Raw genomic sequence first — 230,686 nt, 5'->3', positions numbered from 1 at the left:
ATCTCCTATTAATAGAGAAGATGAAACTAAAGAAATAATAACAAATAACCCTAAAGGAACATATTTAAATACTAACTCTATTCTAGATTATTCAATTCCATATCTATGAGGTGATTTAGTAATTGTTGTTAATCCAACTGAATCAAATATAAAATTCCTAGAAGATTCTGGAATTAAGTTTAAAAACAATAATAATACTAGTGATAATAAAAATAAAATAGAGATTGATAATTCAACATTATCTTGAGATATTTTATGAAAAGCTGCTAAAGCTGGTAAAAAAGTAGCTTTAAATAATGATCCAAAAAATGTATTTATGTTAGGATCACAAAAACTTTATCAAAAAGTTAATCTAACAAAAAAATCTGAAATTGATGCTGTTGGTAAAGAATTATCTGATTTATTATCAAACACTGGCGTTTCATTGCATAGTGATGATCTAATAAGTTTAGTAGTTAGAGAAAAATTTGATTTTGCTGTTATGTATAATGGTGATGCTGCTTATGCTAATTATGTTCATAACGAAGGTGATGAAGATTATGAAAAAGCCGAAAAATCTATAAACTATATTTATGGAAGACCAAATAAAAAACATACTTCAAACAATAGATATGAATCAACTAATGTATTTTCAGATAATATAGTTATTTATAAAGATGCTCAAAATTTAGATTTGGCATATGAATTTATTAATTTCTTATATGATAATTCAACAAAAATAACTGAATATGTTGGAGTAACTTCACCATTAGATTCAACAATTGAAGAAATGACATCCGCTCCTTCTAATAATAAAGAAAATGAAAATGACAGTGAAGAGCAAGAAGAAAATGAAGGTGGAACTTATCACAACTTCAAAAATCTTTATAATCCTATAACTCATCAAACTAATGGTACCAATAAGTATGAAACTAATAACGAACAATTATCATTTACATATAATGGTAAGATTGATGAATACCTAGTTAATAGTTTTAATAATTTACTTGCTAATAAATAGAAAAAAACCTGGAATTTTCCAGGTTTTTTATATGTTTTTCCTTTTATTTAGTAATCTACTGCAATCTAGGACCAATAAAAAATAGGAGAATAAAATACTTTTAAAAATAAAAAAAGGGTCGGGGTGACGTACACTTAACCGACACTTGTTGCCGGGGTGACGTACACTTAACCAGCATGAACCTTATTTTTATACTAACATAATATGTAAAAAAATAAATACTTTTTTTTATCTTTTTTTTACTTTTTTTACTTTTTTTACTTTTTATTAATAAAGTTTTACAATTTATAAAAATCTTCCAATTTTATTCCCATTTCATTCAATATTTCATTAAATAATACAGTTTCAAATTTGTCATTAAATTTAGTAAAAAGCATAATTATTTCTTATTTTAACGAGATAAAATTATTTCTAGTCAAAATCATTTTTAAAAATACAAAGACAATTGCTAGCTTTAAATCTCCATAAAAGCTATAACCTATCATCTCTGAAATATCTTTTGTTGAAACTCTATCAAATTTTATGTTATACATTCTTTCTTTGTGAGCACAAACATTTCTTACAATATTTAAAATTTTTAATAATGACAAAAAAAGAGTCACTTCTAAATCATAAATTATTTTCTTTATTATTTTGTTCTAAGAATCTATTTACATAAAAAAGTATAATATTGTTTTTGTCATCATCTTTTAGAATTCTAAACATATATACCATATTACCAAAAGATAAAATATTAACAACCACTCATAATGGAGCATGACCATATTGTTTTATGTAATGTTTAATATAATTAGTTTTTTCACTCTTTGAAACTATTGTTTGATTGATAGTTGATATAAAATTTAAAACATCTATATAATTGTCTTTATAATTTTCTGGATATAAATATGAGTCTATTCTATTATTTTTATTATATTTTTTACTAAAATTATATGCAATTATAGTCTTAAAATCTCTTTCAAAAATTAATATGTATTTTAATAAAATAGATCTTAATTCTCTATCAAATAAAAATAATGAATATAGTTCGTCAAAATTTGTATTTTCAATGAATATATCTTGATTATAATCTAAAGACTTTTTTAAAAATAAATCTTTATAACCATTAACAATATTATAATAATTTTCTTGTTTTAATATTTCTATTGATTTTTGTTCATTTGAAATTATTAATCCACGAGATTTTAAAATTTCAATTTGCTCTTCAAAAGTTTTAAATTCTTTTGGTGTTTTCATTTATATCTCCATTCTGTCAAACTATAAAATTTTATGTTTCATATTAAAAATATTTTTACCTTTTCTTTATTTACTATATTTAATAAATAGAAAAAAACAACTCCTAGAAGTTGTTTTAGTCAATCTTTTGATTAAAATATCTAAAATTTAAATTAATACAAAAAAATAATGTATGTTGCTAATTTAATATAAAAAGTTCTAGTTAAAATGTATTTTATGAACTTAATCAAGATTATAGCATCATAAAATTTTAATATATATTTTTATACTTATCCTAATCATGGTTCAAATAATACTAAACAAAATATAATGTTTGCAAATATTAACCCCAAAATAGGAACTTTTTTAAGATATAAAAATAAACTTATAATAATTCCAATTGGAACATAACAATATAATGCAATTAGTCTTCAGCCTGTAAAAAACTTCATACTTTGATTTGGTTTATTTGGATTTATAAACTTTCAATATTCACTAACTGATTCATTAAATACAAAGTATGGAAACATACAACTTATAAATATTTCAATAGCCAAAGCAATAATAATTCCAGCTACAACTGGATTCATAATGTCAATTAATTTTTTAAAAAATGTTGATTGATGAAATTTTTGAGAATATTTTATAGCAATCATCATCATAAAAATAGCAGGTAAAACGAATGCTAAATAAGTAAAAATCATCGCAACAAATCCTCATCATTGCCCTTGAGCGATCATATAACCAGTAATTGCTGCAAATTTTGGACTTAAAATTCCTGGTGTTGAATTTGATACAACAAAAACTGTATTTATAAATTCTTCAGAAATTTCAATTTTAAATCAACTATTTAATGATTTTCATAATCACACAAATATTGGCATAAATACTTGGCCACCACCAAATACTGATAATGAAACAAATATTAATGAAACTAATGTAACTAAAAAAGCAATAAAACTTAACATTATTCTATTCCTTTCTTAATTTCATCTGATTTAGTATTTTTTGATTTTTTACTTCTAATTATAAAAATAGTTGAATAAATTGCTATTACTAAAATCATTACTAATATTGGAACATTATAAGGTGTTGGAACAAATAATGAAAAAAGTAAAGTAGTAAAAAATAAAACTAATCATAAGCTTAATTTCATTACTTTTTTTCCCTTTTTAAAATAGTTATAACCAAATCCTAATAATACTCCTGTAATTGCAATTAAAACTCCAAGTTGAACAACTATTAAATATTGAGTAGGTATTTTATTAAAAGCAAAAACTAATCCTACAGCAAAAAAAGTATGTGGCATTGAAGCTAAACTAACAACTAAATAAGCTTTGAATTTAGATAAAGATTTAAAAGCAATATATGCTGTTGTTTGAATAGCAGCTGGTCCTGGTAACATATTTGTTAAAACCACATTTTGATGAAACTCATCTTCATCTAATCATTTATATTTATCAACTGCGTATCTTTTAATAACTGGCATAATTGCATTACCACCACCAAAACCAACAAAAGTAATTAATAGTATAAATAAAAAAATGTTTCAAAATGTTGGTGGTTTTATATATTCTTTTTTATTCATAAAAAATCCTATGCTTTATTTTATCTATATTAAATATTATAAAAATGTAATATCAAATTGTTAAAAACATCTTGATTAATAGGCTAATACTAATATGTTTTTTAGATTTAATTTAAAAGATATGTAAGGAAAAAGTGTGTAAATACACAAAAATTCCTTGAGGTGCTTATGATAATAAATAGAGATTTTTACTTAAATCAGTTAATAAATAAAATGAACAACAGCAAAGTAAAAATAATTACTGGAATTAGAAGATGTGGCAAATCATTTTTATTATTTAATTTGTTTTATAAATATTTAATTTCTATAAATATTCCATCTGATCAAATTATAAAAATATCTCTGGATAGCTATGATAATAGAATGTATAGAACACCAACTACTTTAAACAACTTTATACAAAGTCAAATAACAAATAAAAATAAAAAATATTATTTATTAATTGATGAAATTCAATATTGCGAACCAGAAATAAATGAGTTTGCTCCAAATACAGAACAAATTACTTTTGTAGATGTTCTTTTAAGTTTTTATAATAATCCAAATCTTGATGTTTATGTAATTGGAAGTAATTCAAAAATGCTATCTACAGATATACTTACTCAATTTAGAGGTAGGGGTGATGAAATATCTTTAAATACTTTATCTTTTTTTGAAATATATGATTTATTTGAGAATAAAGACAAAGCATTAAAACACTATATGTTATATGGTGGGTTATCAGCTATTTATAATCTGAAAACAGACGAAAAAAAACAAAAGTATTTAAAAAATACATTTGTCAAAACATATATTAAAGATATATTAGAAAGAAATTCTCTTACTAGTGAAACTGGTGAGATTCTAGATATTTTGTTAAGTTTCATCTCTTCAGCAATTGGATCATTGACAAATCCCTTAAGACTTACAAATCGTTTTATGTCTGAAAAAAATATTAAAATCAATTCTACGACCATATCAAAATATTTAAATATCTTTAAAGAATCTTTTTTAATTAGAAGCTCTATTAGATATGATGTAAAAGGTAGTAAATATTTTAACACACCTTTAAAATATTATTTTACTGATATTGGTTTAAGAAATGCAAAGCTAAGCTTTAGACAATATGAAGAAAACCACATTATGGAAAATATTATTTATAATGAACTTTATAGAAGAGATTTTAATATTGATATAGGAATTGTTGAAATACAACAAAATCAAAATAATAAAAGAACAAGAACAACACTAGAAATAGATTTTATAGCAAGTAAAAATCATCAAAAATATTATATTCAATCAGCATATAGTATTTGAGATTCTCAAAAAAAAAGAACAAGAAACAAGATCACTAAATAATGTAAATGATAGTTTTAAAAAAATTGTTGTTGTATATGAAGATATAATTCCATGACATGATAATAATGGTATTTATTATGTTGGTTTAAAAGAATTTTTATTAGATGAATCTATTTTAAATAATTAAAAAACATATGTTAAAAAAGCACATGTTTTTTATATTGATTTTAACAATAATATTAAACTTTATAATCCAACATAATATTAAACTTTATAATACTAATTAAATTTCTTTATAATTAATGTTAAGGTCAAATCATTTTTAAAATAGATAGGAGAATATATGCTTAAATTTAATGATAAAAAAGAAAAATTAACTTTAGTTTGTTTAACTGATGTTAAAGATAAAAAGTATGTAGTAAATACTGATTTATCAACCTCATTTATTAGTGAAGAAAAAACTTTTTATATGGTAATTAAAAAAGATCAAAAGGATTTATTTAGAAAGCTAAAAATTGCTTTTAAAAATTTTGTGTTAGAAAATAAATACAATATTAATATTGATGTTGATTCATTTTTTAATTTATTAAATGAATGTGATTGTAAAGAAAAATTAATTAACACAATTTATGAAACAATTGCTTTTGAAACATATGATAAAGTAAGTTATAGAAAAGATAATAAGCCAAATCAAGTAGTATATAACTTATTAACTAGTTTTGATGTTAAGAATTTAGAACAAAAAGAAGCTATTAAAATGGAATTTGTAAACTTTGCAAGAATGTTACAAGATACTCCACCAAATATTGCAACAAGTGAATATTTAGCTGAAAAAATAATTCAAAAAGCAAAAGAAATTGATGGACTTAAAGTTACTGTTTTAGGTAAAAAAGAAGCTACTAAATTAGGAATGAACTTATTTTTAGCAGTTAATTCAGGATCAATATATGAGCCACAAGCTGTAGTTTTAGAATATGTTGGTGATGAAAATGAACCAAAAAAAGCTTTAGTTGGAAAAGGAATTACTTTTGATAGTGGAGGTTATAATTTAAAACCAACTAAGTATTTAGAAGGTATGAAATTTGATATGTCTGGAGCTGCTATTATGCTTTCAACTGTTATGGCATTAGCTAAGATCAAAGCTAAAGTTAATATTGTTGGAATTGGTATGTTTACAGATAATAGAATCGGATCAACTGCAACCTTGCCTCAATCAGTTGTTAAATCTATGAATGGGTTAACTGTTGAAATCGATGATACTGATGCTGAAGGAAGATTAGTATTAGCTGATGGGATTACTTATGTGATAAGAGAAAAGCAAGCAACTGAAATTTGAGAAGCTTCAACTCTAACTGGATCTGTTGTTTCAGCTTTAGGAAGTTATGCTACTGGAGTATTTACTCATTGTGATAAGAGATGACAATTAGTTAAAAGTGCTTCAAAATTTAGTGGTGAAAGAATGTGAAGATTACCACTGTATGAAGAGCACTTAGAAGAAGTTAGAAATGATGCAATTAATGCTGATATTACAAACGCTACAAAAAACTATGAAGCAGAAAGTTCAAAAGCAGCTAGTTTTTTAAATGAATTTAGAGAAGATAGACCTTATGTTCATTTTGATATTGCTGGAACTGATAGTATTAAAGGTAGAGGTCAAGGAGTTTTAGTTAGAACTCTATTTGAAATATTTAATAAATAAATTAAGGAAAATATTATGAAATTAAAAAACTGAACATTTTATAAAGCAAAACAATTAGTAAAATTAAATGAATCTAATCAAGTTCTAGAAGATATAGCTGTTTTAATTTTAAGACCAGATATTAATAAAGAAAAAACACTTTTAGCTATTGGTTTAGATAAAAAAGTAGTTAATTCACTAATTATCGATTTGCAAAATAAAGCATTTGAAGAAAATGAATTATTTGAAATTTTTAAAGAAAATATTGGATTTGTTTCAACTGAAGAAATTAGCGAAATTGACGCTAAGGGATTAAATTTATCTACTCCAATTCATCAAGATAACATTAAATCAATTATTAAGATTTATAACTTATTTTTAAATGTAGAACCAATTGAATTTGATACTAAAGACTATCAAAATCTAGAAGCTATTCAAAATCAAGAAGACGTTTTTACTAACGTTGATTTTGAAAATATTCCATTACCTGCTTTATTACAAACTTTAAATGTTGGTATGGAAAATTACAAACAAAGAGTTGAAGAAATCTTTGAATTAAATGGAAAAGAATCTATAAACAAAAAATTAGAACTAGTTAATATTCAATCTAATTTAATTGCTTTTTTTGATCAAGCATTAAGAAAAATGGATGATATCATTACTAAACTAAGTGAACAAAATGCAGAATTAATTAAAAAATTAGAAAGTCAGGAAAAATAATGAAAAGACCTGAAGCCTTAAAAGAATATAAATGAGATTTTGATTATTTATATAAAAATCAAGATGAATGAAAAAAAGATTTAGATTACTTAGTTGAAATTTCTAAAGAATCCAAAGATTTTAAAAATAAATTACATCAAAAAGAAACATTTTTAAAATGTTTAGATCTAGAAGAAAAAGTTGACTTTATTACAAACAAACTTTCAACTTATACAAGAATGGGAGATACTAATCAAACTGATGAAGTTTATAGAACTTTAGAAGCCTTATTAATAAATGTATTACAAGATATTGAAATTCAAACTTCTTTTGTATCACCAGAAACTAAAAAAATTGGTTTTGAAACTATTTCTAAATGATTAAGTGAAACTGAAGGTTATCAAAGATATTTATATGGTTATAAAAAATTCTTTGAACAAGCAAAGCACATTTTAAGTGAACATGATGAAGAATTATTATCAAAAATATCTAAAGGTTATACTGCAATTTCAGGAATGTATGACACTTTAGCTTATGCTGATAGACAAGAAGAAACAATTAACTATAAAGGCATTGATCAAACATTAACTAATTCTTTATTTTTAGAAATTCTGCAAGATTCAGATCCAATTAAAGATCAAAATTTAAGATTAAAAGCAAGTGAAATATTTTCTAAAAACTTTAGTTCTAAAAAACATAGTTTTGCTTTAATTTATGAAGGAATTTTACAATCAGATCATCAAGATACTAAATTAAGAAATTATGACTCAAGTTTACAAGCTAGTTTAAGTTCTGATTCAATTCCTGTTGATATTTATTTAAAACTTTTAGAAGTTGGTAAAAAATATATTAAACCTTTAGAAGACTTTTTATTACTAACTAAAAAACACTTTAAATTAGATAAATTTTATCCAAGTGATAGACAATTAAAATTAGTTAAAGAATATAATCAAACTTTTACAGTTGAACAAGCAAAAGAACAGATTAAAAAAGCTTTAAGCATATTAGGTGAAGAATATTTAAAAAATTTAGAAATTGCTTGAGGACCAAACAAAATTGATTATTATGAAGATACTAATAAAAGAGATGGTGCTTATTCAACTGGTGGACATGGTGTTGATCCAATTATTTTAATGAACTGGGATGATAAACTAAATTCAGTCAATACTTTAGCTCATGAATGCGGGCATTCTGTTCACACTTTATTTTCAGAACAAAACCAAGTTTATCCACTAAGTCAATATCCAATCATTTTAGCTGAAGTGGCTTCAACTATTAATGAACATTTATTATTTGATTACATGTATAAAAATGCTAAGTTAAAAGAAGAAAAAATTTACTTATTACAAGAAAGAATATTTAATTTAGTTTCAACATTTTATAGACAAATTCAATTTGCTGATTTTGAATATAGAGCAAGTCAACTAGTAAGTAAACAAACTCCTTTAACTAGTGAAGTTTTAAATAATCTATTTAAAGAAGTTGAAAATGATTATGGTTATAAAGTATTTGACAAATTAGATGATAATACTAAATCAGGTTATGGATGACCTAGAATTAGTCATTTTTTCCACTCACCATTTTATGTTTATAAATATGCAATTGATGTAACTGCTAGTTATAAATTATATGATGATATTAAGAATGGAAATATTCAAACCACACTAGACTTTTTAAAAGCAGGTGGTCATAAAGAACCTTTAAAAATTATGCTAGATGCTGGTATTGATTTTAATAAAGAACAAACTTATTTACCTTTAATTAATGGAATTAGTGATTATATTAAAGAATTACAATCTTTATTAGAAGAATAATAAAAAATCTCGGGGCCCGAGATTTTTTTTACAAATATTTAATTGAAGAAGTTTCAAAATGATCTAGATTAATAGTATGTTGAGTAATTTCAATAATATTATTATTTTTATCATATAAAATTGAATATCTACAAATCACATAATCTTGATGATTATCAACTAAAAAATTTCTAGTCATTTGATCTTTTAATTTAGCTTCTATTATAGAAGTTAATTTAAAAGGTTTAATAGAATTTTCTTCAAGATATTCTATTAAAGACTTTTTAATCTTTTCAACATCTATATTGTTAGTAAAAAGATTTTTATTTAAAAATGACTTTGCATATCTTACTGGTAAATCATTTACATAAAATATTTTAATGTATGAAAAATAATCATCAGGATTAAAATCAATACTTAAATGTAATTTATTCATAATAGCAACTAAATTACTAGTATCTAATTCAGTTTTAATAAAAACTTCTTGCTTATTTGTAAATAGTTGATTTCTAATTGATTTAATTCTATTAAATGAAAAATCAGGATTTATAAAATAGCCTGCTCCTTTTTCTGATTTAATTAAACCTTTTGTTTTTAAATCTGAAAAAGCACTTCTTACAGTTCCTCTACTTACTTTAAATTTAGTTACTAAAAAGTATTCACTTGGTAAAGGGGTTTTAAAATCAACTTTTTTATGCTCAATCAAATCTAATAAATAGTTAACAATTTTTTGACGTTCTGTAATTTCTTTATTTTTCTTATCTTGCATAAGTTTTATTATAAACTATATTTATTCAACAATAATTGTTTGTCAAGGTTTTAAAGTATTTTGATCAAAATCAATTTCAGTATTTAAAATAATCTTATTATTTTGATTAATTAAATGACTAATATTAACTTGTTGATCGCTTCAATTAGCAATTATTTTAATTGATCTATTTTGATCAATTCTGCTATAAGCAAATAGTTTAGTATTATTTGGATCTAATAATTCAAATTTTGCATCAATAATTAATTGAGAATAATCACTTTCTTCTCTAAACTTAATTAATTTTTTTAAATAATGATAAATACCATTTGGATTTTTTAAATCATTTTTAGCATTAATTTCTTTGTAATTATCATTTACATCAATTCAAGGTTGATGATTACTAAATCCTGCATATTTACTATCATCTCATTGATATGGTGTTCTTGCATGATCTCTACTATTTTCTAATATTCCTTCTATAAACTGATCATAAGTTAAGGTTTTATTTTTTAAAACTTCTGATTGATAGGTATTTTTAATTTCAACATCTTTATATTTGTTTAAATCAGTTCAATTAACATTAGTCATTCCAATTTCATCACCTTGATGAATAAAAGGAGTTCCTTGCATTACAAAAATATTAGTTAATAAAGTTTTTGCTGATTGAATTCTATATTTTTGATCATTTCCATATCTTGAAACCATTCTAGGTAAATCATGATTTGATAAAAATAAACCAGCTCAACCTTTATTATGTAAACCTTGTTGTCATTTTTTATAAATTTGTTTAAGTTCTAAAAAATCGACAGCTTTTTTCTTATATTTATTATCTTTATTAAAAAAAGAAGTAACTGGTTCAAAATTAAATATCATTGAAAATTCTTCATTTTTTTCATTTGAATATTGAATTGCATGATCAATATCTGCTGATCAACACTCACCAACTGTTAAAAATTCATTTGAATTTCAACTATTTTTTCTTAGGTCTTGAATGTATTTATGTAACATTGGACCATTAGATAAAATCTTTTGATCAATTCTTTTACCAAGTAATTCAATTACATCTAATCTAAATCACATTATTCCAAAATCACATCATCATTTAACCATTTTTGCAATTTCTTCTCTAACTTTAAGATTTTGCCAATTTAAATCAGGTTGTTCTTTTGCAAACATATGAAAATAGTATTGGTTTGTAGTTTGATCATAAGTTCAAGCAGATCCACCAAAAGCTGATTGAATATCATTAGGCTGATCTCTTCAAATATAATAATCACGATATGGATTAGTTTTTGATGATCTTGATTGTTTAAATCATTCATGTTGATCTGAAGTATGGTTTAAAACTAGATCCATAATTATAGCAATATTTAACTCATTAGCTTTATCAACAAATTTTTTAAACTTTTCTAATCCACCATAAATTTGATTAATAGATTGATAATTTGAAATATCATACCCATTATCAACAAGTGGAGAATCATAAATTGGAGTTAATCAAATAACACCAATTCCCAGTTCTTTTAAATACTCTAATTTTTCTATAGCACCATCTAAATCACCAATACCATCATTATTTGAATCTTTAAATGATTGAAGATACATTTCATAAACTACAGTATTTTTTCATCAGTAATTTGCCATTTTAAACCTCTATTTTAATGTTTGATTCTAAAAGATATTCTTTATCAAATAAATTAATTTTTAAAGCTTGCCCTTTAATTAATTGAACTTCAACTTCTGTTTTATAATGTTTTACTTTTAAAACACTATTTCTAAAATTAATATTAAATTCATAACCATTTCATTGTTTTGGAAGTTTTGGAGAAAAACAAGGTATATTGTTTCTTACTAACATTCCACCAAAACCTTCAACAATTGCTAGATAACTTCCTGTCATACTTGTAATATGTAATCCATCATCAGTATCATTATTATAATTGTCTAAATCTAATCTAGCTGTTCTATTATAAAACTCATAAGCTTTATCCATTAAATCAATTCTTGCAGCAATAATTGAATGAACACAGGGACTTAATGAAGATTCATGAACTGTAAATTGTTCATAAAATTTAAAGTTTTTAGTAATTTGTTCTTTAGTGAATTTATCTCATAAATAATAAATTCCTTGTAAAACATCAGCTTGTTTAATATAAACACTTCTTAAAATACGATCTCAACTTCAATTTTTATTTAAAGGTCTTTCATCTTTACTTAATAAATCTTTATGTTTTAAATCTTTATCTAAAAATGTATCGTGTTGAACAAATATATCTAAATCTTTGTCATATGGTAAATATATTTTATTAATAATATCAACTCATTTATCAGTTTCATTAGTAGTTAAATTTCATTTAGAATTATCTAAGTTTAATTTTTTTAACATTTCTAAAGTATAATTTAACACTCATTGACACATTAAATTAGTTAATCAGTTATTATTAACATTATTTTCATATTCATTTGGACCAGTTACTCCATGAATAAAGTATTTATCTTTAATTGAGTGATAGTGAACTCTATCAGCTCAAAACCTACTTATTTCGACCATTACATCCATTCCAAATTCTTTAATATAATCAAGATCTCCAGTATAGTTTGTATAGTTATAAATTGCATAAACCATAGCGGCATTTCTATGAATTTCTTCAAATGTAATTTCTCATTCATTATGACATTCAACACCATTAAAAGTTACCATCGGATATAAAGCACCTTTAAATCCTAATAACTTAGCATTTTCTATAGCTTTATTTAAATGATTATAACGATATTTTAATAAGTTTCTACTAATTTTTGGATCTGAAGTTTTTAAATATAAAGGTAAACAATAAGCTTCTGTATCTCAATAAGTAGCTCCACCATATTTTTCACCAGTAAATCCTTTAGGACCAATATTTAAACGATCATCATTTCCATAATAAGTACAAAATAATTGAAATAAATTAAATCTAATTGCTTGTTGATCTAAATCAGATCCAATAATTTTAACATCACTAGTTAATCAGCGTTTTTCTCATAAACTAGTGTGTTTTTCTTTTAATTGTTCATAGTCAAACTGATTAATTTGATTATTTATTTTAATAGCATTTTCTTTTAATTTATCTTCTGAATAGTTTAATGAATGAACTAAAGTAACTAATTTATAAAAAGTAAGAGTTTGATTTTGTTTTAAATCAAATTTATAAGTAGTTTTTGCATATAAATTAGATTGGTCAAAAACAATCTCTTTAGCTTGTAAATTATAACTATTTGTTGCATAACAAGCATAACTAAAACGTTGTATATCAAAGTTATTTTCAATCATTTTTGAAACTACTAATTGAGAATGATCATTAGCTAGTGAATCTAAATGAGTTCAAAACTTAGTTTTATAGTTTGAATCTCTATTAATCACATCTCCATTAATATAACTAGTTAAATCTAAACTTATGTCTTTGTTACTTGTAATACTATATTTAATTGCAACTAATTCTTTAGTATCAATTGAAACAAATCTTTCAGTTTGAACTTTAATTTCTTTATCATTAACACTAGTAACAAATTCTCTACTTAATACACCTTGTTTTAAATCTAATATTCTTTTATAACTGCTTGGAACTTGTTTAAATAAATCTAGTTCTATATTATCTATAAATACATTTAATCCTAATAAGTTAACTGCATTAATTACTTTACCAAAATAATTTGGATATCCATTTTTTCATCAACCAACTATAGTTTTATCTGGATATCACAACCCACCAACATAACAACCTTTATGAGTATCTCCAGAATAAGTTTCTTCAAAGTTTCCTCTCATTCCTAGATACTCATTTCCTAAAGAAGTAATTGATTCACTTAATCTAAAATCATAGCTATTGTCTGGTAGTTTATTTTCAACTAATAACCAAGGATCAATTTCAAATAGTCTTTTTATATTAACATCAATATTTGTTTTCATATTACTCCCATTTTATTAATCTGAACCGCTACCTTAAGCGAAAACAAGTAAAATATCAATTAAATATTGATTAGTTATCTTTAATTTAACATATTTTTTAAAAAATTAGAAGCCCAAATTCAAAAAAAAATTAAAAATTTTGCAAAACAAAAACTATGCTCTTATTTTATAAGCACTTTTTTTAGATTTTGTAATTTTTAATTTATCAAGATTTTATTAAATCTCATAACTATTAAAGGTTGTATAGGGTATTTAAAATATTAACAGATTAGTAATTTTCTTTTGTTTAACTTAATGCTTGAGTTCTTAGACTTGTTATATCACTTACACCAAATATCAATATTTTTTAAATAATCAAATATTGATTTATAAAACTTTTTATTTGAGTGAATTGTTCCCTTTTTAAGTTGTCCGTGAAAACTCTCAATTACAGCATTATCTAAACAGGAATAGTTGACACCCATTGATTGTCTAATGTTGTATTTTAAACAAAGTTTTCTAAACTGTTTTGATTCATAAACTAATGCATGATCTGAGTGAATGATTAAACCTGATATATCAATATTTAATTGTTGATATTTTTTAATTGTGTGTTTTAGGTTTTTAACAACTAAATGAGTGTCATTTTTATTACTTATTCTATAATCTATAATCTCTTTTGAAAATCCATCAATAGTAGTAGAAAGATAGTATTTTTGCTTATTTAAAGTTATATATGTAACATCTGTATAAACTACTTGTCCTTGTTGTTTAAATTGATTAAAATTACGATTAACTAAATCTGGTATATTAAATTTATTTTTACCTGATTTATGATGTGGTGTTTTTGATTTGTTTTTCAACCAACCAACTACTAGGTTTCACTTTCTCATTATTTTTAAAATAGCTTTATGATTAACAACTAGGTTATATAATTCAAAAAGTTTTTGTTTTATTTTTCTATAACCTATTAAATTATGATTATTAACAAATATTTTAATAATTAATTGTTCTAATTTACTAGGTTTATTTATATTTACTTCAACTTGTTTTAATCTTTTGTAATATAAACTCTTTGAAACACTAATAGTGTTTAATATTTTATTTATTGGAATATCAAATTCTTTTTGAATTTGATATATTTGGTGAAAAACAGAAATGCTTTTTTTGTTATGTTTTTGTCAAATCTCTTTTATTTTTAATAAACCATTCAAATTCTGTTGGTGTTTAAATAAAACTTTTGCTTGATGATTAATTTTCTTTAATAATATTTTTTGTGTTTGATATTTTCAATATTTAAGTGTGTTGTAGTTTATATTGTAAATACTAGATAATTCTTTTAATGATTTAAATTTAAATTCATTAAATACCTTGTGTTTAAATTCTAAGCTATATTTCATTAACATCACCTATTTGTACTATTTTTGACTAATTATAATATTTGAATATAAGTTTTCACTTATTCTAAATACATAAAATAACAACTTTAATCACAAGGTATATCAAGGTATATATTTAGTTATATAAAATTAATAAAGTACTTTAGAATAAAAGGAATTTAATTTAGTTATTTAGACTTTTTTATATTTAGCAAAATGAGTAGAGTAAGATACTTTTAGTTTCTAATTATTAAAATGTGTTTTAAGGGGTTTAATAATCAAAATAAGGAGGTTTATTGATATGGCAGGTGGTTTACATCAACTCATAGTAAAATACCTTGTAAAATTAGTTTTTAAAGTATAAACAAAATGATAATTAAAAAAAACACCTAACTTTTAATTAGGTGTTCAATTAATATTATTGATTAATTTTTTTACGTTTATATAGATAAATTGTAGAAGCTAATACACTTATACCTACAACACCACCAACAATTCCTAAAGCAATTGATAGTGTTTTTGTATTGTTTGGATTATAATTTCTAAACTTAGGTGGGATTTGGTGAGGACGATAATAATTTCCATAGTTTCAATCAAAATGACTTCATTTAGTTACATTATTAACATTTCAATTAGAAATATCTTGATTAAAAGCATCTGCCCTATAAAACATAAATTCCATATTTGTTACATTTGAAGTATCTCAGTTACCAATTGGTTGGTTGAAGTTTTTTGCTCCATAAAACATTCTTTTCATATTTGTTACATTTGAGGTGTTTCAGTTGCCAATGGGTTGATTAAATTTTTCTGCATAAATAAACATACTTCTCATATTAGTTACATTTGATGTGTCTCATTTATCAAGATTTTTTACACTGCTAGATTCAAGCTGTGAAAATGCACCATTTAAATTGGTTATAAATGGTGGTAGATAAGCAGGAACTTCAGTTGTATATTTATTAAAAGTTGGAATTTGAACTGTACCATCATCAAGAGTTATTCAACCTATTTCAATAACTTTTGTACCATCATATTTGTGGGGTTGTCCTTTTAATTGAGGGTTTGTCTCTTTTTGTTTTTGTTGCTGATAATTGTTTGTTGATAAAACTTGATTAGGATTATTGGTCAGTAAATAACTCCCCCCCCCGCAACAATTCCAGACAATGTTAATGTTGAAATTGTCAGTAGTGTTAATAATTTTTTCATTATATATAATCCTTTCATTTTTATTATATATATATTTTTTGAAAATTTATTATTTATTATATTTTTTTCTAATTTAAAATGGGGTTAACACTATCTAAATTTTTCTGGGATTTGTCATTTTCTGTAATAATTTCCATAGTTTCAATCAAAATGACTTCATTTAGTTACATTATTAACATTTCAATTAGAAATATCTTGATTAAAAGCATCTGCCCTATAAAACATAAATTCCATATTTGTTACATTTGAAGTATCTCAGTTACCAATTGGTTGGTTGAAGTTTTTTGCTCCATAAAACATTCTTTTCATATTTGTTACATTTGAGGTGTTTCAGTTGCCAATGGGTTGATTAAATTTTTCTGCATAAATAAACATACTTCTCATATTAGTTACATTTGATGTGTCTCATTTATCAAGATTTTTTACACTGCTAGATTCAAGCTGTGAAAATGCACCATTTAAATTGGTTATAAATGGTGGTAGATAAGCAGGGACTTCAGTTGTATATTTATTAAAAGTTGGAATTTGAACTGTACCATCATCAAGAGTTATTCAACCTATTTCAATAACTTTTGTACCATCATATTTGTGGGGTTGTCCTTTTCATGGAGCTTTAGTATTAAATGTAACTATAACTTCTCCTTGGTATTTGTTAGATGGTTTTCACTGGCTATTTGTTTCTGGGTATATTTCAACTTGTTGACCTCTTTGTAGTGATCTTCATGCTATATCAGAGCTAGTTAAATTAATTCCAGGATTTTTTTCATTAATTGCTTTTAAGATAGAATTAAAGTTTTTTTCTTTTATATAACCTAAATCTGTGTTTTTAATAATATCTTGAAGTTTAGTTTTAATGGTGAAGTTAACTATAACTTGTCCTTGATATTTATTTTCTGAACCATTTGACTTAGGTGTTATAGTTGCAGAAGTATTAGTTATATTATTAAGTTTTATATGATTTTCATTCATTGATCAATCATTTTTAGAATTGATTAGGTCAAGTAAGGTTCTTGATGTATTGTCTTTTATATAACCTAAATCTGTGTTTCTAATGATTTCTTGAAGTTTTTCCTTAATTTTAAATGTAACTATAACTTCTCCTTGGTATTTGTTAGATGGTTTTCACTGGCTATTTGTTTCTGGGTATATTTCAACTTGTTGACCTCTTTGTAGTGATCTTCATGCTATATCAGAGCTAGTTAAATTAATTCCAGGATTTTTTTCATTAATTGCTTTTAAGATAGAATTAAAGTTTTTTTCTTTTATATAACCTAAATCTGTGTTTTTAATAATATCTTGAAGTTTAGTTTTAATGGTGAAGTTAACTATAACTTGTCCTTGATATTTATTTTCTGAACCATTTGACTTAGGTGTTATAGTTGCAGAAGTATTAGTTATATTATTAAGTTTTATATGATTTTCATTCATTGATCAATCATTTTTAGAATTGATTAGGTCAAGTAAGGTTCTTGATGTATTGTCTTTTATATAACCTAAATTTGTATTTCTAATAATGTTTTGAAGTTTTGTTTTAATGGTGAAATTAACCGTAACTTCACCTTGGTAATTGTTGTTTTCTTTTGCTTTAACAATTGCACTAGTATCATTTATAGATTCAATATCAACTTGTTCAAATGTTAACTGAATATCATTTGTTTTGTTTATAGCATTAAGAATTGATTGTTTTTCATTGTCTAGTAAAGCACCTAAACTAGTTGAATTAATTGTTGAAGCAATTGTAGGTCTAATGTTAAATGTAACTTCAACTTGTCCTTGGTATTTAGAACTACTATCTTTTGCTTTGATAATTGCTTTGTTTTCATCAGTTTTTATTTCAACTTCAACATCAGTATTAGTTAATTCTAAACCTTGGTTAAGTTCATTAACCTTAGTGATGATTTGTTGTTCATCTGGATTATCAAACTTGTCTAAATGAAGTTTTGTTATAACTGTATTTAGTTTTGTTTTAATTGTAAATGTAACTTCAACTTGACCTTGGTATTTATCATTCTGATTTTTAACAGTGATAGTTGCTTTGTTATGTTGGACATTAATATCAACATCTTTTTGTTCTAAATTAACACTATTGTTTAGTCTTTTAAATGCTTCAAAGATTGAATTATCATTTTTATCAAATAAAGCACCTAGATTTAGTTGTGTTGCTACATCACCAAGTTTAGTTTTAACTGTAAATGTAACTTTAACTTCACCTTGGTAATTGTTGTTTTCTTTTGCTTTAACAATTGCACTAGTATCATTTATAGATTCAATATCAACTTGTTCAAATGTTAACTGAATATCATTTGTTTTGTTTATAGCATTAAGAATTGATTGTTTTTCATTGTCTAGTAAAGCACCTAAACTAGTTGAATTAATTGTTGAAGCAATTGTAGGTCTAATGTTAAATGTAACTTCAACTTGTCCTTGGTATTTAGAACTACTATCTTTTGCTTTGATAATTGCTTTGTTTTCATCAGTTTTTATTTCAACTTCAACATCAGTATTAGTTAATTCTAAACCTTGGTTAAGTTCATTAACCTTAGTGATGATTTGTTGTTCATCTGGATTATCAAACTTGTCTAAATGAAGTTTTGTTATAACTGTATTTAGTTTTGTTTTAATTGTAAATGTAACTTCAACTTGACCTTGGTATTTATCATTCTGATTTTTAACAGTGATAGTTGCTTTGTTATGTTGGACATTAATATCAACATCTTTTTGTTCTAAATTAACACTATTGTTTAGTCTTTTAAATGCTTCAAAGATTGAATTATCATTTTTATCAAATAAAGCACCTAGATTTAGTTGTGTTGCTACATCACCAAGTTTAGTTTTAACTGTAAATGTAACTTTAACTTCACCTTGGTAATTGTTGTTTTCTTTTGCTTTAACAATTGCACTAGTATCATTTATAGATTCAATATCAACTTGTTCAAATGTTAACTGAATATCATTTGTTTTGTTTATAGCATTAAGAATTGATTGTTTTTCATTGTCTAGTAAAGCACCTAAACTAGTTGAATTAATTGTTGAAGCAATTGTAGGTCTAATGTTAAATGTAACTTCAACTTGTCCTTGGTATTTAGAACTACTATCTTTTGCTTTGATAATTGCTTTGTTTTCATCAGTTTTTATTTCAACTTCAACATCAGTATTAGTTAATTCTAAACCTTGGTTAAGTTCATTAACCTTAGTGATGATTTGTTGTTCATCTGGATTATCAAACTTGTCTAAATGAAGTTTTGTTATAACTGTATTTAGTTTTGTTTTAATTGTAAATGTAACTTCAACTTGACCTTGGTATTTATCATTCTGATTTTTAACAGTGATAGTTGCTTTGTTATGTTGGACATTAATATCAACATCTTTTTGTTCTAAATTAACACTATTGTTTAGTCTTTTAAATGCTTCAAAGATTGAATTATCATTTTTATCAAATAAAGCACCTAGATTTAGTTGTGTTGCTACATCACCAAGTTTAGTTTTAACTGTAAATGTAACTTTAACTTCACCTTGGTAATTGTTGTTTTCTTTTGCTTTAACAATTGCACTAGTATCATTTATAGATTCAATATCAACTTGTTCAAATGTTAACTGAATATCATTTGTTTTGTTTATAGCATTAAGAATTGATTGTTTTTCATTGTCTAGTAAAGCACCTAAACTAGTTGAATTAATTGTTGAAGCAATTGTAGGTCTAATGTTAAATGTAACTTCAACTTGTCCTTGGTATTTAGAACTACTATCTTTTGCTTTGATAATTGCTTTGTTTTCATCAGTTTTTATTTCAACTTCAACATCAGTATTAGTTAATTCTAAACCTTGGTTAAGTTCATTAACCTTAGTGATGATTTGTTGTTCATCTGGATTATCAAACTTGTCTAAATGAAGTTTTGTTATAACTGTATTTAGTTTTGTTTTAATTGTAAATGTAACTTCAACTTGACCTTGGTATTTATCATTCTGATTTTTAACAGTGATAGTTGCTTTGTTATGTTGGACATTAATATCAACATCTTTTTGTTCTAAATTAACACTATTGTTTAGTCTTTTAAATGCTTCAAAGATTGAATTATCATTTTTATCAAATAAAGCACCTAGATTTAGTTGTGTTGCTACATCACCAAGTTTAGTTTTAACTGTAAATGTAACTTTAACTTCACCTTGGTAATTGTTGTTTTCTTTTGCTTTAACAATTGCACTAGTATCATTTATAGATTCAATATCAACTTGTTCAAATGTTAACTGAATATCATTTGTTTTGTTTATAGCATTAAGAATTGATTGTTTTTCATTGTCTAGTAAAGCACCTAAACTAGTTGAATTAATTGTTGAAGCAATTGTAGGTCTAATGTTAAATGTAACTTCAACTTGTCCTTGGTATTTAGAACTACTATCTTTTGCTTTGATAATTGCTTTGTTTTCATCAGTTTTTATTTCAACTTCAACATCAGTATTAGTTAATTCTAAACCTTGGTTAAGTTCATTAACCTTAGTGATGATTTGTTGTTCATCTGGATTATCAAACTTGTCTAAATGTTTGTTTGTAATAACTGTATCAAGTTTAGTTTTAACTGTAAAGTTAACTGTAACTTCACCATGATATTTGCTGTTTTTAATAGGAATAATTCTTGCATATTCTTTTGTTTTAAAAGTTTCATCAACTCTAATTTGACCTTTAACTTGTTCAAATTTGTTTTCAAGTATTGAAATTATTGTTTTGTCTTGATTATCATTTATAGCACCTAAATCAAAGTCGTTAATAAACTTAACTAAATGTCTTGAAGCGTATTCTAATCGTTTTTCTTTTTCAAGTTTAAGTTGTTTTTCATACTCTTTTGCTTGTTTTAAAAACTCTTCACGTTGTTTTCTTTGTTGGGGAGTTAATCACTTTTCAAGTTCTTTATAGTATTGTTCTTCATAACCTTTTCTTAGTACAGGAACTGATTTTTGATGATTATAATAATATAAAAATCAACCAAATCCTGAACCAGCTCAAAGTGAAGCTAACATAATATAAGAAATTGCTTTTTTGTTTAGTTTCTTGTTTGGTGTAGATTTTGATTTTTGCTTTATTTTAGAATTATTTTCAATTTCTTGATTAGTTTTAGATTTTTTATTCACTTTTCATTTCTTCTTTCAATTTTATAAAAAATAGATTTGTTTTTTATTTATTAAATTAATAATTAAATTAATTAAACTTTTTTCTAGTTTTGTTTAAGGTATATCAAGGTATATACTTTGGTATACCTAAATATAGTTATTCAGTTATGATTTCTTTTTAAAACTAGATAATAAATTTATTTTTCTTCTCTCAACTTTAAAAAAGATAAATAATAAGAAAAATATTGTTAGATTTATAGCTAAAATTGTAAAAAAGATAATATAATTCAATAATCTATCAAGTTATTTAAATAAATTAGTTTGATATTATGTCACTCTTTAGAATAGAATAAATAATCATTTATATTTTTATTTATACTAATCACCAGGAACATTTTCTAAAAGTTGTTTTAAAAAGTTAGCATACATTTGAGAACGGTTAGGTTTCATACCAAATCTTTTTTCATATTGAATTTCTAAATCAACTACATTTTTAGGAATAGTTATACAAACTCTTCTTGTAGATGATTGTTTGTAACTTAGACCATGATTTGAATATTGTTCACTAAATAAATTTTTAGACATTATAATGCTTTCCTTTCTTTTAATTCACTAACTAAATCTATAAATAATTGTTTAGTTGTTGGTGATTCAAACATTCATTTTTGTTCAGGTAGTATTGATTTTGAAATATTTGCTTGATTTGGTATTACAGTTTTTAATAAGTATTGTGGGACTTTTCTTTTTAAAAGTTCTAGTGTTTCTAGTGGTTGTTTTGTTGGTTGAAATCTATTCAAAATAACTGCTTTTATGTTATTATCAAGTCCACTTTCAGATAAAGTAGAATGTCAATCTTCAACAAATTCAGTCAATATGCTTGCTGAGTTTAATGAAGTATCTGTTATAAAAATAACTGAATCTGCATTTTTATAAGATAGAGTTGTTGAATTTGTTAAAGCTGAATGTAAATCAAAGAATATGTAATCAAAATCATCAAAATATTGATTTTCAAATTTTCTAAAACTTGCATCCATAGTCATAAAGGGTAATAATGGTTCAACTTTTGAATCTCCCGGAATTATTCAAATGTTTTCTACATTTGTAGGAATAATATCTACTGTTTCATTTTTGTTAAAAATTTTGAATGATTCTTCTTGTTTTGAATTAGTGAAAAAATTTGTTAATGATCGTTGTCTATCAAAATCAATAAGTAATACTTTTTTACCTTGACTTGCTAAATAAACTGCCAAATTTGAAGTGATAAGAGTTTTACCAACACCACCTTTGTTGTTGTGAATTAATATTTTTTTATATTTTTTCATATGTTAGCCCTTTCTAGTTATTAAGTTATGTAAGGTATATCAAGGTGTATACCTAGATATACTTTTTTAAGAGTTTATATATTCAATTAAGAATTCTTCTTTTCATTTTCTTAAAAGTTCAGTTTCATTTTCTTTTAAATATTGTTCATAAGTAAATAAATTATTATTAATAGCAAATTGATTTAAATCTTTATTATTAGCAATCTTCTTTAGTAAGCAAATACATTTTTTTATTTTGATTAGTTTTTCTAATTCAAATTTATATGAAGAAAAAATAATTTCATCAAGTAAAAAATCACATATGTTTTCATCAAAACTTCTTGATTTATATAAAATGTATTTAATTAATTTAATAATTTCCAAATGTTGATTTATATCGGATTTAAATAACCTATTATTTAACTTGACACATATTTTCTTTACTAAATTATCATCTAAACTAGTATCTTTAGATAAAACTTTTTTTAACTCATCAACAGTAAATTTATTTATATTCATTTATTAGATATTTGTTATTAATAACTCTTTAACTTTTGATGAGTTTTTATTAATTCCACAAACATTAGTCTTATTAATTTCAATAATATTTCAATCTTTATATAATTCTTTTATAAAAGGTTCATCATTATAGCTAATAACTATTTTAGTTTGAATTTTTAGTTCAGATAATAAGTTATATAAATCAATGTGATCTTGAATAGTAAAACTATTTTTATACATTCCTGTCTTATTAAAATAAGGTGGATCAGCATATAATTTAGTGACTTTATTTTTATTATTAATAATATTTTCTAATAATTGTTTGTAATCAAAATGAGTAATATTAATAGTTTGTAAAATTTTGTTATACTGATTTAATTTATCAACTCAACCATTGTCAAGTCTTTTAATAAAATAATCTAATCTTTTTTTAGTATAGTTTTTTAAATTACCCTCAAAGCTCAAAATATTTTTTAAAGCATAAGTTAAATTTAAAGGTAGAACATTATCATAATCATTAATAATAGTTTGACAGTTAAATAAATGTCTAGCATTAACTCCAACAATTCCACTACCAGCAAACAAATCTAAAAATATATCAAATGAATTTGAATCTAAAACACTAAAAATATTTTTTAACATCCTATATTTAGAACCATAATAACTAATAATTGGTTTTATCTTTTTCATTTATTTATAATTTGTTTAAATTGTGATTTAACCTAATTTTAGTTCATCAATAAATTGCTTTATAATGTGATTTTTATGTGCTTTTTTAACTTCATCATCACTATATTTATCAGAAAAACCATTTACATAGTCATTAATAACCACATATTCAGCAGTAGAATTTCGTCAAGGTTCAACTAAATTAATATAATAACTATCTAAACCATTCTCTTTTAATGAAGTGTCAATAAGCTCTTCTAAAGAACTATCTGATATAATTTCTTCTTCTTCTAAAAACTCATCAAAATTATCTAATGAAAAGTAATTAGCAACTTCATCAACTTCTTCATAATCCAATTTATCAAAAAACTCATTAATATCTTCTAATTTAGATAGTGAGAAAAGATTATCTGACATTAGTTTGTTATAAATTTTTTTGTTTATTTCATCATCTAAATTTGACATATTTTCAACAAGATTTAAGATTTGCTCTACTATAGCTTGTCTGTCTTCTTCATCTGAGTTTTTGATTTTTCAATTAATTACTTCATAAACTCCTTCATCAGAAACATTCTCAGCATATTGAGTTATTCATCATAAATCTTTATCTTCTATAAATTTCATATTGTTTTCTCCCTTATTATGAATTTTTACTATACTGATTGTTATAAAGTGATTACTAATTTTTCTAAAACATCTGATGATTTTTTTGTATAGTTTTTTAAATTACCCTCAAAGCTCAAAATATTTTTTAAAGCATAAGTTAAATTTAAAGGTAAAACATTATCATAATCATTAATAATTACTTTACAATTAAAGATTTCTTTAGCATTAACTCCAACAATACCACTACCACCAAATAAGTCTAAAAAGATATCGTTTTCTTGTAGTTCCAACAAACTAAAAATTTTATCTAATAGTCTGAATTTAGAACCATAATAACTAATTACTGGACTTACTTTTTTAAGGTTTTGTTTTGATATCATTTTGTTAGCCCTTTCTATTGTATTGGGTTTAAATTAAGTCAATAAACAAAAAAACAACCAGGTTTTAAGTGGTTGTTATAAGTAAGACAAAAAGGCATTACTTATAAATAATGCTTTTTAATATATTATCAGTTGGGTTGTAGTACTTAAAAATATAAATATATTAATATAATATCATAAAAATTAAATTAAGTCAAGAGATAAATAACAAAGAGTTTAGATTTAATAAGATGTTTTAAAATAAATTAAAGTCTTCACAGACAAAAAGGTCGGAAATCCGACTAAATTGTTAGTAAAAAAAGAACCTTAAAGGTTCTTAAATTAAACTTTTATTTCAATGTTTTGTTGTTCTAAATCACTTATATTGGCAATGTTTTGAAGTTTTTCTTTAACTGTAAAGTTAACTGTAACTTGACCTTGGTATTTATCATTTTTTGATTTAACAGTAATAGTTGCTGTGTTTTGATGAACATTAATATCAACATCATTTTGTTCTAAGTTAACATTTCTGTTTAAGTTTTTAAATGCTTCAAAGATTGATTTTTCATCTTTGTTAAATAAAGCACCTAGATTTAGTTGTTTTGCTTCTTGTTCAAGTTGTTTTTTAATTCCAATGTTTTGTTTTTCTAAATCACTTATATTGGTTTTAAAAAATATTTTTTCTATACCACCATTAATGAATAAGAAATTACCTACTTCTTGAGTTCTGATATTAGTCATTTCATTTTCAGTAAACCCATTAAATTTAGAATATAAAGTATCTAAATCTTTTAAATCTTGGGGCATAAGTTTTCCAATAAATGAGAATTGAGTGTTATTAATGATATCTCTTGCGTCTTTAATTGCTCCTGGTTTAACAAAGTCAGAAATATTTTGAGTTGCTAGAATAAATGAACCATTTCTTTTTCTAATACGTCTTGCAAATGTAGACATCATATTTAAAGCATAAGTGTTGTCACTGCTTATAAATGTGTGTGCTTCATCAACTATGATTTGAATTGGTTGACGTATTGTTAAGTCGTTATTTCATATGATGTTATCTACAATTTTAACTAATAGTGATAGCTGTGCTGCTTTAATTCTAGTATTTTGTCCACCAGAACCAAAATCAGCAAAGTCAAATAAAATTAAATCATTAGTTAAATCTATATTAGTATAACCATTTCATAAGTTAGCATATTTACCATTCCCAACAAAGTTATTAATAATATATTCTAATCTAATTAATCTTGATTGTGCTTTTGAAACTTCATCTAAAACATATGGTTTTAAATCATCAAATGTTGGGAAATCTTCACTTGTTCAATCTTTAATTGGTTTATTGTAAAATTTAGAGTTTTTGTAGCAATTTTGAATTGAAATTAAGAATGCTTCTAAAACTATTTCTTCTAAGTTAGAAAATAGATTTGAAAATCACTCTTCTAATACTTGTAAGTGATTTGAAATAATAGAGTTAATATTTAAATTATCATTTTCAACATTCTTAAATATCTCTAATGGGTTAATTTTAGTTTTATTACCTAATGCAACATTAATTATTTGACCACTTCATTTTTTTATTAATGGTAAAAATTCTGTTCTTTCTGGGTCAAAAATGATTGTTTTAATACCAGCAACACAATTAAAGTTAACTAGTTTTTTCATAGTTACACTTTTACCAGAACCACTAGCACCAATTACAGTAGCATTACAATTTAAGACATTACTTTTTCTTTTGAAAAAATCAATGATAAACGGTGAGTAATTCAAAGTATCACCAAAATAAATTCCACTAATATCTGTTCAATTGTTATCTACAAATGGAAAACTATTTGCTAATGCTCATGAGCTTATTTCTTGTTTTAAAACTATATTTTTATTTGAAGCTAAACCAAGTGGAAAAGAGTTTATAAAGGTTTCAAATTGTTTAAATGATTGATTAGATAAAACAAAGTCATTATTTCAAAGTTCTAATTTTATATTGTTTTCATTTTCTTTTAAATCCGATAAACTATCACCAAAGCTAATGAATGTAGTAGATATTAAAAATAATTTTTCATTACCTAATTTTAGATTCGCTGCTAATTCTTGAATTGAATCAATGTTTGCTTCTTCTGTAATAACATCAGTTAATTTTACTTGCTTATTAAGTTTTTGATTAACTCTTGCTTTTATATTAGCATTATTAACCATTCTATTAATTTGCTGTTGTTTAAGTGGAGAAATTCTAGATACAACTGTTCCACGTTCTGTTGAAATATCAAAAAATCAACTTATATCAGGAGATGAAGCATATTCTTTTAATGTTTTACAAGAAATATAAGTCTCATATTCGTTATTTGCAAAAATCATATAATTATTTTTAATTTTTAAGTTATCATAACTTAATAAATAATCTATATTATCTATATGTTCTTTTATATCTTGTTGGGTAAAATCATCCTTATCAAAGTCAAAATACATATCTTTTAGTAAGTTAATAAATTCAAAGTTTTCTAATTGTTTATATGTCAATTCAATTTTGCTAAAAAAGATTTTTAAATTTTTAATTGCATTTTGTAAACTTTGATTGTCTTTACTTGAAAAAACTAAATAAAATTTAGAATTATATTCAAGTTCTTTTTCTTTAATTTGATTTATGTAATCATCTAATTGTTTAATTTTTTCAGCATTTTTAGTACCTTGTTGGTGTTGAGTTAATCATTGTTCATATTTATCTAATTGTAATTGCTTATCAATTTTAATTTGATAAACTTCAACATCTAAACTCTTTAGAAATTGCTCATATAATTTTATTTTAAGTTCAACATCTTTGTCTTCTAAAATTGATAAATCAATACCATTTACTTCAAATGCTACATTTTTGGTATTTTGTTTACTTATCAAAAAATCAACTTCAATTTTTTTAATTGGTAATTCATTTGCAATTTCTTCTTTTGATTCATATATATTTTTAGAAATAAATTTTAATATAACACTAGGAAGAATTTTTCAAATCATCCCAATTGGTGTTGGTATTAAACCTATTGCAAAAACAATAAGTATACCTAGCATTGCAACAATTTTAATAAAGACATTGTTTGAAACAGAAACACCCACTATTAAAGATAATATAACTGCTAAAAACATATAACCCAAGTCTATTATATTAAAACCATATATTTTAAATTTTGCTTGTCCAAAAGCTTTTGTTATTAAAGGCTGTTTCATTTTATTTTTCTTTTCTATATAGTGATGTAGGGTATATAAAGGTGTATACCTAGATATACCTTATTTTCTTTTGATTGATTTTCTTTAGTGTGTTTTTCAAGTCTTTTCTCATTTCTTCTTGTTTTGATTTATACGTTTTTTTTGCATTCTTATTTTGGTTTTTTCATTTACTTTTGCTGTTGCTCGTCTGTTATATTTAGCATTGAAAGTATTTTTAATTATTGAAGCTGCTAGTCCAATAGGAGTGTAAGACAAGACTTTGGCTATTGGATTTGAAGTGTTTGAATGACCATCTGAAATCTCAGAAGACAAAGTAGCATTAAATGTAAATAAATCTCTAATATAATTAGAAAAACTAAAAATTAAACGAGTTAGTCCAAGTATTAGACCTAATTGTAAAATTAAAATAAGTGTTGAATTTAAATTACCACTATAAGCAAGAACATTTTCAATTTTCATAATATATTCTAATAATCTTTCAAAAAGAAAATAAGAAAAATAACCACCAATTACACCAAATACAATCTTTTCAAATTCATTTTTTCAGTTTGCTAGTTTCTCACCATTATCTCTAATTTGCATAATTGCTGGTATAGGAGAAATTAATGCTAGAGCAAACATTTTTTCTAATTTAACTCCCATATTTGAGATGATTTTATACAAAGAAAAAACACACGCTCAAGTAGCAATTATTGATATTGTTGGAGACCAATCACCACCATACAATCAATGATAAGGTGCTGAAAAACTATTTTCATTAAATTGTTTTAGGAATATTGATTTTAAATAACTATTCCTAAAACCAAAATAATATAATTGTCCTGTTAAAGATGTTTCTTGATTATTTTTAAATATAAGATTTATTAAATAACCAACACCACGAAATAAAAATGTTATTCCAACTAATAAAAGTGGTATTACAAGTAAAGCAAAAGTTGCTTTTCAAAAACCTTTGATAGAATTTATAAAGTTTGTTTTTAAGCTCTCTCCACCTTTAAAATAACCTTTTATAAGTTGAATGAAGAAAACTGCTAAACCTACAATTGCTGCAAAACCAAGAAAATAAAGAAATTCCTTAGGAACAGGTATAGTATTTCAATTTAATTCTCTAAATCCTGACTTACCAAATAGTAAGAGTGCACCTAAATCAAATATTAGAAAGTTTAAAACTTTTTCAATACCATTAAATATATGCAGTATAGACCCAATAAAAAGTCATCAAAAACCATCTGAAATTGCACCCTTTATATCTATAAGCATTTAATCAACTCCTTTCTAGTTATTAAGTGATGTAGGGTATATAAAGGTGTATAAGTTGATATATCTTTTAGCTAGTTGTTTTGCTAAATTTAAGTCAATATTATTTTTTTCAATTTGTATTAGAAACATTGATACGTTGGCTTTATTTTCAGACATTAGAAGTATTTCAGTTTGATAAATCTTGGTTGAAAGATTTTGCACCATAGAACATTGCACTCATATCAGTAACATTTGATGTATCTCAGTTACCAATGGGTTGGTCAAATGAAGTTGCACCTTTAAACATATAACGCATATTTTTTACATTTGATGTATCTCAGTCTTGAATTCCCTCAATAAATTCATTTTCATTATCTTTAAATGCAGTCTTTAAGTTTGTGATTTCTTTAGGTAAAACACTAGGAACTTTTTTTGTAGTTTGTAAAAATTGTTTAATTTGAATTTCATCATTAATTTTTGTAATTAATTGATTTTTATCTAGTATTAAATCTTTAGATAAATTTGAAATATGTTCTATTAATAAAACTTTCAATTTAATATTCCTTTCTATTTTTTTATTTATTTTTTACTTTTGAAACAGTTAGACTATATCTTAGGTATATTTTCTTTTCATTTCATAATATTTTCTGTTGTCATAAAGATAATCAAATATAATGGTGATGAAGCAACATACACCAGTTAAAATTAAGAAAACTAAAGATTCTTTAAAAATAGAAATTGTTCCAAAAACTATAGTCAAAAGTTCAAAAATAAAAAATAATCAATTATAAATTTTTGAAAGTAAAAAATCTTTTTCCATAAATATCCTTTCTATAGGTATATCAAAGTGTATAACTTGATATCTTGAAATATTTTTTTATTTATTAAATTTAGGTCAGTGTTCTGGTTTTCAGTTAGGATTAACAAAACCTATATTTTGGTTATGTTTATTTACTACTTTTGATGTGTTTCAGTTACCAATGGGTTGGTTGAAGCTTTCTGCTCCTAAAAACATACCTGCCATATTAGTTACATTTGATTTGTTTCAGTTGTTTAGTGGTTGGCTAAATGTTTTTGCACCTTTGAACATACCTGACACATCAGTAATGTTTGATGTATTTCATTTATCAAGGTTAGTTACAATTTTGCTTTTAAGTCCATCAAATGCTCCTTTTAAACTTGTAATTTCAGATATTAATTCTTTTGGAACTTCAGTTGTGGATGGTCTAAATGGTTTAATTTGAACTGTACCATCATCAAGAGTTTTTCAACCTATTTTGACAACTTTAGTTGGATTATCTATTGCATAGATGTGTCGTGTTGTGTTTCTGATATTGGTGGTGAAATATGTTTAGGTTCTATAACTATTGGGTTCAGTTTAATGGTTGCAAGATGATTTAGTTGAATTGGTGAATTAATTGAATTGGATGTGAGTGATATTAAACATTCAACTAAATCAAAGTTTTTATATGTATCTTCTTTAAGATGTTCTTTTGCATATTCACCAGCTATATTAACTAATTTTTCATCAAATTTGTTTTCTTTTAAATCTAAAGGGTTTTTTAAATTAAATTTGTGTAGTTTTTGTTTATTATTAGAATATTTACCAATAATTGTAAGTTGTTCTAATTTTATATCTACTTCATTTATATTTTGGTCAGTATAACCAAACGTATCTTTTAAATATTTTTGAATACTTTCTAAACTTAGATTATTTTTTACATTAATTGATATTTTTTCATATTTAGGTTTACCTAATTCTAGTTCTAAACTAAACAAATCTTTTTTTGAATTCACATCAACCTTTAGTTTTAGTTGTTCATTAGCAAATCTGAATAGCTTCTTGGATTGTTTTAAATCATTTAGAATTATTTTTAAATCAAACTCTAAACTTTCTAAAAATAATTGAAAATTTTTGATAATAGTTTCATAAGTTTTATTTAAATTAATTTTGTTTTTATAATAATTATTTCAGATGGTCACAATAGAAGTTTTTAATTCATCACCAGATAATTCTTTGTGGTTAGGGGAACTTCAAGAAGTAGGTTTTCAAACACTACAAGATATAATTAAGGTAGTTAATGGTACTGATAAAGTTATTGTGGAAAGTAATATTAATAATTTTTTCAATAGTTATATGTCCTTTCTAGTTATTAAGTGATGTAAGGTATATCAAGGTGTATACCTAGATATACTTATTTAAAAAAGCATATAAGATAAAAACCTATATGCCTTGTTTGTGTTTACCAATTATGATTCAGCTTCTGCTAGTTTTTGAAATATTGAAACTAAATATTGATTGAAAGCAATATTTGCAACCACATACACAAAAATCATTAGTACTAAAACTCCAATCATTATAAATAATGCTTTTGAAAAGTTTGCTAAATCTGTATCTTTACCACTTGATTTTTTAACAAGTCATATTATATAAGTAATTAAAATTGAAAGTTGTGCTACACCAATAATTATTGTTAATGCAATATTTGCAATAACAAAGGTAAACAGTTGTATAGCACTGGTAAATTGGGTTCCAGGTTCAATTGTATTATCTTCAATTTGTTCTTTTAGTTTTAATGTTTGTGGTTCTATTAAAAGTTTATTAATTGAAGTTAAAACTGCATAAACTATAACTAAAAGTAGAATTGAACCTGCTAAATGAGTTCAATTTTGCAATAAAACACTCTTTTGAATTTTGGGATTAAAAATTCTTCCTATGTAAAAATACAAAGTGGGAATAATTATAGCAAGAAATAAAATACCCGCTATTGTTGGATAAACTATATTTAAGATAGTTTGCATTTGTTTATTAAAAACATCTGCTAATTTCAATGGTGTTTTTAAATCATTAATCGAACCACCAACTGCATTAAAATTTAATTGTATGTTATTAATGTTCAATTTTTATTTTCCTTTCTAGGTATATCAAGGTGTATAACTTGATATACCTTTATTTGTTAAATTGGGGTTGGTGTTCTGGTTTTCAGTTGGGGTTAGAAGCACCAATATTTTGTCCAAATGCATTTACATTAGATGTATCTCATTTAGATAAATCTTGGTTAAATGAAGTAGCATTATAAAACATAAAACTCATATATTTAACTTTAGAAGTATTTCACATTGAAATATCTTGGTTAAAATTTTCTGCTCCATAAAACATATAACTCATATCAGTTACATTAGAGACGTGTCACATTGAAATATCTTGGTTAAAACTATAAGCACTAGAAAACATACCTGCCATATTTGTTACATTTGAAGTATCTCAGTTACCAATGGGTTGATTGAAGTTTTTTGCATTGAAAAACATATTTGACATATTTGTTGCATTAGAAGTATTTCACATTGAAATATCTTGGTTAAAATTTTCTGCTCCATAAAACATAAAGCTCATAAATTTAACGTTAGAAGTATTTCACATTGAAATATCTTGGTTAAATTTAGTAGCATTATTAAAAGTTCAACTCATATTGGTAATGTTTGATGTATCTCAGTATTGAATTCCATCAACAAATTCGTTTTTATTTCCTTTAAAAGCAAAAGATAAGCTTGTAATTTCTTTAGGTAAGTCTTTTGGTGCTTTTTTAATGGTTATCGGCATATGTTGGATTTGAATTTCGCCAGCTTCATTTGTGAAATACCCAATTTGTAGACATTCGGTTTCATCAAAATTATAAATAGCTTGTTTAATATTTTCTGACATAAATATCCTTTCTATAGGTATATCAAGGTGTATAACTTAATATACTTTTTTTATTTGTTAGATTTTATTTGATATAAATCTAATGAATTTGGACAGTGATTTTAGATTTGCAATAATTTAATTGCTTCTAAAATGTTTTCTACTAGTTTGTTTACATCATCAGTAGAGTTATCATTGATTAGGCTAAATGCTTTTTTAACTATTTCAGTATTGTCTGGATATTCTAATTCAAAAATTTTCTCTGAACTACCACCTGTGAATTTTATAGGAAGTAAACTCAATCCTTTTTGTTTTGTTAAGTCATATTCTTGCATCATTCCTTCTGCAATATTGTTATTTTTATTTCCAAAAACAAAAACAGCAGTATCACATTTTTCTACCATTTGTTCTCTATTTTTCATATAAAGTTCTTTTATATTTACTTTTGAAATATTATTTTGTGGAAATGACATAATAGTTAAATAATCTGAGATTTGTTTATTATTTTTTAAACAGTATTCAGTTACTCCAGAAAGTAAAAAATCTCCAACTCCTTTACCATTTCCATTAACTATGTGATAGTTATTTTCTGCTAACTTGTATGCTAGTGTATGAAGAAATAATTTGGCATCATTTTCATTTTTAAAACCATCATATTTATCAGCACTACCAGAAATAAAAATTCTTTTAATTGGTTTTTCTAAACATTCGATTTTTTCAGTTTTATAATTTGTTTTTTTATTTGTTTTTGTATTCATAATTAAATCCTTTCTGTTGTTTAAATGTTTTTCTTAGAATTTTATTTTTTGAAAAAATAATAAATGATATAAGTATTAGTAAAACTAAACTAGTAATGGTCAAACCAATTAATCATTTACTCAAATTAGTAGAAATTGAATTACTTAAAATTTTTATGTCAAATTTTGTGCTACCAATTAAAATATTTGAATTTGGGTGAGATTTAATAATGAGTTGTCCTGTAAAACCTGATTTAGTAGAAAATTTTAATTTATTAAATGAATTATCATTTAATTTATAAGACAAACTACTATTATCTAAAATTTCAATTTGATAATCTTTTGTGTTATCAAAATTGATTGAAATTTTTGTTTTAAGTTTAGTTTTAATGTCTTTATCAATTAGTTTTTTCAAATGGCTTTTATTGGAAGTTAAATAAGTTGTAAGATTAAATGTAAATTGATTTAAATCAATATAACTCTTACTTGGTTTAAATTGAGATTTACTATATAAATTTCAATAATCAACTATTTTTGTATAATCATAATCAGCAATTATATTTATGTTTTTACTATCTGTATATTCCTTTAAATGTTTAAATTGATAAGTTTGTTTAAAGTCTCTTATAGTATTTGAATTTTTGTAGTTTTGATTACTAATAAAATCAAGATTTATAAAAGAAGAATTAAATAACTTTCTGTTATTAGTTATATAAGTTAATTGATATTCAATGCTTTTTGTTAAGTTTGGGTATCTTAATAAATATAATCCAACAGACAAATCTGTTTTTTTGTTATAAGAAATTCATTTGCTTGTAAAAGCAAAATCTGTTTCAGATAATTTAATATAAGATGTGTCTTTTGGTATTTTTATTGATTTTTCTAAATAAGAATTTAATGACAAAATAGCTGTTTTAGTAATAATTCCAAACTTGCTTTGTTTGTCATTATTTTTTAGTTGAATATCATATGGATCTTGATTAAATGAATTTAATTCAATAGGAGATTGTTTATTAAATTCAAAATAAGTAAGTTGGGGTTCTTTAGTAACTAATTGGTTTTTAACATTACTTTTAATATTAACTTGTTGATTATTAACAAACTGATAGTTAAATGTTTGATTTGTAGAAAATGGGATTATGAAAAATAATAAATTAAAAAATTTAGTAAGCAGGAGCATACCCCCTTTTTGTCTAAGGTATATACCTTGATATACCAATCTATATTAATTAAGTTCTTTTTTAAATGATTTAAATATTTTAAACTTAATTGTTTTGTATTTTGGAATTGTTAAAGGTTCACGAGTTATTGAATTAAATCCTTGACTTTCTGGAACTGTTTTTAGAACAAATTTTCCTAAACCATTGATTTTAAAAACACCATTTTCTGCAATTTGTAATTTTATTGAGTCAACAATTGTGTCATATATTTGGCAAAGCTCAGTGTTGGTGTAATTTGTATCTAAATTGTCTTTAACATTTCTAATGAAGTCTATTTTTTTCATATGTTAGCCCTTTCTGTTGTATTGGGTTTAAATTAAGTCAATAAACAAAAAACAACCAGGTTTTAAGTGGTTGTTATAAGCAAGACAAAAAGGCATTACTTATAAATAATGCTTTTTAATATATTATTGGTTGAGTTGTGGTACTTAAAAATATAAATATATATTGATATATTATCATAGAAATTAAATTATTTCAAGATAAAGATGAAAAAAGAATGAATTATTAAAAACAAAACCTGAAGAAAACAAAAAAGCAAAAGAAAAAACCTATTATATTAATATAAAAATATTAGTATTATTTTTTATATTATTATTCTTATATTATTATTCTTATATTATTATTCTTATATTATTATTCTTATATTGGAAATACCAAAAATTTATAGTTAAAAATTTAGTTTTTACTAAAAAAATTAATTCTGAGTAAAACTAAAATTAAAAATTGTTAAATTTATTAGTTTTTTATGTTTTAAAAGTATTAAAATCTAAAAAAATCAAAAGTTGAGTATAGCAAAAAGACCTAAATACAAATAAGAATACATTTTTTGTAAATTAGGTATAAAATATTAATTTTCTAAAATATAAAGAGTAGATTAATCTATAAGTTTTACAGAACTAGGTAAAAACTCTGCAATATCTTTTATTTTTACTTCCAGTTCTCATAAGTCTAGTGTATCTTCTACTAGAATTTTGGTTGTTTCAAGACTATTTGATGGAATTTCAAAAAATTGTTGAATAGCTTTTAATAAAATTTCATCGTTTAAATCTACAATATCATTTTTATGATATGTTTTAATGATTAAATTATCATCATCTGAAGTAGATTTTTGGATATCTTTAATTTGTGTTAATGTTTTATCATTAATTATTTTTTCAGATGTATTAGAAACATTTTCTATTTCTTTTGATAAATATTCATATTTTATAACTTTTTTATCTGGTTCGACTTGTGGTTTAACTTCGATATTTTGATTATAACCAACTGTATTTAAAACAAAATTAGATGAGTTATTAAATAACTGTTGTTTAAATTTATTTGTTAAGTTATTAGTTTTTTCAAAAATTCAATCAAAACCTGAACTTATATTTTCTAATTTTTCTTTAAACTGTTTAAATCAACAAGCAGCAACACCTAAAAGATGTAAAAATGTTTTTTTAGCATCTGAGAATTTACATTTTCCTTTTCCTTTAGTTCTTAAATATGTTTTAAAGTTATTACTATTTACCTTTTCAGGTATTGCAACTAAAACAAAGTCTTTTGTACTATCTTTATCATAAATTCAATTATGTAATACATACACTGTTTTAGTATTATCTGGATTAGAAATATGATATCCAGTTCTAGTTTTAGTTTCAACCATACTACTTCTTGGTATAATTAAACCTTTAACTAAAAAGTCACCATCTTTATATTGTTGGTTTTGTAAATTCAAAATTCACATTTTTTCGTTTTTATAAGGTGATTTATCATTTTTTAGTGATTTTAATATGTTTGAAAAGAAGTCATTTTTCATTACTCCATAATTAATATATGAATTAGTTGTTTTGTTTTTGTTGTTAATATTATCAATATTTGTGTTTGATTTAATAGTTTGGTTAATTGGTTGAGTTAATGTTTTATTTCTTTTATCTGTACCGATAAAGTTAATAAAATTATAATTAAGTAAACCAAAAACCCTAGATAGTAGTCGTTCAACATTTACTACATCTAGTTTTTTATTATAGTATTTTTTTAAGTTTTCTGGTGAATAATTAGAAGTTATAATAGTTATTAATTCTTTTTTTGTAAATAAGTCATATCTTTTGTCAAATAATTCAAAAATATAAGGATATACTCCTTGACTTAAAGTTTCTACTCCTAAATCATCAATAACTAAAACTTTACAAGTAATCAATCTTCTAATTTGATTTTGTAACACTTCTTTTGAATCAGTGAATTTTGAGTTTCAAGAGTTTTTAATTTTTTCAACTAATTCAGCTAAATTAATAAATTCTACATCCAATGATTCAGTTTTTTTTCAAAAGTCTTTATTATTATTATTAAATTCTAATTTCATTTGATTAACTAAATTATTAACAAAATAGGTTTTACCAACTCCAGGTAAACCAAAAATATAACAGCTTGTACTGTTATTTTTCAAGTTATTAAATAATGTTTCTTGTTCATTATTATTTATATCTAATTTTTTTATCATATTATATTTTTCTTTCTATGTAAATAACTTATAAAAGATATATCAAGGTATATACCCTGATATAAAAAACACTATATAAAGGTATAAACCCAAATATTTTCAGTTAATTAAAACACTTATAGAAATTTAATAATAAACCCATTAAACTTAAAAAACCACCAAAGTTAGTGTTAACTTTAAGTGGGGTAATATAAACATATGTTTATTTTTAAAATATATTTACATTTTTAAGTACCACAACAAATATATTAAAAAACCCACTGTTTATTGAAATATCTACAAGTATTTAACTTGTACACCAATCAATAATTAGTGGATTATTTTATTGTATTTTTTTAGGGTAGCGGTTCTATCTTATTATCAATAAAAATAGACACATTATTAAATAATGAACTGTGTCTATTTTTTATAAAAGTAAATCTAATATATAGTGATTATTTAACCAATACGGTTTTCTGTAATTCCATTAAATAAGTGATATTTATGAATTTTAATACCGACTTTGTCATCAATTTTTACGTTATTATCTTTTGAAGTAGTAATTACAAAGTTATTATTTGGAGTTAGCTCACAAGTTATTTGTTTATTCATTCCTAATAGTTCAGTATTAATTACACTAGCAATTATATTTGCAGTTTTATCGGTTATTTTAACTAGCTGAGCATCTTCGCTTCTAATACCTAAATATAGTTTTGTTGCTTCTTCTTTTTTAATTAATTCTAATTCTTCATCAGATAATTTAACTTTGTAATTATTAATATTTGAAATAAAGTAATTGTTTTCAAGCTTACCTTCTAAAATGTTCATTGTAGGAGTTCCAATGAACTTAGCAACAAATAAGTTGTTTGGTTTATTATAAAATTCTTCTGGTTTTCCTACTTGCTGAATAACTTGATTATTCATTAAAACAATTTTAGTAGCCATTGTCATAGCTTCTAATTGATCATGAGTAACATAAATTGTTGTAGTTCCTAAAATTCTATGAATTGAAACTAATTCAGTTCTCATTGATTCTCTTAGCTTTGCATCTAGATTTGATAAAGGTTCATCCATTAAGAACAATTTAGGTTTTCTAACAATTGCTCTTCCTAAAGCTACACGTTGTTGTTGACCTCCAGATAATTCTTTTGGTTTTTTAAATAAATATTTTTCAATATTTAATAACTTAGCAGCTCCTCTAACTCTATGATTAATGATTTCTTTTTTTTCTTTTTTCATTTCTAAACCAAAAGCTAAGTTCTTATAAACATTATAGTGAGGATATAAAGCATAACTTTGAAAAACCATAGCAATATCACGATCTTTTGGTAAAAGGTTATTAACTTTAACTCCATCAAATAATAGATCACCTTTAGTGATTGAGTTTAATCCAGCTATGATTCTCAATAACGTAGTTTTACCACATCCAGATGGACCTAGAATTACACAAAAGTCATTATCATTAATTGTTAAATCAATATTTTCTAATGTATAAAATGAGTTACCTTCATATTTTTTTGATATATTTCTTAATTCAACTTTCATACTAACCTTTTACTCCTCCAGATAATCCACCTGTAATATTTCCTTGTAACATGATAAATAATGTACTAATAGGAACTGCAACAAGTAATGAACCCGCTGCAAATGCTCCTTGTGCAATTTCTCCAGATCTATTTAATAAGCTGTTTAATCCAGTAGCCATTGTTCAGTCTCTTTGATTATCTAATAGTAATTGTGGTAATAAAACATCACCAAATGGTCCTATAAATGATCATAAAGCAATAACTGAAAGCATTGGTTTTGCTAGTGGGAAGATAATTTTAGTAAACACCTGTCAAATACTACATCCATCTATTTTTGCAGCATCATCAATGTCAGTTGAAATATTATCTAAATATCCTTTTAAAACAAAGACATTTCCAGGAATACCTCCACCAACATAAATTAGAATTAACATGATTTGACCAGTAATATGAACGGTTTCTTGTAATAATTGGAACATTACATAAAACACAATGAAACTTGAAACAGTAGGGATCATTTGAATTAACATAACAGTCATTAAACTAATTCTTTTTCCTTTGAATCTAAATCTTGAAAAAGCATATCCAACCATAGCTGTGATTAATACCATAAAAATCATAGTAATAGTTGCAATAACTAGTGAGTTTAATAACCAATATCCAAAGAAGGTACGTTCAAATAAATAACTAAAGTTAGCAAAACTGAATGCAAATCTCTTAAAGTCAAATCTACCAAGTGTTCCTAATTTTCCAGCAGTTGAAGTTGATTCATTAGCTGAATACCAGTTAAATGCTTGTAAAACAACTTGAGTAATTGGCACTATTATGATTAAAGCTCATGCAATTAGAACTAGATAAATAAATGCTAGTCCAATTTTTCCATAAATACTTAGTGGTGGTTTATCTGATAAATAAAGTTTTCCAAATGTTTCTGTTAAAAATCTTACATATTTAACATAGGCATTATTTTTTTCTTTTTTAAGTTCTTGTTCGATAATAAAGATTAACTCATTTTGATATTGTGATATTTCATTGTAGTTAACTAAATCTTTACTTAATAATGAGTCTGATTTTTTAACTGATTCTCAGACATATATTTCATTTTTTAAAATTTCATAAATTGTAGCTGATTGAATAATTTTAGTATTTAAATTTAATTCTTTATATACAGCTATATTAATAGCTACAACTTTAGATCAATTTTTATAATGATCTAATTGATCGATTTTTGTTTTTTTAAAAAACTCATTTTCTAAATGTTCTTCCTTAAAAATGATTTTTTCAATTTTTTTAGCAAATGATTCTGAAATTTCATAAGCTGTTTTTAAAATTAATAATTCAAATAATTCTTTTGCTTTATTAAAGTTTATTTTATTATCTTTGTTTTTTAAAGCATATAAATAAGCTAAACTAGATAATTTAATAATGTATAAGTGATTGTAATATTTATTAAAGTTTAAATGTTTTGATCTAAAATAAGTTTCACTTAAACTAGCTTGAAAATCGATTAAATCCTTTTCTTTAAAAATTAACTTAGCAAATTTTAAACTTTCAGCATCTATTTTGTAACTTTTATTATTAATTTTTAATGTGTTATAGTGAACAAATTTTTCGTTTTGTTCTTCTTTTTTAGTTTCAGATTTGTCTAAAACTTTAGGATTAGTTAATAAACGTAGTTCTTTTGCAAGTCTTTCATTTATTTCTTCACTACAATACAATCTAAATTTTTCTTTAGATTTTCTATTTTCAACAAGTTTTTCTCATCAACTTTTTTTATGAGTATCAACTTGATAAGTTAAAGATTTTTTTAAAGCTAAAATTATAGTTTCTTGAATAGTGATGTTTTCAACATTATTATTAACTAATTCATTAAATGCTTGTTCTAATAAATCATTAATTTTATTAAAAGCATAATTTTCTGATAGATGTTCATGTTGAATAATATTTAATGAAACAAAGTCCATAGCTTCTTTGTGAGTCTCATAGGTTAATAAAAACTCACTAGCTAAGATTTTTCCTAATTTTTCAAGATTGATTTTTTTAAAATAAGTTACAATAATAGCATCTATTTTTTTTCAACTATTTAAAAATTCGTATAATTCTAAATTTTTAAAATCAAAGTGATCAAAATCTTTTAAAGATCTTTGTTTTTCATAAACATTAATTTCATTAATAATTTCTTTTTCAACATACTTGCTTTCGATGATTTGATTCATTGTTTTATTAGAAGTAGATATATTGAAATTATTTTTATCATTAAATGTTGAAAAACTATTTGCTACTAATAGTAATAATAAACCTTCAATTAACTTAGAATCAGTTGTAAATTTTTTATAAATATCTACAATGTTTCCAACTATATAATTACTTTTAATAAATAATTGATAATCTTTTATTTTATTTGTGCTTTTAATTGCTTCATCTTCTAATAATTTAGTTTTAATAATATTTCAGTTATTAGATTTTTTAAAATTAGAAAAGTCATATTTTTCTACAGGTTTTAATAAACTAGAAAATACTAAAGCTTTTTGATCAACATTTTGTTTTACTTCTGTTTTCATAGCTACTTTACTCCTTAGTTTTTAAATGCTTTCATTTTTCTAAATCCATTAGCTGAAGTACCAACAACAATAAATGATGAAACAATAATAAATGAAGCAGCAATACCATAAGTATATCTATCAGGGTGAGTAGATAATTTGAACACAAATGAAATTAAAATATCTGTAATTCCTGGTTGACCTGGGTAAGGTTCACCTTTTGCATTTAAAGCTTGTGGGTTAGCACCAAATAGATAAATAATTCCAAAGTTACCAAAGTTAAAGACAAATTGTCCAACTAATAAAGGAGCTACTTGAGTAAGAATTAATGGTAAAGTAATTCTTGTTAATTGTTTTCATTTAGATGCTCCATCAATTGTTGATGAGTCATATAAATCTTTAGATATACCTTGTAAAACTCCAGTAATTAATAAGAACATATATGAATGTCCTAATCAAGTTTGAAGTAGAATTAAAAAAATACGGGCTTGTGTTTGTTGAGAAGTTCAACCACTTACTCCAATCCATTTATAAGTAAAGTTATTAAATTCAATACTTGATAGTAAAATAGCAAACACCATTATCATAATAAATGCAGGAACAGCTCAAGGTAAAATGTAAATTAATCTAAAAATACGTTTTCCTTTTAATCTTTCATTATTTACTAATAAAGCAAATAATGAACCAACAACAATAACTGATATAGTAGTAGCAATAACTCAAGTAAATGTTCAACCTATAACATATAAAAATGATGGGAAGTATTCTCCTCCAAAAATAGATTTAAAGTTATCAAAACCAACTCATTTAATAATTTGTCCTGGTCGTCCTGGGTCGTTTCCTTTTCCATAGTTAGTAAAGGCAATTAAAATAGTTGAAATGATTGGAACTAGTACTATAAACATAATTCCTATAATTGCTGGAATTGATAAAATATAAGGAATTCCATGTGATTTTAAGAATTTTCTAGTTTGACTAAAAGTACTTGCACGTGAACCTATTCGCATTTTTTTTGCATTATTTTTTGAATCCATTCACGTTGAAAAGATACTAATACAAATCCAAAAGGCAATTATTAATGAAATTATTCCTTCAATTAAATAAAAACGTCCATCACCATCAGGATTATCTGCTCCAAAATCAATTAGTCCTAATAAACCATTACCTCCAACATTACCAATACCAAAAGCATATGCTCCAAATATAGCAAATAGTGGTAATGTTAAAAACATCACTATTGCTTTTTTATATTGACCATTAATTAGTGGACCTACTCCTGGAATTCAACCAAATATAATACTTAATACTTGTTTTCAAACAGGATATTCAATTGGTAAGTTATTTTTAATATTTTCTATTTCTGAAGTGTATTCTAATCTATTTTTATTTTTTTCAACTTTGTAATTATGTTTTAAGTTTTTTCAATTATCTTTAGCTTTTTTAACAGCATTATCTGATTTAATTTCTTTAATATTTTGTTTATGTTCTAATTTAAGGTTTTTCTTTTCACTTTTTGTTGTAGCAAATTCTAATTGAGTTTTAAAATCTTCATTAGCTTGTATAATAACTTTTTTAGTTAATTCATCATGTTGCTTTTTATTTTTTAAAATTTCAACATAATCTTGTTTAGCTTTGTTAATTTTATCTATAAAATCATAATCTATTTGTTGTTTTTTAATTAAGAACTTTTCTTTAGCTTTAGCATTTAAACTAGCAACTTCTCAATCATAATTATATTCAATTCCTTGTTGATAGATTTCACTAGTTCTTTTAGCTTTTGTAATTGGATCTAAATTTTTAATTTCATTTAATTCTTGCTTAATCTTTTGACTAACAGCATTTTTTTTCTCTATAAAAGTAGTTGCGTTTTTATTGTGTGATTTGATATGAAATGTATAATCGTTAGTACTAAATAATAAACGTAATTCTTGTACTTTTCTTTTTGCAATCTTATAAGTAGTAGAAATAAATTTCTTTTTGTATTTATAAGTAAAATCATTTAAAAACTTTAGATAAGCTACATAATAACTATTAGCTTTTGTTTTTAAGTTTTTAATTTCTTGATTTCTTGCATCATAAATAATTTGGCTTAATTGCAAACGTGCTTTGATTTTAAACATATCTTGAATATAATCTTCATCTTTATTAACAAAGTTTTGTTCAATAGCTTTAATATCAAATACAAATTTGTTATCAGCTGTTTTATTTAAATACATTGCAAAATTTTCTTTTAATTTAGCATACATATTGTTATGTATATTATTTTTAGCAAATTCTAAAAAGATCTTTGCAAGTTCTTTATTTGAAAAAGTATAAGAACTATTAGCTATATTTTTTTGAGTTTGATCTAATTCTTCAAATTCTTTTTCAAAATCAGAGTATTTAACTTTTTTTAATTCATTAAAAACTTCTTCTTTAGTTTTTAAGCTTTTATAAAACTCTATATGATTCATATTAACCTCACTTTCTAAAATCTATATTCTCTTTTTTTCATTTTTTGATAACGCAAACTTCTTTTTAGCTCATAAATATCTTTTATTATGAAATAAAAACTTATAATCACTAGTACAAATAAAACAATGCTGATTATGCTTGGATAAGTTATTTTTTTAGTTAATATTAGTTCTCCAAAAGCAAAACCAAATCAAATAACAAGCCATAGACCAATATAAACATAACCAACTGTTATTCTATTCATAGCTAATATTGTGTAAATTGCAAATATAATTACAAGTGCAACATTTAAAAGATATCTAATCATTCAAGTTTTTAAAAAATAAGCATGCGGATTTTTTAAAGCTTCTTTAGATAAATTTTGCTGTTTTACAACAATTAATCTGTAATCAATCAGCATTGCAGTACTTAACATTACTACAAATACTAAACAAATAGCTAAAATAAAATAAGCGTTGTATTTTTTAATATTTGTCTTGTGTCCAAAAGCTTGTTGAAAGTCCATTTGTACCTCTGTTTTAAAAACTACCAATTTTAAAATTGGTAGTATTATTAATTAATTAAATTATATTAAACTAATATTATTAGTGGAATTTGTATTGAGCTTTTTCTTTCTTATAAGTTGATCTAAAAATTTCTGAGAATTTTTGTTTCATTCCTTCATTTTGTTTTTTATTAAAAGTTGAACCAAACGCAGTTCCATAAACTCCTCAATAAATACCAAACAACTCATTATCAGCTCTTGGTGCTACATCGGCATCTTTTCCAGTTTTTTCATAACCTTTAACAATGCTTTCATAAGCTTGACCAATTATTTTTCTGTTTTCTTTTTCAGCTTCTAATTCTTCTTTTGTTTTTTTAACACCTTTTTCATTTAACTCTGGGATATTTATTCCCTCTTTTAATTCTTTAACTAAATTATCAGCAACGTCTTTATAAGCACTAATTTTTCCATCAACAAATGCCATTTCAGTAGCATATTCTTTTTTAGAAATTTCTTTTATAAATTCAAGAGCTGCTGAGGTTTTATCCATTTCTTCACCTTTATTATTTTTTAATTTTGTGTTTGAAATAGATGATTTAATACCTCAACCATATCCTCCAGCAAATCCAGTTAGTTTACTATCACCATTAAAAGTAATATCTCCAATTGAAGCAAATCCAAACTTAGCATTCTTGTTTTTAACAGCTTTTTTCATAGTTTCAAGTTTTGAACTAACTTCTCAAGGACCAACTAAAGTCATTGCAGTTGTTCCATCTCTTAAAGCATCATCTAAAATTTGACCAATTTGTCCGGCCGCACCACCATAAATTTGATTAATGTGTCCACCTAATGATTTAACATAATTAACTATAGTTTCAGTTGTTTTATCAAAGTCATTTTTAAATTTATCATTTTCTCAAATTGAATCAAAATCATCAATGTTTGTTGTGTTTATAGGTTTACCTTTTTTAACTCAAACCATTCCTAAAGATGATTTTTCATCCTTTTCAGCTGATATTTCATCAGATTTTTTATTTATAATAGAGTTTAATAACATACCTCCATGGAAAGAACCACCTGCATCAATATATGCTAATGGTGCACCTTTATGAATATCCGTAACATTTTCAACATCTTTAGGGTTTGCAAATTTATAGCTATTAGTTTGCGCATGATTTAATTTAATCAAGTTTTCAATATTTGCTTTTGGCTTATCTTTAAGTTTCCCATTAGATGGATCTTTTTCTCCATATTTTTCTAAAGTTTCATTTTTATTTAATTTTTCTACTTCAGAACCTACCAAATATGAATATTCTTTACCATCAGAACCCTTTTCTTTTTTAATTCCTAATCTGTCTTCATTAAAAATTCAAACCATATTTTCAATTGACATAGGAATCATTCCAAATTGACGTTTACCTTTAATATCTGTACCTATAGCTGTTTTTCAAGAATTTTCATTTTTAGTTATTTGAATTCCATCAACCCCTGCTTTATTTTCAACAACTTTTAATCCAAGACGTTCACTAGCTTCTTTATCGTCAGCTATACTCTTTTTAATATGTTCTGTTAAGTCTTTTAAAGTATTTTGATTTAAATATTGAGGGAAACGATCTAAAGGAACAGCAAAGACATCTGAAACTCCTTTATCTCTAACTCCCCTTAAATCAATTAATCCTTTTTCTGCAAAAATATCGATTTGTTTTAATTTAACTCTTCACTTATATCCTTGTTCTTCAAATTTTTTATTGACTTTATCAGCAGCTTTTTGATAAATTGGCATTCATTTATCATTTGCTTGAACAACTATATCTGTATTATTACGTGTTTTACATGCTAACACAGTTAAAGTAGACCCACCAACAACAACTAAACTAGTTAACATTGTTAATATTTTTTTCATAATTTATCATCTCTTTTAATAAGTTAATTTATCTCTATTGGAATATAATGCATAAAATATCTCGATTTTGCATTATTCATTTTTATTTTAATATTTATGAGAAATTCATTTTTAAACACTTGTTAAACAAAACCCATATCTTGTCTATACAACAATTGATTTTAGCTAAGTAAATAAGGGATTTTTTAAAATTTTACTAGTCTAAAAACCATTAAATTATTGCTCAAAATAAGATAAAAAAATTCAAGTTTTTATTACTTGAATTTTTGTATAAATTTTTTAAAAGTTTTATTTTATTAATTAATGGAACTTGTATTGTGATTTTTCTTTTTTATAAGTTGTTCTAAAAATATCAGCAAATTTCTCTTTCATTCCTTTATTTTGTTTTTTGTTAAATGTTGAACCAAAAGCAGTTGTATAAGCTTCTCAATAAATACCAAATAACTCATTATCAGCTCTTGGTGCTACATCAGCATCTTTTCCAGTTTTTTCATACCCATCAATAATACTTTGATAAGCTTCACCAATTATTTGTCTATTTTCTTTTTCAGCTTTGATTTCTTCAGCAGTTTTCTTAACACCTTTATCATTTAATTCTGGAATATTAATTCCTTCTTTTAGTTCTTTAACTAAAAAATCAGCAATATCACTATAAGCACTAATTTTTCCATCAACAAATGCCATTTCAGTAGCATATTCCTTTTTAGAAATTTCTTTTATAAACTCAATAGTTGCTGCTGTCTTATCCATTTCTTCACCTTTATTATTTTTTAGTTTTAGATTTAAAATAGATGATTTAATACCTCAACCATATCCACCAGCAAATCCAGTTAGTTTATTTTTACCTTTATTAAAACTAATATCTCCAATTGATGCAAATCCAAATTTATGTCCTTTATTTTTAGGAGCTTTTCTCATAGTTTCAAGTTTTGAACTAACTTCTCAAGGACCAACTAAAGTCATTGCTGTTGTTCCATCTCTTAAGGCATCATCTAAAATTTGATTAATTTGACCAGCTGCTCCTCCATAAATTTCAGTAATATGTCCACCTAATGATTTAACATAATCAACAATAGTTTGAGTTGTTTGATTAAAATCATCTTTAAACATATCATTTTCTCAGATTGAATCAAAATCATCAATATTTGTTGAATTTAATGATTTATTTTTATTAACTCAAACCATTCCTAAAGATGAATTATCAGCTTTTAATTTACTAATATCATCAGCTCTTTTATTTAAAATAGAATTTAAAAACATTCCACCTTGAAATGAAGCACCAGCATCAACAAATGCTAAAGGAGCACCTTTATTAACGTTTTCTTTATCTTCAATTTCATTTAGATTTTCAAATTTATAATCATTAGTTTGAGCTTTATTTAAAATAATTAAATTTTCAATACTTGCTTTTGGTTTTTCTGATAATTTTTTACCCACACCATCTTTTTCTTCATATTTTTCTAATTTATTTTTAACTTTTTCAAGTTCAGAACCAACTAAATATGCATATAGCTTATTATCATCGCCTTTTTCTTTTTTAATTCTTAATCTATTTTCATCAAATAATCAAATCATATTTTCAATAGACATAGGAATTATTCCATATAAACGATTACCTTTTAAATCACTACCTAGAACTGATTTTCAAGTATTAACATTTTTTTCTAATTTAATAGCATCAACTCCAGATTTACTATTATCGATTTTTATTCCAAAACGATCTTCATCTTCTTTTGTTTTTATTAAATCTTTTTTAATATATTCAGTTAAATCTTTTAAAGTATTTTGATTTATATACTGAGGGTAGCGATCTAGTGGAATTGCAAAAATATCTGAAATTCCTTTATCTCTAACTCCTCTTCCATCAATTAATTTTTTTTCATCAAATAACCCAATTTCTTTTAATTTAACTCTTCACTTATATCCTTGTTCTTCAAATTTTTTATTTACCTTATTAGCAGCTTGTTGATAAATTGGAACTCATTTATCATTTGCTTGAACAACTATATCAGTGTTGTTAGTTGTTTTACATGCTAACACTGTTAAAGCAGATCCACCAACAACTACTAAACTAGTTAGCATTGTTAATATTTTTTTCATAATTTATCATCTCTTTTAAAGTTTTAATTTATCTCATTTGTGTATATAATGCATATGATTTTTTCATATAGTCACTATTCATTTTTATTTTATTCTTTATACTAATTTCTTTGTAAAAGCATATCTAACAAACTTGCTATCTTGTCTATACAATAATTAGCATTAATTGATAAATAAACCTATACAATATATAAAAAAGAATTAATATTAATTAGGTATATTAGTTTTTAAAAAGGAGAGATGATGGTAAATATAGAGCGTGCAGCTATTTTACATATACCAAAATCTAATATGGCCTATTGTTATGATAAAGACAGAATTCATATCGTTTTAAGAGCTAAAAAAAATAACTTAAAAGAAGTGATTTTTCATTGCAGTGAGCCTTTTGAACCAAAAGTTGTAGTTGAAACAAATAACTATGATTTAAACTTAGAAAAAACAGCTATGAGAAAGGTTGGATCAACTGAAATTTATGATTATTGATTTATTTCAGTTAAACCACCATTTAAACGTTTATCTTATTATTTTGAACTAGCTAGTGAAAATGAAAGAATCTATTATAGTCAAAAAGGATTTTATCCACTTGAAAAAATAAAAATTGCACAAGCTAGTCAGTTTAGTTTTCCTTGAATGAATGAAATTGATATTTTTGATGTTCCAACTTGAGTAAAAGACACAATTTGATATCAAATTTTTCCAGAAAGATTTGCTAATGGAAATCCTGAAATTTCACCAAAAAATGTTTTAGCTTGAAATTCAGATGCTCCAGCTGCAGATAATTTTTTTGGAGGAGATCTACAAGGAATTATTGATCATTTAGATCATTTAGTTGAACTTGGTGTTAATGGATTATATTTATGTCCAATTTTTAAAGCAAGAACAAATCATAAATATGATACTATTGACTATTTTGAAATTGATCCACATTTTGGAGATAAAAAAACTTTTAAAAAGCTAGTTGAAGAATGTCATAAAAGAAATATTAAAGTAATGCTAGATGCTGTGTTTAATCATTTTGGATATTGACATCCTTACTGACAAGATGTTTTAAAAAACCAAGAAAAATCAAAATATAAAGATTGATTCTATATTAACAAATTTCCTGTACAAAAATTAGATGAAAATCTAACTGAAAATACTAGTTTAGATTTAAACTATTACACATTTGCATTTACTGGATATATGCCAAAAGTAAATACAAGTAACCCTGAAGTTAAAAAATACCTTTTAGAAGTTGCTAGATATTGAGTTGAAGAATTTGATATTGATGCATGAAGATTAGATGTTGCTAATGAAATTGATCATCATTTTTGAAGAGAATTTAGACAAGTTGTAAATCAAAAAAAACGTACTTATATTCTTGGAGAAGTTTGAAGTGATTCTAATCCTTGATTAAAAGGTGATCAGTTTGATGGAGTTATGAACTATGTTCTAACAAGACAAATTATTGATTTTGTAGCAACTAGAGAAATTGATGTTAGAAGATTTAAAAATCGTGTTACAAACGTTATCTTTTTATATCAAAAAAACATTTGACCTGGAATGTTTAACTGTTTAGCAAGTCATGATACAGCTAGATTATTAACATTATGTGAAAATGATCCAAATAGATTAAAATTAGCTTATTCTATTTTATTTACTTTATCTGGTTCTCCAAGTATTTATTATGGTGATGAAATTGGATTAGATGGTGCTCATGATCCAGGTTGTAGAAAATGTATGATTTGAGATAAATCTCAATGAAATTTAGATATTTTTAATCATTTAAAAAATCTAATTAAAGTAAGAAAAGCTCATCCAACTATTGGATCTTATGGATTTTTAGAATTTAAATCATATGATGAAGAAAAACAATATTTAGAATATATTAAAACTGATACTAAAACTCATTATTTAATCTTAGTTAATAATAGTGATAATCAAATAGAAGTTGAGCATGCTGATTTAATTAATAACACTGAATTATTAACTAATGAAAAACAAACTAGTTCTAAAGTTGTTTTAAAACCATTATCTATGAAAATATTTAAACTAAATTAAGCATCTTAGATGCTTTTTTTAGTTGTATGCACAATATTTTTTAATTACTAAATAATAATATTTATTATTATTTAAAACTTAATTTAGAATTTTTATGTAATTAATTGCAAGGAGAGTTATGAAAGTAATAGATAGAGTTGCTATTCATCACCAACAAAGATCTAATATGGCATATTGTTATGATAAAGACTATATTCATATTATTTTAAGAACAAAAAAAGATGATTTAAAAAAAGTAATTATTCATCATGGAGATCCTTTTTTACGTGGACATTATTTATTAGGTAATGATTATATTGACTTAAAACCAAAAGAAATGACTAAAAGTGGATCAACTAAGTTATATGATTATTGATTTGTTGAAGTAAAACCCGAATTTAAACGCCTAACTTATTTTTTTGAATTATTTGGAATAGAAGATGATCATTGTTATTTTGGTGAAAAAGGCTTTTATGAAACTGATGATTTTAAAATGATAAATACTGGAGGTTGAGGGTTTAATTATGCTTGAATGAATCCAAATGATGTTTATCAAGCTCCAGATTGAATAAATGATACTATTTGATATCAAATTTTTCCAGAAAGATTTGCTAATGGAAATAAAAATAACGATCCAAAAAACACTTTAGCTTGAAATTCTACTGATCCTAGTTTTGATTCTTATTTTGGAGGAGATCTACAAGGAATTATTGATCATTTAGATCATTTAGTTGAACTTGGTGTTAATGGATTATATTTATGTCCAATTTTTAAAGCAAAAAGCAATCATAAATATGACACAATAGATTATTTACAAATCGATCCTAACTTTGGAGATAAAAAAACTTTTAAAAAACTAGTTGAAGAATGCCATAAAAGAAATATTAAGATTATGTTAGATGCTGTATTTAATCACGCTGGGTATTGAAACAAATTCTGACAAGATGTTTTAAAAAACCAAGAAAACTCAAAATATAAAGACTGATTTTATATAAATAAATTCCCTTTACAAGAACAAATAGTTGATAAAAATAATAACAAAAAAACAGTTAATAATTACTATACTTTTGCATTTCATGAAGTAATGCCAAAAATTAATACAACTAATAAAGAAGCTAAAAAATACTTATTAAAAGTTGCTAATTATTGAATTAAAGAATTTGATATTGATGCTTGAAGATTAGATGCAGCAAATGAAGTTGATCATGAGTTTTGAAGAGATTTTAGAAAAACAGTTAATAAAAATAAATCAATTTATATACTTGGTGAAATTTGAGGTTATGCTCATCCTTGGCTAAAAGGAGATCAATTTGATGGAGTAACTAATTATATGATTACAAGTCCAATTTGTGAACTTGTAACAAAAACAATTAAACCATCTAAGTTTAACGACAAAACTACTGAAGTTTTAAATAATTATCCTAGAAATGTTTTTAAAGGAATGCTAAATTGCTTAACAAGCCATGATACTACTAGATTATTAACTTTATGTAATAATGATATAAGAAAGTTTAAACTAGCTTATTCACTAGTATTTATGTTAGCTGGATCACCAAGTATTTATTATGGTGATGAAATTGGGTTAGATGGAGCTCATGATCCTTTAAATAGAAAATGTATGAACTGAAACAAAGATCAGTGAAATCATGAAATCTTTAATTATTTAAAAAAACTAATTCAAATTAGAAAAGAAAATCCAGTTTTAGGATCTTATGGAACTTTAAAATACACATTAATTAATGATGATAAAAACTATTTAGAATTTATTAAATATGATGATAATAATACTTATTTAATTTTAGTTAATAATAGTGATGATAAATTAGAAATTAAAAAAGAAGAATTAGTTAATAATATTGATTTAATTTCAAATCAAATTCAAACTAATAAAACTATTAGTTTAGATCCAATTTCTATGAAAGTGTTTAAAATAAAATAATGAAATTTAAAGGTGTTATTTTTGATTTAGATGGAGTAATTACAGATACTGCACCATTACATTTTTTAGCATGATCTCAAGCTGTTAAAACTATTGGAATTAGTAGTTTAGATAAATCTTTTTTAGATAAATTAAGAGGAATTAGCAGAAAAGAATCATTAAAAATAATTTTAGATTTTTATAATCTAAAATTAACTACTAATCAATTTAATAACTTATTAGAGCAAAAAAATTTACTATATAAAAAGACATTACAAAGTATTGATAAAAGTTGAATATTACCTGGAATAATTGATTTTACTAAAGATTTAAAAAAGCATAATATTAAAATTTGTTTAGGTAGTTCTAGTTTTAATGCAAAAGATATTTTAACTAAATTAGAACTAATTAATGATTTTGATTATTTAGTTAACCCAAATGAAATTAAAAACTCAAAACCAGCTAGTGATATCTTTTTAAAAGCTAGTGAATTATTGGGTTTAGATGTAAAAGAGTGTGTTGTTATTGAAGATGCCATTGCTGGAGTTAAAGCAAGTCATAATGCTAGTATTTTTTGCATAGGTATTAATGTTGATGCTGATATTAGATTAGAATCAACAGCTGATTTATCAATTAATTTATTAAAATAAACTTATATTTATTGAAAGAACTCTAGTTTTTTAACTAGAGTTTTTATATCTTGATAAAGTTATATTGTTATGTTATATTATTATGTTGCAATATAAAATAAGGAAAAAATATGAGAAAGTTTAACAAATTATTTTTAGCATTTTTACCAATTTCAAGTCTTAGTGTTTTTAGTGTAGTTTCATGTACAACAAATAATAAAAATAATAAACCAGATAAAATTCCACAACTACCAAATAGTAAAAAACCAGATAATAGACCTGAATCAGCTAACAAAACAGAAAATAAAAAGCCAACTGAAGGTTGAAATAGTGAAAAACAACCAGAAATTGAATCTATTCCTGGTGACCCAGAAACTGTACCAGATAATTCTAATAATCCTAAACCACCTGAAAATAATGATAATTCAGATTCAAATAATAATTATAATAATCCAAATAATGAAGAACCACAATCAGATGAACAAAATGATTCTAAAAATAGAGTTGATTTCCTAGATATAGAAAAAATAAATAAAAAAATAGACTTTAAATACATTACAACCTACAATAATAAAACTGCAAATGCTGCTTGAGTTCAAATAAAAAGTAGGGGGCAAAATATATTTAAAGAGATTATATTCAATAAAAATAAAGAAATTTTAGAGACATATCAAATTGAATTTGATAGTGAGTCTTTGCCTGAAATAATTGATGAAAAAGGAATAATTAACAAAGTTAAAATTAAGTTCACTAAATTTAATGAGTCTGAAATTTTTATATTCAGTTTTATTGGTTTTAAAGAAGAAGCTAAAAGTGAAAAAGACAACAAAAGTAAAAAGAATGGATACATAAAGGTCAAGGATAAAATAAATGAAAAAATAAAAGGCTTATATCCTTCTCTTGTTGCTTATATGCTTTTATATGTAGAGGATCAAAATAAATATAACAAAGACATAAAACAATCTGGCAATGTCATTAATTTCCAAGATCTAGAAAATAAAAATGATTCTTTATTTAGTAATGATTTTCCTGGGTTTAGCATTGGAACAAAAGAATTATTGTTTGAATACAAAGAAGAGTATAGACAAATTTATAAGGACGAAATAATAAGTGCTGCATATGATGATCTTAATGGAATATTGCAACTAGAAGTACAGATTAGAAATACTGATGATCATACAAACGATAAAGGCGATCCATTAATAACTAAAAAATTTAAATTAGAAGGATTTAGAAAAGTTGATATAAAAAATGAAAATAACAACGTAATTTTTGTAGATTTATTAAAAAATGATTTCAAAGAAATATTAAATAAGAGAAGTCTTAAAAAAATAGTCCAACAATTTATTACATATGGTGCATATAACAAAAAAATAGGTCTAGGCAATTCTAATCAAACTAGAATTAAAAATGAATTATTTAAAAAACTAATAGTAAATATAAACGATAAAAGTAATATTTATAGAACAACTCAAACACTAAGTCTAGATAGAAATAATGAAAAAAAATATAAATCTATACTTGGCTTAAAAAATAATATGTCTTTATATCCTTTTCATACAAGAGTCAATAAAGATTCAATTAAAAATATTTATTTAACAATAACAAATGAGAATGGAATAAAGGAAGCAAAAATTGAATTTGAACTTTACTTATCTGTATACGCATCAACTTTTACTGATTTGACCGATAATACTTATGATAGCGAAAAAGATATTAAACTAACAATCACTCAAACCGCACAAATTAATTAATAATTAAAAATAAGAGACTTTAGTCTCTTATTTTTTTAAACTTCTTTTCCTTCTAATAATAAATTTAAATAATGACCTAAACCACCTTCATCATTAGTATAATGAGTAATACCTTTAGCTATGAATTTTAAATTATTTACACCATTTTTCATAGCAATTGAACAACCAACTGTTTTTAACATTTCATAGTCATTTAATTGATCTCCAAATGCTATTACATCTCTTATATCTTTATTATAATATTGAGCTAAAAAAATACTTGCAAAACCTTTATCAGCATTTTTATTAGTTAAAGTAATTACTGGTTTTGTTTTACTTGTAACTATTCCATATAAAATATCACTTTGAATTTTAATTGCATCTTGATATTTTGTTAAAATTCTAATTACTTCATCTTTAGATTCATTTGATTTTAATTTTAGAACTAAATTATTACTTGGTGATTTTCAATCTGTATATGGAGAAGCTTTAATAAATATAAAGTCTTTTGAATTTTCAACTTTATTTAGATGAAAAAAATCTTCTAATTCTTTATCAGTTTTTCATAATAAAGACTTATCATAATATTCAATTAAAATATTTTCAACATTATTTTTAATAATAGGTTCATTAATAATTTGCATAATAATTTCATAATTAATAGGTAAAACTACTCTTTTCATTAACTTACTATTAGGATCATGAATGTGTGCACCATCAAAGTTAGCTAATAAAGTAGTTAAATTTAACTCTTTATAAATATGTTCAACTGCTCTAAAAGGTCTTCCTGTAACTATACAAACAATATGTCCGTTATTTTGAGCATCTAATATAGCTTTTTTAGTAATTTCATGAATTTGATCATTTTGATTAGTTAAAGTAGTTCCATCTAAATCTATTAAAATTAAGCGTTTTAAATTTAAGTCTTTTAACTTCATAATAAAACCTCTTATCTATAGTAATATCTTATTATTTATTTTAATTTATTATTTAAATAAGTAAAAATAACTAAAGTTTTTAATAATGGAGTTTTTAAATAATATATAAAAAATAGAATTAATAAAAAATGCAACTAATATCTAAAAAGATAAATTGAAATACTTTTTTAGTTTTTAATATTTATATATAAATGCACTAAAATATTAAATAAAAACTAAAACTTATGTTTTAAAAATCAATTAAAAAAATTAAAGCAGATTTTAAATAAATAACAAAAAGTGCAAAACCATTTTAAAATCTTTTAACACTTTTTATTAATTTAATATTTATATGTAAATACACTAAAATATTAAATGACTATTTTTTAAATGTTATTATTAAATTACAAGGAAAACAATAACTTATGCAAATTAATAGAGACTATTATTTAAATAAATTAATAAGTAAAAAGAATAATAATAAAATAAAAGTAATAACAGGAATAAGAAGAGTAGGTAAATCATACTTACTTTTTAATATTTATAAAAATTATTTATTATCAATAGGAGTTAAAGAAAATCAAATCATAACTTTAAAATTAGATAAATGAGAAAATATAAAATATAGAAAGCTTAATAACTTGTATAACTATATAAAACAACACACAAGTGAATTAAATAAAGTTTATTATGTTTTTATTGATGAAATTCAATATTGTGAAATTATAAAACAAGTAAACCAAAGTGGTTATGAACAAGTTTTAACCTTTGTTGATGTGATACTAAGTTTTTTTGATAATCCAAATATTGATTTATATATAACTGGAAGTAATTCAAAAATGTTATCTAGTGATATTCTTACAAATTTTAGAGGTAGATCTAGTCAGATAAAAGTTCATCCTTTAACTTTTAGTGAAATTAATACTTTTTTTAAAAATGGTGATGAGGCTTTGGATCATTATATCAATTATGGTGGTATGCCTGAAGTTTATTTAAATAAAACTATAGAAGAAAAAAAAGATTATTTAACTAATCAATTTCAAGAAATTTATTTAAAAGATATTAAAGAAAGATATAATGTGCAAAAAGATATTGTTGTTTTAGAAATACTTTTAAAATTTATTTCTTCAGTTATTGGCTCTTTTACTAATCCAACTAAACTGCAAAATAGATTTAAATCAGAAATGAAAACTGATATATCATCTAATACAATTTCTAATTATCTATCTTATTTTGAAAATAGCTTTATCTTATCACATATAGAACGTTATGACATTAAAGGAAATAGACATTTTTCATCAATTAATAAATACTATTTTACTGATATTGGTTTAAGAAATGCTTGTATTAATTTTAGACAAATAGAAAAAAATCATATTATAGAAAATATTGTTTATAACGAACTTATTAAAAGAGATTATAGTGTTTATGTTGGTGCTGTTGAACAACAAATAAAAATTAATAATAAAAGAACAACAAAGCAACTAGAAGTTGATTTTGTAGTTGAAATGGCAAATAAAAGATATTACATTCAATTTGCTATGAATGTTTATACTAAAGAAAAAAAAGATCAAGAAACTAATTCTTTGTTAAAAATTAAAGATAACTTTAAAAAAATAATAATTGTTTATGATGATATTGAACCTAAATATGATGATAATGGAATCTTATATTTAGGACTTAAGCAATTTTTATTAGATCCTAAGATAATAGATTTTTAATAAAAATAATCTAAAATAATAAAATAAAAGGATTATCTTTTGTACAATTCAGAAAACAATCCAATTATAATATTTATATTTTTTAGTATGTGTTTGTAATGCTAATTTCTATTCCTTAAAAATACACCTTTTTTCCCCCGAACCCCATATTCCGGACTAAAAATCCAGGAAATGGGGTTTTTATATGTCCAAATTAGATTTAGAAAAAAAGTTAAAAATTGTTAAAGAAGCTAAAAAACTTAATGTAAAAAGGAGCACTTATTTAGCAAATAAGTATAATATTTCAGATTCAACTGTAAAAAATTTAATTAATGGATTTGAAGCATTCGGAATTGAAGGACTTATTAATAAGGATAAAAAACCTTATTATAGTCCAAAATTAAAACTCAAAATTGTATTATATAAACTTAAAACTAATCAGTCTTATGATGAAATTGCAAGAAAATTTAATATTGTTTATTCATCAACTATAGCTGGATGATTTAAAAAGTATAAAGAATATGGATTTTTAGGGTTAAATAATAATATAGGGAGACCTAAGAAAAATATGAAAAACCCTAATAAAAAACCAACTAAAATAAAGAAATCTCAAGTAGAAATTAACAATGAACAACAGATTAAGGAATTAAAAGAACAAGTTGAATACTATAAGTTGGAGGCTGAATTCTGAAAAAAGTTCCACACCTTGTTGACAAAACAAAAATCAACAAGGAAAAAACAAAAGTAGTTTTAGAATTACTAAAAACACACAAAAAAGTTAAAATTTCTATTCTCTTAAAAATAGCCAAGCTGCCTAAATCTTCTTTTTATGAATGAAAACATAAGTTAGAAAATACAATAGATAAAAACAAAGAATTAAAGGAAATGATTGTTGATATTTTTAACAAATCATTTGAAACATATGGGTATAGAAGGCTAAAAATAGCTTTAGAATCAAAAGGATATATTGTTAATCACAAAAAAATTTTAAGGTTAACTAAAGAGCTTGGTGTTCAGTGTATCAAATTTAGAACAAAAAATGGAAGATATAGTTCTTATAAAGGAACTGTTGGAAAAATTGCAGATAATGTTTTAAAAAGAAATTTTCATTCTTTACAAGAAAACAAAGTTTGATGCACTGATGTAACAGAGTTTAAAGTTAATGGTCAAAAGTTATATTTATCACCAATTATTGATCTTTACAATGATGAAATTATTTTGTATTCGATTCAAACTAATCCTAACTTAAACTTAACAAATTCAATGCTAGAAAAAGCACTTAAAAAGGTTAAAAATACAAATGGTTTGTTAATTCACTCTGATCAGGGATTTCATTATCAACACATTAGCTGAGTTAAAAAACTAGAAGAAAATAACATAACACAAAGTATGTCTAGAAAAGGTAATTGCTTAGATAATGCTATTATAGAAAACTTCTTTGGTTTATTAAAACAAGAAATTTATTATGGTGAAAAATATAATTCAGTAGAAGAGTTAACTAAAAGGATTCATAAATATATTTATTGATATAACAACATAAGAATAAAAGAAAAATTAAAAGGATTGTCTCCTGTACAATTCAGAAAACAATCCTGTTATAATATTGAAAAATTTTAGTCCGTGTTTATGGTAGCGGGGGGTTTGGTGTATTTTTTTATAGTTTTATTATTTAGTTTTTCTTTTTATTAAAGAATATGTTAATCAATCTAAACTAGATATTAAAAATCCTGAGCCTAAAACAGCTAATAAAATAATGTATTTATTATATTAAGAAATTTATCATTTTTGCCACTATAGGTTTAAAATATCAATAATATTGTCAGTATATTTCTTTTCACTTGTATAGTGTCATTTTTTAGTTATACCATCTAAATACTTATTAGCTGAACTTAATCTTTCCATTATTTGATTAAACGAGAATCTCTCTGTTAATCCTTTTTCTTCAAATTCTTTTTTCATTCTTGAAGTGATTATAGAACTTATTAAGTTTATAAATTCAGTAGCAATTACACTTGTGTTTTGCTGTACTCTTACAAAATCCAGTTCAACAATGTTTTTATAGAAGTTGAAAAATTCTTCAATTTCTCATCTTGTTTTGTAAAGATCATATATTTGTTTTAAAGATAAATCTTCGTTGGAAATAAAAGTAATTGTTCCAAAAAGATTTTCTTTTTCTTGTAAAAGTTCGTTATTAAAACTTTGTTCACGATTAACTTTATCTAAATAAACTCTTCTTTCTTGGCTGTAGTCATTTGTGCTTTTAAATGAATATAAAGATTCGTCTTGATCTAGTTTTGCTTTTTTACATAAAATAATATCTTCATCAGAATTGAAAGTCATTTCATATTTAGATAACTCTAAAGCTTTGATTCTTTTATCGTTTCTTTTAATAGGGAAAAGATTTTTAACATTTTTCTTTTGAGTATTTAATTTATCTAAACTTTCTTTAGAAAGAATTCCTTTATCTCCCATGATTAAGCAATTATTTAGTGAAAATTCATCAATAAATCTATTGAACGCCATTGTATCTAGTGTGTTTCCTTGAAAAACCTTACTTGCAATGGGTTCTTTTTTGTTTAGGTCAAAAGCATATAGAACAGAAATGTTTTGCACCCCTTTAGTTCTAGCTTTTCACGATCATTTTGTAAAATCAGAACTTTTAGAACTACATTTTTTTAACATACCATCAATTACAATAGTAGATCCAGGAGAAACAGTATCGATTCTATTTTGAATGAATTGTTTGATGTATTTGTAGTTATATCCTAACTTTTCTAAAAACCTTGAAATGTTACTAGATGAAAGTCCTATACCTGGAAATTGTTCAGAGAAAAATGAACATTGATATTTTCTATTAATTTCTCGATTAGTGATATTTCCATAAGTTGCTCTAATAATTGCTATTGCATAAATTATTTTTGCATCTGAAGGATTATAAACTTTGCAAAGATTTTCAAATACATCTTTTGATAATTTATAAGCAATTTCAGTTCTTCCGAATTGTTTTATGTCACACAAAGCAAAGTTAAGTCTACTTGTTTTAATTTCTACATATTCAAAGTTTATTATTTCACCGATTTTACCCAGTTCTACAGGAACAGATTTTCCATTTTTTCAAACACTTGTTCTTTTAATAACATCATATCTATTTCCGTTTTTCTTTACTCTTGTATTTTTTGGTCTTTCGACAGCTAATATCTCTTTTGGTATAGGCATTTTCCTTCTCCTTATGTAGTGCTTTAGTCACTATAATTGTATTATATTTTTCGTTCTTTTTCTATAGTTTTTAGCTGTTTTTTATATATTTTTTTCTATAAAAATCCTAGGTTTTATCGATATTTTGACAAAATAGGCAAAAAAAATAGCATTTCAGCTATTTTTCATATATTCCTATAGTGGTTTTAACGGAAAGTTCTTAATATGATCATTGTTTCCCTTATTTCTATTTGTTAGTAGATCAAGTTTTATATTGCTTTTAAAAATAGTTGGTTTTAAAGAAAAATCAATATCATAAGATGAGTAATAAGTTTTATTTTCATAAAAATTTCAATGGTGTTTTTGAAAATCTCAAGTTTTACTTGTTGCTGGGTTTTCTATAATTCATATCTTAGGTTTAAAAGTTTGAATTATATGAATAGTAGCTCCTATTGTACTAATTCCTAATATTCTTCCCACTTCTTTTTGTAAAAACAATCTTCTTTTAACTGGATGAGCAGTTTTATTATATTCATCGTAATATTTTTTATTTCTTACTTTTCAAATCGAAGTATCATCTTCAACTTTTTCTGAAGTAGTAGTTATTTTAGAAAGCATCTTACCACCACAATCAGCTCCACTTCAACTTTCACACGGTGGAGAAGCTAAGATAATATCTGGTTTTTCTAATTGCTTTAATTGATTTATTAAATTAAAGTTAAGTAATGATAAATCAATTTGTTTATATTTATAATTTTCTGATTCTTTGAATTTTATTTTACTAGGATCATTGATACCAATTGAATAGACTATAAATTCCTTATCAAAGTATTTTTTAATTGCTTTTTGATAACTACTTTCAGCATCATCATATAAAGCTCATACTACATATTACATATTGAAATATTGGTTTTTCATTTGATAGAGAATTTTTGCTATTACCTATTTTATTGTGCATAGCAAAAACCTCCATATTACCTATAGAGTTAATGATATATATATGCAAGCGATCAGCATAAAATGGTAAAATTTAGTTCTGTTATCAACTCCAATTTTATAATTATCTATCTAAAAAATTCAAATTTAAAAAACTAAGCAAATAAAAATTCCCTTGATTATTTAAAAACCTAAGGGAATTTTTAAATTCTATAATTATTGTTTATGTATTTTTATATAGTCTTCAATATTAAATTGTAAAGTTCTAGGATCTCTTAATTTATAAATTAAGTTAGGATCAGCATAACCTTCTTCAATTTCTCATTTATTTAAATTAGCAGCAGGAGCATAATCTCTTAGTTCATTTGATATTTCTTTTTGTGGATTTTTTCTTTTACCTGTTATTGGATCAGTTTCATATACTTTAAAATTAATACCTGGTTTTAATTGTTTAGTTTTTTTATCTTTAGTTCATAAAAAGTCAAATGAACCATGAACACCAATGTTTCCTAAATTTGAATATGAATGTTCTGAGGTTTTATATTTACTTAATCTATCTTTGCTTAAAAATTTATTTGTCGCTTTTAAATTGAAATAGTTTTTTGTTAAATAATGTGTTCTATTTGTATATAAGTTAACATGAGCATGACTCATTCATCCACCATTAGTTGATTCACTTCCTAAATAACCTATAATTTCACCTTTTTTAACTTTAGTTGGTCTATCTGGAGTAAGTGTTGGAACAACTTGAATTGTTCTTTTATTTCCTCTATTTAATATTGTTCCACTTCTACTTATATGTCCTAGTTCTACAGTTTTAGCTTGCCAACCTAATTTTGGATTATTTAAAGTTCTTGATGCATCTAAATGTAAAAATGACATAAAAATATAATCAGAATTATTATTCAAATAAATTTCTTTTTGTTTTGGAGATCAATTTAATGAACTAACAGGAATTTTAAGAACCATTACAGTTCCTACTCCTTCTCTTGGTCTTGTTGTAGTAAATTCATAGGCAGCAATAACTTCTCCATCATATGGCATTAATACTTCTTGATGATCATTTGCAATATAATCTTCACCAATATGCATATATGATGGTGTTTTTACTTTTTCATCATAAAATGCTCTAGAAATACCATAACCTCCAGAAAATAACTCAGAATTAAAACTTCCAAAAAATGACTTATCAATACTTGGTAATATTGTTGCATCTAATCTTTCTGTTGCAAAACTTGGAGCTTTTATGTGTTGTTTTGTAAACTGATTTGTAAACAATAAACTATAATTTCCAACTCCAATATTTTTTACAAGTTTAAAAGAACTAGAATCTAAAAGTTTTAAGTTTAATTCAATACTTGCATTTCTAAAATCTTTACTTGTAATTTTATCAATACTAATATCTTTAATTTGATCACCATAAGTTTTAACTATTAAATTACTTTTATCTAAACTAGATAAATCAGTGTTATTTTCAGTATTTGCAATTGTATTAACTTTAACTAAATCAGTTAATTTTAATTTTTTTCAAAAACTATCATTTCAATCAAAACTAAATTTAGAAAATAAATAAAAGCCAGCTTGGAAATTCTCTTTTACAGTTTCTTTTTTATTATTAACACCAACTCTTATTTTTAAATTACCTTGATTTTGTTTTAAATTAGCATCTTTAAAATCAACATCTTCTAAAGTTAATTTAAATTCAAAGTTTTGATATTTTTTTTCAATTTCTTTAAATTTAGATTCATCAACAGTAAACATTTCTTTTAATTGTTTTGAATCTAAATCATGAATTCATCATTTCTCTAATAAGTGTCCTCTTTTAACTTTATTATTATTTAAAGTAACTTTTAAATCACTAGGTCTAAGTGTTTTTAATTCTTCAAAAGCCTTTTTAAGTTCTTCTTGTTGTTTAACAACTTCTTCTAAGTTTTTAATTTTAGTTTGCTGTTTTTCTTTTTCATTACCTGTTTTTAACAACTCTAGTTCACTTTTAGCTTTTGAAATAGCATCTTTAACATACACTTCAATAGTATATTCACTATATAAACCTTGTTGATATTTGGCTTTATTATGTGAAGTTAAATTAAGTCTTACTCTAATAGGAAAAACAATGTTAAAACTATTATTTACATCTCTTCTAACATTATTATAATCAATACTAAAAGATAAACGGTTAATTAAATTATCACTATAATGTAATTTATCTTTAAGAATCTTTTTAAATTCTTGTTGATTAAATTCCATATATTTAGTCATATAATTATCTAACATCATATCTTCAAATAAAACAGTTTTACTTGAAGCACCATCTATTTTATAGACAATTAAATTATCAATTTGATTATTAGTAAAATATTCATTAATTTCAGATAAAATGTTGATTTGATTATTAGTTTCAAATCTTAATAAATTATTATTATTGAATTTAGTTTTATTATTTAAATTTAAAAATATTTCTGAATTTTGATTAGTAGTATTTCTATTAGTACAACTAACAACTGTAATTATTGGAGCTGTTGATAAAATAGTTATAAAAGAAAATAACAAACACTTTTTAAATTTCAAATTTTTAAAAGATCAATTTCTCATATATCTCCTTATTAAGAAACACTAATATATACTCCAGATGCCATTTTTATTAATATTGCAAAAAATGCTAGAATCATTGGAATAATAATAGTTAATATTACAACTATAAAAAACTTAATTAAATCTTTATAATAAGTTGATTGTTGTTTTAGTTGCTTTGATAATTTCAAATAACTAATAGTTTTCAAAATAATATTTATTAAAGAAAAAAATAAATGAAAACAAAAGAAATTTACAAATGATGAAGCAAAAATAATTACTCCAACAACTAGTCCTTCAATTAGTTTTATTTGAAAATCATTAGTTTTATAAAATGCTGTATTTGTCATACTTATTAAAGGTAATAACAGCATTAACATCATAATAAAAGCAATTTCTTTTATTGTGTATCATTTTAAAGACAACTTATCATCAAAACTAACAATCATACTAATTTTTAAATGATTAATATTATTTTCTAAACCGGTTTGATTAATTTTTTTAATTAAAAAAAATAATCCAACAAACAAACTAAGCCCTAAAAATCCACCAATTAATTGACCAGTTAGAATATATGGTATTCCTTTTCATAAAAGAGAGCCAATTAAAGTATTTGAGCTATTTAAAACTTGTCCACTATTTGCTAAACCCTTTAAAACACTTAAATAAAAAACACTTAAAGGATTTAAAAATGGATAAACACTAGTTTGTGAGGCTATACTTGAAAAAGCTCAAGGCAAATAAAAAGCTAATAGAGTTGCTATAGTATAACCTGATGATAAAAAGATTTTATTATCTTGCTTTTTTAAAATTACAGCAAATAATTTTCATAAAAAAACTAAAAATATTAATGTTGCTACACTTAATATTTCAAAACTAAAAACAGTTGAGTTAAAAAATGTTCTTAACGCATTTCCTGGCTGATTTGTCATTTATTTATCTCCTAAATAAAAATATGTTTAAACATAAAAAATTTTATTGAAGCAACAATAAAATTTTTTTCTAGGTTATAGTTTATTAAAATATCTAGTTATTTTCTGATTTTTTTATTAAGATATCTAGCAATTAGATTTATTGTTAATATTGCAAATGTTGCAATTCATACATAACTCATAGCTAATCTTGGATAAAATGCTTTTGTATCTAAATACTTAGTAATTAAATGTCCAATATATAATTTATCACTAGCTAAAATATAATAAGTAATTGATGCTCTAAATATTAATTCAAAATAAAAAATTGATAATGAGATAAATTCAATTTTAATTGCGGGCAAGACATACTTTAAAAATATTTGATTATTACTATATCCTTGGATTTTTAAATTATTAATGATTTGGATATTTAAATTATCAACTACTTCAACTAATTGTTTTGCTTTACTTGATGCTTGATGTAAACTTACAACAATAATTACTAGTGTTAAAACATTATTAAATATTGGATGAAAAACATAAAAATAAACTATAGTTGGAATTAATCTAATTAAAACATTTAAACTTCTACAAATAATTACAATAAATAAATTATTTAATCTTATTGATTGTAATCTAATACCTATAATTGCAATAATTATGCAAATAAACATAGCAACAATTGTAAACTGTAGTGAATTTCAAATTAAAAGAATTGGGTTATTTTCAATATGTTTGTTAAAAATACTAAAACTAGCAAAGTTTGGGTTTAACAAATTATTAAAAAATGATTTAACATAATCTAAATTAAAGATATAAATTGGAATATTAATAAAAGTGATAATACTTATAATAGTTAAACTAGTAAATATTAAACTAATAACAATTTTATTAACATTTAGTTTTTTAGATAAACGCGTATAGTATTCTAATTTAGTTTCATTTTTTTGTTTATAAACTTTAGATCTAGCTTCAACTAAGTATTTTTTAAATAAATAGTTTAATAATTCTAAAACTAAAATAAAACTCATTAATACTAATAAAGGTATACCTAGCTGATTAAAATTTGCAGTGTTTTCGCTTCCATAAACTATTAATCTACCTATTCCAGGTAAACTTAAAGCTGCTAGAATTGAAGCTCATCTAATGTTTGATTCAAATGAAAAAATAAATAATGCAATTACTCTATTTTTTATTCTTGGATAAATTTCTTTAAAAAAAGCTTTAAACTTTGAATTACCTTGACTTATTGAAACATAATATGGATGTAAATCAAATGAATTTAACATATCAATATAGTATTTATGTAATCATAATCAAGTAAATCAAATATAAACTAATAATAAACTTAAATCGTTTCTAAAAGTTGAAGTTATCAGAGTAATAAAAATCAATTCAGGCGTACTTCTTAAAATTAAAATAACAGCACTTAATAAATAAGATAAAAATTTATTATTAACTTTACTAAATGATAAAAAACTAGTAATAACAGCTAATATAAAACCTATAAATGTTCCAGTTAAGGCTAGTTTAATTGTTACTCATAACAAACTAAGCGTATCTAAAAATAAGTTAGTATATTCATTTGAAATATAACTAGTATCTAAAAAGTTTTTATTTTCAAAACTAAATAGTAAAGCTAATTTTTTAGTTACTTGATAAAAGTTATCAATATTAATAAGACTTGCTTGATTATAAAAACATCAACCTACTAATAATAAAACTAAAAGTATTAAAAGATGAAAATAGATTTTATGAAATTTTCAACTTGTTTTTGTATTAGTAGTTCTGTTTATATAACGATATTTAAAGAAATTAGATTCTTTAACTAAAAATGGCTTTTTATAATTTTGTCTAATTGCCATTGGTTTATATCCTTAGTTTTTTTATCAAGCACAATTTGCTTATTATCAATTGCTATTACTCTATCAAAATATTTCTTAACTAAATTAAGATCATGAATGTTTACTAAAATAGTTTTATTTTGTTCTGAAATATTTTTAAGTATTTTAAGTACTTCAATACTAGTTTTTTTATCTAAATTACTTGTTGGTTCATCTGCTAAAATTAACTCAACATCTTTTATTAATAGTTTTGCAATTTCTACACGTTGTTGTTGACCACCAGAAAGTTCACTTACTTTAAAAAAAGCTTTATCTAAAATATTTAATTCATCTAATTTTTCAAAAATTGTTATTTTTTGTTTTTTAGTTAATATACTAAAAAACTTATAAAAACTATTTTTATATTTACTAGTTGATCTAATAATGTTGTTATAAACATTATCAGTATAAATAAGATTTGGAGTTTGTGTTAGAAAACCTATTTTTGAAATAAAATTACGTTTCTGTTTTTTATTAAATTTTAAAATGTCTTGATCAAACACTTTTATCTGACCATTTACTGGTTTTAATGAATTAATTATTATTTTAAATAATGTACTTTTTCCAACTCCAGATGGACCAATTATAGCAACTAGTTCACCTTGAAAAATATCTAAAGTAATATTTTCTAAAACTAAATCACTTTTATTATTATATTTAACTGATATTTCTTTTAACTCTATAACCTTTTTCATCTATTTTTGTTTTTCGATTTTATCAATATTTGTTACTAAATCTTGTTTTGATTCAGCTTGTACTTGCAATTTTACTAATTTTTCAAATAAGTCGATACTTAATGGCATAAATTTGTTATATCCAGTATAAATACCATAAGTATTTTCAGTTAATGAAAGTGAATGTAAGGCTTCTGAAATAAGTTTTACTTGTTTATCTAATAAACCTTTTCTTGCTAAAACAACATCATAACCTGCTGGATTAGTCATTGTTAAAGTTCTAATAACAGCACCATTTTTATCTGTTATGGCATTTGTTTCAGCTGTAGTAGCTGAAGTGGATGAATTTGATGCAACAGGTGTGGATGTAGCAGTCATCATAGATTTGCCATTCATTGCCATTTCTGCTTTTATACTTGATACAAAGTTAGTTGGTCTAAATTTTTCTCCCCCTTCTTTAGATCTAGTTCAATTATATGAACCTTCATCATCAAATCCAATTAAAGGAGTTATTTGTGAATTAGCTTGTTTTTTTCCTAATTGCTTAGAAGCAGATTGTCCCTTGATAATGTACTTTTCATATTTAGGATTCTTTTCAAGATCATTTCTAATCTCTTCTATTGTTTTATTAAAATGACGAGCAAATAGAGCTACTTGATATTTATATCCTCCAGCACTACTTGTTTTTTCAAAAACAATACCATTTTTAACAAATTCATCTCAATTTTTGCTTTCTCATTGCTCTATTATTTTTTTGCGCTCATCATCTTTTCCTGCAATCAAAACAACACCACGATACACATAAGTTAATTCATCTTTTTTATAAAAATTTGCATATTTTGAACCATCAAAGTCTAATTTTGTTCCATTTTTTTCTTTTTCTTTAGCATATCAATCTGGATATTCACCAAATTTTAATCATTCAGTATTATTGCTTTCTGCTAATTTACGTAGTGAATCGTCTTTTGTTCCATCTTTATAAAAAGTGTTGTCTTCTGATTGTCAACTAAACCTTAAAGTAGCAGCTTGAGACACTAATTTAAATGGTAAATCTCTATTTAGAGATTTGGTTTTAGAATCTCAAACATTATTTAAATAGTATGAATAATTAGTAATATAGATGTCATTGTTAAAGTCATTTTTCTCTAATTTAGAATAATAGCTTTTCTTATTGGCATCTTCTTTTATTTGAAACTTAACATCTTTATATTTTTTAGTTTCTTCATCTTTATTTTTTAATTCATTAAATCTTTCACCTAACAACTTTAAGAATTTTTCACTTAGCTCACCAGATGAAATTACTTTTCCTTCTTTATCAATTTGTTTTAAAAATCCATCATTAATATAACCATTATTAATTGTTATTGTAGTATCTCAGCTTTCTTTAGTTTGACAAGCAACAACAAGTGAACTTATAGAACCAATAGAAACAGCTGATAACATTGTTCCTAATGCTACTTTTAATCTATTTGTATACATTCTTATCTCCTTTTTAAAATAAGGGGAAAATAAAAGGTTATACCTTTTAAGGGTATAACCTGTAAAAAATCTCTAGCCACGCATGAATTACCATGATCTGCTAATAGGTATAATCTCAGCCTTTTACAGCACCCTTATTTGCTTTAATTATACTTTAATAGATTAAATAGTTATATAAAAAAATATAAATATTCAAACATTAAAAAAACTAAAAAATAATGATTAATTACTTATCTATTCTAAACTCAATAGGAATCTCTTCTTTTAAAACATATTTAAAAATATATTCTCCAACTCCACCTTGATCTGCAGTTAAACTAGTAATATCATCAGCTGCATTTTTAACAATCTCTAGTTTTGAATTTTTCATAGCAACTCCAGTTCCTGCAAATTTAATAGCTTCTAAGTCGTTTTCTCCATCTCCAAAAAATAAAATTTCTTCTGGTTTTATATTTAATTCTTTTGCAACATATTCTAAACCATAACCTTTATTAACACCAATTGGATTAATTTCAATATTTTCTTTTGCATTTGTTACATAACTAAAAGAAAAAGCACTAAAACCTAGATCTTCAACTTTTTTTCTCATTTGCCTCATATTTTCTTTTTTACCAAAACAAATATATTTAGTAATTTGAGACTCTAATTTTTTGTTAGGTTTATAAACTTTAACATTTCTTTGAGCTCTTTTTTTCATTCATCAAAAAAAGATAGATATTCCTTTATTTTTATAAGCAATATTTTCATTAAGTGTATAACAAAAAGCATGAGCTTTATGTTGTTTTATAATACTAAAGATTTGATCCACTTGTTGAGCTGCAAAGTTTTTTGTATATCTAATCTTTACACTACCATTTTTCTCATAACTAAACACTTGTCCACCATTTTGACTAATAAAAGGAATAGAAGTATTTAATAAATCTAATTGTTTTGCAATAAATCTAGTAGTTGTTATAGTTCTTCCTGTTGCTATAACTATTTTTATTCCTTTATCTTTAGCTTTTTTTATAGCAAGTTTAGTTAGTTCATGAATTCCGTTTTTTCTAGAATACACTGTTCCATCAATATCAATAGCAATTATTTTATACATAAAAACTCTCTTTTCTATTATTATGATTATAACAAAATCAATTATTCTAATATCTTGATGAATTTTAGTTTCTTAATATAAGGAGTTAATAAGTAATATAACTTTTATAATTAATTTGAGGTGAAATAATGAATAAGTTTAAATCTGAGTTTGATAAACCTTTTAATAGATCAAAAACTCATGAAAGAAGATGATGTAAAGATAATATTAAACAATTTTATTTATTAGATGATTATGATAATTTTTTAAACTGTTCAATAGCTGACACTAATTTTAAAACTCCAAAAGTTATAGTAAATACAATTAAAAAAATCGCTAAACAACAATCTTATAGTTACACTTGTAGTATTGAAAATAGTCTAGATGCTATTCAAACTTGATATAAACAATTACATAATATTGATTTAAATACTAATCAAATAATTCTAGGTCATGGAACTATTAGTGCTTTAATACAAGCTGTTCAAGCGCTTACTAATGTAAATGATAATATCTTAATTCAATCTCCTGTTTATAAACCTTTTTATAATGTAATACAAACAAATAATAGAAATGTAATAAATAATCCATTAGTTTATAAAGATCATAATTATGAAATTGATTTTATTGATTTTGAAAATAAAATAAAAAAACATAATGTAAAAATGTTTATTTTATGTAGTCCACATAACCCTTCTGGAGTAGTTTGAAAAGCTCAAGATCTTTTAAAAATCGTTGAGACTTGTAATAAGTATAATGTAGTTATTATTAGTGATGAAGTTCATGGAGACATTGTTTTAAAAGATAAGTTTTATTCTTTATTAGAATTTGAAACTAAAAATAATAATTTTATAGTAGTTAGTTCTCCAAATAAAATGTTTAATTTAGCTGGATTAAAAGGTTCTTATTTAATTAGTAAAAATACAGATATACTAGATAAAATTAAACAACAATATTTAATTAATGGATTTGGATTATTTAATTCTTTTTATCAACAAGTTTTAATTAGTGCTTATACAAATAAAGAAGTTTTAGATTGAGTAAAAGAGTTTAAAGAATATATTTATAATAACTATTTATATTTAAAAGAAAATCTTTTAGATAAATATAAACAACTAGATTATATAGATCTAAAAGCAACTTATTTAGTTTGAATTAAGTTTAATCATATAACTGTTGATCAGTTTAAAGAAAATTTAAAACACCAAAATCTAATTATTAATTTAGCTTCTGATTTTTATACAAATGAAACTGACTGATTTAGAATAAATATTGCTTGTCCTAGAAGTGAATTAATACAATTAGTTGAAAAATTAAAAATCTGTTTAAAATTAAATTAGGAGGTAATAATGAAAATAATTAGTACTGAAAATGCTCCAAAAGCAATAGGCCCATACAGTCAAGCTGTTAAAATTTGTAATGGTACTTTGTATTTATCTGGTCAATTAGGATTAGATCCTAAAACTATGATTTTAGAAAATAATATTGAATTACAAACAAAAAGAAGTTTAAACAATATATATGAAATTTTAAAACAAGCAGGATATGACAAGACTGATGTAGTTAAAACTTTAGTCTTATTAAAAGATATTAATGATTTTTCATTAGTAAATAGTATTTATGAAGAATTCTTTGAAGAGCACAAACCTGCAAGAAGTGCTTTTCAAGCAGCTGCTCTTCCAAAAGATGCTTTAATTGAAATTGAAGTTATTGCTTATAAAACTAATACAAATTGTTGTTTAGATAAATAATAAAAAATGCAGATTATCTTAATTAGATAGTTCTGCATTTTTCTTATTTTTTAGATTTAATTTTTGCTATTTTATCTTTTATTTTAGTTTTTGATTTGAAATAAAGATTTTTTGTTTTATCTATTGATTTAACAAAAAAATCTTTTATGTTATCTTTTGATTTTAAAAGTGAAGGCTTTAGTTTATCTGCTGATTTTAAATATAAGTTTTTTAGATTTTTACGATAATAATAGCCAAGTCCAGCAGTAGTTCCTAAAATAGTAAAACTACCTAAAACAGATCCTGCAATTATTCCAGCATTAGGAGAGCTTAGCTTTATTGAACTTGATTTTGCTGATGGTATTTTGTAAAGGCTATCACTTTTTATAGAACTATTTTCCTTATCCTTTATAGCATTGCTAGTTTTTGTTGTTTGATTTTCATCTTTAGGCAATTCACCTTTTTCAACAGGAATTTTGTTTTTGGCCTCTGACTGCTTCTTAGTTTTATCAACTTTAGGTAATGTACTTTCAGCCTCTGTATTAGAAATAGAGCTAGATTCAGAATTTGCTCGTGGTAAAGAATTATCAGATGAGCTATTTGGTTGATGTTGAGTTAGAGAATCATTAGCAGGTTTTTTTTCTTCAACTTTTCATATAGGTTGTTTTGTTTTTTCTAAACCGAAATCTTTGTTTTCAACTACATTAGACATAACTCAATCACTTAAATTATGATTAAAATTAGAAGCGTTTTTAAACATATGTTTCATATTGTTTGCACTTTTTAATTTTTCACCCCAATTTAATGGTTTGTCATTATTGTTGAAATTTTCTGCACCTTCAAACATTTGTTCAAAATTTCTTACATTTATTATATTTCAGTCTGAAATATCTTGATTAAAGCTTTTTGCTTCATAAAACATACTGTTCATATTAGTTACTTTTGATACATCTCATTTTGATAAATCTTGATTAAACTTACCTGTTAATCCAAACGTTTTTTCCATATTTGTAACTTTAGAAGTATTTCACTTAGATATTTCTTCACTATTTATTCAACGTGCATTATAAAAAGCATAGCTCATATCTGTTATGTTTGATGTATCTCATCCAATTTCTCATTCTATTATATTATTGTTAGCTAGAAATGCTTTATTTAAACTAGTTATCTCCTTTGGTAATGGCGCAGCAATTGTTTTTACCCTATAATCGATCCTTTTAATTTTAATAGTCCCATTAGATAAAACATCATATCCAACTTCTTTTAATACTCCATTACATATTTTATGTTCTTTAGACTTAAATCTATTTTTGTAAGTTATTAATTCAAATTGATCACTAGATTTAGATACTAACAAAATAGTTGTCGAAAAAAGAAATATTGCGCTAAAATTAGCTAAAATTGTCAATAATTTTTTCATTAATTTTCTTTCCTTATATTTATAGCAATAATCATTATATTGTTTTTTTTTTTTTTTTTTTGCAAGAACTAAATTAGAGTTATTTTAAAAAGCTATGACATGTAATAGTGAGGTTAATAAAAAAATAGTAGAACAAAAAAAGAGTTACTATCAAAAATTAAATAATAAAAAATGCAGATTATCTTAATTAGATAGTTCTGCATTTTTCTTATTTTTTAGATTTAATTTTTGCTATTTTATCTTTTATTTTAGTTTTTGATTTGAAATAAAGATTTTTTGTTTTATCTATTGATTTAACAAAAAAATCTTTTATGTTATCTTTTGATTTTAAAAGTGAAGGCTTTAGTTTATCTGCTGATTTTAAATATAAGTTTTTTAGATTTTTACGATAATAATAACTAAGTCCAGCAGTAGTTCCTAAAATAGTAAAACTACCTAAAACAGATCCTGCAATTATTCCAGCATTAGCTGAACTTTGTTTAGAAATTATAGTATTTGGTTTTGGTGGAATTTTGTAAAGGCTATCACTTTTTATAGAACTATTTTCCTTATCCTTTATAGCATTGCTAGTTTTTGTTGTTTGATTTTCATCTTTAGGCAATTCACCTTTTTCAACAGGAATGTCGTTTTTAGCCTTTGACTGCTTCTTAGTTTTATCAACTTTAGGTAATATTTTGTAATTTATATTTTCATTGTTTTTAGGATTTTCTCGCTTGTTTTCAGAATTAATTAGAATTTCTAACATATTATTAGACATAGATGATTCAGAAATATTTTCATTATTAGTTGTATTTGAAGATAAGTCATTACTTGGATTAGTTGATATAGTATTAGAATTTGTAGGTGTAGATGAATTTCTATTTATTTGATTATCATCTGATCTATCATTAATATTATTTGAACTTAAAGAATTTGACGAACTAATTGGACTACTAGGTTTTACTAATTTTTCCTTTCATTTAGGATGTCTATCCTCTGATAATCCAAAATTTTTATTATTTACTTCTGTTTCTAATTTTCAATCACTTAAACTATGTTTAAAATTAGAAGCACCTTGAAACATATCTTCCATATTTACAGCGCTTTTTAATTTGTCATTTCATTTTAATGGCTTATCATTGTTATTATATTTTTTAGCATTATAAAACATTTTTTTAAAATTTTTGACTTTTGAAACGTTTCAACTTGATAAATCTTGATTAAATTTTTTAGAATAAGCAAACATTTCCCCCATATCAGTTACATTTGAGGTGTTTCATTTTAGAATAGCAGAATTATTAAATCATGTAGTATTGTAGAATATACTATTCATATTTGTTATTCTTGATGTATCTCATTCTACTTTTCAGATTATAGGATTTAATCTTGCTTGAAAAGCTCCCTTCAAACTAGTTATCAATTCAGGAAGTTGAGCACTTATTGTTTTTACTCATTGTGGGATTTGTTGTATTCTAACTTGACCATTATCTCAATAATAACATATATCAGTTAGTACATCACCTCTTATTGTATGTTCTTTTTTGGTAATTTTATTATTATAATTTAATGTTAAACCATCACTTTTGTTGGTCTCTTTATTAGTTAACATAACTCCTGCTGTTATTAAAAATACAGCACTACTAGTTGTTAAAATTGTCAATAATTTTTTCATTAATTATTCATTCCTTATCTATCTTTTGCATTGCAATTATTCATTATATTGTTTTTTTTTTTTTTTTTTTTTGCAAGAACTAAATTAGAGTTATTTTAAAAACTTATGACCTATAATAATAAAATCAAGAAAAAAGATACTAAAATAATTCTATGAAAAGACCAAACAATAGAGATTTTGAAAAAAAATTAGGTAAGAAAATTTTTAAAGCTGCTAAAAAGCCTTTTAGATTTATTTATTGACTTGCAGGTAATTTAACTGTGTTAAAGTCAAACAAAAAGCTAGGATATATTAGTAAAATTGATGATATTAACAAATTAAATAAAATCATGAAATACTATTATAAAAGAGATGAATTAGTATTATATGATGATAATAAAATAGAAGATATTAGTTTTTTAACTAGTGATAATGTAAAAATTAAAGGTATTAAATTTATTACTAATAAAGATAGTAAAAAATGAATTATTAGTTCACATTGATTTGCTGGAGAAAAATATTTAGGATTAATTCATACTAAAGCTTTTATAGAACTTGGATATAATATATTATCTTTCGATTTTAGAAATCATGGTGATTCAGAACAAACTGAAGTAATTAGTATGGGTTTATTTGAAAGTATAGACTTAATTGGTGCTATTAATTATTTAATTAGTAATAATCAAGTTGAAACACTTGGGTTATTTGGTATGAGCATGGGTGCTTATATATGTAATTATGTAGCTATTAATCATAAACAATTATTAGATAAAGCAAATGTTAAATTTATTATAAGTGATTCAGCTTATGGATCTATTGAATCATTATTATATAAAAACTGAAAAGAAAGACTACATATTTTAATAAATAAAAAACTAGCTAGAAAAATTATTAATAAAACAATAGATTTACAAAATTTAGCTACAAATCATGATCAAAAAGAATTAAATTTATTTGATATGTATGAAAATCAAAAAATGATTCCAGCAAGTGCTCCTATTTTATTTATTCATGGGTGTAATGATCAAATAACACCTCATACAGATTCATTAAGATTATTTATTAATAGATCTACTTATAATAGTGATGATGAGCTTTTAATTTATAATTCATGTAATCATTGTTTTTCTTTTAAAGAACATTATTATCAAACAATTTATAGAATTTTAATGTTTGAAAATAAAATTATTAAAGATAATAGTGCTACTAAATTAGCTTTAGATAAAATGGGTATTAGTGATGAAATTATTAGTAATAATTTTAATGAAATAAAAGAAGTTTCTACTTTTTATTTTTCTAAAAATAAAAACAATATGTTTTAAACTAAATTAAAGATTATAATATTTATATCTTCAATTTAGTTTTTTTATAGTTTATTATATAAGGATTAGTTTTTAAAAATATTTTTAAAATTATTAATATTTTTTACTTATTTATCTTGTAAATTTCGTGGGTTATTATACAAAATGGTACTATAAGTTATAATTATATTATCAAAGAAATTAGAGAATAATAGATCTATTCTAACAAGCCTAATTTATCTTTGAGTTCATGGGAAAACCTTGAACAATCACTTTTAACCCTCAATACGATTCCTGAGATCTCGTCAACTAACTCACTAGGTAATCCATTGGGGTATTTTTTTATGTATAAGAGTGTTTTGTCTAATCCACTATGAATTCTTCTTGTTTGGTTTATCATTGTTAGTATTTTTAAATCTTCTTTTCTACTTTCATCTAATTGTTTTCTTCTAACAAAATCAACTTCAACTCAATCAGTTGAACCAATTTCTAATGGCTTTGCAATATAGCGTTTAGTATCTGTTCTAAAGTAAAGTTGTTCATCTGAACCAATTACAAGTTGAATATTTTCTTTTTTATAAAATCTAAAACGTTTACCAAATTCATCGTATGGAGCATAAATTTTAGTTTTATACTCTGCTACACCATTTGCAAATTTTCTAGGTATAGGTAGGTCAAAGAATTTTTCAACTTCATTTTCACCTAGTTGTCTAAATGCATTATCTCTTTTTCTTTTTTTACATTTACTATTAACAAAATCTATTAATTTGTGTTTTATTTGATTTGCTTGTTCAATTGTTTTTATATCATTTTGTTTAAAGAAGAAAGGTGCATTTTTTTGGACTGTATCTCACATTCTTTCAACATGTGGTTTTGCATTAGCATTAGATGAAGAAATCACCTCTATACCCCTATTTTCAAGCTCTAAACGCGTTCTAGCGTTATTTCTTTCATCTTTTTTAAAATTAGCTCTATTATCAGTAATAATTCTTTGAGGATAGCCATAAGTTCTAAATATTGTTTCAAAAATTTTTTGATAAGAATTTAAAGATTCTTCGTATTCTTCAAAACACATATCAAGTATTTGATTAGTTCCAACATCAACAGCCATAACACATGTTGCTATTGTGTTATTTTGAAAATAATAATGAGTACATCCATCTACTTCTATTACCTGTCCAAATTTATAATTGTTTGCTACTGCTAGTCTGTGTTTTTCTACGTTTTTAGGCACATAAAAAACTAGCTCATTGCTATACCTAATTAATTTTCCTTCTTCTTGTTGTCTTCTTATTTTTTTAACTTCTTTTTTGGTTTTACGTTTGCAATAAGGGCTTGCATAACCTTGTTGTATTAGTCTCCTATTTAAAGTTGAATAAGAAATTTTATTTTTAGTGTTAGTTGACATAAGAGTGCTGTGATAGTTTTCTAAAGTTAAATAAGAACAACTAGCATTATTTACATCTCCACCAGTTATTTTTACTTGTTCTTGGTATTTTTCACCTAAATTATGTATTATCTCATCACTATATTTTTGAGCATTTTTATTATTAGTGTTTTTATGTGAAAGAATTAGCTCTGCTTCCTTGTTCTTTCATTTAATATATTCACTTTTATATTTTTTTACAGTAGAAAGTGATTTTTGAAACTGTATAGCGATTGATAACAACTTTCTGTTAGGCTCTTTTTCAAAAGTATCTATTATAAGTTTCTTTTTTTCATTAAACTTTTTATTTTCTTGGATAACAAACATTAGACCTCCTGTTCAATTATAAGACCACAGATCTGTGGTCTTATAATTGGTCTGGTACCATTTTGTTTAATAATCCAACATTTTTTACTTATTTATCTTGTAAATTTATAATATATTATCTATAATAATAAAGTCGTTTAATATGATAAGATAATAGCATAGATAAATTTTTATATGCGCCCGTAGATCAATTGGATAGATCGCTTGACTACGGATCAAAAGGTTGGGGGTTCGAGTCCCTCCGGGCGCACCATTTAGAAAATATATTGTTATTATCTTTAAAACATAATAACAAGTATTCGGGAAGTGGCTCAGTTTGGTAGAGCATTCGGTTTGGGACCGAAGGGTCGCAGGTTCAAATCCTGTCTTCCCGACCATTATAATAATGGGCCCTTAGCTCAGCTGGGAGAGCACCTGCCTTGCACGCAGGGGGTCGACGGTTCGATCCCGTTAGGGTCCACCATATTTGGCGGGGTAGCTCAGTTGGTTAGAGCGTTCGGTTCATACCCGAAAGGTCGAGAGTTCAAATCTCTCCCCCGCTACCATATTTATTTATGGACCTTTAGCTCAGTTGGTTAGAGCATCCGGCTCATAACCGGACGGTCATTGGTTCAAGTCCAATAAGGTCCACCATATTAAAATAAAAATATTTTTAGTATGAAAGAATGGTAGTATGGAAGATTACCCAAGTCCGGCTGAAGGGATCGGTCTTGAAAACCGAGAGTCGGGGAAACCCGAGCGGGGGTTCGAATCCCTCATCTTCCGCCATTTATTAAGAATTTAAAAACAACGCGGGGTAGAGCAGTTGGTAGCTCGCCGGGCTCATAACCCGGAGGTCGCAGGTTCGAGTCCTGCCCCCGCAACCAATGGCCCCATAGCGAAGTTGGTTATCGCGCCTCCCTGTCACGGAGGAGATCACGGGTTCGAGTCCCGTTGGGGTCGCCATTTTTTATGGTCGTGTAGCTCAGTCGGTAGAGCAGCAGACTGAAGCTCTGCGTGTCGGCGGTTCAATTCCGTCCACGACCACCACTTGAACACAAAAATTATAAGTAGTCATAAGACTACTTTTTTTATTTTAAAAAACTATTAAGTATATAATTACTTTATATTTGTACTAGTAATTGGAGCAATAATTATGAAACTAATAGTTTTAGAAAATGAAGAACAAGTTGCAAATAAAGCAGCACAAATCATAAGTGAACAAATCAAAAATAAACCTAATAGTGTATTAGGTTTAGCAACTGGTTCAACACCAATAAATACTTATAAAAAACTAATTCAAATGTATCAAGAAAAACAAATTAGCTTTAAAGATGTTATTAGTTTTAATTTAGATGAATATAAAGATATAGATAAAAATAATAAGCAATCTTATTATTATTTTATGAACGAACAACTATTTAATTTTATTGATATAAATAAAAATAATTGTTATATACCTAATGAAAGTTTTTATAATAACCCAATAGCTTATGATGAACTAATTAAAAAAGCTAATGGTATTGATTTACAACTTTTAGGACTTGGAGTTAATGGACATATTGGATTTAATGAACCAGATTCAAGTTTTGATTCTTTAACTCAAATTGTAGATTTAACCAATTCAACTATTAAAGCAAATTCAAGATTTTTTGATTCAATAGATCAAGTACCAACTCAAGCAATTTCAATGGGTTTACAATCAATAATGAATGCTAAAAAAATTTTATTACTAGCAACTGGAATAAATAAATCTGAAGCTATTTATCATTTAATTCAAGGACAAATTACAAAAAAATGACCTTGTACAATTTTACAAAAACATAATGATGTCACAATAATTATTGATAAAAATGCAGCAAGTAAATTAACTAATTTAAAAGCTAATTAGATTAGCTTTTTTTATTTGCTTATTTATAATAATTATTTTATTGAGTTTTTAAAAATATATAATTATATAGGCATTTAATCTGAAAGGTAAATCTATTATGAAAAAAAAGGTAATTTTTGGTAATTGAAAAATGAATGGGACTAATGAAAGTTTGATAGATTTTTTAAACCAAGTAGATAATAAAATAGATAGTTCAAAAATTATAGCTGGATTAGCTGTACCTTATGTAATGTTACAAACTGGACTAAAACTTGCAAAAAATGTTAAAATAGCTGCTCAAAACGTACATTATAAAGATAAGGGTGCTTATACTGGAGAAATTTCAACTACAATGCTAAAAGAAATCGGAGTTGAATATGTAATTATTGGACATTCTGAAAGAAGAGAAATGTTTAATGAAACTGATTTAGATGTTAATAAAAAAGCTAAAGTTTTATTAGAAAACAATATAACTCCAATTATTTGTTGTGGTGAAACTTTACAAACTAAAGAAAGTGGAAAAACTATTGAATTTGTAAATAATCAAATTAATATAATGTTTGAAGGTATTAAAAAAGAAGATGCAATCAAAGCAATTATTGCTTATGAACCAATTTGAGCAATTGGTACTGGAAAAACAGCAACAAGTAGTGATGCTGAAGAAGTATGTAAACAAATCAGAAATAATTTATCAAAAATTTATGATAAAAATACAGCTGAACAAATTATTATTCAGTATGGTGGAAGTGTTAAACCATCAAATATTCAAGAATATTTAAAAATGCCAAATATTGATGGGGCTTTAGTTGGGGGAGCTTCTTTATTAGCTAGTGATTATTTAGGTTTAGTTAACTATAATGAATAAACCAGAAATTAAGTTATTAATATTAGATATGGATGGGACTAGTTATTATAAAATGGGTTCTATTATAGAAAAAAATATTGAACCATTAAAAAGAATAATAAATAAAGGAGTTAAAGTAGTTTTTATTACAGGACGACCTGTTTTAGCAAAACTAAATAGTTTAAAACATCACGGTTTGTTAGTTGATCATCAATTAATTGCTGGGTATAATGCAGCTTGTATTTATGATTTAAGTAAAGATCAAATTTTATTATCAAATCCAATTAGTACAGATCAAGCAAAAAAAGTATTTGATTTAGTAACTAGTGATAAATATAAAAATAGTGGTATTAAAATTTGAGGATATGTTGATGATTTAAAAACTGTAATAACTAATAAATGAACTCGAAATCCAAGTGATTATCATGATGAAACTGTTTTTTTTGATGGTCAAGTTCTTGAATATAAAGATATTAAAGATGATTTTAATTTTAAATTCTTTAAGCTTTTAGGTTTTGATGCAAACAAAGAATTTTATGATATTTTAGTTAATGAATTGAATTTTAACATAGCTACAAATGATAATAAACTAGCTGAAATTAATAAAAAAAATGTTAATAAAAAATTAGCTGTAGAATGATTTTCAAACTATTTTAATATTGATTTGAAAAACATTGCAGCAATTGGTGATGGAATGAATGATTGAGAAATGATAAATCATGTAGGATATAAAGTAGCTATTAAAAACTCAGTTGAACCAATTAAAAAAATAGCAAATATTTATATAGATAAAACAGCTGAACAAGGTGCAGTTGAAGAATTTATTAAACACTATATACTAGGAGAATAAAAATGAAAGTAAAAAGACCAGTTTTACTAGCAATTCTAGATGGTTGAGGAATTAGTGAACCTGATAAGGGGAATGCTGTTGATAATGCAAATATGGTATTTGTAGAGTACTTAAAAAAAACTTATCCTTGACTAAAAGCTCATGCTTCAGGAAAATGAGTAGGTCTACCTGATAATCAAATGGGAAATTCTGAAGTTGGACATATTCATTTAGGAGCTGGAAGAATCAATCTAGAATCTTTAGCAAAACTAAATCATGAAACAAAAACTAATAACATAGCAAAAAATGATGAAATTGTTAAAACTTTTGAATATGTTAAAAAAAATAATAGTGCTTTGCATTTAATGGGATTGTTTTCAAATGGTGGTGTTCATTCTCATTTTGATCATATGATAGCTATTTATAAAGCAGCAATTGTGTATGGTATTACAAATATTAATTTTGATTTAATTACTGATGGAAGAGACACTAAACCAAAATTAGCTTATGATTTTATTAAGGATTTATTAGAATTAATAAAACAAAATAATAATATTGGAATTATTTCTTCAATTAGTGGAAGATATTATGCAATGGATCGTGATAAAAGATTTGATAGATCACGTGTTGCTTATAATGCTATTGTTAATAGAAATAATGTTAGATCATTTACAAACATATTAGATTACATACAACAAGAATATATGATAAATCACGATGATGAAATGATTATTCCAGCATTTAATCAAGATGATTTAAATGGTAATTTAAAAGCAAATGATGCAATTATTATGACTAATTTTCGTCCAGATAGAGCTATTCAAATTTCATCAATTTTAACTAATAAAAACTATATAGCTTGACAAAATGAAGCATTTAGTGATGCTGAGTTTATTGGAGATAAAATTAGATTTGTTTCTATGATGAAATATTCAGATAGTATAACTTCACCACATATTGCTTATCCATCAAAACCTTTAACAAATACTTTAGGTCAATATTTATCACAACTTGGATTAAAACAATTAAGAATTGCTGAAACTGAAAAAATTGCTCACGTTACTTTCTTTTTTGATGGAGGAAATGACTATTTTAAAAATGGTTTAGCAAAAAATGATGAAATTAGTTTAGCTAATGCTTATATTGATTTAATTCCTTCAGCAAAAGTTGCAACTTATGATTTAAAACCACAAATGTCTGCTGTTGAAATTACAGATAAATTATTAGAAGAAATTAAAAAAGATGAATTTGATTTTATAGTTTTAAATTTTGCAAATTGTGACATGGTAGGTCATACTGGAAATAACAAAGCTACTGAAATTGCATGTAAAACTTTAGATGATCAATTAAAACGTATTCATGAAGAATTTGTTTTAAGACATAATGGAATTATGGTAATTACAGCAGATCATGGTAATGCTGAAATAATGATTGATAAAGATGGACAAGTAAATAAAAAACATACAACTTCATTAGTTCCAATTATAATTACTGATCTAAACATTAAACTAAAACAAAATGATCCAGCAATTGCTAAAATTGCTCCAACTATTTTAGATTTAATGAATATTGAAATTCCAAAAGAAATGGAATTAGAATCAATGATCGATCATAATTAAAATCTAAAAAATAATTAGCACTATCAAGGGTGCTAGTTTTTATTTTTTCTAATTTATCCCGAATATGATATAATTTTTGGGATAAAGGAGTAAAAAATTATGTCATATTTATCACAAATTCAAAATAGAATTGATCACTTTGAACCTGCAAAAATTTTCATTAGTCAAGACTTTTCAGATATAGCTTCTAATGAAACTGTTCGTAGAACTTTAAATAAGCTAGTAGAAGAAGAAAAAATCAAAAGAATTATCAATGGTTTTTATTATAATCCTACTTATATTGAACTTATTCATGAATATGAACCATTTGAAGTTGAAGAACTAGCATATTCTATTGCTAGAAAATATAATTGAGAAATTGCTCCTTTTGGTATTGCCTGTTTAAATATATTAGGTTTATCAACGCAAGTTCCAGCAAGAATAATTTTTGTTTCTAGTGGTAAAAACAAAATATATAACATAGATGGATGAATTATAGAATTTAAAAAAGTTAGTAATAAAGAAATTTGTAATATGTCTTGAACAACAAAAATTGTTATTCAAGCCATTAAAGAAATTGGCAAAGACAAATTAACTAAAAAAGACATTAGAATAATTAGAAATAATTTATCAGTACTTGAAAAACAAAACTTACTAAAAGAAGCAAAATACACAACTACATGAATTTTTGATTATATCAAACAAATTTGTAAGGAATAATATGAATAAATTTTATGTAAAAACAAATTCAGAGTTAAGAGCTTTAATAATATGTACAGCAAATACAAAAAGAATACCAAACGCTGTTGTTTAAAAAGATTATTGAGTTAGTTTCTTATTAGATTATATTTTTAGTGAAAGTAAATGATCTAATTCGTTTACTTTCAAAGGTGGAACTTCACTTTCTAAATGTTTTAATTTAATTGAAAGATTTTCTGAAGATATAGATTTAATATTAGATTGAAAACTTTTTGGATATGAAAGTAATGAACTATATATAGAAAGAACAAAAAAGGGTCAAAATAAATTTAATAATGAATTAAATGAAAAAGTAGTGACCTTTTTAAAAGATGAACTTTTAAAAGAATTAAATGAAAAATTAAAAGAATATAATTTAGAATTTTGAATTGATCCAGAAGATCCTAACAGTATTTTATGTGACTATCCTAAGATATTTCAATCAGATTATTTATCTAAAAAAATTAAACTAGAAATAGGTTGTCTTGGTAAGTGAACTCCCGCTGAAGATGTAAAAATTAAGCCTTTAATTTCTGAAGTATATCCTGATGTATTTAAACAATCTGCTATTATAAGAACTATTAGTCCTGAAAGAACTTTTTGAGAAAAAACACTTATTTTACACTCTGTATGTAATAAGTCTGAAGAAAAACCGCTTAATACTAGATATGCTAGACATTATTATGATTTGTATTGCTTATATAATTCAATTTATAAGAAAAAAGCTCTTGATGATATAAATTTACTTTTAGATGCTACTCAATTTAAAAAGAAATTTTATTGATCAAAATCTGCAAATTATGATGATGTTTTAGAAAATAAAAATCTAAAACTAATACCAGATGATTTTAGAATAGAGCAAGTCAAAAAGGATTATATTGATATGAAAAATATGTTTTATGGAAATATTCCATCAATAGAACAAATATTTGAAACACTAAAAAAACTAGAAGTTGAAATTAATGATAAACTAAAAACAAATTAAAAAAAATTACAATAATAAAAGCCCCTTTTTTGATTTTTAATCAAATAATAAGGGGCTTATTTTATATTAATAATTACTTTTATTTTCTTGTTTTAACATTATTTCAACAGATCCACTAGTTCCAAGTCTACTTGCTCCAGCATTTATCATTGCAATTGCATCATCATAAGTTCTAACTCCACCAGCAGCTTTAACTTGAGCTTTATTTTTAACAACTTTACTCATTAATTTAACATCTTTAATATTAGCTCCTGATTTATTAAACCCTGTTGAAGTTTTAACAAATTCTAATCCTGCTTGAACAGCTAATTCACAAGCTTTAATAATTTCTTGTTCTGTTAATAAACAGTTTTCTAAAATAACTTTAACAACATGATCATTAGCTGCTTTTTTAACTTCTTTCATATCATTTAAAACTAAATCATAATCTTTATCTTTTAAAGCACCAATGTTTAGCACCATATCAATTTCATCACAACCGTTTTCAATTGCTTTTTTAACTTCAAAAACCTTAACTTCAGTTAGACAAGCACCTAATGGAAAACCAACAACATTTGTAATACCTACATTACTATTTTTTAATAATTCTTTACAAAAACTAGTTCAACAAGTATTAACACAAACTGTAGCAAAATCATATTGTATTGCTTGATTACATAAATTAATAATATCTTGTTTAGTTGCTTCTGGTTTTAATAAAGTGTGATCAATATATTTATTTAATTTAATTTCCATAAATTCACTTTCTAAATATTTAAAATTGCTTTTAATTCTTTATAGATCTTTTCAGCTTTATTTTCTGCTTTTTGTAGAGAACTATCAACTATTACAAAATAAATTTTTAACTTTGGTTCAGTTCCTGATGGTCTAATTGCAAATCAAGATTTATCTTCTAAGTAAAATTTTAAAAAGTCTTCAGAAGGCATATTGTATAACCCATTAATATAATCTTCAGTTTTAATAACTTTTAAATTATTGACTTCTTTTATACCATTACTTCTTAATAATTTCATAATTGGAGCAATTTTTGAATCTTTTTCTTCAGGTTTAAAGTTTAAATTATAAGTAGTTGTGTAATAATATCCATATTTTTCATATAACTGATTTAAATAATCAACTAAAGTCATATTTTGATTTTTATAATATCAGCAAGCTTCAGCTGCAATAATTGATGCTTGGATTCCATCTTTATCTCTTGTTGAATTATCAATTACATAACCATAACTTTCTTCATAAGCAAAAACAAAATTTAAACCATTTAAAGGCTCTTTTAACATTTCTTGACCCATTCATTTAAATCCAGTTAAAGTCTTAACTACATTAGCATTATAAGTTTCACTAGCAATTCTATCGCCAAGATCACTTGTTACAAAACTAGAATATAAAGCTGGATTTTTTGGTAATTTATTTAAACGTTTTAAATTACTTAGTTTTCAATCAATTAAAATAGCTCCAGTTTGATTACCATTTAATTTAATAAATTCATTATTATGCTTAACAGCCATACCAAATCTATCAGCATCTGGATCATTTAAAATAATAATATCAGCATCATATTTTTTAGCATATTCCAAAGGTATTTTTCATGCTGGATCAAATTCAGGATTAGGATTAATTACATTTTTAAAAGTTTCATCTTCAAAAGCATGTTCTTTTACTTCTATTACTTGATATCCTGATTGTTTTAAAACAATTGGAGTATATAAACTACCAGTTCCATTTACTGCTGAATAAATAATTTTTAAATTAGACTTGCTAGTTTTATTATCTTTATAAAACTCTAAGTTTTTAATCATTTCAAAATATTTATCAATTACAATTTGATCAACTTCTTGCAATAAATCATCATTAGCTTGAAATGTTCAATCTAAAATATTTGAAATTTTATTCATTTCACTAGCAATCAAATCAGTATCATTTGGCATTAATTGACATCCATATGGATCATATATTTTATACCCATTATATTCAGCTGGATTATGAGAAGCAGTAATTACAATTCCACCAATACAATTTAACTGCTTAGTTGCAAAAGAAACTACTGGAGTTGGTTGTAATTGATTATCTTTAAATAAATAGGCTTTAATGTTAAAACTTGTTAAAATATCAGCAACTAATTTAGCAAACTTTTTAGAGTTATGTCTATTGTCATGACCAATAGCAACACCTTTATCTAATTGATTTGTATATTTAGTTTTTAATAATTTAACATAAGCAATAGTTACTTTTTTAATAGTATAAACATTAAATCTACCAGGTCCTGCTCCTAAAATTCCTCTAATTCCTGCTGTACCAAATTTTAATTCTAAATTAAAAGCGGCATTTAGTTCGTTATCATCTGCTTTATTTAATAGATCTTTTAACTCTAGATCTAAATTAGGATGATTAACTCAACTTAAATAAGTTTTATTTAATTTATTAAAGTTCATTTTTTACTCCTTTAATTGTCGTTTTTTGTGTATAGTTTATCATAGCACCTATCAAATATTTTACTATTTTAAAAATCAATACTAATAATGTTGAATTTAACAAATATAAAAATATTAATTTTAAAAGTATAATAGAGTTAGATAAATAGAAAGTTGGTGTATAAATGTTTACATTCACAGATATTATAGAAAAAAAGAAGCATAATATTGAATTAACTCAAGAAGAAATTTCTTGACTAATTAATAGTTATACAAAAAATGAAATTACTGATTATCAAATGGCTAGTTTTTGTATGGCTACTTATTTTACAGATATGACAGCTAGAGAAACTGCTTTTTTAACCAAAGCTTATATTGAATCTGGAGATAGATATGATTTATCTAAAATTAGTGGTTTTAAAGCAGATAAACATTCAACTGGAGGAGTTGGAGATAAAACTAGTTTAGTTTATGCTCCATTAGTTGCTAGTTATGGAATCAAAGTATGTAAATTGTCTGGAAGAGGTTTAGGAAAAACTGGTGGAACTGTTGATAAGTTAGAATCATTTCCTGGATGAAAATCAGAAGTTACAAATGATGAATTTGTAAATGTAATTAATAAGGCAAATATGAGTCTTATTGCTCAATCAGATAATATCGTTCCAGCTGATAAAAAAATTTATGCTTTAAGAGATGTAACAGGAACAATAGATTCAATGCCTTTAATTGTTGCTTCAATTATGAGTAAAAAACTAATTGTTGAAAATGATGGGCTAATACTAGATGTAAAAACTGGTAATGGTGCATTTATGGCAACAATAGAAGATGCTAAAGATTTAGCAAATCGTATGATTGAGGTTGGAAAACAATACAACAGAAAAGTTGCAGTAGTTCTTACAAATATGAATAAACCACTAGGAAGAGCTATTGGGAATGCTATAGAAGTTAAAGAAGCTTGAGAAACATTAAATGGTAATGGTCCAAAAGATTTTAATGAATTAATTGCTACACTAGTTGGAATTACTTTATTACAAGCTAAAATTTTTACTGACTTAGCAACTGCAAAACAAGATGTTTTAAAAAGATTACAATCAAAACAAGCTGCACATTATTTAAAAGAATTTGTAACAGCACAAGGTGGAGATTGAAGTGTTTTAGAAAATTATGATGAAGTGTTTAAATGTAAAAACAAAATAGAAATTAAAGCAGTTAATAGTGGATTTATTAGATATAAAAGAGCTGAAGAATTTGGAATGATTTTAATTGAACTAGGTGCTGGTAGATTTAAAAAAACTGATACTATTGATCATGCTGCTGGAATTTATTTAGATAAACAATATGGTGATTATGTTAACGCTGGTGATGTAATTATGACACTTTATACAAATAAAGAAGTAAATCTAAAATGAAAAGAAATGGTTCATGAAACATATGAACTTTTAGAAAAAGAACCAGTAAAAGAAGTAATTTGAGAAATCATTTCTGATGATGTTAAATAAGAAGATTTAATGTTTAAAATCCTATTTATTATCCCCCGAACCCCATATTCCGGACTAAAAATCCAGGAAATGGGGTTTTTATATGTCCAAATTAGATTTAGAAAAAAAGTTAAAAATTGTTAAAGAAGCTAAAAAACTTAATGTAAAAAGGAGCACTTATTTAGCAAATAAGTATAATATTTCAGATTCAACTGTAAAAAATTTAATTAATAGATTTGAAGCATTCGGAATTGAAGGACTTATTAATAAGGATAAAAAACCTTATTATAGTCCAAAATTAAAACTCAAAATTGTATTATATAAACTTAAAACTAATCAGTCTTATGATGAAATTGCAAGAAAATTTAATATTGTTTATTCATCAACTATAGCTGGATGATTTAAAAAGTATAAAGAATATGGATTTTTAGGGTTAAATAATAATATAGGGAGACCTAAGAAAAATATGAAAAACCCTAATAAAAAACCAACTAAAATAAAGAAATCTCAAGTAGAAATTAACAATGAACAACAGATTAAGGAATTAAAAGAACAAGTTGAATACTATAAGTTGGAGGCTGAATTCTGAAAAAAGTTCCACACCTTGTTGACAAAACAAAAATCAACAAGGAAAAAACAAAAGTAGTTTTAGAATTACTAAAAACACACAAAAAAGTTAAAATTTCTATTCTCTTAAAAATAGCCAAGCTGCCTAAATCTTCTTTTTATGAATGAAAACATAAGTTAGAAAATACAATAGATAAAAACAAAGAATTAAAGGAAATGATTGTTGATATTTTTAACAAATCATTTGAAACATATGGGTATAGAAGGCTAAAAATAGCTTTAGAATCAAAAGGATATATTGTTAATCACAAAAAAATTTTAAGGTTAACTAAAGAGCTTGGTGTTCAGTGTATCAAATTTAGAACAAAAAATGGAAGATATAGTTCTTATAAAGGAACTGTTGGAAAAATTGCAGATAATGTTTTAAAAAGAAATTTTCATTCTTTACAAGAAAACAAAGTTTGATGCACTGATGTAACAGAGTTTAAAGTTAATGGTCAAAAGTTATATTTATCACCAATTATTGATCTTTACAATGATGAAATTATTTAGTATTCGATTCAAACTAATCCTAACTTAAACTTAACAAATTCAATGCTAGAAAAAGCACTTAAAAAGGTTAAAAATACAAATGGTTTGTTAATTCACTCTGATCAGGGATTTCATTATCAACACATTAGCTGAGTTAAAAAACTAGAAGAAAATAACATAACACAAAGTATGTCTAGAAAAGGTAATTGCTTAGATAATGCTATTATAGAAAACTTCTTTGGTTTATTAAAACAAGAAATTTATTATGGTGAAAAATATAATTCAGTAGAAGAGTTAACTAAAAGGATTCATAAATATATTTATTGATATAACAACATAAGAATAAAAGAAAAATTAAAAGGATTGTCTCCTGTACAATTCAGAAAACAATCCTGTTATAATATTGAAAAATTTTAGCCCGTGTTTATGGTAGCGGGGGTATATAACTAGCTTTTTTTAATCTTAATTATTATTTAAAATTTCATTTATTAATTTATTTATATAAATGTTTTTAATTTCTAAATCAGTAATTTTTACTTTAATATCAACTAATTGATTTGCATAATATGGATCTTGTAAACGATTATTATAAATAATAAAAAAAATAAACATACCAATAATTGGTAATAATCATCATAATCATAATTTATTTAAAATTTTTTTATTAGTTTGTTTTAGTTGTAACTGATAATCATTAATTTTATTTTGATTAATGATTTTTTGTTGATCTAAAAGTTGTTTTAGATCAATTAAAAGTTCATTTAAATTAATTTTTGAATTTAGCTGATTAATTTGTTCTTTTGAAAAAATCATTTTTATAAAATCTATTTTATTATAATAATTATTAACAAATACATCTTCAAGTAGTGATAAACCAGTTTTATTTTGCATATTTATAACCTCAATTGTTGTTTAGTTTTATTTATTTTATAATCTTATTAGAATTTGAAAGGATTTTATATGTATTATTTAGGAATAATTTTAGCTAGTATAGTTGGGTATTTTTTAGGTTCTATTTCTTGATCAATAATTATAGTTAAAAAAGTTGGAAATATTGATATTAGAACAATTGGATCAGGTAATCCTGGAGCAACTAATACTGTAAGAGCTTTAGGTAAAAAATGAGGATTAGTTGTAGCTTTTTTAGATGCTTTGAAAGTAATTTTTACAAGCATAATAGCTATATTATTATCATTAATACCAAATAGTTTGTTTAGTCAAACTAGTTATTTTATTCCTTGTATTTTTGCTTTAATTGGACATTGTTTTCCAATTTATTACAAGTTTAAAGGTGGAAAAGCAGTTAGTTGTTTTTTAGGTCTTTTATTTGTAGTTAACATTTTATATTTAATCATTTTTTTAACTGTTTGATTTATAAGTGTTGCTATTTCAAGAAAAGTCAGTGTTGCTTCAATATTTTCAGCATTTTTTATTTTAATAATAATGTGAATTCCTTATTTAAATGGAGTGAGTTATTTCATTTGACAATGAAATGGTTTAGAACAATTTAGTGTTGCTTGAAAAAACTACATTTTATTTTCATTACTAAATTCATTTCACCACTGATTTTTTAATAGTTGAGCTAGTGGAATGTTAGAAGGAAATATTATAGTTTTAATTGGTGGTTTAATTTTAGGATTAAGACATTCTCAAAATATTAAAAGAATAAAAAATAAAACTGAGCCAGATACATTTCCAAGAAAAAAACAAGCTATTAAAAAGTAAAAGAACTTTTTATTTTTAAATGTTTGTTTTTTAATATGTTTTTTAGGAGGGATTATGAGTTTAATAGTTTTAGAAAATATTACACATCAAAATGGAGAAAAAATTTTATATAAAAATTCTGAAATGAGAATTAATAAAGGTGAACATGTTGCTTTAGTTGGCCCTAATGGGGCTGGAAAATCAACTTTATTAAATATTATTGCTCAAAAAATTACTCCAGATCATGGAAATATAGAATGGCATCCTAAAGCAAAAATTGGATATCTAGATCAACACCAAGAAGTAGATCCAAACATAACTAGTGAAGAGTATTTAAAAGATGCTTTTAAAAATCTTTTTGAAATTGAAGCTAAAATTCATAAGATTTATGAAAATATGGCAATTGAATATAAAGAATCAGATTTAATAAAAGCTTTAGAATTACAAGATTATTTAACTAGTCATAATTTTGATACTATTGATAAAACTGTTGGTAACTTAGTTTCAGGATTAGGAATAAATCCAAATAATATGAAGAAGAAACTATCAGAATTATCTGGTGGTCAGCGTGGAAAAATTTTATTAGCTAAGTTGTTGCTAAAAAATGATGATTTTATTTTATTAGATGAACCCACTAATTTTTTAGATATTGAACAAGTTGAATGATTAATTAACTTTTTAAATAATTATGAGAATGCTTTTTTAATGATTAGTCATGATATTGAATTTGTTAATAGAGTAGCAAAAATTATTTTTGCTATAGAAAATCAAAAAATAAATCGATATGTTGGAGATTATAATAAGTATTTAGAATTATCTGCTTTAAAGGCTGATCAATATGATAAAGCAAGAGAATCTCAACAACAACAAATAGCAAAACTAAAAGATTATATTGCAAGAAATGCTGCAAGATTTTCAACAGCTAAAAGTGCACAATCTCGTCAAAAGCAATTAGATAAAATGGATGTTTTAGATGAAAGAAAAAAATTAGTTAAACCTAAGATGAGTTTTAAATATAAACGTCCTAATTCAGCTGTTGTTGTTAAATCTCAAAATTTAGAAATTGGTTATAATTTTAGTTTAACTGCTCCTTTAACTTTTGAATTAAGAGAAGGTCAAAAATGTATTGTTAAAGGATATAATGGGATTGGAAAAACTACTTTTTTAAAAACTGTTTCAAATAAATTAAATCCAATTGATGGTTGATGTAAACTTGGAGATGGTGTTGAAGTTAGATATTTTGAACAAGTTGAAAAATTTCATGAATATGAAAATCCAATTTCATATTTATCAAGTAGACACCCACAAGTTCTAGAACCTGAAATTAGATCAACACTTTCAAGGTTTGGAATTAGATCAGAACTTATGTTAAATCCAATGAATGATTTATCTGGTGGAGAACAAACTAAAGTTAGATTAGCCTCACTTAGTTTAGAACCAGCAAGTTTATTAATTTTAGATGAACCAACTAATCATATTGATGTTTTAGCAAAAGAATCTTTACTAGAAGCAATTAGAGAATTTCAAGGCACTGTTCTAATTACAACTCATGATATTAATTTTGAAACTAATTGAGCTGATAAAGTATTAAATTTTGAAGATTTAGTTGAATAAAAAAACGAGAATTTAATAACTTCTCGTTTTTTTAATATGATCTTAAAAATAATCGCTCAGCATTATTTTTAGTATTTTCTGCAACAATGCTATCAGAAACTTTTTTAATTTTTGCTATGTGTTTAACAATTAGTGGTAAGTACTTAGGATAACTTAAACCTTTTTTATATGGTTTTGGTGGTAAAAAAGGAGAGTTTGTTTCAACTAATAATTTATTTAATGAAATATTTTTTACCACTTGTTCTAGTTCGATTTCATGAGTAATAGCAGCATCAAAAGAAATATAAAACCCTAATTCAATAAATTTTAATGCTCAATCTAAAGGACCACGAAAAGCATGAATTGCCCCTTTTTTAACACGTTTTTCTTTAAAAATCTTATAAGCAATTTCAAAAACTCTGAAATGGTTTGTAGCATCTCTTAAGTGTACAACTACTGGTAAATCTAGTTTTTGAGCTATTTCAATTTGTCTTTTAAAACCTTGAATTTGTTCTTTTTCATACTTATTGGTTTCAAAAAAATCTAAACCAATTTCGCCAATTCCAACTACTTTATTTGAATTAGCTAATTCTTCAATAATTTGAAAAGCTTGTTCAGAATATAAGTGAATTTGACTTGGATGAATACCAACAACTGCAAAAACATTTGGTGATAAATTAGCTTGAAATATAGCGGTTTTAGAAGATTTCACATCATAACCTATGTTATTAATATACTTAACTCCAGATCTTTTAGCTTCAAATACTATTTCATTTGAAGTCATATCAATATCTATAAATCTATTATCATTTAGATGACAGTGTGTATCATACAAACCTGATATATTCATATAAAATCATCTCTTTTCTTAATATAAATTATATATTCTTATTAAATTATTTTTTTACAGTAAACCTTTTTAAGAATCATAAAATTAATTATTTTTTATTTGTTAGGTAAATAAAGTTAAAGTTTTTTAGACTATATAATATTTAATATACAAGGATTTGAACATATAAACTAAAAGGAGAATTTATGTCGCATCCATTTTCAGTAGATGAAATTAAACAAATTCATCAAGAAATTTCTAAAATAATTCATTATACACCTTTACATTATGCAGATAAATTATCAGCTTTAACTGGTAATAATATTTATTTAAAATTAGAAAATTTACAAAAAACAGGAAGCTTTAAATTAAGAGGAGCAACTAATAAAATTAATAAACTAACTAATGAAGAAAAAGAACATGGAATTATTGCAGCTAGTGCTGGAAATCATGCACAAGGTGTAGCTTTTGCAGCTACTAATTTAGGGTTAAAATCAACAATTGTTATGCCTGAAAATGCCCCAATGGCAAAAATTCAAGCAACAGAAAAATATGGTGGAAAAGTTGTTCTAAGTGGAAGATTTTTTGATGATGCTTTAGCTAAAGCAATTGAATTAAAAGAAAAAGAAAATCTAACTTTAATTCATGCTTTTGATGATATTGAAATTATTAAAGGTCAAGCTACTATTGCATATGAAATTGATCAACAAATTAAAAACATCGATTATTGTTTAGTACCAATTGGTGGTGGTGGATTAATGAGTGGTATTGCTACTTATTTAAAACAAGTTAATCCAAATATTAAAATGATTGGTGTTGAAGCTGCTAATGTTAATTCCTATCAACAAGCAAAAGCTTTGAGTAGACCAGTGATGATTGATTCTAAACCATCAATAGCAGATGGAATTGCTGTTAAAAAAGTTAGTGATTTAACTTTTTCAATATTAAATCAATATGTTGATGATGTAGTTGTTGTAAGTGAAGAAGAAATTGCTGAAGCAATGTTATTTTTAATGGAAAATTGTAAGTTTGTAACTGAAGGTTCAGGAGCAGTTACTGCTGCAGCTTTAATGTTTGATAAATTAAATATTAAAAATCAAAATAAAACAATAGTTGGTTTAGTAAGTGGTGGAAACATTGATATTGCAATGGTTGGTAATATTATTAATAAAGCTTTAATTAAAACTAATAGAAGATTAGTATTATCAGTTAATATACCATCAGATAATAAAGAAATACTAAATATAATTAATATTATTAATTCTTGTGGAGCTAAAATTTTTAAAATAAAAACTAATAGAGATATTATGTATTTAGAATTAAGTGAAATTCATGCAACATTTATTATTGATTTATCAAATACTGATCAACAACAGCAAATCATTGACAAAATTATTCAAGCTAATTACAAAATTACAAGCATTACAGATTAATTTTTCAAAACAGTATAGTTTAAAAAGTATCTTTAGTTTATACTAGAAAAAGATACTTTTTTTATTTATAAAAGTATACTAATTTCAAAAATTTCTTTTTAAAGAAATTAAAATCAATTATTATAAAATTGATATAAGCAACAAAAGTTTTATGAAACATCTAATTTTTGTTGTTAATAACTTAGACTATTTGTCTATTTAACAATTTTAGGCTATTTATGGAATTACAAAAACAAAAAAATAAGTCGTTAACAACTTTGATTATTTTTTGAATTTTAGTAGGTATAACAACAACACTTGTTTATAACTTAGAATGATTTATTCAAAAAGTAATTATTTTTAATGGTGGTTTACAAGCTGATCTAAATATGGGAACAGCTATAATAGATAAAAATTTAACTATTGTTTTTAGTGAACACAATATTAAAACAATAGATGATTTTTATATTAAATTAAATGATGTAATAGATAAAGAAAATCATATAATTACAAAATATTATAATATTAATATTAATAGTGCATTTAAAAAAGAAGGTTTATTATTTTCAGCTGCTGCTTTAATAGCTTCATTTATTTCAGGACCTATTTTAGTGTATGCAATTACTAAGAAAAAAATTTATAAGTTCTTTATTTTACCAATACTTTTAGGCTTATCTATAATGATGTTTTTTATAATGCCAGTAATTTCATCAGTACTTTTATTAGCTACTGTTTTTACTCCATTATTTGGAATGTTATATTCTTATAGAACTGCTTTAGATTCTTGGGCTACTTCAGTTGCACGTAAAACTAATGTAAAGATTTCATTTGTACGTGGGTTTTATGAAGTTGGAGCAGGTTTAGGTTCAATTGGTCTTACTCAATTACTTTTACATTTAAATTATTATAAAAGAACAATTAGTTGAGCTGATGCTACTCCATATTATGTAGTTGGTGCTTTTTATGTTATTTTGACAATCTTTTTATGATTATTTATGCCAGATAATATTTTTGACAAATTACATGTTAAAGAAGAAAGAGTTAGTCAGAAAAAATATGAAGAAGTTAAGCAAGCTAATAAACTTAATCAAGAATTAACTTTAAAACAAATTATTTTAAATAAAAACTTTATTATTGGATTATTATTCTTTTTAATAGTAATTGGTACAGTACAAGCATTTGGTTCAATTTGAGTAAATACAGTTGAAAACTTTACTTCAACAACAAAATCATTTAACTCTCCTCAACATATCGGATATCAAAAAGCATTTTCAATACCAGTTCAATTACTTTTATCTTATTTGATTTTACAAGTTGTTACTAAAATTAAATTAAAACAATTCTTACTATGAGCAGCGATTTTAGCTTCAATTAGTTGATTTGGAATTGGAACAATAGTTTATATAGTTAAACCAAAAAATCCAATTATTACTAGTTTAATTGGTGGAATTGGTGGAGCTATTACTGGAACATTAGCTGTTGCTTTAGGATATGAATTTATTTCAAGAGTAACAACTATTAATACTCGTCCAGCAACCTTTGTTGTTTTTAACTCAATTACATATGGCTTTGGTGGAATTATTTTTGTAGGAGTTAATACGTTTTTATCAAAAACTCCAGTATTTGGAATTAGTGGAGCTGGTGGATATTGAGTTTGATTAATTTGTGGAATTTCATGTTTATTTGCAATTTTATTACTAATTTTATTTTTTAAAGAGCCAGAATTTATTACTAGAGAAATTGATGATAAAACATTTAATAAACATTTATTAGTACCAGCTCATCATAAACCAGATCAATTAAAAAATAATAAAAATAATAGGAAATAACATTATGATCTTATCTTTATATGTTTGATTACAAATTAGAAAAAAACTAAAAAGAAAAGTTAGTTATCAAGAATCTTTAGATTTTGAATATCAAATAGCAAATGAAAATGGATATAATTTTGATTATTTAGATTTATCAGGTTTTAATAAAGAATATAAAACTATTAATACTAGATTTGGAAAATTAAAAATTTTTAAACACGGAACTGGTGATACTGTAATTATTTATTGTCATGGTATTTTATCAAATAATAGAAATGCGATTAAGTTTTTAGATTATTGTTTTTCAAGAAATATAACTTTAATTAGTTATGATAATTTTGGTTGAGGTGAATCTGATAAATTTGGTAAATGTACTTTAGGTATTAAAGAAGCAGATTTATTAAAAGATGTTATTGATTTTGTTAAAAAAGATTTTAAACCAAAAAAACTAGTTATATATGGTGAATCTATGGGTGGAGGAACTGTTTATAGTTTTATTAGTAAATATAATAATAAAATAGCTGATAAATTTATTGTTGATGCAGGATATAATTCATTTTTAGACATTGCTATTCAATCTGGATTTAAAAAGGTTTGATATTTTATTTATTTATCTTATTTATTTTTACCAATACTATTTAAATTTTCTCATTATCCAGTTAAAAGATTTATTAAAAAACAAGATTTTAAAAATTTAGATAATGTTTTACATATTCAAAGTACAGGAGATGCTTTAGTTGATTATAAGCATTTTAAAAAACACTTAAAATATCTAAAAAACAAACATATTTATTCAAAACCAATTCGTCACTGTATGGGAATCGATTATTTAAGAGATGAACATTATAGTGTTTTAGATGATTGAATTGAAATTAAAAAATAATAACAAAAATCAGCACAACTAAGTGCTGATTTTTTATTATCTATTAAATTTATAAACATATATATTAAATGATGAAGCTTAAATTTTAAAAATCTATTATCTTTTTTAAAATGATAAATATAAAACTTAAAATGTAAAAAAACTAATATAAAGATGTCCTGCTATCTGGTTATAAACTTGACATTATCGTGGGTTATTATACAAAATGGTACTATAAGTTATAATTATATTATCAAAGAAATTAGAGAATAATAGATCTATTCTAACAAGCCTAATTTATCTTTGAGTTCATGGGAAAACCTTGAACAATCACTTTTAACCCTCAATACGATTCCTGAGATCTCGTCAACTAACTCACTAGGTAATCCATTGGGGTATTTTTTTATGTATAAGAGTGTTTTGTCTAATCCACTATGAATTCTTCTTGTTTGGTTTATCATTGTTAGTATTTTTAAATCTTCTTTTCTACTTTCATCTAATTGTTTTCTTCTAACAAAATCAACTTCAACTCAATCAGTTGAACCAATTTCTAATGGCTTTGCAATATAGCGTTTAGTATCTGTTCTAAAGTAAAGTTGTTCATCTGAACCAATTACAAGTTGAATATTTTCTTTTTTATAAAATCTAAAACGTTTACCAAATTCATCGTATGGAGCATAAATTTTAGTTTTATACTCTGCTACACCATTTGCAAATTTTCTAGGTATAGGTAGGTCAAAGAATTTTTCAACTTCATTTTCACCTAGTTGTCTAAATGCATTATCTCTTTTTCTTTTTTTACATTTACTATTAACAAAATCTATTAATTTGTGTTTTATTTGATTTGCTTGTTCAATTGTTTTTATATCATTTTGTTTAAAGAAGAAAGGTGCATTTTTTTGGACTGTATCTCACATTCTTTCAACATGTGGTTTTGCATTAGCATTAGATGAAGAAATCACCTCTATACCCCTATTTTCAAGCTCTAAACGCGTTCTAGCGTTATTTCTTTCATCTTTTTTAAAATTAGCTCTATTATCAGTAATAATTCTTTGAGGATAGCCATAAGTTCTAAATATTGTTTCAAAAATTTTTTGATAAGAATTTAAAGATTCTTCGTATTCTTCAAAACACATATCAAGTATTTGATTAGTTCCAACATCAACAGCCATAACACATGTTGCTATTGTGTTATTTTGAAAATAATAATGAGTACATCCATCTACTTCTATTACCTGTCCAAATTTATAATTGTTTGCTACTGCTAGTCTGTGTTTTTCTACGTTTTTAGGCACATAAAAAACTAGCTCATTGCTATACCTAATTAATTTTCCTTCTTCTTGTTGTCTTCTTATTTTTTTAACTTCTTTTTTGGTTTTACGTTTGCAATAAGGGCTTGCATAACCTTGTTGTATTAGTCTCCTATTTAAAGTTGAATAAGAAATTTTATTTTTAGTGTTAGTTGACATAAGAGTGCTGTGATAGTTTTCTAAAGTTAAATAAGAACAACTAGCATTATTTACATCTCCACCAGTTATTTTTACTTGTTCTTGGTATTTTTCACCTAAATTATGTATTATCTCATCACTATATTTTTGAGCATTTTTATTATTAGTGTTTTTATGTGAAAGAATTAGCTCTGCTTCCTTGTTCTTTCATTTAATATATTCACTTTTATATTTTTTTACAGTAGAAAGTGATTTTTGAAACTGTATAGCGATTGATAACAACTTTCTGTTAGGCTCTTTTTCAAAAGTATCTATTATAAGTTTCTTTTTTTCATTAAACTTTTTATTTTCTTGGATAACAAACATTAGACCTCCTGTTCAATTATAAGACCACAGATCTGTGGTCTTATAATTGGTCTGGTACCATTTTGTTTAATAATCCAACTTTAAAAAAAACACTTTACAAACTTTGTATTTATGTTATATTAAAAATGTAGAAATAAGTTAAAATAAGCTTTCTTGATTTTCCTTTTTTCTACAACGTCAATAGGTAAGAACAAAACTCTTTGTTGTAGTTAAATACAACAATTTAGAAAATGTTTAATATTTTCCAATAGTATAACCCTGTATCTAAAAATACAGGGTTTTTTTACTATTTAAACTATAGTTTTAAAATAAGTTAGATAGGTTTTTAAGGTATAATTATATTATTGTAAAAGAGTTTTTTAGTGTGGAAAATGGCTGAGAGGGTGGAATAAATGTCACAAGAATATAGTGCAGAATCGATTAAAGTTTTAAAAGGTTTAGAAGCTGTTAGAACACGTCCTGGAATGTATATTGGATCAACTTCAAAAACAGGGTTACATCATTTAGTATGAGAAATTTTAGATAACTCAATTGATGAAGCAATGGCTGGATATGCTGATTTAATTAGTGTAACTATAACAAAAGAAAATGAAGTAATTATCCAAGATAATGGAAGAGGAATTCCAGTTGGTATTAATTCAGATACTAAGAAATCTGCATTAAGTTTAGTTTTTACTCAATTGCATGCTGGAGGAAAATTTGATTCAGAGACTTATAAAATTTCTGGTGGTCTTCATGGAGTTGGAGCTAGTGTTGTTAATGCTTTATCTTTATATGTTGAAGTTGAAGTCTATAGAAATAATATTCACTATCATCAATTGTTTAGTGAAGGTGGTACTAAAGAATCAGAATTACAACAACTAGGTCAGACTGATTTAAGAGGAACAAAAGTTAAATTCAAGCCAGATCCTGAAATTTTTAAAGAAACTGTAGTATTTGATTATGAAGTTATTAAAAATAAAGTTAAACAGTTAGCATTTTTAAATAAAGGTTTAAAAATTACTTTAACTGATGAAAGAATTGAAAAAACAGTTGAATACTTATTTTTAAATGGGATCTTAGACTATATTAAAGAAAAAAATGAAACTAAAAATAAAATAAACCCAAATATTTTTTATGTAGATTCAAAATACGAAGACATTGAAGTTGAAATGGCGCTTCAATATAATTCTGATTATCAAGAAAATATCATTACTTTTGTAAATAATATTAACACTCATGAGGGAGGAACTCATGAGGATGGTTTAAAACAAGCTCTAATTAGAGATATTAATAGATATGCTGATACAGTAATAAAAAATAACAAAACTCCTTCTAAATTCTCTTGAGATGATATTAAAGAAGGAATGATGTGTATTTTATCAGTTAGACATACAGATCCACAATATGAAGGTCAAACTAAAACTAAACTTTCAAACCCTGATGCTAAAGAAGCGGTTAATATAATCATTGGAAATGCTTTTGAAGAGTTTCTATTAAAATCACCAGAAGACGCTAAAGCTATTTTAGATAAAAATGTTAATGCTCAAAAAGCAAGAATTGCAGCTCAAAGAGCAAGAGAAGAAACTAGAAGAAAATCTGCACTAGATTCATTTTCATTACCAGGTAAATTAGCAGATTGTGAAACCAAAGATTCAAATATAGCTGAACTTTATTTAGTGGAGGGGGATTCAGCTGGTGGTAGTGCTAAAACTGGAAGAAATAGAAAATTTCAAGCTATTTTACCTTTAAGAGGTAAAGTATTAAATGTTGAAAGAGTAACTGAAGCTAGAGCTTTTTCAAATAATGAAATTAAATCAATTGTTACAGCTGTTGGTACTGGAATAAAAGAAGAATTAGATTTATCTAAACTAAGGTATAAAAAAATAGTAATTATGACTGATGCTGATGTTGATGGTGCTCACATTAGAACATTACTACTAACATTCTTTTATAGATATATGAAGCCACTTGTTGCTAATGGTCATATTTATATAGCTCAACCTCCTTTATATAAAATTGAAGCAAGTAAAAAAATAGCTTATGCATATACTGATAATCAATTAGATGAACTAAAAAATAATGAATTTAATAATTTAAAGTACACAATTCAACGCTATAAAGGACTTGGAGAAATGGATCCGCTACAACTATGAGAAACAACGATGGATCCACAACAAAGAACTATGCTACAAATTTCGCTTGAAGATGCTACTTTAGCAAATGAAGTATTTTCAGATTTAATGGGTGAAGATCCTGAGTTAAGAAAAATTTATATTCAAGATAATGCTAAATTTGTTGAAAATATAGACTTTTAGAAAGGCAGAAAATTATGAATAATGAAAACAATAATAATGATTCTTTAGATGAAAATCAAAATCATTATCATGGTAAAATTTCTCCTATTGATATTTCAACAGAAGTTAGAAAAGATTTCTTAGAATATGCAATGAGTGTTATTGTAAGTCGTGCACTACCTGATTTAAAAGATGGATTAAAACCAGTTCATAGACGTATCATTTATGCAATGAATGATTTAGGAATTACTTCAGATAAACCACATAAAAAATCTGCTCGTATAGTCGGAGAAGTAATTGGTAAGTATCACCCACATGGAGATAGTGCTGTTTATGAAACAATGGTAAGGATGGCTCAAGAGTTTTCTTATCGTTATCCTTTAATTGATGGTCATGGTAACTTTGGTTCGATTGATGGAGATAGTGCAGCTGCAATGCGTTATACTGAAGCTAGACTAGCTAAGATATCAAATTATCTAATAAAAGATATTGATATGGATACAGTACCATTTATTGATAATTATGATGCTAGTGAACATGAACCAGCTTATTTAACAGGTTATTTACCAAACCTTTTAGTTAATGGAACTATGGGTATTGCAGTTGGAATGGCAACTTCAATTCCACCACATAATTTAAAAGAAGTAGTTAGTGCTATTAATGCTTATATTGATAATAATGATATTACTATTGATGAAATTTTAGAAAATCATATTTTAGGTCCTGATTTTCCAACTGGCGCTTTAATGACTAATGGAACAAAAATGCGCGAAGGTTATAAAACAGGACGAGGTAGTGTTATTATTAGGGCAAAAATTGATTTTGAAGAAAATAAAAAGCACGATAGATTTGTAGTTACTGAAATTCCATATCAAACTAATAAAGCTAAAATTATTGAAAAAATAGCTGAATTAGTTAAAGACAAAACTATTGAAGGTATTTTTGATATTAGAGATGAATCAAATTATGAAGGTATTAGAATCATTATTGAATTAAAAAAAGATGCTAATCCTGATGTTGTTTTATCTAAACTTTATAAATACACTGCTTTACAATCAAGTTTTTCGATTAATTTATTAACTTTAAATAATAATTTACCTGTTTTATTAGACTTAAAAACTATTATTAAAAACTATGTTGAGTTTCAAGTTAATGTTATTATAAAACGTTCTATTTTTGAAAAGAATAAATTAACTAAGCGTTATCATATTTTAGAAGCTTTACATATTGCTTTAGATAATGTTGATGATGTTATTAATATTATTAAAAATTCTAAAACTAGTGATGAAGCTAAAATTCAATTAACTAATAAATATAACTTTGATGAAGAACAAAATAAAGCTATTTTAGATATGCGTTTACAAAGATTAGTTGGTTTAGAAAGAGACAAAATCACTTTAGAAATGACTAATATAAAAGAACGCTTAACTTATTTAGATCTTTTGATTAACACAAAAGAAGAACAAGATAATGTTTTAAAAAATCAATTAAATGAAATAGCTGACAAGTTTGGAGATAATAGAAGAACAGAATTAATTGATGAAGAATTGATTAATATTGAAGATGAAGAATTGATTCCTGATCTAAAATGAATGATCTTATTATCTCAAGAAGGTTATATTAGAAGAATTAATCCAGATGAGTTTAGAATCCAAAAACGCGGTGGACGTGGAGTTAGTGTTAATGCAGAGCCAAATGATCCTATTGATATAGCAACAATGGGAAAAGCTAAGGATTGAGTATTATTTTTTACTAATTCAGGGAAGGTTTATAGAACTAAGTTATATAACATTAGAAGTTATTCAAGAACAGCTAGAGGATTACCAATTGTTAACTTTTTAAATGACTTAACTAGTGAAGATAAAATTACAGCTATTTTACCTTTAAGAAACAATAAAGAAAAATTCAATTATTTAACTTTTGTTACTCAAAAGGGAATGATTAAAAGAACTAAAATTTCTGAATTTGAAAACATTAATAGAAATGGTAAAAAAGCAATTAATTTAAGAAAAAACGATCAACTAGTTTCAGTATTTGCAACAACTGGACAAGATACTATTTTTATTGCTAATGAGTCTGGAAAAGTAATTAGAATTAAAGAAAGCGTAGTTAATCCACAATCTAGAGTTGGTTCTGGAGTTAGAGCATTAAAATTAGAAGCTAATGATGTTGTAGTTGGAGCAATTAGTTCATTTAAATTAACTCATATTACCACTGTTTCAAATAAAGGTTTATTTAAAAAGACACCAATTGATGATTATAGAATTAGTGGAAGAAATGGTAAAGGTATAAAAGTAATGAATTTAAACCAAAGAACTGGTAAATTCAAAGCTATTATTGATGCTAGAGAAACTGATTTAATCTTAATTATTTCAAGTGATGGAAACTTAATTAAGACTAAAGTTTCAAATATTCCTTCGCTTTCAAGAAATGCTAGTGGAGTTAAAGCAATTAGATTAGCAGATAATCAAGAAATTAATGCAATTACTTTAGAATACCGTAAACACGGCCTTGAAAACGAAGATTTTGAAGAAGATTAGAATAACAAAAACCGAACTTTGTAATGTTCGGTTTTTTTTTAATTTTTATTTTAATAAACCTATTAAAACTATTTATCTTTTTGATTTATCAAATGGTATTCCAACTGCTGCTGGAGCTTTAGAAGTTTTACTAAATAATACCATTGCAACAATAGTTAAAATAAATGGTAAAGTATTAAATAAAATTGATATGCTTTGAATAGTTTTATTTGTTGAAATTGTTCCTATTTGTTGTCCTAAAGCAAATAGTCATGAAAATATAATAGCTCCAATTGTAATAAATAGAATTCTTCATTGCCCAAAAATCATAATAGCAATTCCTAAAAATCCATATCCGAATATATTTCCACTAAATAATCCACCACCACTAACTGTAGTAACAACAAATACTCCACCACCAATTCCCGCTAAAAATCCTGATAAAATTACTGCAACATATCGATATTTAGTTACACTAATTCCAGCTGCATCAATAGCATTTGGGTTTTCTCCAACCATTGCATATCTCATTCCTTGTTTTGTATATTTAAAAAAAACAAATAATCCAATCGCAAAAATAATAGCTATTATTGTTCAAATAGGTAACATACTTGCAACTACTTGAGTTTTAGAACCAACTATTTTAGTTATATTAATTACATTTATTGAAGTATAACCACTAGCAATAACTTGTGATTGCTTTCCAAATCAATTTGATGTTGATAAAAATATTCCAAGACCTATTGTTAAAATGTTTATCGCAGTTCCTGAAATAATTTGGTTTGCTTTTAATGTGATTGATGGAAAAGCATGTAATAGTGCAAAAATTGCTGTAATTACTCCCGCTAGTAAAACTATTGGTATTTGAGTATAATTACTCTTTTGATCATTTGTTGTTAAATAAGTTCCTAAAATAGAAACAACCAAAGCTCCAATAATCATCATACCTTCAACAGCAATGTTAACAACTCCTGCTTTTTCACTAACAAGTGATGATAGAGAAGCAAACAATAAAACACCAACTAAAGCAAGCCCTCAAGTTAAAATACTACTATTAAATAAAATTGCCATTTTTACTTAACCTCCTTTAGTACTGATTTTTCTAAATTCATAATCTTTAAATTAGTTTGTTGTTTTAATGTTTTTTCTAAGTTAAATAATTGCTCTAAATCAGTTAGTGTTTCTCTTGGCTGTTGCTTAATTGCTAATAAATATTGTTGTTTATCTTTATCAATAATTTGATTTGCTTTATCAATTCAAGTTTTATAGTTATTAATTAGTTCTTGTTCTTCAACTCTACAATTAGTATAAGAAATTTGCTTTTCTAAAAAGATTATTAATTTAAATGTTTTTAAACTTATTTTTGCTTTTTGTTTAATATATTCAGGTGCATCATAATCACTAATAATATTAGAACCAAATATCTCATCTATTTGCGATTTTATTTTTAAAGCTTCTATTAAAGTCTTATCATTAGATTTTATTGCTTGTCTATTTAAGTTTTTATCTATATTAGTCATAACTAATGTCTTTAGATCATTTAATAAAACAATAGCCTTATTAACTTCTAATTTAGAACGATTCATATCAATAAGTTCTAAACGTTTGTGCTTATTAACAAGAGCTTGTTTTTTAGCTTGTATAAAGCGTTGTTTTTCTTCCTTAAGATAAGTTTTATATTGTTCTAAAATAGTTTGTAATTGAACATTTTCTTTTTTAGCATTGTCTTTTTGAGTTTTAAATTTATTTTTTTCTTCTAAAAGCTTAACACTAGTTTGCTTTTTAACTTCTTTAATTTCTTGTTTAATCTTATTAATTTGTTCTAAATGTTTATTATCATATGAATTTTTATTCAATTTCAAATTTTCTTTTTGTAAATTAAACTTAGACTTAATATTTTTAATTTGCTCATTAAGCAATGCAATAGTTTTTAGTTTATTAGCTTTAATTTCAATTACATTATCACGATATTGAAATTCGTGAAATAAAACTCCTATTTGTGCTTCTTTAAAAACTTTAATTTCTTGAATTTTTAACCTATGTTCTTTTTTAATTTGTTTTATATCTGATTGATATTTATTTAAAATATTTTGTTTGACTTGTGTGATTTTATATTTATGATCAGCTAACTTTAAATCTAAATCATAAGATTCTAAAACAAATTTAGTTGTTATTAAATTTAATTGTTCTTTTAAATTGGTTTTTAATCCATTAACACTAAGTCTTGTTTTATCTTCTTTAACAAATGCTTTAATATCAATAATTTTATTTTTAATTAAATCGATTGATTGGTTAATATTTTTTTTAAATTCTAGTTTAATATTTTTTCTACCATTTCAAAACAAGTGAGGTAAGTAGATTTGTTTTTTAATTTTATTTTTAACAACATAATTTTTATAACTATCATTTACTTGTTGTTTATACTCTTTTATAAAAATTAAAAAGATTTTTTTAAATCTTAATATCAAAAGATGTAGATATAATTTTCAAACAATTTCTCTACTTGTAGGTGATGTTAATAAATTAAATTTATTTTTTAACAACTCTCAAGGTTTAAAAACAATAAATATAGAAACAATTGCTGTAAAGTAAATAAGAACTCCTGAAATTAATCCACTTATTTGTGTTGAAATACCATACAATGAAGAAACAGGGCTTCCTCCAGTTTTGATCATTGCTCATAATCAACCAATTGGAATAATTCCTATAGGATTATTAAAAGCAACTAATGAAACTGCAATTGCATCAAATCCAACAGTTGGTAAACTATTAGAAGCAAAAGAATTATTTGGCGTAACTGTAAACATTAAAACGAATCCTGCAATTCCTGCTATTGCTCCTGATAAAGCTAATGAATTTATAATTTGAGTTTTAACATTAATTCCAATATATTTAGAACCAGTTATTGATGAACCAACAGCTTTTAACTTAAAACCTAAAGTTGTTTTTGAGAATAACACTCAAACTAAAATCACACAAATTAAAGCTATTAATAAAGGAATAATTACAGTATTTGAACCAATAACCAATTGATCTGATGGAATATTTTTTGATATAAATGGTAAACCGCCTGAAAAATCTCCAAATTTATTAAAAAATCATTTGAATATATAAAATACTGATCAGTTTAACAAGATAGTTTAAACAACTTCGTGTATGTTAAACAAAGCTTTTAGTGCTCCTGCAATAAGTGCTAAAAAACTAGCTGAAACAATACAAGTTATTAACATTAAAATAATCATTGAAGTATCTATTGTTGCTGCTTTTGAACCTTTTATATAGAAAAATAAAATCGTTGAAACACTTGTAGCTGTTAGTATTTGACCAGGTGCTCCAATATTAAATACTCCCGATTTAAAAGCAACAGCCATTGATAATCCTGCAACAATATATACTGCCATTCAATTTAAACTTATTTGATAAAAGTTTTTATCAAAGTTAATCCCAAGCAAAAGAGCAAAATATGTAAAAGGATTTATTTTTAAAAATGAAAGAAAAACACCAGAAACAATAAACCCCATAATAATCGAAAACAAAGAACCTTTTATAAACTTTAACTTAGTTTTTGTTTGATTTGAACTAAATAAATATTTTACTTTTTTATTCAATGTTCACAATATTCTAGATTGCATTTTCTACCACGACCTTACTTTTTTTATTAACTTTATTATTTTTAATTTGTTCTAAAGTTTGACCAGTCATTAAAGCCCCAATTTCTTCTTTTTTAGCTTTTTTTGCTGGTAATTCACCAATTAATTTTCCATCGTTAATAACAACTATTCTATCTGCAAGAGCCATTATCTCATTTAAATCATAAGAAACTAGCAGAATTCCTCTACCTCTTTCCTTTTCTTTTAGAATTTGAGAATGAACATTTTCTATAGCTCCGACATCAAGACCACGCGTAGGCTGAACAACAATTAACAAATCGTGTTCTCTTTTAATTTCTCTTCCTACAATAGCTTTTTGTTGATTACCTCCAGAAAGACCTCTAGCTATTGCAGTCCCATTTCTTGAACCCCTAATATCAAATTCTTTAATAATTATTTGTGCATATCTTGAAATTGCTTTTTTATTAATAAATCCAAATTGGGAAAATGGTTTTTTATCAATTTCTTGACTTACAATATTTTCTTCAACTAAAAAATCTAATAACATTCCATGTTTATGACGATCCTCAGGAATATGAGACATACCCATCTCATATCTTGTCTTAACACTACTATTAGCTATGTTTATTTTTTTATAAACAACACCGCCTGAAACCGGTTTTACTAATCCTGTAATTGCTTGAATTAATTCACGTTGCCCATTTCCTTCAACTCCGGCAATAGCTAAAATTTCACCAGATCTTACTTTAACATTAAAAGTTTCTAGTCCATAAGCTTTATGATTAGAATCTTTTTTTACTGTTAAATTAATAACATCTAATATTGGTTCTTCAGATAAAACTTTTTTATACTTATTTTTAACTTCTACAAGTTTTCTTCCAACCATTGCTTCTGCTATTTCATTTCCACTAACTTCGCTAACTTGTAAATCTGTTATCTTTCTACCTAATCTAATAACTGTAGCAACATTTGCAACTTCTTTGATTTCATCCATTTTATGCGAAATGAAAATAATAGTTTTACCTGCTTTTTGAAGGTTTTTCATTATTTGTAAAAGAGATTGGATTTGTTGTGGTGTTAAAACTGCAGTAGGTTCATCAAAAACTAATATATCTGCTTTTCTATATAAAATTTTTAAAATTTCTACACGTTGTTGTAGTCCAACTGAAATATCTTGAATTTTTGCATCTAAATCAACATACAAACCATATTTGTTCATAATTTCAATTAATTCAGCACGCATTTTTGCTTTATTTAAAAAGATTTTTCCTCTTGTTTGTTCAACACCTAAAATAATATTTTCTAAAACCGTATTTACTTCAACTAATTTAAAATGTTGATGAACCATACCTATTCCTAGTTTATTAGCTTTAATTGGATTTGATATTATTTCTTCTTTTCCATTAACTTTTATAATTCCAGATGTTGGTTGATATAAACCAAATAAAATTGACATTAATGTAGATTTACCAGCTCCATTTTCACCAACTAATGCATGAATATCTCCTTTTTTAACTCTAATAGTAATATCATTATTAGCAACTATAGAACCATTTAAAAATGTTTTGGTAATATTTTGCATTTCAATAGCATAATTAATTTCTTTTTCTTTATTCATAAGTTATGCTCCCAATTCTATTTAGTTGACTTAATTAACATTTGTCAGTAATCTTTTATTCCTGCTATACCATTAGCACTTAGTGTTAAACTATCTCATTCGTTATCTTGAATATTTTTTTGTATTGATTCCAGTGCTTTATCTAGAGATGTCTTTGATAAGTATTCTTTAAATGTATTTCCTGATTTTTCTAGAGTTTTTTTAAGATCTTCTTCTATTTTTTTAGCTTTATCCTTTGAATAATCAATTGATTCAACAGATAAGTTAGCTGCATTAGTTAAAGAACCATTAACTTTTTTAATGCTTCACTTTGTATCAGATTTTCTTGAAGATGAAATTGATCAATCTACTTCTTTTCCAACTAAAGTTTTTCCATCTTGAATTTCATTACTCTTATTTGAAATATATTCTTTATTATCAACAACAGCTTTTTGTAGCGATCTAGCTCTATTTAAAGCATAAACCGAAGCTGAAACAATGTTCTTTTTAGCACTTGTTATAAATCTAATCTCATTACCTTTTTTTGATGAACCAACACTAGTTACTTGATCAGTATCAACACCAATTACATAAGGCTTATGACCTGTAGCTTCTAAAACATCATTAATTTGTGGTCCAGCAACTGGAAAAATTATATCTGCTTGATTTCTAATTAATGCATCAACTACTCCTGATTTTGTGGCTCCACCAACATCAAAATTTTTTGAAAATCAAATATTGTCATTAACATCAACTAGTGAATCAATAGTTGCTTTTAGTCCTTGATTTGCAAAATAAACAGGTTGTAATTTGTATTTGACTTTTTGACCTTTATTATCTTCTAATTCAATTTCTTTATTTGCAATTTTACTATTATAAACATGCATTGCCGCAAGAAGCCCTCACATATAGTTATCAACAGCATCTTTACCAGTAATACCACCAAACATACCAATTGATATATAGTTATTACCTGCTACTGATCCTTGTAAAGGCATATCTTTAGAACTATTAGAAGCTTGTAGTGCTTCTTTTGAAAACTCACCACTATTTAAACTAGTCATTTTCGGGAGATTTGCTCACATAATAGCATCTCAACCTGCATTAAATCCAGCTAATTCTGAGTTAAACAATACTGATATAACATTATCTTTTTTAAATTTAGCATCTAGTAAGACAACTGTTTTATTTCCTGCTTTTTTCATTCTTTCAGCAGCATAATCAACAGCTCCTAAATGCCCAAAGCCTGCTAGTAAAAGTGCATCAGCTTTTTTATAGACTCCAGTACTATAAGAAGTTCTAAAAGCATCAATTGTGTGCTCAGGAGTTTCAACATAGTTATTACTATTATCTTTTGCATATTCATAATCTTGGTTTACAAATGAATGGGTTTTACTATCTCATTTAGTTTTTCCACCAATTGAGCTAGCATAATCAAATTTTCTAGCTATATTTTCATCTGTAATATTAAAGTTATTATGAATTTGAGAGCCAAATTTAATTACACCTTCTCAAGAACTTTCATTAAATGTTTTGTCTTTAATATTTCCTCCTCCATCAGTAACAACAAGCACTCTTTGACCTAATACACCTTCAGCAAAACTTGCTGCTTTACATGAAATTACTGTTGAAACTGACCCACTAACTCCAATAAAAGTTGTTAAAATTGTTAAAAGTTTTTTCATTCTCAACTCTCCTTTATAATATCTTCATCTATTTTTATGTGAAAATCTTTTTAAAAGTAAAAAGGTTTTTCATTTTTTAATATAAATTGCTAATAATAAAACTAAATTATTTTTTTATGATATCCTCATACCTCCTTTTTTAAAAATTAAAAATCCCAAGCAAAAAACTTGGGATCTTTTTAATCTTTAATTCTATTAAATATAACTTTTTTATTACCTAATTTATTGAATTTAATATTTAAAAATGTTTTTAAAATATCAAAGTTAATATCAACATTTTCTAACCCAGATTGCTCAATCATATCTTTATATGAATCAACTAATATTGGTTTTAGTAAATAAGAAATAATTGCAATATTTCTTTGCAAAGTAATTAAAACAGTTTTTAGTTCTTCAATTCTATTTTCTTTTTCTAAATTTCAAGGTGCTTTAGTTTCAATATATTTATTACATGCATTAGATAATTCTAAAACTGCTTTAATAGCTTCACTAATTTTGTATTGATCCATATTAAAAATATAGTTATCAATTGTTTTGATACCTAAATCAATTAATTCTTGATCATATTTAACATTATTTAAATCAATATATCCATTAAAATACTTACTAATCATGTTATGAGTTCTACTTATTAAATTACCTACATTATTAGCTAGATGAGCATTAAATGATTCAATAAATAATTCAAGACTAAAATTACCATCTTTTTCAGTTGGTAGATCATTTGCTATATAAAATCTTAAAGCATCAGCTGAATATAATTCAACAATTTTAACTGGATCAATTACATTTCCTAAAGATTTACTCATTTTAGTATTTTTGTTTAAAATTCATCCGTGACCTAATAAATGTTTAGGTTGTTTTAAATTTAAAGCTTCTAAGATTACTGGTCAATAAATTGAGTGAAATCTAATAATTTCTTTTCCAGCTAATTGTAAAATTTCACAATCATCATTTTGCCAAAACTTTTTAAATAATGAGTCATCTTCTTGAAGATATCCTAAAGCTGTAATATAGTTACTTAAAGCATCTAATCAAACATAAATTATATGTTTTTCATCTTGAGTAATCGGAATTCCTCACTTAAAACTCACTCTAGTTACTGATAAATCTTTTAATCCTAGTTCAACAAAATTTTTTAACATTTCATTTCTTCTATATTCAGGAATTAAAAAGTCTGATTTTAAAATATTTTGCACAAATTCTTGAAACTGACTAACTTTTAAAAAGTAAGTATCTTCATTAACTAGTTGTGGTTTTGTGTTTGAAATTTTACATAATCCATTTTCATCAATTTGTTCATTAGTTAAAAACTCTTCACAACTAACACAATATATTCCTTCATATTGTCCTTTATAGATATATCCTTTTTCTAATAAAATAGTAAAGATTTTTTGAACAGCTTTTTCATGATAATCATCTGTAGTTCTAATGAATTTATCATAATTAATATTTAATTTAGCTCACAAATCTTTAAAAGCTTGTACTTTAGGGTTTAGATATTCTAGTGGTGTTAAATTAGCTTCTTTTGCTTTGTTTTCAATCTTTTGACCATGTTCATCACTACCTGTTAGAAAGAAAGTTTCATAGCCTTGTTCTTTTTTATATCTATTTAAAATATCAGCTAGTGTTGTTGTATAAGCATGACCTAGATGTAAATTACCACTAGGATAATAAATTGGAGTAGTTATATAAAATTTCTTTGACATATTATCCTTTCATAGGTATTATTTTACCAAGAATATCTTTTATATATTTTTATATATTTCAACCTGTTTAAAATATATTGTAAGTAATTAATATTTAAAGTATGAAAAATTAAGTTTTTTTGATAAATTATGTACTAATTTTAGATATTTTAGCTATATTGTTATAATATTTTCGAAAAATTTTTTGTAGGTATATTATTATGAAAAAAGCAACTAAATTATTATTATCTATATTACCAATTTCATCAATTAGTTTTTTAAGTGTAATTTCATGTTCAACAACTAGTTCAAATACAAAACAACCAGATAAAAAACCTGAAAAACCAAATGAAAACACTCCAAAAACACCACCAAAACCAGATGATAAAAAACCTAATAATAACGATGATAATTCAAATAGTAATTCTAATTCAGACCATAATAAACCTGATTCAACTAAACCTGAAGAAAATCAACCAAAAAAACCAAATGAAGAACCTCAAGGTGATGGTTCTAATAATAATGTTCAACCACATAACGATCAACCTGCTGATCAATCTGAGTCTCATAAAGTGGACCTTTCTGATTTAGATAAATTACCTAAGGAAATTTCATTTGATAATTTTGAAATATACAAAAAACAAGATGCAACATCTGCATGATTCGATTTAAAAACTAAAATAAAATGAATATTTGAAAAAGTGATAAATGATAAAGAAATTATTAACAAATATGAGGTTAATTTTGTAAACGAAAATGATTTAGTTTTTGTAGATGAAAAAGGTGTAATTGATAAAGTAAGTATTAAATTTACAAAAGATAAACAATCTAAAACGCGCACATTTTCATTTACAGGATTTAAAAAAAGAACAAATCAAGTTAATAAAAATAATAAAGAAAATTATATAAAGCCTAAAAATAAAGTCGATGAAAAATTATTAGGTTTATATTCTTCACTAGTTGCATATATGTTAATGTATAGCCAAGATCATAATAATTATAGAGAATTATTGCAATCTGGTAATGTTATTAATTTCGAGGAATTAGAAAATGGTAATAACAATTTATTTTATAGCGATTCTATAAATCTTAATGTAGAAATGAAAGATTTATTATTAGAGTATGACAAAAGTTTAGGTGAACTTTACAACGACAAAATTATAGGTGTTAGATATGATGATATAAACGGAATTTTAGGTCTAGAAGTAGAAATTAAAAATAGAGAAGAAAGCAATTTAAGTGAACCAAGTATAACTAAAGTGTTTAATTTTAAAGGCTTTAGAAAAATAGATTTTAACAATAATGATAGAAATGTTTTATCTATAAATTTATTACCATCTAGTTTAAAAGAAATAGTAGGTAAGGGTAATGTTAAAAAGAAGATAGATGAGTTTAAAAAGAGTGGTAAAAAGGAAAATAAAATCTCATTTGAGAAATCAACTGAACCATTTTTTAAACAACAATTATTTAAAAATTTATTAGTAGATATTAATAATAATGAACAAAAGATTTATAGATCAAATCAAACCTTAAGCTTACATTCATCTAATGGTTATACTTCAATTATAGGTTTAGCTGGGAATATGTCTATTTATCCATTTCATTCAATCATTACAAAAGATTGTATTAATAATATCTCTTTAGTTGTTAATAAGCAACCAGATAATAATTACTTAATTACAATTGATTTTGATTTTGATATACCAGTTTTTTCATCAACTTTTAGTGATTTAAAATCTCACGTGGCAAGTGATTCAAAGACTTTGAAATTGAAAGTTAATGCAAAAACTTTTATAAAATAATTTTCCTGATATGTAAATAAGGAGTTGATTATGAAAAAAGCAACTAAATTATTATTATCTATATTACCAATATCATCAATTAGTGTTTTAAGTGTGGTTTCATGTTCAACAAGAAATTCAAATAATAAGGAATCTGATAAAACTCCAAAAATACCTGAAAATGATCCAACTAAACCTAGTGAAGATCCTAAAAAACCTGAAGAAAATCAACCAAAAAAACCAAATGAACAGCCACAAGGTGGTGCCCCTAATAATAATGTTCAACCACATGATAATCAACTTGCTGGCCAACCTGAAATTCATAAAGTAGATTTTTCTGATGTAGACAAATTATCCAAAGAAATTTCGTTAGAACATTTTACTAATTATAAAAATAAGTCTTTAGAATCAGCTTGATCTGTTTTGCAGAAAGATAGTACTGTTTTTAGTCATATTCTTTTTAAAAATCTTAAAGGATATAAGATTAGTTTTGAAAACATAAGTGATGTTAAATTTGATCATTCAAAGGGTGTTATTGATAATGTAAAAGTCAAATTTACGAAAAAAGAAGAATCTAAGACACGTGTGTTTGTACTTACTGGTCTTAAAAAAACTGATTCAGTAGAATCAAAAGGACCAAAGAATAATAAAAACAACTATATAAAACCAAAATCTGTAGATAAAAGATTATCTGGTCTTTTTCCTTCATTATTAGCCTATATGCTATTATTTGTTGAAAACAATAAAAAATATGAAAAAATTCAATGAACTAAAAATTCAATAAACTTTGAGCAATTAAGAAATAAAAATACTAACTTCTTTGATGAAAGTTTTGTTGGCTTTAATATAGGAACAAAAGAATTGTTATTTGAATATAATGAAAATGATAGAACTAAATATGAAGATAAAATAACAAGTGCAAAATATGATGATATTAATGCTGAACTTGGTCTAGAAGTAGAAATTAAAAATAGAGAAGAAAGCAACTTAAGTGAACCAAGTATAACCAAAGTGTTTAATTTTAAAGGCTTTAGAAAAGCTAACTTTAATAATCAAAATGATAATGTCTTATCTTTATCATTACTACCAAGTGATTTAAAAGATCTTATTACTAAAGGTTCTTTAAAATCGGTTGTTGATAAGGCAATAAAATCCAAGGAATTTAGTAAGAAGATATCTGTTTTAAGCAATGATTTTATAAAAAATGGATTATTTAAAAAATTAATATTAAATGTAGTAGATAATGAAAATCATGTATATAGAGATACACAGTCACTAAAATTAGATTACAGTAATAAGAGAGGAGAAAATAATACAATAATAGCGTTTAATGATAGAACATCATTATATCCATTGCATACAAAAATTGACAAAGACTCAATAAGTGATATTTTTATTACTATCACTAATGAAGATGGACAAAATAAATTAGAAATTGAATTTAACGTTAACATACCTTTTTATGCATCAAATCTAAGTGATCTAACATCTCATTCAACAAGTAAAGATAAAACATTAAAATACAAAATTAATGCGTCTACTAGAATTGGTTAAAGTAAAGGATAACTATGAAAAAAGTAACTAAATTATTATTATCTATTTTACCAATATCATCAATTAGTGTTTTAAGTGTGGTTTCTTGTTCAACAACTAGTTCAAATTCAAAACAACCAGAAGAAAAACCTAAAAAACCAAATGAAAACACCCCAAAAACTCCTGATACCAGCCCAAAACAACCTAGTGAAAACCCTAAAAAACCTGAAGAAAACCAACCAAAACAACCAGAAGAAAAACCTCAAGGTGATGGTTCTAATAATAATGTTCAACCACATCCTAATCAACCTGTTGATCAGCCTAATATAAATAAAGATGAATTTTTTGATCTAGACAAATTACCTAAAGAAATTTCATTTGAAAGGTTTACTTTTTATACATCAAAAGATGCTACAACTGCACTAAGTCATTTAAGAATGGATGGCTCAGTTATTAAACTTATTTTTTCAAGTACTTATAGAAATATTTTTGAAAAATATGATATTAATTTAGAATTAGACGGCAATGAGAAAGAAAATGTTAAAAAAGGCTTGATAGATAAAATAAAAGTTAAATTTACTAATAAAAAAGATAAAAAATCTAAAATTATTGAGTTTACTTTTACTGGTTTTAAAGTAGTTCAAAAAACTCCTGATAAAGAAGATAAGAATAGTAAAAAAAATTATATAAAGAAAAAAGAAAAAATAGATAATAAGTTAACCGGTTTATATCCATCATTAGTTGCATATATGATTATGTATACTCAAGAACCTAAAAATTATAAGAATTTAATGCAAAAAGATTCAATAAATTTTGAGGAACTAGAAAATAATAACCCTAACCTATTTGCAGACCCAGAAATTAATCTTAATGTTGCTGCATTAAAAGACTTATTGCTTGAATATAATAGAGAGTTAGGAAAACTTTATAAAGATAAAGTAATTGCCGTTAGTTATGATGATGTTAATGGTAAATTAGGTTTAAAATTGTTAATTGAAAATAGAGAAGAAAACAATACAATAGCTAGCAAATATTCAGAAACTTTAGAGTTTGATTTTGCAGGATTTAGAAAAATTGATTTAAAAAATCCAAATAAAAACGTATTATCTTTATTATTCCCACAAAATAATTTTAAAGATATGGTTAAAAATAATGTTTTTAAAAAGAAAATAGAAGTCTTGAAATCGGAAAAACAAAAAGAAGATATGGTGTTGATAAAAGAAGAGTATGCAAAACAACTAATTTTTAAAAATTTATTAGTTCAAATAATTGATAATGAAAATAATTTATATAGATCAACACAAACTTTGAGTCTTCAAAATAATAAAAAAGATAATTATACTTCTATATTAGGATTAGCTGGTGGAGGAACTTTATATCCGTTCCATACCATAATTAATAATGATTCAATTAAAAATATTTATTTAATGATTAATAAAGAAAAAAATAAAAAATATAAAGTAGCAATTAACTTTGAAGTTGATATTCCTATATTTGCATCAACAAATAGTGATTTAACTTTTCATGCAACAAGTGGTGATACAAATATATTAAAACTAGACATTACTACAAATGCTTTAATTGATTAATTATATATGTCATTAGAAATGAGAGATATATTATGAAAAAAGCAACTAAATTATTATTATCTATTTTACCAATATCATCAATTAGTGTTTTAAGTGTGGTTTCTTGTTCAACAACTAGTTCAAATTCAAAACAACCAGATAACAACAATACAAATCCAGGTGATTCAAATAATGGTTCTAATAAACCAGAAACTAAACCTGATCCTAGTGAAAAACCACAATCTGATCAACCAATGGGTAAACCTGATGAAAAAATTGACAAACCAAATCATTCAGATAAACCACAAGCAGATGATTCTAACAATAATAGAGACATTTTTTCTGACCTAGACAAAATATCTAAAGAAATTTCATTTAAGAGATTTTCTTTTTATACTCAAAGAGATGCGGTTACCGCACTTGTTGATTTGCAAAAGGATCCATCAACAATTTATACAATTTTTTCTAAAGATTATAAAACTATATTTGATAAATATCATATTCAGTTCTTAGCAAACAATGGAGAAAGTGCTAATAATAAAAAGAGTCTAATTGAAAAGGTTGACACTTAAATTCACTGTTAGAAAAGTTGGTAAATCAAAAATATTAGATTTTATTTTCACCGGATTTAAAAAGAATGAAAATACTAATATTACAAATAATAAAGAAAAATATATAACAAAAAAAGAAAAAGTAGAAAAAATAACAGATTTATTTCCGTCATTAATAGGTTATATGTTGTTATACAGTCAAGATCATAATGAATATGAAAATTTAATGGAAACAAAAAACGTTATTAATTTTGAAGACTTAGAAAATGGTAATACATCATTATTTACAAATGAAGCACCTTTGCTTAATGTTGCAACTATTAAAGATTATCTATTTGAATTTAATCCTGAATTAGGTAAACTTTATAAAGAAAAAATAACAGCAGTTAGATATGATGATTACAATGGTATTCTAGGTGTAAAACTAGAGATAGAAAATAGAGATTTTGATCCTAAAACTACAAAAGAGCCAATTATAGAAAAAGAGTTTGTTTTTAATAATTTTAGAAAAGTGAATATAAAAGATAATGAAAAGAATCCACTATCTTTATTTTTAACTCAAGACAAATTTAAAGAAATGACAAAAAGAGAATTATTAAAAACTAAAATACAAGAACTTAGATTTTCAAATAAATTAGAAAAAAAAGAACTACTTCAAGACAAAAAAATAGATTTTCTTAAACAACAAATATTTAAAAACTTATTAGTAGATATAAATGACAACTCACATAATATATATAGATCACAATCAACTTTAGGTTTAGGTTCTAATAAGACTTATAAATCAATTTTAGGTCTAAAAGGTGGCTTTTCAATTTATCCATTCCATACTTCAATTAATAAAGATTCAATTAAAAATATCTATTTATCAATTAATAAAGATGAAGAAAATGCACATAAAGCAATAATAGAATTTGAAGTTCACATACCTGTTTTTTCTACAGGATTTAGCGATCTAAAATCTTATGCAACAAGCGGAGATGAAAAATATTTAGTTTTAAAAATTGTACAAACCACTTATATAAACACTAAAAAAAACCTAGACTACATCTAGGTTTTTTCTATTCTATTTATTATTTTTTAAATATTCTAATCCGTTTTGATAGCTTAATAAAAGTGTGTCGTGTTTTAAGTTATAAGCTTTAGCATAATCTAAAATAGTTAAAATTCTTTCATTTTTACTTAGTTTTAATTCAGTATTTCTAGCTAATCTTTTAAGATCATCTTTTATAAAACTATTATTTAATCTTTTAATTATTTGAATCTTATAATCATTTAACTCGTTTAAACTAATATTATATTTATGATTTAAAACTAAAATAACTTCATTTAAATAATTATCAATGAACTCTATAACTTGGCTATTTTTCATAACTTGATAAACATATAAATACTTATTTAAATCAAAGTTTTTAAAAACAAACCAAGCTAAAGAACAGTGCAACCCATTTAACATATAAATTTTTTTAGCTATTTGTAAGTCAAAATCATCTCTATAAGTTAAACTATCTATTTGTTTAAAACTATTTGGTCATTGAGTTTTATCAACAACTCATAAATAATAATCTTCACATTCTAAATAGTCATTTAGAATGTTTTTATTACTAACTATTCTATCTACTAATACATCAACAAAATAAATCTTAGAATTCAAATTATTAAAATTAGCTTTAAAAAAACTACTTACTCTAATACCATTTTCACAACACATTATAATTAGTTTCTGATTATTTCTAATTTTATAATCTATTATTTTTTGAACATAAGAAATAATATGTTTTAAATTATTAATACCAATTGAAATAGTAATTAAACTAACTTGATCCCAATAATTTTGATAATTATAAAAATCATTTAATAACCAAGCGCTAATGTTTGTAATCTCTATATTTTTATTATCTGAAGTATGTATTTTAATAAGTTTTTGATTATTTATTTTATTAACTATTTTTATATTATTATCAACAAAATAAATATGACTAACTACAGATTTTAAAATTGGAGCAATAAACCCACAACCAATGTTTCCTGCTCCAAAATGTATTAGTTTCATCTATTTTTTCTTAGTACTTTTTAGTCATTTAACATAAACAAAATCTAAAAGTTGAATTGTAAGTTGAGCTTTAATTGAATTAATACTTCACAATTCTGATTCATCAGTTTGAAAATACAAGTACTTATCAAATAAATTAATCATAGAACTTTGTTTTGGACCAATTCCAACAATTTTTACTTTATTATTTAGTGATTCAGCTATATTTTTAATATATTCATTCTCACCTGAAATTGTAATTAAAATCACAAGATCTTCAGGTTTAATTATATTAATATAGGTTTTTATAGAAATATAGTCTGATTCGCTAATAGCATCTTTTTGATATCAACGTAAACGCTGAATAAAGTTTTTTGAAATATTATAAGAAAGATTAAAAGCAAATAAATAAACCTTATTAGCTTTACTAATTAAATTAGCAACTTCATTAATAGGTAAATTTTTTAAATTAGCTTCTTGTTGTTTAACTGAATTATTTAATATTTCAAAATAATCTTTATAAAATTTTGTTTTATCATCAATTCTTGAACTAATTGGAATAAATTGATTATCTATAATAATTGATTTAGAAATATCATCTAATCTATACTTTAATTCACTAAAACCTTTTAAGTTCAACTTTTCAGCAAATCTTGTAATTTGTGTTGGACTTGTATTACATTCTTTTGATATTTTTGTTATTGTTAAACTTCTTATATTAGAATAATTTTTTAATAAAAAAGCACCAATATTTTTATAGTCTTGATTACAATCTGTTTGGATTAAATCTCTAATTTTTGTTAATAAATCTATACTCATTTAATCACCTATATTATCTAAACTATAAATTGATGCTTTTAATTATTCTTTTGTACTAAAATCTATAACTTTTTCTACTGTAGGATTTTTTAATAAATCTTTAAATAGTTCGTCATTCATAGCATTAATAGCAATTTTTGAAAGAATATCTATTTGATCTTCTTGATTTAATGCTAAACCTATTATTAATTGTACTTCAGAATCATCTCAAATTATTGGTTTTTGTAAGTGCAAAACAATGATTAATGAGTTTTTTAAATACAACATACCATCATAAGTACCATGTGGAATTGCAATTTTAGAACCAATATTAAATGAACAAACATGCTCTCTTAAATCAATAGATTCAATATATCTATTATCTACATTTTCTTTTTTAAAAATTGATTTTAAATAATCTAAGCACTCTTGTTTTGTTTTAAATTCTTGGTTTAAAAAAATATTTTCTTTTTTTAACATTACATTACTTGTCCTCCGGTAATGTTAATAGATTGACCTGTGCAATAACTTGCTTTTGGTGATATATAAAATAATAAAACATTTAATACATCATCAAAAGAACATCCTCTTTTTAAAGGCACTTTATCTATATAGTATTGTTTAACTTCTGATTCTTTAATATTTAGTTTCTTAGCATATTGTGGAATCAGACTTCCAAACATTTCTGAATCTAAAAGATTACCTAACATTAGTGAGTTAACCCTAATATTATGTTCAGCCAAATCTAAAGCAAGACTTTGAGTTAATCCAACTCCACCAAATTTAGCTGCTGAATAACCTGAATTATATTTAGAACCAACTCTTCCTGATTTTGAATTAATTTGAATTATATTACCCTTTGTATTATTTTTAATCATTATTTTTGCAGCTTGTTTTGCTGTTAAAAAATATCCATCTAAATTAATTTTTAAACTTGTAATAAAGTCTTGATATTCAAATGAAGTAATTTTTGCTGATTTTGCTCATCCTGCATTATAAACTAGTGTATCTATTGTTTTGTATTTATTTTCGATTTCGTTAAATACATTAATTACATCAATTTCATTAGTTAAATCACATTCAAAAGTATCTATTTGATTATTTTCTAATTTTAATTCATCTAGTTTTTGTTTATTAACATCTAAAACAATTACTTGATAATTATTTTTATCTAAACCTAAAGCTAAAAATTTACCTAAACTTTTAGCTCCTCCTGCAATAATAGCTACTTTTTTCATTATTTTTCTTCTCTGACTTCTTGTTTATTTTTTATCATTTTATATAAATCATCATATATGTTTTTGCCAATGAATTGTTCTACAGGATATATATAAGCACTTGGTGCTTTTTGTTGTGCAAAATCTTTAAAACTCTTCATAGTTATAACAACATCATATTCATCTTTTAAATCTTTAACAGCTAAATTTGTAACTTGAATATCATAGTTATTATTATTAACTCATTTTCTGATTAAACCAGCAGCCATTGCAGATGAACCTACTCCTGCTTCACAAGCAACAACAATTTTTTTAATATCACTATTATTTATTTTTTCTTCTTGATTTTTATTATTAGAAAATTCAACCCCTTCATCAGTTATCTTAAATCCTTGATTTGATTCTGTTTGTAAATGTTTTTTATCTTTTAATAATAATAAAATACTAATTCCAAATGCTATTAATGTACCAACAACAAATGCCAATAAATTAATTAATAAAGCATGTGTTCCATTAGATAAAGCAATTAGTGAAATCAAACTACCTGGACTTGGAGTTCCAATAGTTCCTCCTCCTAAATAAGAAGTAATAAATTGTGCACCAACCACCCCTAGCATTGTTGCTAATAACATTTTTGGTTTTTTAATAATAAATACAAAATATACTTCATGAATTCCACCAATTGTATGAATTAATGAACTAGCTGTTGCATTATATCTATCTTCTTTTTTAGTAAAAATAATATAAGCTAGTAACAAACCTAAACCAGGACCAGGATTTGGATCATATAAGAAAAAGATTGATCTAGGGTTTGCAACTCCATTAGATCTTTGAATCTGAATTTCATTATAACCAATAGGTCCTAAAACACCATGATTTAAAGCGTTATTTAAAAATGATACTTTAATTGGTTCAGTAAACAAACCTAGTAAAGGAGCAACTCATTTATTATCACCAAACAACTTAATAATTGAGATCATTACAAAAGTGATTCCTCACATTATTCAACCTCAACTTCAAAATAAACCTAAACCTAATACTATAGCATAAATTGCTAATCCAAAGTTTTTAACTAGCATTTCTAAGCCTGGATTAATTTTATGTAAATACAATTTTTCTACTTTTTTTAAAAATAATGCTGATAATGGTCCAACTATCATAGCACCAATAAATTGATTTGGTGAACCAGGATGAACTCACTTATCTCCTACTTTTTGTAAAATGTAGTGTCCATAAATATAATCAGTACCTGTGATTGTAGCAACAATAATAAAGGTTGCTATCATGCCACCTCTTAATCCATAAACTAATCTTCCACCATTAAATGCAATTAATATTGGTAAAAGTCACTTAATTCCTGGTTCAACTAATCTACCTAACATTGGAGCATCAAATCAACCTAGTTTTTTATTATGATCAAAATCATATAAGAACATAGCTGTTCATAACCCTCAAGCTAGTAAAATACCAATTGATGGCATAATCATTCCAGCCATAAAAGAACCAGTTTTTTGAATTTTAAGCTTAAATTTATTTGCTCATTCTTTATGATTAATCTGAATTTTTGAATCCATCAAACATTTTCCTCCTAAAATTATATTAACTCATATTGTAAATATTTTTATATTGAATCTTATTGCAACAAAAAAGCGCCTTTTGGCGCTTTTATTATTTCTTTAAAATATTTTTTGTTTATATCAATAATATATCATCAATAATTACTTTTATATCTTTGTTATATCACGTTGCATCTTTTTTATATCTTTAAAATATCACTTTTATTTGTTAGTGATATAAATAATTGATATATAAAAAAGAAAAAACTATTTTTCAATATGTACTCAATAACCTATCTTATTAGAACCAACTCTTTTTAAAATATTTTTCTTAACTAATTTACTAACTGTTCTTTGCATTGTTATTCAAGCCATATCAAACTCATCTGCAAGTTCTGTTAATGATGAAATTTTTCCATTTCTATCACAATAATTTAAAATTTTTTCTTCTAAAGAGGTTAATAATAAGGTTTGTGATTCAGATTTTGTACTAGATTCACTATTTAAATTTTTAATATTATTTTGAACATTTAAAAATTCATCATCTGTTTTTCTTCTATAAAAACTAAAAGTAAACCCAAAATTAGAAATATCATATGAGTATTTTATATTTTCGCTATTACATAAACTAAATACAGTTTGAAATCCAGTTCCAAAATTTTCAACAAGATTGTTCTTATATAAAGTAGTTGCTATAAGTGGATTTATCAATTTAGATGAAAGCTTGCCTTCAGCAAAACTTGATGGAGTTGTGTTTAATGGGAAATGTCCTGGATTATAAATTCTTACTTCACTTGGAAAAATCGATACTTCATTATAATCACCATTAGTTATTCTCATATGAACAAAACTATTTACTACAATTTCACGAATAGCTTTAATTGGTATTTCTGGTTCTGGTACTCTTCTTAAATCTTTATAAACATACACTTGATTAATGTTATTAATTATATATTCAATAGACTTATTGATACATTCAAAGATATTTCCTTTAAATCTAATATTATCAATAAGTGTTATTTTTTCATCTGTTAAAAACTTTCCTAATTTTATAGTTATTGGTTTATTTTTTGAGAATAGATAATAACCGGCATTATTTAATTTATCATTTTCCATTAATTCTAACTTTATTAAAGTTTCCTTAACACTTTTAAAAATAAAGTTAATCTTTCCTAGTTCATTTGCTTTTCTTATATAACTTATTAATAATTTTTCATCAACTTCTTCTTCACCATATTTTGTTGCTAGTTTTTCTCAATTAAAGTTAGTAAATTCATTAGTTAAAAATAATTTTCTAAGTTCATTATTATCAACAACTTGATCTTGATCATCAACTCTTATGTAATATTTTCTATATGCTGAGTATGGTTTTTCAGTACCATGAACTTCAACAGATATATAACTTAAACCATTTTCTTCTAAAACTTTAATATCTGGATAGACATTTGGTTTAATATAATTTTTTATTTCATTTACAATATCAGTTGTTGTTGTTTTCCCAATTTGTTGTCCAATAATTGTTCCATCATTTTTAATTCCAAAATAAACAGTTCCACCATTACTTTTATTTAACATTGCACATAATGAAATTACTGCTTCTTTTAATTCAGCTGTACTTTTTTTAAACTCTATCTTTTCACTTTCTCTACTAAACATATAAACCTCAGAAAATTTCTTTTTTTAATCTAATAAGTATATTTATAGCTTATGATGCTTTAATATAGCTTTAATATATCATTATTATAGCTTATGATGCTTTAATATAGCTTTAATATATCATTATTATAGCTTATGATGCTTTAAGATAGCTTTAATATATCATTATTATAGCTTATGATGCTTTAAGATAGCTTTAATATGTCATTATTATAGCTTATGATGCTTTAAGATAGCTTTAATATATCATTATTATAGCTTATGATGCTTTAATATAGCTTTAATATATCATTATTATAGCTTATGATGCTTTAATATAGCTTTAATATATCATTATTATAGCTTATGATGCTTTAATATAGCTTTAATATATCATTATTATAGCTTATGATGCTTTAAGATAGCTTTAATATATCATTATTATAGCTTATGATGCTTTAATATAGCTTTAATATATCATTATTATAGCTTATGATGCTTTAATATAGCTTTAATATATCATTATTATAGCTTATGATGCTTTAAGATAGCTTTAATATATCATTATTATAGCTTATGATGCTTTAAGATAGCTTTAATATATCAAATCAATTAGTATAAAACTAACTAAGCAATTGTATCTAATTTCTCAATCTTTTTAAAAATTATATAGCATATTTGAAAAACCTATGATAAACTAAAATTGCTGGAAATAGCAAGTTTAAATATGGATCTTTTAATTTTTTAAAAGTTATTATATATTTAGCTAAATCTGATTTATTGGACATAAAAAAGCTGCCCTTTTGGCAGCTTTTTTATTTGCTAAAATTACTATTCAATTACATATGGTAATAAAGCCATTTGACGAGCTCTTTTAATTGCTAAAGCCAGTTGTCTTTGATCTTTTGGAGAAGTTCCTGTAATTCTTCTTGGTAAAATTTGACCATTAGGTGAAATGAATTTTTTTAGTAATTCAACATCTTTATAGTCTATATATTTAATGTTATTTTTTTGAAAGAAATTAACCTTTTTTCTTTTTTTAATTTTTTTAACTTGCATGAAATTATCCCTTTCTACTTATTCTCATAAAATTGAAAGTTCATCATCATCAGAAACTACTAAATCATCAAATGATGAATCACTATTTTCTTGAGTAGGTTGGCTAGGTGATAAATTATCGTTTTCTTCAGTTATTAAAGAATTTCTACTTTTAGCTGATTCTAAGAAATTAACTCTTTCAGCTAGTACATTTACAATAGTTTCAAATCTACCATCGGGTGTTTGATTATTTCTAGTTGTAATTCTTCCTTCAACTGAAATTAAACTACCTTTTGATAAAAATTTAACCATATTTTCAGCAGTTCTATCAAATGCAGAACAAGGTATAAAATTAGTTTTTTCTTCTCTGCTTGAATATTCAGAAACAGCAACTGTAAAAAATACAAACTTAGATCCATTTTTTGCTACTCTTAGTTCTAAATCTCGTGTAATTCTACCTACCAAATTTACTCTATTCATAAATTTTCCTTAATATTATTTGCTTTCTTTAGTTGCAGCTTCTTCTCTTTTGATAAATGGTTTTCTGAAGTTTTTCTTTTCACGTTGTTCTTCTTCAAATTTAGTCATATCTGTTTTTGATAAAACAACTGATTGTTCATAGTTTTGAATATTTTCTGTATTTAAAACTAAAGTTCTAACAACATTTTTATCAATTTTAGCAATACGCTCAAATTCTTTAATTGCTTGAGTAGTTGCTTGAACAATAACTATGTGATAAAAACCTTTTTTCTTATGATTAATTTCATAAGTAAAATCTAATAAACCTAAATCATTAGATTCTAAGATTTGCCCACCTTCAGATAAAATGCCATCTAATTTTGCCACTAGTTCTTTTGTATCTTTTAGATCTTGATCTAAAATGTACATCACTTCATATTTTTTAATCATTTAGATTATTCCTCCTTATGGTCTTTTGGGCTAAATAGCCAAGGAGCTAATTACTTTTAAATTAACTCATATGAATTATATAAAAAAGATATTACTAATACAACTTAAAAACAAAAATAGAATATATATTATAACTAAAAATAATAATTATTAAAATAAAAAAATATCAGATATTATCTGATATTTAACTAATTAATAACTATTTGGTAATTGAAACATTAAATGCTTCTAGTCCCTTTATACCCTTGTTTAATTCATAACTTACTTTTTGACCTTGTTCTAAAGTTTTATAACCATTTATATTAATATTTGCAAAATAAACAAAAACATCTTTATTATCAGAATCATTTGTTATGAAACCAAAACCTTTTTCATCATTAAATCATTTAACTATACCAGTACTCATATTACCTCCAATCTATTTCATTATTAACAGATTGAGTAATACAACAAAAATCTTTTTTAATAATAACTTGATTATACATTAAATAAAAAAATTATGCTAGTAAGTAAAATATAGTTGGATTATGCTAGTAAGTAAAATATAAGTTGGATTATTAAACAAAATGGTACCAGACCAATTATAAGACCACAGATCTGTGGTCTTATAATTGAACAGGAGGTCTAATGTTTGTTATCCAAGAAAATAAAAAGTTTAATGAAAAAAAGAAACTTATAATAGATACTTTTGAAAAAGAGCCTAACAGAAAGTTGTTATCAATCGCTATACAGTTTCAAAAATCACTTTCTACTGTAAAAAAATATAAAAGTGAATATATTAAATGAAAGAACAAGGAAGCAGAGCTAATTCTTTCACATAAAAACACTAATAATAAAAATGCTCAAAAATATAGTGATGAGATAATACATAATTTAGGTGAAAAATACCAAGAACAAGTAAAAATAACTGGTGGAGATGTAAATAATGCTAGTTGTTCTTATTTAACTTTAGAAAACTATCACAGCACTCTTATGTCAACTAACACTAAAAATAAAATTTCTTATTCAACTTTAAATAGGAGACTAATACAACAAGGTTATGCAAGCCCTTATTGCAAACGTAAAACCAAAAAAGAAGTTAAAAAAATAAGAAGACAACAAGAAGAAGGAAAATTAATTAGGTATAGCAATGAGCTAGTTTTTTATGTGCCTAAAAACGTAGAAAAACACAGACTAGCAGTAGCAAACAATTATAAATTTGGACAGGTAATAGAAGTAGATGGATGTACTCATTATTATTTTCAAAATAACACAATAGCAACATGTGTTATGGCTGTTGATGTTGGAACTAATCAAATACTTGATATGTGTTTTGAAGAATACGAAGAATCTTTAAATTCTTATCAAAAAATTTTTGAAACAATATTTAGAACTTATGGCTATCCTCAAAGAATTATTACTGATAATAGAGCTAATTTTAAAAAAGATGAAAGAAATAACGCTAGAACGCGTTTAGAGCTTGAAAATAGGGGTATAGAGGTGATTTCTTCATCTAATGCTAATGCAAAACCACATGTTGAAAGAATGTGAGATACAGTCCAAAAAAATGCACCTTTCTTCTTTAAACAAAATGATATAAAAACAATTGAACAAGCAAATCAAATAAAACACAAATTAATAGATTTTGTTAATAGTAAATGTAAAAAAAGAAAAAGAGATAATGCATTTAGACAACTAGGTGAAAATGAAGTTGAAAAATTCTTTGACCTACCTATACCTAGAAAATTTGCAAATGGTGTAGCAGAGTATAAAACTAAAATTTATGCTCCATACGATGAATTTGGTAAACGTTTTAGATTTTATAAAAAAGAAAATATTCAACTTGTAATTGGTTCAGATGAACAACTTTACTTTAGAACAGATACTAAACGCTATATTGCAAAGCCATTAGAAATTGGTTCAACTGATTGAGTTGAAGTTGATTTTGTTAGAAGAAAACAATTAGATGAAAGTAGAAAAGAAGATTTAAAAATACTAACAATGATAAACCAAACAAGAAGAATTCATAGTGGATTAGACAAAACACTCTTATACATAAAAAAATACCCCAATGGATTACCTAGTGAGTTAGTTGACGAGATCTCAGGAATCGTATTGAGGGTTAAAAGTGATTGTTCAAGGTTTTCCCATGAACTCAAAGATAAATTAGGCTTGTTAGAATAGATTCTATTATTCTCTAATTTCTTTGATAATATAATTATAACTTATAGTACCATTTTGTATAATAACCCACGACAAAGTTTGTAAAGTGTTTTTTTTAAAACTTTTTCCAATATTTATTACTTAAAAAATATTTGTAAATCATTTTTTTATTTTTAGTTAATTTAGCTTTTTTATTTATTAAATCGAGTAATAAATTCTTTAATTTTAGATATTAGTCTCTCAAGTTCTAGTATTTCTTTATCTATAGATTCTTATTTTGCTCGGTATCCCGAAATCCGGACTTTTTTAATCTGTTAAGCTTTTATTAAACTTTTATTAAAATTATTTTGTAATAATTTTTTCTGATTTATCTAATTTTTGCTTATTAGTTGTTATTTTTTTTATAAAAAAACTTGTTTAAATAGTAAGTGAATATATATCCACTTATAAACACACCAAATATACCTATATTAACTAATATATATTTAATAACTCCAATATTATATGGAGAAATAAAAGAATAAGGAATTTTATCTACTCAAATTTTATCATCTAAGTTAATTCCTGGTAATAATCTTAATAACAATCATAAAGCATAAAAGCACAAAATACTAAAAGTTTGTAAAGTACCTAGTCATATTTGCTTTTTAGTTTTTTGATCATTTAAAGGAAATAAACTAAAATAAGTAACTCATATTATTGGAATAATTACATGAATTGTTAATGCTCTATATAAAGTTGGAAAATCTTTATCATCATTGATAATAGCTTGTCCCATTATAAATCCAGCTATATATAATAAGAAAATAAAAATTGATCATGAAGTAAAACTATATTCAGTGTATTTGTAAATAAAAATTTGTTTTGTTGTTAGCATTCTTGAAATTTTTAAACTACAAAAAATCATTACAAAAACAGCATATCACTCGCTTAAAAAAGTAATATCTTGTAAAAAAATTACATCAGCTGATAATGTTTTTTTATGATATAAACCAAGTGATTTAGTAATAAAGTAAAGTGCTAAACAAGAAATAGCAAAAAATAATAATAAAGATGAAATTATTAGTTCAAGTTTAAAATTTCTTTGTTTTTGAAATTCTTTAAATCGTTTTAGCATCTGAACCTCCATATTTATTATTTATTATATTATTTATTCAAGTTAGTAATAAATAAACAAAAAAATACAAAATAAATGAACTAAAAGATAAACTAATAAAAATTGCTCATCCTATATTTGATGGTTGTAATGATGTGTATAAAAAAGGTTTGTCAATTAAATTAACTTGAACTTCTGGTGCTGTTCTATAAGTTATTCAACTAATATAACATAGTCCAACAGCTAAAATTCTTCACATACCTATTAGTCTACTTTTTTTAGAAATAATCATATTAGTTCTAAAAAATATTAAATATAATAGCATACTAATTGGTAGTAAAAAATGCACATTAATAACTCTTAATAAAGCAGATCAATTACTAATATGTGCTGTTTTATTAATAATTGATATACCTATAAAAATTAATCCTGTTGAAATTAACATACTAATAATGAATAATTCTAATAGTTGAGCTTGATATAGTTGCTTTCTAATAAAGGCATTATATAAACATACACCAGCATAAAAAGTACAAATTCATAATCCTCAAATAGCAATTGAAGATGAATCTAAAGCTAATATTATATCTAAATTAGTTGGCTCTTCAACATAAACTACATTAAAAGCATGTGTAATTCAATAAATAAAATTAGTTATTAAATTAAGAATAAGAATTATTGAATAAAAAACAATGTCGCTTTTAATAGTTCTTTTTTGCATTTTCATTTTAACCTCTAATCAAAAGAAATAGAAAATGTTTCTAATACATCTGAAAAAATAATTAATGATAAAACATTAACACAAATTAAAGATATCCAAAAATCTACTTCAGATGATGATAATTTAGTCATTAAAACATATCATAAAAATGATATTGTAGATTTAAACGATGAAATTTTATTAAAAGCTATTCAACAATTTTTTGAAATTCCATCAAATAGTCTTGAAACAACCAAAATTCTAGTAGAAGATACACTAGACTTATGAGAACTGGAAGTAAAAATAAAAGATATTGCAGAGTTTTTACCTAGTTCTGTAAAACTTATAGATTAATCTACTCTTTATATTTTAGAAAATTAATATTTTATACCTAATTTACAAAAAATGTATTCTTATTTGTATTTAGGTCTTTTTGCTATACTCAACTTTTGATTTTTTTAGATTTTAATACTTTTAAAACATAAAAAACTAATAAATTTAACAATTTTTAATTTTAGTTTTACTCAGAATTAATTTTTTTAGTAAAAACTAAATTTTTAACTATAAATTTTTGGTATTTCCAATATAAGAATAATAATATAAGAATAATAATATAAGAATAATAATATAAGAATAATAATATAAGAATAATAATATAAGAATAATAATATAAAAAATAATACTAATATTTTTATATTAATATAATAGGTTTTTTCTTTTGTTTTTTTTGTTTTCTTCAGGTTTTGTTTTTAATAATTCATTCTTTTTTCATCTTTATCTTGAAATAATTTAATTTCTATGATAATATATTAATATATATTTATATTTTTAAGTACCACAACTCAACCAATAATATATTAAAAAGCATTATTTATAAGTAATGCCTTTTTGTCTTGCTTATAACAACCACTTAAAACCTGGTTGTTTTTTGTTTATTGACTTAATTTAAACCCAATACAACAGAAAGGGCTAACATATGAAAAAAATAGACTTCATTAGAAATGTTAAAGACAATTTAGATACAAATTACACCAACACTGAGCTTTGCCAAATATATGACACAATTGTTGACTCAATAAAATTACAAATTGCAGAAAATGGTGTTTTTAAAATCAATGGTTTAGGAAAATTTGTTCTAAAAACAGTTCCAGAAAGTCAAGGATTTAATTCAATAACTCGTGAACCTTTAACAATTCCAAAATACAAAACAATTAAGTTTAAAATATTTAAATCATTTAAAAAAGAACTTAATTAATATAGATTGGTATATCAAGGTATATACCTTAGACAAAAAGGGGGTATGCTGCTGCTTACTAAATTTTTTAATTTATTATTTTTCATAATCCCATTTTCTACAAATCAAACATTTAACTATCAGTTTGTTAATAATCAACAAGTTAATATTAAAAGTAATGTTAAAAACCAATTAGTTACTAAAGAACCCCAACTTACTTATTTTGAATTTAATAAACAATCTCCTATTGAATTAAATTCATTTAATCAAGATCCATATGATATTCAACTAAAAAATAATGACAAACAAAGCAAGTTTGGAATTATTACTAAAACAGCTATTTTGTCATTAAATTCTTATTTAGAAAAATCAATAAAAATACCAAAAGACACATCTTATATTAAATTATCTGAAACAGATTTTGCTTTTACAAGCAAATGAATTTCTTATAACAAAAAAACAGATTTGTCTGTTGGATTATATTTATGAAGATACCCAAACTTAACAAAAAGCATTGAATATCAATTAACTTATATAACTAATAACAGAAAGTTATTTAATTCTTCTTTTATAAATCTTGATTTTATTAGTAATCAAAACTACAAAAATTCAAATACTATAAGAGACTTTAAACAAACTTATCAATTTAAACATTTAAAAGAATATACAGATAGTAAAAACATAAATATAATTGCTGATTATGATTATACAAAAATAGTTGATTATTGAAATTTATATAGTAAATCTCAATTTAAACCAAGTAAGAGTTATATTGATTTAAATCAATTTACATTTAATCTTACAACTTATTTAACTTCCAATAAAAGCCATTTAAAAAAACTAATTGATAAAGACATTAAAACTAAACTTAAAACAAAAATTTCAATCAATTTTGATAACACAAATGATTATCAAATTGAAATTTTAGATAATAGTAGTTTGTCTTATAAATTAAATGATAATTCATTTAATAAATTAAAATTTTCTACTAAATCAGGTTTTACAGGACAACTCATTATTAAATCTCACCCAAATTCAAATATTTTAATTGGTAGCACAAAATTTGACATAAAAATTTTAAGTAATTCAATTTCTACTAATTTGAGTAAATGATTAATTGGTTTGACCATTACTAGTTTAGTTTTACTAATACTTATATCATTTATTATTTTTTCAAAAAATAAAATTCTAAGAAAAACATTTAAACAACAGAAAGGATTTAATTATGAATACAAAAACAAATAAAAAAACAAATTATAAAACTGAAAAAATCGAATGTTTAGAAAAACCAATTAAAAGAATTTTTATTTCTGGTAGTGCTGATAAATATGATGGTTTTAAAAATGAAAATGATGCCAAATTATTTCTTCATACACTAGCATACAAGTTAGCAGAAAATAACTATCACATAGTTAATGGAAATGGTAAAGGAGTTGGAGATTTTTTACTTTCTGGAGTAACTGAATACTGTTTAAAAAATAATAAACAAATCTCAGATTATTTAACTATTATGTCATTTCCACAAAATAATATTTCAAAAGTAAATATAAAAGAACTTTATATGAAAAATAGAGAACAAATGGTAGAAAAATGTGATACTGCTGTTTTTGTTTTTGGAAATAAAAATAACAATATTGCAGAAGGAATGATGCAAGAATATGACTTAACAAAACAAAAAGGATTGAGTTTACTTCCTATAAAATTCACAGGTGGTAGTTCAGAGAAAATTTTTGAATTAGAATATCCAGACAATACTGAAATAGTTAAAAAAGCATTTAGCCTAATCAATGATAACTCTACTGATGATGTAAACAAACTAGTAGAAAACATTTTAGAAGCAATTAAATTATTGCAAATCTAAAATCACTGTCCAAATTCATTAGATTTATATCAAATAAAATCTAACAAATAAAAAAAGTATATCAAGTTATACACCTTGATATACCTATAGAAAGGATATTTATGTCAGAAAATATTAAACAAGCTATTTATAATTTTGATGAAACCGAATGTCTACAAATTGGGTATTTCACAAATGAAGCTGGCGAAATTCAAATCCAACATATGCCGATAACCATTAAAAAAGTACCAAAAGACTTACCTAAAGAAATTACAAGCTTATCTTTTGCTTTTAAAGGAAATAAAAACGAATTTGTTGATGGAATTCAATACTGAGATACATCAAACATTACCAATATGAGTTGAACTTTTAATAATGCTACTAAATTTAACCAAGATATTTCAATGTGAAATACTTCTAACGTTAAATTTATGAGCTTTATGTTTTATGGAGCAGAAAATTTTAACCAAGATATTTCAATGTGAAATACTTCTAATGCAACAAATATGTCAAATATGTTTTTCAATGCAAAAAACTTCAATCAACCCATTGGTAACTGAGATACTTCAAATGTAACAAATATGGCAGGTATGTTTTCTAGTGCTTATAGTTTTAACCAAGATATTTCAATGTGACACGTCTCTAATGTAACTGATATGAGTTATATGTTTTATGGAGCAGAAAATTTTAACCAAGATATTTTAATGTGAAATACTTCTAAAGTTAAATATATGAGTTTTATGTTTTATAATGCTACTTCATTTAACCAAGTTTTATCTAAATGAGATACATCTAATGTAAATGCATTTGGACAAAATATTGGTGCTTCTAACCCCAACTGAAAACCAGAACACCAACCCCAATTTAACAAATAAAGGTATATCAAGTTATACACCTTGATATACCTAGAAAGGAAAATAAAAATTGAACATTAATAACATACAATTAAATTTTAATGCAGTTGGTGGTTCGATTAATGATTTAAAAACACCATTGAAATTAGCAGATGTTTTTAATAAACAAATGCAAACTATCTTAAATATAGTTTATCCAACAATAGCGGGTATTTTATTTCTTGCTATAATTATTCCCACTTTGTATTTTTACATAGGAAGAATTTTTAATCCCAAAATTCAAAAGAGTGTTTTATTGCAAAATTGAACTCATTTAGCAGGTTCAATTCTACTTTTAGTTATAGTTTATGCAGTTTTAACTTCAATTAATAAACTTTTAATAGAACCACAAACATTAAAACTAAAAGAACAAATTGAAGATAATACAATTGAACCTGGAACCCAATTTACCAGTGCTATACAACTGTTTACCTTTGTTATTGCAAATATTGCATTAACAATAATTATTGGTGTAGCACAACTTTCAATTTTAATTACTTATATAATATGACTTGTTAAAAAATCAAGTGGTAAAGATACAGATTTAGCAAACTTTTCAAAAGCATTATTTATAATGATTGGAGTTTTAGTACTAATGATTTTTGTGTATGTGGTTGCAAATATTGCTTTCAATCAATATTTAGTTTCAATATTTCAAAAACTAGCAGAAGCTGAATCATAATTGGTAAACACAAACAAGGCATATAGGTTTTTATCTTATATGCTTTTTTAAATAAGTATATCTAGGTATACACCTTGATATACCTTACATCACTTAATAACTAGAAAGGAAATATAACTATTGAAAAAATTATTAATATTACTTTCCACAATAACTTTATCAGTACCATTAACTACCTTAATTATATCTTGTAATGTTTGAAAACCTACTTCTTGAAGTTCCCCTAACCACAAAGAATTATCTGGTGATGAATTAAAAACTTCTATTGTGACCATCTGAAATAATTATTATAAAAACAAAATTAATTTAAATAAAACTTATGAAACTATTATCAAAAGTTTTCAATTATTTTTAGAAAGTTTAGAGTTTGATTTAAAAATAATTCTAAATGATTTAACACAATCCAAAAACCTATTCAGATTTGCTAATGAACAACTAAAACTAAAGGTTGATGTGAATTCAAAAAAAGATTTGTTTAGTTTAGAACTAGAATTAGGTAAACCTAAATATGAAAAAATATCAATTAATGTAAAAAATAATCTAAGTTTAGAAAGTATTCAAAAATATTTAAAAGATACGTTTGGTTATACTGACCAAAATATAAATGAAGTAGATATAAAATTAGAACAACTTACAATTATTGGTAAATACTCTAATAATAAACAAAAACTACACAAATTTAATTTAAAAAACCCTTTAGATTTAAAAGAAAACAAATTTGATGAAAAATTAGTTAATATAGCTGCTGAATATGCAAAAGAACATCTTAAAGAATATACATATAAAAGCTTTGATTTAGTTGAATGTTTAATATCACTTACATCCAATTCAATTAATTTACCAATTCAACTAAATCATCTTGCAACCATTAAACTGAACCCAATAGTTATAGAACCTAAACATATTTCACCACCAATATCAGAAACACAACACGACACATTTATGCAATAGATAATCCAACTAAAGTTGTCAAAATAGGTTGAAAAACTCTTAATGATGGTACAGTTCAAATTAAACCATTTAGACCATCCACAACTGAAGTTCCAAAAGAATTAACATCTGAAATCACAAGTTTAAAAGAAGCATTTGATGGACTTAAAAGCAAAATTGTAACTAACCTTGATAAATGAAATACATCAAACATTACTGATGTGTCAGGTATGTTCAAAGGTGCAAAAACATTTAGCCAACCACTAAACAATTGAAACACATCAAATGTAACTAATATGGAGTATATGTTTTATGGAGCAAAAAACTTCAACCAACCCATTGGTAACTGAGATACATCAAATGTTATTGATATGACAAATATGTTTGCCTTTACAAAAAAATTTAATCAAGACATTTCAAATTGAGATACATCAAATGTTGTAGATATGAGCGGAATGTTTTATAATGCTAAAAAATTTAACAAAGATCTTTCTAATTGAGATGTTTCAAATGTTAAGAATATGGAAAGTGTGTTTAAAGGATCTAAAAGTTTTAATAAACCTATAAGTAACTGAAATACTTCTAATGTAAAGGATATGAGCGGAATGTTTTGCTTTGCTGAATCATTTAACCAACCCATTGGTAACTGAGATACTTCAAATGTTACTGATATGGCTGCAATGTTTTATAAGGCTAAAAACTTTAATCAACCATTGAATAAATGAAACGTTAAAAATGTTGTTGAAATGGAAGATATGTTTGCTGGAGCTGAGTCATTTAATCAAGACATTTCAATGTGAAACACATCAAATGTAACTAATATGGAATATATGTTTGATAGAGCAGAAAGTTTTAACCAACCCATTGGTAGTTGAAACACATCAAATGTAACTAATATGGAGCATATGTTTGATGATGCTGTTTCATTCAATCAAGATTTATCAAAATGAAACACTTCAAAAGTAATAAATAAACATAACCAAAATATAGGTTTTGTTAACCCTAACTGAAAACCAAAACACCAACCCCAATTTAACAAATAAAGGTATATCAAGTTATACACCTTGATATACCTATAGAAGGGATTTAATTATGAAAGAAATAAAAACTATTTTATCTTATCCACAAATAATTCAAAAAAAACTAGAAGATGATAAATATGATTTATTTGATTCTATCATTCAAGAATTAAGAGATAAAGACATTATTGAAGAAAATTTAGAACAAATATACCGATTTAAACATGTAAGTGATTTTAGTTCTACTAAGTTATTAGATTTTTTAAAAAATCATAATTTAGGTGATTTTGAAGACTGAATTTATATTGATAAAAAAGAAAATAAATTAAAAGTTTATGAAAAAGCATATGCAGAAAGTATTATTTTAGCTGATGTATTAGTTGAACTTGCAAATCATATGGCAGATAAAAAAGATGAAATTTTAGATTTTGATCATAAAGAAATTACTTTAGACAAAGTAGACAAAAAATTATTAGAACTAGAATAAAAAAGTCACAACTTAATAAATAAAAAAATATTTCAAGATATCAAGTTATACACTTTGATATACCTATAGAAAGGATATTTATGGAAAAAGATTTTTTACTTTCAAAAATTTATAATTGATTATTTTTTATTTTTGAACTTTTGACTATAGTTTTTGGAACAATTTCTATTTTTAAAGAATCTTTAGTTTTCTTAATTTTAACTGGTGTATGTTGCTTCATCACCATTATATTTGATTATCTTTATGACAACAGAAAATATTATGAAATGAAAAGAAAATATACCTAAGATATAGTCTAACTGTTTCAAAAGTAAAAAATAAATAAAAAAATAGAAAGGAATATTAAATTGAAAGTTTTATTAATAGAACATATTTCAAATTTATCTAAAGATTTAATACTAGATAAAAATCAATTAATTACAAAAATTAATGATGAAATTCAAATTAAACAATTTTTACAAACTACAAAAAAAGTTCCTAGTGTTTTACCTAAAGAAATCACAAACTTAAAGACTGCATTTAAAGATAATGAAAATGAATTTATTGAGGGAATTCAAGACTGAGATACATCAAATGTAAAAAATATGCGTTATATGTTTAAAGGTGCAACTTCATTTGACCAACCCATTGGTAACTGAGATACTTCAAATGTTACTGATATGAGTGCAATGTTCTATGGTGCAAAATCTTTCAACCAAGATTTATCAAACTGAAATACTTCTAATGTCTGAAAATAAAGCCAACGTATCAATGTTTCTAATACAAATTGAAAAAAATAATATTGACTTAAATTTAGCAAAACAACTAGCTAAAAGATATATCAACTTATACACCTTTATATACCCTACATCACTTAATAACTAGAAAGGAGTTGATTAAATGTTTATAGATATAAAGGGTGCAATTTCAGATGGTTTTTGATGACTTTTTATTGGGTCTATACTGCATATATTTAATGGTATTGAAAAAGTTTTAAACTTTTTAATATTTGATTTAGGTGCACTCTTACTATTTGGTAAGTCAGGATTTAGAGAATTAAATTGAAATACTATACCTGTTCCTAAGGAATTTCTTTATTTTCTTGGTTTTGCAGCAATTGTAGGTTTAGCAGTTTTCTTCATTCAACTTATAAAAGGTTATTTTAAAGGTGGAGAGAGCTTAAAAACAAACTTTATAAATTCTATCAAAGGTTTTTGAAAAGCAACTTTTGCTTTACTTGTAATACCACTTTTATTAGTTGGAATAACATTTTTATTTCGTGGTGTTGGTTATTTAATAAATCTTATATTTAAAAATAATCAAGAAACATCTTTAACAGGACAATTATATTATTTTGGTTTTAGGAATAGTTATTTAAAATCAATATTCCTAAAACAATTTAATGAAAATAGTTTTTCAGCACCTTATCATTGATTGTATGGTGGTGATTGGTCTCCATTATTATCAATAATTGCTACTTGAGCGTGTGTTTTTTCTTTGTATAAAATCATCTCAAATATGGGAGTTAAATTAGAAAAAATGTTTGCTCTAGCATTAATTTCTCCTATACCAGCAATTATGCAAATTAGAGATAATGGTGAGAAACTAGCAAACTGAAAAAATGAATTTGAAAAGATTGTATTTGGTGTAATTGGTGGTTATTTTTCTTATTTTCTTTTTGAAAGATTATTAGAATATATTATGAAAATTGAAAATGTTCTTGCTTATAGTGGTAATTTAAATTCAACACTTATTTTAATTTTACAATTAGGTCTAATACTTGGACTAACTCGTTTAATTTTTAGTTTTTCTAATTATATTAGAGATTTATTTACATTTAATGCTACTTTGTCTTCTGAGATTTCAGATGGTCATTCAAACACTTCAAATCCAATAGCCAAAGTCTTGTCTTACACTCCTATTGGACTAGCAGCTTCAATAATTAAAAATACTTTCAATGCTAAATATAACAGACGAGCAACAGCAAAAGTAAATGAAAAAACCAAAATAAGAATGCAAAAAAAACGTATAAATCAAAACAAGAAGAAATGAGAAAAGACTTGAAAAACACACTAAAGAAAATCAATCAAAAGAAAATAAGGTATATCTAGGTATACACCTTTATATACCCTACATCACTATATAGAAAAGAAAAATAAAATGAAACAGCCTTTAATAACAAAAGCTTTTGGACAAGCAAAATTTAAAATATATGGTTTTAATATAATAGACTTGGGTTATATGTTTTTAGCAGTTATATTATCTTTAATAGTGGGTGTTTCTGTTTCAAACAATGTCTTTATTAAAATTGTTGCAATGCTAGGTATACTTATTGTTTTTGCAATAGGTTTAATACCAACACCAATTGGGATGATTTGAAAAATTCTTCCTAGTGTTATATTAAAATTTATTTCTAAAAATATATATGAATCAAAAGAAGAAATTGCAAATGAATTACCAATTAAAAAAATTGAAGTTGATTTTTTGATAAGTAAACAAAATACCAAAAATGTAGCATTTGAAGTAAATGGTATTGATTTATCAATTTTAGAAGACAAAGATGTTGAACTTAAAATAAAATTATATGAGCAATTTCTAAAGAGTTTAGATGTTGAAGTTTATCAAATTAAAATTGATAAGCAATTACAATTAGATAAATATGAACAATGATTAACTCAACACCAACAAGGTACTAAAAATGCTGAAAAAATTAAACAATTAGATGATTACATAAATCAAATTAAAGAAAAAGAACTTGAATATAATTCTAAATTTTATTTAGTTTTTTCAAGTAAAGACAATCAAAGTTTACAAAATGCAATTAAAAATTTAAAAATCTTTTTTAGCAAAATTGAATTGACATATAAACAATTAGAAAACTTTGAATTTATTAACTTACTAAAAGATATGTATTTTGACTTTGATAAGGATGATTTTACCCAACAAGATATAAAAGAACATATAGATAATATAGATTATTTATTAAGTTATGATAACTTAAAAATTAAAAATAATTATATGATTTTTGCAAATAACGAATATGAGACTTATATTTCTTGTAAAACATTAAAAGAATATGCTTCATCTCCTGATATAAGTTGATTTTTTGATATTTCAACAGAACGTGGAACAGTTGTATCTAGAATTTCTCCACTTAAACAACAGCAAATTAATAGAATGGTTAATAATGCTAATATAAAAGCAAGAGTTAATCAAAAACTTAATAAGCAAGTAAAATTAACTGATGTTATTACAGAAGAAGCAAACATTGATTCAATTCAAGAATTAGCAGCGAATCTAAAATTAGGTAATGAAAAATTATTTTTAATATCTACTACATTCATTAGCTTTGGTGATAGTTTATCGGATTTAAAAGAAAATGAAAACAATATAAAATTAGAACTTTCAAATAATGACTTTGTTTTATCTAATCAATCATTTAAACAATTTGAAACCTTTATAAACTCTTTTCCACTTGGTTTAGCTTCAAATAAAAATATAGTTTTAAAACAAGAAATAAGCTCATGAGCATTAGCAAATAGTTTTCCATTTGTAGATAACAATTGAACAGATATTAGTGGAATTTATTTTGGTGATACTTTGAATTACTCACCGTTTATCATTGATTTTTTCAAAAGAAAAAGTAATGTCTTAAATTGTAATGCTACTGTAATTGGTGCTAGTGGTTCTGGTAAAAGTGTAACTATGAAAAAACTAGTTAACTTTAATTGTGTTGCTGGTATTAAAACAATCATTTTTGACCCAGAAAGAACAGAATTTTTACCATTAATAAAAAAATGAAATGGTCAAATAATTAATGTTGCATTAGGTAATAAAACTAAAATTAACCCATTAGAGATATTTAAGAATGTTGAAAATGATAATTTAAATATTAACTCTATTATTTCAAATCACTTACAAGTATTAGAAGAGTGATTTTCAAATCTATTTTCTAACTTAGAAGAAATAGTTTTAGAAGCATTCTTAATTTCAATTCAAAATTGCTACAAAAACTCTAAATTTTACAATAAACCAATTAAAGATTGAACAAGTCAAGATTTCCCAACATTTGATGATTTAAAACCATATGTTTTAGATGAAGTTTCAAAAGCACAATCAAGATTAATTAGATTAGAATATATTATTAATAACTTTGTTGGGAATGGTAAATATGCTAACTTATGAAATGGTTATACTAATATAGATTTAACTAATGATTTAATTTTATTTGACTTTGCTGATTTTGGTTCTGGTGGACAAAATACTAGAATTAAAGCAGCACAGCTATCACTATTAGTTAAAATTGTAGATAACATCATATGAAATAACGACTTAACAATACGTCAACCAATTCAAATCATAGTTGATGAAGCACACACATTTATAAGCAGTGACAACACTTATGCTTTAAATATGATGTCTACATTTGCAAGACGTATTAGAAAAAGAAATGGTTCATTTATTCTAGCAACTCAAAATATTTCTGACTTTGTTAAACCAGGAGCAATTAAAGACGCAAGAGATATCATTAATAACACTCAATTCTCATTTATTGGAAAACTTATGCCCCAAGATTTAAAAGATTTAGATACTTTATATTCTAAATTTAATGGGTTTACTGAAAATGAAATGACTAATATCAGAACTCAAGAAGTAGGTAATTTCTTATTCATTAATGGTGGTATAGAAAAAATATTTTTTAAAACCAATATAAGTGATTTAGAAAAACAAAACATTGGAATTAAAAAACAACTTGAACAAGAAGCAAAACAACTAAATCTAGGTGCTTTATTTAACAAAGATGAAAAATCAATCTTTGAAGCATTTAAAAACTTAAACAGAAATGTTAACTTAGAACAAAATGATGTTGATATTAATGTTCATCAAAACACAGCAACTATTACTGTTAAATCAAAAAATGATAAATACCAAGGTCAAGTTACAGTTAACTTTACAGTTAAAGAAAAACTTCAAAACATTGCCAATATAAGTGATTTAGAACAACAAAACATTGAAATAAAAGTTTAATTTAAGAACCTTTAAGGTTCTTTTTTTACTAACAATTTAGTCGGATTTCCGACCTTTTTGTCTGTGAAGACTTTAATTTATTTTAAAACATCTTATTAAATCTAAACTCTTTGTTATTTATCTCTTGACTTAATTTAATTTTTATGATATTATATTAATATATTTATATTTTTAAGTACTACAACCCAACTGATAATATATTAAAAAGCATTATTTATAAGTAATGCCTTTTTGTCTTACTTATAACAACCACTTAAAACCTGGTTGTTTTTTTGTTTATTGACTTAATTTAAACCCAATACAATAGAAAGGGCTAACAAAATGATATCAAAACAAAACCTTAAAAAAGTAAGTCCAGTAATTAGTTATTATGGTTCTAAATTCAGACTATTAGATAAAATTTTTAGTTTGTTGGAACTACAAGAAAACGATATCCTTTTAGACTTATTTGGTGGTAGTGGTATTGTTGGAGTTAATGCTAAAGAAATCTTTAATTGTAAAGTAATTATTAATGATTATGATAATGTTTTACTTTTAAATTTAACTTATGCTTTAAAAAATATTTTAAGTTTTGAAGGCAATTTAAAAAACTATACAAAAAAATCATCAGATGTTTTAGAAAAATTAGTAATCACTTTATAACAATCAGTATAGTAAAAATTCATAATAAGGGAGAAAACAATATGAAATTTATAGAAGATAAAGATTTATGATGAATAACTCAATATGCTGAGAATGTTTCTGATGAAGGAGTTTATGAAGTAATTAATTGAAAAATCAAAAACTCAGATGAAGAAGACAGACAAGCTATAGTAGAGCAAATCTTAAATCTTGTTGAAAATATGTCAAATTTAGATGATGAAATAAACAAAAAAATTTATAACAAACTAATGTCAGATAATCTTTTCTCACTATCTAAATTAGAAGATATTAATGAGTTTTTTGATAAATTGGATTATGAAAAAGTTGATGAAGTTGCTAATTACTTTTCATTAGATAATTTTGATGAGTTTTTAGAAGAAGAAGAAATTATATCAGATAGTTCTTTAGAAGAGCTTATTGACACTTCATTAAAAGAGAATGGTTTAGATAGTTATTATATTAATTTAGTTGAACCTTGACGAAATTCTACTGCTGAATATGTGGTTATTAATGACTATGTAAATGGTTTTTCTGATAAATATAGTGATGATGAAGTTAAAAAAGCACATAAAAATCACATTATAAAGCAATTTATTGATGAACTAAAATTAGGTTAAATCACAATTTAAACAAATTATAAATAAATGAAAAAGATAAAACCAATTATTAGTTATTATGGTTCTAAATATAGGATGTTAAAAAATATTTTTAGTGTTTTAGATTCAAATTCATTTGATATATTTTTAGATTTGTTTGCTGGTAGTGGAATTGTTGGAGTTAATGCTAGACATTTATTTAACTGTCAAACTATTATTAATGATTATGATAATGTTCTACCTTTAAATTTAACTTATGCTTTAAAAAATATTTTGAGCTTTGAGGGTAATTTAAAAAACTATACTAAAAAAAGATTAGATTATTTTATTAAAAGATTTGATAATGGTTGAGTTGATAAGCTAAATCAGTATAACAAAATTTTACAAACTATTAATATTACTCATTTTGATTACAAACAATTATTAGAAAATATTATTAATAATAAAAATAAAGTCACTAAATTATATGCTGATCCACCTTATTTTAATAAGACAGGAATGTATAAAAATAGTTTTACTATTCAAGATCACATTGATTTATATAACTTATTATCTGAACTAAAAATTCAAACTAAAATAGTTATTAGCTATAATGATGAACCTTTTATAAAAGAATTATATAAAGATTGAAATATTATTGAAATTAATAAGACTAATGTTTGTGGAATTAATAAAAACTCATCAAAAGTTAAATAGTTATTAATAACAAATATCTAATAAATGAATATAAATAAATTTACTGTTGATGAGTTAAAAAAAGTTTTATCTAAAGATACTAGTTTAGATGATAATTTAGTAAAGAAAATATGTGTCAAGTTAAATAATAGGTTATTTAAATCCGATATAAATCAACATTTGGAAATTATTAAATTAATTAAATACATTTTATATAAATCAAGAAGTTTTGATGAAAACATATGTGATTTTTTACTTGATAAAATTATTTTTTCTTCATATAAATTTGAATTAGAAAAACTAATCAAAATAAAAAAATGTATTTGCTTACTAAAGAAGATTGCTAATAATAAAGATTTAAATCAATTTGCTATTAATAATAATTTATTTACTTATGAACAATATTTAAAAGAAAATGAAACTGAACTTTTAAGAAAATGAAAAGAAGAATTCTTAATTGAATATATAAACTCTTAAAAAAGTATATCTAGGTATACACCTTGATATACCTTACATAACTTAATAACTAGAAAGGGCTAACATATGAAAAAATATAAAAAAATATTAATTCACAACAACAAAGGTGGTGTTGGTAAAACTCTTATCACTTCAAATTTGGCAGTTTATTTAGCAAGTCAAGGTAAAAAAGTATTACTTATTGATTTTGATAGACAACGATCATTAACAAATTTTTTCACTAATTCAAAACAAGAAGAATCATTCAAAATTTTTAACAAAAATGAAACAGTAGATATTATTCCTACAAATGTAGAAAACATTTGAATAATTCCGGGAGATTCAAAAGTTGAACCATTATTACCCTTTATGACTATGGATGCAAGTTTTAGAAAATTTGAAAATCAATATTTTGATGATTTTGATTATATATTCTTTGATTTACATTCAGCATTAACAAATTCAACAACTCTATCTTATAAAAATGCAGATTCAGTTATTTTTATAACAGATACTTCATTAAACTCAGCAAGCATATTGACTGAATTTGTTGAAGATTGACATTCTACTTTATCTGAAAGTGGACTTGATAATAACATAAAAGCAGTTATTTTAAATAGATTTCAACCAACAAAACAACCACTAGAAACACTAGAACTTTTAAAAAGAAAAGTCCCACAATACTTATTAAAAACTGTAATACCAAATCAAGCAAATATTTCAAAATCAATACTACCTGAACAAAAATGAATGTTTGAATCACCAACAACTAAACAATTATTTATAGATTTAGTTAGTGAATTAAAAGAAAGGAAAGCATTATAATGTCTAAAAATTTATTTAGTGAACAATATTCAAATCATGGTCTAAGTTACAAACAATCATCTACAAGAAGAGTTTGTATAACTATTCCTAAAAAGGTAGTTGATTTAGAAATTCAATATGAAAAAAGATTTGGTATGAAACCTAACCGTTCTCAAATGTATGCTAACTTTTTAAAACAACTTTTAGAAAATGTTCCTGGTGATTAGTATAAATAAAAATATAAATGATTATTTATTTTATTCTAAAGAGTGACATAATATGACACTAATTTATTTAAATAACTTGATAGATTATTGAATTATATTATCTTTTTTACAATTTCAGCTATAAATCTAACAATATTTTTCTTATTATTTATCTTTTTTAAAGTTGAGAGAAGAAAAATAAATTTATTATCTAGTTTTAAAAAGAAATCATAACTGAATAACTATATTTAGGTATATCTAGGTATATACCTTGATATACCTTAAACAAAACTAGAAAAAAGTTTAATTAATTAATTTAATTATTAATTTAATAAATAGAAAACCAAACTTATTTTTTATAAAATTGAAAGGAGAAAGGAAAAGTGGATAAAAAATCTAAAACTAACCAAGAAATTGAAAATAATTCTAAAATAAAGCAAAAATCAAAATCTACACCAAACAAGAAACTAAACAAAAAAGCAATTTCTTATATTATGTTAGCTTCACTTTGAGCTGGTGCAGGATTTGGTTGATTTTTATATTATTATAATCATCAAAAATCAGTTCCTGTACTAAGAAAAGGTTATGAAGAACAATACTATAGAGAACTTGAAAAGTGATTAACTCCCCAACAAAGAAAACAACGTGAAGAGTTTTTAAAACAAGCAAAAGAGTATGAAAAACAACTTAAACTTGAAAAAGAAAAACGATTAGAATACGCTTCAAGACATTTAGTTAAGTTTATTAACGACTTTGATTTAGGTGCTATAAATGATAATCAAGACAAAACAATTATTTCAATACTTGAAAATAAATTTGAACAAGTTAAAGGTCAAATTAGAGTTGATGAAACTTTTAAAACAAAAGAATATGCAAGAATTATTCCTATTAAAAACAGCAAATATAACGGTGAAGTTACAGTTAACTTTACAGTTAAAACAAAACTTGATACAGTTATAACAAAACTTCATTTAGACAAGTTTGATAATCCAGATGAACAACAAATCATCACTAAGGTTAATGAACTTAACCAAGGTTTAGAATTAACTAATACTGATGTTGAAGTTGAAATAAAAACTGATGAAAACAAAGCAATTATCAAAGCAAAAGATAGTAGTTCTAAATACCAAGGACAAGTTGAAGTTACATTTAACATTAGACCTACAATTGCTTCAACAATTAATTCAACTAGTTTAGGTGCTTTACTAGATAAAGATAAAAATTCAATTCTTAATGCTATAAATAAAGCAAATGGCATTGAGTTAACCTTAGACCAAGTTGATATTATTGATGTAACCCCAACTAGTGCAATTGTTAAAGCAAAACCAAACAATAACTACCAAGGTGAAGTTACAGTTAACTTTACAGTTAAAACAAAACTAAATACAGTTATAACAAAACTTCATTTAGACAAGTTTGATAATCCAGATGAACAACAAATCATCACTAAGGTTAATGAACTTAACCAAGGTTTAGAATTAACTAATACTGATGTTGAAGTTGAAATAAAAACTGATGAAAACAAAGCAATTATCAAAGCAAAAGATAGTAGTTCTAAATACCAAGGACAAGTTGAAGTTACATTTAACATTAGACCTACAATTGCTTCAACAATTAATTCAACTAGTTTAGGTGCTTTACTAGATAAAGATAAAAATTCAATTCTTAATGCTATAAATAAAGCAAATGGCATTGAGTTAACCTTAGACCAAGTTGATATTATTGATGTAACCCCAACTAGTGCAATTGTTAAAGCAAAACCAAACAATAACTACCAAGGTGAAGTTACAGTTAACTTTACAATTAAAACTAAGCTTGGTGATGTAGCAAAACAACTAAATCTAGGTGCTTTACTAGACAAAAATGAACAATCAATCTTTGAAACATTTAAAAAATTAAACAATAGTGTTAATTTAGAACAAAAAGATGTTGATATTAATGTCCAACATAACAAAGCAACTATCACTGTTAAAAATCAGAATGATAAATACCAAGGTCAAGTTGAAGTTACATTTACAATTAAAACAAAACTAAATACAGTTATAACAAAACTTCATTTAGACAAGTTTGATAATCCAGATGAACAACAAATCATCACTAAGGTTAATGAACTTAACCAAGGTTTAGAATTAACTAATACTGATGTTGAAGTTGAAATAAAAACTGATGAAAACAAAGCAATTATCAAAGCAAAAGATAGTAGTTCTAAATACCAAGGACAAGTTGAAGTTACATTTAACATTAGACCTACAATTGCTTCAACAATTAATTCAACTAGTTTAGGTGCTTTACTAGATAAAGATAAAAATTCAATTCTTAATGCTATAAATAAAGCAAATGGCATTGAGTTAACCTTAGACCAAGTTGATATTATTGATGTAACCCCAACTAGTGCAATTGTTAAAGCAAAACCAAACAATAACTACCAAGGTGAAGTTACGGTTAATTTCACCATTAAAACAAAACTTCAAAACATTATTAGAAATACAAATTTAGGTTATATAAAAGACAATACATCAAGAACCTTACTTGACCTAATCAATTCTAAAAATGATTGATCAATGAATGAAAATCATATAAAACTTAATAATATAACTAATACTTCTGCAACTATAACACCTAAGTCAAATGGTTCAGAAAATAAATATCAAGGACAAGTTATAGTTAACTTCACCATTAAAACTAAACTTCAAGATATTATTAAAAACACAGATTTAGGTTATATAAAAGAAAAAAACTTTAATTCTATCTTAAAAGCAATTAATGAAAAAAATCCTGGAATTAATTTAACTAGCTCTGATATAGCATGAAGATCACTACAAAGAGGTCAACAAGTTGAAATATACCCAGAAACAAATAGCCAGTGAAAACCATCTAACAAATATCAAGGAGAAGTTATAGTTAACTTCACCATTAAAACTAAACTTCAAGATATTATTAAAAACACAGATTTAGGTTATATAAAAGAAAAAAACTTTAATTCTATCTTAAAAGCAATTAATGAAAAAAATCCTGGAATTAATTTAACTAGCTCTGATATAGCATGAAGATTACTACAAAGAGGTCAACAAGTTGAAATATACCCAGAAACAAATAGCCAGTGAAAACCATCTAACAAATACCAAGGACAAGTTATAGTTAACTTCACCATTAAAACTAAACTTCAAGATATTATTAAAAACACAGATTTAGGTTATATAAAAGAAAAAAACTTTAATTCTATCTTAAAAGCAATTAATGAAAAAAATCCTGGAATTAATTTAACTAGCTCTGATATAGCATGAAGATCACTACAAAGAGGTCAACAAGTTGAAATATACCCAGAAACAAATAGCCAGTGAAAACCATCTAACAAATATCAAGGAAAAGTTATAGTTACATTTAATACTAAAGCTCCATGAAAAAGACAACTCCACAAATATGATGGTACAAAAGTTATTGAAATAGGTTGAATAACTCTTGATGATGGTACAGTTCAAATTCCAACTTTTAATAAATGAACAACTGAAGTCCCTGCTTATCTACCACCATTTATAACCAATTTAAGTGGTGCATTTTCACAGCTTAAATCTAGCAGTGTAAAAAATCTTGATAAATGAGACACATCAAATGTAAAAAATATGCGTTATATGTTTATTTATGCAGATAAATTTAATCAAGACATTTCAAACTGAAATACTTCAAATGTAACTAATATGGAGCATATGTTTTATGGAGCAGATGCTTTTAATCAAGATATTTCTAATTGAAATGTTAATAATGTAACTAAATGAAGTCATTTTAATTGAAACTATGGAAATTATTACAGAAAATGACAAATCCCAGAAAAATTTAGATAGTGTTAACCCCATCTTAAATTAGAGAAAAATATAATAAATAATAAATTTTCAAAAAATATATATAATAAAAATGAAAGGATTATATATAATGAAAAAATTATTAACACTACTGACAATTTCAACATTAACATTGTCTGGAATTGTTGCGGGGGGGAGTTATTTACTGACCAATAATCCTAATCAAGTTTTATCAACAAACAATTATCAGCAACAAAAACAAAAAGAGACAAACCCTCAATTAAAAGGACAACTCCACAAATATGATGGTACAAAAGTTATTGAAATAGGTTGAATAACTCTTGATGATGGTACAGTTCAAATTCCAACTTTTAATAAATGAACAACTGAAGTCCCTGCTTATCTACCACCATTTATAACCAATTTAAGTGGTGCATTTTCACAGCTTAAATCTAGCAGTGTAAAAAATCTTGATAAATGAGACACATCAAATGTAAAAAATATGCGTTATATGTTTATTTATGCAGATAAATTTAATCAAGACATTTCAAACTGAAATACTTCAAATGTAACTAATATGGAATTTATGTTTTATGGAGCAGATGCTTTTAATCAAGATATTTCTAATTGAAATGTTAATAATGTAACTAAATGAAGTCATTTTAATTGAAACTATGGAAATTATTACAGAAAATGACAAATCCCAGAAAAATTTAGATAGTGTTAACCCCATCTTAAATTAGAGAAAAATATAATAAATAATAAATTTTCAAAAAATATATATAATAAAAATGAAAGGATTATATATAATGAAAAAATTATTAACACTACTGACAATTTCAACATTAACATTGTCTGGAATTGTTGCGGGGGGGAGTTATTTACTGACCAATAATCCTAATCAAGTTTTATCAACAAACAATTATCAGCAACAAAAACAAAAAGAGACAAACCCTCAATTAAAAGGACAACTCCACAAATATGATGGTACAAAAGTTATTGAAATAGGTTGAATAACTCTTGATGATGGTACAGTTCAAATTCCAACTTTTAATAAATGAACAACTGAAGTCCCTGCTTATCTACCACCATTTATAACCAATTTAAGTGGTGCATTTTCACAGCTTAAATCTAGCAGTGTAAAAAATCTTGATAAATGAGACACATCAAATGTAAAAAATATGCGTTATATGTTTATTTATGCAGATAAATTTAATCAAGACATTTCAAACTGAAATACTTCAAATGTAACTAATATGGAATTTATGTTTTATGGAGCAGATGCTTTTAATCAAGATATTTCTAATTGAAATGTTAATAATGTAACTAAATGAAGTCATTTTAATTGAAACTATGGAAATTATTATCGTCCTCACCAAATCCCACCTAAGTTTAGAAATTATAATCCAAACAATACAAAAACACTATCAATTGCTTTAGGAATTGTTGGTGGTGTTGTAGGTATAAGTGTATTAGCTTCTACAATTTATCTATATAAACGTAAAAAAATTAATCAATAATATTAATTGAACACCTAATTAAAAGTTAGGTGTTTTTTTTTAATTATCATTTTGTTTATACTTTAAAAACTAATTTTACAAGGTATTTTACTATGAGTTGATGTAAACCACCTGCCATATCAATAAACCTCCTTATTTTGATTATTAAACCCCTTAAAACACATTTTAATAATTAGAAACTAAAAGTATCTTACTCTACTCATTTTGCTAAATATAAAAAAGTCTAAATAACTAAATTAAATTCCTTTTATTCTAAAGTACTTTATTATAACTAAATATATACCTTGATATACCTTGTGATTAAAGTTGTTATTTTATGTATTTAGAATAAGTGAAAACTTATATTCAAATATTATAATTAGTCAAAAATAGTACAAATAGGTGATGTTAATGAAATATAGCTTAGAATTTAAACACAAGGTATTTAATGAATTTAAATTTAAATCATTAAAAGAATTATCTAGTATTTACAATATAAACTACAACACACTTAAATATTGAAAATATCAAACACAAAAAATATTATTAAAGAAAATTAATCATCAAGCAAAAGTTTTATTTAAACACCAACAGAATTTGAATGGTTTATTAAAAATAAAAGAGATTTGACAAAAACATAACAAAAAAAGCATTTCTGTTTTTCACCAAATATATCAAATTCAAAAAGAATTTGATATTCCAATAAATAAAATATTAAACACTATTAGTGTTTCAAAGAGTTTATATTACAAAAGATTAAAACAAGTTGAAGTAAATATAAATAAACCTAGTAAATTAGAACAATTAATTATTAAAATATTTGTTAATAATCATAATTTAATAGGTTATAGAAAAATAAAACAAAAACTTTTTGAATTATATAACCTAGTTGTTAATCATAAAGTTATTTTAAAAATAATGAGAAAGTGAAACCTAGTAGTTGGTTGGTTGAAAAACAAATCAAAAACACCACATCATAAATCAGGTAAAAATAAATTTAATATACCAGATTTAGTTAATCGTAATTTTAATCAATTTAAACAACAAGGACAAGTAGTTTATACAGATGTTACATATATAACTTTAAATAAGCAAAAATACTATCTTTCTACTACTATTGATGGTTTTTCAAAAGAAATTATAGATTATAGAATAAGTAATAAAAATGACACTCATTTAGTTGTTAAAAACCTAAAACACACAATTAAAAAATATCAACAATTAAATATTGATATATCAGGTTTAATCATTCACTCAGATCATGCATTAGTTTATGAATCAAAACAGTTTAGAAAACTTTGTTTAAAATACAACATTAGACAATCAATGGGGGTTAATTATTCTTGTTTAGATAATGCTGTAATTGAGAGTTTTCATGGACAACTTAAAAAGGGAACAATTCACTCAAATAAAAAGTTTTATAAATCAATATTTGATTATTTAAAAAATATTGATATTTGGTGTAAGTGATATAACAAGTCTAAGAACTCAAGCATTAAGTTAAACAAAAGAAAATTACTAATCTGTTAATATTTTTAAATATCTTATATGAACTTTAATAGTTATAGGTTTAATAAAATTTTAATAAATTAAAAATTATAAAATCTAAAAAAGTGCTTATAAAATAAGAGCATAGTTTTTGTTTTGCAAAATTTTTAATTTTTTTTTGAATTTGGGCTTCTAATTTTTTAAAAAATATGTTAAATTAAAGATAACTAATCAATATTTAATTGATATTTTACTTGTTTTCGCTTAAGGTAGCGGTTCATATCAATATACTATCAAATATTATAAAAAAAGAAAATAACAAAATTATATGCTTATTAATAAAAAGAAGTGTTACAAAAATTTATAACACTTTTATTAACCTATTTTAACTTTAGTTGTTTCATCATCGTGAGGTTTTTTCTTTTTCTTTTTTTTGGTTTGTTTTTCTTGTTCTTTAATATCATCCATTCTAGCAACAAGTTGTAATAAAACATCTTTTGCTATAACTAAATGTTTTAGTTTTTCTGGATCGTTTATTTTTTCAACCATATTATTAAAATTTTGATGAATTTGTTCAACAGTAATTGATGCAATATCAATATCATTTTGTAACTCTTTAATTAGTTGAGTAATAGCTAGTTGGTCATTTTCAGGACTAACTATCATCTCTGCTCTTCTTTCTAATTCTAAAACTAAACCTAACATTACATCTCTTTGGATTCTTAAACGTTTTAGTTTTTGTTTATCGTCTTTAAATTTTTCTTCTAGTTCATCAAAGCGTTTATTAATTGCTTTATTATTAATATCACTAGTTTCTAATCCAGTTTCTAATAGAATTTCTTCTATATCTTTATCTGTAACTTCAATACGTTCTTCACGTTTTTCTTCATCTTCAACAACTTTTAAAATAACATTTGATAAGTTTTCAACAACATCATTTGCAATATTAATTTTCATTTTATTAAATAAATCAGTTGCTTGTTCAACATAAATAGCTAATGGATTATTTTGAGCATATTGTTGTAAATAAATTCCACTTTTTAATTTACCGGCAATATCTAGATGTTTAGTTCAATATTTATCAAAAGCATCTAAAATTATCTTTCTTTCCATACCAATAACAACATCTTCAGGTATATCTGAAATTCTTGCTTTATATAGTTGCATCATAGCTTCAGCAATTTCAACAGCAAGATCCATTTTTTCTTTATTGTTAAAATCATCAATTCTAAATTTATTTTTAGGAACTAAAACACCATCAATTACTTCTAATAATTCTTTTTTATTAATAGTTTTTTCACCATGAACTAAAGTTGAGTGTTTTTCAATTAATTCATAAGCTGCAGTAATTTGCATTTTTTCAATAACAATACTTAAATCATTTGCTTCTAAAATATCATCTCTTTGAGCATAAATAATTTCACGTTGTTGAGCTAGAATATTATCATAATCTAATACATTTTTACGTTGATCAAAATTCATTCCCTCAAGTTTTTTTTGAGCATTTGTAACAGCTCTTGTAAACATTTTAGATTTAATATAATCATCACCTAAAGCTTTAAAGCGTTGTCTTGTTTTTGGTGCTGTAAATCTCATCATTAGATCGTCATCCATAGAAATATAAAATCTTGATAATCCTGGATCACCTTGTCTTCCAGATCTACCCCTTAACTGATTATCAATTCTTCTAGCTTCATTTCTTTCAACACCAAATACACGTAATCCACCAAGTTCAGATACACCTTTTGCAAGTTTAATATCAGTTCCTCTTCCAGCCATATTAGTAGCTAAAGTAATTGCTCCAATTTCTCCAGCTTTTGCAACAATTTCAGCTTCTCTATCATGGTTCTTAGCATTAATAGTTTCAAATTTTAAATTAGCTTTTTTTAAATATCTTGCAATTTGTTCACTTGATTCAACACTAGTAGTTCCAATTAGAATTGGTGCACCTTTTTGATGAGTTTCTTTAACATCTTCAACTAGTTTTTTTAAAGCAGCATTTTTAGATCCAAATGTTAGATCTGGTTCATCTTTTCTAATTACTGGCTTGTTAGTTGGGGTTTGAATAACTCTTGTATTATAAATTTTAATAAATTCTTCTTCTTCAGTTTTTGCAGTTCCAGTCATTCCAGCAATTTTTGAATACAATCTATAAAAATTTTGATAAGTAATTGTTGCTAAAGTTACAGTCTCTTCTTCAATATCAACATTTTCTTTTGCTTGTAAAGCTTGCTGTAGTCCATCTGAATAACTTCTTCCATGCATTATACGACCAGTAAATTGATCAATTAATAAAATTTCATTATCTCTAACTGTATATTCAACACCTTCTTTAAATGCAAATTGAGCCTTTAAAGCGTTCATAATTAAGTGAAAAATCTCAGTATTTTCAATAGCAAATAAGTTTTTTAAAGAAAAGAATTCATTAGCTTTTTTCATTCCTTGTTCATTTAAATAAACTTGTTTTGATTCTAAATCAATGTCTAAATCATCATGTTCTTTTAAACTTAAAGCAAAATTATTAGCAGCCTTATATAAATTAATTCTTGTTGATGTTCCTCCAGAAATAATTAAAGGAGTTCTTGCTTCATCTATTAAAACTGAATCAGCTTCATCTATAATACAATAATTTAATTTTCTTTGTACTTTTAAACTATAATCACTAACCATATTATCTCTTAGATAATCAAATCCAAGTTCAGCATTAGTTGTATAAGTAATATCTTTACTATAAGCTTCTCTTTTTTCTGCTTTTGATAGTGATGATCCATTTAATCCAACACTAATTCCTAATAGATCAAAAACTTTACCATTAATTTCACTATCTCTTCTTGATAAATATTCATTAACTGTAACAATGTGAACACCTTTTTGAGTTAAAGCATTTAAATAAGCAGGAAAGATTCCTGTTAAAGTTTTACCTTCACCAGTTCTCATTTCAGCAATATCACCAGAATTTAAAATAATTCCACCAATTAATTGCACTTTATAAGCATTTAAACCTAAAACTCTTCTAGCTGCTTCTCTAGCTACTGCATAAACTTCAATTAAAATATCATCTAATGATTTTCCATTTTCTAACATTTGTTTAAATTCTTGTGTTTTTAATAAAAAATCTTCATCTTTTAATTGGCGCATTTGCGGTTCTAAAGCGATGATTCTATCAGCAATTTTTCCAAATTTTTTTAACAGTCTTCTATCAGAAACCATTAGATCCTCCCAAGAAAATAAGATTGTAGAATATAATAATTATATAGCAAACTAATTATATAGATTATAAAAATAAAGCATGAAAACTATTAACAAAGAAATTTATCAAAATGAATTTATTATTAAAAATTCTAAATTTAAAACAATAGCTACAAATATTAATTCAAAAAAAGAACTAGAAGAATTTTTAAATAAATATTCTGATTTAAATGCTAGTCATAATTGTTATGCTTATGTTATTTATGATCAAAAACTGATTGGTGGTTATTATGATGATCATGAGCCAAAAAATACAGCAGGTAAACCAATTTTTAGTGTAATTAATAAAAATGAATTAGTTAATATTGTAATTTTAGTAACTAGATATTTTGGTGGAATAAAACTAGGAGCTAGTGTATTAAGTAGAACTTATAATAATGCAGCTAGTATGATCTTAAAAAATATTAAGTTTTTAGAAATTAAAACATATTATATTTATCAAATTAGTTTTGATATTAAAAATATTAAATTAGTTAATCATTGAATTAATTTAAATAATTTAGAAATTATTAGCAAAGAATTTAATTTAAATGTAGTTTATAAACTTCAAGCTAATAATAAAATAAGTGAACAAAATTTCTTTAAGATTATTGATTTCAAAATAATTAAAAAGTAGTTTTTATTTTACAATTTCATAAAATTTCTATTTAGTTATAATAGTATAACTTTTTGATTATAGTGATATTATTAAAAAGTAAGGATTGAATAACAATGATTACAAATGAAACCAAACCAATTTTACTAATTGATGGTTATCATTTACTACATAAAGGATATTATGGTACTTTAAAAAGAAAAAAAGTATCTAAAAATAAAGATGGAATTATTATTAATGCCATTTATTCTTTTGTAGCAAATATTTTAAAATTCATTAATTCTAATCAATATCATTCAGTTATAGTTGCTTTTGATGTTGATGATAATTGCTGAAGAAAACAAATATATCCTGAATATAAAGCAAAAAGAAAACCAACTCCAAACGATCTAATACCTCAATTACAAATTGCTAGAGATTTTTTAATTGCATCAAATATTACTTGATATGAAAAATCTAATTATGAAGGTGATGATATTATTGGTTCTATTTGCAAAATAGCTAATAAATTAGGATATGAAGTTCAAATTTTAACAAACGATAAAGATATTTACCAATTAGTAAATCAAAAAACTTCTATAATTACAAATGTTAGTAAAAAAGAAAAAACTAAAATTATTAGAGAAAAAGAAGTTTATGAACATTTTTTATGTAAACCAAATCAAGTAGCTGACATTAAAGCTATTTTAGGAGATCAATCAGATAATATTAAAGGAATTAAATATATAAAAAGAAAACAAGCTGAAGCTTTAATTAATAAGTATGAAAATGTTGAAAATATTTTAGATCATATTAATGAATTAAATGAACCTTTAAAGACTATTATTTCTGAAAACAAACAACTAATTATTGATAATAAAAAGATTACTAAAATATTAATTAATGTTAAGCTAGGAAGAATAAATTTTAAACCAAATAAAGTTACTTATTATAAACTAATTAGATTTTTAAAAGAACAAGAAATGTATGCTTTTATAAGACCTATTAGAAAATATGTAGAAAGAACTAATAAAAAAACAGTGAACAAATAAGTTCACTGTTTTTAGTTATAAGTATTAGGGTAGCAGTCCCAACTAATAAAAATAATTATTTTAAAATGGTAAAAAAAAGATAAGCATACAAAACAAATCTTAACTGCTTATTGTATAAAAATAGATGATAAATGAGTTGTTCTAACAGGTTCTTAAATAAGATTAAATAATAGTCATTTTGATTATTTTAAAAATATGTTCAAATCAATTAAAGAAAAAAGAGATGATTTAACTTCTAAGCAAAAAATAATTAATGGAATATTACAACAAGATCACAAGATCAGGAATTTAGTTCAAGTTCTTATGCTTCAGTTTTTGTTTTAGGTAGATCTAGTAATGGTAAACAAGAATGAAAATCTTGTAATAAAATACCAGACTTGAGTAATTTAAATAGTACAGATAAAGAAATTTTATATAGAATTTGTAAGAATAGAAGAAATGATAAGAATAAAAAAATAATTGCTTATTGTAAAAAAACTAATGAAAATAAATTTGTTGTACTAAAAAACTCAAATATTGAAATGATTGAAGCTAATCACTTTAAAACAAAACTTTTACATATTCATAATTTAAGAAAAGAATGTATAAAAAACAAAATTATATTTGATTATAAACTTTTAGATGATGTTGAATTTAAATCTTTGTCTAGTGCTTCATCTTTTGTTTTAGGTAGATCTAGTAATGGAAATATTGACTGAGAAAGACAATAACATGACATAAAAAAATCAATAAAGTTTCATATATTTTTTTATGCTAATGTATTTTGATAACTCTTTATATGTTGGAATTTAAATAATAAATTACTATTAAAAGATCAGTATGGTTATTAAAAGAGATCGATATTTAAACAAGTTAATTTCAAAAAAATGTAATTAGCAAGTAAAAAATATTACTGGTATTAGAAGATGTAAAAAAATCTATTTATTATTAATTTGCTTAAAAATCGACACTAGATAATGGCATTGGTTGAAATGAAATTATAAAAATGAATTTAAATAATCCATTAAATGGAAAATATTATAACCTATTAGAACTTTATAATTACCTATTAAATAAAACAACTAATAAAGATATTGAAATTATGTATTTGTAAATATCTTGTTTATTAATGAGTATAATTCTAATATCATTTGTTTGATTTATAAAATTTTTAAAATAACTTATTATTGTTTTTTGATTTTTTAAATTATAAAAATATAACTTTTAAGTAAAACGACTTTAGTATATAAAATTATTATTAGATATTTTATAAATTTAAGAGGTGTAAAACTATTATGTTTAATGGAGAAATTGACAAAAAAGGACTTATAAAAAAATTAAAAAAATCTATTCAATCCAAAGAGTTAGCGGCTTTTATTGGTGCTGGAATCTCTGCTGATTCTGGATTTATGACGTGATCAAATCTACTTAAAGAGCCTGCTTCAGATATAGGTCTTAATATTGAAAAAGAGAATGATTTAGTAAATTTAGCCCAGTATTATTCTAATATAAAGCTTAGAAGTTCAATAGATGAACTAATTAAAGAAAATTTTGCAAAAATGAATATACCAACAAAAAACCATATACTACTTGCTCAATTACCAATAACTACATTTTGAACAACTAACTATGATAAATTAATTGAAAAAGGATTGGAAAGTCAAAATAAAAATCCGTTTGTAAAAACTACTGATTAACATTTGCGTATCACAAATGGAAGTTTTGATGCAATAGTATATAAATTGCATGGAGATGTCGATAAACCAGAAGAAGCTGTCATAACTAGAAATGACTATGAAGAATTTGGATATTATAATAGAAAATTTTTCAGACAAGTTCTTGAAGACGACTTATTAACTAAAACATTTATCTTTCTTGGTTTTAGTTTTAACGATCCTAATTTTAATTATGTTATTGCTAGGCTTAGAGTATTGTTGCAAGAATCTAATACAAGATCACACTATTCTATAATGAAACGAGTAAATAAGCAAGAAAATGAAACAGATAAGGATTTTGAATATAGACTTTTAAAACAGAAATTACAAATTCAAGATTTGGCGCGCTATGGGATATCTACTTGTCTTGTTGATGAGTATGATGAAATAACAGAAATTTTACAAACTCTTGTAGACATGTACAAAAGAAAAACAATTTTTATTTCTGGTAGTGCTGATAAATATGATGGTTTTAAAAATGAAAATGATGCCAAATTATTTCTTCATACATTAGCATACAAGTTAGCAGAAAATAACTATCACATAGTTAATGGATATGGTAAAGGAATTGGCGATTTCTTACTTTCTGGAATAACAGAGTTTTGTTTGAAAAATAATAAGAAAATCTCAGATCATTTAACTATAGCTCCATTTCCACAAAATAAAATTTCAAAAGCAAATATAGATGAACTTTATATGAAAAATAGAGAACAAATGATAGAAAAATGTGGTATTGCTATTTTTGTTTTTGGAAATAAAGATAACAATAACGCAGAAGGAATAATAAAAGAATATCAATTAACAAATCAAAAAAAGTTAATTCCAATTCCTATAAAAATTACAGGCGGTAGTGCAAAGCAAATTTTTGATTTAGAATATTCAAATGATATTGATGAAATTAAAAATGCTATTGAGAAAGCAAATAGCGAAACTACAGATAACATAGACAAAATTGTAGAAAATATTCTAGAGTCAATTAATTTATTAAATAATAAGGATCTTAACTAAAATGGCGAGAAAAGTTTTTTCAGCTTTCACTATGATAATGATGTTTGAAGGGTAAATGTAGTTAGAAATAGCTGAGTTATTAGAGGTAAGAAAAAAGCGGGGTTTATAGATAAGGCTGAATTTGAAAAAACCAAACTTGAAAATGAGTTAGCAATTAAAAAATGAATTGATAAACAGTTAATGGGAACTAGTGTTACAGTTGTTCTCATTGGTAGTGAAACATTAAATAGAAAATTTGTACAATATGAAATACAAGAAAGTATAAAGAGAAAAAATGGTATTATCGAAATTAGTATTGGTAGAATAAAAAACCAAAATAGACTTACAAGTATTTCTCAAAGTCCATATACAATAGTGAATGGATATAGGTTTATTGATATCTGTGACGGTTTTTATGATTATGTTCTAGATGATGGCTATTCAAATATGGGGAAATGAATAGAACAAGCAGCAAAAAAGAAAGGAAAATAATTTAGTAAATTATTAATCTCTTGTATTTTATTTTATAGACTCGGTACAAACTATAAATATTATTAACTAATCGTTTTAATATAAATGAGTAAATTTAAGATTTATTCTTTTATATTTTTTGTTGTATTGAGTATATATGCCCATTTCTTTTAGTTAAATCAAACATTGATATAAATGATATTTGTGTATTGCAATATTTAGGATTAGAAGTAATTATAATTCTATTAGAGCTATCTCTATTAAATATTTTTTTAAATAGTCCTGTTCTTGATTATAAGTATATTTTTATAAATGTTATATTGAAGAATCGTTTTTACTATACAATTGAATTAAATTTGTAATGGATTAAAAAATACTATTTGTAAATTAGGTCGGAATCCCAACCTAATTTTCTATAACTTACATTGTTTATTTGCAAAAAATGTTTATATTAAATTTTTTTACATGTAAAAACATAATTTTGTAAATTAACCTTTTTTATTATAAATATTTGAAATGTACTTAATTAATTATTATTTTCATATAAAAGAGTAAACTTTTTTAATAATAAAAAAACATAAAATTCTTCATCAAAAACAAAAACAAAAAAATTAAAAAAAATTAATTCAATGATTAAAGAACTTGAACAATTATAAAAAAAGATATCTATAGTTTAAAATAGATATCTTTTTTGATGTTTAGGATCAATTGAATTAGTTATCCAGTACTTTTTTATATAAAGAATAATAAGATTGAAAATTAAGTATCTACTTATTTGTATCATTTTTATAAATATAGAACCAATTCCTGTAATTCTTGTAATTATTTTTACAAGTCCATTCTACATCTAATTTATAATTTGTTTCATTTCAAATAAAGTCCTTCGTTTAATATTGATAACTATCTAAAAAAATTTAAGGTAATTTTACTCTCTTATTCAAGTTTTTATTTTTCTTCTATAAAACTGATTTATATTGATTAATGGTAATTAGAGAGTTTAGGATAGAAAATAATATTGTTATTTTCTTTTGTTCTCCAATACTAAAAAAAGACTTAATGACTAAAATTTAGCTTTTATTAGAACAAATCTTTAAACTCTTATTAGCTAATAATTGTGTTTCATTAATAATTTTTATATGATGTATATCATCACCAACTTTTTAACATTAAGTCAAGAAGATATAATTTAATATAAAATTACATTAATTGTCTTTTATTTTTAGTATGCTTTTTGTTATACATGTGCATATAATTTATTAATTGAAAGCATGTAACTATCGTTTTTTAAGAATAATATTTTTTACCTATGATTCTTACAATTATAAGTGTATTTTTATAAGTGAAATATTTAAAAATCATTTTTAACTACAAAATTAAATCAAAATTGTAATAGATAAAAATAATTAGGTTAGAATTCCGACCTAATATTTTATGGATAGTTTTTTATTATAATTATTCCATTTATTTAAGCTTGAAGAAACTGTGAATTCGGTCTTTAATTTATGTTTCTTTTTAAATTTAAAAAAATAAAACCTGCTTCACTTTTATGAGCAACGCTAGTCTAATTATTAATAAATTCTTATGTTATAGAGTCTAAACCTTTGATTATTGTAATTTTATATTAGTAAATCTGATAATAATATGAATTTATAAAAACTCTGGAATATCTTTTTATAATTTCTTTTCTCCTTTACGTCTTTTTAATATTGAAAAAGTTGTTCCAATAATTGAACAGATCCCTACAGTTCCTCCAAGTGAACTTACAATTATTGTTGCTAGATTAGATTTTTCTGTTTTATCGATGGTAGGTTCTCCAAAACTTGTTTCCTAAAAAAATTGAAATATATTATTTCTAAACTTATATCTTTCATTTGGTCAACTTCCTGCTGGAAAATTTATACTTAATGATTGTCTTAAAATATCTCCAAGTTTTTTAGGTTGGAAGGGTGGGAAATTTGGTAATTTAACTTTATTTTTATCAGCAAAAAAATCAAAATATTCTACTTGTTCAACATTTAAACGTGACATATTTTATGAGGTTTTTTTATATTATTTAGTTTTATTTTTGTGTTAATTTATTATATTCAACTGCAATCTGAGAAGCAATTTTAGCATTATTATAAACTAATTGAATGTTTGCTTGCAAACTTTCTCCTTTAGTTAATTCTAAAATTCTAGCAAGTAAAAATGGTGTAGTTTTTTTACCAGTAATGTGTGCTTTTTTAGCATCTTCTAATGCTTTGTTTACTTCTTTAATAATGTAGTTATATTCTAAACTATATTGTTCAGGGATTGGGTTTGTTAAAACAATTCCACCATTAGTAAACTCTCATTTTGATTGCATAATATTTGCAACTTCATTTACAGTTTTTACATTATAAGCGACATCAACTTCACTAGTATTTGAATAAAAGCCAGGAAGTTTGTCAGTATTAAATCCTAAAACTTCTACTCCTTTAGTTTCTAAATATTCACTAGTTAAGTTTAAATCTAGAATTAATTTAGCTCCAGCACAAACTACTAAAATGTTATTATCTGCCAGTTCATCAAGATCTCTTGAAATATCCATTGTAATTTCAGCTTCACGGTGAACTCCACCAATTCCACCAGTTGCAAAAACATTAATACCTACTTTTTTAGCAACTAAAATAGTACCACTTACTGTTGTTCCTCCACTTTTTTTATTAGCTAATACATAACCAAAATCTCTTTTACTTGTTTTGATTACATCTTTTAATTGTGCTAATTGTTCAATTTGTTCTTGTTCTAAACCAACGTGAATAACTCCATTTATTATTGCAATAGTTGCAGGAGTTGAACCATTATCTCTAACTATTTGTTCAACATTTTTAGCCATTTCAACATTTTTAGGATAAGGCATTCCATGAGTTATAATTGTTGATTCTAAAGCAACAACTGGTTTATTATTTTTTAAAGCAGTTTCTACTTCTTTACTGTAAACTATTTTCATATTATTTAATCTCCTTATACTCTTTTAATATTATATCTTTAGTTAGAATTTCACTTACTGTATTTTTAGATAGTAATGCATATTTACTAAAAATAAAAGCTGTTTTTAACATATCTAGTTTGTTAATTAAACTATAAATTATTCCAGCACAAAATGCATCACCAGCTCCTGAAGCAGAAACGATATTTTCTATTTGATTATTATAGATTTGTATTTGTTTGTTTTTAGATTTATAAACTGATCCATTTTTACTATCAGTTATAACCACTGATTTAACATTATGATCAATAACTTTTTCTGCTAGTGTTGTTAAGTTATTTTCATCTGTATTTAATAAGCTTTGGATTTCTTTTTTATTTGCTTTTAAAAGTGAAATATTATTTAAAATAGATTTAAATTTCATAATTTTACTACAAGATACACCTTCACCTATTATGAATTTATCTTTATATTTATTAGTAAAATCTATAATAAATTGTTCAGATAAATTAGCATCTAAACAAATAATTTCAGATTCATTAATTATATTTTGTAAATGGTCAATATCAGATAATTGTAAAGATTGAATAATTTCTGTATCACTTATTGCTAATTGCATATCATTTTCTTTATTTAGTATAGCTATATATTTACCTGTTTTATATTCTTTTTTAGTTATTAAAAAATATTTTAAAGACAATGAATTTAATTGGTTTTTAATTCATTGTCCTTCTAAATCATCACCAACACAAGAAATAAAACCAACATCAATATCAGTTTTTAATAAATTAACAGCTATATTTTGACCAACTCCACCTACAACACTAAAGAAAGATGAAATATTTGAATCGTTTAATTTCATATCATTTTGTAATTGTGCATATAAATCATAATTAACTCCACCAATAACTAAAACTTTCATTATTCCTCCAATAAATATTAATAATTATTTTAATTATAAAATACAGTAAAATAGGTTTTAAACATTTATATAGTTCTGGAATATGAATTTATAAAAACAAGTTAAAAAAATACTGGGAGCCCCCATATATTTTTTTAAAATATCAAAAATCTTTTTATGAATAAAAACACTGGAATTCCATATAAATTTTTTTTGTGCCACAAATTTGAATAGCCTTATATATGTTAGAATTTAGATAACAAGTTAATAAAGGATTAATATGGTTATTAAAAGAGATCAATATTTAGATAAGTTAATTTCAAAAAGACATAATGGTAGAGTAAAAATCATTACTGGTATTAGAAGGTGTGGAAAATCATACTTATTATTTAATTTATTTAAAGATCATTTATTAGACAATGGTGTTGATCAGAGCCAAATTATAACAATGAATTTGGATGATCCATTAAACGCAAAATATCACAACCCACTAGAACTTTATAATTACTTTTTAAATAAAACCACTAATAAAGATATTCAATATTATGTATTTATAGATGAAATTCAAAACTGTCAGGCAATTAAGAATCCTTATTTTAAAGAAGATAGTAAACTAATTGTTTTTACAGGTGTATTAATTGGATTAATGTTACATGATAATATTGATATTTATGTAACTAGTAGTAATTCAAAAATGTTATCAAGTGAAATTGTTACTGAATTTAGAGACAGAGGAGATGAAATCAAAGTTTATCCACTTACTTTTAAAGAAATTTATGAAAGCAAACAAGTTAAAGACTTTGATTTAAAAACTTATTTTATTTATGGCGGGATGCCTTTTTTTTATAAAATTGATTCAACTAATGAAAGAGCAATATATTTAAAAAATTTATTTAAAACTACTTATATTAGAGATATTTTAGAAAGATATAATGTTAATAATGATCAATTAATATTGACACCGCCACTAAAAATTTTATTTCATCTAATATAGGTTCTTTAACAAATCCTTTAAAATTAGCAGATAGGTTTTTATTAGAACAAAAAACAAAAATTAGTTCTAATACTATTTCAAAATATATTAAATATTTTGAAGAATCATTTATTATAAGTAAAGCAAAAAGATATGATGTTAAAGGTGCTAAGTATTTTACTACGCCTTTAAAATACTATTTTACTGATATTGGTTTAAGAAATGCGTGATTAAATTTTAGTGAGTTAGATCGTAGTCATATATTAGAAAATATTGTTTATAATGAATTAAAAATTAGAGGTTTTAATGTTGATGTAGGTTATCTTTTATATGATCAAAAATCTAGTGACTCAAGAAATATTCATAATTTAGAAATAGATTTTATAGCTAATCTAATTGATCTTAAATATTATATTCAAGTAGCTTTAAACATTGATGAACCTGATAAAAAAGAACAAGAAATCAGACCTTTATTAAAAGTGAACGACAATTATAAAAAGATTGTCATAGTTTATGATGATATTTTTGAACACTATGATAATAATGGTATTTTATATATTGGATTAAAAAAATTCTTACTAAATCCTGAAGCATTGAACTTATAGAACTACATTTGGTAGTTTTTTTAATGTTTAGAATCATCATTCTAGTTATGTATCGACGATTTGGTGTAAAAAAAGTCGGAATTCCGACTAAATTTTCTATAAGAGCTTATAAAATAATTATTTTATGAAGAAAAACACCGGAATTCCATATAAATTTTTTGTAGAAAGATTTGATATTGTGTATTTTGTACATTGATCTAAAAATTCTTACTAAATCCTGAAGCATTGAACTTATAGAACTGCTTTTAGCAGTCCCTTCTTTTTAATATAAAAAAGATGCGTATTTTCATTACTTTCCAATAAACTTTTTAAAATTAAGGGCAAAATTACCTTTTTTGTTAAAAAGTTAAACAAATTATTTATTAATAACTATTTTAGTTTTAATCTTAAAGTATAAAAATATAGTTTAAAATAAGTACAATATTTAAATATGGTTAAATACTTTAGTTGTTAATTTATATGTTTATAGTGCAATAGTAATAATTTGATCTTTTTCTACTTGTTTAGAAAGTAAGTAATTATAAAATAATTTGAAAAGTATATATGATTTACCCGATCTTCTTATCCCTGTAATAATTTTTACTTTTTTATTGTTCATTTTTTCTATAAGCATATTTAAATAAAAATCTCTTTTTATTTCCATAAACACCTCTTCAGAGTTTCTTTCTATTGTTTTTCAATAAACTTTTTAAAATTAACGGCAAAATTACCTTTTTTGTTAAATTTTAGTCTAGAAAGTGTAATAAATCTTGTAAAAAATCAACATCATTTTTAAAAATACTAATCATAAAACTATTATTTTATAGCTCAAATTTATAAAAAATATTATAACTTGCTACTTTCTGATAAACTTTTTAAAATTAACGGCAAAATTACCCTTTTTGTTAAAAAGTTAAACAAATTATTTATTAATAATTAATTTAGATAAAAATATAGTTCTAAATAAGTACAATAATATAGGTGAATATCTGAATTTTATATTATTAGTGGAGCTGTTATGAGTTATTATTATAGACATAATTTTAGTTTTAGTTATCATGGCTTGCAAAGAGCTAAAGAAAGGCTTAAACTAAAAGGTAAAAAAGATTATGAAGTAAAAGAAATCTGTTTAGAACATATTAGAAATTCAACTAAAAGTTTTATGTCAGGTAACGAAATTTATATTTCAGCTTCTAATACTAATATCTTTTTTGTAGTTAATAAACAAAATAACTTAATTATAACAGTAACTGAAATTTCAGCTGAAAAACAGCTTAGAATGCATGGTGTATAAAATGATAATTGGTATTTATGGAAAAATTGGATCTGGTAAAACTTATATTTCAAATAAATTTATAAATTTTCATCCTGAATTTAAAATAATTAATGCAGATGATGTAAGTAAAAAAATATTAGAAAATCAAGAAATTAAATCTAAATTATTTGAAATTGATAATAACATCATTAGAGATGATAAAGTAGATAAAAAATATTTAAGAAAAACACTATTTACAAATAAAAAATTAAAGCAACAAGTTGATAGTTTATTATGACCACTAATTAGTAAACAAATCCAAAAAGAAATCAAAAACAATCCAAATACTAATTACATTATTGAAGCTGCTTTATTATTTGAATTAAACTTAACTAATTTAGATTTAATTGTTAAAGTTAAATCTAGTTTATTAAAATCTATTTTTAGAGTTTTAAAAAGAGATAAAACTAATATAAGAGATATTTTAAGAATTAGAAGAAGTCAAAATAAATCAATTAAAAGAAAAAAACCCGATTTAGCTATTAGTGATTTTTATCAATTAGAGTTTTATATACAAAAAAATAGGTTATTAGAATAACCTATTTTTTTAATTCTTTTCAAGCTATATTTACTAGTTGATTAATTTGTTCTTCTTTTCAGATTTTATAATTATTTTCTTTTTTAATAGTATAAGCTAAATATTCAATGTTTTGTTTTTTATTTCCTAAAATTGGAGAATAATCTAAATTAATTACATCAAAACTGTTGTTATTTGCATAACTAATTACTTTTCAAATTGCTTGTTTATGATCTAATTTAGAATTAATTCTTCCATTTTTAATATTTTGTGGTTGAGATTCAAATTGAGGTTTTATTAAAAATACTCCAATTGTATTAAATTCAACTATATCTTTTAAAGGTATAAAAATTTTTTCTAAAGAAATAAAACTTACATCACAACAAATAAAATTAATATTTTCTAAAAATTCTTGTTTTTTAGCGTTTTTAAAATTATATTGACTCATATTAATAACTTTTTTGTTATTTAAAAGTGATGGATGTAATTGATCTGTTCCAACATCAACTGCATAAACTAATTTAGCATTATTTTCTAAACAACATTGAGTAAACCCACCAGTTGAAGCTCCGATGTCTAAACAAACTTTATTAGTCAGATCGATATTTCATTTATTTATAGCTTTTTCTAGTTTTTCATAAGCTCTTGAAACATATTCTAATTTTGTTGTTCTAATTTCAACAACATCATTATTATCAACTAAAAAACTAGGTTTTATAATATTTATATTATTAACATAAACATCCCTTTTGTTAACAATATGTTCTTTTGCTTTACTTCTTGATTGTGTTAAATTGTTTTTATAAATATATTCATCTAATCTTAATTTCATTAGTCTTTAAATTCTTCTAACTCATCATCTTGCATTACTTTATTAATTTGACCTTTATATTGAGTTAATTTTTCTTTTGCTAGTTTAATTTTTTTAATGTTTTGTTCAAAAATTTCCATAGCTTGTTCAACTGAAATTTCATTACTTGATAGTTTTTTAGTATCTTCTTTAATTTCAGAAATTAGTTCATCATAACTCTTATTTTCATTATTCATTAATCTTTACCTCTTTTATAGTTACTACTAGTTTACTATCAGATAGAAAAACTTTTAGATCTTCATTTATTTTTACTTGTTTGTATGATGTTATTTTTTGATCATTTAAATTAGTAATTATACTAAAACCATTTTTTAAAGGTTTTAAAGGGTTTAGTAAATTAACTTGCTTTTCAAGTGAAATAAAACTTAATTCTTCAAATTTTATTTTTTGGCTAATTAAACCTTTAAAACTAAATATTGCAAAATTAAAATCAGTAATTTGTTTTTTTAAATAATCAGATATTTTTTGCTTACTTATACTTAAATAACTATTAATTTCTTTATTTTGTAAAATTATAATTTTTTTAATTGATTCAAAAACAAAATGCTTATTATCATCTAATTTATCAATTAATGAAGTTATTTTATTTTTAACTAAGTTTGGATTATAAATACTTAATTGTTTAAGTTCTAAATATTGATTAGATAAATAATTATTTATAAATTTAATTTGATTTTCTTTAAAATTAATTAACTTTTGATTGGTTAATTTTAATTTATTTCATATTAAAGTTTTACTTGTTTGATAATAATGTTTTAATCTATTTTTAATTTCATTAATATCTTTACTTACAAGTTCTCCTGCAGCAGTAGGAGTTGCTGCTCTAATGTCAGCTACAAAATCTGATAGAACAACATCAGGTTCATGACCTACAGCACTAATTATAGGAATTTTACTATCTTTAATCGCTTGTAATAGCACAAGTTCGTTAAAAGCTCAAAGATCTTCATAACTTCCTCCGCCTCTTCCAACTATTAAAACATCTAATTTAACTTTAAAATCATTAGCTTGTTTTATTTTATTTGCAATATCTATTTCAGATTGAGCACCTTGAACTTGAGCTGGAAATAAATAAATATTAATTAAAGGTAGTCTTCTATGAATTGTTGTAATTAAGTCATGAATTGCAGCTCCAGAACTAGCTGTAATAATTCCAACATTTTTTATAAATTCAGGAAGTGATTTTTTTAGACTTTGATCAAATCATCCTGCTTGTTTTAGATCTTTATATCTTTGTTCATAAATTTTTTGTAGATCACCAATGCCATAAATTTGAATATCTTTTACTTCAAAACTAACTCTTCCTGTTGGTATATAATAAGTTAATCTTCCATGACAAATTATTTGCATACCATCTTCTAAATTCAAAGATTCTAATTTTTGTGTATTAGATTTTCACATCATACAATTAATTGCAGCATTTTGATCTTTTATTGAAAAATATACATGTCCTGATTTATTAAAAGTTAAATTAGACAATTCACCTTTTACATAAATATTTTTAAAATAATCTGGTTCTTCTATAAAAGTTTTTAAGCTTTCATTTAGCTGCTGAACTGATAAAATCGTTTTCATTTTATTTAATTATTTTATCTAATACTGCATTAACAAACTTGTAATCAAAATCAGGTTCAATTTCTTTTACATAATTAACCATTTCATTAATAGTAACTGGTTTTGGAATATCTGTATATAAAATTTCATATGTTCCAACTATCAAAATAGCTCTAATAACAGCAGGAATTCTATCTCATTTTCAATTTAAAGAAATATTTATGTTTATATGATTAATAAGATCAACTTGCTTTTCAGCAATAAGATTAATTTCAAAAAGTAATTTTTTATTATTGAAATTTTGAACATCATCTAATACATCTTGATAAATATAATCTATACTAGCATTTAATAATTGATATTTATAAAAGGCTTGGATCAGTAGTTTTCTTTTTTTAGAAAAACTTATTTTAGTTTCCATATTTTCTCCTTTTATCTAGTGGTAGCTGAACTTGTAGTAGTTGATGAAGATGATGAATTTGTTGGTGAAGATTTGATTATTTTTGTAATTATTTTTTTATCATTACTATTGTTTTTAATATCATCTTTATCAAATTCAAAATCCTTAAAAACATCTATAAAGTCTATTTTGTTAAATTCTGATGAAAATACTTTTGATAATCTTGTGTATAAATCGTCTTTTTTATTTTTAGTTATATATTCATAAATTTGCTTGCTTCTAGTTTTATATGAAAAATTAGGATTTGTTAAAACTACACCAGACTCAGAATTAAAATATTTAACTGCATTAGCTAAATATGATGATAGATCTTTTATTATATTGTTAAAAAATTCAGTTTCTTTTAAACTATTGTTCTTTTGAACAGTATTTTCTTTAGAATTGTTTAAAAGGTTAGGAATAAGATAAAAATATTTTCTTAAAACTTCAACAATGCTTTTTTGATTTGCTAACTTAAGATTTTCTGGTTTTTCTAAGTGTTTTAAATAAAGAACACCATCTTTTACAATTTGATTATTGCTATTAATCTCAGATAATAATTCAACTTCTAGTTTTTCACTTTCTTTATTATTATCTTTAAATACTAAAAATATAGTTTTAAGATCTTTTTCTAATTTATCAACTGTTTCTTTTTTAATTTCTTCATATCCTAAAACATTTATAGCAGTAGGTTCAACTTTTTTATAAAAAGTCATTCTAACTTTTTTTAAACTCTCTCAAGCTTGTTGTTTGTTTTTAGTAAAGCTATCAGCAGCTAAAGCTTTTAGTCTATTGGTTGCATAGTTTTTATGATTAGTTTGAGCCCCACTTGTAATTGTTTCACTATTATTTACTCCATTTGTTGTTGTAGTCTCACTAATTATTTCCTTTAGTTCGTTTCTACTTATAAACGCTTGATTGTTTTTAAAGGCTTTAACATTTTTTATTGATGTTATGTCAGAAAAACTATTATTAATTTGAACTTTTGGTGAACAACTTATAGCAAATAAACTAGGACTAATAACTAATGAAAAACCTGTTATTATTGATAGTAATTTCTTCATATAATTCCTTTCTAATTAAATTAGAACTATAACCTATTTGTAAATGTTTTATTTAATAAATCTTCAATTTCTATTTTATAAGGAGCTTTTTTGTCTATATAAGGTGTTTCTAATATTTTTGAAATATTAGAAAAATCTTTATCAAAAACCACGTTAACTAATGTATCAAAACCAACATAACCATAACCAATATTTGCATGTCTATCTTTATGTGAGCTAATCATATTTTTTGAATCATTTAAGTGAATACATAAAACTTTATCTAAACTAAAATTTTGTTTGATTTGTTCTTTAAACTCAGTTCATTTACTTAAATCATAACCAGCATCATGTAAGTGACAAGTATCTAAACAAACTCCAACCTTATCTTTATTTTTAACATTATCTAAAATGTATTTAAAATCTTCTAATCTAGAACAAACTTCAGTACCTTTACCACTCATAGTTTCTAAAGCAATTTTTACATTAACTTGATAATTACTTACTATATCTAAAGCTTTAATGATTTGATTTAATGAATCTTTATAATTTCCAGTAGTATGAGAACCAGGGTGTAATACTAAAGTTGGTATTTTAATTTCTTCACATCTTTTAATTTCTTGAATTAAAAAATCTACAGCAAATTTTCACTTGTTTTGATCAACACTATTTGCAATATTAATAATATAAGGAGAATGTACTAATAGATCTTTTGCATCAATTTTATAACTATTCATTAATTCATGCATTTGATTAATATATAAATGATTAGTATTAGTTCTTAGTGTGCTTTGTGGAGGACCTGTAAAGATCATAAAAGTATTTGCTTTATAACTAATAGCTTCATTAACACTTCCAACTAAATAATTATTTTGTTTATTCATACTAACATGACAACCTAGTAAAATTTTATCCATTATATTTCTCCAATCTTTTTAAACACTTTTTTTTGTCATTATTTAATAATGTTTTTAATTGCTCTAAACTATTTATTTTTTGATTGTCTCTTATATAATCTAGTAATTCAAAAGTAATTTTACTATTGTAAATATCATTACTAAAGTTAAATATATAAGTTTCAAAAACTTTTAAATTATTTCTATTTATTCAATGATCACCCATACCAAATTGTATATTTTTATCATCTATTATTACTTTTACTAAATAAACACCATTTTTAATTACTAAACTGTCATTAGTTAAAATGTTTGCTGTTGGAAAATTAATAGTTCTTCCTAAATGATTACAATGAGTTACAATTCCACTAAATGTATAATTAAAACCCGCTATGCTATAAAAACTACTTATATCAGCATTAATTAAAGCTTGTTTTGCATTATTAATATCTGTTAAATCATCTTCTATATAAGTATTAGGAAAAATATTTTCAATATTATTCATTTTTTTAAAACTTTTTGTAATATAAACTTTTGTGAATTGATATTTATTAATTAATCGAGTAAAATCTCAATTATTTAAATCAATAAACTGATATTTTTGATCTTTAAATATTTTTAATTGATAATCTGAACAAATATAATCAAAATCATTTTTATTTAAACTATATCCAAAAATAATTAGTTGATTTTTATTAAATTTATTTAAAAGTTTAGCAGTTAAATACTTAAAATCACAAAACAAAGCGATAAACTGACTATTCATTTTTTATCTCCTATTTATAATTTTAAAGTATAAAATAAAAAAGACTTAAAAGTCTTTTTTTGTGTTATCAAAAATGGTGCCTGATGTGGGAATCGAACCCACAACCCACTGATTAAGAGTCAGTTGCTCTGCCAGTTGCGCTAATCAGACATATAACTAAATTATATAATACATTTTTAAAATATAATTTTAATTAAAAACAATTAGTTTTGTTTTTATACTAATTTATTAGTCAATTTGTTTTTATTTAATTCAGACTTTAAAATGCAAATAGTAAGTAATGTAAAAAAATAATTTAAGATATTTATTTTTTTTAAAAATAAAAAACTTTTTATAAATTGATCTTTTTTTATTATCAAAACCCCTATTTTATGGGATTTTAGAACTATTAAGTTTTTCTTGTTTTTTTTTTTTTTTTTTTAGCGTAGAGAATTTTGAAAATAAAACTAAAAAAATTAGTATTGATTTTTTAAAAAATATATTGTAAATCAATTAAAATTATTTTTGTAGTTGTATAGACCAGAGACAAAAAAGAAATGAGAATAAATATATGAAAAAGAATTCAAGCGTTTATAGTTTGATTATTGGTTTTTGAACAATATGTAATTGTCTTATTATTGCTTCTGTAGCAACTAGTTCAGTAATGCTTTTTATAAGACAAAGCGATTTAAAGCTATACAATAAGATTCTTATAATAATTGTTTTGTGAATTAACTCGATAATTCTTTCTTATTTTTGATTAAATAGTATTAAAGATTTCGTGTATTCTTTAATTTTTATAATTAGAAAAAAATCAATATTAAAAAAATATGATCCTATAGTTAAATCTGTTTTAACTGAGGAATTTAAAAATAAAAAAGTTGTGTTTTTATATTGTACTTGTGATGATTTTGACCCAAATGCTTTAAAAAAATCTATGTTTCAAGATCATATAAATTATGAAATTGTAATGTTAGATGATAGTACTAAGCTAGAATATATTTCTAAAATAGATGAGTTTAGTAAAAAACATAATATAAAAGTAATAAGAAGAAAAAACAGAGAAGGTTTTAAAGCAGGTAATCTAAATAACTATTTAAAAAATAATGATTATGATTATTTTGTTGTTTTAGATAGTGATGAAATATTACCAAATAACTTTATTTCTGAATCTTTAAAATACTTTCAATATGATCAAAATATTGGTGTTGTACAAGCAGTACATTTAGCTGCAAAGCCAAACAATTTTTACCAATATTTATTAGGATTATCAATCGATAGTAATTCTTTAGTGACTCAAGTAATGAAAAATTTTTATGGTTCAAATTCATTACTAGGACATGGGATGATGATTAGTAAAGAATGTTATAAAAAAACTAATGGATTTCCACATATTGTAGCTGAAGATATTGCTTTTGCTATTGAAGTAAAAGATGCTGGTTATAAAATAGCATATGCTTTTAATATATTTTGTAAAGAAGAATTTCCAAATGATTATATTTCTTTAAAAAAAAGACAGTGCAAGTGAACTCAAGGTAATGTTGAGTATATGAAAAAATATTCTAAAAATATTAAAAAATCATCATATAAATGATATGAAAAATTAGATATTAAATTATCTCACTATTCTTTACCTATTATTCCTATGCTTAGTTTGATACTAATTATCAATACATCATTGTTAGGATTTTTAGAATATAGAATAGATCCATACAGAATCGCTTTATTATCAATGTCTTTATTATTTTTAATATCTCCAGTTATTCCAAATTTCTTTGTTTATGCAAAATCTAAAAAAATCTTTTTTGTAATTCCTTTTTTTATTGCTTCAATTATTAACTACACTAGTCTAACACCTATGATGATAAGAACTGTTATTCTTGGTTTTTTTAATAAAAAAGCAGTGTTTTTAGTAACACCAAAAGATAAAAATAAAATACCACTAAGATATGTGATATTGCATTCAATTGAACCATTGATATTTTCATTTTGTATATCACTTTTAATTTACTTTTCATGAGGAACGGTTGTACCTACTTTAATAATTACTGTTCCTTTAGCATTAACACCATTTATTATTGTTTTATCTAATTTTAAAATGAATGATAAAGAAGAAAAATTAAGTAAAACTAAAAGGAGCTTTTGACTATGAAAATAAGAAAAGCCATCATTCCTTGTGCTGGATTTGGTACTAGATTTTTACCTTTTACTAAATCACAAGCAAAAGAAATGCTGCCTATAATAGATAAACCTGCTATAGAATTTATTGTTCAAGAAGCAATAAATAGTGGAATTGAAGAAATTTTAATTATAATACGTGCTGGAAAAAATCACATAGTCAACCACTTTAGTAGAAATATTGAATTAGAATACTTTTTAACAGAAAAAAATAAGATAAGTGAATTGCAACTAATAAGTGAAAAATATAATGCAACAATTTATTATCTAATTCAAGAAGAACAACTTGGTTTAGGACACGCTATTTCTTTAGCAAAAGATTTTATAAAAGATGAACCATTTGCTGTGTTGTTAGGTGATGATTTATTTAAATGTAAAACCCCAGCTATTAAACAATTAATAGATATTTATGATAGGTATCATCAAAATGTTCTTGGTACTATTTATATTGATAAACAAAATAGTAAAAAATATGGAATTTGTCAAGGTAATCAAATTTCAGAAGATGTTTATAAAGTTGATTTAGTTGTTGAAAAGCCAGAACCAGAAAATTCTCCAAGTAATATTGCAATTGGTGGTAGATATGTTTTATTACCTGAAATATTTAAATATTTAGATATGAAAATAAAAGATAAAAGTGGTGAAATCCAACTAACTGATTCAATTTTAAAAACAATGGATGAATCTGAATGTTATGCTAAGATAATTGATGGTTCAAGATATGATATTGGAAATAAACTAGGTTATCTTGATGCTATTTTAGATTTTGGTTTAGAAAGAGAAGATTTGAAAGAAGAGTTTTTAGATTTAATAAAAACTAAAGTTGAAAAAACATCATCAAACAACTAGTTATACTAAACTAATTTAGGTGCTTATTTAAGTACCTTTTTTCTTTATTAATATTAATTAGTAATTTAATTAATCATTTTTTACATAAAAAATGTATAATAATTTTTAGGCGATTTTTATTGTGGGAGAACTTTATTTTTATAATTCATATGAACCACAGCGGATAAAAAACGACCTTAAAAAAATAAGGAGAACAAATTCGTGGCTAAAAAAATCACACGTATAGCTAAATTAGAATTCATGGCTATGCAAGCAAAACCCGGTGCAGAGTTAGCTTCACTAGGAATTAATATGCCTGCATTTACAAGAGAATTTAATGATGCTACTAAAGATAGAGCAGGAGATGTAGTTCCTGTTGTTATTACTGCATATGATGACAAATCATTTGATTTTGTTTTAAAAACTACTCCAGCTGCATATATGTTAAAAAAAGTTGCAAAGATTGAAAAAGGAGCAAGTAATTCTAAAACTCAAACTGTTGCAACTGTTACATTAGATGATATTAGATCTATTGCTGAATATAAAATGCCTGATTTAAACGCAAATAATATTGAAGCAGCTATGAAACAAATTATAGGAACAGCTAAAAATATGGGGATTAAAGTTACAGGTATGGAGGACTTTAAATAATGGCTAAAATCAGTAAAAGATTCAAAGAAGCTTTAAGTAAAGTTGAAAAAAATAAAGTTTACCCATTGAATGAAGCTTTAGATTTAGCAAAACAAACTTCTACAACTAAATTTGATTCAACAGTTGAAGTTGCATTTAATCTAAATATTGACCCAAGAAAAGCTGATCAACAAATTCGTGGTGCTGTGGTTTTACCTGCAGGAACTGGAAAAACTCAAAGAGTTTTAGTTTTAACTAATACTAAAACTAAAGAAGCTGAACAAGCAAAAGCTGATATTGTTGGTGGAGAAGAATTAATTAACAGAATTAAAAATGAAAATTGATTTGATTTTGATATTATTGTTGCTACTCCAGAAATGATGGCAAAATTAGGAGCAATTGGTAAAATTTTAGGTCCTAAAGGATTAATGCCAAATCCAAAAACTGGAACTGTAACTATTGATGTTGCTAAAGCAGTTGATGATATTAAAAAGGGAAAAGTTGAATATCGTGCTGATAAAGAAGGAAATATTCATTTGATTATTGGTAAGGTTTCATTTGAATCTGAAAAATTAGAAGAAAATTTTAAAGCTGTTATTGATGAAATTAGAAGAGTTAAACCTCAAACTGTAAAAGGTGATTACATTAAAAGCATAACTTTATCAACAACAATGGGTCCTGGTATCAAAGTTCAATTTTAATAATAAAACAACTCATATATGTAAACTAGGAAAAAATATTTGGACAAATAATTATGTTTGCTCAAATATTTTGTCCTAGTTTCCCCCCGCTACCATAAACACGGACTAAAATTTTTCAATATTATAACAGGATTGTTTTCTGAATTGTACAGGAGACAATCCTTTTGTTGGATTGTACAGGAGACAATCCTTTTAATTTTTCTTTTATTCTTATGTTGTTATATCAATAAATATATTTATGAATCCTTTTAGTTAACTCTTCTACTGAATTATATTTTTCACCATAATAAATTTCTTGTTTTAATAAACCAAAGAAGTTTTCTATAATAGCATTATCTAAGCAATTACCTTTTCTAGACATACTTTGTGTTATGTTATTTTCTTCTAGTTTTTTAACTCAGCTAATGTGTTGATAATGAAATCCCTGATCAGAGTGAATTAACAAACCATTTGTATTTTTAACCTTTTTAAGTGCTTTTTCTAGCATTGAATTTGTTAAGTTTAAGTTAGGATTAGTTTGAATCGAATACGAAATAATTTCATCATTGTAAAGATCAATAATTGGTGATAAATATAACTTTTGACCATTAACTTTAAACTCTGTTACATCAGTGCATCAAACTTTGTTTTCTTGTAAAGAATGAAAATTTCTTTTTAAAACATTATCTGCAATTTTTCCAACAGTTCCTTTATAAGAACTATATCTTCCATTTTTTGTTCTAAATTTGATACACTGAACACCAAGCTCTTTAGTTAACCTTAAAATTTTTTTGTGATTAACAATATATCCTTTTGATTCTAAAGCTATTTTTAGCCTTCTATACCCATATGTTTCAAATGATTTGTTAAAAATATCAACAATCATTTCCTTTAATTCTTTGTTTTTATCTATTGTATTTTCTAACTTATGTTTTCATTCATAAAAAGAAGATTTAGGCAGCTTGGCTATTTTTAAGAGAATAGAAATTTTAACTTTTTTGTGTGTTTTTAGTAATTCTAAAACTACTTTTGTTTTTTCCTTGTTGATTTTTGTTTTGTCAACAAGGTGTGGAACTTTTTTCAGAATTCAGCCTCCAACTTATAGTATTCAACTTGTTCTTTTAATTCCTTAATCTGTTGTTCATTGTTAATTTCTACTTGAGATTTCTTTATTTTAGTTGGTTTTTTATTAGGGTTTTTCATATTTTTCTTAGGTCTCCCTATATTATTATTTAACCCTAAAAATCCATATTCTTTATACTTTTTAAATCATCCAGCTATAGTTGATGAATAAACAATATTAAATTTTCTTGCAATTTCATCATAAGACTGATTAGTTTTAAGTTTATATAATACAATTTTGAGTTTTAATTTTGGACTATAATAAGGTTTTTTATCCTTATTAATAAGTCCTTCAATTCCGAATGCTTCAAATCTATTAATTAAATTTTTTACAGTTGAATCTGAAATATTATACTTATTTGCTAAATAAGTGCTCCTTTTTACATTAAGTTTTTTAGCTTCTTTAACAATTTTTAACTTTTTTTCTAAATCTAATTTGGACATATAAAAACCCCATTTCCTGGATTTTTAGTCCGGAATATGGGGTTCGGGGGATTTTATAAGGGTGTGTTTTAAATATAACTAATGTATCTAGTATATTTAGATAAACAATTTCGTTTAATCAAGATTTATCTAAATAAAATAATCTAGTATTATTTTTACTTATATTATTTAGCTATATAACTTTCTATAGATCTTATAAGTGTTTAATTAATCTATTATTAAGTTTTCTTAATATTTTTATGAAATACTTATAATGTTTTTCTTTACTTTTTTATTAGCTATATAATTTTTGTGATTTACAAATGTATAAAAAATCTAAGGGCGTGATACTATGAAATTCTTATTGAAATTATTATCAATTGTTGGATCTAGTTCACTTGGTCTTACAACTTTATCAACAAATTATATTTGAAAACAAAATAATGCTAATTTCTCATCAAATAATACAAATATACCAACTAATAATGCTTCAGATAAAAATAAATATGATGAATCTAATAATATAAATCATCAAGATTTAATAGATAACGATTCTAAAAATGATACTCAAGCAACACCATTTAGTGATGGTATTAATAAACCAACATATAACCAACCACTAATTAATGTAATTCATCCACAACAACATGTAGAGCCATTTTTACCTTCAAATAATGATTTTCAAACAATTAAGGACAAGATTCTAGATACTAAAAAAACTACTTATAATTACTACTCACATCCTAATTTCAAAATTATAGGTAATGACGCACCACTAAACTCTAAGACTCAAAATAAATTAAATTTAAAACTTGTTGATCAAAACAATGAAGTAGTTCAGGGTGTTAATTGATATCTTAAAGACAACTATTCACCACAAGAAGTTTATAAATCCAACACTGACTATGAAGGTAGAGTGCTCCAACTAGATGATGACGGAACACTAACTGGTCTTAAATTTAACTCACCTGATACTAAAAATATTGAGATATGAGCTGAACACAAGGGTTATTTATTTAGAAATGTAGTTACTGTTTTAAGTGAATTTACTTCAACAGCAAAAGAACAAGAACAAGGAGCTTTAGATGAAGTTAAAAAAATTACACAAGGTTGGGAAAAATATTCTGATTATGAAAAAATACTAAAAACTTATCAATGGATTACTAAAAATATTAATTATGTAGAACGATTTGATTCTTTTGCTGCTGACCAAACTGCTTATGCAGGAATTATTGAAAAAGAAGCAGTATGTACAGGTTATACTATGTCATTTAAGATGTTTATGGATCACTTAGGAATTCCTAATAAGGCAATTGAAGGTGTTGTCGGAGGTGTTAAGCATATTTGAAACCTTGTTGAGTTAGATGATGGTTGATACCATATTGATTCAACATGAGGAAGAATGCAAGGAAAAGACAAAATTGGCTTAACTAATTACAATTGATTCTTATTAAATAATGATGATTTTGGATCTGGAAGAGAATTTATTCATCCAACCCAAAATATGGGAACTAAATATCGTTTTAGTAAAGCCAGAAATTTTATCACTAGTTTAAAAAACGTTGAGAAAATTATTGAAAAATCTAGACTTGAGAATCCAGATTCAAAGGTTATATCATTCCAATATTATGGCAACTCTATTAAAATAGAAGAACTTAAAAAATTTATTACAGATAATTTAAATTTGCAAATTCAACGAGATAAAACAGAAATTAATCGTAATTTAAATAGAGCTACTTTTGAATTTAAAAATAATATAAAACCAATTAGTCAAAACCAAATGCAACTAACTGTTACAGCTGAACAAAATAGATTAAAAATAGAAGGTCTTAAAGATGGTGTAACATTAGATGCTAATAATTTTGATATAGCTGGTGCTTCTATTAGAAAAATTGAAAATAATTCAAATGCTACATACGTTCAATTAGGAAACTTTAATGAAATAGGTATTGCTAAAGTTAAAGTATCTATATTCAAAAACGGACATAACTTTGATATAAAAGAAAAAGAATTTAATTTTAATGTATCTAGAAACAACAAACCAAATGCATACTTAGAAGGTGTCGATAATGAATCAGTGGTTCTAAAAGGTGTAAATAATATAATGCAATATCGTTCATTATATGATGAATGAAAAGATGTTGGAGATAGAACAGAAATTAAATTAGATAATGTTGGTGCAAAATTTATATCAGTACGTGTTAAACCAACAGATGCAAAAGAAGCTTCTGAAGTTCAAGTTATTCACACAACTAAACCAGCAGATTTAGATATAAAAGTTAAATATTATAATGGAGATATTATTGGTGTGGATCCATCAATGCAGTATCGTATAGTGGGTACTAATAACTGAGTAGACATTATAGGAATTAAAATAGAAAAACCATCTCGTGGAAGTTATGAAATAAGGGTGAAACCTCAAAAAAATTCACTAGCTTCTGATTATAAAATAATAACAATTAATTAGTAATTATCAAACTTTATATACTTAAAATCTTTTAACAGAAAATTTAATTTTGCATAAATTAAAATTTTATTGTTTTTCAAACTAGTTCATAGTATAAAAAACCCCCCCCGAACCCCATATTCCGGACTAAAAATCCAGGAAACTAGAGATTTTTTATTAGGATTTTTAAGTCTAAACAACAGAAATATTTAAATAAATATTTATTACATTTCATATAACGCTATTCCTTACCAACTTATCACTTGACATTATATCATTATATATATATATATATATATATAATGTGTCTTATCAAAAGATAAACAAACAATTGGAAATGACATTATATGAAAAAATTATTAACAATATTAGGATCTGTTGGTTTAGTTGCCACAACTAGTGCTGCAGTAATTGCTTGTGGTAATAAAACTTCGCAAAAAACTCCAGATAAAAAAGAAGAAGTTAAGCCTACTGAAGAGAATAAAGAAGAAAAAGAAAAGACAAAACCTTCTGAAGCACCTAAAAAAGAAGAAGATAAAAATAATGAAGAAAAGCAAAAAAATGAACCAAAACCAATAAATACTGAAAATGATAAAAAAAAATTCTGAGCTCATAAAAGCTATTGTAAAAGAACAAGAAGACGCATTTGCAACGTTTCACACTCATAAAGACTTCTTAGACCAAATAAAAGTTTTTGCTAAAGAAAAAGGAATTGAAAACTTAAAACTGGCTAATGGAGATGAAAATACAACTTTTGTAGAAGGTAATAATAACCCAGAAAATAAGGTTAAATTACGTTTAGGGACTTATGAATTCGATGTACGCTTGGGAAGTGTTTTAAAGGATAAAGTGGCTACAAAATATTATATTGAAAATAATGAAAAAAAGATCATTACAGTTCCAGATGACAAGTTTCCAGAACTAAATAATGAAGAGCAAAATGTAGTTATTACTCAAATAGGTTATTCATTGAAAAAAAGATATCTTGATCATGGTTTTGGAGAGACAATACGAATATATAAAATGCCAAAAAATACAAAAAAAGTTCCAAAACATCTTCCTTTGAAAATTAAAAGTCTAGAAAATGCTTTTCAAAACTTTAAATTTGAAAAAGTTTTAAATTTAGATAACTGAAATGTTTCTAATGTAACAGATATGGAATCAATGTTTTATGAAGCAGAAAAATTCAATCAAAATATTTCAAAATGAAATACTAAAAATGTAAAAATAATGACAAGTTTATTTATTGGTGCAAAAAACTTTAACCAACCACTTAATTCGTGAAATGTGTCTAATGTAAGACAAATGTCTGAAATGTTCCGTGAGGCAATTAATTTTAACCAAGATTTAAATGATTGAGATGTTTCTAATGTAACAGATATGGAATCAATGTTTCAAGATGCAAAATCTTTTAATGGAAAGTTGAGAAATTAGGTGAAATGTTCCTTCGTGCGACTAAATTTTCACAAGACTTGTCAAAATGAAAAATTAAAAATAATGTAGCAAAAAAAGCAAGTAGTATATTCGATCATACATATAAATTCAGAGAACAAGTATTAAAAGCCTGAGAAAAGAATTAAATAAAAAGTTCCAGAAATATGTACTATAGAAGACGGGATAGAACCATTATCTCGTCTTTTTTTGAATATTTTTCCAAAATTTTCATCAAAAAATAAACTCTTTTTAAAGATATTTACTTTTTTATACAAAATATAGTATGTATTTTAAAATTCTTTACTTAACTAAAACTATGATATTAAAAAAATTGGGCTTTAGAATGTATAAGCCTAATTTTTTAATCTTTTATTGTGGTAGTTTTTTAAACACCAGCGGTGCATTAAATTCAATCGTACTTTCATCTGCGTTAGTTTCAATATAAATACCATATTGAATCTTTTTATTGCCAAATTTTTCGGTGTGTGTTGAAAGTGCTATTAATCTTGCATCAAATTTTAGACGTGTATTTTCTTTTCAGTCATCTTTATCTAGACCAATAATATTAATATTTTTAGTAAAAATAACTGGTGAGAAGAAATTAAATGTATCTGTTGTTAGATTAGAAATAATTTTCATTCTTCTCAAATCTTTTGATGGGCTAAAGAATTCCTGAAAACTTCATGATAAATCAAGTTTTTTAGCAAACTCAGTTGATGATGCATTTTTTTTATTAAAACTATCTATATATTTCTCAAATTCATTTTTATATGCATGGGACTGCTACCCTAAAAGTAAACACAAGAAATATCATTTAAATTAAAATGATTGTTAGCTTTATTCTAACTATTTTATTTTTAAATTTCAAGTACTTTTTGATAAAAATTATATATATATACAATATTTAAAAAATATTAGTTAAATTATTAATTAAAATGAATTACATATTTACTTATTTTAAATACATTAAATTTAAGTACAAAGATAATTGTACTCAAAACCAACTTAAATTCATTTTCACCTGTAGAGATAAACTAACTAAAAGAATACCGAGCGAAGTATGAGCGGAATTCCTACCAAACAGGGGGAAAGGGGGATGTGCCCCCCAAAAAAACAAATATAACCAAAACCAAAGGCATAACCTTTAAGTGGAGCCTTTGAGTTTTGTTATTTAAAAAATAAGAGTAGAAAAACAAAAAATGATGTTTTTTCTCTTTCTTTAATAATAATATAGAACTTCTCTAAGGGAAGTTCTATATTATTCTTTTATTTAATTATTCTTTAATTTAATTATTCTTTTATTATATTATTCTTTAATTAGACAATAGACAAAACTTAATTATTATTCTTTATTATAAAATTTAAAACTTGGTTGTATATCAGAATATATCACTGTATATACCTTGCTATACCTTTGCTATTTTATAAAAAATCTAAATAAAGCTAAGTTAATCATTTTTATAAATTTTTAAGAATAAATTCAAGTAAAAACCTAACAAAAGCAAAATTAAACCACGCAAAAAAGGTTTAGGATAAAAATCCTAAACAACATTTGTATTTTTTAAAATATTAAATAATTTACTTCTTAAGAATATTTAGAATTGAAAGGTTCAGGAAGAATATCATTAATATTTTTAATTTCTCATCCTTTTTCTTTTCTTTCAATATCATATATTTGTTTTACTTCTAAAAAGAATTCATTTGTTTTAGTTAGTTCATCATTTTTTACAAATGTTTTAATTTTTTCTACAAGCTCATAATAATGGTAGTCATTTTCTTCTTTTTCTGAATTAAATATCATTTCTGGTTCTTCTCATTCTTCTGGTTGAGTTTGATATTTAAAAACATTTTGATCAACTGGTTTGTTTAGTGATTGTTTAATTTGCTCAACTTTTTCATCATCTTTAGGTTTTTCTTTTTTAAATAGTTTTTTAACTCAATTTTCTGTTTTATTTCAAATTTCTTTTGCTTTTTCTGCTTGTTGCTTCATTTTTTCTTTACCTTTTGCTATGTAGTAAAAAATGTTAACCTTAAGCAAGAAAAAATAAGCTCTAATCAAATTGTAATAACTTGATCGTTGAGCTCCTTTTTCTCTATAAAAAGTAGTGAAAAATTTACCATTTACTTTTAATGGTAAAGCAATTAAAACTGTAGGTTTTGTTTTATCTTGGTCATAAACAAAATTGCTAGGAATAAAAATCTTAGCAGTATTTTTTATATTAGCTATTCAGATTCCAGTTCCTGTTTCTGCTGGAACAATACATTCTCTAGGAATTGCTATTGCTTGAACTATAAAATCAGTACCATGCGCTTCCATTAAATAATTACTAGTTAAAGTTCTAGCTGTTGCTAATTCGCTTTCTTCACTACCTTTAAATTCATCATTTAAGGAATCTCAAATACTTTTTACATAGTCACTTTTAATATCTTGAAATTCCATAATATTATCCTTTCTTTTTAGATTTTTATAGTTTTGTGTTCTCGGGTTTTTTTCTGAAAGGTATCATCGAAAAATTAATTACCTTTTTCAAGCCCTTTAACACTTTTGAAACTACACAAAAAATCCACTTTTTCTAAATCTCAAAGATACCAATTTAAAATAAAGTGGATATTTTAAGTGTCTACTTATTGGGTATCGCTTCCCTGTTTATTTTATCTTTCATATTGTATGCATCAATTTCTTCTAAAAGTTTTAGTGATCTTTTGAGCGGATGTATAAAGCCAACATTGGACATTAGTGCACTGCTATTTATGCCTTTGTCACCTATAGTTATTCCATTATTTATTCCTGTTTTCTCCAAAAAGTCAGGAAAACTAGTGACATCCACACAATTTCCTGAGTATGGAAGTGAACAAATTACATCTCTAGTCGTAACATTAAAAGCAATTAATATAGATATGTTTTTGCTATTTTTTAACTTTGATTTGAAAGAAAAGTCATTTAAAGAATTAATTCTACTATTATTATTTTTTAACATCCCATCAATAGCAATTCTGTTATCATAATCAATTTTTTTAACTCTGTTTCTAATAAATAAAAGCGCTTTTCCATAATCAAGACCAACTGATCTTAGAAATTTAGAAATATTATTTTTACTTAGTTTTAAGTTTTGAAATTCATTAGAAATAAAAGATTCTTCGTATGTTTCTTCTAAGCTGCTATATGAGATACTTCGTATGTTTCTTCTAAGCTGCTATATGAGATTCTTCGTATGTTTCTTCTAAGCTGCTATATGAGATACTTCTTTTGAGTCATTTCAAATATCTTGTGAAACTGATTTAGCCAATTCATAATCACCATAATATTTAAAGCTAATCTCCTTTTTAATTTCTTCTTTTTTAATAAACTCACCATCAATGATGTGTTCTATCACTTTACCTTCTTTTGGTTGGTTAGAACCATTTTTTCTTACACAGCCAACCCTTTCAATTGCCGCTCATTTCGAACCAGATTTTTTAATTACAGTATTCTTTGGTCCTGGAACTTGTCGTATCTCTAATGGTACTCCTATGTTAACCTCCTATATAGTTAATTTATGCGATAAACTTTTGATTATTCTAATCACTATTTCTAATTACTAAAAAATAAAAAAATCACAATTTTAAAAATTGTGATTTACATTAATTATTTGTATTTTTTTCTTATTTTATTGATACGTTTTTAGTTGAATCTTTTTTAGTTGGAAACATTGGATATTCAGGATGTGGTTCTTTTAACATTAATATACCAATTAATGATATTAATGTAGCAACAATAATAATTACTAGTTGAATTGAACTTACTAATACTTTGTCTAGTCCTTGTAAAAGTGTTACACCAGAAATTATAATTAATACAACAGTAAAGAACATGTATCCAAATCCTCAAATTAAACTAAACATTCAACCAATAGTTTTTGGATCTGCTTCTTTGTATTCGTGAGGCATGTTTAACATAACTCCTTGAATACCTCAAACACATAATCCAGTTAAAAAACCTAAAATAACAAACATTATAGCTGAAAATACAAACATAGAATTATTTTGACTTTTTCCATATTTAGCAACACCAAATACAAAAGTTAAAGTTGATAATACAAATAAAACTATTCCCATTGTAATTGCACAAGCAATGAATCATCTTCTTTTTGCTTGTTTTCTTGATCACAAACCAAGACTAATAGGACCTACAAACACAGCTGCTAAAAATGCAATCTGTCAACCTTGAATAAATTTGTTAAATGATCCATTAGCATTACTTAGTCCGTTAAAGATTGGTATTGTTAAACTTGTTAGAAAAACAGCTATACATAATCATCCACCATATAGTAGAACTCATGCATAAGTTTGTTTTTTCTTAATGTATGAACCAAGAATTTTTCAACCATTTACTTTTACTTTTGGTTCATCTTTTTTAATGTCAAATTTTGTACCTATAAGAATAAATAATATTAAAGGAATAATATTTAATGCAGCAAGTAAAGTAATTATTAGTTGTCATTGATTTCTAACTGAGTCTGGTATGCTAACTAAAAATGCAGGTAAGATTGAAACAATTGTACCTAGTGGATAAAATCAAATACCAAATTGTGAAACAATTGATTTTTGTTTAGCACCAAAGAAGTTAGCAACAACTGGTTGGGTTAAAATAACTAGCGTTGTTCCTCCAATAGCCATAATTGTTCTTAAAATTAAAAACAATGCATATCCAGATCTAGTTGCTGGCATAAATGCAGCCGGAATACCAGCTAATGTCATACCAAGCGCAATAATAGTTGTGTATTTATGAGCAAATTTTGCTAATAATAATGCAATAAGCACTGAACCTATAGCACGACCTAATGTAATTGATCAGTTTGAAATTTGGTTTAAAACTTGAAAACTACGGTTGCTTTCAATACCAAAGTAACCTAGAAATCCCGGATAAACTGTTCCATTACTTACACCACTACCTGCTAGTGTAACTGAAAAACCTCAGTTAGCGATAAATAGCATATATGCAAATGAAATAAATGATCATAAAATAAAGCCGTAAAGTACTTTATTTTTTTGTGATCACTGTTGGATCTTATTATTCATATTCCCTTTCTACATAATCAGAATTTAAGATAATCGCAATTGATAAATTATTTGTTGGTAATATTTAATTTTTTTAGAAATTTATTTTTTAGGGCGTAATAAACTATTTAAGTTTTTAATTAATGATTTGGTAGAATGAAAAAATACTGTATCAGTTACTTTTAAAATGTTTTACTTAATATTTTGTAAAACAGATTTATTAAACTTGTAATCTAATTTTTTAAGTAGTAGGATGGTTATGTTTAGTTTAAAAAACTACTTGATTTTTAAAAATTAATATTTATTATTAACCTTATAATGGAATTATTGGTAAATAATTATTTTTCTTTAACAGAGAATATAAATTTTATTTCATTAGGAAGTTTTGTAGATTTAACAACTCCACCACCAGTTTTATCTTCATAGTACACATCTAAAACTGTTAGTGTAGATTCATCTACTTTCAATATTTCTGCTATTTTCTTTTTAATTGTTGAATGAAATTTTGAATTATCTAGGATTCGGTCTTTAGTATAAGCACCTAATTCTAGATTTTCTTTTACTAAAAATGTAACTTTTAAAGTATCAGAGAATTTTGTTGATTTAACAATTACTTCTCCAGATTCATCATCAAAATAAACGTTTTCAACTTTTAATGATTTTTCTTCTATTTTTAGTATTTTAGCAATTTTCTTTTTAATTGATGAATGTAAAGCACTATTATCTAGTTACTTGTTTTTTAGAATAAGTCCCTACTTCAATATTTTGTTTAGATAATTTTGGTAGATTTTGATTATTGTTTGGTTTTGAAAAATCATAATTTTCTATATCTCAACCAGTTATGCTATCTCTAAGGGCATTGCTTCATTGACTTTTTGAAATAACTTTTGGTTTTTCTTCACTTTTTCCATTACCATCTTTTTTATCTTTGTCTTTATTTTGATTAGTACTTGGTGCTTGTGTAGAATCAGTTTTAGTACATGCAACTACTAAACCAACTCCACTTGCACTAATCATTAGAGAGCTTAATATTGTTAGTAATGATTTGATACTCATGTCTTATAAAAAATTGATTAACTTTTTGAAGTTAATCGGCTATATACCTAGTGTATATAGTTAATTCCATTATATATATATATATATATAATGTCAAGTTTATAACCAGATAGGTTGGATTATTAAACAAAATGGTACCAGACCAATTATAAGACCACAGATCTGTGGTCTTATAATTGAACAGGAGGTCTAATGTTTGTTATCCAAGAAAATAAAAAGTTTAATGAAAAAAAGAAACTTATAATAGATACTTTTGAAAAAGAGCCTAACAGAAAGTTGTTATCAATCGCTATACAGTTTCAAAAATCACTTTCTACTGTAAAAAAATATAAAAGTGAATATATTAAATGAAAGAGCAAGGAAGCAGAGCTAATTCTTTCACATAAAAACACTAATAATAAAAATGCTCAAAAATATAGTGATGAGATAATACATAATTTAGGTGAAAAATACCAAGAACAAGTAAAAATAACTGGTGGAGATGTAAATAATGCTAGTTGTTCTTATTTAACTTTAGAAAACTATCACAGCACTCTTATGTCAACTAACACTAAAAATAAAATTTCTTATTCAACTTTAAATAGGAGACTAATACAACAAGGTTATGCAAGCCCTTATTGCAAACGTAAAACCAAAAAAGAAGTTAAAAAAATAAGAAGACAACAAGAAGAAGGAAAATTAATTAGGTATAGCAATGAGCTAGTTTTTTATGTGCCTAAAAACGTAGAAAAACACAGACTAGCAGTAGCAAACAATTATAAATTTGGACAGGTAATAGAAGTAGATGGATGTACTCATTATTATTTTCAAAATAACACAATAGCAACATGTGTTATGGCTGTTGATGTTGGAACTAATCAAATACTTGATATGTGTTTTGAAGAATACGAAGAATCTTTAAATTCTTATCAAAAAATTTTTGAAACAATATTTAGAACTTATGGCTATCCTCAAAGAATTATTACTGATAATAGAGCTAATTTTAAAAAAGATGAAAGAAATAACGCTAGAACGCGTTTAGAGCTTGAAAATAGGGGTATAGGGGTGATTTCTTCATCTAATGCTAATGCAAAACCACATGTTGAAAGAATGTGAGATACAGTCCAAAAAAATGCACCTTTCTTCTTTAAACAAAATGATATAAAAACAATTGAACAAGCAAATCAAATAAAACACAAATTAATAGATTTTGTTAATAGTAAATGTAAAAAAAGAAAAAGAGATAATGCATTTAGACAACTAGGTGAAAATGAAGTTGAAAAATTCTTTGACCTACCTATACCTAGAAAATTTGCAAATGGTGTAGCAGAGTATAAAACTAAAATTTATGCTCCATACGATGAATTTGGTAAACGTTTTAGATTTTATAAAAAAGAAAATATTCAACTTGTAATTGGTTCAGATGAACAACTTTACTTTAGAACAGATACTAAACGCTATATTGCAAAGCCATTAGAAATTGGTTCAACTGATTGAGTTGAAGTTGATTTTGTTAGAAGAAAACAATTAGATGAAAGTAGAAAAGAAGATTTAAAAATACTAACAATGATAAACCAAACAAGAAGAATTCATAGTGGATTAGACAAAACACTCTTATACATAAAAAAATACCCCAATGGATTACCTAGTGAGTTAGTTGACGAGATCTCAGGAATCGTATTGAGGGTTAAAAGTGATTGTTCAAGGTTTTCCCATGAACTCAAAGATAAATTAGGCTTGTTAGAATAGATCTATTATTCTCTAATTTCTTTGATAATATAATTATAACTTATAGTACCATTTTGTATAATAACCCACGAAAATTATGCTAGTAAGTAAAATATAAATTAGATTATTAATAAAATTAATAAACAAATTATTAATATTAACTATAAAATAACAATAGGAGGTAGAATATGAGTAAAGTTCTTGTTTTAAAAACAACCGCTCAAGCAGATGAAGTATCTAATTCTGTTGCTTTAACTAACAGATTTTTAGAAGAATATAAAAAATTCAACCCAGATGATGAAATTATTATTGTTGATTTAAATAAAGATGAAGTTGGAACTAGTATTTTAACTTCAGAAACATTCCCAACATTTTATCAACAAGAAGTTACTAAAAAATATATTAATTTATTAAAAAGTGTAGATAAATTAGTAATTTCTTGTCCAATGTATAATTTTTCAACTCCAGTAACATTAAAATCATTTATTGATCATGTTTCAGTTGCTAATGAAACATTTTCATATAAATATTCTAAAAAAGGAGATGCAATTGGTTTAATTACTAATTTAAAAGCTCAAATTTTAGGAGTTCAAGGAGCACCATTAGGATGATATCCTTGAGGACAACACACTCAATATGTTGAAGGAGCTATGAGATTTTTAGGAATCGATTTTAACAAAACTGTTTTACTAGCAGGAGTAAAAGTAGCACCATTACTACAACTAACTCCAGAACAAAGAGTAGAAACAATTATTGATGAAGTTATACAAGCAGCTAAAACTTTTTAAATAGCAAAATAAAATGCACCTAAGTGCATTTTTTATTACTAAATTTTAAACTAAGCTCATTCTATGGTTTGTGGATCGGCTGGGTGTGCGTTATGTTCTAAATTATCAATAATTCCATTTTTAATATGAATTACAGTGTTTGCAATTTTAGCAATATTTGGGTTGTGAGTAACTACAATAACAGTAGTTTTATACTCTTTATTAACTTTAACTAAAATTTCTAGAACTTTACGTCCCATTTTTTCATCTAGTGCTCCAGTTGGCTCATCAGCAAATAAAATATCTGGATTTTTAGCTAATGCTCTTGCTATTGAAACACGTTGCTGTTGTCCTCCTGACATTTGATGAGGATATTTGTTCATTTGATCTTTCATTCCAATTGTTTCAAAAATTTCATCAATTGACATTCCATTTTTTTTACTTGAAAGATTTTCTCCAACTTCAGCATTTTCTTTAGCAGTTAAATTGGTCAATAAGTTATATTGTTGAAAAACAAACCCAACAGTTTTTCTTCTAAACTTAGTCATGTGAGAGTCTTTTAATAAAGAAAGATTAGATCCTAAAACAAAAACATCACCTTCACTAGCTTTATCTAAACCTGAAATAATATTTAAAAAAGTAGTTTTTCCTGATCCAGAAGGTCCCAAAATAACAATAAAATCTGATTTATCTAATTTAATATCAATACCTTTTAAAACAGGGGTTTCTAAATCACCAGTAATATAAGATTTTTTAACATTTTTTAATTCAATAATATGTTTATTTAAATCTGGTTTGTAGTTTTGAGTAGTGATTATATGCTCTTTATTTAAAATATCTTTTGAATATTTACTAGTTAATTGCTTTTGAAGCTTTTGTTTTTGTTTTAACCCTTTAATTCCTGGTTCAAAATTTTGTTCATTTGGAATAATTATATATTCTCTTTGATCTGCTTGAGTTGATGAAAAAGACTCAGTTTTAACTGATTTTATTTTTTTCTTTTTTTCAACTATTTCAAGGTCATCTTTTTTAGATTTACTAATTGGTTGAATTTGTTGAATATTAATAGAAACCTCAGAGACCTCAGTTTTTTTCTTGTCTTTAGCCATAATTACCCTCTTTATAAAACAATGATTATAATAGATTTTAACACAATTTAATTTAATAATGTTAGGACGTCTTGTATCTGAATATTGTATTTTTGATTACAAAAATCGCATACAACTTCTACAGGTTTATCATCTTTAATAATATCTTTTAAATCATTTGGGTTTAAAAGATTTAGTGTTGATAAAACTTTTTGATAAGAACAAGTACATTCAAAACTAATTGTTGATTGATCTAAAATAGTAGCATCATTATCAATTTCTTTAACAATAGCATAATAATTAGTTGATTTAACTAGTACATCTTTTACATAATTTGTATTACCTAGCTTTTCTGAAATATAGTCTAAATCTTCTTTTGTATGATTTGGAAGCATTTCAACTAAAATTCCAACTACTTTTTTAATTTCTAAATTATCATCAAATTTAACTTCAGTTGTTATAAATGATTTAGTTTGATTTGATTGATTAAAATACTTCATAAAATCATAATCAATATTTCCATATTCAATTTCTATATTTGAAACATATGGTTCTTTTAAATTCAAATCTCTACTTACTATTAAATCACCTGTATTAGAAGCAATTAAACAAATAATTTCATTAAGATCTTTATTATTAAAATTATCAATATTTACATTTTTATTTTGTATATAAGCTCTAATTTTACTATCATGATACTCAGCTATCATAGTTTTAGTTAAAGAATTTGGTGCATTTCAATTAACATAAGTCTTTTCTTTATTTTTAAATTGCATTCCAATTAAAGTTGAACAACAAATAAACTTAGAAAAAACCATATTAGCTAATACATTTGATTGTTGTAAATCTGTAATTTCTTTTATAGTTTCAGAAGCATCAACTATTGAAATTCTTAAATTATATTTGTTACTAATTGCTCTTATTTTTAGATCCATAAAATACCTTCTAACTAATGAATTATACCAAAATCAGCGTATTGACTTGTATATAAAAATGTTTATTAACTATAAAAGCTATTGTATATAAAATTTCAAATTGTTCATAACCTTATTTTTAATATATATCTATAAGGATTAGTTGATATTTATTATATGTTAAATAAAAAGCAGTTTTAAACTGCTTTATAATCTAGAGCTATAACTCTATTAATTGATCAATAAGGATTATTTTTATTTTTTAATAATCTAACTTCAAATCTAGTACCTAATCTTTTAGATTCTTTAGTATCTGAAGATTTTAATCTAATTAATTGATAAATAATTTCATTTTCATTACTATTTAATATTTTAGTTGATCAAGCGTTTTTATCATAATATTTAGTAGCAATTTGTTCTTCTTGCTTTTTAAGTTCTTTATCTTTTTTATCTAAAACATAATTAAATACATTAAGAATTGAAGTTACATCAGTTTTGTTTTCAATTGAAAGTTGATAATTTGAATCGCTTGCTGGTAATCCACCAAATAAAGTACCAAATACATAACCCAGTGAATCTTTTAAATATGAACTTTTATCGGGATTTATTCCTAATAGCATATGTAAAGGAGAATAAGATGAATCATCTTTTAATTTGGTTCTATCTAAAGTAATAGCTTGACTAGATCCATTAATATAAAAATGAATTTTATCTCAATTATAATAAGACTCTGGCTTTCTATTTTTAATAGAATCAGAACCTACATCACTACTATTATCATGAGTATCAAATCCATAAACCAGAGCTTTAAGAATAGTTTTAGTTTTATTTTCTTTAATATCTTTGCTATACAAGAAATTTTTATCTTTGTTTTCTGGTCTATATTCAACACCAACTTTTATAGTTAAAGCAGTAAGAACTTTTCCAAGACTTGAAATATTAATACCAACTACTTTATTAGGGTTTTTAGATAAATAATCATCAAAGTATTTACCTAAAATTTCTAGAAGCTGTAAAATAGTTTGGTTATTTATACTTTCTAATCCAAAGTATTTTAATAATTCTTTTGGAATATCAATTTTTGTATCTCTAATTTTTGATATATTTTGAAAACTTTCTATTTTTTTAGAAATATTAGTTATTTTAGATACTCATTCATTTTTAATATCATCTAAAGTTTCTAAACTATTCTTTTTAGTAATTAATCTTATTATAGGAAGTAATGGATTTTCCTTATTTTCTGCATCTTGTAATAAGAAATTAATTCATTTTAGAATGAAGTCTTCAATTATATTCCCTTTATATAAACTAATATTTAGATTAAATTTTAAGTCACTAGATTTTTCATATTTTTTAAAATGACTAGAAAATAAATCTAAATATTTAGGAAGTTGTTCTTTTATCTTATCTGCATTTTGTATAAATTTATTTTTTTGCAATGTTTCAGAAATAGATTTAATTTTTTTTAAATGTGGTTCAATTTTATCGTTTGCAAATCTTTCAAGAATTCACTTTAATGCACTATTTGAATATGGTAATTCTAATATGTCATATATTGAACTTATATCCAACAATTTTATAAAAAAAGCTTTAACATTAACATTTAATATTTTATTATTTATAAGCAATTCTTTAAATGTCATTATAATTTCAGATATATTTTTTGATGTCATAGAAAAATCTAAAATATTATCCTTTGCTAGATAAAAAATTTCTTTTATATGTTTTATTATTGTTTCAGATGAATTATTGATAATGCCATGAATTTTTTTAAGAACATCAATTATCTTAGGTATTATACCATCTTTGCTAAAAACTTCTATTTTAGCTGTTAAACTCGCTAATCATAAAGAACCAGCAGAAATATTTAGTATCCCATTTTTAATTTCTACATGCCATTTGCCTAATGGTGTTCCTAATTCATTTAATTTTTTTGTAATAAAATTTTTAATGTTTTCTTCAAATGTTTTCTTAATTTTTTCATCAGACATAGCAAAATCAGCAAATTTTATTAATGTTTCTAATAAATTAGAAAAATTATGTAATTTTTTTTCTACTCAATTAATTAAATCAAATATTAAATTTCCAACACCATTATTTGAGCCTATATTATTTTTGCTATTAAATATTTCATTTTCATTAAAACGCTTAAAAATAAAATTATAAAATCTATCAAAACTTTTTTTATCCTTTAATACTTTTAGAAAACCGTTTATTAATACATTTAAATCAATTTTATTATTAACTAAGGCTGAAAAATCACTAACATTAACTTTTTGCTTTGTTAAATCACTTGGGTTTTTAAATTCTTCATGAGTGACATAATATAAACCAAAAAAGATTTCTGAATATAAATAAGTAGCTAAATATGGTGTAATTTTATTTATTAATTCTAAACCTTTTGTTTTTATTTTTTGAAAGTTTTGTGATGTAAAAATACTTTTAATTTTGCTAAAAATTTTTCCTAAATTTTGAAAACCATTTTTACTACTAATTAGTTCACCAATAATTTCACCTAAAGAATCTAAACCTAATTCTGCTAAAATTTTATCTAATGCTTCAGGAATTTTATCAACTTCAGTTTCTTTAGCAAATTCCTTATTATCAGCAATTGCTGCTGCTATTTGATTAATATTTTTAACTAAAGCTTGTTGGACAGTAAGGTCTTTATAATAATCTTTTTCTAATGGTTCAGGAGTAAATAATTTACCTAAATAACTAAAAAGATCTTTGTTATTTTCAATAACATCAGCAAATTTATTTATTCCATCTTTATAACTTTGAAGTTTAGAATCATCTCTATTATTCAAAACTTTATTTTGTAAAAAAGATAAACCTAAAGAAGCTAAAGAAGGAGCAAAACCATTTAAAAATTTTTCAGCTGATTTACTTATACTTAATAAAAAATCAATATTTTTTGGAGTTATTTCTCCTTTTGAACTCTCTATATTTTTATACTCATTATTATTTTTATATTGAATTTGTAGATTCTTATTTAATACATTATTAGATGAACCAAAATAAGTTTTTCAAAGATCTGAAATAGTATCAGAAGAAGTAGTTTTACTATTATTTGGTCGTCAAATAAAATCACTGTTAAACTCATTTAACAATGATTTTTTTCCGATTTTTTCATTAAGATAATCTTCATTAAGATTTTCTGTTTCTTTTAAAATTCTAGATTGAACTGCATATGAGCTAGCTTGAACATAATTTTGAATCTTATTAACTACTTTTTGTTTGTTTGAATCTACATAACTTTTTGCAAAAATTCCAAAACTACTAAAAAAGATAGCAAAAATAGAGATTATAGTTACTCATCACTTATTATTTTTAATAAACTTTAACATTTAATTCACCTTAAAACTAACTACAACCAACAAATATATATGCAGACAATATTTTATTTATCCATTAACATTACTATGTTTACTATAACATAATTTTTACTTTTTAAAAGTTAATAAAAAAGTAGCTTATGCTACTTTATAATCTAGAGCTATAACTCTATTAATTGATCAATAAGAATTATTTTTATTTTTTAATAATCTAACTTCAAATCTAGTACCTAATCTTTTAGATTCTTTAGTATCTGAAGATTTTAATCTAATTAATTGATAAATAATTTCATTTTCATTACTACTTAATATTTTAGTTGATCAAGCGTTTTTATCATAATATTTAGTAGCAATTTGTTCTTCTTGCTTTTTAAGTTCTTTGTCTTTTTTATCTAAAACATAATTAAATACATTAAGAATTGAAGTTACATCAGTTTTGTTTTCAATTGAAAGTTGATAATTTGAATCGCTTGCTGGTAATCCACCAAATAAAGTACCAAATACATAACCCAGTGAATCTTTTAAATATGAACTTTTATCAGGATTTATTCCTAATAGCATATGTAAAGGAGAATAAGATGAATCATCTTTTAATTTGGTTCTATCTAAAGTAATAGCTTGACTAGATCCATTAATATAAAAATGAATTTTATCTCAATTATAATAAGATTCTGGCTTTCTATTTTTAATAGAATCAGAACCTACATCACTACTATTATCATGAGTATCAAATCCATAAACCAGAGCTTTAAGAATAGTTTTAGTTTTATTTTCTTTAATATCTTTGCTATACAAGAAATTTTTATCTTTGTTTTCTGGTCTATATTCAACACCAACTTTTATAGTTAAAGCAGTAAGAACTTTTCCAAAACTTGAAATATTAACTCCAACTACTTTATTAGGGTTTTTAGATAAATAATCATTAAAATATTTATTTAATGTTTTTATAAGCTCATAAATTGTTTGAATATTTAAACTTTCTAATCCAAATTGTTTTAACAATTTTTCAGGTAAGTTAATTTTAATATTTTTAATTTTTGTAATATTTTTAAAGTTTTGAATTTTTTTTGAAAGTTCAGATATTTTAGCGGTTCATCGATCTTTAATTTGTTTTAAATTTTCTAATTTTTCATCTTTACTAATAGCTTTTAAAATAGGTAATATTGGATTATTATCTTTACTAATATCTTTTGTTAGAAAATCAATCCATTTATAGACAAAATCAGAAATTATATTTCCATCATAAAGACTATTTAATAAATTAAAATTAATTAGATCGCCATTTTCATAAGTAATTAAATGTTTTGAAAGATTTTCCAAATATTTTGAAAAATCATCTTTTAATTTAATTGGTTCAGTTATAAATTTATATTTTTTTAATGACTCTAAAAAAGTTTTAATCTTATTTAATATAGGATCTAAATCTTTTCCAGCTTTTTTATAAACTAAACCATTTAAAAACTCATTATTATAAGGAAGAGTTAAAATGTCATATATAGTTTTAACTTCCATATCTGGTTCTCCAAAAGGTCAAAATGGAATCTCAGTTTTAGCAATTGTTATATATATGTTTTTATCATCTTTTAATAAATCACTTACATTATTTATTAGTTCTTGAAAAAAAGAAAAATTAAAATTTTTATTATTATTTAAATACAATACATTTTTAGTGTATTTAAAAAATTCATCAACTAAATATTTAGTCGATTTATCAAAAGATTTTAATATAGTAATTAGTTTATTAAATAATCCGGTCTGTCCAAAAAGATTTAGTTTTACATGTAATGGGATTCTAACCAAAACAATAAGAGATATTTCTAATGCATTATCTTTGAATTTTACCGCTCATTGTCCCATTGGTGGTTTTGGTAATTTATCCTTTATAAAACTAACAATTTTATCTTGTACAATTTTTATAATATTAGGATCATTTAAAGCTATTTCAGCAAATCTAATTAATATATTAAGTTTGCTTGAAAAACTATTTATTTTTTCTTCTAATCAATTAATTAAATCATAAATTAAACTTCCAGTTCCTTTGTTTGAACTTATATTGTTTAAATTATTAAAAATTTTATTTTTATCAAATCTTTTAAAAATAAAATTATAAAATCTTTCAAACCCCTTTTTATCTTTTAATATTATTTCTATTCCATTTAATAAAACCTTAAAATCTAATTTATTATTAATTAATGCTAAAAAGTTACTGTCATCGGTTTTTTGAAATAATAGATCATTAGGGTTTTTAAATTCTTCATGAGTGACATAATATAAACCAAAAAAGATTTCTGAATATAAATAAGTAGCTAAATATGGTGTAATTTTATTTATTAATTCTAAACCTTTTGTTTTTAATTTTTGAAAGTTTTGTGATGTAAAAATATTTTTAATTTTGCTAAAAATTTTTCCTAAATTTTGAAAACCATTTTTACTACTAATTAGTTCACCAATAATTTCACCTAAAGAATCTAAACCTAATTCTGCTAAAATTTTATCTAATGCTTCAGGAATTTTATCAACTTCAGTTTCTTTAGCAAATTCCTTATTATCAGCAATTGCTGCTGCTATTTGATTAATATTTTTAACTAAAGCTTGTTGGACAGTAAGGTCTTTATAATAATCTTTTTCTAATGGTTCAGGAGTAAATAATTTACCTAAATAACTAAAAAGATCTTTGTTATTTTCAATAACATCAGCAAATTTATTTATTCCATCTTTATAACTTTGAAGTTTAGAATCATCTCTATTATTCAAAACTTTATTTTGTAAAAAAGATAAACCTAAAGAAGCTAAAGAAGGAGCAAAACCATTTAAAAATTTTTCAGCTGATTTACTTATACTTAATAAAAAATCAATATTTTTTGGAGTTATTTCTCCTTTTGAACTCTCTATATTTTTATACTCATTATTATTTTTATATTGAATTTGTAGATTCTTATTTAATACATTATTAGATGAACCAAAATAAGTTTTTCAAAGATCTGAAATAGTACCAGAAGAAGTAGTTTTACTATTATTTGGTCGTCAAATAAAATCACTGTTAAACTCATTTAACAATGATTTTTTTCCGATTTTTTCATTAAGATAATCTTCATTAAGATTTTCTGTTTCTTTTAAAATTCTAGATTGAACTGCATATGAGCTAGCTTGAACATAATTTTGAATCTTATTAACTACTTTTTGTTTGTTTGAATCTACATAACTTTTTGCAAAAATTCCAAAACTACTAAAAAAGATAGCAAAAATAGAGATTATAGTTACTCATCACTTATTATTTTTAATAAACTTTAACATAATGATACCTATTAAATTAACTAAAAAATTTAGTTGTCATATTAAAACACGTTTTATTATTATATTATATTATTATGGTTCACTATGCTCAATATGGCATAGTTTTTGACTTTTAATAATTAGCAATAGAAAAGAAGTTGTTATGAAAAATTTATATTTAATGCTAAAACAGGGAATAAAATGAATTTTAAAATTCAAGCTTCAACTAGTTGTTATTATAGTTTTGACTTTTATTGCTTCAATTATTTTAACAATTTCTTTTACCACTAATAAAAGATTAAGTTCAGCTTATGATCAAGTTGTCAATAACCAAAACTCTCCTAAATTCGATTCAACTTATCAAATAACAGTTGGAAGTAAAGCTAAACCTAAAAAAGATGACCCTTTATTTGTTCCTATTTTTGATTTTGTAAATAAACAATACACCGGATTTAAAGATGAAGGTTATAATAACTTCAATCTAACTTTTAATGATATTTATGGTGAAAAAAACCTTTTAACAATTACAACAAGTTCAAAGGAATTTAAAGATGCTTGAGCAAGTAAAAAAGATATTTTTGTATATAACAAAAATAGTGATGATAAAAAGCAAATAGCAAATCAACAACAAGATTTTGACTTTGCTATAAATGATGCGTTTTTTAATACAATGGCTGATTTGCTTTCAAAAAATGATTCAGCTATTAAAAATACTGTAATTGGTAGATATACTCAATCCAATCCAAATTGATATAAGCATTTTTATAATAAAGAAAAGAATATTAAAAGTAACTGATCTAATTTTATTAAAAATAAAGCTAAAATTCAAAGTTTAAAAAATACTAATCCAGATGATTTAAAAACTTACTTTTACTCATATTATGCTTTTGAATCACTTTCTCAATATTTCTTTAAGACTATTCAAACATTTTTACAAGATGATAAAAATGAATTAAGTCAGCAAACTTTTACACACCAAGAAGATGCATACAAATATTTCTATGAATTTTTATTTGGTAAATATTTTGATGAAAATAACAAAAAACCAAGCTATAAATATGACTATATTGCAACTAAAGACAACCTTTATACTCTAACTTTTCATTCAAGTGTGCCAACTAGTGAATTTCAAAAAATGAAATTCTTAATTAAATCAGAAAATAAAGACGACCATAAACAACAAGATCAAAATTTCTTCACACAATTAGTTAAACAAGGTTTTAAAGGTATTTTAAGACCACTTCAAATTACTTATCATAATACTGGTAATGAAACTGATATTACTAATGTAATTCAGTATAGTGAAACTCAAGAATTAAGAGGTTTTATTTCAAACTCAAATACTTATTCTCAAGATGTAAAAGAATTACCTGAAATATTTAAAAATAATAGTTTTGTAGATATATTAGCTATGAATGCTGATCCATTTGCTAATATTGGTGAAAAATCTATTAATTTTTATACTAGTAAAACAAATGATCTTGAAACTACAGTTGCTTCAGATTTTCCAATTACAGCTGCATTTTTAACTCATCATAAACTAACTGCTTTAGCTAATGGTTATGATTTATACATTAGACCTGAAACTATATTTAATGACCCAATTACTAAAAAAACATTTAGAATTGTTGATATTACTAATAAAAACTACACTAACTACATAATTTTAGATGGACAAACTCCAAGTAGTGCTAGTGAAATAACAATAAGTAAGCAATTTGCAAAAGCTAATAAAATTAAAATAGGTGATCGTTTAACTTTAGGTAATGCTAAAGGTTTAATTGTTACAGGTTATGCGGTTGATACTTATTCATTTTTCCCAACTTCAGATCCAAATGTACCTTTACCAAAATCTGGTTCTGGTGGTTTAATTTATGCTGATTTTGCAACTATTAATCAAATTTTAGGTGATGAAAATTCAGCAACAGCAAATGATCAAACTTCAACATTTAATTTCTTTTTAATTAAAAAAAATAATTCTTCAAATATTAAAAATGTATATTTTGATCATTTTTCAGTAGCAAATAAAATTAGAGATAACATTTTAGCTAAACAAAAAGGTGAAGAAATTCAAACATTTTATCAAGAACATGAATTTAGTAATTCTTGATATTCTTTAAATTGAACTTTATATCAAAAAATTACATTTTGATATTCACTAACAACATTTCTAACAGCTAGTTTAATCGCTCTTGTTTCAGCATTAGCTGTATTTGTTGGAATTATTAAATCAATTCAAGCAAACTCAAAACAAATCGGTATTTTAAAAGCAAATGGAGCATCAAGTGCAACTATTTCTTGATCATATGTTTCATATGCTGTGATTTTAGTTTTTATAGCAATACCTTTAGGTTGAATGGCTGGTACAATGTTACAAGTTCCATTTGTTGCTATTTTTAAAGATTATTTTAGTTTTCAAACAAATGTATTAATTTATGATTGACTAGCGCCTTTAATATCTATTATTATTTTTGGAGTTTTAATTGGAGTCTTTTCATTTTTTATTGCTTTATTTCATATTAAAAAACCAGTATTAGATATTATAAAAAGTTCTAAAAAATGATCTAAACCAAAAATTACAGATTGATTACATAAACGTATTTTTAAAAAACCTAGATTTGCTACTTTATTAATGTTAAAACTAACTGAATCTGGTAAAAAACCATTTAGTTTGTTATTAGTATTAGTGTTTGTTGGAACTTTATTTGTTTCAGCTGGTGTAGCTATTCCTAGTGTTGCTAAATATGCTAAAGATAATTACTTTAAAAAAGTTAATTATGACAATCAGTATGAAATTTATAATAGTTTGTCAAATAGTCCATTAGGAAAAGATGTATTTAACTTTTGAAATGGTCATGAACAAATTGATAATACTTATAAAGAAATTAAAGATCCTAGTGGAACTATTAATTATTATGAAGATCCAAATAGTTATACTTTATCAAATCAAAACTCTTCAGTTCTACCTCAACTAATTTATAAAATTAATACTAATAAAGATAATGATTCTAATAATGCTGAAATCCTTACTCCATATAAATCAATTATTAAAGAATATTTAAAAACTGGAGTCTCTAATTTATATAAAAACTTATTAGATTGAGCTTCATATCAAATTAGTATTTCAAATGGTAAAAGTATTTCAATTGGTACAATAGAACAACTTTATGCTTATATTTTAAATGATGCCGATTTAAATGAACGTTTTAAAAATGACATAGATAAAGTTAAAGAAACTAATAATGTTACTCAACCTTTAACTCAGTTTGTTGGAGAACTTTTAAAAACTATTTTTAAAGATAAAGTGCAAACTACAGGTGAATGAAAAGAAAAAATTTTAAATTTAATTTTAGGTTATTCTCCTTCATTTATTAAATCTTATTTAACAAGTGAATCTCGAAGAGCTCAATTTTCTTTTGGTTGACAAAAACAAACTATAATTTCACAAAAAGATCAATTAGCAACTATTTTTAAACCTAAATCAAATAATGTTGAAACTAATTATAGTATTTTAGGATTAGATAAAAATCAACAAACTTATAAGTTAAATGATAAACAAAAAAATCAACTATTTTTATCAAATAACCAAGTTCAAAAACTTTATCAAATTATTAATAATCCTTATGATAAAAATCAAAACAACGATATTTATTTAAATAATATTAAAGTTTATGATCATAAAACAAATACTTTAACTATTCCAACTATTGTTAATAAAAACTTAAATTATAAATTAAACAAATTTGGTAATAATATCATTTCAAATTTATCTGCAAATAACATTCAATTATCATATAAAACAAGAAATAATGATTTTAATGTTTTACCAAAGCAAGCTTGAATATATGATGATTCAGATTATTTAAAAACTGAATATGTAAATAAACATACTAAATGAGAAGATCAACCAATTCAAATTATTAATAATAAAAACAACAGTTCTTCTTATGGATATGAAGTAGTTGAAAATAATAATGAAAAATACTACTATTTAAATCCTTATAATTTAGATGTCAATAAATTTACTCAAAGACAAGTTATAGATGTTTGATCTAATAATTCAAATAGTTCTTTAGTTGCAAAACAACATGAAAATATTGTTGATGAGTCTCCTTTATTTGGTGATTTTGTAATTAATAATAATGGACAAATTACAAAATCATTTATAAGACCATATTATCAGTTAAGAAACTTATTATTATTTGTTCCAATAACTGATCAAGTTAGTTGAGAAGACTTTGTTTTATATGCAAGTGGATGAAGTAAAAGTACAGAACACGGATTAGATATTAAAAAAGTTATTAGTGATTTAGATAAAACTGATGATCATACAAGAAACTATAAATACCCAGCTATTAAAAAACTAAATGCTAGTTTAGTTCCACAATCAGTTAAAAATGGTTGACAATCAGTAATTAAAGATCTTAAATCTGATACAGCTTATTTAGCTATTAGACCTTATGATTTTTCTATTCAACAAGAAAAATGAGCAAATAATCATTATGAGTATTTTATTTTAGATAATAATACTAAAAAAATTCTTGGAGTTAATCCACCTTCAGCTGATAAATCTATTCCAAATATTTTATTAAATTCAGTGCCTCATTTTTATAGAAGAGCTGTTGGAAAAAGAAAAAGTGTTCCAGCAATTTTAAAACTACAAGATAAAAATGTTAGCTATGTAAATAAAGATTTAAAAATTAAACTACAAAAAGTTGATGATATTGATATTTATGGAAAAGCTTATGCCTTAGTTGATTCTGATTTAGCTAATATGTTATATGGATTTGATATTAGTAGATCAACTAACTATGATTATCGTCCATTTGATACTTCTAAAATCATTAAAAAAGGTGAATTATTTAATACTTATAAAACTACAAATTGATTAAAAGTAAATAATAAAGATCCTTGAAAACAAGCTTTTATTAGCCAAAAAGATACATTTAGTTATTCACCACATTACTATTACAATACAATCTTTTCAAATTCTAGTGAACCTTTAATTATTACTAGTTCAGTTTCATTAATTTCAGAACAAAGATTAGGTATTGCAATTTTAGATCTAATGAACTTAAGTGATTATAAAGCGGGTATAGTTGATGTTGATTTTACCTTTGAAACTAAACAGTTATTAAATCAAATAGCTAAAACCGCTATTTATATAGCAATAATTATAATTACAGCAATTATGTTATGTGCTTCATTATTAATTATGCTAATAACTGATATTTATATTTCTCAATATAAATCATTTATGATAATGTTAAGATCAATGGGTTATACAAATACTCAAGTAATGTTTTACACACTTGGAGTAGCTACTATATTTAGTTTATTAATTTCATTTATTACAACAATTATTGTATTTAGTAGTACAACAATAATTGATAAAGCGTTTTCAGCAAATGGCTTTTCAATTCCAATTAATGTTTATTGAATATCAGTAGTATTTTGTATTTTACTAATTCTAGTATCTTTCTTTACTTCTTTATGAGTTTCAACAAAAAGAGTAAGAAATGCTGAACCAAGCAAAATGCTAAGTGAAGTTGATGACTAATAAAATGTCAAACCAAATACTAAATGTATTTGGTTTTTTATTTATTATTGAAAAAAATAATATAATCTCTATACTGTAAAAAAATTGTTTTTAAATAAATAATTAGGAGTAAATTTAATGAAAAAGTTATTGACTATATTAAGTATTAGTAGTTCTATTTTTTTAATAACAACAACTACTTTAGCAATAAGTAATTATCATAATAATAATTATTTAAATTTTAATCAGCAAATTATTTCAAAAGAACACAAAATAGAAGATGGAGTTTTAAAAGAGGTTGGATATTATTTAGATAACGGTGTTATTAGAATTAAAGGAATAAATTATAAAGTTCGTGTAATAGCAGCAGAATTACCAAAAGAAATAAAAAGTTTAAAAGGTGCATTTCAAACAAATAATAATAACATAAAATGAGAAGTTGAATGAGATACTTCTCATATAACTGATATGAGTTATGCTTTTTATAATACTAATTATATTAATGATAAAAGTATATCAAAATGAAATAATACATCAAACGTAACTAATATGGAAGCGATATTCGGACTTAGCAAAGGTTTTGATCAGAATATCTCAAATTGAGATGCTTCAAAAGTAAAAAATATGATAAGTATGTTTGAAGGGGCTACTAAATTTAATAACAATGAAGAAAAACTAGATTGAGGTAAAAAACTTCAAAACGTTAAAACTATGGAAAAAATGTTTAATAATGCCAAGAAATTTAATCATAGTTTAAGTGATTGAGTTATGCCTAATGTAGTTGAAAACAAAGATTTCGGTTTAGAAAAAAACAAAACAACCTATATGAAAAGTAGAAGAACCAAGATCAATAAATAATGAAATAAATATATCACAACCTAATGAAAGTATTTCACCAAGAAATGATGAAACTGCAGAAAATAATTTGATATCAAATCCCGAATCTGAAACAAATAATATAGCACCTAAAGTTAATGAAGATATTAAAAATGAAATAAATAACTAACCTTTAAATGATGAAGATAATAATCATTCTACAACACCTACAACTGAAAATGAGACTACAGAAACTGAAAAAACCACTAATGATAGTTCAAGTGATTTAAAAAATGGTATTTATACAATTCCATCTAAGCCAAGTACTATAAATTCTTCTAAACAAAAATCATCTAAAACATTAGCTATAACAATGGGTGTTTTAGGTTCTGCTACAATTTTAGGAGTAGGTTCTGGAGTTAGTTATTATTATCGTAAAAACTTAAAAGACTTTTATTTGAAAACCAAAAATAAGATATTTAAATCTAAATAAAAATACAAGAAAATCTTGTATTTTTTTGTGTTCTAGATTATTAAATTTTTATTTTAAGTATTAAACAATATCAAATTATTATGAATAAAAGAATATTACTTTCTAATTTTTGGTGCTAATAAAAATTTAAATTTACGAAATTATATAATTTTATTGTATGGTAAATAGTTAAATTAAGAGCATGATGTATCAGATAAATTTGAATATAAATTTTAGAAATTTTATTAAAGGTAAGTATAGTCTTTGAAAATTATTTATTAGATATTTTATGTCTAAATTTAAAATACCTAAATAAACAGGAGAATATATGAAAGTTATATTTTTTGGGGTAAGAGATTCAGAGGTTCAATTTTTTGAAAAACTAAAAAAGAAATACAACTATGAATTAACATTAGCCCAAGGGGTTTTAACACTAGATAGAATTGATCTAATTAAAGATCATAATTGTGTTATTGTTAGAGGTGCTGATAAATTAGATAAAACTTTATTACAAGCTATTAAAGACCAAGGTATTGAATATGTATTTACTAGAACAGTTGGATTTGATCATATTGATATTTCAACAGGACACGAACTTGGATTTAAAATGGCTAGAGTGGCTTCTTATTCACCAACTGCTATTGCTGAATTGGCATTTAGTTTAGCTCATAGTTTATCTAGAAAATCAGCTTATTGAGCATATCAATCAGTTAATAAAAACTTTAAAATGGATCAATATGGATTTTCTAAAGAATTAAAAAATAGTGTTGTTGGTATTATTGGAACTGGACGTATTGGTTATGAAGCAGCTAAAATGTTTAAAGCTTTTGGTTGTGAAGTTTTAGGTTATGATATTAAACCAAATAGTAATTTTGAAGATGTAATTAAATATGTTGATTTAGATTATGCGTTATCTAATGCTGATATTTTAAGTTTTCATATGCCTTATATTAAAGGACAAAACGATAAACTGATCAATAAAGAATTGATTAGTAAAATGAAAGATGGAGCTATTTTAATTAATACTTCACGTGGTCAAATCCAAGATGAACAAGCTATTTTAGATGCTATTAAATCTAATAAATTAGCTGGAGCTGGATTAGATGTTTGAAATACAGAAAAAGATTATTTATTTAAAACTTTAGATAGTATAGATGATCCAGTTATTAAAGGATTATTAGATTTATATCCAAAAGTTTTATTAACACCACACATTGGTTCATATACAGATGAAGCAGCCTCAAATATGATCGAATACTCATTAGATAATTTAAATGAATATTTAACAACTGGGGATTGCAAAAATAAATTATAAGATGAGTTAAGGAGATATATGAACGGGGTTAAAGAAGCTTTTATTCAGACCATGACTAATCAAAAACTATGAGGAGCAATTGTTGCTACAATAGTTACTATTTTATTAAGTTATGGTTTAACAAAAGCAAACATATTAAAAAAGGAATGAAAAGCAGGATTAGTTAAAGTAGTTATGACAATTGCAGTTCCAGCACTTGTTTTAACTGGATTTATGAAAACTGCAAACATTCAACAATTAAAAGAACAAGGTGTTGTTTTAGGAGTTTCATTTGCATTTTATATTCTTTTAAATATTATTGCATTTTTATGAAGTAAATTTGCACCAAATTTTGCTAAAAAATCAGCAGAAATGATTCAAGATAATAAAGCATTAAATTCTGATGGTTCAATGAGTCAAAGTCGTGCCTTAATTATGTGAATGATGATTATTTTTGGTTCAACTACATTTTTTGGATTTCCAATTATCCAAGCTATTTATCCAAATTCTGGGTTCGTAGCTGCTAACATTTGAAATATTGCTTATAGAGTATTTTTATATTCATTTTGTTTTATGATGATTTCAGGTGTTAAATGATCAAAGAAAAACTTTAAGGATGCTATGAAAAAGACATTTGTTAATCCTATAGTTATTTGTACTTTTTTAGGATTAATCTTATGATTAACAACTTTAATTCCAGGTCAAAGTTTTGGAGAAAACTTTAAAACAGTTGAAAAAGGTGGTGTTGCTTGATTTGAGTTTGGTAAAACTTTACCAATAATTCATACACCACTTCAAAAACTAGGTGCCTTAGCAGCTCCTATTACTTGAATTGCAATTGGTATTACTTTAGCAAGCTCTGATATTAAAAAAGCAGTTAAAGATAAATGAGTATGAATATTTAGTATTCAAAAACTAGTTTTATTACCTTTATTTGTATTTTTAATTTTCCTAGCTTTAAACAAAACTGGAGTAGTTTCAAAAGAAGTAGCAGTTTCAATGGTAATACTTGCTGCAACTCCACCAGCAACAGTTGTAGTATTATATGCTATTCAATATAAAATGCGTGATGAATTTGCGGCTCAATGTTCAACACTAACAACTTTATTAGCAGTTATAATGTTACCTTTATGAGTTGTAATTAGCAGTATAGCTTTTGTATAAAATAAAAATTTTATAACGGAGTGAAGTTAAAGACTTCACTTTTTTATTGTTTTAAAATGTGCTTTAGTAATGTGATTTTTTTATGAAAAATCAAAGAATCAAAATTGACTTAAAACCATAGTTATTAAACATATTTAAAAAAGATATGTAACAAAAATGCTAGAGAATTTAAAATATTTTTTACATTAAATTCGGCAAATTTAGTAAACTTTTTTTATAAATTTTGACTAATTTGGTAAATTTTTAACGGCAAATTTGGTAAACTTTTATTAACTAATTTGATAAAATAATTTCAGTTATTTCTACAAATATTTATGTGAAACTTAAATAAGATTCGATAAAAAAGAGGGGTTATGATGAAAATAAACAATGATAATTATATTCCTAGAATAATGGATAAAATTATACAAAAACATCTCAAAATAGCAGGTGCAATTTGTGTTGAAGGGCCTAAGTGATGCGGTAAAACATGAACATCGAGACAAAACTCAAATAGTGAATTTCTTGTTGGTAGTGCAGCTAATGTTTTTTCTAATAGACAATTAGCTATTCTTAATCCTGAATATGTGTTAAAAGGAGAGTTCCCAAGAATGATAGATGAATGACAAGAAGTTCCTAGTTTATGAGATGCTACAAGAGAAGAAGTAGATAAATATAGTCAAAATGGCCTTTTCATTTTAACTGGTTCATCAACTCCAACTCATAAAGGCGTTTTACATAGTGGAGCCGGAAGAATTGTAAGACTTAGAATGAACACCATGACATTATTTGAGTCGGGAGATTCTACTGGCATACTATCTCTTAAAGATCTTTTATTAGATGAGATTAAAACTGAATATGTTGATAAATTAGATTTTAAGAAATTAGCTTATCTTATTGTTAGAGGTGGATGACCTAAAAATATAAAAACTAGCTTTGATGATTGTGAAGTGTTACCAAGGTCATACATTGACTCTATTTTAGAAAGTAAATTATTAGATGAAAATAATAATGCATACAATTCAAACTATATTAAATTGATTTTAAAATCCCTAGCAAGAAATGTATCTACTACTGTTAGTGAGCGTTCAATAATCAACGATATTTCTCAAAATGAAGTTGATTCAATTTCGCGTCCTACTCTATCTAAATATTTGGATTTTTTAAATAATATGTTCTTATTTAGCAATTTAGAATCTTACTCTTTAAATCCAAGATCTTCTTTAAGAGTGAAACAACAAGAAAAAAAATACTTTTGTGACCCATCTTTAGTTTGTGCTTTATTAGATTTAACACCTAATAAAATAATGAGTGATTTGAATTTATATGGTTTATTATTTGAAGGATTAGTAATAAGAGATTTAAAAGTTTATGCTCAAGCAAATGAAGCTAAAGTTTATCATTATCAAGATTATTTAGATAATGAATTAGATGCTGTTGTTGAATTTAAAAACGGTGAATGATGTGCTATTGAAATAAAACTGGGACTTAATCAAGTAGAGCAAGCAGCAAAACAATTAAACAAAGCAATTGATGTTATAACTAGAAGTAAAAATAAACCACCTATTAATAAATGTATAATAGTTGGATTTGGTAATTTAGTATATAAAAGAAAAGAAGATGGAATTATTGTAATTCCGATCAATGTATTAAAAGATTAAAAAAACCAAGATTTTATAAGTCTTGGTTCTTTATATTAATTATTTTCTTTATCATCTTCTTTAACATCATTGATATCTAGATCAATAATTTTTCCAGAATTTATTTTTTCTTGTTCTTGTTTATATTTTTCTTTTTCATAAATTACAGCTTCTGGAAGTTTTTTGTTTTTCCTACGTTTCCCAGTTTAAGCATAAAACAAAAAAACATACTTATGTAAATTTTTGATCTCATAAGTTATGTTTTTTATAATGTAATGTCTAAGTGACTTTTTCTTTTGTTAAAAGCTCTAATAATATTTGATAAGTTTGCCAACTTTCTTGTAACTCATCATTATACACTTGTATAGTTTCGATTTTTTGTTTATTTACAAATACTTCAATTTCTTTAACTTCTTTGATAACATTAATCACTTTATGCTCAGTGATTTTGCTTTTTCCAGTCAGTCCTAATTTTGAATTTAGAATGTAGATGATGTAGTTTAAAAACACTAATGAAATGAAACATAAACAAATGTAACCAACAATATGGTTTCAAGTTGATAAATACATTGGACGAAGAGATAATTTACCTTTTAATGTCTTGAAATTAGACTCAATTTGTCATTGTTTTGAATATAAATTAATAACTTCTTTTACTGATAAATCTGTTCTGTTTGTTTCATAAACATAGTATCCATCATATTTTTGATCTTCTTGTATTTTTTCTATGTCAAGTTCATAAAATGCACCTTTGTTTATAGGTTTAAAGAATCTATATTTTTTAGATCCCGCTAAATCATCACAAGAAACAAGATTATCTTTATTCATTTTCTTAGTGAAATTTTGAATTAAAATGTCTCTATCGTTTTTGTCTTTAGTTGCTCGTTTTTGACTAAAACTAATTATTTGTCTTCTAAAATGTCCATTAATTCTTTTTTTATTGTATGAAGATGCAATATCACGAGTTTTGTATATCAAACCACCATCATTTATATAATCTTTTTCATCTAATATATACTCTTTAAATTGTTTGCTTCCAGCTTTCATTCTGTATGAGATTATGTATTTTCAATTCTTAGATTCTAAAAATCTAATATTTCTATTAACACTCATTCCTTTGTCAGCAATTATAGTTACACTGTTAACTTCATAAATATCTGCAATTTCAAGCATAAATGGTATTAAAGTATTTGAATCAGCAACATTTCCTGGAAATATTTTGTAGTGTAACGGTATTCCATTTTCATCAGTTGCCATACCTATAACAATCTGGTCTTCTTTAAATTTTCCATCTTTTGAATAACCAGTTTTTTTATAACCTTCACGAGAAAATGTTTCAAAATAAGTAGTTGTTGCGTCAAATCATAATACATCAATTTTTCTATTGGTATTTGCACAAATTTTTGCATTTAAATTTCTTAAAATTTCATCTTTGTTTTTTGCTATATAGTCTAATGATCTATAAAATGAATTTTTTGAATGAGTGTCTATTTTTTCTTTTTTTTGCTATCTTATAAGTGTTAAAAACACTTATTGGATTTTTAATTCTTTGATAAATCAACTGTAAAACAACATCTTTTAATGTTGTCGATTTTGTGGGAGAACAATCATTAAAAATATTGAAATAATCAAATAGTTTTTCAACTACTTCGTAACCTTTAAACCTTTCTAAAACTTCTTTTTTGGTTTCTTTTTTCTCTTTAAAAATTTCATCTAATTTAGTTCTTGCTTGTTCTTTTGTTCAAGACAATGGAAAGTTTGCAATAATTGCTTTGATAATTGCTAGCGGATCATCATGATATTGTTTTAATTCATGTAAATATCCATATCCTAATCTATATACAAAACCTTTGTTATCTGGTCTTGGCACTCCAATTGATAAGTATTCGCCTTTTTTAACTCTTGCTATTGATGTTCTTCATTGTCTTTTTACATCATTTCTTGACTTCTTCACGTCTTTATTATATCATATTTAAGCATAAAAGCATAATAAATTATATTTTTTTATAAAAAAATATAGTCGCTGAAAACTGAGTGTTTTCGCGACTAAGTGGGAAACGTAGGATTAAACAAAGCAATTGATGCTATAACTAGAAGTAAAAATAAACCACCTATTAATAAATGTATAATAGTTGGATTTGGTAATTTAGTATATAAAAGAAAAGAAGATGGAATTATTGTAATTCCGATCAATGCATTAAAAGATTAAAAAAACCAAGATTTTATAAGTCTTGGTTCTTTATATTAATTATTTTCTTTATCATCTTCTTTAACATCATTGATATCTAAATCAATAATTTTTCCAGAATTTATTTTTTCTTGTTCTTGTTTATATTTTTCTTTTTCATAAATTACAGCTTCTGGAAGTTTTTTGTTTTTATTAATGTAATCAATTTGTTCAGATGTAATAGTTTCTAATATTCTTAATGATTCAGCCAATAATTCTAAAGTTTCCATATTTTCACTAATTACTTTAATAGCTAATTTATATGATTCTTCTAAAATTCTTTCAACTTCAGCATCAATTTTAGCAGCTGTTTTTTCTGAATAACTACCTTCAGTTTTTCCATAAGCTTCATCTGCCATAGTTAAAAATTTAGTAATACCTAATTCTGACATACCAAATTGCATTACCATTCTTCTAGCAATAGCAGTAGCTTTATCAAAATCATCATGAGCTCCAGTAGTTACATTATCTTTACCAAATTTAATTTCTTCAGCGGCTCTACCACCTAGATATCCAGCAATCATAGCATATAGATCAGCTTTTGATGAAAATAGTGTTTCATCTTTTGGAGTCATTATAGTATAACCACCGGCATTACCACGTGGAATAATTGTAACTTTTTGTACTTTTGAAGCACTTTCTAATTTTAGTCCAATTAAAGCGTGACCAGATTCATGATAAGAAACGATTTCTTTATCGTGCATTGTCATTGCACGTGATTTTTTAGCAGGTCCTCCAACTACTCTATCAATTGCTTCATCAATTTCATTAACACCAATTACAGTTTTACCTTCTCTAACCATTAATATAGCAGCTTCATTTAAAACATTTTCAAGTTGTGCACCTGAAAATCCTGGAGTTCTCTCAGCAATTCTATGTCAATCAATTGATGGATCAATTTTTTTATTTCTTGCATGTAATTTTAAAATTTGTTCACGTTCTTTAATGTCTGGTAAAGAAACTTGAATAACTCTATCAAAACGACCTGGTCTTAATAAAGCAGGGTCTAATACATCTACACGGTTAGTTGCAGCCATTACAATAATTCCTGAATTAGTTTCAAATCCATCTAATTCAACTAATAATTGATTTAGAGTTTGTTCATTTGTTCCTGTACCAATTGCTGAATTACGTTTTCTACCAACAGCATCAATTTCATCAATAAAAATAATTGCAGGAGCAGATTTTTTAGCTTCATTAAACATTTCTCTAACTCTACTTGCACCAACTCCAACAAACATTTCTTCAAATTCAGAACCAGCTATAGAAAAGAAAGAAACATTAGCTTCACCAGCCACAGCTTTTGCTAGTAAAGTTTTGCCTGTTCCAGGTGGGCCTTCCATTAAAACTCCTTTTGGAGCTCTAGCACCAGCTGATGCATATTTTGCAGGTTGTTTTAAATAATCAACCAGTTCTACTAATTCTGATTTTTCTTCTTCAATACCAGCAACATCACTAAATTTAACATTAGATTTCTCTCTACGTGCTTTATTTTTACCCATACCAAATAAACCACTAGCCCCAGCTCCAGCAGCTCCGCTTTTAGCCATAAAGTAAAATAAACCAATGTAGAATAAAATTAAAATAAACATTGGTAATAATGATGAAAGTAATGAGAATCAAGATGACTCAGTATAACGAGTAGTATTAGAACGTCATATAAAATCACTAAAAGCTTTATCTAAACTATTAATGGCATTTGGATTAGTATTAACAATAAATTTGGTTCAACCAGTTCCATTGTTATATCATCCAGTGATTATATCAATACCTTGAATGTTATTACGTTGTAAAACAACATTATTAAATGCTTTATTTTCTTTAAACAGGTTATGAAGTTGATCGATAGTTAAATTTTGAGCAGTTCCTCTAGAAGTTATACTAATAACTGATAGTAAAATTATAAAACCTACTATTAGAATTATTCAAAATCAAATTGTAGATTTTCTCTTCTTTTTATTCATCTGTTTCTCCAGTCTATTTAATGTCCATAATATTTAATAATATCATATCGCTAATTAAATAATTAAGGCTTTAACAATGTAGTTTCAAATTGTTATTTTCTATGTTATTATAATAGTGGTAAGACGTAGGGATTGAAGAAGATCTTAATCGTATGCACTACTAAGAGTGTAAAGTACGGGCACCCCTATGCTGAAAGGAGGCTATGCCTCCTTTTTTAAAGTGGTGATTTTATGACTTATTATCTTAATTTTTATCTTGATGAAAGTGGAAATGCTATTTCTGATTTTTTTGTTGTAGGTGGATTTTATTTAAATGACTCTGATTATCAAAATATTCAAGTCTATGAATCTAAAATTAAATCTAATATTTTAAAAACTGAAAAATCAATTAGAAACTATAGAAATAATTTTGAAACTGATCTAAAACCTTATGAAATAAAAAAAGAAGTTAAATGAAATAATTTATCTTTAAATAATAAAAAGGCATTGTCATCAAAAATTAGATTTAATAATCAAACTAATATTTCTATGATTAGTAGTTTAAAAGATTGACAATCAAAATATAGCAAACAAATTAATCTTGAAGCTATTTATAATATGATGGTAAAAAACTTAATTGAAAGAACTATCAAATCTTTATCTATAAAAAAAATAATAAAAAATAGAGATATTTTAAATATTAAAGTTTATATAGATCAAAGAAGAATTAGTATAAAAACCAAAAATAATAAACAGCAAAAATTTAAAGCTTTAGAAGGTTATTTAAAAACTTATTTTTATTGAAACTTGCACTTTAAAGATATTCAAATTAAAGTTATTCAATTTGAATCAATCTCTCATCCATTAATTAGATATGCAGACTATTTTGTAGGAAGCATTGCTAGTATGTGTAATTTTTTAAATAACTCAGAAAAATCTTGATATCAAAATGCTGATTTAATTTTTGAACAAATGCACAAAAAAGTTCCTTGTACTTGCAGTCAAACTATTGTTAAGCAATCAAAAATAATTGAACAAATTATTAGTTTATGTCAAAAACATAATCATATAAGAGAATCAAAAAACTAATAGTGTTTTTTAACTTTGTTTAGAATAATTTTATCTTTAATGTTATATACAACAGGTGCTAAAAATCTTGTTTTATAACTAATTTTTCTATCAATAAAATATCTATTAGTTTTTTTATTTCTAATTGTAGTAATTGACTTATATAATTCATAATCATTACTAATTACATAACTAAAGTTTTTTTCTCTTATAATTATTTGTTCAATTTCTTTAATATCTTTAAAACTAGTTTGATTAGCTAAATCATCTAAATTATTAATAATTATAGTTTTAACTTCTAATAAACTATTTTTAATAACAAATAGTTTTTTATAATCTTTAATTAAACTATGATCATTTAAGTTAATTTTTCAAAAACTTTTATTTGACTCAACTAGTCTTTTAGCAACTTCACTAATTGTTTTATTGCTTCTATTAACTAATAATCTTTCTTTATTAATTAACTTAAAATATTTATAAATAATTCTTTTAATAATATTACTTTCTAATAAAAAAAGTTCTTTATTTAAAATCAATTCTTTATTAATAAGATTATGTTCTAAATAGTTATTAACTATTTTTTTTATTGTTTCTAATTTTTTATTATCAATATCAATTTGATTTTTAATATTTATAAAAATAGATTCATCAAGAATAGATCTAATTTTATTTCTTTGATATTTAATATCAGTATTAGTTGAATCAATAGCATAACTAATTTGGTTCATTTTTAAATAATCAAGAATTTCAGATTTTTTAATATCTAATAAAGGTCTATAAACTACAAGATCTTTATAGTGACTAACAGTTTTTAACCCATAATAATCAACTAAATTATTTCTTTGTAATTGTAATAAGTAAGTTTCAATTAAATCATTGAAGTTATGAGCAACTAATAAGTTATAAATGTGATACTTTTTAGCTATTTTATTAAAAAAATCATAGCGTTGAAATCTTGCTCAAGATTCAAAGTTTTCTTTTAACAAGCTATAGTCTTTATTAATATTTAAGATTTCTAATTTTAAATTAAATTTTTTACAAAGATTATTTACTATTTTTTGATCATTGATTGAATCATATCTAAAGTTATAGTTAACATGACAAACTATTAAATTAGTAGAATCAATAATCTTAACAATATTACATAATAAAAAAACACTATCAGGGCCTCCTGATATTGCTAATAAATATTTTTTATCTTTATCTACATTAAATAAATTCATAATATTAATCAATTTTTAAAGTTTTAATTATTTTTGCAAAACGTTGTTTATCATTTTTTAAGATTCTATTAAATAGAACTTGAACTACATATAATAATGAAAAATTAGCAGAATGCTTGATCTTTTGTAATGGGTCATCATCACTAACAGCATATTTAACTCAATAATCACAAACACTAGAATACTTGTTTTGTTTATTCATTGAAATTAAGGCTATTTTTGATCCATTTTTTTTCAATTGTAAAATTGATTGAAATGTAGAGCTATTTTCTGCAAAATGTGAAATAACAATAAACAATCAATTAAAATCAGAAATCTTTGTAAAATAATCTAAATCAGTTTGTTGATTAATAATTACAGGTGGAATTCCAATTAAATTCATTTTTTCAGCAAGTTCAGCAACAGCATGTTTAACACTATTATCATAAGAAATTAAAGCAACAGTTTTAGTGCTATAAAGAGTTCCAACTATTTTATCAACTTCATCAATATCAATTAATGCATCAGTAACATTAATAGCCTCTCTAATTTCAGTAAATTTAGAAATTTTTTTACCCTTTTCTTTTTCATCTTTATTTTGTTTTTCTTGTTCATTTAAATAAACTCTTATTAAAATTTGTAATTCACTAAACCCAGAAATATCTAAATATTTTTGACAAATTCTAGTAATTGTTGATGGAGAAACAAAACAAAGATTAGCAACTTTATAAATTGTTAAGTTAGTAATAAGTTCTAAATTATTTAAAATAATTTTGCTAATATTTCCAATTGTTGTGCCACGTTCTTTTGCTAATTGATCAAGCTTAAATATTACTTTTTTAGCATCCATATAGTTATTCTTTCTATTTGAATTATAATACTTAATAAACTTAAATAATTATTAATCATGAAAGTATTTTAATAACTCATCAGTATAAGTTTCATCATCATTATGTGTAATTAAAGTAGGTAATATCTCCATTCCTTCATTTCCTTGATATGTTCCATCAAGTAAAATCATTTTTGCATTATCTGTTTTTTTAGATTGAATTAATCTTAGTCTTTTTGGATAAATATTGTATTTATAAAATAAATTAATGATTTCACTTAATCTTTCACTTCTATGAACTATAGTAAAATTACCACCATTTTTTAAACATCTAGAGGCACTTTTAATAATATCTTCTAAAGTAATTAATAATTCATGTCTAGCATTAGCAACTTCTAAAGAAATTTCTTTTAATTTTGGGTTACCATTCATTTTAAAAAAAGGAGGATTACATACAACTAAATCAAATTCTTGATTATGTAATTTACTAAATTCTTTAATATCAGTATGCACAATTTCAATTTGTTCTTCTAGATCATTTAATCTAATATTTTGTTTTGCTATTTCAACTGCTTTATGTTGAATTTCAACTCCAATAATTTTTGCTCTTGTATATTTAGATAAAATTAAAGGAATAACAGCATTATTAGTTCCAAAATCACAAATCTTCTTTTTCTTACTATTTAAATTACAAAACCTAGCCACTAACACACTATCTAAAGTAAAATTAAACATCTTGCTATCTTGATATAATTTTCTATTTTTATATCCTAATAAATCATTTAAAACTTTCATTAAATTTGTTCTACAATTCTAATTAAATAATTATCTATAGCTATGTTTGTAAGTGGTAAAAATTTTAAATCATCTAGTATTTCTAAAGTACAACTAATCAAATTAGCAAATTGATAAATAATAGTTCTATTATATGCATCATCAATCATTTTAACTAATTCAATTTTATTCATAGCTTTCATTTCTTTATTAAATAACAAAATCTCATCTTTATTTTTAGATATTAATAATTCTTCAAATCTGTTAAGTTTGTTATCTAATTGAGTTTCATTATCTATATTAATTAACTGACAACGTGATCAAATAGTATTAATAATTTCACTATAATTATTAGTTAGTAAAATTCCATAAGTATTAACTGGTGGTTCTTCTAAAAATTTTAATAAAGAATTAGCAGCACTTAATTTAAGATTTTGAGCATTTTTAATTATAAAAAACTTAATGTTTTGTTTTCCTGTTGCTGATAGTGACATTTTATTAATTAGATTTAAAACTTCTTGATTTGTTATTACTACATTATTATTTCCAATTGTTAATATGTCAATATGTGTATTATTTTTAATTTGTTCTTTTAGTTTATTAAAATCAAGATTTTCTAAATTTTTACTAAAAGCATAATAAATAATTTGTTCAACTACATCTAAACTAATTTCTTCATTTTTACAATTTAAAATAATATTAGAAAATAAATTATTATTATCAATTAGTTTTTTTAATCTACTAATTACTTGTTCTTTTTTCATTTTCTTTAAGTTTTTCTAAAATTATTTTTATAGCTTGATTATAAACTTGATCAATATCTTTATTAGCATCAATTACTTTAATACGTTCAGGGTTATTTTTAATTAGTTCTAAATATCCTTGATAAACTTTTTGCTTAAAATTATTTTCTTCTTTATCTAGTCTATTTTTTGAACTTTCTCCTCTTAGTTGCATTCTTTTTTCAGCTTCACTAAAAGAAACATCAAAAAATAATGTTAAATCAGGTAAACAATTTTTTAAAACAATTTGTTGAACTTGATTAACTACATCAACACCAATATTTCTAGCACTTCCTTGATAAGCACTAGTTGAATCAATAAAGCGATCTGAAATAACAATAATATTTTTTTCTAAAGCTGGTTTTATTACTTTTTGTAAATGTTGATTTCTTGAAGCTATAAAAAGTAAAGCTTCAGTCCATACATCCATATTTTTATTTTTATTGTCTAAAATAATTTGTCTAATTTGCTCAGCAATAACTTCTCCACCAGGTTCTCTTGTAATTAAAACTTTGTAATTTAACCTTTCTAGTTCTTCTTTTACTTTTAGTAAAGCAGTAGTTTTTCCACTACCATCCATTCCTTCAAATGTAATAAACATTTTTATTCTCCATATTTTTTTCTATTAATAAATGCACTTTGTAAAGTAAATTCATCCATATAATCTAAACTAGCACCCATTGGCATTCCCTTGGCTAATCTTGTGATTTTAACATTTTTAGTACTTAGTAGTTTATATAAATAATTAGCAGTTAGTTCGCCTTCAAAAGTAGAGTTTAAAGCTAAAATAATTTCAGTATTGTCATTAACTCTTTTAAAAATAGAACTAATATTTAACTTATCAAATGTAATGTTTTTATTTAGATTAATTTCACCATTTAAAATATGATAAACTCCTTTATACTTATTTGCAGTTTCTATGTTTTTTGCATCTAAAATTGTTGAAACTATACAAATTATATTTTGATTTCTATTATCTAAACTACATACTAAACATTTCTCATTTTCACTTAAATATCCACATATTTTACAAGTTGAAATTAGTTGGCTAACTTTACTTAGTTGATTAATAAATTCATTAAGTTTATCTTTATTTAATAACAAATTCACTAATAATCTTTCTGAAGTTTTTTTAGTTAATCCCTCATTAGTTCTAATTGATTCTACAATTTCATTAAATATACTTTCCGGCATTTTAATCACCTATCATAAAATCATCATTAAAAAGATCTTTTGCTTTATTAATTAAATCTTCATCAAGCTTATTGTTAATTGTTAAATATTTTTCTTTTAATTGCTTTTGATCAATTAAATTATATTCAGATAGTTTATTTTTACTTTTTAAATCCATAAAGATAGTTTTGATTTCATCTCATTTCAGTTTATCAATAGCAAAAATTATATAAGGTTTTTTAAATCATTTAAAAATTGCTTGTAAAACATGTTCATCTAACATTGAATCATTAATTAAATTAGACTGGGTTTTAGTTTGAGTTTTTACAATAATTACTTCATTAGTAAAAGAAATAATTTTACTATCTATTAACATAAACAATTCAGTAGCTTGACTAGGGTTAATTAAAGTATTATCTTGTTCTTTAAAAAGTTCTTCAAATAAATTTTCTAGATTTTTTTTATTGTCTTTATAATATTTTGTTTGAATAAAAATACTAATTAAATCATCATTTGAAAGCATTTTAACTTTACTATCTATAGAATTAGAAACACAAACATTAAATTTCGATTTTAATTCACTAAACGTTTTACAAAACTCACTAGTTAGTTCTAATTCTTGATTACTATTTACAAATTTAAAATCACTATCTTGTTCATCATAATTATTAATTAACTCATTAAAATTACTTTCTTGTTCAACTTCGTTATTAAAAATCTCTTCTTTTTTTACTGATTGGATTTCTTGTTGATTTATTGATTCATTTTTAATATTTGGTTTAATAAAAATTTCATCAACAGACTTATCTGTTTTTTTATTATTAACAACAAACTCTTCAACATAATTTTGTTTTATAGCAACTTGTTCTTCTAATGAATTAATAGATTCTTTTTTGTTTGTATTTTGATTAATTGTTTGTATATTTTCTTGTTTATTGTTTGAATTAATAGTTTTTAACAAACTTAATAATAAGTAGTTAAAGCTAATGTTTGCAGCTTTTGTTTTAAAGTAAGCTTCAGCTAAATTATCTGATAGTAAAAAAAGATGATTAACATCAATATTTACAAATTGTTTAACTTCATCTTCTTCTAATATGTTTAAAAACTCATTATTATTAGTTAATTTATACTCAATAATTTCTTTTAAAATTTCAATTAAACCTAAAGCAAAAACATCTCAATTCATCCCTTGATCATTTGCTTTTTGAAAATAAGAAATAATAAAATTAGTGTCATTATTTAATGATTGATGAATCACTTGCAATTGCTCTTGTTTTGTTGCAATTAAAAAAAATGCTTTTAAATTTTTTATAGTAATTAGATTATCTGTAGCTAACATTAGTTGTTCTAAAATATTAATTGCATCTCTTAAAGAACCTTCTGAAAGATAAAATATTTCATCTAAAACTTCTTTTTCAATCTGATAATTTTCTTGATTTACTATGTATTGCAAACGATTCTTTAAAGAGTTTTTTTCAATTTTTGTAAAATTAAAAATTTGACATCTAGACAAAATAGTTTGAGGGATTTTATTAAATTCAGTAGTTGCTAAAATAAAAATTGCATAAACTGGAGGTTCTTCTAAAGTTTTTAACAAAGCATTAAAAGCTTGTTTTGTTAACATATGAACTTCATCAATAATATAAACTTTATATTTACTATTTATTGGTAAAGTTGAAACTGAATTTTTAATTTCTCTAATTTCATCAACACCATTATTTGAAGCAGCATCGATTTCAATAATATCAATTAATTGATTTTCATTTGCTAATTTGCAATTATTACATTGTTCACAAGCTTTTGAACCAATTAAATTTAAACAATTAATAGTTTTTGCAAAAATTCTAGCAACACTTGTTTTTCCAGTTCCTCTTTGACCAGAAAACAATAAAGCATGGTTAATTCTATTATCTTTAATTTGCTTTTCTAAAATTTCTTTTATATTGTTATGTCCAGCAACGCTACTAAAATCTTTTGGTCTATAAGCTCTATATAAAGATTGTTTATTTGTATTCATTTTAGCCTCCAACTAATATAATTTTATCTTATATTAATACTTGATTAGATAAACAAATACTAGTAGGAATGATAAATATTTATCTTTTATTAATAAAAAAATTATTAAGTAATTTTATATATTCTGTTTGCTTTTTTTGGTTTTTTATTTGAATTAAATTAAGATTTTGATCATTTATACTGTAATTGTTTTTAATGCCAAATTTATAACTTTCAACTAGATAATAAATAGTATTTATTTTTACTTGTTTAATTGCTGAATAACACATCATACAAGGTTCTAAAGTAGTAATTAACTTATATTTAGATAAATTAAAATTATTAAGTTTATTAATTAAATTATTTATTACATTAATTTCAGCATGTTGAGAAATGTCTTTATTTTTATATCTACTATTAATAGCTAAACTTAAAATACTGTTATTACTATCAATAATACAACAACTAACTGGTATATCATTATGTTTTATTGTTTTTTTAGATTCATTGATTAGTAAATCTAATATATTATTAAAATCATCCATAATTTTCTCCAAATAAAAAACCGCAATACAGAACACTTTTCCTTATAGCTGCTACCTTCCGGTCCTAACTCGTTCAGACGTTATTCTTATCGCGGCCTTATAATTATATTATATTTTTATCTATTATTCAATTAAGTAGTAGTTATAGGTTGGATTATTCAATTAAGTAGTAGTTATAGGTTGGATTATTCAATTAAGTAGTAGTTATAGGTTGGATTATTAATAAAAAATTAACTAAACTTATTTTTTTTATTTTTTATTGGTCTTGAAAATAAACTTATTATTATTGAAACTCAAACAATAGGATTAAAACTTAAAAGACCAAATATGTAAAATAATAATACCTTTTTTATAGTTTTACTTATCATTGACATATAAGTAATTACTAATAAGGCTAATGAATCAATTATCAAGAATATTAATATGTAAATAACATAATTGTAATAGTCACTTTTAGTTTCTTCTACTGTAAATTCCTTATAAATTCCCATTAATTTATTTCAAATTTCTTGTAATTTTTTATTATTCTTTTCAAATATAGGAAATTTTTTATCATATATTTGTTTTATTTTGTCAATATCTTTTAAAGGTTCTTTACTCTTGCCTGTAAAGTATTCAACTTCATTTTTAATAACTTCAACATTAGAAGTTATTTTTTTACCTTCCTCAGATATTTTTTTAGCTAATTCAGCAATTTTTTCTACAGAATCTTTAACAGAATCAACATCTCCTACAAACTCATTTGCAATAGTACCAAGAACATTTAAATCATCTGAAACATTTCTGCTGATTCTCCCAACTATTCCACTACCGTTTTTTTGTAATTTTTCAATTTCTTTAGTTACTTCATCTAAATGCTTAGTTACTTGATTACCATCTTTAATAACTTCATCTACTTTAGGTTTAACTTCTTTACTCTTTTCATCAAACTCTCTAGCTATACTAGTAATTTCTTTTACAATCCCTCTAACTTCATCTATTTTATTAATTAAACTATCTTTTGAGTTTTTATCTGTTTCTTTTTTAACTTCATCAACTACTTCAAGAGCTTCTTTATATATTTCTTTTAATTTAGGAATAGAAGGTTTTATCTTATCAACATTAGTAATTAAATCAACTTTGTAATTATAATAAGTATAACGTAACCCAAAAAATAAACCACTAATAATAATTAATAAAAATAAAAAAATATGAGTAAAAATATTAGAAAAAACTAGAGAAAATCTCATTAAAAATTGAAATTTAACTTTATTTTCTTTTAACTTAAAATTATTTTGCTCTAGATCTTCTAAGGTTATTTCTTGAAAATCATTAATCATAAATTCAATCCTTTTGTTTCTAACTTAGTTTTGTCTATATTTGTCTATATTTTGATTATATAAATTTAAAAATTACTAGTATAGATCAGGTTAAATAATTTTATATATTCATCTATATCTAGTTGTTCTGGTCTCAAATTACTGCTAATATTTGAGATTTTTAAATATTCTAATGCTTTATTTTTATTTTGAATAATATTATTTAAGTTATTTAAAATAGTCTTTCTTTTATTATTAAAAAGAATTCTAACAAATTCGATAAACTTTTTATCATCATTAATTTGCTTTTTATAAATATCATTAAAAGTTAAACTAATAATTGCTGAATCAACTTTAGGAATTGGATAAAACATTTTCTTATTAACTACAAACTCAAAGTTTCTTTGACTATAAAACTGACAAGCAATCGAAAGATTATTGTAGTTATTTTCATTTTTATTACTACAAATTCTTAAGGCAACTTCTTTTTGTAACATAAAAACAGCTTTTGTAAGTAAATCACTGATTTGTAAAGTTTTAAATAAAATTTCACTAGTTATATAATAAGGTGTATTTGAAATAATACTTATTTTTTCATAATCATACTTACTAATTAGTTGTTTTAAATCAATTTTTAAAACATCCGTTTGAATAATTTCTAAATTAGAATAATCAAATTTAGCTTTTAAAATTTCAACCATATCTTGATCAATTTCAATAACTACAACTTTATTAAATCTTTTAACTAATTCTTTAGTTAAAGCACCCTTTCCTGGACCAATTTCAATAATTAATTGGTTTTTGTTTTGATCTAAAACATCAACAATTCTATTAATTAAATTTAAATCAGAAATAAAGTTTTGTCCATAGTATTTTTTAGCTTTCATTATTCACCTATTATTTTTTTAATATCATCAACTGAGATATTCATTCAATTTAATCATTTAAACAAAGTCTTAGAACTAATATTATTATCAAAATTAAAATATTTACAAATAACTATTCTATTTGATTTTAAATAAAAATCATTATTTATATAATCAGTTCAACTTAAAGAAACATTATTTTTATCATAAATAATTAAATTATCTAAAGCTTTTCTAATAGCATCATCACTAGCTTCAGCAATTCCAACTTTTTTACTAGTTTTATTTATATCATCTTTTTTAATAAAAGCATTTAAAACTTTATTATCTAAATAATCTATAATAGTTTGTCTTATTTTTTTACCAGCTCCATCTGGATCAGTAAAAATAATCACACCCATTTTATTATTAAATTCTTTAATCATTTCTAAAGTTTTTTTATTTAAACTTAATCCTTTTGTTTGAATAGTTTTTAAATCATTTCCATAAATGCTTTTTAATTTGTCAGTATCAGTTTTACCTTCAACAATTATAATTTGTTTAATTTTACTCATAATATTTATTTTAAAAATAAAAATCCACTAAGTGGACTAATTTGATAAAAAGGTTGGAAGAATTACTTGTTTTAAATATTCATCATAAACATTATTAATCACAATTGGTTTAGTTGAATTAATTAGTTTTAGTTCAATTCTATCTTCATTTAAAGTTTTAATCGCATCAATTAAAAATCTTGTATTAAAACTAATTGATAAACTTTTATTTCCTTCAATTACAAAATTATCAAAATCTTCTTCATACTTACCAACTTCTGAAATAAAACTCTTAAATTCGATTTTATCTTCATTAACTTTAATATTTACAATTGCTGGTAAACCATCATCTGCTACTAAATCAAATCTTGATAAAACTTTTAAAATTGATTTTTGTTTTACTGTAATAATAGTTTCAAATTTTGTTGGAAAAACAATTTGAACATTTGGGAATTTTCCATCAATTAAATTAGATTGAAAAATAACATTATCAATTATAAATGTAATATATCCTTCAACAATTATAATTTTTAAATTTTCAGCATTATCTAATAATTTAGGTAATTCTAAAGCAGTTTTAAAAGGAATTGTTATATCAATATCTTCATTATTATTACTTTGAATTTCTAAAATCTTTTGACTAATTCTAAATGAATCAGTTGTTGAAAAAATTGCTTGATTATTAGTTAGTTTTAAATTTAAACCTGTAAGAATTAATTTTTTATTATTTTCATTCATTGAAACAGAAACTTGATAAATAGTTTTTTTAACTTCTTTAGGATTTAAATTAAATTCAATTCCTTTTTCTCTAAATCCAATTAAAGGATAATCTTCTGAATTTAAAACTCCAATACTAAAATCTGAATTATCAGTTTTAATAATTAATTCATTATCTTCAACCATTGAAAATACTACAAATTGATCATCTAATCTTCTTAGCATTTCTAAAACATATTTAGGTTTTAATAAAACTTTACCTTCTTGCTTAACTTCTAAATCTGAATTTTGATTATTTAAAATACTTTTAAAAGAAAGTATACCACTAGTAGCAATAACATTAATTTGATCATTTAAAACATTTAAATAAATACCTGATAAGCTTGGATTTACATTTTTATAATCAATTACTTTAGCAGCTTTTGATAAATTGTCTAATAAAACCAATCTATTTATTGAAAAATTCATAATTACTCCTTTTAGATGTTTTTTTATTTTAATTTAAAATAAATTAAAATAAGATGTATTTTTTATTTCTATTTCTTTATTATATTTCTAAAATATTATTCTTATTATGAGGTTAATTTGTGAACAACTTATAAAAACATAGATTTAAAATAGTTATTTTTATTATTTTGTTAAAATTTTATTCTTTAAAATATCAACAGTCTTTTTTAATTGTTTATCTTTTTTTAACATGGCTTCTATTTTTCTTTCAGCATTAATAACTGTTGTGTGGTCTCTACCACCAAATTCTTCTCCAATTTGAGCTAAAGTGTGATTTAAAATCTCTTTTGTTAAATACATTGCTATATGTCTTGCTGTTACAATTGACTTACTTCTAGCTTTTCCATCAATTGCATTAACTGAAATACCATATTTTTCACTAACAACTTCTTTAATTTTTTTAACATTTAAAATACCTAATTTTGAAGTAGGTATATCTCTAAATAGATCAGAAATTATTTCTATAGTAATAGTTTTTTCTTCTGGATTTTGTTGAGATCAAAAGTTTAGTCTTGAAACACTTCCCTTAATTTTTCTAACATCATCTGAATAATAATTAGAAATAAAATTAATTGCTTCACTAGTAACTTCTGATTTAATATTTTGATTTTTAATTTCTTTTTTAATAATAGCTATTGCTGTTTTATTATCTAGTTTTTGAATAGCAATACTTAATCCCATATTAAATCTAGTAATTAATCTATTATCAAAACCATTTAATAATTCAGGTGATTTATCACTTGAAAAAAACAGCTGTTTATCATTTTCTATAAAGTTATTAAAAATAGTAAAAAATATTTCATTAGTTTTTTCTTTGTAACTTAAAAATTGAACATCATCAATAATTAAAACATCATTTTGACATACTTCATTTTTAAATTGTTCAATTTCTTTATGAGTTTTTTGTAATATATCAACTGCTCTTCTAGCAAACTCATCACCACTCATATAACTAACTTTTAAATCAGAAAAATTAGATTCAATATAGTTTTTTGCAGCTTTTAATAAATGAGTTTTTCCCATTCCAGATTCACCATAAATAAATAGAGGATTATAAGAAACTCCAGGACTTTTACTCACTGTTTGAACTGCTATAAAAGCTTGTTCGTTACTTGAACCAATTACAAAATTTTCAAATGTATTTTCATTTATTTTTTTAACTTTTCTACTAATAATACTTGAATGATCTTTATTTATTAATTCAGTTTTTTCTAGTTGTTTTTTATATTCTTGTTCATATGTAAAACTAATATTTACTGGCTCTTTTAAAATTCTTTTTATCTCATTTTCAATAGTTGGACGAAATTGTTTTATAGCTAATAAGCCAAATTGTGATTTAACAACAACAACATAATCAGATAAATCTTTTTTATAAATATTAATTGTTTTTATATAGTCGTTATATATAGATTCATCAATATTTTTATTTGTTATTAAACTTAGTTTGAGTTCTTTTAAAATATCGTTTATGTTCAT

At 24.0% G+C, this 230,686-nt stretch carries 179 protein-coding genes, 10 tRNA genes, 1 other RNA gene and 13 pseudogenes (1 of these 203 cut by a window edge); 91 read left to right on the top strand and 112 right to left on the bottom strand.

Annotation, left to right across the window (positions count from 1 at the left end; translation table 4 throughout):
- A protein-coding gene (gene potCD, locus V2P32_RS01015; protein WP_434343729.1) for a spermidine/putrescine ABC transporter permease/substrate-binding protein crosses the window boundary here: on the top strand, positions 1-1,000 show its 3' portion. Its footprint begins 2,141 nt before the window's first position; 1,000 of the gene's 3,141 nt are visible here — the last part of the coding sequence; the start codon falls outside the window, past its left edge; its stop codon occupies positions 998-1,000.
- 386 nt (positions 1,001-1,386) lie between these two features.
- On the opposite strand, the gene V2P32_RS01010 is transcribed toward potCD, so the two are convergent.
- The 4 genes from V2P32_RS01010 to V2P32_RS00995 form a co-directional block, all read right to left on the bottom strand.
- A complete protein-coding gene (locus V2P32_RS01010; RefSeq protein WP_434343728.1) occupies positions 1,387-1,602 on the bottom strand; it encodes a hypothetical protein in 216 nt (71 codons plus the stop codon).
- Positions 1,526-2,236 carry an Abi family protein gene (locus V2P32_RS01005; protein WP_434343727.1) on the bottom strand — a complete coding sequence of 237 codons (711 nt, stop codon included), beginning with the start codon at positions 2,234-2,236 and terminating at the stop codon, positions 1,526-1,528. Before V2P32_RS01005 ends, V2P32_RS01010 begins: the two co-directional genes overlap by 77 nt.
- Before the next feature lie 269 nt (positions 2,237-2,505).
- A complete protein-coding gene (locus tag V2P32_RS01000) occupies positions 2,506-3,183 on the bottom strand; it encodes a chromate transporter (protein WP_434343726.1) in 678 nt (225 codons plus the stop codon).
- A complete protein-coding gene (locus V2P32_RS00995; RefSeq protein ID WP_434343725.1) occupies positions 3,183-3,803 on the bottom strand; it encodes a chromate transporter in 621 nt (206 codons plus the stop codon). The genes V2P32_RS01000 and V2P32_RS00995 overlap by 1 nt, the downstream gene beginning before the upstream one ends.
- A 168-nt stretch (positions 3,804-3,971) precedes the next feature.
- Here V2P32_RS00995 and V2P32_RS00990 point away from each other — a divergent pair.
- The 4 genes and pseudogenes from V2P32_RS00990 (at position 3,972) to pepF (ending at position 9,272) form a co-directional block, all read left to right on the top strand.
- A pseudogene (locus tag V2P32_RS00990) lies at positions 3,972-5,268 on the top strand (ATP-binding protein).
- A 156-nt stretch (positions 5,269-5,424) separates the two neighbouring features.
- Positions 5,425-6,780 carry a M17 family metallopeptidase gene (locus V2P32_RS00985; protein WP_434343724.1) on the top strand — a complete coding sequence of 452 codons (1,356 nt, stop codon included), beginning with the start codon at positions 5,425-5,427 and terminating at the stop codon, positions 6,778-6,780.
- A 15-nt stretch (positions 6,781-6,795) separates the two neighbouring features.
- The gene (locus tag V2P32_RS00980) at positions 6,796-7,479 is read left to right on the top strand and encodes a hypothetical protein (protein WP_434343723.1); all 684 of its coding nucleotides are present in this window, start codon (positions 6,796-6,798) and stop codon (positions 7,477-7,479) included.
- On the top strand, positions 7,479-9,272 hold the full coding sequence (gene pepF / locus V2P32_RS00975) for an oligoendopeptidase F (protein WP_434343722.1): 1,794 nt from the start codon (positions 7,479-7,481) through the stop codon (positions 9,270-9,272). The genes V2P32_RS00980 and pepF overlap by 1 nt, the downstream gene beginning before the upstream one ends.
- 28 nt (positions 9,273-9,300) lie before the next feature.
- On the opposite strand, the gene V2P32_RS00970 is transcribed toward pepF, so the two are convergent.
- The 17 genes and pseudogenes from V2P32_RS00970 to V2P32_RS00890 form a co-directional block, all read right to left on the bottom strand.
- Positions 9,301-10,020, bottom strand: coding sequence for a GntR family transcriptional regulator (locus tag V2P32_RS00970; protein ID WP_434343721.1), 720 nt, complete (start codon positions 10,018-10,020; stop codon positions 9,301-9,303).
- A 21-nt stretch (positions 10,021-10,041) separates the two neighbouring features.
- On the bottom strand, positions 10,042-11,646 hold the full coding sequence (locus V2P32_RS00965) for a glycoside hydrolase family 13 protein (RefSeq protein WP_434343720.1): 1,605 nt from the start codon (positions 11,644-11,646) through the stop codon (positions 10,042-10,044).
- Position 11,647: 1 nt separating this feature from the next.
- Complete coding sequence (locus tag V2P32_RS00960) at positions 11,648-13,945, bottom strand: glycoside hydrolase family 65 protein (RefSeq protein WP_434343719.1); 2,298 nt, start codon at positions 13,943-13,945, stop codon at positions 11,648-11,650.
- A 260-nt stretch (positions 13,946-14,205) separates the two neighbouring features.
- On the bottom strand, positions 14,206-15,324 hold the full coding sequence (locus V2P32_RS00955) for an IS3 family transposase (protein ID WP_434343718.1): 1,119 nt from the start codon (positions 15,322-15,324) through the stop codon (positions 14,206-14,208).
- A gap of 397 nt (positions 15,325-15,721) precedes the next feature.
- On the bottom strand, positions 15,722-16,213 hold the full coding sequence (locus V2P32_RS00950) for a BspA family leucine-rich repeat surface protein (protein ID WP_434343985.1): 492 nt from the start codon (positions 16,211-16,213) through the stop codon (positions 15,722-15,724).
- 140 nt (positions 16,214-16,353) lie between these two features.
- Positions 16,354-16,509 (bottom strand): hypothetical protein, encoded by a 156-nt coding sequence (locus tag V2P32_RS00945; RefSeq protein WP_434343717.1) that lies wholly within the window; start codon positions 16,507-16,509, stop codon positions 16,354-16,356.
- Between the two features lie 90 nt (positions 16,510-16,599).
- Positions 16,600-21,633: a BspA family leucine-rich repeat surface protein gene (locus V2P32_RS00940; RefSeq protein WP_434343716.1), complete on the bottom strand. Its 5,034-nt coding sequence runs from the start codon at positions 21,631-21,633 to the stop codon at positions 16,600-16,602.
- Between the two features lie 357 nt (positions 21,634-21,990).
- Entirely contained in the window at positions 21,991-22,197 is a 207-nt protein-coding gene (locus V2P32_RS00935; protein WP_434343715.1) for a hypothetical protein, read from the bottom strand.
- The gene (locus tag V2P32_RS00930) at positions 22,197-22,934 is read right to left on the bottom strand and encodes a ParA family protein (protein ID WP_011387075.1); all 738 of its coding nucleotides are present in this window, start codon (positions 22,932-22,934) and stop codon (positions 22,197-22,199) included. The genes V2P32_RS00935 and V2P32_RS00930 overlap by 1 nt, the downstream gene beginning before the upstream one ends.
- Before the next feature lie 66 nt (positions 22,935-23,000).
- Positions 23,001-23,432 carry a hypothetical protein gene (locus tag V2P32_RS00925; protein WP_434343714.1) on the bottom strand — a complete coding sequence of 144 codons (432 nt, stop codon included), beginning with the start codon at positions 23,430-23,432 and terminating at the stop codon, positions 23,001-23,003.
- Positions 23,433-23,435: 3 nt separating this feature from the next.
- Positions 23,436-24,104, bottom strand: coding sequence for a DNA adenine methylase (locus tag V2P32_RS00920; RefSeq protein ID WP_434343713.1), 669 nt, complete (start codon positions 24,102-24,104; stop codon positions 23,436-23,438).
- A gap of 27 nt (positions 24,105-24,131) precedes the next feature.
- On the bottom strand, positions 24,132-24,707 hold the full coding sequence (locus V2P32_RS00915) for an Mbov_0392 family ICE element protein (RefSeq protein WP_011387072.1): 576 nt from the start codon (positions 24,705-24,707) through the stop codon (positions 24,132-24,134).
- 41 nt (positions 24,708-24,748) lie between these two features.
- Positions 24,749-25,069: a DNA adenine methylase gene (locus V2P32_RS00910; protein ID WP_434343712.1), complete on the bottom strand. Its 321-nt coding sequence runs from the start codon at positions 25,067-25,069 to the stop codon at positions 24,749-24,751.
- Positions 25,070-25,390: 321 nt separating this feature from the next.
- Positions 25,391-28,258: an Mbov_0397 family ICE element conjugal transfer ATPase gene (locus V2P32_RS00905; RefSeq protein ID WP_434343711.1), complete on the bottom strand. Its 2,868-nt coding sequence runs from the start codon at positions 28,256-28,258 to the stop codon at positions 25,391-25,393.
- Positions 28,259-28,342: 84 nt separating this feature from the next.
- On the bottom strand, positions 28,343-29,518 hold the full coding sequence (locus V2P32_RS00900; protein WP_434328467.1) for an Mbov_0396 family ICE element transmembrane protein: 1,176 nt from the start codon (positions 29,516-29,518) through the stop codon (positions 28,343-28,345).
- A 151-nt stretch (positions 29,519-29,669) separates the two neighbouring features.
- Positions 29,670-30,017: pseudogene (locus tag V2P32_RS00895) on the bottom strand (BspA family leucine-rich repeat surface protein); the annotation flags it as partial.
- A 357-nt stretch (positions 30,018-30,374) separates the two neighbouring features.
- Complete coding sequence (locus V2P32_RS00890) at positions 30,375-30,587, bottom strand: BspA family leucine-rich repeat surface protein (RefSeq protein WP_434343710.1); 213 nt, start codon at positions 30,585-30,587, stop codon at positions 30,375-30,377.
- On the opposite strand from V2P32_RS00890, the gene V2P32_RS00885 reads away from it, so the two are divergent.
- On the top strand, positions 30,580-30,807 hold the full coding sequence (locus V2P32_RS00885) for a hypothetical protein (protein ID WP_434324693.1): 228 nt from the start codon (positions 30,580-30,582) through the stop codon (positions 30,805-30,807). The genes V2P32_RS00890 and V2P32_RS00885 overlap by 8 nt on opposite strands.
- Here the strand turns inward: V2P32_RS00885 and V2P32_RS00880 are convergent.
- The 13 genes from V2P32_RS00880 to V2P32_RS00820 all read right to left on the bottom strand — a co-directional run bounded on the left by V2P32_RS00880 (position 30,797) and on the right by V2P32_RS00820 (position 48,601).
- Positions 30,797-31,627, bottom strand: coding sequence for a hypothetical protein (locus V2P32_RS00880; protein ID WP_434343709.1), 831 nt, complete (start codon positions 31,625-31,627; stop codon positions 30,797-30,799). The two genes, V2P32_RS00885 and V2P32_RS00880, sit on opposite strands and share 11 nt — an antisense overlap.
- A gap of 120 nt (positions 31,628-31,747) precedes the next feature.
- Positions 31,748-32,398 (bottom strand): hypothetical protein, encoded by a 651-nt coding sequence (locus tag V2P32_RS00875; protein ID WP_011387063.1) that lies wholly within the window; start codon positions 32,396-32,398, stop codon positions 31,748-31,750.
- Between the two features lie 49 nt (positions 32,399-32,447).
- Positions 32,448-33,200 carry a BspA family leucine-rich repeat surface protein gene (locus V2P32_RS00870; protein WP_434343708.1) on the bottom strand — a complete coding sequence of 251 codons (753 nt, stop codon included), beginning with the start codon at positions 33,198-33,200 and terminating at the stop codon, positions 32,448-32,450.
- Positions 33,201-33,301: 101 nt separating this feature from the next.
- Positions 33,302-33,937, bottom strand: coding sequence for a hypothetical protein (locus V2P32_RS00865; protein WP_434343462.1), 636 nt, complete (start codon positions 33,935-33,937; stop codon positions 33,302-33,304).
- A complete protein-coding gene (locus tag V2P32_RS00860) occupies positions 33,918-35,096 on the bottom strand; it encodes a hypothetical protein (protein ID WP_434343707.1) in 1,179 nt (392 codons plus the stop codon). Before V2P32_RS00860 ends, V2P32_RS00865 begins: the two co-directional genes overlap by 20 nt.
- Positions 35,097-35,141: 45 nt before the next feature.
- Positions 35,142-35,420: an HU family DNA-binding protein gene (locus V2P32_RS00855; RefSeq protein ID WP_434343464.1), complete on the bottom strand. Its 279-nt coding sequence runs from the start codon at positions 35,418-35,420 to the stop codon at positions 35,142-35,144.
- 593 nt (positions 35,421-36,013) lie between these two features.
- Positions 36,014-37,615, bottom strand: coding sequence for an ATP-binding protein (locus tag V2P32_RS00850; RefSeq protein ID WP_434343706.1), 1,602 nt, complete (start codon positions 37,613-37,615; stop codon positions 36,014-36,016).
- Between the two features lie 438 nt (positions 37,616-38,053).
- Complete coding sequence (locus V2P32_RS00845; RefSeq protein WP_434343705.1) at positions 38,054-39,139, bottom strand: ABC transporter ATP-binding protein; 1,086 nt, start codon at positions 39,137-39,139, stop codon at positions 38,054-38,056.
- Between the two features lies 1 nt (position 39,140).
- Entirely contained in the window at positions 39,141-41,681 is a 2,541-nt protein-coding gene (locus V2P32_RS00840) for a sugar ABC transporter permease (protein WP_434343704.1), read from the bottom strand.
- A 14-nt stretch (positions 41,682-41,695) separates the two neighbouring features.
- Positions 41,696-44,113 carry an ABC transporter permease subunit gene (locus V2P32_RS00835; RefSeq protein ID WP_434343703.1) on the bottom strand — a complete coding sequence of 806 codons (2,418 nt, stop codon included), beginning with the start codon at positions 44,111-44,113 and terminating at the stop codon, positions 41,696-41,698.
- A 14-nt stretch (positions 44,114-44,127) separates the two neighbouring features.
- Positions 44,128-44,619 carry a hypothetical protein gene (locus tag V2P32_RS00830; protein WP_434343702.1) on the bottom strand — a complete coding sequence of 164 codons (492 nt, stop codon included), beginning with the start codon at positions 44,617-44,619 and terminating at the stop codon, positions 44,128-44,130.
- Between the two features lie 79 nt (positions 44,620-44,698).
- Positions 44,699-46,501 (bottom strand): lipoprotein, encoded by a 1,803-nt coding sequence (locus V2P32_RS00825; protein WP_434343701.1) that lies wholly within the window; start codon positions 46,499-46,501, stop codon positions 44,699-44,701.
- 300 nt (positions 46,502-46,801) lie between these two features.
- The gene (locus tag V2P32_RS00820) at positions 46,802-48,601 is read right to left on the bottom strand and encodes a lipoprotein (protein ID WP_434343700.1); all 1,800 of its coding nucleotides are present in this window, start codon (positions 48,599-48,601) and stop codon (positions 46,802-46,804) included.
- A gap of 243 nt (positions 48,602-48,844) precedes the next feature.
- Between V2P32_RS00820 and V2P32_RS00815 the strand changes: the two genes are divergently transcribed.
- From V2P32_RS00815 to V2P32_RS00800, 4 genes are all read left to right on the top strand, one after another.
- Positions 48,845-50,641 carry a glycoside hydrolase family 13 protein gene (locus V2P32_RS00815; protein ID WP_434343699.1) on the top strand — a complete coding sequence of 599 codons (1,797 nt, stop codon included), beginning with the start codon at positions 48,845-48,847 and terminating at the stop codon, positions 50,639-50,641.
- Between the two features lie 118 nt (positions 50,642-50,759).
- Complete coding sequence (locus V2P32_RS00810; RefSeq protein ID WP_434343698.1) at positions 50,760-52,559, top strand: glycoside hydrolase family 13 protein; 1,800 nt, start codon at positions 50,760-50,762, stop codon at positions 52,557-52,559.
- On the top strand, positions 52,559-53,188 hold the full coding sequence (gene pgmB / locus V2P32_RS00805; protein WP_434343697.1) for a beta-phosphoglucomutase: 630 nt from the start codon (positions 52,559-52,561) through the stop codon (positions 53,186-53,188). The genes V2P32_RS00810 and pgmB overlap by 1 nt, the downstream gene beginning before the upstream one ends.
- Positions 53,189-53,298: 110 nt before the next feature.
- Positions 53,299-54,921, top strand: coding sequence for an LppA family lipoprotein (locus V2P32_RS00800; RefSeq protein ID WP_434343696.1), 1,623 nt, complete (start codon positions 53,299-53,301; stop codon positions 54,919-54,921).
- Positions 54,922-54,956: 35 nt separating this feature from the next.
- Here the strand turns inward: V2P32_RS00800 and V2P32_RS00795 are convergent, their stop codons facing one another.
- Positions 54,957-55,838, bottom strand: coding sequence for a Cof-type HAD-IIB family hydrolase (locus V2P32_RS00795; protein ID WP_434343695.1), 882 nt, complete (start codon positions 55,836-55,838; stop codon positions 54,957-54,959).
- 404 nt (positions 55,839-56,242) lie between these two features.
- Here V2P32_RS00795 and V2P32_RS00790 point away from each other — a divergent pair, with 404 nt between their 5' ends.
- Positions 56,243-57,538 carry an ATP-binding protein gene (locus V2P32_RS00790; protein WP_434343694.1) on the top strand — a complete coding sequence of 432 codons (1,296 nt, stop codon included), beginning with the start codon at positions 56,243-56,245 and terminating at the stop codon, positions 57,536-57,538.
- Positions 57,539-57,722: 184 nt separating this feature from the next.
- Positions 57,723-59,134 (top strand): IS3 family transposase gene (locus V2P32_RS00785; protein WP_434343693.1). Its coding sequence is split into 2 segments (ribosomal slippage): positions 57,723-58,215 and positions 58,215-59,134, totalling 1,413 coding nucleotides; the frame shifts between segments, so codons are not numbered across the junction.
- Positions 59,135-59,308: 174 nt separating this feature from the next.
- Here the strand turns inward: V2P32_RS00785 and V2P32_RS00780 are convergent.
- The 8 genes and pseudogenes from V2P32_RS00780 to V2P32_RS00745 form a co-directional block, all read right to left on the bottom strand.
- Positions 59,309-60,733, bottom strand: coding sequence for a transposase (locus V2P32_RS00780; RefSeq protein WP_434343692.1), 1,425 nt, complete (start codon positions 60,731-60,733; stop codon positions 59,309-59,311).
- Positions 60,734-60,934: 201 nt separating this feature from the next.
- A pseudogene (locus tag V2P32_RS00775) lies at positions 60,935-61,670 on the bottom strand (DNA methyltransferase); the annotation flags it as partial.
- A gap of 194 nt (positions 61,671-61,864) precedes the next feature.
- Entirely contained in the window at positions 61,865-64,240 is a 2,376-nt protein-coding gene (locus tag V2P32_RS00770; RefSeq protein ID WP_434343691.1) for an MSC_0775 family lipoprotein, read from the bottom strand.
- A gap of 11 nt (positions 64,241-64,251) precedes the next feature.
- On the bottom strand, positions 64,252-65,151 hold the full coding sequence (locus tag V2P32_RS00765; RefSeq protein WP_434343690.1) for an MAG4940 family membrane protein: 900 nt from the start codon (positions 65,149-65,151) through the stop codon (positions 64,252-64,254).
- Between the two features lie 98 nt (positions 65,152-65,249).
- On the bottom strand, positions 65,250-66,998 hold the full coding sequence (locus V2P32_RS00760) for an ABC transporter permease subunit (RefSeq protein WP_434343689.1): 1,749 nt from the start codon (positions 66,996-66,998) through the stop codon (positions 65,250-65,252).
- Entirely contained in the window at positions 66,962-67,711 is a 750-nt protein-coding gene (locus V2P32_RS00755; protein WP_434343688.1) for a phosphonate ABC transporter ATP-binding protein, read from the bottom strand. Before V2P32_RS00755 ends, V2P32_RS00760 begins: the two co-directional genes overlap by 37 nt.
- Positions 67,712-69,169: an ABC transporter thiamine pyrophosphate-binding lipoprotein p37/Cypl gene (gene cypl / locus V2P32_RS00750; protein ID WP_434343687.1), complete on the bottom strand. Its 1,458-nt coding sequence runs from the start codon at positions 69,167-69,169 to the stop codon at positions 67,712-67,714.
- 226 nt (positions 69,170-69,395) lie between these two features.
- On the bottom strand, positions 69,396-70,259 hold the full coding sequence (locus V2P32_RS00745; protein WP_434343686.1) for an HAD family hydrolase: 864 nt from the start codon (positions 70,257-70,259) through the stop codon (positions 69,396-69,398).
- A 128-nt stretch (positions 70,260-70,387) separates the two neighbouring features.
- On the opposite strand from V2P32_RS00745, the gene V2P32_RS00740 reads away from it, so the two are divergent.
- Both V2P32_RS00740 and V2P32_RS00735 read left to right on the top strand, forming a co-directional pair.
- Positions 70,388-71,578, top strand: coding sequence for a MalY/PatB family protein (locus V2P32_RS00740; RefSeq protein ID WP_434343685.1), 1,191 nt, complete (start codon positions 70,388-70,390; stop codon positions 71,576-71,578).
- 9 nt (positions 71,579-71,587) lie between these two features.
- Positions 71,588-71,989 (top strand): RidA family protein, encoded by a 402-nt coding sequence (locus V2P32_RS00735; protein WP_434343684.1) that lies wholly within the window; start codon positions 71,588-71,590, stop codon positions 71,987-71,989.
- Between the two features lie 43 nt (positions 71,990-72,032).
- Here V2P32_RS00735 and V2P32_RS00730 read toward each other — a convergent pair whose 3' ends face one another.
- The gene (locus tag V2P32_RS00730; protein ID WP_434343683.1) at positions 72,033-73,388 is read right to left on the bottom strand and encodes a BspA family leucine-rich repeat surface protein; all 1,356 of its coding nucleotides are present in this window, start codon (positions 73,386-73,388) and stop codon (positions 72,033-72,035) included.
- A 208-nt stretch (positions 73,389-73,596) separates the two neighbouring features.
- Positions 73,597-75,039 carry a BspA family leucine-rich repeat surface protein gene (locus V2P32_RS00725; protein WP_434343682.1) on the bottom strand — a complete coding sequence of 481 codons (1,443 nt, stop codon included), beginning with the start codon at positions 75,037-75,039 and terminating at the stop codon, positions 73,597-73,599.
- Positions 75,040-75,191: 152 nt separating this feature from the next.
- Here V2P32_RS00725 and V2P32_RS00720 point away from each other — a divergent pair, with 152 nt between their 5' ends.
- Positions 75,192-76,340, top strand: a complete 1,149-nt coding sequence (locus tag V2P32_RS00720) for an alpha/beta hydrolase (protein WP_434343681.1) — start codon at positions 75,192-75,194, stop codon at positions 76,338-76,340.
- Positions 76,341-76,536: 196 nt separating this feature from the next.
- On the opposite strand, the gene V2P32_RS00715 is transcribed toward V2P32_RS00720, so the two are convergent.
- A complete protein-coding gene (locus tag V2P32_RS00715) occupies positions 76,537-78,072 on the bottom strand; it encodes a hypothetical protein (RefSeq protein WP_434343361.1) in 1,536 nt (511 codons plus the stop codon).
- 176 nt (positions 78,073-78,248) lie between these two features.
- Between V2P32_RS00715 and V2P32_RS00710 the strand changes: the two genes are divergently transcribed.
- The 15 genes from V2P32_RS00710 to V2P32_RS00640 all read left to right on the top strand — a co-directional run bounded on the left by V2P32_RS00710 (position 78,249) and on the right by V2P32_RS00640 (position 84,915).
- Positions 78,249-78,325: transfer RNA gene (locus V2P32_RS00710), tRNA-Arg, on the top strand.
- Positions 78,326-78,372: 47 nt separating this feature from the next.
- A tRNA-Pro gene (locus tag V2P32_RS00705) sits at positions 78,373-78,449 on the top strand.
- Between the two features lie 10 nt (positions 78,450-78,459).
- Positions 78,460-78,535, top strand: a tRNA-Ala gene (locus V2P32_RS00700).
- Positions 78,536-78,540: 5 nt separating this feature from the next.
- A tRNA-Met gene (locus V2P32_RS00695) sits at positions 78,541-78,617 on the top strand.
- 11 nt (positions 78,618-78,628) lie between these two features.
- A tRNA-Ile gene (locus V2P32_RS00690) sits at positions 78,629-78,705 on the top strand.
- A 42-nt stretch (positions 78,706-78,747) separates the two neighbouring features.
- A tRNA-Ser gene (locus V2P32_RS00685) sits at positions 78,748-78,840 on the top strand.
- A gap of 22 nt (positions 78,841-78,862) precedes the next feature.
- Positions 78,863-78,938: transfer RNA gene (locus tag V2P32_RS00680), tRNA-Met, on the top strand.
- 2 nt (positions 78,939-78,940) lie between these two features.
- A tRNA-Asp gene (locus V2P32_RS00675) sits at positions 78,941-79,017 on the top strand.
- An 8-nt stretch (positions 79,018-79,025) separates the two neighbouring features.
- A tRNA-Phe gene (locus V2P32_RS00670) sits at positions 79,026-79,101 on the top strand.
- 106 nt (positions 79,102-79,207) lie between these two features.
- Positions 79,208-79,942: a glucosamine-6-phosphate deaminase gene (nagB, locus tag V2P32_RS00665; protein WP_434343680.1), complete on the top strand. Its 735-nt coding sequence runs from the start codon at positions 79,208-79,210 to the stop codon at positions 79,940-79,942.
- A 97-nt stretch (positions 79,943-80,039) separates the two neighbouring features.
- Positions 80,040-80,786: a triose-phosphate isomerase gene (gene tpiA, locus V2P32_RS00660; RefSeq protein ID WP_434343679.1), complete on the top strand. Its 747-nt coding sequence runs from the start codon at positions 80,040-80,042 to the stop codon at positions 80,784-80,786.
- Positions 80,779-81,615, top strand: coding sequence for an HAD-IIB family hydrolase (locus V2P32_RS00655; RefSeq protein ID WP_434343678.1), 837 nt, complete (start codon positions 80,779-80,781; stop codon positions 81,613-81,615). The genes tpiA and V2P32_RS00655 overlap by 8 nt, the downstream gene beginning before the upstream one ends.
- Before the next feature lie 2 nt (positions 81,616-81,617).
- Entirely contained in the window at positions 81,618-83,213 is a 1,596-nt protein-coding gene (gene gpmI / locus V2P32_RS00650) for a 2,3-bisphosphoglycerate-independent phosphoglycerate mutase (RefSeq protein ID WP_434343677.1), read from the top strand.
- Between the two features lie 99 nt (positions 83,214-83,312).
- Complete coding sequence (locus V2P32_RS00645; RefSeq protein WP_369024452.1) at positions 83,313-83,912, top strand: DUF6088 family protein; 600 nt, start codon at positions 83,313-83,315, stop codon at positions 83,910-83,912.
- Positions 83,913-84,027: 115 nt separating this feature from the next.
- The gene (locus V2P32_RS00640) at positions 84,028-84,915 is read left to right on the top strand and encodes a nucleotidyl transferase AbiEii/AbiGii toxin family protein (protein WP_434343984.1); all 888 of its coding nucleotides are present in this window, start codon (positions 84,028-84,030) and stop codon (positions 84,913-84,915) included.
- Positions 84,916-84,981: 66 nt separating this feature from the next.
- Here the strand turns inward: V2P32_RS00640 and deoC are convergent, their stop codons facing one another.
- Both deoC and V2P32_RS00630 read right to left on the bottom strand, forming a co-directional pair.
- A complete protein-coding gene (deoC, locus tag V2P32_RS00635) occupies positions 84,982-85,650 on the bottom strand; it encodes a deoxyribose-phosphate aldolase (RefSeq protein WP_434343676.1) in 669 nt (222 codons plus the stop codon).
- A gap of 11 nt (positions 85,651-85,661) precedes the next feature.
- Entirely contained in the window at positions 85,662-87,344 is a 1,683-nt protein-coding gene (locus V2P32_RS00630) for a phospho-sugar mutase (protein WP_434343675.1), read from the bottom strand.
- Between the two features lie 164 nt (positions 87,345-87,508).
- Here V2P32_RS00630 and V2P32_RS00625 point away from each other — a divergent pair, with 164 nt between their 5' ends.
- Together V2P32_RS00625 and V2P32_RS00620 are read left to right on the top strand one after the other, a co-directional pair.
- Entirely contained in the window at positions 87,509-88,822 is a 1,314-nt protein-coding gene (locus V2P32_RS00625) for a thymidine phosphorylase (RefSeq protein WP_434343674.1), read from the top strand.
- 82 nt (positions 88,823-88,904) lie between these two features.
- Positions 88,905-90,316, top strand: a pseudogene (locus tag V2P32_RS00620) (IS3 family transposase).
- Positions 90,317-90,361: 45 nt separating this feature from the next.
- Here the strand turns inward: V2P32_RS00620 and V2P32_RS00615 are convergent.
- Positions 90,362-90,790 carry a hypothetical protein gene (locus V2P32_RS00615; RefSeq protein WP_434343673.1) on the bottom strand — a complete coding sequence of 143 codons (429 nt, stop codon included), beginning with the start codon at positions 90,788-90,790 and terminating at the stop codon, positions 90,362-90,364.
- A 54-nt stretch (positions 90,791-90,844) separates the two neighbouring features.
- Between V2P32_RS00615 and plsY the strand changes: the two genes are divergently transcribed.
- Together plsY and V2P32_RS00605 are read left to right on the top strand one after the other, a co-directional pair.
- Entirely contained in the window at positions 90,845-91,624 is a 780-nt protein-coding gene (gene plsY, locus V2P32_RS00610) for a glycerol-3-phosphate 1-O-acyltransferase PlsY (protein ID WP_434343672.1), read from the top strand.
- Positions 91,625-91,678: 54 nt separating this feature from the next.
- Positions 91,679-93,217: an ABC-F family ATP-binding cassette domain-containing protein gene (locus V2P32_RS00605; protein WP_434343671.1), complete on the top strand. Its 1,539-nt coding sequence runs from the start codon at positions 91,679-91,681 to the stop codon at positions 93,215-93,217.
- 31 nt (positions 93,218-93,248) lie between these two features.
- Here V2P32_RS00605 and V2P32_RS00600 read toward each other — a convergent pair whose 3' ends face one another.
- Entirely contained in the window at positions 93,249-94,046 is a 798-nt protein-coding gene (locus V2P32_RS00600; RefSeq protein ID WP_434343670.1) for a TatD family hydrolase, read from the bottom strand.
- A 185-nt stretch (positions 94,047-94,231) separates the two neighbouring features.
- Between V2P32_RS00600 and ilvA the strand changes: the two genes are divergently transcribed.
- The 3 genes from ilvA (at position 94,232) to V2P32_RS00585 (ending at position 98,131) form a co-directional block, all read left to right on the top strand.
- Positions 94,232-95,458, top strand: a complete 1,227-nt coding sequence (gene ilvA, locus V2P32_RS00595) for a threonine ammonia-lyase (RefSeq protein ID WP_013447485.1) — start codon at positions 94,232-94,234, stop codon at positions 95,456-95,458.
- Positions 95,459-95,676: 218 nt separating this feature from the next.
- Complete coding sequence (locus V2P32_RS00590) at positions 95,677-97,266, top strand: hypothetical protein (RefSeq protein WP_434343669.1); 1,590 nt, start codon at positions 95,677-95,679, stop codon at positions 97,264-97,266.
- A gap of 4 nt (positions 97,267-97,270) precedes the next feature.
- On the top strand, positions 97,271-98,131 hold the full coding sequence (locus tag V2P32_RS00585) for an alpha/beta hydrolase (RefSeq protein ID WP_434343668.1): 861 nt from the start codon (positions 97,271-97,273) through the stop codon (positions 98,129-98,131).
- Between the two features lie 257 nt (positions 98,132-98,388).
- Here the strand turns inward: V2P32_RS00585 and V2P32_RS00580 are convergent, their stop codons facing one another.
- Positions 98,389-99,924, bottom strand: a complete 1,536-nt coding sequence (locus tag V2P32_RS00580; RefSeq protein ID WP_434343361.1) for a hypothetical protein — start codon at positions 99,922-99,924, stop codon at positions 98,389-98,391.
- Between the two features lie 392 nt (positions 99,925-100,316).
- Between V2P32_RS00580 and gyrB the strand changes: the two genes are divergently transcribed.
- Together gyrB and gyrA are read left to right on the top strand one after the other, a co-directional pair.
- Positions 100,317-102,221, top strand: coding sequence for a DNA topoisomerase (ATP-hydrolyzing) subunit B (gene gyrB / locus V2P32_RS00575; RefSeq protein WP_434343667.1), 1,905 nt, complete (start codon positions 100,317-100,319; stop codon positions 102,219-102,221).
- Between the two features lie 14 nt (positions 102,222-102,235).
- A complete protein-coding gene (gene gyrA, locus V2P32_RS00570; RefSeq protein WP_434343666.1) occupies positions 102,236-104,740 on the top strand; it encodes a DNA gyrase subunit A in 2,505 nt (834 codons plus the stop codon).
- A 72-nt stretch (positions 104,741-104,812) separates the two neighbouring features.
- Here the strand turns inward: gyrA and V2P32_RS00565 are convergent, their stop codons facing one another.
- From V2P32_RS00565 to metG, 5 genes and pseudogenes are all read right to left on the bottom strand, one after another.
- Entirely contained in the window at positions 104,813-105,790 is a 978-nt protein-coding gene (locus tag V2P32_RS00565) for an ABC transporter permease (RefSeq protein WP_434343665.1), read from the bottom strand.
- Positions 105,791-105,792: 2 nt separating this feature from the next.
- A pseudogene (locus tag V2P32_RS00560) lies at positions 105,793-108,351 on the bottom strand (ABC transporter permease subunit).
- Positions 108,341-109,948: an ABC transporter ATP-binding protein gene (locus V2P32_RS00555; RefSeq protein ID WP_434343664.1), complete on the bottom strand. Its 1,608-nt coding sequence runs from the start codon at positions 109,946-109,948 to the stop codon at positions 108,341-108,343. Before V2P32_RS00555 ends, V2P32_RS00560 begins: the two are co-directional and overlap by 11 nt.
- Before the next feature lie 17 nt (positions 109,949-109,965).
- Positions 109,966-111,612, bottom strand: coding sequence for a BMP family ABC transporter substrate-binding protein (locus V2P32_RS00550; RefSeq protein ID WP_434343663.1), 1,647 nt, complete (start codon positions 111,610-111,612; stop codon positions 109,966-109,968).
- Between the two features lie 179 nt (positions 111,613-111,791).
- The gene (metG, locus tag V2P32_RS00545; protein WP_434343662.1) at positions 111,792-113,321 is read right to left on the bottom strand and encodes a methionine--tRNA ligase; all 1,530 of its coding nucleotides are present in this window, start codon (positions 113,319-113,321) and stop codon (positions 111,792-111,794) included.
- 200 nt (positions 113,322-113,521) lie between these two features.
- On the opposite strand from metG, the gene V2P32_RS00540 reads away from it, so the two are divergent.
- The 4 genes and pseudogenes from V2P32_RS00540 (at position 113,522) to V2P32_RS00525 (ending at position 119,787) form a co-directional block, all read left to right on the top strand.
- The gene (locus V2P32_RS00540) at positions 113,522-115,102 is read left to right on the top strand and encodes an LppA family lipoprotein (protein ID WP_434343661.1); all 1,581 of its coding nucleotides are present in this window, start codon (positions 113,522-113,524) and stop codon (positions 115,100-115,102) included.
- Positions 115,103-115,132: 30 nt separating this feature from the next.
- Positions 115,133-116,635 (top strand): LppA family lipoprotein, encoded by a 1,503-nt coding sequence (locus V2P32_RS00535; RefSeq protein ID WP_434343660.1) that lies wholly within the window; start codon positions 115,133-115,135, stop codon positions 116,633-116,635.
- 14 nt (positions 116,636-116,649) lie between these two features.
- Positions 116,650-118,203, top strand: coding sequence for an LppA family lipoprotein (locus tag V2P32_RS00530; protein WP_434343659.1), 1,554 nt, complete (start codon positions 116,650-116,652; stop codon positions 118,201-118,203).
- Between the two features lie 32 nt (positions 118,204-118,235).
- A pseudogene (locus V2P32_RS00525) lies at positions 118,236-119,787 on the top strand (LppA family lipoprotein).
- A 12-nt stretch (positions 119,788-119,799) separates the two neighbouring features.
- Here V2P32_RS00525 and V2P32_RS00520 read toward each other — a convergent pair.
- From V2P32_RS00520 to V2P32_RS00470, 11 genes are all read right to left on the bottom strand, one after another.
- On the bottom strand, positions 119,800-120,786 hold the full coding sequence (locus tag V2P32_RS00520; RefSeq protein ID WP_434343658.1) for a mannitol-1-phosphate 5-dehydrogenase: 987 nt from the start codon (positions 120,784-120,786) through the stop codon (positions 119,800-119,802).
- Positions 120,787-121,584, bottom strand: a complete 798-nt coding sequence (locus V2P32_RS00515) for a MurR/RpiR family transcriptional regulator (RefSeq protein ID WP_434343657.1) — start codon at positions 121,582-121,584, stop codon at positions 120,787-120,789.
- A 42-nt stretch (positions 121,585-121,626) separates the two neighbouring features.
- A complete protein-coding gene (locus tag V2P32_RS00510) occupies positions 121,627-122,043 on the bottom strand; it encodes a PTS sugar transporter subunit IIA (protein ID WP_434343656.1) in 417 nt (138 codons plus the stop codon).
- On the bottom strand, positions 122,043-122,801 hold the full coding sequence (gene srlD / locus V2P32_RS00505; RefSeq protein ID WP_434343655.1) for a sorbitol-6-phosphate dehydrogenase: 759 nt from the start codon (positions 122,799-122,801) through the stop codon (positions 122,043-122,045). The genes V2P32_RS00510 and srlD overlap by 1 nt, the downstream gene beginning before the upstream one ends.
- The gene (locus V2P32_RS00500) at positions 122,801-124,354 is read right to left on the bottom strand and encodes a PTS transporter subunit EIIC (RefSeq protein WP_434343654.1); all 1,554 of its coding nucleotides are present in this window, start codon (positions 124,352-124,354) and stop codon (positions 122,801-122,803) included. The genes srlD and V2P32_RS00500 overlap by 1 nt, the downstream gene beginning before the upstream one ends.
- 249 nt (positions 124,355-124,603) lie before the next feature.
- Positions 124,604-125,992 carry an RNA-binding domain-containing protein gene (locus tag V2P32_RS00495; protein ID WP_011386930.1) on the bottom strand — a complete coding sequence of 463 codons (1,389 nt, stop codon included), beginning with the start codon at positions 125,990-125,992 and terminating at the stop codon, positions 124,604-124,606.
- A gap of 644 nt (positions 125,993-126,636) precedes the next feature.
- Entirely contained in the window at positions 126,637-126,759 is a 123-nt protein-coding gene (locus tag V2P32_RS00490; protein ID WP_434328678.1) for a hypothetical protein, read from the bottom strand.
- A gap of 43 nt (positions 126,760-126,802) precedes the next feature.
- Positions 126,803-127,030 (bottom strand): 30S ribosomal protein S18, encoded by a 228-nt coding sequence (gene rpsR / locus V2P32_RS00485; protein WP_008362754.1) that lies wholly within the window; start codon positions 127,028-127,030, stop codon positions 126,803-126,805.
- An 18-nt stretch (positions 127,031-127,048) separates the two neighbouring features.
- Entirely contained in the window at positions 127,049-127,489 is a 441-nt protein-coding gene (locus V2P32_RS00480) for a single-stranded DNA-binding protein (protein WP_434343653.1), read from the bottom strand.
- A 15-nt stretch (positions 127,490-127,504) separates the two neighbouring features.
- Complete coding sequence (rpsF, locus tag V2P32_RS00475) at positions 127,505-127,918, bottom strand: 30S ribosomal protein S6 (protein WP_013447353.1); 414 nt, start codon at positions 127,916-127,918, stop codon at positions 127,505-127,507.
- Between the two features lie 199 nt (positions 127,919-128,117).
- Positions 128,118-128,324, bottom strand: a complete 207-nt coding sequence (locus V2P32_RS00470) for a cold-shock protein (RefSeq protein WP_434343652.1) — start codon at positions 128,322-128,324, stop codon at positions 128,118-128,120.
- A gap of 221 nt (positions 128,325-128,545) precedes the next feature.
- Between V2P32_RS00470 and V2P32_RS00465 the strand changes: the two genes are divergently transcribed.
- Positions 128,546-130,081 carry a hypothetical protein gene (locus tag V2P32_RS00465; RefSeq protein ID WP_434343361.1) on the top strand — a complete coding sequence of 512 codons (1,536 nt, stop codon included), beginning with the start codon at positions 128,546-128,548 and terminating at the stop codon, positions 130,079-130,081.
- A gap of 364 nt (positions 130,082-130,445) precedes the next feature.
- Here the strand turns inward: V2P32_RS00465 and V2P32_RS00460 are convergent, their stop codons facing one another.
- From V2P32_RS00460 to V2P32_RS00450, 3 genes are read right to left on the bottom strand one after another with little or no spacing between them, the layout of a single operon-like run.
- A complete protein-coding gene (locus tag V2P32_RS00460) occupies positions 130,446-131,177 on the bottom strand; it encodes a lipoprotein (protein WP_434343651.1) in 732 nt (243 codons plus the stop codon).
- Positions 131,161-131,877, bottom strand: a complete 717-nt coding sequence (locus tag V2P32_RS00455; RefSeq protein WP_196242519.1) for a hypothetical protein — start codon at positions 131,875-131,877, stop codon at positions 131,161-131,163. Before V2P32_RS00455 ends, V2P32_RS00460 begins: the two co-directional genes overlap by 17 nt.
- A gap of 14 nt (positions 131,878-131,891) precedes the next feature.
- A complete protein-coding gene (locus V2P32_RS00450) occupies positions 131,892-132,113 on the bottom strand; it encodes a hypothetical protein (RefSeq protein ID WP_434343650.1) in 222 nt (73 codons plus the stop codon).
- A 719-nt stretch (positions 132,114-132,832) separates the two neighbouring features.
- Between V2P32_RS00450 and V2P32_RS00445 the strand changes: the two genes are divergently transcribed.
- The 6 genes from V2P32_RS00445 to V2P32_RS00420 all read left to right on the top strand — a co-directional run bounded on the left by V2P32_RS00445 (position 132,833) and on the right by V2P32_RS00420 (position 137,456).
- A complete protein-coding gene (locus V2P32_RS00445) occupies positions 132,833-133,111 on the top strand; it encodes an HU family DNA-binding protein (protein ID WP_434343464.1) in 279 nt (92 codons plus the stop codon).
- A gap of 45 nt (positions 133,112-133,156) precedes the next feature.
- Positions 133,157-134,335, top strand: a complete 1,179-nt coding sequence (locus V2P32_RS00440; protein ID WP_434343649.1) for a hypothetical protein — start codon at positions 133,157-133,159, stop codon at positions 134,333-134,335.
- Positions 134,316-134,951: a hypothetical protein gene (locus V2P32_RS00435; RefSeq protein ID WP_434343462.1), complete on the top strand. Its 636-nt coding sequence runs from the start codon at positions 134,316-134,318 to the stop codon at positions 134,949-134,951. Before V2P32_RS00440 ends, V2P32_RS00435 begins: the two co-directional genes overlap by 20 nt.
- A 101-nt stretch (positions 134,952-135,052) precedes the next feature.
- Positions 135,053-135,805, top strand: coding sequence for a BspA family leucine-rich repeat surface protein (locus V2P32_RS00430; protein ID WP_434343648.1), 753 nt, complete (start codon positions 135,053-135,055; stop codon positions 135,803-135,805).
- A gap of 49 nt (positions 135,806-135,854) precedes the next feature.
- Positions 135,855-136,505, top strand: a complete 651-nt coding sequence (locus V2P32_RS00425) for a hypothetical protein (RefSeq protein ID WP_011387063.1) — start codon at positions 135,855-135,857, stop codon at positions 136,503-136,505.
- A gap of 120 nt (positions 136,506-136,625) precedes the next feature.
- Positions 136,626-137,456: a hypothetical protein gene (locus V2P32_RS00420; RefSeq protein ID WP_434343460.1), complete on the top strand. Its 831-nt coding sequence runs from the start codon at positions 136,626-136,628 to the stop codon at positions 137,454-137,456.
- On the opposite strand, the gene V2P32_RS00415 is transcribed toward V2P32_RS00420, so the two are convergent.
- Positions 137,446-137,673: a hypothetical protein gene (locus V2P32_RS00415; RefSeq protein WP_155104997.1), complete on the bottom strand. Its 228-nt coding sequence runs from the start codon at positions 137,671-137,673 to the stop codon at positions 137,446-137,448. The genes V2P32_RS00420 and V2P32_RS00415 overlap by 11 nt on opposite strands.
- On the opposite strand from V2P32_RS00415, the gene V2P32_RS00410 reads away from it, so the two are divergent.
- The 15 genes from V2P32_RS00410 (at position 137,570) to V2P32_RS00340 (ending at position 154,153) form a co-directional block, all read left to right on the top strand.
- Positions 137,570-138,478 carry a BspA family leucine-rich repeat surface protein gene (locus V2P32_RS00410; RefSeq protein ID WP_434343983.1) on the top strand — a complete coding sequence of 303 codons (909 nt, stop codon included), beginning with the start codon at positions 137,570-137,572 and terminating at the stop codon, positions 138,476-138,478. The two genes, V2P32_RS00415 and V2P32_RS00410, sit on opposite strands and share 104 nt — an antisense overlap.
- Positions 138,479-138,527: 49 nt before the next feature.
- On the top strand, positions 138,528-138,941 hold the full coding sequence (locus V2P32_RS00405) for a hypothetical protein (RefSeq protein WP_011387066.1): 414 nt from the start codon (positions 138,528-138,530) through the stop codon (positions 138,939-138,941).
- Positions 138,942-139,288: 347 nt separating this feature from the next.
- Entirely contained in the window at positions 139,289-139,678 is a 390-nt protein-coding gene (locus tag V2P32_RS00400; protein WP_011387068.1) for a BspA family leucine-rich repeat surface protein, read from the top strand.
- Between the two features lie 142 nt (positions 139,679-139,820).
- Entirely contained in the window at positions 139,821-140,996 is a 1,176-nt protein-coding gene (locus V2P32_RS00395) for an Mbov_0396 family ICE element transmembrane protein (RefSeq protein WP_434343459.1), read from the top strand.
- Between the two features lie 84 nt (positions 140,997-141,080).
- The gene (locus V2P32_RS00390) at positions 141,081-143,948 is read left to right on the top strand and encodes an Mbov_0397 family ICE element conjugal transfer ATPase (protein ID WP_011387070.1); all 2,868 of its coding nucleotides are present in this window, start codon (positions 141,081-141,083) and stop codon (positions 143,946-143,948) included.
- A gap of 321 nt (positions 143,949-144,269) precedes the next feature.
- Positions 144,270-144,590 (top strand): DNA adenine methylase, encoded by a 321-nt coding sequence (locus tag V2P32_RS00385; protein ID WP_434343647.1) that lies wholly within the window; start codon positions 144,270-144,272, stop codon positions 144,588-144,590.
- Between the two features lie 41 nt (positions 144,591-144,631).
- On the top strand, positions 144,632-145,207 hold the full coding sequence (locus V2P32_RS00380; protein ID WP_434343646.1) for an Mbov_0392 family ICE element protein: 576 nt from the start codon (positions 144,632-144,634) through the stop codon (positions 145,205-145,207).
- A gap of 27 nt (positions 145,208-145,234) precedes the next feature.
- Positions 145,235-145,882 carry a DNA adenine methylase gene (locus V2P32_RS00375; protein WP_434343645.1) on the top strand — a complete coding sequence of 216 codons (648 nt, stop codon included), beginning with the start codon at positions 145,235-145,237 and terminating at the stop codon, positions 145,880-145,882.
- A 24-nt stretch (positions 145,883-145,906) separates the two neighbouring features.
- Positions 145,907-146,338, top strand: coding sequence for a hypothetical protein (locus V2P32_RS00370; protein WP_011387074.1), 432 nt, complete (start codon positions 145,907-145,909; stop codon positions 146,336-146,338).
- 66 nt (positions 146,339-146,404) lie between these two features.
- Complete coding sequence (locus V2P32_RS00365; protein ID WP_011387075.1) at positions 146,405-147,142, top strand: ParA family protein; 738 nt, start codon at positions 146,405-146,407, stop codon at positions 147,140-147,142.
- Positions 147,142-147,348 carry a hypothetical protein gene (locus V2P32_RS00360; RefSeq protein WP_041159695.1) on the top strand — a complete coding sequence of 69 codons (207 nt, stop codon included), beginning with the start codon at positions 147,142-147,144 and terminating at the stop codon, positions 147,346-147,348. Before V2P32_RS00365 ends, V2P32_RS00360 begins: the two co-directional genes overlap by 1 nt.
- 362 nt (positions 147,349-147,710) lie before the next feature.
- Positions 147,711-151,166 (top strand): BspA family leucine-rich repeat surface protein, encoded by a 3,456-nt coding sequence (locus V2P32_RS00355; RefSeq protein ID WP_434343644.1) that lies wholly within the window; start codon positions 147,711-147,713, stop codon positions 151,164-151,166.
- 88 nt (positions 151,167-151,254) lie between these two features.
- On the top strand, positions 151,255-151,845 hold the full coding sequence (locus V2P32_RS00350) for a BspA family leucine-rich repeat surface protein (protein ID WP_434343643.1): 591 nt from the start codon (positions 151,255-151,257) through the stop codon (positions 151,843-151,845).
- An 88-nt stretch (positions 151,846-151,933) separates the two neighbouring features.
- Positions 151,934-152,644: a BspA family leucine-rich repeat surface protein gene (locus V2P32_RS00345; RefSeq protein ID WP_434343642.1), complete on the top strand. Its 711-nt coding sequence runs from the start codon at positions 151,934-151,936 to the stop codon at positions 152,642-152,644.
- A 390-nt stretch (positions 152,645-153,034) separates the two neighbouring features.
- Positions 153,035-154,153, top strand: coding sequence for an IS3 family transposase (locus V2P32_RS00340; protein WP_041594337.1), 1,119 nt, complete (start codon positions 153,035-153,037; stop codon positions 154,151-154,153).
- Between the two features lie 333 nt (positions 154,154-154,486).
- Here the strand turns inward: V2P32_RS00340 and secA are convergent, their stop codons facing one another.
- The gene (secA, locus tag V2P32_RS00335; RefSeq protein ID WP_011386947.1) at positions 154,487-157,321 is read right to left on the bottom strand and encodes a preprotein translocase subunit SecA; all 2,835 of its coding nucleotides are present in this window, start codon (positions 157,319-157,321) and stop codon (positions 154,487-154,489) included.
- 79 nt (positions 157,322-157,400) lie between these two features.
- Between secA and V2P32_RS00330 the strand changes: the two genes are divergently transcribed.
- The 6 genes and pseudogenes from V2P32_RS00330 to V2P32_RS00305 form a co-directional block, all read left to right on the top strand.
- Positions 157,401-157,976 (top strand): IMPACT family protein, encoded by a 576-nt coding sequence (locus V2P32_RS00330; protein WP_434343641.1) that lies wholly within the window; start codon positions 157,401-157,403, stop codon positions 157,974-157,976.
- 95 nt (positions 157,977-158,071) lie between these two features.
- Positions 158,072-158,986, top strand: coding sequence for a 5'-3' exonuclease (locus V2P32_RS00325; RefSeq protein WP_434343640.1), 915 nt, complete (start codon positions 158,072-158,074; stop codon positions 158,984-158,986).
- Positions 158,987-159,363: 377 nt separating this feature from the next.
- Positions 159,364-159,696 carry a DUF4357 domain-containing protein gene (locus V2P32_RS00320; protein ID WP_434343639.1) on the top strand — a complete coding sequence of 111 codons (333 nt, stop codon included), beginning with the start codon at positions 159,364-159,366 and terminating at the stop codon, positions 159,694-159,696.
- 564 nt (positions 159,697-160,260) lie between these two features.
- Complete coding sequence (locus V2P32_RS00315; protein WP_434343638.1) at positions 160,261-160,662, top strand: hypothetical protein; 402 nt, start codon at positions 160,261-160,263, stop codon at positions 160,660-160,662.
- Positions 160,663-160,665: 3 nt separating this feature from the next.
- Positions 160,666-161,688, top strand: coding sequence for an SIR2 family protein (locus V2P32_RS00310; RefSeq protein WP_434343637.1), 1,023 nt, complete (start codon positions 160,666-160,668; stop codon positions 161,686-161,688).
- A 75-nt stretch (positions 161,689-161,763) separates the two neighbouring features.
- Positions 161,764-162,159, top strand: a pseudogene (locus tag V2P32_RS00305) (TIR domain-containing protein); the annotation flags it as partial.
- A gap of 1,806 nt (positions 162,160-163,965) precedes the next feature.
- Here V2P32_RS00305 and V2P32_RS00300 read toward each other — a convergent pair.
- From V2P32_RS00300 to V2P32_RS00290, 3 genes are read right to left on the bottom strand one after another with little or no spacing between them, the layout of a single operon-like run.
- Positions 163,966-164,166 carry a hypothetical protein gene (locus V2P32_RS00300; protein WP_434343636.1) on the bottom strand — a complete coding sequence of 67 codons (201 nt, stop codon included), beginning with the start codon at positions 164,164-164,166 and terminating at the stop codon, positions 163,966-163,968.
- A gap of 31 nt (positions 164,167-164,197) precedes the next feature.
- Complete coding sequence (locus V2P32_RS00295) at positions 164,198-165,109, bottom strand: pseudouridine-5'-phosphate glycosidase (RefSeq protein WP_434343635.1); 912 nt, start codon at positions 165,107-165,109, stop codon at positions 164,198-164,200.
- Position 165,110: 1 nt separating this feature from the next.
- A complete protein-coding gene (locus V2P32_RS00290) occupies positions 165,111-166,010 on the bottom strand; it encodes a PfkB family carbohydrate kinase (RefSeq protein ID WP_434343634.1) in 900 nt (299 codons plus the stop codon).
- A 259-nt stretch (positions 166,011-166,269) separates the two neighbouring features.
- Between V2P32_RS00290 and V2P32_RS00285 the strand changes: the two are divergent.
- Positions 166,270-167,567, top strand: a pseudogene (locus V2P32_RS00285) (ATP-binding protein).
- A 466-nt stretch (positions 167,568-168,033) separates the two neighbouring features.
- On the opposite strand, the pseudogene V2P32_RS00280 reads toward V2P32_RS00285, so the two are convergent.
- A pseudogene (locus V2P32_RS00280) lies at positions 168,034-168,210 on the bottom strand (AAA family ATPase); the annotation flags it as partial.
- 354 nt (positions 168,211-168,564) lie between these two features.
- On the opposite strand from V2P32_RS00280, the gene V2P32_RS00275 reads away from it, so the two are divergent.
- Complete coding sequence (locus tag V2P32_RS00275) at positions 168,565-168,840, top strand: hypothetical protein (protein ID WP_434343633.1); 276 nt, start codon at positions 168,565-168,567, stop codon at positions 168,838-168,840.
- Between the two features lies 1 nt (position 168,841).
- Entirely contained in the window at positions 168,842-169,399 is a 558-nt protein-coding gene (gene coaE, locus V2P32_RS00270; RefSeq protein ID WP_013447415.1) for a dephospho-CoA kinase, read from the top strand.
- Position 169,400: 1 nt separating this feature from the next.
- Here the strand turns inward: coaE and V2P32_RS00265 are convergent, their stop codons facing one another.
- From V2P32_RS00265 to V2P32_RS00230, 8 genes are all read right to left on the bottom strand, one after another.
- Complete coding sequence (locus V2P32_RS00265) at positions 169,401-170,210, bottom strand: TlyA family RNA methyltransferase (protein ID WP_434343632.1); 810 nt, start codon at positions 170,208-170,210, stop codon at positions 169,401-169,403.
- On the bottom strand, positions 170,210-170,425 hold the full coding sequence (gene xseB, locus V2P32_RS00260) for an exodeoxyribonuclease VII small subunit (RefSeq protein ID WP_011386957.1): 216 nt from the start codon (positions 170,423-170,425) through the stop codon (positions 170,210-170,212). Before xseB ends, V2P32_RS00265 begins: the two co-directional genes overlap by 1 nt.
- Positions 170,418-171,824 carry an exodeoxyribonuclease VII large subunit gene (gene xseA / locus V2P32_RS00255; RefSeq protein WP_434343631.1) on the bottom strand — a complete coding sequence of 469 codons (1,407 nt, stop codon included), beginning with the start codon at positions 171,822-171,824 and terminating at the stop codon, positions 170,418-170,420. The genes xseB and xseA overlap by 8 nt, the downstream gene beginning before the upstream one ends.
- A gap of 1 nt (position 171,825) precedes the next feature.
- A complete protein-coding gene (gene nusB, locus V2P32_RS00250; RefSeq protein WP_434343630.1) occupies positions 171,826-172,224 on the bottom strand; it encodes a transcription antitermination factor NusB in 399 nt (132 codons plus the stop codon).
- Positions 172,225-172,235: 11 nt separating this feature from the next.
- Positions 172,236-173,306 carry a lipoprotein gene (locus V2P32_RS00245; protein ID WP_434343629.1) on the bottom strand — a complete coding sequence of 357 codons (1,071 nt, stop codon included), beginning with the start codon at positions 173,304-173,306 and terminating at the stop codon, positions 172,236-172,238.
- Positions 173,307-173,332: 26 nt separating this feature from the next.
- Positions 173,333-174,202, bottom strand: a complete 870-nt coding sequence (locus V2P32_RS00240; protein WP_434343628.1) for a deoxyribonuclease IV — start codon at positions 174,200-174,202, stop codon at positions 173,333-173,335.
- Positions 174,195-174,947 carry a riboflavin kinase gene (locus V2P32_RS00235; RefSeq protein WP_434343627.1) on the bottom strand — a complete coding sequence of 251 codons (753 nt, stop codon included), beginning with the start codon at positions 174,945-174,947 and terminating at the stop codon, positions 174,195-174,197. Before V2P32_RS00235 ends, V2P32_RS00240 begins: the two co-directional genes overlap by 8 nt.
- 74 nt (positions 174,948-175,021) lie before the next feature.
- Positions 175,022-175,097: transfer RNA gene (locus V2P32_RS00230), tRNA-Lys, on the bottom strand.
- A gap of 400 nt (positions 175,098-175,497) precedes the next feature.
- On the opposite strand from V2P32_RS00230, the gene V2P32_RS00225 reads away from it, so the two are divergent.
- The 4 genes from V2P32_RS00225 to rplA all read left to right on the top strand — a co-directional run bounded on the left by V2P32_RS00225 (position 175,498) and on the right by rplA (position 179,263).
- Positions 175,498-177,084, top strand: coding sequence for a glycosyltransferase (locus V2P32_RS00225; RefSeq protein ID WP_434343626.1), 1,587 nt, complete (start codon positions 175,498-175,500; stop codon positions 177,082-177,084).
- Positions 177,075-177,953: a UTP--glucose-1-phosphate uridylyltransferase gene (locus tag V2P32_RS00220; RefSeq protein ID WP_013447423.1), complete on the top strand. Its 879-nt coding sequence runs from the start codon at positions 177,075-177,077 to the stop codon at positions 177,951-177,953. The genes V2P32_RS00225 and V2P32_RS00220 overlap by 10 nt, the downstream gene beginning before the upstream one ends.
- A gap of 201 nt (positions 177,954-178,154) precedes the next feature.
- Positions 178,155-178,583: a 50S ribosomal protein L11 gene (rplK, locus tag V2P32_RS00215; RefSeq protein ID WP_013447424.1), complete on the top strand. Its 429-nt coding sequence runs from the start codon at positions 178,155-178,157 to the stop codon at positions 178,581-178,583.
- Positions 178,583-179,263, top strand: a complete 681-nt coding sequence (rplA, locus tag V2P32_RS00210; protein ID WP_434343625.1) for a 50S ribosomal protein L1 — start codon at positions 178,583-178,585, stop codon at positions 179,261-179,263. The genes rplK and rplA overlap by 1 nt, the downstream gene beginning before the upstream one ends.
- A gap of 121 nt (positions 179,264-179,384) precedes the next feature.
- Here the strand turns inward: rplA and V2P32_RS00205 are convergent.
- A protein-coding gene (locus V2P32_RS00205) for an IS3 family transposase (RefSeq protein ID WP_434343624.1) occupies positions 179,385-180,808 on the bottom strand; the annotation gives its coding sequence in 2 pieces (ribosomal slippage) (positions 179,385-180,316 and positions 180,316-180,808; 1,425 coding nt in all).
- Between the two features lie 331 nt (positions 180,809-181,139).
- Between V2P32_RS00205 and V2P32_RS00200 the strand changes: the two genes are divergently transcribed.
- The 3 genes from V2P32_RS00200 (at position 181,140) to V2P32_RS00190 (ending at position 184,667) form a co-directional block, all read left to right on the top strand.
- Complete coding sequence (locus tag V2P32_RS00200; protein WP_434343623.1) at positions 181,140-183,254, top strand: MAG6410 family transglutaminase-related lipoprotein; 2,115 nt, start codon at positions 181,140-181,142, stop codon at positions 183,252-183,254.
- 326 nt (positions 183,255-183,580) lie between these two features.
- Complete coding sequence (locus tag V2P32_RS00195; protein WP_434343622.1) at positions 183,581-183,901, top strand: lipoprotein; 321 nt, start codon at positions 183,581-183,583, stop codon at positions 183,899-183,901.
- Positions 183,822-184,667, top strand: a complete 846-nt coding sequence (locus tag V2P32_RS00190; RefSeq protein WP_434343621.1) for a BspA family leucine-rich repeat surface protein — start codon at positions 183,822-183,824, stop codon at positions 184,665-184,667. Before V2P32_RS00195 ends, V2P32_RS00190 begins: the two co-directional genes overlap by 80 nt.
- A 369-nt stretch (positions 184,668-185,036) precedes the next feature.
- Here the strand turns inward: V2P32_RS00190 and V2P32_RS00185 are convergent, their stop codons facing one another.
- From V2P32_RS00185 to V2P32_RS00155, 7 genes and pseudogenes are all read right to left on the bottom strand, one after another.
- Complete coding sequence (locus V2P32_RS00185) at positions 185,037-185,306, bottom strand: hypothetical protein (RefSeq protein WP_434343620.1); 270 nt, start codon at positions 185,304-185,306, stop codon at positions 185,037-185,039.
- A 946-nt stretch (positions 185,307-186,252) separates the two neighbouring features.
- Positions 186,253-187,107: a hypothetical protein gene (locus tag V2P32_RS00180; protein WP_434343619.1), complete on the bottom strand. Its 855-nt coding sequence runs from the start codon at positions 187,105-187,107 to the stop codon at positions 186,253-186,255.
- Positions 187,108-187,297: 190 nt separating this feature from the next.
- A pseudogene (locus V2P32_RS00175) lies at positions 187,298-187,816 on the bottom strand (hypothetical protein); the annotation flags it as partial.
- Between the two features lie 110 nt (positions 187,817-187,926).
- Positions 187,927-188,179 (bottom strand): annotated as a pseudogene (locus tag V2P32_RS00170) (hypothetical protein); the annotation flags it as partial.
- A 130-nt stretch (positions 188,180-188,309) separates the two neighbouring features.
- Complete coding sequence (locus tag V2P32_RS00165) at positions 188,310-189,725, bottom strand: hexose phosphate transporter (RefSeq protein ID WP_434343618.1); 1,416 nt, start codon at positions 189,723-189,725, stop codon at positions 188,310-188,312.
- A 317-nt stretch (positions 189,726-190,042) separates the two neighbouring features.
- A complete protein-coding gene (locus tag V2P32_RS00160) occupies positions 190,043-190,171 on the bottom strand; it encodes a hypothetical protein (protein ID WP_434343617.1) in 129 nt (42 codons plus the stop codon).
- Positions 190,172-190,424: 253 nt separating this feature from the next.
- Positions 190,425-190,760 (bottom strand): Vmc-like lipoprotein signal peptide domain-containing protein, encoded by a 336-nt coding sequence (locus V2P32_RS00155; RefSeq protein ID WP_434343616.1) that lies wholly within the window; start codon positions 190,758-190,760, stop codon positions 190,425-190,427.
- A gap of 192 nt (positions 190,761-190,952) precedes the next feature.
- Between V2P32_RS00155 and V2P32_RS00150 the strand changes: the two genes are divergently transcribed.
- Positions 190,953-192,488, top strand: a complete 1,536-nt coding sequence (locus V2P32_RS00150; protein ID WP_434343615.1) for a hypothetical protein — start codon at positions 190,953-190,955, stop codon at positions 192,486-192,488.
- Positions 192,489-192,655: 167 nt separating this feature from the next.
- Positions 192,656-193,255, top strand: a complete 600-nt coding sequence (locus V2P32_RS00145) for an FMN-dependent NADH-azoreductase (RefSeq protein ID WP_434343614.1) — start codon at positions 192,656-192,658, stop codon at positions 193,253-193,255.
- A 50-nt stretch (positions 193,256-193,305) separates the two neighbouring features.
- Here the strand turns inward: V2P32_RS00145 and V2P32_RS00140 are convergent, their stop codons facing one another.
- The 4 genes from V2P32_RS00140 to V2P32_RS00125 all read right to left on the bottom strand — a co-directional run bounded on the left by V2P32_RS00140 (position 193,306) and on the right by V2P32_RS00125 (position 201,868).
- On the bottom strand, positions 193,306-194,343 hold the full coding sequence (locus V2P32_RS00140) for an ABC transporter ATP-binding protein (RefSeq protein ID WP_107669898.1): 1,038 nt from the start codon (positions 194,341-194,343) through the stop codon (positions 193,306-193,308).
- A gap of 47 nt (positions 194,344-194,390) precedes the next feature.
- Positions 194,391-195,257 (bottom strand): Hsp33 family molecular chaperone HslO, encoded by an 867-nt coding sequence (locus V2P32_RS00135; protein ID WP_434343613.1) that lies wholly within the window; start codon positions 195,255-195,257, stop codon positions 194,391-194,393.
- Positions 195,258-195,433: 176 nt separating this feature from the next.
- Positions 195,434-198,586 (bottom strand): STREFT protein, encoded by a 3,153-nt coding sequence (locus tag V2P32_RS00130; protein WP_434343612.1) that lies wholly within the window; start codon positions 198,584-198,586, stop codon positions 195,434-195,436.
- A gap of 126 nt (positions 198,587-198,712) precedes the next feature.
- A complete protein-coding gene (locus tag V2P32_RS00125) occupies positions 198,713-201,868 on the bottom strand; it encodes an STREFT protein (protein WP_434343611.1) in 3,156 nt (1,051 codons plus the stop codon).
- A 142-nt stretch (positions 201,869-202,010) separates the two neighbouring features.
- Here V2P32_RS00125 and V2P32_RS00120 point away from each other — a divergent pair, with 142 nt between their 5' ends.
- The 6 genes from V2P32_RS00120 to V2P32_RS00095 all read left to right on the top strand — a co-directional run bounded on the left by V2P32_RS00120 (position 202,011) and on the right by V2P32_RS00095 (position 212,772).
- Positions 202,011-207,407, top strand: coding sequence for an ABC transporter permease (locus V2P32_RS00120; RefSeq protein WP_434343610.1), 5,397 nt, complete (start codon positions 202,011-202,013; stop codon positions 207,405-207,407).
- 117 nt (positions 207,408-207,524) lie between these two features.
- A complete protein-coding gene (locus V2P32_RS00115) occupies positions 207,525-208,244 on the top strand; it encodes a BspA family leucine-rich repeat surface protein (protein ID WP_434343609.1) in 720 nt (239 codons plus the stop codon).
- Between the two features lie 331 nt (positions 208,245-208,575).
- Positions 208,576-208,695, top strand: coding sequence for a MyrrCad domain-containing protein (locus V2P32_RS00110; RefSeq protein WP_434343608.1), 120 nt, complete (start codon positions 208,576-208,578; stop codon positions 208,693-208,695).
- 307 nt (positions 208,696-209,002) lie between these two features.
- Positions 209,003-209,989, top strand: coding sequence for a 2-hydroxyacid dehydrogenase (locus V2P32_RS00105; protein ID WP_434343607.1), 987 nt, complete (start codon positions 209,003-209,005; stop codon positions 209,987-209,989).
- Positions 209,990-210,007: 18 nt separating this feature from the next.
- On the top strand, positions 210,008-211,132 hold the full coding sequence (locus V2P32_RS00100) for an AEC family transporter (protein WP_434343606.1): 1,125 nt from the start codon (positions 210,008-210,010) through the stop codon (positions 211,130-211,132).
- Between the two features lie 353 nt (positions 211,133-211,485).
- Positions 211,486-212,772, top strand: coding sequence for an ATP-binding protein (locus V2P32_RS00095; RefSeq protein WP_434343605.1), 1,287 nt, complete (start codon positions 211,486-211,488; stop codon positions 212,770-212,772).
- A gap of 258 nt (positions 212,773-213,030) precedes the next feature.
- On the opposite strand, the pseudogene V2P32_RS00090 reads toward V2P32_RS00095, so the two are convergent.
- Positions 213,031-214,705: pseudogene (locus V2P32_RS00090) on the bottom strand (IS1634-like element IS1634 family transposase).
- Positions 214,706-214,816: 111 nt separating this feature from the next.
- Here V2P32_RS00090 and V2P32_RS00085 point away from each other — a divergent pair.
- Positions 214,817-214,960: pseudogene (locus V2P32_RS00085) on the top strand (ATP-binding protein); the annotation flags it as partial.
- Between the two features lie 35 nt (positions 214,961-214,995).
- Here V2P32_RS00085 and ftsH read toward each other — a convergent pair.
- The gene (ftsH, locus tag V2P32_RS00080) at positions 214,996-216,942 is read right to left on the bottom strand and encodes an ATP-dependent zinc metalloprotease FtsH (protein ID WP_434343604.1); all 1,947 of its coding nucleotides are present in this window, start codon (positions 216,940-216,942) and stop codon (positions 214,996-214,998) included.
- 231 nt (positions 216,943-217,173) lie between these two features.
- Between ftsH and V2P32_RS00075 the strand changes: the two genes are divergently transcribed.
- Positions 217,174-218,010, top strand: a complete 837-nt coding sequence (locus tag V2P32_RS00075) for a DUF3800 domain-containing protein (RefSeq protein ID WP_434343603.1) — start codon at positions 217,174-217,176, stop codon at positions 218,008-218,010.
- On the opposite strand, the gene tilS is transcribed toward V2P32_RS00075, so the two are convergent.
- From tilS to dnaA, 14 genes are all read right to left on the bottom strand, one after another.
- On the bottom strand, positions 218,007-219,212 hold the full coding sequence (gene tilS, locus V2P32_RS00070) for a tRNA lysidine(34) synthetase TilS (protein WP_434343602.1): 1,206 nt from the start codon (positions 219,210-219,212) through the stop codon (positions 218,007-218,009). The genes V2P32_RS00075 and tilS overlap by 4 nt on opposite strands.
- A gap of 4 nt (positions 219,213-219,216) precedes the next feature.
- Positions 219,217-220,041, bottom strand: coding sequence for a MurR/RpiR family transcriptional regulator (locus V2P32_RS00065; protein WP_434343601.1), 825 nt, complete (start codon positions 220,039-220,041; stop codon positions 219,217-219,219).
- 51 nt (positions 220,042-220,092) lie between these two features.
- Entirely contained in the window at positions 220,093-220,815 is a 723-nt protein-coding gene (locus V2P32_RS00060; protein ID WP_434343600.1) for a tRNA1(Val) (adenine(37)-N6)-methyltransferase, read from the bottom strand.
- On the bottom strand, positions 220,815-221,558 hold the full coding sequence (locus tag V2P32_RS00055) for a DNA polymerase III subunit delta (protein WP_013447336.1): 744 nt from the start codon (positions 221,556-221,558) through the stop codon (positions 220,815-220,817). Before V2P32_RS00055 ends, V2P32_RS00060 begins: the two co-directional genes overlap by 1 nt.
- Positions 221,536-222,177, bottom strand: coding sequence for a dTMP kinase (tmk, locus tag V2P32_RS00050; RefSeq protein ID WP_434343599.1), 642 nt, complete (start codon positions 222,175-222,177; stop codon positions 221,536-221,538). Before tmk ends, V2P32_RS00055 begins: the two co-directional genes overlap by 23 nt.
- Positions 222,178-222,179: 2 nt before the next feature.
- Positions 222,180-222,770 carry a recombination mediator RecR gene (gene recR / locus V2P32_RS00045; RefSeq protein WP_434343598.1) on the bottom strand — a complete coding sequence of 197 codons (591 nt, stop codon included), beginning with the start codon at positions 222,768-222,770 and terminating at the stop codon, positions 222,180-222,182.
- A 1-nt stretch (position 222,771) separates the two neighbouring features.
- On the bottom strand, positions 222,772-224,766 hold the full coding sequence (gene dnaX / locus V2P32_RS00040; protein WP_434343597.1) for a DNA polymerase III subunit gamma/tau: 1,995 nt from the start codon (positions 224,764-224,766) through the stop codon (positions 222,772-222,774).
- 79 nt (positions 224,767-224,845) lie between these two features.
- Positions 224,846-225,289 carry a nucleoside deaminase gene (locus V2P32_RS00035; RefSeq protein WP_434343596.1) on the bottom strand — a complete coding sequence of 148 codons (444 nt, stop codon included), beginning with the start codon at positions 225,287-225,289 and terminating at the stop codon, positions 224,846-224,848.
- 7 nt (positions 225,290-225,296) lie between these two features.
- Positions 225,297-225,392, bottom strand: an RNA gene (gene ffs / locus V2P32_RS00030) — signal recognition particle sRNA small type.
- 127 nt (positions 225,393-225,519) lie between these two features.
- Positions 225,520-226,608 carry a methyl-accepting chemotaxis protein gene (locus tag V2P32_RS00025; RefSeq protein WP_434343595.1) on the bottom strand — a complete coding sequence of 363 codons (1,089 nt, stop codon included), beginning with the start codon at positions 226,606-226,608 and terminating at the stop codon, positions 225,520-225,522.
- A 65-nt stretch (positions 226,609-226,673) separates the two neighbouring features.
- A complete protein-coding gene (rsmA, locus tag V2P32_RS00020) occupies positions 226,674-227,474 on the bottom strand; it encodes a 16S rRNA (adenine(1518)-N(6)/adenine(1519)-N(6))-dimethyltransferase RsmA (RefSeq protein WP_434325854.1) in 801 nt (266 codons plus the stop codon).
- On the bottom strand, positions 227,474-228,007 hold the full coding sequence (rnmV, locus tag V2P32_RS00015; RefSeq protein ID WP_434343594.1) for a ribonuclease M5: 534 nt from the start codon (positions 228,005-228,007) through the stop codon (positions 227,474-227,476). The genes rsmA and rnmV overlap by 1 nt, the downstream gene beginning before the upstream one ends.
- Before the next feature lie 36 nt (positions 228,008-228,043).
- Positions 228,044-229,171: a DNA polymerase III subunit beta gene (locus V2P32_RS00010; RefSeq protein ID WP_434343593.1), complete on the bottom strand. Its 1,128-nt coding sequence runs from the start codon at positions 229,169-229,171 to the stop codon at positions 228,044-228,046.
- 162 nt (positions 229,172-229,333) lie between these two features.
- A complete protein-coding gene (gene dnaA, locus V2P32_RS00005) occupies positions 229,334-230,686 on the bottom strand; it encodes a chromosomal replication initiator protein DnaA (RefSeq protein ID WP_434343592.1) in 1,353 nt (450 codons plus the stop codon).

It is taken from the genome of Mycoplasma sp. 06067-C1-B144P-99-0482-3 (assembly GCF_051053925.1).
Classification (GTDB): Bacteria; Bacillota_I; Bacilli_A; order Mycoplasmatales; family Mycoplasmataceae; genus Mycoplasma; species Mycoplasma leachii.
Note: the sequence above shows the minus strand (reverse complement) of the source record. Positions and strands in the feature narration are given on the sequence as shown.